Origin of the sequence: Novacetimonas sp. GS1 (assembly GCF_036686925.1) — a bacterium.
Lineage (GTDB): Bacteria > Pseudomonadota > Alphaproteobacteria > Acetobacterales > Acetobacteraceae > Novacetimonas > Novacetimonas hansenii.
Genome location: NZ_VSZP01000001.1, coordinates 1,277,501 through 1,508,186, shown reverse-complemented (window position 1 = coordinate 1,508,186; position 230,686 = coordinate 1,277,501). Strand labels below are relative to the sequence as shown.

At 62.0% G+C, this 230,686-nt stretch carries 204 protein-coding genes, 2 rRNA genes, 1 other RNA gene and 3 pseudogenes (1 of these 210 only partly in view); 72 read left to right on the top strand and 138 right to left on the bottom strand.

Annotated features, from left to right (window positions below; genetic code table 11):
* The first annotated feature begins 64 nt into the window (after positions 1-64).
* Entirely contained in the window at positions 65-625 is a 561-nt protein-coding gene (locus FYB92_RS06905) for an HNH endonuclease (RefSeq protein ID WP_040512445.1), read from the top strand.
* A 39-nt stretch (positions 626-664) separates the two neighbouring features.
* Here FYB92_RS06905 and FYB92_RS06900 read toward each other — a convergent pair whose 3' ends face one another.
* Entirely contained in the window at positions 665-976 is a 312-nt protein-coding gene (locus FYB92_RS06900) for a hypothetical protein (RefSeq protein ID WP_040510932.1), read from the bottom strand.
* Between the two features lie 361 nt (positions 977-1,337).
* Here FYB92_RS06900 and hpnR point away from each other — a divergent pair, with 361 nt between their 5' ends.
* The 3 genes and pseudogenes from hpnR to FYB92_RS06880 all read left to right on the top strand — a co-directional run bounded on the left by hpnR (position 1,338) and on the right by FYB92_RS06880 (position 5,752).
* Positions 1,338-2,882, top strand: a complete 1,545-nt coding sequence (gene hpnR, locus FYB92_RS06895; protein WP_062809102.1) for a hopanoid C-3 methylase HpnR — start codon at positions 1,338-1,340, stop codon at positions 2,880-2,882.
* Between the two features lie 215 nt (positions 2,883-3,097).
* A pseudogene (locus FYB92_RS06885) lies at positions 3,098-5,522 on the top strand (heavy metal translocating P-type ATPase).
* Positions 5,523-5,536: 14 nt separating this feature from the next.
* Positions 5,537-5,752 carry a heavy-metal-associated domain-containing protein gene (locus tag FYB92_RS06880; protein WP_003620898.1) on the top strand — a complete coding sequence of 72 codons (216 nt, stop codon included), beginning with the start codon at positions 5,537-5,539 and terminating at the stop codon, positions 5,750-5,752.
* 81 nt (positions 5,753-5,833) lie between these two features.
* Here FYB92_RS06880 and FYB92_RS06875 read toward each other — a convergent pair whose 3' ends face one another.
* The 11 genes from FYB92_RS06875 to FYB92_RS06825 all read right to left on the bottom strand — a co-directional run bounded on the left by FYB92_RS06875 (position 5,834) and on the right by FYB92_RS06825 (position 19,936).
* Positions 5,834-6,280, bottom strand: a complete 447-nt coding sequence (locus FYB92_RS06875) for a SufE family protein (protein ID WP_003620901.1) — start codon at positions 6,278-6,280, stop codon at positions 5,834-5,836.
* A 144-nt stretch (positions 6,281-6,424) separates the two neighbouring features.
* Positions 6,425-7,741: an ATP-dependent protease ATPase subunit HslU gene (gene hslU / locus FYB92_RS06870; protein WP_003620903.1), complete on the bottom strand. Its 1,317-nt coding sequence runs from the start codon at positions 7,739-7,741 to the stop codon at positions 6,425-6,427.
* Positions 7,741-8,334 (bottom strand): ATP-dependent protease subunit HslV, encoded by a 594-nt coding sequence (gene hslV / locus FYB92_RS06865; protein ID WP_003620905.1) that lies wholly within the window; start codon positions 8,332-8,334, stop codon positions 7,741-7,743. The genes hslU and hslV overlap by 1 nt, the downstream gene beginning before the upstream one ends.
* A 48-nt stretch (positions 8,335-8,382) precedes the next feature.
* Complete coding sequence (locus FYB92_RS06860) at positions 8,383-10,344, bottom strand: response regulator (protein ID WP_075596107.1); 1,962 nt, start codon at positions 10,342-10,344, stop codon at positions 8,383-8,385.
* A 16-nt stretch (positions 10,345-10,360) separates the two neighbouring features.
* A complete protein-coding gene (locus FYB92_RS06855; protein WP_048858920.1) occupies positions 10,361-12,217 on the bottom strand; it encodes a response regulator in 1,857 nt (618 codons plus the stop codon).
* A 26-nt stretch (positions 12,218-12,243) separates the two neighbouring features.
* Positions 12,244-13,329 (bottom strand): chemotaxis-specific protein-glutamate methyltransferase CheB, encoded by a 1,086-nt coding sequence (cheB, locus tag FYB92_RS06850; RefSeq protein WP_048858919.1) that lies wholly within the window; start codon positions 13,327-13,329, stop codon positions 12,244-12,246.
* A 14-nt stretch (positions 13,330-13,343) separates the two neighbouring features.
* Positions 13,344-15,506: a response regulator gene (locus FYB92_RS06845; RefSeq protein WP_332828389.1), complete on the bottom strand. Its 2,163-nt coding sequence runs from the start codon at positions 15,504-15,506 to the stop codon at positions 13,344-13,346.
* A gap of 8 nt (positions 15,507-15,514) precedes the next feature.
* A complete protein-coding gene (locus tag FYB92_RS06840; protein WP_003620917.1) occupies positions 15,515-17,197 on the bottom strand; it encodes a methyl-accepting chemotaxis protein in 1,683 nt (560 codons plus the stop codon).
* A gap of 6 nt (positions 17,198-17,203) precedes the next feature.
* Positions 17,204-17,773 carry a chemotaxis protein CheW gene (locus FYB92_RS06835; protein WP_332828388.1) on the bottom strand — a complete coding sequence of 190 codons (570 nt, stop codon included), beginning with the start codon at positions 17,771-17,773 and terminating at the stop codon, positions 17,204-17,206.
* On the bottom strand, positions 17,773-19,359 hold the full coding sequence (locus FYB92_RS06830) for a protein-glutamate O-methyltransferase CheR (RefSeq protein WP_239015823.1): 1,587 nt from the start codon (positions 19,357-19,359) through the stop codon (positions 17,773-17,775). The genes FYB92_RS06835 and FYB92_RS06830 overlap by 1 nt, the downstream gene beginning before the upstream one ends.
* Entirely contained in the window at positions 19,352-19,936 is a 585-nt protein-coding gene (locus FYB92_RS06825; RefSeq protein ID WP_159107963.1) for a chemotaxis protein CheW, read from the bottom strand. Before FYB92_RS06825 ends, FYB92_RS06830 begins: the two co-directional genes overlap by 8 nt.
* A gap of 143 nt (positions 19,937-20,079) precedes the next feature.
* Here FYB92_RS06825 and FYB92_RS06820 point away from each other — a divergent pair, with 143 nt between their 5' ends.
* From FYB92_RS06820 to FYB92_RS06800, 5 genes are all read left to right on the top strand, one after another.
* Positions 20,080-20,463 (top strand): hypothetical protein, encoded by a 384-nt coding sequence (locus FYB92_RS06820; RefSeq protein WP_003620925.1) that lies wholly within the window; start codon positions 20,080-20,082, stop codon positions 20,461-20,463.
* A gap of 11 nt (positions 20,464-20,474) precedes the next feature.
* Positions 20,475-21,140: a cell division ATP-binding protein FtsE gene (locus tag FYB92_RS06815; protein WP_003620927.1), complete on the top strand. Its 666-nt coding sequence runs from the start codon at positions 20,475-20,477 to the stop codon at positions 21,138-21,140.
* A gap of 4 nt (positions 21,141-21,144) precedes the next feature.
* The gene (locus tag FYB92_RS06810; protein ID WP_075625042.1) at positions 21,145-22,149 is read left to right on the top strand and encodes an ABC transporter permease; all 1,005 of its coding nucleotides are present in this window, start codon (positions 21,145-21,147) and stop codon (positions 22,147-22,149) included.
* Positions 22,128-22,811 (top strand): YdcF family protein, encoded by a 684-nt coding sequence (locus FYB92_RS06805; RefSeq protein ID WP_408902344.1) that lies wholly within the window; start codon positions 22,128-22,130, stop codon positions 22,809-22,811. The genes FYB92_RS06810 and FYB92_RS06805 overlap by 22 nt, the downstream gene beginning before the upstream one ends.
* Positions 22,812-23,115: 304 nt before the next feature.
* The gene (locus FYB92_RS06800; protein WP_003620933.1) at positions 23,116-23,886 is read left to right on the top strand and encodes a 1-acyl-sn-glycerol-3-phosphate acyltransferase; all 771 of its coding nucleotides are present in this window, start codon (positions 23,116-23,118) and stop codon (positions 23,884-23,886) included.
* Positions 23,887-24,201: 315 nt separating this feature from the next.
* Here the strand turns inward: FYB92_RS06800 and FYB92_RS06795 are convergent, their stop codons facing one another.
* From FYB92_RS06795 to gloB, 4 genes are all read right to left on the bottom strand, one after another.
* Entirely contained in the window at positions 24,202-25,839 is a 1,638-nt protein-coding gene (locus FYB92_RS06795) for a right-handed parallel beta-helix repeat-containing protein (RefSeq protein ID WP_332828386.1), read from the bottom strand.
* A 211-nt stretch (positions 25,840-26,050) separates the two neighbouring features.
* Positions 26,051-26,629 carry a polyhydroxyalkanoate synthesis repressor PhaR gene (gene phaR, locus FYB92_RS06790; RefSeq protein ID WP_332828385.1) on the bottom strand — a complete coding sequence of 193 codons (579 nt, stop codon included), beginning with the start codon at positions 26,627-26,629 and terminating at the stop codon, positions 26,051-26,053.
* 86 nt (positions 26,630-26,715) lie between these two features.
* A complete protein-coding gene (locus FYB92_RS06785; RefSeq protein ID WP_003620941.1) occupies positions 26,716-27,321 on the bottom strand; it encodes a glutathione S-transferase family protein in 606 nt (201 codons plus the stop codon).
* Positions 27,318-28,046 carry a hydroxyacylglutathione hydrolase gene (gene gloB / locus FYB92_RS06780; RefSeq protein ID WP_075596105.1) on the bottom strand — a complete coding sequence of 243 codons (729 nt, stop codon included), beginning with the start codon at positions 28,044-28,046 and terminating at the stop codon, positions 27,318-27,320. The genes FYB92_RS06785 and gloB overlap by 4 nt, the downstream gene beginning before the upstream one ends.
* A gap of 178 nt (positions 28,047-28,224) precedes the next feature.
* On the opposite strand from gloB, the gene FYB92_RS06775 reads away from it, so the two are divergent.
* Genes FYB92_RS06775 through FYB92_RS06765 form a run of 3 tightly spaced genes read left to right on the top strand, consistent with a single transcriptional unit; the run spans position 28,225 to position 30,661 of the window.
* Entirely contained in the window at positions 28,225-29,079 is an 855-nt protein-coding gene (locus tag FYB92_RS06775) for a methyltransferase (protein ID WP_332828384.1), read from the top strand.
* 34 nt (positions 29,080-29,113) lie between these two features.
* Positions 29,114-29,791, top strand: a complete 678-nt coding sequence (locus tag FYB92_RS06770; RefSeq protein ID WP_075596077.1) for a phosphatidylserine decarboxylase — start codon at positions 29,114-29,116, stop codon at positions 29,789-29,791.
* Positions 29,792-29,797: 6 nt separating this feature from the next.
* The gene (locus tag FYB92_RS06765) at positions 29,798-30,661 is read left to right on the top strand and encodes a phosphatidylcholine/phosphatidylserine synthase (RefSeq protein ID WP_080545457.1); all 864 of its coding nucleotides are present in this window, start codon (positions 29,798-29,800) and stop codon (positions 30,659-30,661) included.
* A 280-nt stretch (positions 30,662-30,941) separates the two neighbouring features.
* Here FYB92_RS06765 and FYB92_RS06760 read toward each other — a convergent pair whose 3' ends face one another.
* The 9 genes from FYB92_RS06760 to FYB92_RS06720 all read right to left on the bottom strand — a co-directional run bounded on the left by FYB92_RS06760 (position 30,942) and on the right by FYB92_RS06720 (position 41,122).
* Complete coding sequence (locus tag FYB92_RS06760; RefSeq protein WP_003620951.1) at positions 30,942-31,388, bottom strand: NADH-quinone oxidoreductase subunit B family protein; 447 nt, start codon at positions 31,386-31,388, stop codon at positions 30,942-30,944.
* A 174-nt stretch (positions 31,389-31,562) separates the two neighbouring features.
* A complete protein-coding gene (locus FYB92_RS06755; protein WP_332828383.1) occupies positions 31,563-33,107 on the bottom strand; it encodes a Ni Fe-hydrogenase III large subunit-like protein in 1,545 nt (514 codons plus the stop codon).
* Positions 33,107-34,366, bottom strand: coding sequence for a hypothetical protein (locus FYB92_RS06750; RefSeq protein WP_062809116.1), 1,260 nt, complete (start codon positions 34,364-34,366; stop codon positions 33,107-33,109). Before FYB92_RS06750 ends, FYB92_RS06755 begins: the two co-directional genes overlap by 1 nt.
* On the bottom strand, positions 34,366-34,926 hold the full coding sequence (locus tag FYB92_RS06745; RefSeq protein ID WP_075632526.1) for a hypothetical protein: 561 nt from the start codon (positions 34,924-34,926) through the stop codon (positions 34,366-34,368). Before FYB92_RS06745 ends, FYB92_RS06750 begins: the two co-directional genes overlap by 1 nt.
* Positions 34,926-35,888: a hypothetical protein gene (locus tag FYB92_RS06740; RefSeq protein ID WP_192265848.1), complete on the bottom strand. Its 963-nt coding sequence runs from the start codon at positions 35,886-35,888 to the stop codon at positions 34,926-34,928. The genes FYB92_RS06745 and FYB92_RS06740 overlap by 1 nt, the downstream gene beginning before the upstream one ends.
* A 28-nt stretch (positions 35,889-35,916) precedes the next feature.
* Positions 35,917-37,716, bottom strand: a complete 1,800-nt coding sequence (locus tag FYB92_RS06735; RefSeq protein WP_332828382.1) for a proton-conducting transporter membrane subunit — start codon at positions 37,714-37,716, stop codon at positions 35,917-35,919.
* Positions 37,717-37,852: 136 nt separating this feature from the next.
* Entirely contained in the window at positions 37,853-38,704 is an 852-nt protein-coding gene (locus FYB92_RS06730; protein WP_332828381.1) for an aldo/keto reductase, read from the bottom strand.
* A 102-nt stretch (positions 38,705-38,806) separates the two neighbouring features.
* Positions 38,807-39,250, bottom strand: a complete 444-nt coding sequence (locus FYB92_RS06725) for a DNA polymerase III subunit chi (RefSeq protein ID WP_003620965.1) — start codon at positions 39,248-39,250, stop codon at positions 38,807-38,809.
* 402 nt (positions 39,251-39,652) lie between these two features.
* The gene (locus FYB92_RS06720) at positions 39,653-41,122 is read right to left on the bottom strand and encodes a leucyl aminopeptidase (protein ID WP_075625031.1); all 1,470 of its coding nucleotides are present in this window, start codon (positions 41,120-41,122) and stop codon (positions 39,653-39,655) included.
* 41 nt (positions 41,123-41,163) lie between these two features.
* Between FYB92_RS06720 and FYB92_RS06715 the strand changes: the two genes are divergently transcribed.
* The 10 genes from FYB92_RS06715 to rsmA all read left to right on the top strand — a co-directional run bounded on the left by FYB92_RS06715 (position 41,164) and on the right by rsmA (position 52,377).
* On the top strand, positions 41,164-41,289 hold the full coding sequence (locus FYB92_RS06715; RefSeq protein ID WP_003620969.1) for a hypothetical protein: 126 nt from the start codon (positions 41,164-41,166) through the stop codon (positions 41,287-41,289).
* Between the two features lie 40 nt (positions 41,290-41,329).
* On the top strand, positions 41,330-42,115 hold the full coding sequence (gene cysQ / locus FYB92_RS06710) for a 3'(2'),5'-bisphosphate nucleotidase CysQ (protein WP_281649469.1): 786 nt from the start codon (positions 41,330-41,332) through the stop codon (positions 42,113-42,115).
* Positions 42,112-43,083 carry an L-threonylcarbamoyladenylate synthase gene (locus FYB92_RS06705; protein ID WP_040512473.1) on the top strand — a complete coding sequence of 324 codons (972 nt, stop codon included), beginning with the start codon at positions 42,112-42,114 and terminating at the stop codon, positions 43,081-43,083. Before cysQ ends, FYB92_RS06705 begins: the two co-directional genes overlap by 4 nt.
* Positions 43,084-43,125: 42 nt before the next feature.
* A complete protein-coding gene (locus tag FYB92_RS06700) occupies positions 43,126-43,788 on the top strand; it encodes a hypothetical protein (RefSeq protein WP_064305438.1) in 663 nt (220 codons plus the stop codon).
* Positions 43,785-45,239 (top strand): FAD-binding oxidoreductase, encoded by a 1,455-nt coding sequence (locus tag FYB92_RS06695; protein WP_332828380.1) that lies wholly within the window; start codon positions 43,785-43,787, stop codon positions 45,237-45,239. Before FYB92_RS06700 ends, FYB92_RS06695 begins: the two co-directional genes overlap by 4 nt.
* A gap of 89 nt (positions 45,240-45,328) precedes the next feature.
* Positions 45,329-46,489, top strand: coding sequence for an LPS export ABC transporter permease LptF (gene lptF, locus FYB92_RS06690; protein WP_062809123.1), 1,161 nt, complete (start codon positions 45,329-45,331; stop codon positions 46,487-46,489).
* Entirely contained in the window at positions 46,486-47,601 is a 1,116-nt protein-coding gene (lptG, locus tag FYB92_RS06685; protein ID WP_003620979.1) for an LPS export ABC transporter permease LptG, read from the top strand. Before lptF ends, lptG begins: the two co-directional genes overlap by 4 nt.
* Positions 47,601-50,099, top strand: coding sequence for an LPS-assembly protein LptD (locus tag FYB92_RS06680; protein WP_408887806.1), 2,499 nt, complete (start codon positions 47,601-47,603; stop codon positions 50,097-50,099). Before lptG ends, FYB92_RS06680 begins: the two co-directional genes overlap by 1 nt.
* Positions 50,100-50,122: 23 nt before the next feature.
* Complete coding sequence (locus FYB92_RS06675; RefSeq protein WP_247067272.1) at positions 50,123-51,508, top strand: peptidylprolyl isomerase; 1,386 nt, start codon at positions 50,123-50,125, stop codon at positions 51,506-51,508.
* An 11-nt stretch (positions 51,509-51,519) separates the two neighbouring features.
* Positions 51,520-52,377 (top strand): 16S rRNA (adenine(1518)-N(6)/adenine(1519)-N(6))-dimethyltransferase RsmA, encoded by an 858-nt coding sequence (gene rsmA, locus FYB92_RS06670; protein WP_003620985.1) that lies wholly within the window; start codon positions 51,520-51,522, stop codon positions 52,375-52,377.
* A gap of 425 nt (positions 52,378-52,802) precedes the next feature.
* On the opposite strand, the gene rplI is transcribed toward rsmA, so the two are convergent.
* The 3 genes from rplI to rpsF are packed head-to-tail and all read right to left on the bottom strand — an operon-like array spanning position 52,803 to position 54,201.
* Entirely contained in the window at positions 52,803-53,402 is a 600-nt protein-coding gene (gene rplI / locus FYB92_RS06665) for a 50S ribosomal protein L9 (RefSeq protein ID WP_003620987.1), read from the bottom strand.
* Positions 53,403-53,415: 13 nt separating this feature from the next.
* The gene (gene rpsR, locus FYB92_RS06660) at positions 53,416-53,691 is read right to left on the bottom strand and encodes a 30S ribosomal protein S18 (RefSeq protein WP_003620989.1); all 276 of its coding nucleotides are present in this window, start codon (positions 53,689-53,691) and stop codon (positions 53,416-53,418) included.
* A gap of 6 nt (positions 53,692-53,697) precedes the next feature.
* Positions 53,698-54,201, bottom strand: a complete 504-nt coding sequence (gene rpsF / locus FYB92_RS06655; protein ID WP_003620990.1) for a 30S ribosomal protein S6 — start codon at positions 54,199-54,201, stop codon at positions 53,698-53,700.
* Positions 54,202-54,568: 367 nt separating this feature from the next.
* Here rpsF and FYB92_RS06650 point away from each other — a divergent pair, with 367 nt between their 5' ends.
* A complete protein-coding gene (locus tag FYB92_RS06650) occupies positions 54,569-55,567 on the top strand; it encodes a glycosyltransferase family 4 protein (protein ID WP_247067270.1) in 999 nt (332 codons plus the stop codon).
* Between the two features lie 30 nt (positions 55,568-55,597).
* Here FYB92_RS06650 and FYB92_RS06645 read toward each other — a convergent pair whose 3' ends face one another.
* From FYB92_RS06645 to FYB92_RS06620, 6 genes are all read right to left on the bottom strand, one after another.
* A complete protein-coding gene (locus FYB92_RS06645; RefSeq protein ID WP_332828379.1) occupies positions 55,598-55,735 on the bottom strand; it encodes a hypothetical protein in 138 nt (45 codons plus the stop codon).
* Positions 55,736-55,745: 10 nt separating this feature from the next.
* Positions 55,746-56,195, bottom strand: coding sequence for a hypothetical protein (locus FYB92_RS06640; RefSeq protein ID WP_332828378.1), 450 nt, complete (start codon positions 56,193-56,195; stop codon positions 55,746-55,748).
* A 264-nt stretch (positions 56,196-56,459) separates the two neighbouring features.
* Positions 56,460-57,008 carry a GNAT family N-acetyltransferase gene (locus FYB92_RS06635; protein WP_075596066.1) on the bottom strand — a complete coding sequence of 183 codons (549 nt, stop codon included), beginning with the start codon at positions 57,006-57,008 and terminating at the stop codon, positions 56,460-56,462.
* Between the two features lie 31 nt (positions 57,009-57,039).
* Positions 57,040-59,019 (bottom strand): RNA polymerase sigma factor RpoD, encoded by a 1,980-nt coding sequence (gene rpoD, locus FYB92_RS06630; protein WP_003620998.1) that lies wholly within the window; start codon positions 59,017-59,019, stop codon positions 57,040-57,042.
* A 234-nt stretch (positions 59,020-59,253) separates the two neighbouring features.
* Positions 59,254-61,128 carry a DNA primase gene (gene dnaG, locus FYB92_RS06625; RefSeq protein ID WP_332828377.1) on the bottom strand — a complete coding sequence of 625 codons (1,875 nt, stop codon included), beginning with the start codon at positions 61,126-61,128 and terminating at the stop codon, positions 59,254-59,256.
* Positions 61,129-61,142: 14 nt separating this feature from the next.
* Positions 61,143-61,604 (bottom strand): GatB/YqeY domain-containing protein, encoded by a 462-nt coding sequence (locus FYB92_RS06620; protein ID WP_062809131.1) that lies wholly within the window; start codon positions 61,602-61,604, stop codon positions 61,143-61,145.
* Positions 61,605-61,758: 154 nt separating this feature from the next.
* On the opposite strand from FYB92_RS06620, the gene carA reads away from it, so the two are divergent.
* The 4 genes from carA to FYB92_RS06600 all read left to right on the top strand — a co-directional run bounded on the left by carA (position 61,759) and on the right by FYB92_RS06600 (position 68,243).
* On the top strand, positions 61,759-63,159 hold the full coding sequence (gene carA / locus FYB92_RS06615) for a glutamine-hydrolyzing carbamoyl-phosphate synthase small subunit (protein WP_332828376.1): 1,401 nt from the start codon (positions 61,759-61,761) through the stop codon (positions 63,157-63,159).
* Between the two features lie 13 nt (positions 63,160-63,172).
* Positions 63,173-66,430 (top strand): carbamoyl-phosphate synthase large subunit, encoded by a 3,258-nt coding sequence (gene carB / locus FYB92_RS06610; RefSeq protein WP_062809133.1) that lies wholly within the window; start codon positions 63,173-63,175, stop codon positions 66,428-66,430.
* Positions 66,431-66,562: 132 nt separating this feature from the next.
* Positions 66,563-67,036 carry a transcription elongation factor GreA gene (greA, locus tag FYB92_RS06605; protein WP_003621009.1) on the top strand — a complete coding sequence of 158 codons (474 nt, stop codon included), beginning with the start codon at positions 66,563-66,565 and terminating at the stop codon, positions 67,034-67,036.
* 10 nt (positions 67,037-67,046) lie between these two features.
* A complete protein-coding gene (locus FYB92_RS06600) occupies positions 67,047-68,243 on the top strand; it encodes a threonine ammonia-lyase (RefSeq protein WP_003621010.1) in 1,197 nt (398 codons plus the stop codon).
* A gap of 547 nt (positions 68,244-68,790) precedes the next feature.
* On the opposite strand, the gene upp is transcribed toward FYB92_RS06600, so the two are convergent.
* A complete protein-coding gene (gene upp, locus FYB92_RS06595; RefSeq protein ID WP_003621011.1) occupies positions 68,791-69,438 on the bottom strand; it encodes a uracil phosphoribosyltransferase in 648 nt (215 codons plus the stop codon).
* Positions 69,435-69,845, bottom strand: coding sequence for a peptide-methionine (R)-S-oxide reductase MsrB (gene msrB / locus FYB92_RS06590; RefSeq protein ID WP_332828375.1), 411 nt, complete (start codon positions 69,843-69,845; stop codon positions 69,435-69,437). Before msrB ends, upp begins: the two co-directional genes overlap by 4 nt.
* Positions 69,846-69,932: 87 nt before the next feature.
* On the opposite strand from msrB, the gene gpmI reads away from it, so the two are divergent.
* From gpmI to FYB92_RS06570, 4 genes are all read left to right on the top strand, one after another.
* Complete coding sequence (gpmI, locus tag FYB92_RS06585; protein ID WP_332828374.1) at positions 69,933-71,486, top strand: 2,3-bisphosphoglycerate-independent phosphoglycerate mutase; 1,554 nt, start codon at positions 69,933-69,935, stop codon at positions 71,484-71,486.
* A gap of 41 nt (positions 71,487-71,527) precedes the next feature.
* Positions 71,528-72,853 (top strand): peptidoglycan DD-metalloendopeptidase family protein, encoded by a 1,326-nt coding sequence (locus FYB92_RS06580; RefSeq protein WP_332828373.1) that lies wholly within the window; start codon positions 71,528-71,530, stop codon positions 72,851-72,853.
* A gap of 149 nt (positions 72,854-73,002) precedes the next feature.
* The gene (locus tag FYB92_RS06575; RefSeq protein WP_281649463.1) at positions 73,003-74,619 is read left to right on the top strand and encodes a S41 family peptidase; all 1,617 of its coding nucleotides are present in this window, start codon (positions 73,003-73,005) and stop codon (positions 74,617-74,619) included.
* On the top strand, positions 74,616-75,128 hold the full coding sequence (locus FYB92_RS06570) for an RNA pyrophosphohydrolase (RefSeq protein WP_075596061.1): 513 nt from the start codon (positions 74,616-74,618) through the stop codon (positions 75,126-75,128). The genes FYB92_RS06575 and FYB92_RS06570 overlap by 4 nt, the downstream gene beginning before the upstream one ends.
* Before the next feature lie 255 nt (positions 75,129-75,383).
* Here the strand turns inward: FYB92_RS06570 and FYB92_RS06565 are convergent, their stop codons facing one another.
* From FYB92_RS06565 to FYB92_RS06540, 6 genes are all read right to left on the bottom strand, one after another.
* Entirely contained in the window at positions 75,384-75,788 is a 405-nt protein-coding gene (locus FYB92_RS06565; protein WP_332828372.1) for an NUDIX domain-containing protein, read from the bottom strand.
* Positions 75,788-77,362, bottom strand: a complete 1,575-nt coding sequence (locus FYB92_RS06560) for a DHA2 family efflux MFS transporter permease subunit (RefSeq protein WP_003621018.1) — start codon at positions 77,360-77,362, stop codon at positions 75,788-75,790. The genes FYB92_RS06565 and FYB92_RS06560 overlap by 1 nt, the downstream gene beginning before the upstream one ends.
* Positions 77,359-78,450, bottom strand: coding sequence for an HlyD family secretion protein (locus tag FYB92_RS06555; protein ID WP_003621019.1), 1,092 nt, complete (start codon positions 78,448-78,450; stop codon positions 77,359-77,361). The genes FYB92_RS06560 and FYB92_RS06555 overlap by 4 nt, the downstream gene beginning before the upstream one ends.
* Positions 78,451-78,600: 150 nt before the next feature.
* Positions 78,601-80,355, bottom strand: coding sequence for an ABC transporter ATP-binding protein (locus FYB92_RS06550; protein ID WP_040512487.1), 1,755 nt, complete (start codon positions 80,353-80,355; stop codon positions 78,601-78,603).
* Positions 80,356-80,543: 188 nt separating this feature from the next.
* On the bottom strand, positions 80,544-81,878 hold the full coding sequence (locus FYB92_RS06545; protein ID WP_239015721.1) for a CCA tRNA nucleotidyltransferase: 1,335 nt from the start codon (positions 81,876-81,878) through the stop codon (positions 80,544-80,546).
* 69 nt (positions 81,879-81,947) lie between these two features.
* Positions 81,948-82,523 carry a DUF1285 domain-containing protein gene (locus tag FYB92_RS06540; protein ID WP_075625070.1) on the bottom strand — a complete coding sequence of 192 codons (576 nt, stop codon included), beginning with the start codon at positions 82,521-82,523 and terminating at the stop codon, positions 81,948-81,950.
* Positions 82,524-82,781: 258 nt separating this feature from the next.
* Here FYB92_RS06540 and FYB92_RS06535 point away from each other — a divergent pair, with 258 nt between their 5' ends.
* The 5 genes from FYB92_RS06535 (at position 82,782) to FYB92_RS06515 (ending at position 90,607) form a co-directional block, all read left to right on the top strand.
* The gene (locus FYB92_RS06535; protein ID WP_075596058.1) at positions 82,782-83,831 is read left to right on the top strand and encodes a MoxR family ATPase; all 1,050 of its coding nucleotides are present in this window, start codon (positions 82,782-82,784) and stop codon (positions 83,829-83,831) included.
* Positions 83,832-83,851: 20 nt separating this feature from the next.
* Positions 83,852-84,919, top strand: a complete 1,068-nt coding sequence (locus FYB92_RS06530; protein WP_192266347.1) for a DUF58 domain-containing protein — start codon at positions 83,852-83,854, stop codon at positions 84,917-84,919.
* Positions 84,916-87,759 carry a DUF4159 domain-containing protein gene (locus tag FYB92_RS06525; RefSeq protein ID WP_192265816.1) on the top strand — a complete coding sequence of 948 codons (2,844 nt, stop codon included), beginning with the start codon at positions 84,916-84,918 and terminating at the stop codon, positions 87,757-87,759. The genes FYB92_RS06530 and FYB92_RS06525 overlap by 4 nt, the downstream gene beginning before the upstream one ends.
* The gene (locus FYB92_RS06520) at positions 87,759-89,900 is read left to right on the top strand and encodes a glutamine amidotransferase (protein ID WP_332828371.1); all 2,142 of its coding nucleotides are present in this window, start codon (positions 87,759-87,761) and stop codon (positions 89,898-89,900) included. The genes FYB92_RS06525 and FYB92_RS06520 overlap by 1 nt, the downstream gene beginning before the upstream one ends.
* 104 nt (positions 89,901-90,004) lie before the next feature.
* Complete coding sequence (locus tag FYB92_RS06515) at positions 90,005-90,607, top strand: ankyrin repeat domain-containing protein (protein ID WP_003621033.1); 603 nt, start codon at positions 90,005-90,007, stop codon at positions 90,605-90,607.
* Positions 90,608-90,639: 32 nt separating this feature from the next.
* Here FYB92_RS06515 and FYB92_RS06510 read toward each other — a convergent pair whose 3' ends face one another.
* The 4 genes from FYB92_RS06510 to FYB92_RS06495 all read right to left on the bottom strand — a co-directional run bounded on the left by FYB92_RS06510 (position 90,640) and on the right by FYB92_RS06495 (position 94,197).
* Positions 90,640-91,893, bottom strand: coding sequence for a DNA adenine methylase (locus FYB92_RS06510; RefSeq protein WP_081378537.1), 1,254 nt, complete (start codon positions 91,891-91,893; stop codon positions 90,640-90,642).
* Between the two features lie 22 nt (positions 91,894-91,915).
* A complete protein-coding gene (locus FYB92_RS06505; RefSeq protein ID WP_040510948.1) occupies positions 91,916-93,025 on the bottom strand; it encodes a site-specific DNA-methyltransferase in 1,110 nt (369 codons plus the stop codon).
* 7 nt (positions 93,026-93,032) lie between these two features.
* Positions 93,033-93,734 carry a ribonuclease HII gene (locus FYB92_RS06500; RefSeq protein ID WP_075625015.1) on the bottom strand — a complete coding sequence of 234 codons (702 nt, stop codon included), beginning with the start codon at positions 93,732-93,734 and terminating at the stop codon, positions 93,033-93,035.
* Positions 93,735-93,894: 160 nt separating this feature from the next.
* Positions 93,895-94,197, bottom strand: a complete 303-nt coding sequence (locus FYB92_RS06495) for a CsbD family protein (protein WP_003621041.1) — start codon at positions 94,195-94,197, stop codon at positions 93,895-93,897.
* Positions 94,198-94,312: 115 nt separating this feature from the next.
* On the opposite strand from FYB92_RS06495, the gene FYB92_RS06490 reads away from it, so the two are divergent.
* The 5 genes from FYB92_RS06490 to FYB92_RS06470 all read left to right on the top strand — a co-directional run bounded on the left by FYB92_RS06490 (position 94,313) and on the right by FYB92_RS06470 (position 105,320).
* Positions 94,313-95,773 (top strand): MFS transporter, encoded by a 1,461-nt coding sequence (locus FYB92_RS06490; protein ID WP_332828370.1) that lies wholly within the window; start codon positions 94,313-94,315, stop codon positions 95,771-95,773.
* A gap of 188 nt (positions 95,774-95,961) precedes the next feature.
* Positions 95,962-97,182, top strand: coding sequence for an MdtA/MuxA family multidrug efflux RND transporter periplasmic adaptor subunit (locus FYB92_RS06485; protein WP_332828369.1), 1,221 nt, complete (start codon positions 95,962-95,964; stop codon positions 97,180-97,182).
* A 73-nt stretch (positions 97,183-97,255) separates the two neighbouring features.
* Entirely contained in the window at positions 97,256-100,432 is a 3,177-nt protein-coding gene (locus FYB92_RS06480; RefSeq protein ID WP_075631762.1) for an efflux RND transporter permease subunit, read from the top strand.
* On the top strand, positions 100,429-103,728 hold the full coding sequence (locus FYB92_RS06475) for an efflux RND transporter permease subunit (RefSeq protein WP_003621050.1): 3,300 nt from the start codon (positions 100,429-100,431) through the stop codon (positions 103,726-103,728). Before FYB92_RS06480 ends, FYB92_RS06475 begins: the two co-directional genes overlap by 4 nt.
* Before the next feature lie 5 nt (positions 103,729-103,733).
* Positions 103,734-105,320 carry an efflux transporter outer membrane subunit gene (locus tag FYB92_RS06470; protein WP_332828368.1) on the top strand — a complete coding sequence of 529 codons (1,587 nt, stop codon included), beginning with the start codon at positions 103,734-103,736 and terminating at the stop codon, positions 105,318-105,320.
* 208 nt (positions 105,321-105,528) lie between these two features.
* Here FYB92_RS06470 and FYB92_RS06465 read toward each other — a convergent pair whose 3' ends face one another.
* The 47 genes from FYB92_RS06465 to FYB92_RS06235 all read right to left on the bottom strand — a co-directional run bounded on the left by FYB92_RS06465 (position 105,529) and on the right by FYB92_RS06235 (position 147,052).
* Complete coding sequence (locus tag FYB92_RS06465) at positions 105,529-105,705, bottom strand: DUF1328 domain-containing protein (protein WP_003621054.1); 177 nt, start codon at positions 105,703-105,705, stop codon at positions 105,529-105,531.
* Positions 105,706-105,795: 90 nt separating this feature from the next.
* Positions 105,796-106,011 (bottom strand): hypothetical protein, encoded by a 216-nt coding sequence (locus tag FYB92_RS06460; RefSeq protein ID WP_081254525.1) that lies wholly within the window; start codon positions 106,009-106,011, stop codon positions 105,796-105,798.
* A gap of 125 nt (positions 106,012-106,136) precedes the next feature.
* The gene (locus tag FYB92_RS06455) at positions 106,137-106,967 is read right to left on the bottom strand and encodes an ABC transporter ATP-binding protein (RefSeq protein ID WP_003621057.1); all 831 of its coding nucleotides are present in this window, start codon (positions 106,965-106,967) and stop codon (positions 106,137-106,139) included.
* Positions 106,968-106,970: 3 nt separating this feature from the next.
* Complete coding sequence (locus FYB92_RS06450; RefSeq protein WP_003621061.1) at positions 106,971-107,735, bottom strand: ABC transporter permease; 765 nt, start codon at positions 107,733-107,735, stop codon at positions 106,971-106,973.
* Positions 107,732-108,772 carry an ABC transporter substrate-binding protein gene (locus FYB92_RS06445; RefSeq protein WP_332828367.1) on the bottom strand — a complete coding sequence of 347 codons (1,041 nt, stop codon included), beginning with the start codon at positions 108,770-108,772 and terminating at the stop codon, positions 107,732-107,734. Before FYB92_RS06445 ends, FYB92_RS06450 begins: the two co-directional genes overlap by 4 nt.
* 175 nt (positions 108,773-108,947) lie before the next feature.
* Complete coding sequence (gene rplQ / locus FYB92_RS06440; RefSeq protein WP_003621065.1) at positions 108,948-109,373, bottom strand: 50S ribosomal protein L17; 426 nt, start codon at positions 109,371-109,373, stop codon at positions 108,948-108,950.
* Positions 109,374-109,406: 33 nt separating this feature from the next.
* On the bottom strand, positions 109,407-110,426 hold the full coding sequence (locus FYB92_RS06435) for a DNA-directed RNA polymerase subunit alpha (RefSeq protein WP_003621068.1): 1,020 nt from the start codon (positions 110,424-110,426) through the stop codon (positions 109,407-109,409).
* A gap of 133 nt (positions 110,427-110,559) precedes the next feature.
* Positions 110,560-110,952, bottom strand: coding sequence for a 30S ribosomal protein S11 (gene rpsK / locus FYB92_RS06430; RefSeq protein WP_003621069.1), 393 nt, complete (start codon positions 110,950-110,952; stop codon positions 110,560-110,562).
* An 86-nt stretch (positions 110,953-111,038) separates the two neighbouring features.
* Complete coding sequence (rpsM, locus tag FYB92_RS06425; protein WP_003621070.1) at positions 111,039-111,416, bottom strand: 30S ribosomal protein S13; 378 nt, start codon at positions 111,414-111,416, stop codon at positions 111,039-111,041.
* A gap of 236 nt (positions 111,417-111,652) precedes the next feature.
* Positions 111,653-112,312, bottom strand: coding sequence for an adenylate kinase (locus tag FYB92_RS06420; RefSeq protein ID WP_075596051.1), 660 nt, complete (start codon positions 112,310-112,312; stop codon positions 111,653-111,655).
* Positions 112,309-113,658, bottom strand: coding sequence for a preprotein translocase subunit SecY (gene secY / locus FYB92_RS06415; RefSeq protein ID WP_332828366.1), 1,350 nt, complete (start codon positions 113,656-113,658; stop codon positions 112,309-112,311). Before secY ends, FYB92_RS06420 begins: the two co-directional genes overlap by 4 nt.
* Before the next feature lie 157 nt (positions 113,659-113,815).
* On the bottom strand, positions 113,816-114,310 hold the full coding sequence (gene rplO / locus FYB92_RS06410) for a 50S ribosomal protein L15 (RefSeq protein ID WP_003621074.1): 495 nt from the start codon (positions 114,308-114,310) through the stop codon (positions 113,816-113,818).
* Position 114,311: 1 nt separating this feature from the next.
* Positions 114,312-114,500 (bottom strand): 50S ribosomal protein L30, encoded by a 189-nt coding sequence (gene rpmD, locus FYB92_RS06405; protein WP_003621075.1) that lies wholly within the window; start codon positions 114,498-114,500, stop codon positions 114,312-114,314.
* Positions 114,493-115,071: a 30S ribosomal protein S5 gene (gene rpsE / locus FYB92_RS06400; protein WP_003621076.1), complete on the bottom strand. Its 579-nt coding sequence runs from the start codon at positions 115,069-115,071 to the stop codon at positions 114,493-114,495. The genes rpmD and rpsE overlap by 8 nt, the downstream gene beginning before the upstream one ends.
* Positions 115,072-115,088: 17 nt before the next feature.
* On the bottom strand, positions 115,089-115,451 hold the full coding sequence (rplR, locus tag FYB92_RS06395; RefSeq protein WP_003621078.1) for a 50S ribosomal protein L18: 363 nt from the start codon (positions 115,449-115,451) through the stop codon (positions 115,089-115,091).
* Positions 115,451-115,984: a 50S ribosomal protein L6 gene (rplF, locus tag FYB92_RS06390; protein WP_040510954.1), complete on the bottom strand. Its 534-nt coding sequence runs from the start codon at positions 115,982-115,984 to the stop codon at positions 115,451-115,453. The genes rplR and rplF overlap by 1 nt, the downstream gene beginning before the upstream one ends.
* An 11-nt stretch (positions 115,985-115,995) precedes the next feature.
* Positions 115,996-116,394, bottom strand: a complete 399-nt coding sequence (gene rpsH / locus FYB92_RS06385) for a 30S ribosomal protein S8 (RefSeq protein WP_003621081.1) — start codon at positions 116,392-116,394, stop codon at positions 115,996-115,998.
* 12 nt (positions 116,395-116,406) lie between these two features.
* On the bottom strand, positions 116,407-116,712 hold the full coding sequence (gene rpsN / locus FYB92_RS06380; RefSeq protein ID WP_003621084.1) for a 30S ribosomal protein S14: 306 nt from the start codon (positions 116,710-116,712) through the stop codon (positions 116,407-116,409).
* A 105-nt stretch (positions 116,713-116,817) separates the two neighbouring features.
* Positions 116,818-117,387, bottom strand: coding sequence for a 50S ribosomal protein L5 (rplE, locus tag FYB92_RS06375; protein WP_040510957.1), 570 nt, complete (start codon positions 117,385-117,387; stop codon positions 116,818-116,820).
* 10 nt (positions 117,388-117,397) lie between these two features.
* Positions 117,398-117,718, bottom strand: coding sequence for a 50S ribosomal protein L24 (rplX, locus tag FYB92_RS06370; RefSeq protein WP_003621087.1), 321 nt, complete (start codon positions 117,716-117,718; stop codon positions 117,398-117,400).
* Positions 117,718-118,086: a 50S ribosomal protein L14 gene (gene rplN / locus FYB92_RS06365; RefSeq protein WP_003621089.1), complete on the bottom strand. Its 369-nt coding sequence runs from the start codon at positions 118,084-118,086 to the stop codon at positions 117,718-117,720. Before rplN ends, rplX begins: the two co-directional genes overlap by 1 nt.
* A gap of 15 nt (positions 118,087-118,101) precedes the next feature.
* Positions 118,102-118,389: a 30S ribosomal protein S17 gene (gene rpsQ, locus FYB92_RS06360; protein WP_062809149.1), complete on the bottom strand. Its 288-nt coding sequence runs from the start codon at positions 118,387-118,389 to the stop codon at positions 118,102-118,104.
* A gap of 13 nt (positions 118,390-118,402) precedes the next feature.
* Positions 118,403-118,639: a 50S ribosomal protein L29 gene (gene rpmC, locus FYB92_RS06355; RefSeq protein ID WP_040510960.1), complete on the bottom strand. Its 237-nt coding sequence runs from the start codon at positions 118,637-118,639 to the stop codon at positions 118,403-118,405.
* A 1-nt stretch (position 118,640) separates the two neighbouring features.
* Positions 118,641-119,057, bottom strand: coding sequence for a 50S ribosomal protein L16 (gene rplP, locus FYB92_RS06350; RefSeq protein ID WP_048858897.1), 417 nt, complete (start codon positions 119,055-119,057; stop codon positions 118,641-118,643).
* Positions 119,058-119,110: 53 nt separating this feature from the next.
* Positions 119,111-119,788: a 30S ribosomal protein S3 gene (gene rpsC, locus FYB92_RS06345; RefSeq protein ID WP_003621098.1), complete on the bottom strand. Its 678-nt coding sequence runs from the start codon at positions 119,786-119,788 to the stop codon at positions 119,111-119,113.
* Positions 119,789-119,791: 3 nt separating this feature from the next.
* Entirely contained in the window at positions 119,792-120,199 is a 408-nt protein-coding gene (rplV, locus tag FYB92_RS06340; RefSeq protein ID WP_003621100.1) for a 50S ribosomal protein L22, read from the bottom strand.
* A gap of 2 nt (positions 120,200-120,201) precedes the next feature.
* On the bottom strand, positions 120,202-120,480 hold the full coding sequence (gene rpsS / locus FYB92_RS06335) for a 30S ribosomal protein S19 (RefSeq protein ID WP_003621102.1): 279 nt from the start codon (positions 120,478-120,480) through the stop codon (positions 120,202-120,204).
* Positions 120,481-120,492: 12 nt separating this feature from the next.
* The gene (rplB, locus tag FYB92_RS06330; RefSeq protein ID WP_048858898.1) at positions 120,493-121,323 is read right to left on the bottom strand and encodes a 50S ribosomal protein L2; all 831 of its coding nucleotides are present in this window, start codon (positions 121,321-121,323) and stop codon (positions 120,493-120,495) included.
* 16 nt (positions 121,324-121,339) lie between these two features.
* Positions 121,340-121,636 carry a 50S ribosomal protein L23 gene (locus tag FYB92_RS06325; protein WP_174805736.1) on the bottom strand — a complete coding sequence of 99 codons (297 nt, stop codon included), beginning with the start codon at positions 121,634-121,636 and terminating at the stop codon, positions 121,340-121,342.
* 35 nt (positions 121,637-121,671) lie between these two features.
* Complete coding sequence (gene rplD, locus FYB92_RS06320; RefSeq protein WP_048858900.1) at positions 121,672-122,286, bottom strand: 50S ribosomal protein L4; 615 nt, start codon at positions 122,284-122,286, stop codon at positions 121,672-121,674.
* 12 nt (positions 122,287-122,298) lie between these two features.
* The gene (gene rplC / locus FYB92_RS06315) at positions 122,299-122,982 is read right to left on the bottom strand and encodes a 50S ribosomal protein L3 (protein ID WP_048858901.1); all 684 of its coding nucleotides are present in this window, start codon (positions 122,980-122,982) and stop codon (positions 122,299-122,301) included.
* A gap of 10 nt (positions 122,983-122,992) precedes the next feature.
* Positions 122,993-123,301, bottom strand: a complete 309-nt coding sequence (rpsJ, locus tag FYB92_RS06310) for a 30S ribosomal protein S10 (protein WP_007282720.1) — start codon at positions 123,299-123,301, stop codon at positions 122,993-122,995.
* 108 nt (positions 123,302-123,409) lie between these two features.
* Positions 123,410-124,600, bottom strand: a complete 1,191-nt coding sequence (tuf, locus tag FYB92_RS06305) for an elongation factor Tu (RefSeq protein ID WP_048858902.1) — start codon at positions 124,598-124,600, stop codon at positions 123,410-123,412.
* Positions 124,601-124,693: 93 nt separating this feature from the next.
* Entirely contained in the window at positions 124,694-125,170 is a 477-nt protein-coding gene (rpsG, locus tag FYB92_RS06300; protein ID WP_003621106.1) for a 30S ribosomal protein S7, read from the bottom strand.
* A 14-nt stretch (positions 125,171-125,184) separates the two neighbouring features.
* The gene (gene rpsL / locus FYB92_RS06295) at positions 125,185-125,556 is read right to left on the bottom strand and encodes a 30S ribosomal protein S12 (RefSeq protein ID WP_003621118.1); all 372 of its coding nucleotides are present in this window, start codon (positions 125,554-125,556) and stop codon (positions 125,185-125,187) included.
* A gap of 447 nt (positions 125,557-126,003) precedes the next feature.
* Positions 126,004-130,200 (bottom strand): DNA-directed RNA polymerase subunit beta', encoded by a 4,197-nt coding sequence (gene rpoC / locus FYB92_RS06290; RefSeq protein WP_040510964.1) that lies wholly within the window; start codon positions 130,198-130,200, stop codon positions 126,004-126,006.
* Positions 130,201-130,305: 105 nt separating this feature from the next.
* Positions 130,306-134,478 (bottom strand): DNA-directed RNA polymerase subunit beta, encoded by a 4,173-nt coding sequence (rpoB, locus tag FYB92_RS06285; protein ID WP_048858892.1) that lies wholly within the window; start codon positions 134,476-134,478, stop codon positions 130,306-130,308.
* A gap of 290 nt (positions 134,479-134,768) precedes the next feature.
* Positions 134,769-135,140: a 50S ribosomal protein L7/L12 gene (gene rplL, locus FYB92_RS06280; RefSeq protein WP_003621128.1), complete on the bottom strand. Its 372-nt coding sequence runs from the start codon at positions 135,138-135,140 to the stop codon at positions 134,769-134,771.
* 102 nt (positions 135,141-135,242) lie between these two features.
* The gene (rplJ, locus tag FYB92_RS06275; RefSeq protein ID WP_003621130.1) at positions 135,243-135,761 is read right to left on the bottom strand and encodes a 50S ribosomal protein L10; all 519 of its coding nucleotides are present in this window, start codon (positions 135,759-135,761) and stop codon (positions 135,243-135,245) included.
* Between the two features lie 282 nt (positions 135,762-136,043).
* Positions 136,044-136,739, bottom strand: coding sequence for a 50S ribosomal protein L1 (gene rplA, locus FYB92_RS06270; RefSeq protein WP_003621131.1), 696 nt, complete (start codon positions 136,737-136,739; stop codon positions 136,044-136,046).
* A gap of 5 nt (positions 136,740-136,744) precedes the next feature.
* Positions 136,745-137,179 carry a 50S ribosomal protein L11 gene (gene rplK / locus FYB92_RS06265; RefSeq protein ID WP_003621133.1) on the bottom strand — a complete coding sequence of 145 codons (435 nt, stop codon included), beginning with the start codon at positions 137,177-137,179 and terminating at the stop codon, positions 136,745-136,747.
* A 106-nt stretch (positions 137,180-137,285) separates the two neighbouring features.
* Entirely contained in the window at positions 137,286-138,899 is a 1,614-nt protein-coding gene (locus FYB92_RS06260) for an efflux transporter outer membrane subunit (RefSeq protein ID WP_003621135.1), read from the bottom strand.
* 11 nt (positions 138,900-138,910) lie between these two features.
* A complete protein-coding gene (locus FYB92_RS06255) occupies positions 138,911-140,206 on the bottom strand; it encodes an efflux RND transporter periplasmic adaptor subunit (RefSeq protein ID WP_003621137.1) in 1,296 nt (431 codons plus the stop codon).
* Positions 140,203-143,385 carry an efflux RND transporter permease subunit gene (locus tag FYB92_RS06250; RefSeq protein WP_062809152.1) on the bottom strand — a complete coding sequence of 1,061 codons (3,183 nt, stop codon included), beginning with the start codon at positions 143,383-143,385 and terminating at the stop codon, positions 140,203-140,205. The genes FYB92_RS06255 and FYB92_RS06250 overlap by 4 nt, the downstream gene beginning before the upstream one ends.
* A gap of 188 nt (positions 143,386-143,573) precedes the next feature.
* Positions 143,574-144,998 carry a HAMP domain-containing sensor histidine kinase gene (locus tag FYB92_RS06245; protein WP_003621146.1) on the bottom strand — a complete coding sequence of 475 codons (1,425 nt, stop codon included), beginning with the start codon at positions 144,996-144,998 and terminating at the stop codon, positions 143,574-143,576.
* Positions 144,985-145,722, bottom strand: a complete 738-nt coding sequence (locus tag FYB92_RS06240; protein ID WP_040510971.1) for a response regulator transcription factor — start codon at positions 145,720-145,722, stop codon at positions 144,985-144,987. The genes FYB92_RS06245 and FYB92_RS06240 overlap by 14 nt, the downstream gene beginning before the upstream one ends.
* Before the next feature lie 52 nt (positions 145,723-145,774).
* Positions 145,775-147,052, bottom strand: a complete 1,278-nt coding sequence (locus FYB92_RS06235; RefSeq protein ID WP_408902343.1) for a DNA recombination protein RmuC — start codon at positions 147,050-147,052, stop codon at positions 145,775-145,777.
* A gap of 253 nt (positions 147,053-147,305) precedes the next feature.
* On the opposite strand from FYB92_RS06235, the gene FYB92_RS06230 reads away from it, so the two are divergent.
* Both FYB92_RS06230 and FYB92_RS06225 read left to right on the top strand, forming a co-directional pair.
* Entirely contained in the window at positions 147,306-148,643 is a 1,338-nt protein-coding gene (locus tag FYB92_RS06230; protein WP_075596046.1) for a dicarboxylate/amino acid:cation symporter, read from the top strand.
* Between the two features lie 94 nt (positions 148,644-148,737).
* The gene (locus tag FYB92_RS06225) at positions 148,738-150,039 is read left to right on the top strand and encodes an MFS transporter (protein ID WP_081254512.1); all 1,302 of its coding nucleotides are present in this window, start codon (positions 148,738-148,740) and stop codon (positions 150,037-150,039) included.
* Between the two features lie 313 nt (positions 150,040-150,352).
* Here the strand turns inward: FYB92_RS06225 and FYB92_RS06220 are convergent, their stop codons facing one another.
* From FYB92_RS06220 to FYB92_RS06210, 3 genes are all read right to left on the bottom strand, one after another.
* Positions 150,353-151,528, bottom strand: coding sequence for an FAD-dependent oxidoreductase (locus FYB92_RS06220; RefSeq protein WP_332828364.1), 1,176 nt, complete (start codon positions 151,526-151,528; stop codon positions 150,353-150,355).
* A gap of 293 nt (positions 151,529-151,821) precedes the next feature.
* On the bottom strand, positions 151,822-154,233 hold the full coding sequence (locus FYB92_RS06215; RefSeq protein ID WP_332828363.1) for an AsmA-like C-terminal region-containing protein: 2,412 nt from the start codon (positions 154,231-154,233) through the stop codon (positions 151,822-151,824).
* Positions 154,193-155,191: a hypothetical protein gene (locus FYB92_RS06210; RefSeq protein WP_332828362.1), complete on the bottom strand. Its 999-nt coding sequence runs from the start codon at positions 155,189-155,191 to the stop codon at positions 154,193-154,195. Before FYB92_RS06210 ends, FYB92_RS06215 begins: the two co-directional genes overlap by 41 nt.
* Positions 155,192-155,211: 20 nt before the next feature.
* On the opposite strand from FYB92_RS06210, the pseudogene FYB92_RS06205 reads away from it, so the two are divergent.
* A pseudogene (locus FYB92_RS06205) lies at positions 155,212-158,266 on the top strand (bifunctional [glutamine synthetase] adenylyltransferase/[glutamine synthetase]-adenylyl-L-tyrosine phosphorylase).
* A 98-nt stretch (positions 158,267-158,364) separates the two neighbouring features.
* Positions 158,365-158,868 carry a peroxiredoxin gene (locus FYB92_RS06200; RefSeq protein ID WP_003621165.1) on the top strand — a complete coding sequence of 168 codons (504 nt, stop codon included), beginning with the start codon at positions 158,365-158,367 and terminating at the stop codon, positions 158,866-158,868.
* Between the two features lie 98 nt (positions 158,869-158,966).
* Here FYB92_RS06200 and FYB92_RS06195 read toward each other — a convergent pair whose 3' ends face one another.
* From FYB92_RS06195 to aat, 4 genes are all read right to left on the bottom strand, one after another.
* Positions 158,967-159,275: a hypothetical protein gene (locus tag FYB92_RS06195; RefSeq protein WP_003621167.1), complete on the bottom strand. Its 309-nt coding sequence runs from the start codon at positions 159,273-159,275 to the stop codon at positions 158,967-158,969.
* Between the two features lie 237 nt (positions 159,276-159,512).
* Positions 159,513-160,151, bottom strand: coding sequence for a hypothetical protein (locus tag FYB92_RS06190; protein WP_332828361.1), 639 nt, complete (start codon positions 160,149-160,151; stop codon positions 159,513-159,515).
* Positions 160,148-160,837: a hypothetical protein gene (locus FYB92_RS06185; protein WP_003621171.1), complete on the bottom strand. Its 690-nt coding sequence runs from the start codon at positions 160,835-160,837 to the stop codon at positions 160,148-160,150. Before FYB92_RS06185 ends, FYB92_RS06190 begins: the two co-directional genes overlap by 4 nt.
* 71 nt (positions 160,838-160,908) lie before the next feature.
* A complete protein-coding gene (aat, locus tag FYB92_RS06180; RefSeq protein WP_040512536.1) occupies positions 160,909-161,577 on the bottom strand; it encodes a leucyl/phenylalanyl-tRNA--protein transferase in 669 nt (222 codons plus the stop codon).
* Between the two features lie 123 nt (positions 161,578-161,700).
* Here aat and FYB92_RS06175 point away from each other — a divergent pair, with 123 nt between their 5' ends.
* Together FYB92_RS06175 and FYB92_RS06170 are read left to right on the top strand one after the other, a co-directional pair.
* Positions 161,701-162,675: a D-glycerate dehydrogenase gene (locus FYB92_RS06175; protein WP_332828360.1), complete on the top strand. Its 975-nt coding sequence runs from the start codon at positions 161,701-161,703 to the stop codon at positions 162,673-162,675.
* Between the two features lie 14 nt (positions 162,676-162,689).
* Positions 162,690-162,878 carry a hypothetical protein gene (locus FYB92_RS06170; RefSeq protein WP_003621177.1) on the top strand — a complete coding sequence of 63 codons (189 nt, stop codon included), beginning with the start codon at positions 162,690-162,692 and terminating at the stop codon, positions 162,876-162,878.
* A 50-nt stretch (positions 162,879-162,928) separates the two neighbouring features.
* On the opposite strand, the gene FYB92_RS06165 is transcribed toward FYB92_RS06170, so the two are convergent.
* The 3 genes from FYB92_RS06165 to FYB92_RS06155 form a co-directional block, all read right to left on the bottom strand.
* Entirely contained in the window at positions 162,929-163,774 is an 846-nt protein-coding gene (locus FYB92_RS06165) for an EcsC family protein (RefSeq protein WP_062809155.1), read from the bottom strand.
* Between the two features lie 314 nt (positions 163,775-164,088).
* A complete protein-coding gene (locus FYB92_RS06160) occupies positions 164,089-164,502 on the bottom strand; it encodes an EVE domain-containing protein (protein ID WP_332828359.1) in 414 nt (137 codons plus the stop codon).
* A gap of 7 nt (positions 164,503-164,509) precedes the next feature.
* A complete protein-coding gene (locus FYB92_RS06155) occupies positions 164,510-164,803 on the bottom strand; it encodes a YciI family protein (RefSeq protein ID WP_003621184.1) in 294 nt (97 codons plus the stop codon).
* A 178-nt stretch (positions 164,804-164,981) separates the two neighbouring features.
* On the opposite strand from FYB92_RS06155, the gene FYB92_RS06150 reads away from it, so the two are divergent.
* Genes FYB92_RS06150 through ccmI form a run of 7 tightly spaced genes read left to right on the top strand, consistent with a single transcriptional unit; the run spans position 164,982 to position 170,224 of the window.
* Positions 164,982-165,770 (top strand): heme ABC transporter permease, encoded by a 789-nt coding sequence (locus FYB92_RS06150; protein WP_003621187.1) that lies wholly within the window; start codon positions 164,982-164,984, stop codon positions 165,768-165,770.
* Positions 165,767-165,928, top strand: a complete 162-nt coding sequence (gene ccmD, locus FYB92_RS06145; RefSeq protein ID WP_003621189.1) for a heme exporter protein CcmD — start codon at positions 165,767-165,769, stop codon at positions 165,926-165,928. Before FYB92_RS06150 ends, ccmD begins: the two co-directional genes overlap by 4 nt.
* Positions 165,925-166,458, top strand: a complete 534-nt coding sequence (gene ccmE, locus FYB92_RS06140; protein WP_003621192.1) for a cytochrome c maturation protein CcmE — start codon at positions 165,925-165,927, stop codon at positions 166,456-166,458. Before ccmD ends, ccmE begins: the two co-directional genes overlap by 4 nt.
* Positions 166,459-166,466: 8 nt before the next feature.
* Positions 166,467-168,446, top strand: a complete 1,980-nt coding sequence (locus tag FYB92_RS06135) for a heme lyase CcmF/NrfE family subunit (protein WP_062809157.1) — start codon at positions 166,467-166,469, stop codon at positions 168,444-168,446.
* Positions 168,443-169,021, top strand: coding sequence for a DsbE family thiol:disulfide interchange protein (locus FYB92_RS06130; RefSeq protein ID WP_332828358.1), 579 nt, complete (start codon positions 168,443-168,445; stop codon positions 169,019-169,021). Before FYB92_RS06135 ends, FYB92_RS06130 begins: the two co-directional genes overlap by 4 nt.
* Positions 169,018-169,494 (top strand): cytochrome c-type biogenesis protein, encoded by a 477-nt coding sequence (locus FYB92_RS06125; RefSeq protein ID WP_003621197.1) that lies wholly within the window; start codon positions 169,018-169,020, stop codon positions 169,492-169,494. Before FYB92_RS06130 ends, FYB92_RS06125 begins: the two co-directional genes overlap by 4 nt.
* A 7-nt stretch (positions 169,495-169,501) precedes the next feature.
* Positions 169,502-170,224 (top strand): c-type cytochrome biogenesis protein CcmI, encoded by a 723-nt coding sequence (gene ccmI, locus FYB92_RS06120; RefSeq protein ID WP_003621199.1) that lies wholly within the window; start codon positions 169,502-169,504, stop codon positions 170,222-170,224.
* 28 nt (positions 170,225-170,252) lie between these two features.
* Here ccmI and FYB92_RS06115 read toward each other — a convergent pair.
* A pseudogene (locus FYB92_RS06115) lies at positions 170,253-170,987 on the bottom strand (IS5 family transposase).
* 460 nt (positions 170,988-171,447) lie between these two features.
* On the opposite strand from FYB92_RS06115, the gene FYB92_RS06110 reads away from it, so the two are divergent.
* Complete coding sequence (locus FYB92_RS06110; protein WP_064504907.1) at positions 171,448-171,621, top strand: DUF1674 domain-containing protein; 174 nt, start codon at positions 171,448-171,450, stop codon at positions 171,619-171,621.
* 24 nt (positions 171,622-171,645) lie between these two features.
* Here FYB92_RS06110 and FYB92_RS06105 read toward each other — a convergent pair whose 3' ends face one another.
* Both FYB92_RS06105 and FYB92_RS06100 read right to left on the bottom strand, forming a co-directional pair.
* Positions 171,646-172,161, bottom strand: coding sequence for a hypothetical protein (locus FYB92_RS06105; protein ID WP_003621204.1), 516 nt, complete (start codon positions 172,159-172,161; stop codon positions 171,646-171,648).
* 295 nt (positions 172,162-172,456) lie between these two features.
* Positions 172,457-173,626, bottom strand: a complete 1,170-nt coding sequence (locus FYB92_RS06100; protein WP_332828357.1) for a serine hydrolase domain-containing protein — start codon at positions 173,624-173,626, stop codon at positions 172,457-172,459.
* A gap of 116 nt (positions 173,627-173,742) precedes the next feature.
* On the opposite strand from FYB92_RS06100, the gene FYB92_RS06095 reads away from it, so the two are divergent.
* Entirely contained in the window at positions 173,743-176,439 is a 2,697-nt protein-coding gene (locus FYB92_RS06095) for an insulinase family protein (protein WP_075595709.1), read from the top strand.
* Between the two features lie 199 nt (positions 176,440-176,638).
* Here FYB92_RS06095 and rpsA read toward each other — a convergent pair whose 3' ends face one another.
* Together rpsA and cmk are read right to left on the bottom strand one after the other, a co-directional pair.
* On the bottom strand, positions 176,639-178,354 hold the full coding sequence (rpsA, locus tag FYB92_RS06090) for a 30S ribosomal protein S1 (protein ID WP_048858863.1): 1,716 nt from the start codon (positions 178,352-178,354) through the stop codon (positions 176,639-176,641).
* Positions 178,355-178,628: 274 nt separating this feature from the next.
* On the bottom strand, positions 178,629-179,267 hold the full coding sequence (gene cmk, locus FYB92_RS06085; protein WP_003621210.1) for a (d)CMP kinase: 639 nt from the start codon (positions 179,265-179,267) through the stop codon (positions 178,629-178,631).
* A 309-nt stretch (positions 179,268-179,576) separates the two neighbouring features.
* On the opposite strand from cmk, the gene FYB92_RS06080 reads away from it, so the two are divergent.
* Positions 179,577-179,909 (top strand): TIGR02300 family protein, encoded by a 333-nt coding sequence (locus FYB92_RS06080; RefSeq protein ID WP_003621212.1) that lies wholly within the window; start codon positions 179,577-179,579, stop codon positions 179,907-179,909.
* A gap of 106 nt (positions 179,910-180,015) precedes the next feature.
* On the opposite strand, the gene folB is transcribed toward FYB92_RS06080, so the two are convergent.
* The 9 genes from folB to FYB92_RS06035 form a co-directional block, all read right to left on the bottom strand.
* Positions 180,016-180,423: a dihydroneopterin aldolase gene (folB, locus tag FYB92_RS06075; RefSeq protein WP_247067024.1), complete on the bottom strand. Its 408-nt coding sequence runs from the start codon at positions 180,421-180,423 to the stop codon at positions 180,016-180,018.
* Between the two features lie 5 nt (positions 180,424-180,428).
* A complete protein-coding gene (locus FYB92_RS06070) occupies positions 180,429-181,244 on the bottom strand; it encodes an SDR family oxidoreductase (protein WP_332828356.1) in 816 nt (271 codons plus the stop codon).
* Positions 181,241-181,837: a recombination mediator RecR gene (gene recR, locus FYB92_RS06065; RefSeq protein WP_247067026.1), complete on the bottom strand. Its 597-nt coding sequence runs from the start codon at positions 181,835-181,837 to the stop codon at positions 181,241-181,243. The genes FYB92_RS06070 and recR overlap by 4 nt, the downstream gene beginning before the upstream one ends.
* A gap of 19 nt (positions 181,838-181,856) precedes the next feature.
* On the bottom strand, positions 181,857-182,180 hold the full coding sequence (locus FYB92_RS06060; protein WP_003621220.1) for a YbaB/EbfC family nucleoid-associated protein: 324 nt from the start codon (positions 182,178-182,180) through the stop codon (positions 181,857-181,859).
* A 22-nt stretch (positions 182,181-182,202) separates the two neighbouring features.
* On the bottom strand, positions 182,203-184,266 hold the full coding sequence (locus FYB92_RS06055) for a DNA polymerase III subunit gamma/tau (RefSeq protein WP_247067027.1): 2,064 nt from the start codon (positions 184,264-184,266) through the stop codon (positions 182,203-182,205).
* Between the two features lie 74 nt (positions 184,267-184,340).
* Positions 184,341-184,435, bottom strand: an RNA gene (gene ffs, locus FYB92_RS06050) — signal recognition particle sRNA small type.
* A gap of 97 nt (positions 184,436-184,532) precedes the next feature.
* Positions 184,533-186,281: a gamma-glutamyltransferase gene (ggt, locus tag FYB92_RS06045; RefSeq protein ID WP_408902392.1), complete on the bottom strand. Its 1,749-nt coding sequence runs from the start codon at positions 186,279-186,281 to the stop codon at positions 184,533-184,535.
* 100 nt (positions 186,282-186,381) lie between these two features.
* Entirely contained in the window at positions 186,382-187,191 is an 810-nt protein-coding gene (gene map / locus FYB92_RS06040) for a type I methionyl aminopeptidase (protein WP_003621225.1), read from the bottom strand.
* A 163-nt stretch (positions 187,192-187,354) separates the two neighbouring features.
* On the bottom strand, positions 187,355-188,503 hold the full coding sequence (locus tag FYB92_RS06035) for a D-alanyl-D-alanine carboxypeptidase family protein (protein WP_040512541.1): 1,149 nt from the start codon (positions 188,501-188,503) through the stop codon (positions 187,355-187,357).
* Between the two features lie 290 nt (positions 188,504-188,793).
* On the opposite strand from FYB92_RS06035, the gene clpS reads away from it, so the two are divergent.
* A complete protein-coding gene (gene clpS / locus FYB92_RS06030; RefSeq protein ID WP_225578786.1) occupies positions 188,794-189,252 on the top strand; it encodes an ATP-dependent Clp protease adapter ClpS in 459 nt (152 codons plus the stop codon).
* 155 nt (positions 189,253-189,407) lie between these two features.
* Positions 189,408-191,747 carry an ATP-dependent Clp protease ATP-binding subunit ClpA gene (gene clpA, locus FYB92_RS06025; RefSeq protein ID WP_003621230.1) on the top strand — a complete coding sequence of 780 codons (2,340 nt, stop codon included), beginning with the start codon at positions 189,408-189,410 and terminating at the stop codon, positions 191,745-191,747.
* A 267-nt stretch (positions 191,748-192,014) separates the two neighbouring features.
* Here clpA and FYB92_RS06020 read toward each other — a convergent pair whose 3' ends face one another.
* Positions 192,015-192,584 carry a YqgE/AlgH family protein gene (locus FYB92_RS06020; RefSeq protein ID WP_225578785.1) on the bottom strand — a complete coding sequence of 190 codons (570 nt, stop codon included), beginning with the start codon at positions 192,582-192,584 and terminating at the stop codon, positions 192,015-192,017.
* Positions 192,585-192,796: 212 nt separating this feature from the next.
* Between FYB92_RS06020 and FYB92_RS06015 the strand changes: the two genes are divergently transcribed.
* The 3 genes from FYB92_RS06015 to FYB92_RS06005 all read left to right on the top strand — a co-directional run bounded on the left by FYB92_RS06015 (position 192,797) and on the right by FYB92_RS06005 (position 195,098).
* Positions 192,797-193,555 carry an SDR family NAD(P)-dependent oxidoreductase gene (locus FYB92_RS06015; protein ID WP_062809164.1) on the top strand — a complete coding sequence of 253 codons (759 nt, stop codon included), beginning with the start codon at positions 192,797-192,799 and terminating at the stop codon, positions 193,553-193,555.
* 9 nt (positions 193,556-193,564) lie between these two features.
* Positions 193,565-194,506 (top strand): polyphosphate kinase 2 family protein, encoded by a 942-nt coding sequence (locus FYB92_RS06010; protein ID WP_003621236.1) that lies wholly within the window; start codon positions 193,565-193,567, stop codon positions 194,504-194,506.
* 94 nt (positions 194,507-194,600) lie between these two features.
* Positions 194,601-195,098 (top strand): DUF3465 domain-containing protein, encoded by a 498-nt coding sequence (locus FYB92_RS06005; protein WP_003621238.1) that lies wholly within the window; start codon positions 194,601-194,603, stop codon positions 195,096-195,098.
* 442 nt (positions 195,099-195,540) lie between these two features.
* On the opposite strand, the gene FYB92_RS06000 is transcribed toward FYB92_RS06005, so the two are convergent.
* The 7 genes from FYB92_RS06000 to FYB92_RS05970 all read right to left on the bottom strand — a co-directional run bounded on the left by FYB92_RS06000 (position 195,541) and on the right by FYB92_RS05970 (position 204,103).
* Positions 195,541-196,419 carry a TIGR01459 family HAD-type hydrolase gene (locus FYB92_RS06000; protein WP_003621242.1) on the bottom strand — a complete coding sequence of 293 codons (879 nt, stop codon included), beginning with the start codon at positions 196,417-196,419 and terminating at the stop codon, positions 195,541-195,543.
* Positions 196,416-197,492, bottom strand: coding sequence for a quinone-dependent dihydroorotate dehydrogenase (locus FYB92_RS05995; RefSeq protein WP_062809166.1), 1,077 nt, complete (start codon positions 197,490-197,492; stop codon positions 196,416-196,418). Before FYB92_RS05995 ends, FYB92_RS06000 begins: the two co-directional genes overlap by 4 nt.
* Positions 197,493-197,538: 46 nt before the next feature.
* The gene (locus FYB92_RS05990; protein WP_003621246.1) at positions 197,539-198,747 is read right to left on the bottom strand and encodes an L-dopachrome tautomerase-related protein; all 1,209 of its coding nucleotides are present in this window, start codon (positions 198,745-198,747) and stop codon (positions 197,539-197,541) included.
* Between the two features lie 310 nt (positions 198,748-199,057).
* Entirely contained in the window at positions 199,058-200,410 is a 1,353-nt protein-coding gene (locus tag FYB92_RS05985; protein WP_332828354.1) for a cytochrome c, read from the bottom strand.
* Positions 200,407-202,191 (bottom strand): GMC family oxidoreductase, encoded by a 1,785-nt coding sequence (locus FYB92_RS05980; protein ID WP_003621251.1) that lies wholly within the window; start codon positions 202,189-202,191, stop codon positions 200,407-200,409. The genes FYB92_RS05985 and FYB92_RS05980 overlap by 4 nt, the downstream gene beginning before the upstream one ends.
* Before the next feature lie 13 nt (positions 202,192-202,204).
* Positions 202,205-202,900 (bottom strand): gluconate 2-dehydrogenase subunit 3 family protein, encoded by a 696-nt coding sequence (locus tag FYB92_RS05975; protein ID WP_003621253.1) that lies wholly within the window; start codon positions 202,898-202,900, stop codon positions 202,205-202,207.
* A 276-nt stretch (positions 202,901-203,176) separates the two neighbouring features.
* Positions 203,177-204,103 carry a hypothetical protein gene (locus FYB92_RS05970; RefSeq protein WP_332828353.1) on the bottom strand — a complete coding sequence of 309 codons (927 nt, stop codon included), beginning with the start codon at positions 204,101-204,103 and terminating at the stop codon, positions 203,177-203,179.
* Between the two features lie 502 nt (positions 204,104-204,605).
* Between FYB92_RS05970 and cbiB the strand changes: the two genes are divergently transcribed.
* The gene (gene cbiB / locus FYB92_RS05965; protein WP_332828352.1) at positions 204,606-205,658 is read left to right on the top strand and encodes an adenosylcobinamide-phosphate synthase CbiB; all 1,053 of its coding nucleotides are present in this window, start codon (positions 204,606-204,608) and stop codon (positions 205,656-205,658) included.
* Here the strand turns inward: cbiB and FYB92_RS05960 are convergent.
* The 3 genes from FYB92_RS05960 to cobU are packed head-to-tail and all read right to left on the bottom strand — an operon-like array spanning position 205,618 to position 208,225.
* Positions 205,618-207,081: a cobyric acid synthase gene (locus FYB92_RS05960; RefSeq protein WP_075595699.1), complete on the bottom strand. Its 1,464-nt coding sequence runs from the start codon at positions 207,079-207,081 to the stop codon at positions 205,618-205,620. The genes cbiB and FYB92_RS05960 overlap by 41 nt on opposite strands.
* The gene (cobO, locus tag FYB92_RS05955; RefSeq protein WP_003621268.1) at positions 207,081-207,689 is read right to left on the bottom strand and encodes a cob(I)yrinic acid a,c-diamide adenosyltransferase; all 609 of its coding nucleotides are present in this window, start codon (positions 207,687-207,689) and stop codon (positions 207,081-207,083) included. The genes FYB92_RS05960 and cobO overlap by 1 nt, the downstream gene beginning before the upstream one ends.
* Positions 207,686-208,225 (bottom strand): bifunctional adenosylcobinamide kinase/adenosylcobinamide-phosphate guanylyltransferase, encoded by a 540-nt coding sequence (gene cobU / locus FYB92_RS05950; protein ID WP_075624669.1) that lies wholly within the window; start codon positions 208,223-208,225, stop codon positions 207,686-207,688. Before cobU ends, cobO begins: the two co-directional genes overlap by 4 nt.
* Positions 208,226-208,278: 53 nt before the next feature.
* Here cobU and cobT point away from each other — a divergent pair, with 53 nt between their 5' ends.
* Both cobT and cobS read left to right on the top strand, forming a co-directional pair.
* Positions 208,279-209,337 (top strand): nicotinate-nucleotide--dimethylbenzimidazole phosphoribosyltransferase, encoded by a 1,059-nt coding sequence (cobT, locus tag FYB92_RS05945; RefSeq protein WP_332828351.1) that lies wholly within the window; start codon positions 208,279-208,281, stop codon positions 209,335-209,337.
* Entirely contained in the window at positions 209,334-210,113 is a 780-nt protein-coding gene (gene cobS, locus FYB92_RS05940; protein ID WP_332828350.1) for an adenosylcobinamide-GDP ribazoletransferase, read from the top strand. Before cobT ends, cobS begins: the two co-directional genes overlap by 4 nt.
* Positions 210,114-210,163: 50 nt before the next feature.
* Here the strand turns inward: cobS and FYB92_RS05935 are convergent, their stop codons facing one another.
* Positions 210,164-210,847 (bottom strand): histidine phosphatase family protein, encoded by a 684-nt coding sequence (locus tag FYB92_RS05935; protein WP_231106220.1) that lies wholly within the window; start codon positions 210,845-210,847, stop codon positions 210,164-210,166.
* A gap of 195 nt (positions 210,848-211,042) precedes the next feature.
* On the opposite strand from FYB92_RS05935, the gene FYB92_RS05930 reads away from it, so the two are divergent.
* Positions 211,043-212,356, top strand: a complete 1,314-nt coding sequence (locus FYB92_RS05930) for a restriction endonuclease (RefSeq protein ID WP_332828349.1) — start codon at positions 211,043-211,045, stop codon at positions 212,354-212,356.
* Between the two features lie 132 nt (positions 212,357-212,488).
* Complete coding sequence (locus FYB92_RS05925) at positions 212,489-212,797, top strand: putative quinol monooxygenase (RefSeq protein ID WP_003621278.1); 309 nt, start codon at positions 212,489-212,491, stop codon at positions 212,795-212,797.
* A 274-nt stretch (positions 212,798-213,071) separates the two neighbouring features.
* On the opposite strand, the gene FYB92_RS05920 is transcribed toward FYB92_RS05925, so the two are convergent.
* Positions 213,072-213,947 (bottom strand): hypothetical protein, encoded by an 876-nt coding sequence (locus tag FYB92_RS05920; RefSeq protein WP_040512565.1) that lies wholly within the window; start codon positions 213,945-213,947, stop codon positions 213,072-213,074.
* Between the two features lie 51 nt (positions 213,948-213,998).
* On the opposite strand from FYB92_RS05920, the gene FYB92_RS05915 reads away from it, so the two are divergent.
* The 3 genes from FYB92_RS05915 (at position 213,999) to FYB92_RS05905 (ending at position 217,665) form a co-directional block, all read left to right on the top strand.
* Positions 213,999-214,922 carry a GntR family transcriptional regulator gene (locus FYB92_RS05915; RefSeq protein WP_192265765.1) on the top strand — a complete coding sequence of 308 codons (924 nt, stop codon included), beginning with the start codon at positions 213,999-214,001 and terminating at the stop codon, positions 214,920-214,922.
* A complete protein-coding gene (locus tag FYB92_RS05910; protein WP_062809178.1) occupies positions 214,919-216,325 on the top strand; it encodes an amino acid permease in 1,407 nt (468 codons plus the stop codon). The genes FYB92_RS05915 and FYB92_RS05910 overlap by 4 nt, the downstream gene beginning before the upstream one ends.
* 347 nt (positions 216,326-216,672) lie before the next feature.
* Positions 216,673-217,665, top strand: coding sequence for a hypothetical protein (locus FYB92_RS05905; protein ID WP_408891887.1), 993 nt, complete (start codon positions 216,673-216,675; stop codon positions 217,663-217,665).
* Positions 217,666-218,126: 461 nt separating this feature from the next.
* Here the strand turns inward: FYB92_RS05905 and FYB92_RS05900 are convergent, their stop codons facing one another.
* The 4 genes from FYB92_RS05900 to FYB92_RS05885 all read right to left on the bottom strand — a co-directional run bounded on the left by FYB92_RS05900 (position 218,127) and on the right by FYB92_RS05885 (position 223,026).
* Positions 218,127-219,140 (bottom strand): asparaginase, encoded by a 1,014-nt coding sequence (locus tag FYB92_RS05900; protein WP_003621287.1) that lies wholly within the window; start codon positions 219,138-219,140, stop codon positions 218,127-218,129.
* Between the two features lie 38 nt (positions 219,141-219,178).
* A complete protein-coding gene (locus FYB92_RS05895) occupies positions 219,179-220,267 on the bottom strand; it encodes an anhydro-N-acetylmuramic acid kinase (protein WP_040512575.1) in 1,089 nt (362 codons plus the stop codon).
* A gap of 221 nt (positions 220,268-220,488) precedes the next feature.
* Entirely contained in the window at positions 220,489-221,754 is a 1,266-nt protein-coding gene (locus FYB92_RS05890; RefSeq protein WP_332828348.1) for an acyl-CoA dehydrogenase family protein, read from the bottom strand.
* 45 nt (positions 221,755-221,799) lie between these two features.
* Entirely contained in the window at positions 221,800-223,026 is a 1,227-nt protein-coding gene (locus FYB92_RS05885; RefSeq protein WP_003621292.1) for an MFS transporter, read from the bottom strand.
* Positions 223,027-223,434: 408 nt separating this feature from the next.
* Between FYB92_RS05885 and FYB92_RS05880 the strand changes: the two genes are divergently transcribed.
* Positions 223,435-223,839, top strand: a complete 405-nt coding sequence (locus FYB92_RS05880) for a hypothetical protein (RefSeq protein ID WP_003621294.1) — start codon at positions 223,435-223,437, stop codon at positions 223,837-223,839.
* 503 nt (positions 223,840-224,342) lie between these two features.
* On the opposite strand, the gene FYB92_RS05875 is transcribed toward FYB92_RS05880, so the two are convergent.
* Complete coding sequence (locus FYB92_RS05875; RefSeq protein WP_003621297.1) at positions 224,343-224,474, bottom strand: hypothetical protein; 132 nt, start codon at positions 224,472-224,474, stop codon at positions 224,343-224,345.
* A 461-nt stretch (positions 224,475-224,935) separates the two neighbouring features.
* Positions 224,936-226,636 (bottom strand): thiamine pyrophosphate-binding protein, encoded by a 1,701-nt coding sequence (locus FYB92_RS05870; RefSeq protein ID WP_332828347.1) that lies wholly within the window; start codon positions 226,634-226,636, stop codon positions 224,936-224,938.
* Positions 226,637-227,552: 916 nt separating this feature from the next.
* Between FYB92_RS05870 and FYB92_RS05865 the strand changes: the two genes are divergently transcribed.
* The gene (locus FYB92_RS05865; RefSeq protein ID WP_003621304.1) at positions 227,553-228,743 is read left to right on the top strand and encodes an MFS transporter; all 1,191 of its coding nucleotides are present in this window, start codon (positions 227,553-227,555) and stop codon (positions 228,741-228,743) included.
* A gap of 381 nt (positions 228,744-229,124) precedes the next feature.
* Here FYB92_RS05865 and rrf read toward each other — a convergent pair.
* Positions 229,125-229,240, bottom strand: a 5S ribosomal RNA gene (gene rrf, locus FYB92_RS05860).
* Between the two features lie 102 nt (positions 229,241-229,342).
* Positions 229,343-230,686: ribosomal RNA gene (locus FYB92_RS05855) — 23S ribosomal RNA — on the bottom strand (it continues 1,397 nt past the right edge of the window).

Genomic DNA, 230,686 nt, shown 5'->3' with positions numbered 1-230,686 from the left:
CGTTCGGTTCAAAGTAAAGGACGCCTGAAGACTTGTGTGGCGGCATCACATCAAGGATGCGCCCGTGCTTTCTGACAGTCAACATTTCCCGGCCCTCGTCCTGAATGCCGATTTCCGGCCCCTGTCCTACTTCCCGCTTTCCCTATGGTCATGGCAGGACGCGATCAAGGCGGTATGGCTCGACCGTGTTTCCGTCCTGAGCGAATATGACGAAGTCGTACATTCCCCATCACAGGAAGTCCGCCTGCCCAGCGTCATCGCGCTGAAGGATTATATCCAGACCGCCCGACGCCCGGCGTTTACACGGTTCAATGTATTCCTGCGCGACAATTTTTCATGCCAGTACTGTGACACGCGCCTGCCGACACACGAACTCACGTTCGATCATGTCATCCCCCGTTCAAAGGGGGGACGCACCACATGGGAAAACGTCGTAACCGCATGCAGCCCGTGCAACCTGCTGAAGGGATCATACATGCCGCATGAACTGCGGATGTATCCCTCCCGCACGCCACAGCAGCCCAGTAGCTGGCTGCTTCAGGATAACGGACGCTCCTTCCCGCCCAATTACCTGCACGAAAGCTGGCGGGACTATCTTTACTGGGACAGCGAACTGGAAAACTGACGCAGCCCGCCCGCAGCACCATTCCCGTTGCGGCGTGGGTCAGCGGGTATAGCTGTATCCGTATTCGTCCGCCTGTTTTTGCAGGTCAGGGGCATTATGCAGGTTCAGCGGGATGGGCTGCGGGTTTTTCGAACCGATCGCAAAATTATGATCGGTCATGCGCTGGCATGTATTGGCGGCAAGGGGGAAGCTCAGATGCATCTGCGTCCCCAGTTCCTTACGCAGGCAGCGGACGTCACTTTCATACGGCATACGCCCGATTTCGGCGGAACATCCACCCAGCGCCATCGCACCGCCGCATGCCAGCAGCATCAATGGACCCGTCACTTTTCGCAGTGTCTTGCGCTTCATCTCGCCCCCGGAGGTTAACGCCAGAGTGTGACATGAAAGTGCTTGTGGCGATAGGGCCGCGCAGGCACGCCCCCAGCCCAGCCCTTCGTTTTTCGCATAGGTTCACGTCCCGCCCGCCCGACCGCCATTCCAGGGCCCGGACGACTGCCGGTATATCTTCAGTGCATAGGTGATATAACTGCGAATTGGGTGACATTATGGTCTTATATTGTCACCCTTCGTATCTTATCCGGTTTTTTTATAACTGGATGCGATTTATAAAAACGTCAAATACCACCGTGGGAAGTCTGTAAATTTCCCTCTGGATTGCGTATGTGGACGTCCGCACCAGCCCTGCCCCACCCATGCCCGAGGTGAAATAATGAGATTACTGGCCGTTCATCCAAGTTCGCTGATGTACACAAAGGTATTTTTGCGACTGGAACCTCTGGGCCTGGAACTTGTCGCGGGTGCCGCGCGTGATAAGGGGCATGATGTCGATATCATCGACCTGCAGGTGGAAAATCACAACGATTACTGGGAACGTATCGAGAAATTCCGCCCGCATGCGATCTGTTTTTCGGGCAATTACCTTGCGAACGTTCCTGAAATCATCGATTTGTGCAAGGAAACGCGTAAACGCCTGCCCAATGTTTTCCTGTTCATCGGCGGCCATTCGATTTCCTTCATCGCACGCGATGTGCTTGCGCTTTCCGACGGGGCGATCAACTGCGTCCTGAAGGGCGAAGGCGACGCCACAGTGGGCCTCCTGCTCGAAGCCTGGGAAAAGGGCGAAGACCTGCTTGGCGTTCCGGGCGTCGTGACGATGGAGGGCGACGGCCCGCCCCCCATCTTTGTCGAAAACCTTGATGGTGTGCGCCCCGCACGTGACCTGCTGCGCCACCGCCGCAAGTATTTCATCGGGACGCTGGACCCTGCCGCCTCCATCGAATTCGCACGGGGTTGCCCGTGGGATTGTACGTTCTGCAGCGCATGGACATTCTATGGCCGCTCCTACCGCACCGCCAGTGCGGAAGTGATCGGGCAGGAACTTCAGGAGATCAAGGAGCCCGGCATCTTCATCGTTGATGACGTGGCCTTTGTGCATGCCGAACATGGCATGGCGATCGCAGCCGAAGTCCGCCGCCGGGGCATCAAGAAGGAATACTACCTTGAAACGCGCGCCGATGTGCTGTTGCGGAACAAGGAAGTTTTCCGCGAATGGAAGGATATCGGCCTCAGCTATATCTTCATCGGCCTTGAAGCCGTTGATGCCGAGGGGCTGAAGCGTTTCCGCAAGCGTGTGTCGATGGACCGCAATTTCGAAGCGCTGGATTACGCCCGCTCGCTCGACCTGATCGTCGCCATCAACCTGATTGCCGACCCGTCATGGGACCGGGAACGTTTCGAGGTCATCCGCCAGTGGTGCCTGGAAATCCCCGACATCGTCAACCTGTCGGTCACGACCCCCTATCCCGGCACCGAGATCTGGGAAAGCGAATCGCGCAAGCTGACGACACGCGACTATCGCCTGTTCGATATCCAGCACGCGGTCATGCCGACCACCCTGCCCCTGCGCGAGTTTTATGAGGAACTGGTGAAGACGCAACAGGTGCTGAACAACAAGCATCTGGGCTGGGCCGCGATCAAGGATACGCTGGGCATTGCGCTGCGCCTTGCCCTGCGTGGGCAGACCAACTTCCTGACCATGATCTGGAAGTTCAACTCGGTCTTCAACCCGTCCCTTCAGATGGCGGACCATGCGCGCAAGCCGGTTTATGAAATGCCGGTCAAGCCCGAGGGGACCAACCAGAAGATCGACCGCAAGACGCTGTATGTACACGGCCCCGCCGGGCGCAAATCGCGCAAGATCGATGATGATACCGAAAAGTTCGTCGATGAAACCCGCATGAGCACGGTGGACTGACGCATATTCGTGTGCCCTTGCCCTGCGACATGATCCGGGTTGTGACGCGGGGACTGGTCATGAACGCGGGCTACCTAACACGGGCTACCTAACATTGGCGCCCACCTAACACTGGCGCGGGCGGGGTTGCATTGGGCCCCGCCCGCCCTAACATCAGGGTCACGCGCCAATCGACAGCCAGTTTCCATCAGGCGTGACAGTTCAGGAATGAAGTCATGGCCACGGCAACGCAGACGGCTGTTACCTTCCCCATAACAGGCATGAGCTGCGCCGCCTGCGCCAGCCGGATCGAAAAAGTCATCCGGCGCGTACCCGGCACAACGCCAAGCGTGAATTTCGCAACCGCGCAGGCCACGGTCGGCCTTGCACAGCCCCCCACCACAGCCGCCCTTGCCCCCGTGTTCGAGGCCGTGCGCAAGGCGGGATTTGAAATCCCCACCCAGGCCCTGTCGCTTCAACTGACGGGGATGAGCTGCGCGGCATGCGCCAGCCGGATTGAAAAACTGCTCAACCGCCTGCCCGGCGTCAGCGCACATGTCAATTTCGCCACGGAACAGGCGGATATCACCTATGTTCCCGGCCTTGCGGACCTGCCTGCCATGATCGCGCAGGTGCGCAAGGGCGGGTTCGACGCCGCACCGGTGCAGGCGCCAACGGCCATATCCGATAACGATACCGCCGCACGCGAACACGCCCATGCCACGGCCCTGCGGTCGCAATGGGCGATGTTTGCGCTGTCGGCCATACTGAGCCTGCCTCTGCTGCTGGGGATGGTGGACATGGTCTCCGGGCGGATGGATTTCATGCTGCCCCTGTGGCTGCAATGCCTGCTGGCGACCATGGTGCAGTTCGGGTGTGGCTGGCCGTTCTATCAGAAGGCATGGAAGGCCGTCCGGGGGGGGCGGGGCAAACATGGATGTGCTGGTCGTGCTGGGCACCACGGTTGCGTGGCTGTCGAGTACGGTCATCTGGCTGTTCTCCCTTTCCGGGCATGTCTATTTTGAATCGGGCGCGGTGGTCATCACGCTCGTGCTGCTTGGCCGCCTGCTGGAGGCACGGGCGCGGGACCAGACGCGCGCGGGCATCGCCGGCCTGCTGCGCCTGCAACCCAAGGTCGCGCATGTCGAACGCGACGGGCAGGTCAGCGACATATCCGTCGCCGCCCTGCGCGTTGGCGATATCGTTGTCGTGCGCCCGGGCGAGAACATTCCCGTCGATGGGATCGTCATTGCCGGACAATCCGACGTGGACCAGTCGGCCATGACGGGCGAAAGCGTGCCTGTGGCGCGCACGGTCAATGACCATGTAATTGGCGCCACCCTCAACCAGAACGGCGTACTGCGCGTGCGTACCGAACATGTGGGGGCCGACAGCACACTGTCGCAGATCGTGCGCATGGTCCAGCGCGCGCAGGCGTCCCACGATCCGGTTCAGCAGCTTGTGGACCGGATCTCCGCCATTTTCGTGCCCGGCGTGCTGGGCATCGCGTTGCTGACATTCATCGTGGGATGGATGGTTCATGGGCATGCGGCGACAGCATTGACGGGAACGATTGCCGTACTGGTGGTGGCGTGCCCATGCTCGCTCGGGCTTGCGGTGCCGACGGCCATCATGGTCGCCACCGGTCGTGGCGCGCGCGCGGGGCTGCTGTTTCGTGACGCCGACACGCTGGAACATGCCCATACGATCGACCTTCTGGTGTTGGACAAGACCGGAACCCTGACGAAGGGACAGCCGGAAGTGCGCGAAGTCTCGCCATTGCCGGGGCATGACGCGCGACGTCTGCTGGCCATGGCGTGCGCGCTGGAACAGGACTCGGAACATCCCCTTGCCCGCGCCATCGTCGCCCATAGCCGCCAGCAAGGTATTGCCCCCATTGCGATCCATGATGTCACCGCCCTGCCCGGTCGCGGGATAGAGGGACGGACGGCACAGGGCGAACGGCTGCGCCTCGGCGCGCCACATTTCGTGGGGACAGGCACCGATACGGACATGCCAGACACCGTCACGCGCCTGGAACAGCAGGGACACACGGTCATTGGCGTGGCGGATTCGGGGGGAATCGTGGGCTATATCGCACTGAGCGACAGCCTCCGCACCGAAGCCCCGGCCTGTATCGAGGCCCTGCGCCGCGACGGGATCGCCACCCTGATGCTGACGGGCGATAACCAGCAGGCAGCCGCCGCAATCGCCCGGACACTGGGCATGGACCGCTTCATCGCGGGCGTACTGCCACAGGACAAGGCGGCAGAGATTGAAAAACTGCGTGGGCAGGGCCATGTGGTGGGTATGGTGGGCGACGGGATCAACGACGCACCAGCACTGGCCATGGCCGATATCGGTTTCGCCATGGGCCACGGATCGGACATCGCGGTGCAATCCGCGGGTGTGATCCTGATGCGTGACAATCTTGGCGGGATACTTGACGCGATTTCCCTGTCACGCGCCACATTGCGCAAGGTGCGGCAAAACCTGTTCTTTGCCTTCATCTATAATATAATAGGCATCCCGCTGGCGGCCATGGGCATGCTGGACCCCGCCATCGCCGGGGCCGCCATGGCCATGAGTTCCGTATCGGTCGTCACCAGTTCGCTGTTGCTGAACCGATGGCGCGCCACGACATTGCCCACGACGACGTAAGGAAAGAGTTCCAGATGGAAAAATTCACCCTCAAGATATCAGACATGACCTGTGACGGCTGCGCGGCCAAGGTGCGCCGCTCCCTCGAACAGGTCGAAGGTGTCCGTGACGTGGAAGTCTCCCTTGAAAAGGGCGAAGCCTATGTGCTGTGTGACGATACGTTCGTCAATCCCGACACGCTTGCCAATGCAGTGGACGCGGCGGGCTTTGACGTCGTGCAGGAATACTAAGGACACGCATTGCGTGCCTGTGACGGGGTAATGACCGCATTGCCCCGCCCCCCCCAAACGGGGTGTGGACGTAAGCGACGTTCAGGCCACGTCCTGCGTGGCCGCGGCCTTGCGGATGGCGCGGGCCATCGCCTCCACCCCGTTACCACGGTTGGTGGACAAAGCCTGCACCAGACCGAGTTCACGCAGGAACCCCGGATCGGTCTGCAGGATTTCGGCCCTGCTGCGCCCGGAATAAACCCGTAACAGCAACGCCACCAGCCCCGACACGATGGCGGCGTCCGATGCCCCGGCCAGGAACAGGGCATCGCCCATGTCCTTTGCCTCCAGCCAGACCTGGCTCTGGCATCCGGGAACGCGGTGCGCGTCATTTGCCCATTCCTTGGGAAAGGGCGGCAGCTTGCGGCCAAGTTCTATGATGTACTGGTACCGATCCATCCAGTCATCGAACAGCGCCAGTTCATCGGCAATCGCCGCAATCGCATCTGCCGCCGTATCGTCTTCGGGCTTTACGAATGGATCCGTCATATTCTTCCTCTTGCTCGCCACAGGCATGCCTGCAAATCATAAAGAAGTTTTTGGTGAAGCTTTTTCCAACAGGCTTCAGGGAAAACGCCGCCCTTTCTTCGAAAAAGGCGGCGTCCAAAAACATTCTGCCAGTCTCGTGGGGATTTACAGGATAAAGCGGCTCAGGTCGCCCTTGCGCGCCAGCGGGGCCACCTTTTCCTGGACATCGGCGGCAGTAATTTCCACGCTCTGTCCCGCCCGGTCGGTGGCGGTGAAGGAGACTTCTTCCAGCAACCGCTCGATCACGGTCGCAAGCCTGCGCGCACCGATATTTTCCACCCGTTCGTTGATATCTGCCGCCAGTTCAGCCAGCGCATCCACCGCATCGTCGGTAAAGCGCAACGTCACCTTTTCCGTGCCCAGCAGCGCGATATACTGCGTCAGCAGCGAATGTTCGGGTTCCGTCAGGATACGGCGCAGGTCCTGACGCGTCAGCGAGGACAGCTCCACACGGATCGGCAGGCGCCCCTGCAATTCGGGCAGCAGGTCCGAAGGCTTGGCGATATGGAACGCGCCCGATGCAATGAACAGGATATGGTCCGTGCGCACGGGGCCATATTTGGTCGAAACCGTCGTCCCCTCGATCAGGGGCAGCAGATCACGCTGCACCCCTTCACGCGAGACATCGCCGCCACGCGCGCCGCCTTCGGCCCCACGGGCGCAAACCTTGTCGATTTCATCAAGGAAGACGATACCGTGATCCTGCGCATGGGCCACGGCCTCACGCGTCAGGGTTTCGGTATCGAGCATCTTGTCCGCTTCCTCACGCGTCAGGGCGGCGCGGGCCTCTGCCACCGTCATGCGACGGCGCTGGGGCACGCGGTTCATGAAACCCTTCATCATGTCGGAGAAGTTGATGACCGTACCCGGCGTCATGTTCGGCATGTCCGCCTGTCCCGACGGGGATGGTCCCTCCGTCACGGAAATCTCGACTTCCTTGGTTTCCAGATCACCATTGCGCAGCATGCGGCGGAATTTATTGCGGGTATCCGCCGACGCGCCTTCGCCCACCAGCGCATCAAGCAGACTGTTTTCCGCCGCCATTTCTGCCTTGGCCTGCACGTCGCGACGCCGCAGGTCACGCAGCATGTTGATCGAGACCTCCACAAGGTCGCGCACAATACTTTCCACGTCCCGCCCGACATAACCGACTTCGGTGAACTTCGTGGCTTCGACCTTCAGGAACGGCGCCTGCGCCAGACGTGCGAGGCGACGCGCGATCTCGGTCTTGCCACACCCGGTCGGGCCGATCATCAGGATATTCTTGGGCACGACCTCATCACGCAGGCCCTCGGGCAATTGCGCGCGGCGCCAGCGATTGCGCAGCGCAATGGCCACCGCACGCTTGGCGTCGGTCTGGCCAATGATGAAACGGTCGAGTTCCGAGACGATTTCCCGCGGGGAATGGTTGGGGATTTCCATCATGCCTGTCCCTTGTCCACATCACCGCCCAGCGTTTCAACCGTGACGGAATAATTCGTATAGACGCAGATATCACCCGCGATCTTCATGGACCGTTCCGCGATTTCACGCGCGCCCAACCCGTCGATACCCAGCAGCGCACGCGCCGCCGACAGGGCGTAATTCCCGCCGGACCCGATGGCGATGATGCCATCTTCAGGTTCCAGCACATCGCCATTACCGGTCAGGGTATAGGAATGATCCGCATCGGCGACGGCCATCATCGCCTCCAGCCGCCGCAGGTAACGGTCGGTGCGCCAGTCCTTCGCCAGTTCGACGCAGGCGCGTTCAAGCTGGTTGGGATACCTCTCCAACTTGGCTTCAAGCCGTTCGAGCAGGGTAAAGGCATCGGCGGTTGCCCCGGCAAAGCCGGCAAGGATGCTGCCCGATGGGCCGATGCGGCGTACCTTGCGCGCATTGCCCTTTATGACGGTCGCACCCAGCGTCACCTGGCCATCGCCAGCCATCGCCACCTGGTTATCACGCCGCACGCACAGGATGGTTGTGCCGTGCCAGCCAATCGGATCGTGGGGATTTACATGATGATCTTGCATATCATGAAGAAATAGGAGATTTGCCCCGCAGCACAAGGGGGATGGACGTCATCCATGCCCTGCCTGCGCACCGGCATCCCCCCTGCCACGCATGATTCGCCCGATCTGTTCCGCCAGTCCCGCGCGGGTAAAGGGCTTGTGCATGACATTCCCCCCCTTTGGCAGGGTGCCAAGATTGGCATACCCCGTCAGATACAGCACCTTCAGCCCCGGCTGGATCGCCTGCAGGCGGTGTGCCGTTTCCTGCCCCCCCATTTCGGGCATCATCACATCCATGATTACAAGGTCCAGCGGGCCCAATCCCGCCTCCAGGGCGGCGACGGCTGCCTTCCCCCCGGCATAATCATGGACCTCGTGCCCACGGGCGCGCAGGAACCCGGCCGTGACCGCGCGCACACCGGGTTCATCATCCACCACCATGATACGCAGCGGTCGGTCGGGCATGATGGAAGATACGGCCTCGTCCACCTTCCCCTCGCGCACGGTTCCATCCTGCACCGGCAGGCACAGGTCCACGCGCGTTCCCACACCGGGGGTACTGTGGACCTGGACCTCGCCCCCCACATGGCGGACAAAGCCATAGATCATGGACAGGCCAAGCCCCGTGCCACGCCCCACATCCTTGGTGGTAAAGAACGGTTCGAACACGCGCGCCAACGTTTCTTCCGACATGCCCATGCCCTGGTCCTGCACCGACACCATGACATAACTGCCGGGCACGAGGTTCGTGCCCGCCACGACCTCACGCACACGCTTGAGCGCGGTGGAAACACGGATCACACCCCCATCGGGCATGGCGTCCACCGCGTTGATGCACAGGTTGAGCACCGCAAGTTCAAGCTGCCCCGCATCGGTACATACGGGCGGCAGGCCCCCATCGGATGCGGCGGTATCGACGATGATGGAACACGGCATCGGCAGGGCCTTGTCCTGCCGCGACACCACCGTCTGCGCCAGCAGGTCCTTCATGCCATGCAGCAGGGCGTTCACGTCGATCGGCTCCAGGCTGAGATCGCGTGGGCGGCTGAAATTCAGCAGCCTGCGCGTCAGCGACGCCCCGCGCCGCGCCGCCGCCGTGGCATTGTCAAGCAGGCGCAGCACCGCGCCCTCCTCAGGGGGCAGCATTTCATGGGCCAGTTCCAGTGATCCCAGCACCGCCGTCAAAAGATTGTTGAAATCATGCGCGATCCCGCCGGCCATGGTGCCAAGGGCCTGCATCTTCTCCGCCTGACGCAGGCGACCTTCCATTTCCTGCTGCCGGGTGATGTCGCGGTTGATGACCACGGAATAGACATCGGGGCTTTCCCCGTCATTCAGGACGACACGCGTGAACTCGCGCCAGCGACCATGGGTGCGCCCTACCTGCGGCGGAAGTTCGATCGCGGCCTCGTCGCGGCCTTCGTCGCGCATCCGCTCTTCCGCCGCGCGCAGGGCGGGCAGCAGCACGGGATCGCACAGATCCTCTTCACGCTGACCAAGGCAGGTGGCGATGTCACGGTCATAGAAATCGGCCGCCTGATGATTGATGCGCACGAAGCGTCCTTCGGCATCCTTAAAGCCAAGGCCCGCACGCATATTATTAAGCAACCCGTGCAGCAGTTGCCGTTCGGTGCGCAGTTCGCGTTCCAGTCGGTGGTAATCCGCAGCCTGCACGATCATCGCCCGCAGGGCGTCAGGGTCCCATGGCTTGTGCGAATAAAAGGAAATCCGCCCCTGGTTCAACGCCGCAGCCACCGCGCCGATATCGGCATATCCCGTCAGCAGGATCGCCTGCGCGTCGCAGATTTCGCGCGCGCGCGCCAACATGACATCGCCGCCCATCTCTGGCATGCGCTGGTCCGACACGATCACATCGACATCATTGCGCCGCGCCAGTATCTCCAGCGCCTCCACAGGGGAAGTGGTGGCGACGACGCTAAAGGAATCTTCGAGCAGGTCCGTCAGGGCGACAAGGATTTCGGGTTCGTCATCCACCACCACGATGACGGGACGCGGGGCCTGTTCTGTCATATCGTCGTCTTTCCCATCATGCCTTGCCTGCCTGCCCATCGGTCCTGTCTTCTGCCTCCTGCGCGCGCCATGGCACCGAAATGGTGAACTGCGCGCCGCCCTGTTCGCGGTTTGTGACCATCAGCGTCCCCTGATGGGCCTGCACCACGCCATAGGCGATCGCAAGCCCCAGCCCCGTTCCCGCCCCGACCGGCTTGGTCGTGAAGAAGGGTTCGAAAATACGTTCCTGCACATCCGGCGCGATACCCGGGCCGGTGTCCGAAATCGTAAAGACGTAAGCAGGGGTTCCGCCCTCCCCCTCGCGGCGCAGTTCGGTGCGGATGTCGATCCGGCCCTGCGCAGGCATGTCGGACAAGGGATTATCACGTTCCGCCGCCTCCAGAATTGCATCGGCGGCATTGCTGATAATATTCATGATGACCTGATTGAGCAGCGCGGCCTGGCAGTACAGTCGCTCCGGCGCGGTATAGTCGCGATGTACGGCAATGCCATTGCCCAGTTTCTGCGTCAGGAGCGCCAACACCGTCTCCAGCGCCTCCGGCACGTCGATGACCTGGAACAGCCCTTCGTCCAGTCGCGAGAATTTGCGCAGGTTCAGCACCAGATTCTGGATACGGCGCAACCCAAGGTTCATTGACGCCACGCGATCACGGCATTTGCGCAAGATCGCCCCCCGCGCCCCGTGGCCTGTATCCGTCGAGCTCTCCTCCATATCCATAACGCGGTCCAGCCCGCGTGCGACGGTATCCTTATGCGCCAGGATGAAGGCCAGCGGGTTGTTGATTTCATGCGCGATGCCCGCAACCAGTTCACCCAGCGACGCCATCTTGGCGGTCTGCACCAGCTTGCCCTGCGTCTCGATCAGCTTGCGGTTGGCATCGGCAAGTTCACGGTTCGCCTGTTCCAGCGCCTCTGCCAGTGATGCCTTTGACGCAATCGCCGCGGCTTCGGCACGCGCGCTCTTTACCGCGATCTCACGGTTCTGGCGCTCCACCTCGATACGGCGGACGTCATCCTGCAGCAGCTTGCGCCGCACCAGCACCCGGATACGCAGCGCCAGTACCGAAGGGGCGACATCATCGGGCACAAGGTCGTCCACACCCGTTTCGAACACGCGGGCCGAAAATTCCCGCTGGTCCGGGCTGGGCGGACTGATGGCAAGGATACGCAACGGCACACCGCCCCGCATCAGCACCTCCTGACGCAGTTCGTCGAGCCTGCGGCAAAAGACCACGCCATCCATCCCACCCACCGTCAGGTCCACCACCACGCAATCCGGCGCGCATTCGGGGTCCAGCAGCATCTGACGGTCGAAATGCGCGGGATCACCACAGATGGTCACGATATGCCCGTCACGCTGCAACAGGTCGATCAGCGCCCCGACCCGGCCCCCATCGGTGGTTGCATCATGGCGTGGCGTAACCACCAGAATGCGCGCGCGGCGAAAGACGCGCCCAGGACGGGCGCGCACATTACCCGCATATTCACGCAGCAGCGCGCGGATGCGAAAAACAATCAGTGCGGAGTCGGAGGATTTGGGCACATAGGCGTCCGCCCCGCTCTCCAGCCCTTCGCGCTCCAACCCCGGCTCGATCCCTTCGGTCAGGATCAGGACCGGGATGGTGCGTGTCACCGCGTTCATGCGCAACTGCCGCGCAAGCTGCCCGCCATTCATGCCCGGCAGGTGATAATCCGCGATCACAAGGTCGGGGATATGACTGTCGAGGGTATCGAGCGCGGCTTCCCCGCTTGCAACACGTTCCACGCTGAACCCATGCCCCTGGAGCATATGGCGGATGCGCAGGGCCTGCGTGTCCGAATCCTCCACCAACAAGACGGTGGCGGGGCGTTCATCATCGGGCTGTACTGTCATGATCGGGTCATGTTCCGTGGTCTGTATCATCCGGGGGGCTGGCGTGCGGGGGATGCCACGCCCCCGGCGGGATCGGCGCTGTCGGCCATGATACGTTCGATATGTGGCGCAATGTCAGGCAGCGGCAGGCTGATGCAGGTCGCACCACCGCGTTCCGCCGCACCCGGCATGCCATGGATGACAGCGGTACTGCGATCCTCTGTGATGGTATAGCCACCCGCGCGCCGCATATCGCCAAGGCCCCGCGCCCCGTCTTCGCCCATTCCGGTCATCAGCACCCCCACGCCCCCCCGTCCGAAGGCCCGCGCGACAGAGGAAAACAGCACCGACGCCGATGGCCGCTGCCCCTGCTGTGGCGAGGTATCGAGCACGACCGCCTCCCCCCGCGCCCCGATGGCAAGGTGCCGGTCGCCCGGCGCGATATAGACATGCCCCCGGCGCAGCGTCTCCCCATGGCGCGCCAGTGCGACGGGCATGGGGACCTGCTGGTCCAGCCAATGGGCAAATCCCTCCATGAACGGGCCGCCCATATGCTGCACCCCCACAACGGGCACAGGGAAATCGACCGGCAGCGCCCCCAATACCTGTGCAAAGGCACGTGGCCCCCCCGTGGACGCGGCAAGCGCAAGGATACGCGGCGGCACCGTCCATGATGGTACCGGCGCCACCGGCGCGGGGTGCGGTGCCTGCGCCGTCAGCAGGCGCCTGCGGATCACGGGCACCTGGCTCATGATATAAAGCTGTGTCGTAATCGCGCCGACGGCGGCGCGTCCGGCATCCGATGTCAGGCCGCGCGGCTTTTCGATCACCGCCAGCGCCCCCGAACGCAGCGCATTCATCGACACCTGCGCATCCAGCGCGTCGCTGACGATGACGATGGGCGTGGGGCATTGCGCCATGATGCGGCGCGTCGCCTCCAGCCCGTCCATGCCGGGCAGGCACACATCCATGGAAATCACGTCCGGGCGCAGATGCGGGACAAGGCGGATCGCCTCTTCCGCACTTTCGACCGCATCCATCAGGCGCAGGCGCGCGTCGGCACGGATGCTGTGTGACAGAAGGTGGCGCAGGACGGCCGAATCCTCCACCACAAGGACCGAGCGCGTCGGCATGGCGGGCGCGTGGCTCACAACAGTCCCCGTATCGTCTCAAGCAGTTCGCCCTGATCGAATTTCTGCTTGGTGATATAGGCACGTGCGCCGCCTTCCAGACCGCGGCGTATCTCCTCGTCATTATCGCGTGATGTCATCAGCACGACCGGGATGGTGGCAAGGCGCGGGTCGGCATGGATGGCCGCCAGCAGGGCGAAACCGTCCATGCGGGGCATTTCCACGTCGGTCACGACCACATCGACCCGACGCGACGACTGCAACAGCAGCATCAACGCCTCCTCCCCATCCACCGCCAGCATCACGTCAAAACCATGGGCCTGCAGGATCGTCTTCTGCAAGGTCCGTGTGGTGATGGAATCATCAACCACCATGACCAGCGGCGCGCGCCGGGCCTCTGGCGTGGCCTGTGGCGGCGGGGCAGGCGCCACATGCATCCCCCGCCCGCCGCGCGCGCGCCAGCGTTCGAACAGGCGGTCGGGGCTGATGACGAAAACGGGCCGGTCCTCACGCGGCCAGGCGATGCCGGGAACCAGTTCGCTGTCCAGCCCAACGGCGGACGCATCGGAAATCAGCAGCGTCCGCACCTCCACCATCCGTTCGACGGCAAAACCGCACGATACGCCATCGACCTCCATCACCGCGACCGTGACGGCACCACTGCGCACCGGCAGGTAGCCGGTGCCCGCATCATCGCCCACAAACGCCGACAACGGCACGATGGGCACCAGCGCCTCATCATCCGGCGGCGCGCCATCGCCACCGGGGGGGACGCCCGTCATGCCAGAACGTGGCAGGACCGCGAACGGACAGCCATCGACCATGCGGATATCATCGCGCATCACCCGCAGAAGGTGGCGGATGACACGCCCCGGCAGGCCGATCATCTGTTCCCCATTTTCCACCAGCAAAACGGTGCGCTGGCGTTGCGACACAGGCACCGTCAGGGTCACGGCCGTGCCGCTTGGCTGTGCCTGTTCCATCGCCACGGTGCCGTGCAATGCACGCGCGGCCTCTGCCACGATCGACAGGCCGACCCCACGCCCGGCCAGGTGATCGACATGCGCACGGGTGGAAAATCCGGGTTCGAACACCCGCGCCAGCAACTGCCGCGCGTCCAGCGGCGCATCGACATGGATCATGCCCTGACGCACCGCGCGCGCGGCAATCGCCTTCAGGTCGGGGCCACACCCGTCGTCACTGACCCTGACCTGAAGGCGCACCCCCGTCAGCGTCACCGTCAGCGTGATGGTCTGCTGTTCCGGCTTGCCAGCCTTCAGCCGCTGCGCGCGGCTTTCATGCCCATGGACGATCGCGTTGCGCAGCAGATGCAACACCGGATCGCGCAGGGCCTGCATCACGCGGCGTTCGGCCTGTACTTCCATCCCGCGCAGGCGTACCTCCACCTGTGCCTGCGGGCCGCCATGTTCACGCGCGATACGCCGGGCCATCGCGGCAAGCGACCCGAACACCGTCCCGGCAGGCACAAGGCTGATGGCATGCACATCCTCGCCCAGGCGCAGCAGGGCGCGATCCGCCTGCCCGGTCATCAGTTCATGTTCCCGCCCGATGGCCATCAGCCGTCGCGTCATGCGCGAAAACAGCGCAACAGGATCGGCATGGACCCGTTGCGGCGCATGCGCCAGCGCACGCATGTCACGCAGCAGGTCGCTGAAACGTTCCCATAACCGGTCGTGGCGTTCGGCCACCCCCATCAGGTCATGCACAGCCCCCGACAGCGCATCAAGGCGGGAGACCGGAACCTGCACATAGGCATCGCCCCCCCCCTCGCCCGGTGGCGGCGCGCCGGTTGCGGCGGGGCCTTCCCCGTCCGCCATGCCGTATGGGTCGGGCGTGGGCGGCTGCGACGGCGGGGGCGTTTCCATGATGCCGTCGATATCATCCAGCGCGCGCGCGATGGCCGCGATATCCGCATCATCAAGCGTCCCGCCACGTTCCATCAACATCGACAGGCGGTTTTCCACCGCGTGGGCCACATCTTCCACCGCCGGGATTTCAACCGCGCGCGCCGCCCCCTTCAGCGAATGCATGCGGCGAAATATCTCCGCCAGCGCAGGGGCGGTGTTGCACCCTGTATTCAGCAGGTCGCGGATGACACGCAGGTGGTCGCGATATTCCGCGTCAAAAACCGCCAGCAGTTCCTGCCTGAGATCGACCACAACCGGCGTCAGGTCCGATAGCGGGCGGAAATCGCCAGCAACTGCTTCGACAGCTTGCCAAGATTACTTGCCGATGCCTCAAGGTTGCGCGTGCCGCCCGATGTCTGCTGGCTGGCCTGGCGGATGCTCTGCAACGCGGTCATGACCTGTTCGATGCCAAGCTGCTGCTGGTTGGTGGAGGCGACGATCTGCTGGAACGCATGGACACCTTCCTCGATCCCGCCAGTCATGCGTTCGATCGTCTTATAAGCGATGTCGGTACGTTCACGCCCGGCGGAAACACGCTTGACCGCTTCTTCCGTCAACATCACCGAGGTGTTGATGCCGCGCTGGATGTCACCAAGGATGGAACGTACATTCTGCGTCGCATCGCGCGACTGATCGGCAAGGATCTTCATCTCTGCCGCGACCACGGCGAAGGAACGCCCGTGTTCACCCGCCGCCGCCGCCTCGATCGCGGCATTGAGCGCAAGCAGGTGGGAGCGTTCGGACAGGTCGTTGACCGTGGTGATGATCTCGCTGATCGCTTCGGTCCGTTCGGACAGTGCGACGATGTTCGACGCCACGGCCTCGGCCCCGTCATGGGTGCGCGCCATCGCGCGGGCCGTCTCCTCCACGGCCTCAAGCCCGCTGGCGGAACTGTGGACGATCACCTCGGCGGAGGAGATCACCTCACGTGCGCGCTTGCTGATCTGTGCGCCGGAATGGGTGATCTGGTCCACCGTGGCCGCCGTTTCCTGGATGGCGGCGAACTGTTCTTCCACACTTGCGGCCTGCTGCTGGGTGGAGGCGCGGATATCCGCCACGGCCACGTCCAGATCACGCGTGACCTCCCCGCTCTGGCGTGCGATTTCACGCAGCCCGTCGATCATGCGGTTCAGCCCGGCGGCAAGGCGCGCCACCTCGTCACGATTTTCGCCCATGTCGCCCACCTTCGCACGGGTGGCAAGGTCGCCCTGCCCCACGCGTTCCATCACATGCATGATGGAGGCCAGCGGTTCCATGATCGAGCGCCGTGTCCAGAACGTCACGATCAGGGCCACGATGACCGCAACCCCCAACCCGATGGCCAGCGAACGGCGGCTGTAGTCATATGACGCGCCCCCCTGCGTTTCCGCAACGCGCACCCCACGGTCCAGCAGCGAGGCCGCCTGACTGACAAGCTGGTCGATCTCTTTCTCCCGGCTTTCGATCCGGCCGACCTGTTCGCGCACCATCTGCTGGTCGCCCGCACGCATTGCATGGAACAGCGCGCCGACCGCGCGTTCGTCCACCAGCACCTGCTGCGCGATTTCACGCAACTGCCCCGATACGGTGGCGAACATGTCGCGCTGGTCTGTGGACTGGGCCAGGCGCTGCGCCTCGTCCGCGCCGGCGGTGACGCTGCTGAGCAGTTCGTCCGCCTGATGGGCGCGTTCATCCCAGTCGGAAATGGCGTCATCCAGCGCGCCGGGCGCATTTTCGTAATCATGCGCGTAATAATGCGCGACAATCGCAAGCCGTCGCGCCGCAAGGTCGGTTTCATCCACGCGGATCAACGTCAACTGCCGATAGACCGTAAGGTCACGTGTAACGATGATGGTCATTTCATCGCGGACGTCACGGATCTGTCCCAGCGCATAGACGCCAAGCGAGACCATCAGCAGGACGCCGACCATGAAGCCGAACAACAGACGGTTTGCAATCGTCACGACAGGCTACACTCCGGAATAGCGGACGGAAAAAAGACGGACCGGGTCCAGCACCACGACATGCCGCCCGCCAGGCAGCACGGCAGTGGGAAAGCCAGATGGCAGGACGGATGGTGCGGTGGCGGGAATATCCATAACGCCTCTGGCATTCCCCGCAAGCAGCGCGATGCGCGCAAGCGGCACAGAGGACACCGAACGCAGCAGGATCATGACCCCCGGGTCAGGCTGCGCCCCCTCCTCAAGCAGCATGGCAAGGTCAAAGACGGTATAGAGATCGCCCTGATAGCCATAGACGCCGCGCACACTGGCAGGACAATCGGCGCGGCGGGGCATGTCGCTCCATGTCGGGTCGGTCACACGCAGCACGGCGTCGAGGTCGATGCAGCATTCGCGCCCCCCCACATCCAGCACCAGCATGCGCCGCCCCGGCGAGGGCTGCGCGGCGGTGCCATCGCGCCGCGCGGCAAGCAGGGCGGCGCGTTCGGCAAGGATACGCCGTGCGAAACGCTCCTGCCCCGGCCCGGCCTGTACGCCATCCGGTGGGGGGACGGCGCCGTCATGCGCATGATCCGACATCACGCCAGCCCCGATGCGATGTCAGGCAATGCGGCCAGCAGCCCCGCATCGTGGTTTTCCTTGTCCTGCAATATCCGCAGCAGCCCCCCCGCCGTCAGGCCACCGCCCCCTTCGAGGACATGCGTCGCCGACAGGCACAGCGCCAGTTCGCGGGCCTGCGCACGCAGGCGGCGGGCCTCCTGCGCGGCACCTGTCCCCTCCAGCAGGTGGGCAAGATAGCATCGCGCCATCACATGGCCCCGGCGCAGGTAGATCACGCGGCGGAATCCCTCCACCGCGCCCTCATGCTCGCCCAGCGTCAGCAACAGGACGCCCAGCATGAAATAGACCCCCACCGCCATGGGCGCGCGGCGCAGGTACTCACGGCACATCCCCACCGCACGGCGCGGCGCGCCGCCATCGGCAAGCTGGCGTATCGTGCGCAGGATGCCTGCATCCCGACTGCCTGCGTCCCTGTCCTGTAATGCCCTGTCTGGTAATTCCCTGCCTTGTAATTCCCTGTCTGGCGTTTTCCTGTCTTGCGCTTTGCCGCCTGCCACCTCCCTGTCGGCTTCACCCGCCGGGTCATTACGGGCCGGGCCGGATGACATGGGGGTGGGAAATGAAGGTGCAGGACGCGATGGGCGCACGGGACGACAGGGAATAATGGGCGATGACAGCGGCGCTAACCCTGCAAGGCCTGCAACACCCGTGAGGGCCGCCATGGGACGCTGTTGCGCGGGGGCACCCGCCGGCATGTCCGCCGCCGCCCGCGCACGAAAGGCCATTGTGCCCGGCAGGCGCACAGGCTGCATGAAGCTTTCGAAATGTTCCATCGGTTCGGAATGCCCGACCAGCATCCACCCCCCCGCCGTCATGCGCTGCGCCATTTCACGCACCAGCCGCGCGACCTGCACAGGATCGAAATAGATCAGCACATTGCGGCACAGCACAAGGTCGAACGGCCCGGCCGGCCCGCGTCCGTGCGGCAGGTCCATGATATTGGCGTGGCGGAAACGCACCATCTGCCGGTAGCAGTCTTTCAGCCGCCATGTCCGTCCCTCCACCACCGGGACGAACCATTCCGCGCGCTGGCGCGGTGTCAGGTCACGCAGCGCCCACCAGCCGAATTCCGCCTGCCGTGCCTGCTCCAGCGCGCGGGTGCTGATATCGGTGCCCAGGATTTCGATGGTCCACCCGTCCTCCCCCCGGCGATCGAGCAACTGTTGCAGCACGATCGCAAGCGAATAGGGTTCCGCCCCGTTGGAGCACCCGACACTCCAGATCCGCAACACGCGCACACCCCGCAGCCGCGCCAGCAGTTCAGGCAGGATCGTGGCCTCCAGCGCGCGGAACTGCTCGGCATAGCGGAAGAAGAAGGTCTCCCCGATGGTGACGGCGGATTCCAGTTCGCGCCATTCGGCAGCGCCCAGCGCCTCGTCATCAAGATGTTCGAGGTAATCGAGATATCCCCGGCATCCCAGGGCCGACATGCGCGCGGCGACGATCTTTTCCAGCAACGCCGGCTTGTCGGTATAATAATGCAGGCCGGTTCGCGCGGTAATCACGGAAATGACCCGTCGCAACCCGGCGCTGACCTCAGACATCGCGCGCCCCATTCGCAGTCCATAACGCTGCGCGCTGTTCCTCGCGCGCCATCAGCTGCGCCAGCCTGAGACGTTCGCCCTGCCGCAGCACGCCATCCATCTCCATCACGAAAGCGGGTGGTTCGCCTCCGCGATCAATCTCGCCGACAATACAGCCTCCCGCCATGCGATCAATACCGGCCGGGCGGATCGCATCGGCGCGCACCTCCATGACATCCATCACCCGGTCCACCAGCAACGCCACCCATCGCCCCCCCACATCCCGGCACAGCAGCAACGGGCGATATAGCAGGTCCGCGGCATGCAGCACCGCAGGCGGGCGCACCCCCATCAGCACCGCAAGGTCGATGACCGGCACGCGCGCATTCCCCAGCCAGAACCATCCCGGCAGGTGCGGCAGGTCAAGCGCAAACGCAGACAATGCCGGGGCGGGAATACATTCATGCACATCCCCCACCGGCAGGGCATGCGCCTGCGCGCCGATGCAAAAGACAACCATCGCGCGCATCCCCGCCCCCTGCACGGGGACATCGTGGCCTGATCGCAGGCCGTATCCCATATCCCGGTTTCGTGGCACGTTGCTATCCGTTTCCATGCGTCGCGTTGTATGTGTACAAGGCAGAAGTTTGCATTTAACACAAGCCGTCGCTACCTCGGGCAGGAATGCGTTCCCGACAGGCCGGGCGGCGCATTGCACCTGCATGCCGGAGATATCTGATAATGGACACCCCCTTTTCCAATACCGCCCCCACCACCGGACGTCCTGCATGGGTGAACATCGTCCGCGTCGCGGTGTGGTCCGTGTGCTATTTCGCATTTTATTTCGTGCAACAGGTTGCCGAACTGGTGGCGCCGCTGCTTCTGATCGTGGGCATCGGATGGAGCGCGCTGCCGCACCTGATGGGGATCGTCAGTTCCTCATCCGAAGCTGGCGACCCGCAGGCCCATGATGTGATCGTGCGTGTCTCCCACGCCATTCCCGACCATCTGAACCTCGGCAGTCACCTGCTGACGCCGTCCTCGCTCATCTTTGACGGGCTGGCGCTGATGGCGGCGGCGGCCCTGTGCGCGACACTGTCGGCCGTTTCGGCGCGCAGCATGTAAACAGGCGCCCCATGTTCCGGTTGCAAGACGTCAGCTACCTCTATCCCTCGGCACAGAAGGGGGCTGCACTGAATCATGTCAGCGTGGCCGTATCACAGGGGGAATTCCGCTGGCTGCTCGGGCCATCGGGCGCGGGCAAGTCGAGCCTGCTGCGCCTCCTTGCGCTGGATGCGCGTGCGTCATCAGGAATGGTGGAGGTGCTGGGCGTGCCGGTGATGCAGGCGCGACGGGGCGTGATCGCCCGCCTGCGCCAGCGCATCGGCGTGGTCTATCAGGATTTCCGGCTGCTGGATGACCTGTCGGTGTTCGATAACGTGGCGTTGCCACTGCGCCTGCAGCTCCGCCCTGAAAGCGAGATCCGCCATGAGGTCAACGCCATCATGAAATGGGTTGGGCTGGGGTCGCGCATCGACGCCCTGCCGCCACAGCTTTCGGGGGGGGAACAGCAGCGCGTGGCCATTGCGCGCGCCGTCATCCACCGCCCTGCCCTGCTGCTGGCGGACGAACCGACAAATGCACTTGATGACCGGCAGGCCACGCGCCTGATGACCATGTTCCACCGTCTTGCGGAACTGGGCACCACGATTGTCGTGGCGACGCATAACGATGCGCTGGTACGCAAATATCCCGCCCATGCGATCGAACTGATGCAGGGCTACCTCGTGCAGGAGGGCTGAACGCATGGCCCTGTGGCCCGGCACGCGCCGCCGCGATGGCCTTGCCCTGCGGCAGGCCATCCCCGACCGGCTGCTGCCTTTCCTTGTCGGGGCGATGGCGTTCCTTGCCGCACTTGCGCTTGCCGGGGGGATCGGGGCGCATGCGCTGTCGGTGCGCTGGACCCATGGGGCGGGCGCGGTCGTGACCGTGCAGGTGCCACAGCCCGATGACCCGGCCCTCCCTGCACCGGGCACGGGCATGAATGGCGCAGGCATGAACGGCGCGGCCATGGCGGCGGGGACGACACGGATACAGGCCGCGATGGCCACCCTGTCGGCCGGGGCCGATGCGCAGGCGGTCCATCGCCTGACGGATGACGAACTGCGCAACCTGCTTGCCCCATGGATCGAACAGGGCAGCGACCTTATCCTGCCCATGCCCGCCGTGATCGAGGTGCATGCCCGCGACACACGCCACCTGCCCGATACCGTAATGCAGGCATTGCAGGCGCGCGTCCCGGGCATCGTGGTCGAACATGACAGCATATGGAGCGACCGCCTCGCCGCGCTGGCCGACAGCCTGCAGACCTGCGCACTGCTGGCGATCTTCATCGTCATCGCCGTGTCGGCCATCGTCATCATGGCCGCGACGCGCGCGGGCCTGCAGGCGCGCAGGCGGGCCATCGACCTGATCCATTCCCTTGGCGCGACAGACGGCTATATCGCTGCACGTTTTGCGTGGCGGGTGGGTGCGCTGGCGCTGGTGGGCGGGACATGCGGCAGTATCCTGGCCATGCCGGTGCTGGTCGTGCTGTGCCTTCTGGCCGCGCCGTTCAATGGCGCGGACATGCCCGACATGCAGTCGGTGTTCACACCCGCCGCATGGAATGCCGCATCCGCGACACAGGTACTGGGCGTGCTGCCGCCCTCGCTTCTTGCGATGCTGGGGGCGCTGCCGGTGGGGGCCGCCGTCCTGGGGTGGGTCACGACGCAGATGACGGTGCGGGCATGGCTGCGGCGCCTGCCATGAAACCGGAACCGCACGCGCGACGCCGCCATGCCGTTTCGCTGGCGCTGGGGGTCGTGTGTGTCCTGATCATGTCGTGGGCGGCGGGACTGGCATGGTTTGTACGCGATGCCCGCCGTCCGCCCCGCATGCCCCCACCCTGCGACGGCGCGGTTGCCCTGACGGGGGGACAGGGACGGATCGAGGCATCATTGCAACTGATGGCGCAACACCGTGCGCGCCGGCTTCTCATCTCCGGCGTGGACCCGCACGCCACGCTGGGGGATTTCCTGACACGCGCGCCACGGGTCCTGCCGCTGGAGGTCTGGTTGCGGACCACGCTGGGGCGACAGGCGACCTCCACGCTGGGCAATGCGGATGAAACGGCGCAGTGGGTGCGCGCGCAGGACATCCATTCCCTGATTGTGGTGACGGCGGGATATCACATCCGTCGCGCCATGATGGAAATTGCCCGCGCGGCGCCGGGTGTCACGCTTTATCCCTTTGCGGTGCAGCCCCCCGCACTGCTGCACCCACGGCGCCTTGCGACATGGCGGCTGCTGGTGGTGGAATATGATAAATGGCTGCTTGCCTGTATTGATACCGCGCGCTGGACCCGCCCGGTGCATGGCCTGATCCATCATGACGACATCCGGCCCGCCTCATCCCATGCCGTGACGCCGTGATGACCCGGCAGGCCGGGCACCGGACGGGGCTGTCTTGATTTCTTGTCTTGGGGGGGATTTTCTGGTGTTACAGGGCGACGCGGTCACCGTGCCGCGCCTTTGTCGCAGGATGTGATGGGGCATCCTGGACAGGCCTGCCAATGAAACACCCCATATTTTCAGGTTCTGGGTTTTCAGGTTCTGGACCACCAAATGCTTGCCCGTTCAAAGCGTCTTGAAAAATCTTTATCAAAGATCCTGTCCGAATCCAGGCCGCCTTTTTCAAACTGCCCCTTTCAAACTGCCCCAAGGGATTCCGCCTGACATGACGTTCGTGCGCGCCTGCATCTTCAATGTCTATTTCTTTGTGCTGACGCTTGTCATGGGGATCGTGGCATTGCCCATCCGCATATTCGTCCCGTCATGCGCGCTGTCCTATGCCCAGGCATGGACGCGGCTGACGGTCAAAGGACTGCAACGGATCTGCGGCATCCGCATCGTGGTCAGCGGGCGTGAACATCTGCCCGATGGTCCGTGCCTGCTGGCATGCCAGCACCAATCCGCCCTTGATACGCTAGTATGGATGAACCTGGTGGAACGCCCTGCCTATGTCATGAAAAGCGAACTGACGCGCATCCCGCTGGTTGGGCCGATGTTGCTGCTGACGGGGATGATCCCGGTGGAACGCGCGGGCGGGGCCAAGGCATTGCGTGCGCTGCTGGCGGCGACGGACAAGGCGCGCGACGACCATCGCCAGATCATCATCTTTCCCGAAGGCACACGCATGCCGCCAGGCAGGATCGGGAAACTGCATCCCGGCATCGCGGCCATGGCCGCGCATTCGGGCCTTGCGGTTATTCCGGTTGCGACGGATTCCGGCCTGCGCTGGGGACGCAACGCCTTCATCAAACGTCCGGGCACCATCCACATCGTGCTGGGACCGCCCCTGGCCTGCACCACGAAACGCGCGCAGATCCTGCCGGCCATCGTCACGGCGTGGGAAACCCTGTCACGCGACAACGGCCTGCCGTTATTGACGCCGCCACCTGTGGATAATTCTGTTGAAAACAGCGTAGCAACATCCCCGAAGCCGTAGAAAACCGACAATGGTTTCGTCCCCATGGCCCATGCCCATACCACCGCATGCAGCCGGGACGCAGGATCCATACACCGAATCCAAAGACGCAGAATGCTGTTTTTCAAACAGTTTTTTGGGATATATCCGCTGTAATACGCCTGTCATATATGCCCGTCCACCAGCATGGTGGCAGATGCCCCCTGTAATGGCGGTCATGTGGATAAACGCGCTTTTCCCGTCTGGATGCCAGATTGCGGACGGAATATGATCCCACGCACGCCAACGCGATCAGGCCCGGATCCTTTCCGGGCCACGGCATACGCGGCCGCCTGCCTACCTGTTGGAAATCGTGCCGCCATCACGCACGAACTGGGTCTTGCCTACATCTGAGAAGGCTGCTCCCGACATGATGACATGCGACCCCGTATCCTGTGCGCAAATGGCCACAGCCTTGTGAAAGCCTGAAATGGTGCAGCCCCTGACGCTGGCCTGCCCCCGTTCCTTCACCCATATGGCATGGCTCAACCCGTCACGCAGGCGGCAGGCCTCCAGCGTCACCTGCGCGCCGGTTGCCATGGTTATTTGGGGGTATTTCTCCGCACTGCCGATCAGTTCACATTTCGTCAATGCGACCATGGCCCTGGTCTCTCCATAAATCTGCTGCTTACCATCGCGCAGGATCGTGCCCGACAGGATCACTTTCGATCCGTCATCATGTGCGTGAATGGCCGTAGCCTCGTGAAAGCCGGAAATGGTGCAGCCCGTAATACTGGCCTGTCCCTGTTCCTTCACCCATACGGCATTGCTCAACCCGTCACGCAGGTGGCAGGCCTCCAGCGTTACCTGCGCGCCGGTTGTCATGGTCACCTGGGGGTATTTCTCCGCACTGCCGATCAGTTCACATTTCGCCAACGCAACCATGGCCTTGTCCTGTCCATATACTGGGCGCAGGCCCTCGCGGAGGGTCGTACCCGACAGGATCGCTTTCGATCCGTCATCCTGTACGCTAATGGCCGCAGCCTTGTGAAAGCCTGAAATGGTGCAGCCCGTGATGCTGGCCTGTCCCTGTTCCTTCACCCATATGGCATGGCTCAACCCATCACGCAGGTGGCATGCCTCCAGCGTCACCTGTGCGCCGGTTGCCATGGTTATTTGGGGCCAACCTTCTGCACTGCCGATCAGTTCACATTTCGTCAATGCGACCATGGCCCGGGTCTGTCCAAAAATCTGCTGCTTACCCTCGTGCAGGATCGTGCCCGACAGGTCCACTTTCGATCCGTCATCCTGTGCACGAATGGCCGCAGCCTTGTGAAAGCCTGAAATGGTGCAGCCCGTGATGCTGGCCTGTCCCTGTTCCTTCACCCACACGGCATGGCTCAACCCATCACGCAGGTGACATGCCTCCAGCGTCACCTGCGCACCGGTTTTTATGACCACCTGAGGCCAAATCTCCGCACTGCCGATCAGTTCACACTGTTCCATGCCAACATATGCAGAGCTGCTGGCCACCAACGGCTGCATGCAGGCGTCAAGGACACAGCGTTCCAGCGACAGGCGGCTGCGCTCCCCACTGACCTGCAAGGCTGTTTTTACACGAACATTCTCAAACCTGCTGTCCCTGACCTCCACCAGCCCCGAACACAGGACAATGGCAGCATTTTCCCCACCGCGAAAATGGCAGTTCAGGATTTTAACCGTCCCCCCCTGTGAAATATCCATGCGCGGCAGCAGATCTTCATCAAGGGCGGGGCTGAAGGTAATCCCCTCGAACGTGACATTCCCACCCAGGCGCAGGCTGCCTTCGAACGTCACGGTCCCGGGATGTTCGGCCCGCACGCTGACACTTTCGCCGTCCAGCACGACATTGCCAATTTCGTAAAAACCGGGGGGCAGGACAATTCCCCCTGATGACGGCTGAATACCACGCGTGGCGAGGAAATCTTCGAGTGAGGTCATTTCGGGGTTCGTCATGGAGTGTCCGGTCATCCGCCGCGTAAGGTAACATATCTGCGTTCATCGCCTGATGAACGGCGTATCATAATGGTCATTGCCTGATGGTCATCGCCCGAAATGCGCGTGGCCAGAAATGCGCATGGCCAGCATATCGGTACATCACGCTCGGCAGGGTGGCCGCCCCTTTTGCCCGGCACATGTGATCCGGCACAAAACGGCGCGACCGGCCTTACGATGCGCCGTCGCCCGGCTGCGATGCCGCCGTGCCTGTCGCACCGGGCTTACCGGGCGCACCGGGCGTACCTGCACGCAGGTGCTGCACTTCCTCGCGCAGTTCCATAACCTCACGCACAAGGCTTTCGACCGACGGGCCACTGCCGGCCCCGCGCTCCACCGCGTAAAGCGAGGTGAACATCGACATCACCTGTCCGATGATCTGTGCATTTTCCGCACCCAGCGCACTCAGTTCGGGGGATGTGTGGGCCTGACGGGCGATGAATTCGTCCATCATGCGCTCCAGATACTCTGACACCTCGTCCTGGCGGCTGTCGCCATACCAGCGGATCAACTGCCGCAGGAATGGAATCGGCAGCATGGCGCGGCCCTTGGTTTCCTCTTCCAATATGACCTGCGCCAGCACGCCGCGGGTAATGTCATCGCCCGTCCTTGCATCAAGCACGACAAAGGGACGGTCGTCCTTGACCATGGCGGCAAGGCTGTCGAGCGTGATGTAGGTTGAACGCTCGGTATCGTACAATCGCCGGTTTGCATACTTCTTGATGACAACTGGAACATGCGGTGACGACAATAGACTGTGCTCCTTCTTTGCGGAACCGGTGGCTTGACGCCCTGTTTCATTGGGTATGGCGCGCCTGGCGGGCACTGCCACGGTGCCTAGGACACGCTACGCCGCATGCATTCGACATGCGCCAGACGGTCATACCATTCCGCCAGGGCACGATACTGCCCTGTCCACCCAAGTTCGGCAAATCGTGCATCAAGGAATCCCAGCGCGCATCCCACCGACAGCGCACCAGCATCGGGCGGGCCGCCTGCACCAAGGGTCGAGTCGCCCGCCATGCGTTCGAGTGTGGCCAGCCCATGTTCCACCGCCGCCATCTGCCGCGCCGCAAGCCCGGCATCCGGGGCGAGGCCTGCCGCCACAAGCCCGCGATACAGGATCGCGGCATCCGCGATGCCATCGCCAAGCGCCTGCGTGCGCAAGACGATGCATCGCGCCATGCCCGATGCGGGCACCAGCATGTCGGACCCTGCCACCATGCCAAGATATTCCACGATGACCCTGCTGTCGTACATGACCGTCGCATCATCCCCCACCAGCGTCGGGATCTTGCACAATGGATTGGCATCAAGCACCACGGCAGGCGATGCCGAGATGTTGACGTTGATGATCTCCACCCGGTTTTCCAGTCCCAGCGCATAAATCGCGGCGCGGACCTTGCGGGCATAGGGGCTGAGGACGGAACTGTACAGCTTCACCGGAAAACATCCTTTTCCTGACGCAGTGTCGCAAGCGCCCGCGCGTCGCACGCGCGCAGGAAGGGGTTAGTGCGCCTTTCCTCGCCCAATGTCACCGGCAATGTGGGCATGTCGCGCGCGCGCAACGCCTGCACCGCATGCATCCGTTCAGCCACCGCCACGTTGGCGGGATCGACATGCATGGCGAACCGCGCGTTCGACAGGGTATATTCATGGCCACAGCATATCAGCGTGTCATCCGGCAGCGCCGCGATCCGGCGCAGGCTGTGGAACATCTCGTCCGCCGTTCCCTCGAACAGGCGCCCACATCCCATGCTGAACAATGTATCGCCACAGAACAGCGCGGGCGTCGCGGGAAAGAAATAGCTGACATGCCCACGCGTATGCCCCGGCGTGTCGATCACGACCGCATCCGCCGCCCCCAACGCCACGTTATCGCCGTCCTTCACCGCGATATCGAGCGGCGGCAGGCGGTGCGCATCCGCCGCGGCACCGATCACCAGCGCCCCGTACCGCGCACGCAGCGCATCGGCGGCGGCGATATGGTCGGCATGGTGATGGGTCAGGAAAATACGGTCCAGCCGCCCGCCATATGTGGCAATCGCCGCGATGATGGGGGCTTCCTCCGCCGGATCGACAATGCCACATGCCCCCGTCACCGGGTCGCGCAGGAACCAGGCATAATTATCCTCCAGTATCGGGATGGGTTTTATGAAAAGCGCCATCTGTCTCTTTTCCCTTATGTGCCCTTGTAGCGGTTGTGCGGTTGTGCGGTTGTGCGGTTGTGCGGTTGCACCGTCATGTCGGAACCTGCCCGCGCCCCATGCGCCACAGACATGCCCCGTGCCTTTGCCCCCCACGCCTTCGCCCACATGGGCGGGCGGTTTGTGCTAACGATGGACAATGCAAGAAAACACGCGCATCGCAAGCCAGTTCTATGCCAGCCCCCGTGGAAGGCTGGCCGCCACCCACCTGCGGCGGCACCTGTCGTCATTCTGGCCCGCTACGCCAGAGGGGCGTATGGGCGGACAGGTGCGAGGACAGATGGTGCAAGGACAGATACTGGGGGTCGGTTATGCCGCGCCCTATCTGTCGCTGTGGGATAATGACACGACCACATGCATCTCCGCACGACTGGATACGCTGGTCACACGTCCCGCCCCGGCGGAAGGGGCGACAGGTCGTGAATGTGTGGTGGCGGAGGAACGCTTTCCCTTCTGCGAACTGTTTTTCGACCGTGTCGTCATGATCCACGCGCTGGAGGTCACGGATGCGCGCAACACATTGCTGCGGCAGGTGTGGAAGGTGATGAAGGATGACGCACGCCTGCTGCTGGTTGTGCCCAACCGGTCGGGCATGTGGGCGCATGCCGATACATCACCCTTTGGCCAGGGAACGCCGTTTTCATACCGGCAGGTCACACGTGCCCTCGCCACCGCATGCCTGCGGGTGGAACGGCATGAAAACGCCCTGTATTTCCCGCCCGTCGGCCCGACAGGCGGACGGCGATGGTCGGGCATGCTGGAACGCGCGGGCACGCGGCTCCTGCCCTATCTGGGCGGGGTATGCGTGATCGAGGCGGTCAAGGATGCCTATGCCCCGGTGGGCAATGCCACAGCCCCCGCCCGCGTGCCGACGCTGCGCCTGCGCCGTGCCGATGCCTTCAGCCGCAGCGCGACCGGGATTGGGACGGGGACGGGGACGGGGACGGGCGAAAATGCGCCACGCCATGGCGGTGGTCGCGCAATGCGCTCTTGACCTTGGTTTGCGAAATCTTCATGAAGCTTGTCCCATGTCCCTGATCCAATCCCTGAAGCTCGTCATGTCGCGCCCCCACCCGGCGGCCCGTCCCTTTCTGCTGGCCTCTGGCGCGGGCGCGCTGCTGGGTCGCGCCCTGCCATTCCGGGCCACGAAACTGGCGGGCACGGCGTGCGGCCTGTTCTTTGGCTTCTGCCTGTATTTCTTCCGTGACCCTAAACGCGTGGTCCCGGCGGATACGCATGCCGTCGTCGCCCCGGCCGACGGTCACGTCGTTTCGGTGGAAAAGGTCGCCCCTCCCCCCGAACTTGACATGGGCACGATGCCGGTGTGGCGGATCGCAACGTTCCTTTCGGTGCTTGACGTGCATGTCAACCGCATGCCCGCCGCCGGCACCGTCACACGCGTGGCCTATCACGCGGGACAGTTCCTGAACGCCAGCCTGGACAAGGCGTCGGAGCTGAACGAACGCAATGCCTTACGCCTGACCCTGCCCGATGGCCGTAACATGGCCGTGGTGCAGATCGCGGGCCTGATCGCACGACGTATCCTGTGCGATGCCGAAGAGGGAATGAAATACGAAAAGGGCGAACGTTTCGGCCTGATCCGCTTTGGCTCGCGCACCGACCTGTACCTTCCCGAAGGCGTGGAACCGCTGGTGGAGGTCGGGCAGACCATGACCGGTGGCGAAACGGTCATGGCGCGGCTGTAACCCGCAATGACCGATGCTTCCCCGGCTACAGCGCCCAAGCGACACAGGCGCCTGATCCGGCGCAGGCGACCGCGGGTGCGTGGGCCGTCCTTCAACCGCATGGTGCCCAACATCATGACGATGCTGGGCCTGTGCGCGGGCCTGACGGGCATGCGCATGGGGCTGGAGGGACGTTTCGGCGAGGCCGCGACCGCATTGCTGATTGCCGCGTGCATCGACGGGCTTGACGGGCGCATCGCGCGCCTGCTGCGCGGGACCAGCCGTTTTGGCGCGGAATTCGACAGCCTGTCGGATTTCCTGTGCTTTGGCGTGGCTCCTTCCTTTGTCCTTTACCTGTGGGCGCTGAAGGAAGGCGGCCGGTTTGGGTATGTCCCGTGCATCATGTTCACGGTGTGCATGGCACTGCGCCTGGCCCGGTTCAACGCCAGCCTTGATGATGTGGAACAACCCAAATACGCCAGCAACTTCTTCACCGGCGTACCGGCCCCTGCGGGCGCGGGACTTGCGATGTTTCCGTTATTCCTTGGGCTGGAGGCGCACAAGCTGGGTTGGGACTCCCTGTATGAGATCGCACGCGACCCGCTGATGCCCGCCCTTACGCTGAGTGGTACGGCATTCCTGCTGGTCTCCACGCTGCCGGTCTGGTCCTTCAAGAATTTCAAGGTTCCCGCCCCTTTTGTCCTGCCGGTCATGCTGGGGATCGGGGGGTATGCGGCCGTATTCGTGGCCGACCCATGGGGCGCACTGGCGGGTGCGGGCATTATCTACCTGCTTCTGCTGCCACTCAGCCGCCGTAGCTTCCACCACCTGAAAAAAGAGGCGGAAGCCCTGCAGCAGGAAGAAGATCCCGCCGACCTTCCGGCGGCCTGACGCGCCATGTCACACTCCCGCCATGGGCAATGCCTGTGGGCCGTGGGCGTTTCGCTGATGCCGCCCGCACTGGCACATGGCAACGGTTCTGGCGATTTTCGCCAACCATGCTTTCGAAACAACCCATTGATAAAAAACAAGAAAAGTTTTTGGGTGCCGCCTTTTGATCGAAAAAGGCGGCGTCTTCTGAAGCTTTTTAGAAAAAGCTTCACCAAAAACCTTTATAATTTCAGGATGTTATCGCGCCTGACTTTTTAAACAGTCTCATAGTAAAAAGCCTTTAATCCTGAACATCCCCGGACGGTTGCGCCAACCCGGCCTCGCGCACCCAACGGGTGATTGCGGACTGGATCATGTCGGGTGATGGCGGGCATCCGGGCAATGACAGGTCCAGATGCACGCGTCCACGCAAGCCACCCAGCACCGCGTAATTTTCCCCGAACATTCCCCCATCAATGGCGCAATCGCCAATCGCCATCAGGGCACGCGGCCCCGGCATCGCCTGCCATGCCTGTTCCAGCACTGGCACCATCGCCCGCGTCACCGGCCCCGCGACCAGCAGGATATCCGCATGGCGCGGGGAGCGCACGAAACATATCCCCTTACACCCTGCGTCATCCGCCGGAACGTCAAGGGCCGCAAGTTCCATGGCACATCCGGCACATCCCCCTGTCTCCAGAAAAAAGACCGAGACCATGCCCACAGCCGTGGCAGGTGTACGTGCCATTCCATCCCTCTCCATCGCTGACCTGCCTGCCGGAAAGACAGGTTGAGTGAAACCATTCGATCTATCGGGGGACGCTTTTAGGGAATACTCCGCAATTTATCCCTCGGTTTTGGAACAGATGGTGGCTGAACGCTTTTGTTATTTATAAACATACTGCGTGCGACATATCCCATGTTACAGATCAGCCCCGGCCGGTGACAGGCCAAAGGAACGCATGATGACGGGCATGTCCGTCTCATGGGCATCACGCATCGCAATTTCCGACGCCAGCATATGGGCGGGCGTGGACTCACATATCCCAATCGCCGCCACATGGCCGTCCTGCATCCTGACCCAATAACGGATCGCCCCGCGCGGCCCTTCGGAATACCCCACCCCTTCTCCATCACCGACAAAAGCGCGCGCGCCATGCCCTGCCGCAGGCTGCGCACCGGACAGGACGGCACCAAGTTCGCCAAGGATACGCACGCACCCGCCCACCACACCAAGGCGGACACGCATGCGCGCATCCACATCCCCCGACAGTTCCACGCCCGCAGGCAGCCAGCCATCGTGATATCCGGGGGTAAGCGCACGCAGGTCGCCTTCCCGCCCGGAGGCACGGGCAATCACGCCCGTCACACCCAGTTCCCGCGCCACATCCGGGGGCAGAACGCCCAACCCGCGCACCAGCCCCCCCAACCCGCGCGGATGGCGATATAAGGCCTCCAGCCGCGCATGCGTCACACGCACCCAGTCGCACAGCTCCCCCACCCCTGCGGCAAAGGCCGTGACGGACACTCCTTCCCCCCCGAATGCCACGACATCCATCAGCATCCGTCGCCCGAACGCCGCGCCACACAGCGCCATGACATGTTCGCGGGCCTGCGCACATTCCCGCGCCAGCCGTGTATCCCCTGCTGCCTGCGCCACACCACCGATATCGAACAGCACCGTCGCCACGCGTTCCAGTTCACACAACATCGCGCGCCCGGCGGCGACGTGGCAGCCGACCTCCTGTCGCATGGCATGTTCCATGGCGCGCGCCAACGCGGCCTGATGGGCGACCGCAGCCGCACCATCAATCCGCGCGGCCAGCCGCAGCGCCCGCGCCGCGTCGCACCCCTGCATACGCGCCACAACACCCCGGTGGGCATATCCCATCCACCACTGCGCATCGACAACACGCGCGCCGGGCAGCGCAAGCCGCAGATAGGCCGGTGCATGAAAACCCCCATCCGCAGGCCCATATTCACAGATCGTGCCCCCCGCCCGCATGACCTCGGCAACCTCGCGGAACTCGGCCACGGCACTGCCCTGTATCGATACGCCGCGTCCGGACAGGGGCCATGTCACACCCCATGCCCCATGGTCCAGCCATGGTCGCAGGTCATGCGCATCCAGCGCCTCTACCCCCCACAGATCGTGGATCATGCGTTCATACACACTCGCCACCGGGCAGGCACAGGACAGGCCCCAGTAACGCTGCATCCCCACCGGGGTTGAAAAAACACGCACCTCCCCACGTTGCGGGGCCAGCATGGCAAAGGCCGCATGCCCGTCACACCACATGCCCACAAACGGCGACGGGTCCATCACAAGGCAGGCCAGAAGATCACGCCATGCATCTTCTGGCAGGGACAACCGCCATGGGGCCCCCTCCGTGATGAAGTATCCTTCGTCCTCCCACCGCGCCAACAGCACCGAAAGCGCGTCCCTGGCCGCCGCATGCGCCATCATCACAGCCCCACAGGATACAGAACGACCACCAGTCCCCCCACCAGCAACGCCAGCAGGGCAAGCGCGCTGGCATTACGTGCAAGGACGCCCGTCATCGTATCCGGCACCTGTTGTTGCTGTCGCGCGCCCGTCACATCCCCCCGTTCCGCCTGGCATCCCACCAGCAACAGCCACAAGGCGGGCAACAGCGCCACCATCGCCCATATCGAAACATGCGCAACCGCCATCACCGTCATCATCATGGCCACGAACGGCAAGGTGGGGGGCAGGCCGCGACGGACATACCCCAACACGGCAGGCCATGGCGCGCCCCATGACCGCAGGGGCGCGCACAGGCACACGGCCATCATCGCAAGGAGGGTCGCCATCGTGCCCACCGGCCCACCGGCCCCCACGCCCATGACCGCCAGCCCGATCCAACCCGCCATCATATGCCCCCATTGCCGACGGCCCCCGTGCATCGGCATGCGCGCGGACAGGTCATCGACCGGCATGCGCGCCTGCCATATCCATCCCCGATCGTGCCATACCATCAGCGCGGCGAACCAGACCATCACCCCGCCCATGCCAATCATCATCGCACGCAGCGTCACCGCCGCCTGTTGCGCATCAAGTGATACGACCGGCCCCGACAACAGGTACAGCACCGGGACCACCGGCATGATGCACAATCCCCCGTCCCGCCCGACCGGCAACGACATCCCGATCAGCCCGCACGCCCCCAGCAACCCCGCGGCCAGCAGCACCATCCCCAACCCGTCAAGCGGCCCGTTACCTAGCGGAGACAGTACCAGCGCCCCGGCCTGCGCCACAATCACGCCCGCTGCCCCCGCGTGGAAAAAACGCCATCCCTCACGCGCCTGCCCATGGCGCAGGACCACGGGCACGACACGCATCAGCAACGTCAACGCCAGCAACGCGATCGTGACATCCACATCATCCGCCGCAATCGCCGCCATGGCATTGCCTGACACACATTGCGCCATGATCGCATCAATACGGCCGTCACGCCCCCATGCCGCCATCCCCCCCATATGCACCATGGTGACAAGACACAGCAGGACCGGCGGGCACAACAGCAGCGCGTCGTGTACGGACAGCGCGCACGCCCACCACCACATGAGTGCGCAGGCCAGTCCCACGACCGACAGCACCGCCGCGCGCGTACGTTCCCCCCCACGCGACGGCACCACAAGCGCCAGCGCCGACAGGTAGGGCCAGCACACGGCCATGCACATCCATGGCGAAAGCCCGCCCATCACCAGTCACCATCCCCGGTGGCGGGATCACGCGGCATGGTCCTGCGGATCATGAACACCATGGTGGCCTGCATGATGCATCCCACAACCACCGGCAGCATGCGCCCCGCAATACCCGACAGCAGCAGCCATCCCTCCAGCGCGCAGGCCAGCGCCGCGCACTGGCGCGCGCGATCACGCTCCACCGCCGCGGCAAGCAACCCGCACAAAATGGCCGATAGCCCCGCCACAACCTCCAGGCGTCCCTCTACATCCAGTGCGTCAGGGGGCACCGCGATGGACAGCAGCGTCACCATCAGCAGCCCCCCCCCAAGACGCAGCACAAGGGCATGGCCACGCCGCACCGGATGGACGCGCGCGCGCAGGTTCCATGCAACAAGGCCACCCAGCACCACCGCACCAGCCGCCGCGGGCAGGCAGGTCTGCACCGCCCCCCCTTCCCACGCGACCATCAGCAGGCACGACGCCGCCAGCCCCCCCTGCCAGACCAGCATCACCCCGCCCGCATCGGGACCGAACAGCGAAACAAACACCACCATTCCCAGGAGTACAACCAGCATCACCCGAATTCCCGACCGGCAAACAGCAGCACGATGGCCAGGCATCCGCACAACAGCGCCAGCCCCGCCCGCAGGCGCGCCACCTGCCCCGATGCCATGACAAAGGTACGCAGGCATGCAACCACGCCACACAGGCCCAGCGTGCGTACGCCCCACAATGCAATAGCGGCCATCATCCCCACGAACAGGCGCGGACTGCCCGTCGTATCGGGGATGACGATGGCATCGGGCCATAACAGGTCCCCACCCAGCGTGATCCACGCCAGCGTCACCAGATCACGTGCGAACAGCATGACGGCACGATCCGGCCCCGCAAGGTTGTCCATCATCACGTTGAAAGCCCGCCCACCACCTGCCGCGACCCGGTCCACGCCCACAAGGATGAACGCCCCCCCCGCCAGCGCCAGCGGCCCGCGTATGCCCGCACTGTCCTGTGTCATGCGCATGAACCGCACAAGCCCGGCGATGGTCGTACCCGGCGTCGCCATCCACGGCACCGCCACCGCCATCACCAGCGCGGGCACAAGAAGCATCATCCCGACCAGCAGCATCGCCGCCATCCGTCCCTCCCGCCCCTGACCGGAGGCGAGGCCAACGACATGCAACAGGGCCGTCGCCGCGAACAAAAGCCCGGACACCATCAGCAGGTCCGACCCGTCCTCCCCCATCATGCCCAGCGAAAAGGACGGCACCAGCAGTACCGCCGCCAGCACCATTGATAACGCCACCCATGGCGCAAGCGCCGTAACCCCAGCACCCGACGCCGCGCGCATGCCAGAACGCCCCCAGATCCGCGCAATCATGCGCCATCGCAACAGTGGCGCGACCGGCCCGCCACCACCAGCCAGCCCCTGTCGGCACCATGCGATGACACGCGCGCAGACCGGCGCCATCACCATCATCAGCACTAGATGCATCCCCGACAGCAAAAGCCCCTGCATCCCGGCAGCAAGCGCCCCCATCACCCACCGTCCCCCATGACCAGCCCCCTCATGACAGCCAGCACAGGAGTATCATGGCAATCGCGACCCCGACCGGCAGCGCCAGCGACACAAGTCGGTCCGGTGCGTTGGGAACACGCCGCAATGGCAGCACAAGATACCGCCCACAGGCACGCCACGCCCGCAATGCACGCCGCAGCCATATGGCCGCGCCATCGGGCCATCCCGCCATGTCCTGCAACAGGCGCACGAACACCCCTGCCCCCACCTGCGTCAATGGATCGCCAAAGGGCATCCATGGCGGGACAGGCGGCGCCCCCTGTTCCCATGTCGCCACCTGCCGCGTGGCCGACACACCACGCATCCGCCACACAATGCCAACCATCCCCCCCACGACCAGCAACAGCACAAGGCCATGGACCGGAACCAGTACCGACACGCCATCGGGCGATGGCACGGCAAACAACGCAGCAGCATCCATGCCCACCAGCCCGTTCGCCTGCCGCGCCACCTGCGCCATGCCTGCATGCGCCACGACAAGCCACGCCCCCGGCAGCACCGAGACCACGCAGGCCATCACCACCCCCACCACACACCGCCCAAGGATCGGCCATGCAGGATCACACGCCCCGGCACCACGGGGCGTACGCGGCCGCCCACACAACGCAACCCCCACCAGCCGTACCAGCGCAAGCAGCCGCACCCCCCATGCCACCCCCATGACGATCATGACGCAGGCGATGGGGATTTCATGCGCAAGGCTGCCCCCGTGCGGCAACCCACCGAACAGCCGCAGCAACATCCATGCAATCGAAAACCCGATCAGCGGCGGCAGCCCCCCCACCGCCAGCAACCCGACCGACAGCAGAACCGACAGGCGGGGCATCAGCGTCGCCAGTCCCCCCAGATGCATCAGCACGAGCCGCCCGGCCTCCGCCTCCATCGCATCGACAAGACGCAACAGCGCGACCCACACAATACAGCCCGCCGCCATCAGCAGCATCAGGCACGCCACCACGCCGCCAAGCATGTCCGGCAGATCATTGGCCCGCGCCACCAGCCCCAGCCCCGTGACCATAACCGGCAGCGCCGCCGTGCCCCCGAACAGGCCAGACAACACACGGCGCATATCGCGCGCCACCAGCGCACGCAGCGACGCCGCAAGGAACAGTCCCGCCGCAAGCACCAGCAACGCATATCCCCAGCGTTCAGACAGGACAGGAATATCGGGATAGCAGGCCAGCAGACGCAGCCACAGGTGACACCCCACGACAAAACCCGCGACATCGGCCATACGCAACGCGGACAGGTGCCGACGCCCGCCACCGGGCCGCCATGACAAATGCAGCAGGGGCCATGTCGCCATCAGCACCGCAACCGGCAGCACAAGCCCGCGCGACAGTCCCGCCTGCCCTGCCGTTGCAAATGCGACCGGATCAATGACAGGGGGGATGGCAGGAGCGATGCCGCCACCGGTGGACAGCAGCATCGACAGCAACGCCATACCCAGTACACCGCCTGTTCCCCGCCCACGCCGCGCGGCCCCGTCGCGCAATGCGACAATGACGCATGCCCCGGCCATTGCCGACACGACCGGGCCGCCCGCCACGGCAAATGCGGCGGCACTACATGCCAACGCCCCCGCCAGCCCTGAATACAGGCCCACAAGCGCCACCAGCAACAACGCCGAAAGCGCCAGCGGATCGGGATGGAACAGCATAACCAGAGGCGATGCACCGCCCCCCGCCGCGATACGCGCCAGCGGTCCGGGCAGCAGGGCCACCAGCGTCGCCACCATCACGATGCCCCACCCCGCACGCAACACCGGCACGCAGGCAGGACGCGTCATGGCCCATGCCCGCGATACCAGCCCGCAGGCAAGCATGATGCCAAGAACGACAAGGAGGATGAGAGTGATAATCCGGCCTGCTCCTGCCCGGCATGGTCATTATGGCGTCCCCACCACGACGGGCATGATCGCGCGGTCAGATCATGGCAAGGGATTCCTTGCGACGCGGCGGCGGGATTGCACCATCAATCTCCGCCAGATCGGCTTTCGTCAACTCCAGTTCGGCCGCCGCCATGTTTTCACGCTGATGGACGGGCGACCCCGCCTTTGGAATCGCCAGCACGCCGGGCTGGCGCAGCACCCATGCAAGTGCGACCTGCGCAGGCGTCGCCGGGCCAAGCGAGGTTTCATGCCGTGCCGCCACCCGATGCAATACCGCCGCATCCAGCAGTTCGCCCCCCTGTCCCAGCGGGGAATAGGCCATCGTCACGATCCCCGCCGCCCGGTCATCGCCCAGCAGGTCATATTCCACCCCACGGTAATCAAGGCTGTAGAGCACCTGATTGGCGCAGCACGGGTCAGGTGTGTGGATGCGGGCAAGTTCACGCATGTCATCGACATCGAAATTGGACACGCCCCATGCCCGGATCATCCCCGCACGCTTCAGATCCTCAAACCCCGCCACCGTTTCCTCCAGCGGGATCGACCCCCGCCAGTGCAGGAGGTAGAGGTCCAGATGATCCGTGCCCAGCAGCTTCAGCGAGGCCGCACACGCCTTGCGCACCCCCGCGCGTGAAGCGTTGGAGGGAAGGACCTTGTCAACAAGGTATACATCATCGCGCCGCCCGGCGATCGCCGCACCCACAAGGCGTTCGGACCGGCCGGAACCATACATCTCCGCCGTGTCAACAACCCGCAGGCCACCATCAAGCCCCATGCGGATACTGCGTATTTCCGCATCGCGACGCGCGTTGTCATCCCCAAGGTTCCATGTCCCCATACCCAGCGCGGGGACAGTCATGCCATTGGGGAATGTAACGTTCTTCATGCTGCGCGGCCTTTCATTCATTGCCCGTGATATGCCCTGTGCCGCCTGCGGGCCATGACCGTCATGGCCCCGCGGGGGGAACCATCCCGACCCGACACCGGTTTACCGACGCGTCCATCCCTTTGCCTGCTGTTGCCAGTATGTCAGGGTATGCCCTGCCTCCCGGCAGACCTTCCACCGCTGCCGCGCCGCCGCAACGGCATTTTCATCATGGCCGTCGAACAGGTCGAACACCCGTTCAAAAAGACCCGGCTGCGTGCAGGACACACCATCAATCAGGAATGCGAAGGTCGCGCCATTGGGCACGTCCTCCCCCGCCGTCAGCCAGATTGGCTGCCAGCTTTCATGTCCCAGCGCACGGGTGCCATGCGGTAGCCATAACGGGTCGGTGGCACGCCATAGGGCGTCATCAAGCCATTTGACCCGCGCATCATCGCCACAACGCACAACCGCGCGGCGACCGGCATCCAGCGTCCGCCCGAGCAGGGCAGGCAGCGCCTGCTCCAGCGTGGAACGCGTCAGGTGATAAAAACCGACCTCCGCCATGAAGTTCCTTCCGCAATCCTGCCCATAACGGGTAGCAGCCATGCCCCAAGGTCTGTCTGCTACCATGCCGGTGATACGCGCGGGACGTCGCCCTGTTCAAGCCGGGGCAACATTTCGTCCCGGGATGTCCAGACTTTGCAAACTTTCGGGGCCTTGCGGGCTTTGTGAAACACGCCCCCGCAGGTGGCCCCCTGTTACGTCGGTACGCATCGAGGGGGAGGTGCGATCCCTCCCCCCATCATTTTTAAACACAGACGATTGATAAAAATCACAAAATTTGGTGACGCTGCCTTATCCTTCAAGACATGACAAAGGCAACGCCACCCGAAGACTGTTCAACATCCTTCATTAAAAATTTTATGATCCCAGCATGTTACCGGTCCCGTCTGTGCAAACAGCCATTCAGCCTTCGTAATGTTCGCGCACAAGCGCATCAAGCAGCCGTACGCCAAAGCCCGTCGCCCCCTTGGGCACGCAGGCCGATGCCTTGTTTGCGAACGCGGTGCCCGCGATGTCCAGATGTGCCCACGGCACCTTGTTGACGAAACATTCAAGGAATTTCGCCGCCGTGATCGACCCACCGGCGCGACCGCCGATGTTCTTGAGATCCGCGATATCCGAACGCAGCAGTTCAAGATAGGACGCGCACATCGGCATGCGCCACAGCCTGTCGCCCACGCCTTCGCCGGTCGTGGCCAACTGCTGCGCCAGCGCATCGTCGTTGGAGAACAGGCCCGCGCGTTCGGTACCAAGGCTGACGACGATCGCCCCCGTCAGGGTGGCAAGATCAACCATGAAGCGCGGCTTGAAACGGTCCTGCGCATACCACAGCACATCGGCCAGTACCAGACGGCCTTCGGCATCGGTATTGAGTACCTCGATCGTCTGGCCCGATGCGGTGCGCACCACGTCGCCCGGCCGCTGCGCATCGCCCGACAGCATGTTTTCCACCAGCCCCACGACACCCACGGCATTGACGCGCGCCTTGCGCCCGGCCAGTGCCGCAATCGTGCCAACCACGGCGGCAGCCCCACCCATGTCGGTCTTCATTTCCTCCATGCCGGCGGCGGGCTTGATGGAAATCCCACCCGAATCGAAGGTAACGCCCTTGCCGATGAACGCCACCGGGGCCTCGCCTTCCGTCCCGCCATTCCAGCGCATGATGACGGTGCGTGGCGGCACGGAACTGCCCTGCCCGACGCCAAGCAGCGCGCCAAAGCCCAGTGCGTGCATGGCCTCGCGGTCAAGCACCTCGACCTCCACCCCGAGGTCACGCAGCTTCGTGATACGGGCCTCGAACGTGTCGGGACGCAGCATGTTCGCCGGTTCATTGACCAGGTCACGACACAGCAGCACGCCACGTGCAACCGCCGACAGCCCCACCCATGCCGCCGTGGCGCCAGGGGCGTCGATGCTGAGGAACTCCAGCCCCTCCAGCTTCCATGCCTCGCCCTCGCGCCAGATGGTGCGATAGGAATCAAAGCGGTAGGCCCCAAGCACAGCCCCAAGCGCGACATGCGCGGCAAGGTCGCCCGGCAGGGTGTCAAGCACGACCGCGGCACGCGCCGTCACCTTGCCCAGCGCGGAGACGACGCTTCCGCCCGCCTGTTCCGCCACGCGCGCGTCAATTCCCTCACGCGGGCCAAGGCCGACAAGCACAACACGTTCCAGCCCCGCACCGGGGGCAAGGACGACGCACGACGCCTTGGCCGCAAAGGAAAAATCCGCAGCTCTGGCCGCGCGCGACAGCGCACCGCCCGTGGCCGCATCCACCTGTGTATACAGCGCGGAAGGCGCACCGTCCGAAGGCGCCAGAATCGCCAGCACGCCCTCGTGCGGGAGGCGGGAATCAGAAAAACCGGTATCGAGCATGAAGCAGTCGCTCCGCTTGAGAAAACAAGGAAACGCGTGACATGAAATCACGCGCGGGGTGCGCGCAGGCCCCTGATACGTCGGGAAAAGCACCACCCCCGCGTCACCATGGCGCGCATGGCGGACATGCCCCGCCGGGGCGGGTGATTACATATCGCATCGCATAAACGCATGACGGCGCGGCATGAGTAAGCTAATGCCATCAGCATGAACATACCATCCTTGCACGCCCCCGACGACCAGGCCCTGCTCGATCTTGCGGTCCGCCTTGCGACGGAGGCGGCAGCCCTTATCCGTGATATCCGCGCACGCGGGTTTGTGACGCACACCAAGACCGATGACTCCCCCGTGACCGAGGCCGACCACGCGGCGGAGGCGCATATCCTCGCGGGATTGCGCGCCGCCGCCCCATCCATCCCCGTCATTGCCGAGGAAGAGGCCGCGGCGGGGATCAAGGTGGAAACCGACCGGACCTACTGGCTTGTGGACCCGCTGGATGGGACACGGGAGTTCGCGGCAGGGCGGGAGGATTTTACCGTCAATATCGGGCTGGTGCGCGATCACCGGGCGGTGCTGGGTGCTGTGGCACTGCCGGCATATCATCAGGTCTATGCCGGGCGGGTCGGCCATGGCGCATGGCGACGCGACGCAAACGGGCAGCATGCGATCCATACCCGCACACCGCCTGTGGCGGGGCTCGACGTCCTTGCCTCGCGTCATTACGCCGATGATCCGCGCCTGAAGGCATTGCTGGCGCAACAGCCCGTGGCCAGCATCCGCAACATCGGGTCGGCGGCAAAGTTCATCCGCGTGGCCGAAGGGAGTGCCGACCTTTATCCCCGCCTCGGCCCGACGATGGAATGGGATACCGCCGCCCCGCAGGCCGTGCTGGAGGCCGCAGGCGGCAGCATCACGGAATTCGACGGCACGCCGCTTGCCTATGGCAAGGCACGGTGGCGCAACCCGCCCTTCATCTGTCGCGGCGCGCAATGACACAGCGGCTGGTGGCGGACAGGGCGGGCATTACACGCGCGGCAGACATCCTGCGCACGGGCGGGCTGGTCGCGTTCGGGACGGAAACGGTCTATGGCCTTGGGGCCGACGCCACCAATGCGGTGGCGGTTGCGCGTATCTTTGCCGCCAAGGAACGCCCAACGTTCAATCCGCTCATCAGTCATTTCCCCGATGCCGCGGCTGCCTTTGTCCATGCCATGGCCGACGGGCGGGCACACCGGCTTGCGCACCGCTTCTGGCCGGGGCCGCTGACGATGGTGCTGCCCCGCGCGGCCGGGTGCGCCATCAGCGACCTTGCCGGGGCGGGCCTGCCCTCTGTCGCGGTCAGGGTGCCCGACAGCGATACGGCGCGCGCGCTGCTTGCGGCGGCGGGGGTGCCGGTCGCGGCCCCGTCGGCCAACCCGTCAGGCGGCGTCAGCCCGTCGCGCGCGGAACATGTCCTTGACGGGCTGGAGGGGAAGATCGACGCCATACTCGATTCCGGGCCATGTGCCGTGGGGGTCGAAAGCACGATCGTGGACCTGACGGGCACGCATCCGGTCCTGCTGCGTCCTGGCGGCATCACGATCGAGGCCCTGCGTGAGGTGTGTCCCGACATCACCACACCCCATGACACCAGCGATGCCCGCCCTGTCGCGCCGGGGCGGCTGTCGTCACATTACGCCCCCACACTGCCGGTCCGCCTTGATGCACAGACCGTCGCCCCGGACGAAGCCCTGCTGGCGTTTGGCGCGGAATTGCCCGGCAGTCCGCTGACATGGAACCTGAGTCAGGGCGAAAAGCTGGAGGAAGCGGCAGCCCGCCTCTTCGCCGGGCTGCGGTTTCTTGATATGGAAGGACGCAGGCGCGGGTTGCGCGCAATCGCGGTCCAGCCTGTGCCAACGCATGGCCTTGGCGCCGCCATTGGCGACCGCCTGTCCCGTGCCGCCTGCCCACGCCCACGATAACCCGTTGTTGTTCCGCATGACCCGACCCTGGCGACACCTGACATGAGCGATAGCCTAGACCCCAAGGAACTGAAGATCCTGTCGGATATTCTGGCACTGGTGCTGGAGGACAATCCGGGCCAGTCCGAAAACGCGCTGGCGGCCATACGTACACGGGCGCGCAAGAACCAGATGACCGGCGGTGCGCTGAAGAACCTGTTTGCGGCCATCGCCCCCAACCCTCCCCCCCGCCCGGCGGCCAAGCCACGCGCCGCGCGCAGCGGTCGGACAAGTGCCGCGGCGGCGCGCGAAATCCAGGATTCACACGCCCGTATTTCCGAAATGGCCGACAGCATCCGCACGCTGGACGACGAACTGCGCAACGCACGCAAGCTGAACGAGAAATTGCGCAGCGAACTGCTCCTGACGCAGCAGGCCCGCGCGGAAACACAGACCACGCTGGCACAGATACAGGCCCGCCTTGCCACGACGAACACACGCGCCACGCCGCGACGCACCACCCTGATGCTGGCGCTGACGATCGGGACACTGGCGGGGATCGCGATGACGGAACTGTTCCACGCACTTGACAGTTCCCCCGCGCAGGCCAGCGCCCCTTACATCGCCGCGCCCTATACCACCCCATCGCGGCACGGGGGCGCGCCCCACCCCACCGCACAGCCATTGAGCCAACAGCACCAGCTTTCAGGAGGCCTGCCATCATGACCGCCGTATCCCCCACCCCCACGGACCCCGCGCGACTGCTGGAAGAGCTTGGCCGGATTCTGGGGCCGACGGGGGTGCTGACGGCGGCACGCGACATGGACCCGTTCTGCACCGACTGGCGCAACCTGTATCATGGTCGCGCCTGCGCGGTGCTGCGCCCGGCGGATACGCATGAACTGTCTGCGGTGGTGCGCCTGTGTGCAGCGCACGGCGTGCCGATGGTGCCACAGGGCGGCAATACCAGCATGGTCGGTGGCGCGACCCCCGATGACAGCGGGCGTGAAATCGTCATCTGCATGTCGCGCATGAACCGCATCCGTGGCATCGACCCCCATGAAATGACCATGGAGGTCGAGGCAGGCGTCCCCCTGAAGGTCGCGCAGGACGCCGCGCGGGAGGCGGGGATGATGCTGCCGCTGTCGATCTCGTCCGAAGGATCGGCGCAGATGGGCGGCATCCTTGCGACGAATGCAGGCGGCAACAATACCGTGCGTTATGGCAATGCGCGCGAACTGCTGCTGGGGCTGGAGGCGGTCCTGCCCGATGGGGAGGTATTCCACGGCCTGCGCCGCCTGCGCAAGGATAATACGGGATACGCCCTGCGACAGCTTTTCGTCGGCTCCGAAGGGACGCTCGGCTTCATCACACGCGCGATCATCCAGCTCCAGCCCGCGCCAAAGGAGGTGGAAGTCGCCCTGTGCGCAGTAGAGGACGCACAGGGTGCGCTTGCGCTGTTCAGTGCGTTCCGCGCGCTCGACCCCGCGCTGATCCAGGCATTCGAATATATGTCGGGCACGGGCATGGCGCTGGTGAACGAACTGATCGCGGGCGCCAGCCTGCCGTTGGAACAGCCCGCGCCGGCCTATGTCCTTGTCGAACTTGCCACCCCGCGTCCCGGCACGGACCTGCGTGCGTTCATGGAAGGTGTGCTGGCGGATGCGATGGAAAAGGGCATCGTGACCGACGCCGTCATGGCCGAGAGCGAGACACAGCGCGCCAACCTGTGGAAACTGCGCGAAGAACATGCCGAGGCGCAGAAACGCGCAGGCGCCAGCGTCAAGAACGACGTGTCCGTGCCCGTGGCGCGCGTGCCCGAACTGATCGTGCGCGCGACACAGGCGTGCATGGACCTGATCCCTGGTATCCGTCCTGCCCCGTTCGGCCATCTGGGCGATGGCAACATCCATTTCAACGTGGTGCAGCCCGTGGACATGCCCGCCGATGCCTTTCTGGCGCGCAGCCATGACATCATGGACGCAGTGGCCGACATCGTGCGCGACCTTGACGGGTCGTTTTCCGCCGAACATGGCGTGGGACAGCTCAAGCCCTATATGATGGCGGAATGGCGTGGTGGCGCGGAACTGGCGACCATGCGCCGCATCAAGGAGGCGCTGGACCCGCACGGCCTGATGAATCCCGGCAAAATCTTTCCCCCTGCCGCACCGCGATGACCCCGCGCGATGCCCGATGGATACAGACTGTTTCAGGACCGGGCGGTAACATATCTTTTTATGCAACGCGATGAGGGTTAGACAGGAGCATGCCTGTCGCCCGCCCCGTCCCCCGATGCTTCTCCACGCGCCTGTCGATTCTGGACCGCTATGTCCTGCGGCAACTGCTGCTGGCGCTTGTCGCGACGACCGGGGCGCTTGCCCTGCTCATCTGGTTGACGCAGTCGTTGCATTTTGTGTCGCTGGTGGTCGGGCGGGGGCTGTCGCTGCGGGTGTTCGTGCAGTTGACAAGCCTGCTGATCCCGTCTTTCGTCGCGGTCATCCTGCCGATCACGACCTTTGTGGTGGTGCAGTTCATCTATCAACGGCTGGGATCGGACCGGGAACTGACGGTGATGCAGGCGGCGGGGCTGTCACCGTTCATGATGGCGCGCCCGGCGCTGTTATGCGCGCTGGTGTCCGTGCTGGCCTGTTATGCGCTCAATCTGTGGGTGGTGCCGACGGCGTACCATGGCTTTCGCCAGTATGAATACCAGATCCGCAACAAGATGGCGGCCTTCCTGATACAGGATGGGGTGTTCACGCAGGTTTCGGATAATATGACCGTCTATATCCGCGCACGCGATCCCAGCGGGATGCTGCATGGCATCATGGTGGAAGATGACCGCCAGCCCGATGCCCAGGCCACCATCCTGGCGGAGGAAGGCAGCTTCGTCATCACCAATGACCAGCCCCGCGTCGTCCTGTTCAATGGCTCGCGCCAGGAAATCGACCGCAAGACGGGGCGACTGAACATGCTGAGTTTCGAGCGTAACACCATCGACCTGTCGGCACCACACGGCACCCAGACCCGGCAGCCCGATGCAAACGAACTGCCGATCACGGCATTGCTGCATCCCAACCTGCGGCAGTTTTCGCCGCGCGATGAAAAAAAGATGATCATCGAGGCGTGGCGCCGCCTGACCTCGCCATTATGTGCATTCTCCTTTGCCATGATTGGCCTGCTCAGCGCACTGGGCGGCGGGTTTTCGCGCCATGGCAATATCGTGCGCCCCGTGGCGGCAACCCTTGCGGTGGTGGCGGTGCAGGCGCTGACGCTGCTGGTGCAGAACCTCGCCAGCCGTAACCTGGCGCTTATGCCATTGATGTGGGTATCCGCCGTCCTGCCGGGGATGGTGTGCATGGCCATGCTGTTCTGGCCTGAATTCCGCATCCGCCGCGCCGATACAGGGACGATCCCGCCGCGATGACCTTCGCCCTGACCCTTTCGCTGTATATCGCGCGCCAGTTCACCTATGCCGTGCTGGCGGTAATCGCGTTCCTGACGGGACTGATTACGCTGTTCGATTTCATCGACCTTCTGCGCCGCGTCTCCAGCAGGCCCAACGTGCCCGCCTCCCTTGTCAGCGAGATCGCGGTCCTGCACATCCCCTTCGCCATGCTGGAAATCCTGCCCTTTGGCGTGTTGCTGGGCGGGATCATCTGTTTCTGGCGGCTGGCGCGGTCATCCGAACTGGTGGTGGCGCGCGCGGCGGGCATTTCCGCGTGGCAGTTCCTTGCCGGTCCGGTCGGCTGCGCGCTGCTGATCGGGGCACTGTCCACCACGGTCATCAGCCCCCTGTCTTCCGCCATGTACCGCCGCGCGGAAATACTGGACCAGCAGTACCTGCGTGAAAGCACGGTCAAGACCATCAACATGAGCGGGGGCGCCCTGTGGATGCGCCAGTCCGACAGTGGGCTGGTGGATCATGGTGTCGCCATCATCCATGCCCGCCGCGTCAGGCTGCGGGATAATGTGATGCGCATTTCCGGCATCAGCATCTTCCGCCTTGACGGGCAGGACCACATGCTGGCGCGGATCGAGGCGGGGCATGGCTATCTCGGTAACGGCCGCTGGGTGCTCGAAGGTGCGCGGCTGCTGCATCCTGATGAAAACCCGGTGGACATGGGACATATGACCCTGCGCGCGGACCTGACACTTGCGGGGGTGCAGGACAGCCTGGCGTCGCCCAATACGTTGTCGGTCTGGGCGCTGCCGGGATTCATCAAGCTGCTTAACCGTTCGGGCTTTTCCTCCATCCGCCATCGCCTGCGTTTCCAGAGCCTGCTGACGCTGCCGGTACTGTGCGGGACAATGGCGCTGGTGGCGGCAGGATTTTCCATGCGCCCGGCCCGGCGTGGCGGCGTGGTGCGGATGATCAGCCTGGGCGTGGGGGCGGGTTTCGCGCTGTTTGCCATTTCCAAGATCGCCGCACAGTTCGGGGAATCCGGTGCCCTGCCCCCGGTGCTTGCGGCGTGGGCCCCCACAGGGGCCGGGCTTTGTCTTGCAGTTTCTCTGCTTCTTCATCTAGAGGACGGTTAATGGTCCGTCCTGCCCCTCCCCCGCGCCACCGCGATACCGCGCGCATGCGCCCTGCCACGCCACGACGGCCATCGCGCATGTCGTTGCTCTCGGCAACGATATTGGGGGGCATGGTCCTGGGGGGCATGCTGCTCGGCGGCATCGGGCCGGCATGCGCTGACAGTGCGCCGGACACGACGCCCGATGCGTCGCGCGCCGTGCAGACCACGGTGTCCAAGGGGGCCGCATCCATGCGGGGGCGGCATGTCCATTCACAGGCGGCGGCATCACAGCCTGACGCGGCGAACCCCGCCCCCGCAAAGCCACACGGCGCCGCATCGTCAAGCACCGTCTCCACCGGCGACCCCGTGACATTCCAGGCCGACCATGTTGCCTATGACAGCAAGAACGGCCTCGCGATCTGGAGCGGAAACGTCCAGATCTGGCAGAATGACCAGGTCATGCGCGCGGACAAGGTGGTGTACGACCGCAATACCGGCGTGGCCTCCGCCTCGGGCAATGTCGCCCTTGTCGAACCAGACGGCACGGTGATGTTCACCAGCTATGCCGAGCTGAGCAACGGCATGCGCGACGGCATCATGAGCAAGATGTACGCACAGATGGACGACAACGCCCGCATGGCGGCGAATGGCGTGCGCCGCACGGGGGGCAAGGTCAATGACCTGACACGCGTTGTCTATACCGCGTGCGAGATCTGCGACCGCCACCCCGAACGCGCGCCCTTCTGGCAGATCCGCGCCTATGACGCATCGCACGACCTGCAGCACAAGCGCATCGAATTCCGCGACGCCTTCGTCGATTTCTTTGGCGTGCCGATCTTCTACCTGCCTGCCTTTTCCATGACCGACCCGTCCGTGCGACGCCAGAGCGGCTTCCTCACCCCGGGTTTCACGCCGCATAACCGTTATCTTGGCACGTATGTGACCATCCCGTATTACTGGGTGATTGACGGGCAATCCGACCTCGTGGCCGAAGGGCTGTTCTCCACCCGGACGGGACCGCAGCTCAGCGCGCAATATCGCCACCGATTCAATTTCGGCAGCATGAACCTGCGTGCGGGCATCGCATACGATACCCATCATGACATCAATTATATCAATACTTTCGGCAATGAGGTTGACAGTAAGGACAACCACGGCGTCCAGGGGTATTTCTTTGGCTCCGGCCGGTTCTCCCTCAACAAGACATGGCGCCTTGGCGCGCATATCAATGTCGCAAGCTCCGCCAACTACATGCGTGACTACCGCGTGTCGGGATACGGGCAGGACACGCTGAATTCGAACATCTATCTCGAAGGGTTCGGCACGGGGTCATATTCACGCATCGACGCGCAGGCCTATCAGGGGCTGAATCAGGGCATCATCCACAACCATGACCTGCCATGGGTGCTGCCGCGCTATACCTACAGCTATTTCGGGCAGCCCGATGCGCTTGGCGGGCGGTTCAGCCTCGATACGACCGATTTCTATGTCTATCGTGAAAACGGGACATCGGACCAGCGCGGGCAGCTTACGCTGAACTGGGACAGGCCGTTCCGCAATTCACTGGGGCAGATATGGGACCTGACACTGCATGTCGAATCGGCCATCCACCGCGCGACACAGCTTAACGAGCAGCCAAATTACGCCAAGACCACCCGCAGCCAGGTCGCAGGCCAGGTCCTGCCCACCGTGGCGCTGAAACTCAACTGGCCCTTCCTGCGCAGCTTCAACCGTGGCCGCGGGTCGCAGATCCTTGAACCGATTGCGCAGATCATTGCCGCCCCCAACACGGGCAACAGTTCCTCGCGCTTCATCCCCAACGAAGACAGCCTGTCCTATGAATTCACCGACCAGACGCTGTTTGCGCTGAACCGTTATGCCGGGACGGACCGGCTGGATGGCGGGCTGCGCGCCAATGTCGGGCTGCATTCGAACTGGACATGGGATGGCCACCAGGTTGACGTGCTGGTGGGTGAAAGCTTCCAGGAGCATGTCGAACATGACCGCATCCCCTATTCCGGGTTGAGCCATCACCTGTCCGATGTGGTGATGGGCGCACGCGTCGTCCCCAACCACTTCTTTGACTTTGATGGGAAAATGCGCCTTGACCCCTATGCCGGCCGGGTCGATTTCGCCGATGCGCTGGGAAGTGCGGGGTTCAAGTATTTCCGCGTTAATGGCGGCTATATCTATGAACCGGTGACGCCTTATTATTATTACGCAAATAATCCCTATACCTCGACGCCGCCGTCGATCTACTATAAGCCGATAAGCGAGCTGACATTCGGTGCTTCGACAACGTGGGACAACTGGCACCTTGCGGGGTATATCCGCCGCAGCCTGGCACGCCAGCAGAGCGTGTCCGTCGGTGGCGATGCGGGATACCAGAATGACTGTTTCGGCATTGATGTGATGTACCTCAAGCAATACACCACAATTGGTGGTCAGCAGAGCAATTCGACCGTAATGTTCTCCCTGACGTTCAAGACCATCGGTTCGTTTGGCATGAATGGCTGATGATGCGTGAAAGATTGATCTGAATGCGTTGGTTTTCCGCCACCCCCGGCAGTGCTCCTTCCCGTCGTCCGGCCCGGCAGACACGCAGGCTTGCACGCCTTGCCGGTGCGGGCCTGATGTCGGCGGCGATGGCCGCTACCGCCAGCGACCACGCCCATGCGGCCCGCCACAAGGCCACGGCCGAGGCGGCGGATACAGGACCACAGACCGAGGATTCGATCGTTGCCATCGTCAACGGTTCGGTCCTGACGAAACGCGACGTGGATACACGCGGGCGGCTGTTCGCGCTGTCATCGGGACTTGATGTCAGCAAGGACGTCATGGTCCGCCTGCGCCCGCAGATCGTGCGTCAGCTGATTGACGAACGCCTGCGCATGGAGGCGATGCTGGAACGACACATCAATGTGCCCGTGGCCCAGATTGCCGCCGCCATTTCCGGGATCGAGCAGCGTAACGGCATGCCCGAAAACTCCCTGCGCAACCGCCTTGCACAGGACAGCATTTCGCTGACGACCCTGATAGACCAGATCCGCGTGCAGGTGGGATGGTCGCAGGTACTGCGCATGGAAACGGGATCACGCGGGCGCATCACCGCGACCGAAATCCAGCAGCGCACCGACGCGCTGAAGCGCGAGGACGGCAAGCCGCAATACATGATCAGCGAGATCTTCGTCCCGGTCGAAGACCCCCACCATCCCGAAACCGAACTGAAATTCACCGAAACCATCATTCAGGAACTGCGTGAGGGCGCGCCGTTCCCGATCGTGGCCGCCCAGTTTTCACAAAGCCAGAGCGCCCTTGAAGGTGGCCTTCTGGGCTGGACGCAAGAAGACAGCCTTGACCCAGAAGTGGTGGAAGTCGCGCGCAAGATGCCCGATGGCGCGATTTCCAACCCCATCCGCGTCGCCGGTGGATATGTGATCGCGACCGTCAACAACCGCCGTACGGTCGGTCATGAAATGGCGACCATCCTGAACATCCATCAGGCGTTCCTGCCTTTCGACCAGCCACTTAATCCGCAGGACCCGAGCGACCAGCAGAAGCAGACCCTACAGCAGGCCAGTGACCTTGCCGGGAAGGTCAAATCCTGTGACGAGATGGAAACCCTTAACAAGAAATTCGGTGAAAAACACCCGACCGACCCCGGTGAACTGCGTGTGGATCGCCTGAACCCGCAGATGCGCGAAGTGCTGGAGCATCTGCAACCCGGACAGGCAAGCCATCCGCTGGTGTCGATGGACGGGATCGCACTGATCATGGTTTGCAAGCGTGAGGAGCGTAACGTCGCCCTGCAGACACCAAGCGAGATTGCCGACCAGTTGCTCAATGAACGTGTGGAACAGACCTCCCGGCAGCTTGACCGTGACCTGCATCGTCGCGCGGTCATCGACATGCGGTCCAAATCCTGATCGCCGTCGCAATGCCATCTTCCGTTTCCGGCCTGTCCACCCCGCATGAAAGCCTGCGCGACGTCATCGCACGCCACGGTCTGGATGCACGCAAGTCGTTGGGACAGCACTTCCTGCTGGACCCCGGCATTACCGCACGCATCGCCAGCATGGCAGGCAGGCTGGATGATGTGAACGTGGTGGAGGTCGGGCCGGGCCCTGGCGGCCTGACGCGCGCGCTACTTGATACACCAGCCACGAGTGTGAGCGTGGTCGAGGTCGATGCCCGCGCCATCGTCATCATGAACGAACTGGCTGCATCACATCCGGGTCGCCTGCATGTGGTGGAAGACGACGCCATGCGCCGCGACCTTGCCACCCTGTGCCCTGCCCCCCGCCAGATCGTGGCCAACCTGCCCTATAACGTTGGCACACCGCTGCTGGTTGGCTGGCTGCGGCAGGCGACGGAATGGGCACGCCTGACGCTGATGTTCCAGCTTGAGGTGGCAGAGCGTATCTGTGCCCCCCCGGATTCCGATCATTACGGGCGGCTGGCGGTGCTGTCACAATGGGTTGCACGGTGTGGCATTGTCATGACCATTCCGCCAGGGGCATTTTCCCCACCGCCCAAGGTGCAGTCCGCCGTGGTGAACCTGATCCCGCATACCAAGCAGCCCGCGCCCGCGCTGTTCCGCGCCATGGAACAGGTCACGGCCGCAGCCTTTGGGCAACGGCGCAAGATGCTGCGTGGCGCGCTGCGGGGTATCGGGGGGGAAGCCTTGCTGGAGGCTGCGGGCATTGCGGGCAACCGGCGTGCGGAAACGCTGGACATTGCCGACTTCGACCGACTGGCCCATGCCCATCTGGAGCGCCTGTCCCCGGCCTCCTGACAGATCGCCGCTAAGAAATGAAATTTTGAGGCGCTCTCTTTTCAGAGACTGTTTGAAAACAGGCCGTTGATAAAAAACAAGAAAAGTTTTTGGGTGCTGCCTTTTTTCAAAAAGGCAGCGTCTTTCGAAGCTTTTTGGAAAAAGCTTCACCAAAAACCTTTATGATTTCAGTATGTTATCGAGGCTGACTTTTCAAAGATTTAAACACATCCTCACCAAAAAATTTGAATGATGGACGCTTCAGGAAGAAGCCCGACACCATGATTTCCAAAGGGTAATGCATGCCCTTTGGCATCCTTGGGCGGCAGGCCAAGCCCCCTGAGAAGTCCCAGAAAAGACAGAAGGCCCGGTGGGACATTCCCACCGGGCCTTCATGCCTCTGAACATCCGGTCCATCACAAGGATGGACCGGCCTGCGCGCCAGATCAGGCGGCGGGATGTTCTTCCGTCGCGGCTGCAACGGCTTCTTCGGGGGCGGTTTCGGCTTCGACCGCTTCCTCGACAAAGCCGGAGGCATCATCATCGCGTTCGGCGCCGATGTCCTCACCACGTGCCTGACGTTCGGCTTCTTCTTCCGAACGGGCAACGTTCACGCTGACCTGCATCGACACTTCGGGATGCAGGGCGACGCGGACTTCATACACACCAAGCTGCTTGATCGGCTCCGGCAGGATAACCTGCGAGCGCGAAATCGTCAGGCCAGCCTTCGTCGTCGCTTCGGCGATGTCACGGGTGGTGACGGAGCCATACAGGCTTCCGCTGTCGCCTGCCTGACGGATCAGGATGACGGACAGGCCGTGCATACGCTCGGACAGGCGCTCGGCCTCCTCACGACGCTTGAGGTTCTGCGCCTCAAGCTGCACGCGCTCACGCTCGAAACGCTCGCGGTTATGTGCGTTGGCGCGGATCGCCTTGCCCTGCGGCAGGAGGAAGTTACGGGCATAACCCGGCTTCACCGTGACGATCTCGCCCATCTGGCCCAGCTTTTCAACGCGCTGGAGCAGGATGAGTTCTACTGCGGACATGGTTCTGCCTCCCTCAGCTTACGATATAGGGCAGCAGGGCCAGGAAACGGGCGCGCTTGATGGCCTGGGCCAGTTCGCGCTGCTTCTTGGCGGACACTGCCGTGATGCGGCTGGGGACGATCTTGCCACGCTCGGACAGGAAGCGGCTCAGCAGGCGCACGTCCTTGTAATCGATCTGCGGCGCGTTGGGGCCGGAGAACGGGCAGGACTTGCGACGACGGTAAAACGGACGACGCGCACCCACGGCCACGCGACGGGCGGCGGGATTGATCTCGGTTGTATCGGACATCAGCTCTTACTCCGCTTCGCTGCTGGCGGGGACGCCGGCATTGTTGCGCTGCTGTTCTTCACGCTCGTTGCGTGCGCGGAACTCTTCGCGATCGTCATAGCTGCGGCGGGGGGCACCGTTACCACCGCGACCGCTTTCGAAACGACCGGCAGGCTTCGGACCACGGAACCCGCGCTCACGCTCGTCACCCTTACGCGACAGGATCACGGACGGGGCCTCGTCGATTTCGTCAACACGCAGCATCAGCACGCGCAGGACGTCTTCGTTCAGGCTGAGCTGACGCTCGATTTCCTTGATGGCGGCAGGCGTCGCATCGAGGCCGAGGAGCATGTAGTGCCCCTTGCGGTTCTTCTTGATGCGGTATGCCAGGGTACGCAGGCCCCAGTATTCACGCTTCTTGATCGAACCGGATTCAGCTTCCAGCACGGTTGCGATACCATCGGCGATGGTTTCAACCTGCTGCTGCGACACGTCATTACGTGCAATCAGCACGGTTTCATACAATGGCATGGGAACTCCCTTCGGATCTGTTCAACCCCTTTCGCAACGGACACGGTCCGTCACGCCATCATGCTGACGCATGACGCGGGTATAGCCGGGGACGATGCCACGCACCCGGCAGGGAAGGTGCGCCTTGAAGCACGATCATCACCCACAGACAAGGAAAAAAGCGCGGTTCCCCCGATATTCCCGCAACGACACCGCAAATGCCGCGCGTGCGTATGCACTACTTTGAAACAGTTTTTGAGAATTCTTCGCCTCTGCAGGTTCGTGTTTTCAACTATCCATGCAGAATACCCCGCCATGATGCTCCGCGCATCCTTCGTGCAGCCCACCACCCCAAAAGGAAGTCATCTTGCGAATACTGCATTGCATAATGACCCATGAATTCTCTGGCACCGAACGTTACGTGACCGAACTGGCGGCGATGCAGGCCCGTCATCACGATGTCTGCATACATGTCGCCCGCCGGACCGACGATCCCCTGACCGGCAGCGACATCGCCCCCCATATCGCAGCCCCGGTGCGCATGATCCGCGCGGGATATGGCGGGTATTGTGTCTCCTACCTCAAGACGCTGGGCAGTTTTCGGCCCGATGTCGTGCATACCCACCTTGGCAAGAGCACCTTCCGCCTTGGGCTGCTGCCGCGCCCACGCCGTGTCCCACTTGTCGCCACCCTGCACAGCCGCTTTCGCAAACGCGCCTATAACCGCTGTGACGCGCTGATCTGCATCGCACGATGGCAGGAAGCCGAAATCCCACCCAGTTTCCGCGGCGCGCGGACCGTCATCGGCAACTGGACACATGCACGCCCCCGCCCGACCCCGGCGGAGCGCCAGCGCATGCGCGCGCAATTTGGCATAGGGGACTCAACGTTCCTGATCGGCGCGGGCGGCAGGATGATCCCGAAGAAGGGGTTTGACATCCTGCTTCGCGCGTTTCAGCAGGCGGCACTGCCCGATGCGCGTCTGATCCTGTTTGGCGACGGGCCAGAGCGCGCACGGCTGGAAGCCATGGGGGGCGGGCATGTCATCTTCCCCGGCTTCCGCACCGATTTCCCGTCCGACCTTTACATGCTCGACGGTTTCGTCATGCCCTCCCTGCACGAAGCTTTCGGGCTTGCCCTGCTGGAGGCGATGTCGGCAGACCTGCCTGTCATCGCAACCGCGGCAGGCGGGGTGCTGGATATCCTTGACCCCTCCTCCCCATCACTTGTCCCACCCGGCGATGTCGCCGCCATGACGCAGGCCCTGCGCCATATGCATACACAGCAGGGGCCAGGACACTGGGACATGCAACGTTTCAACCCAGAACATCAGGCACGGCTGATCGAGGCGTTTTATAACCGCCTCCGGGCCGGAGCCTATGCCTGAGGCCGGGCATGATCCCCTACTGGCAAAAGGTCAGGTTGCGGCCGGGACCACCGGTTCGATCTCGGTAAAGCTGGGGGTGCCCCACGGAAACGTTTCCCGATCATAGCGATAGCCGCTCAGGCTGGCGGCGAAGTCGAGGGGCAGCCAGTACATGTAATGGGCCGTCACCCCATCGTGGTCAGCCTTCTGCTGTGCGGAAAAACGCCGCCTTGCGCAAGGCGGTGAATTCAGGAGGCACGATACCGGCCACCTGAAGGTCAAGCGTGTCGCCCGCCTCCCCATCATGGAGGATGGACCATTTCAGTTCGCCCTGCTCGTAACATTCCACGCGACTGACATGCTCGCCTTCGTGGACGTCGCATGCGATCAGCATCCCATGAAGCGACAGGGCCTGACGCATGACGGCAGGCGGATTGCCAAGATTGTTGTAGCGGCAGACGATCCATTGGTCCGGCAGTTGCGCCATCGTAAAGTCAAATTGTCCGTGGGCATCCACATTGCCTGTATCACGCATACCAAGCGCCGACAGCAGACCTGCCTTATCAACACCGCAAAACGAATAATAGGAAAAATTATATTCCACCTGACCATATCCCCTTTTCTTCAGGCGATATTGGTCGTGCAGCATGTCATAACAACAGCCATGCGAAAATAATTTTCCAATTACATTAACTATGATGATTTTTGGAAAGCAAGCTGTTGATAAACAAGAGCCAAAGCCTGATTACATCACCTTTCGGGCAATCGGCGGGGCGGCATTCCCTGATGTCCTTGCAGGCCGGGCTTTATCAACAGCCTTTATGATGCCACCTGGTTATCTGGCGCATCTGATCCAGCCCCCCTGCTGTTCATCCCATCCCCGCAGGGGGCTGTCCTGCGGGGCGAAGACGATCTATGTCCGCAGGCTTACGGGCACAGACAGGCCGGCATGATCGGGAATGTCCCAGACTTCGCGCAAAACCCTTACGACACGGAATCCCGCCCGGATATAATTGGGAAGCGCCCGGGGATGGTCGGCGGAACAGGTATTGACCCGCAATGCGGCGGGACGTTGCCCCCATGCCGTGCGGATGGCCGCATGCAGGAAGGACAGCCCAACCCCACGCCCGATCCATTGGGGCAGAAGCCCGAAATAGGCCAGGTTGATATCAGGGCATTGCCGTCCGTCGAGTTCGAAGAACCCGGCAACCTCCCCATGCTCACGCAGGATATAGACACCCACCGCCGGGTCATCCAGTACCCGCGCCAACTGGGTATCCGCCATCACACGCCGCAACCACCAGCAGTAATCCTGCCCGATGCGGTTATACAGATCGCGGTACAGCGATACGGCGGGATGAACCTCCCGCCGTATCTCATAACCATCAGGCAATGCAGGCACGGGACCGGGGGGCTGACGATCCATACACAGGAACGTCACATCCACCGCCACCCGCGTCATCGCATCCCCCACGTCGCGTTCTGTGATGCGATCAGTTATCGTCAAGGAAAGAGCGAAGCTTGCGGCTGCGGCTGGGGTGCTTGAGCTTGCGCAGGGCCTTGGCCTCGATCTGGCGGATACGTTCGCGGGTCACATTGAACTGCTGGCCCACCTCCTCCAGCGTATGGTCGGTGTTCATGCCGATGCCAAAACGCATGCGCAGGACACGTTCCTCTCGTGGGGTCAGGGAGGACAGCACCCGTGTCGTCGCTTCACGCAGGTTCGTCTGGATCGCCGCATCCAGCGGGATGACCGCCGTCTTATCCTCGATGAAGTCACCAAGGTGGCTGTCTTCCTCGTCCCCGATGGGGGTTTCAAGGGAGATGGGCTCCTTGGCGATCTTGAGCACCTTGCGCACTTTTTCAAGCGGCATGCCCAGCTTTTCCGCCAGCTCTTCCGGTGCAGGCTCGCGCCCGATTTCATGCAGCATCTGGCGTGATGTACGCACCAGCTTGTTGATCGTCTCGATCATATGGACCGGAATACGGATCGTGCGCGCCTGATCGGCGATGGAACGCGTGATCGCCTGACGGATCCACCAGGTCGCATAGGTGGAGAACTTGTAGCCACGGCGATATTCGAATTTATCCACCGCCTTCATCAGGCCGATATTACCTTCCTGAATCAGGTCAAGGAACTGCAACCCGCGATTGGTGTATTTCTTGGCAATCGAAATCACCAGACGCAGGTTCGCCTCGATCATTTCCTTCTTGGCCCGCGCGGAATCACGCTCGCCCCGCGACACGGTGGCATAGACGCGTCGGAATTCCCCGACAGGCAACCCCGTTTCCTGCGTCAGTTCCGCCACCTGCCCACGCAGGCGGATGACCGTTTCCATATGCTTGGCGACAAAGTTCTTCCACGCCTTGCCCGGCAGGGCCGAGACGACATCCACCCAGCCCGGGTCAAGTTCGCGCCCGCGATATTTCAGCAAGAAATCCTCGCGCGAGACCTTGGTGCTTTCGGCAAGACGCAGCATCCGCCCTTCCAGCCCGTTAAGGCGCTGGAAGATGGCTTTCAGATGCTCCACCAGCACCTCGATGCGGGTGTTATGCAGATGGACCTGCTGCACCTTGCCCACCAGTTCGCAGCGCAACTGCTCATACGCGGCCTCCGCCTCGGCAGAGATTTCACCGCCGGATGTCAACTTTTCAAGGCGCGTGGCCTGAAGTTCGTGCAGGCGGGCATACAGGGCCTCCACCTCCTCGAACTGTTCCAGGATCTCGGGCTTGAGCTTCTCTTCCAGCGCGGAAAGCGACAGGCCGGCCCCCTCGCCTTCGCCCTCGCCTTCCTCGGACTCCTCGTTATCGGTCGCGGAGTCGAAGCTGTCCTCGGACGCGGGCTCCTCGCCTTCTTCCGTTTCCTCGCCGGGGCCGGCATTGCCGGACTGCATCGCCTCAAGGTCAACGATGTCACGCAGCAGCATTTCCCCGGCCTTGAGCCGTTCATGCCACGAGATGATGGCGCGGAACGTCAGCGGGCTTTCGCACAGGCCGCCAATCATTTCATCGCGCCCGGCCTCGATCCGCTTGGCGATCGCGATCTCCCCCTCGCGGGAGAGGAGTTCGACCGACCCCATTTCGCGCAGGTACATGCGCACCGGGTCATCGGTCCGGCCAAGGTTTTCGCTATCGACGTTGCCTGCGGCCGGTTCTTCGCTGTCGCCCTCGGCAGGCTCCTCGCTCTTGGCTTCGGGCTCGGCCGCGGCGTCATCGGACTCGCTGTCGTTGTCTTCATTTTCGACAACCTGCATGCCCATCTCCGACAGGGCCGCCATGACGTCCTCGATCTGTTCGGACGACATCTGGTCCTGCGGCAGGACGGCATTCAGTTCGTCAAAGGTGATATAGCCCCGTTCCTTGCCACGCGCGATCAGCCTTTTGACGGCTCCGGACTGCGTATCCAGCAAGGTGGTGTCGTTGTCCTGATCACCCGAAGCTGCATCCGTTCCCGCGGCTGTCTTTGTCGCCATGCCCGATCAATCCCTACCCAGCAAATCTGTGGCCCGCCCGACCCGGGCGGAAACATCAAGGCTCCCCACATCGGGGGAACAGTGTCGCGTCCGCTGTTCCCGTTACACCGCGCATACGGCGAAAACAGGAATACGGCCATTATATCGCATACAGTTCTTTCGACAGGTGCAGGTGGTCGATTCACCCCCCGAAGTCAAGGGGCACGCCCTGATTTCCGCAAAAACACCGTCTCTTCATTGCGTATCGGGAATATCCCCGCCCCGCCGCAGCGACTCCAGCGTCAGCAGCCGGACACGCAGGCTTTCCCACTGTCGTTCATCAATCGGGCCTGTACTCATCCGCTCGGTATCAAGGCGGATATCGGCGGCGAAACGCTCCACATTCAAAAGCGCGTAAAAATGCCACCACTCCTGCCGTATATCCATCACCATCAGATCATCGCGTTCCTGCGCCGACAGTGGCAGGGGGTGCGATGACAGCACGCGTTCGCGCATGTCCGACAGGTTCGCCTCCCCTATGCGCGCACCTAACGCCTCCAGCAGCGCGGACGCATCGGCATTGCCATCCCCATCCGCCAGCATGTCGAGCATAACGGCCCGTAACGCCGACAGTTCAGGTGGCATGTCCAGGCGACAATATGCGTCCTGCACCTCCTCCAGCACCTCGGGATGACGCAGCAGAATGGCGGTCAGGATACGCATGCGCTCCATCGCCACCGATTGCGCATCAAGGTCCGGCGCCACCGGCAACACCCCCGCCAGCGATCGCGCCGCAGGCGCCGCGCCCTGCCCGCGCCCGCCACGGCCCGACATGGCGGGACGACGGCGGAAGGTGGCGAAAAAACGGTCCAGCAGGGTGGAGCGGTATTCCGAGGCCAGGGACTTGTCCGGGATCAGGCCCGCAGCCTCCACCAGGCGCTGGCGCAGGGCCGCGCGCTGCTCCGGGCCGGGATCGCGCGTGCCCTCGCTCAGCAATCCGAACAGGACTTCGCTCAGCGGTCGCGCGCCTTCCACCAGCGCGGCCATCGCCGCCGTGCCGCGCTGACGCAACAGGCTGTCGGGGTCTTCCCCCTCCGGCAGGGTGCAAAAGCGCAGGGTCCGTTCGACATTGAGCAGTGGCAGCGCCGTTTCCGCCGCCTTCACCGCTGCGCGCTGCCCTGCGGCATCGCCATCGAAACACAGCACCGGCGCGGACGACACCTGCCACAGCGCCTCCATCTGCTCCGACGTCAGCGCCGTGCCCAGGGGGGCAACCGCACCGGCAAAGCCCGCCTGATGCAGGGCGATGACATCCATATACCCCTCCACCACCAGCAGTTCGGGGGCCGGGGCCACATGCCCCCCGCCACGGGGCGCCCGCACCGCGGCACGGGCGCGGTCAAGGCCGAACAGGACGCGACGCTTGGAAAAAATCGCGGTTTCCGGGCCGTTGAGGTATTTGGGCTGCCCATCGCCAAGGATACGCCCGCCAAAGGACACCAGCCGCCCGCGCCGGTCATGGATGGGAAACGTCACGCGGTTGAAGAACAGCTCGCCTTTCGGCTGCCCATGTTCATCCACGCGCATCAGGCCTGCCTGCGCCAGCAGGGGCGCCGTGATGTCCTGCGCCGCAAGCTCCGCCACCAGCCCCCCGCGCCCGTCACCGGACCAGCCCAGGCCAAACGCCGCAATCGTCTCGTCCGTCAGGCCACGACCACGCAGATAGGCCAGCCCCTCGCGTCCCTCGTTCCGGTGCAGGCGCAACCGCCAGGCCTGCTGCACCGCCTCCAGCACGTCACCCAGCGTGCGCGCCTCGCGCTGGGCCTCGCGCTGGGTGCGATCCATGCGCGGCATCTCCAGCCCGGCCGCGGTGGCAAGTTCCTCCACCGCCTCAGGGAAGGAACGGCCCTCGCTTTGCATGACAAAGGAGATCACATCGCCATGCACCCCACAGCCGAAGCAGTGGAAATGATCGTCATAGACATAGAATGATGGCGTCTTTTCCCCGTGGAAGGGGCAGCATGCCTTCCAGTTCCGGCCCGAACGCACGAGCTTCGTGCGCCGCCCGATCACCGATGTGATCGGGGTGCGCGCACGCAGTTCATCAAGGAACGCGGGGTCGAACGCCATGGATGGCTATGCCTTCAGCGTGCGGACAGCACGGACTTGACCACCGAACTTGCGATCGCGGCATCAAGCGCACTGCCGAACTGCGTCTTCAGCGCCGCCATGACACGGCCCATATCCTTCATGGAGGTCGCATCCGTGCGTTCGATCGCCTCACGCGCGGCCGCCTCGATCGTCGCTTCGTCAAGGTCGGCGGGCAGATAGGTACGGATCAGCGCGATTTCCGCCTCTTCCTTTTCCGCAAGCTCGGGGCGACCGCCCTGCAGGTACATCGCCGCGGATTCCGTGCGTGACTTGACCATGCCCCGCAATGCGCCGATCACGGCATCATCGCTTACCTGGTCTTCGCCTTTCGCACGCCCGGCGATATCGAGGTCTTTCAGCTTTGCCGTAATCATGCGGATCGTGCCGACACGTTCGCTCTGCCCTGCCTTCATGGCGGTCTTGAGGTCTTCGGTGAAACGTGCGCGCAAGGACATTGTTCAAACTCCTGTTGATGATGGGGGACACGGGAACAGCCGCCCCTTGCGGGAATGTTTTTCCCACTCCCTTCGGAACGAAATGGGGCGGAATTTTCTTCCCATCCCCTTCGTCCGCTGATAGGGAATAGACCCGGAAGGGACAATCATCCAGATGCCGATGCCAATAGAAGATATCATAAAACGCCTTGGTGGCCCCGAACAGGCTGCGCGCCTGACGGGCGTCAGCACCGAGGCCGTGCGCAAATGGCGACAGGCCCGCGCCATCCCGCCAAAGCACTGGACCGTTGTGCTGCGTGAAACCGGGCTGTCCCTGTCCGACCTGCAACCCGCCACAGAATCCGACAGACCGGAGCCCCCCATGACCGCGCCCTCCCCGACCATCCCGGCCGAGCGCCCCCCCGCCGCGACCGCCGCCCTGATCCTGGCCGATGGCACCGTCCTGTGGGGACGCGGCTTTGGCGCGCATGGCGAAGCCGCGTCCGCAATCGGGGAAATCTGCTTCTCCACCGGCATGACGGGCTATCAGGAAACCCTGACGGACCCGTCCTTTGCGGGGCAGGTCATCACCTTCACCTTCCCCCATATCGGCAATGTCGGCACCACGCCCGAAGATGACGAGGCCGCACGCATCGCCGCGCGCGCCCTGGTGGTCAAGGAAGACCTGACCGCGCCTGCGAACTGGCGTTCGGCGGAATCGCTTGATGCCTGGCTGAAGGCACGCGCCATCCCGGGCATCTGCGGCATCGACACCCGCGCGATCACACGCCGCATCCGTGATGACGGCCCGCAAACGGCCATCGTCGCCTATCCCGCCGACGGCAACATCGACATTGCCGCCCTGCAGGCGCAGGCCCGCGCATGGCCGGGGCTGGAGGGCATGGACCTGGCCCGCGAAGTCACCTGCACGCAGGCCTATGCCTGGGACGAAGGTGTGTGGCAGTGGCCGCACGGCACCACGCCCCTGCCCGCAAAGCGCCGCCGCGTCGTCGCCGTCGATTACGGGGCAAAGCGCAACATCCTGCGCTGCCTGTCCTCTGCCGGGTGCGAGGTCATCGTCGTGCCCGCCACCGCCACGGCCGACGACATCCTGTCGCACGACCCGGCGGGCGTGTTCCTGTCCAATGGCCCGGGCGACCCGGCGGCCACCGCGTCCTATGCCGTCCCGGCAATCCGCGGCGTGCTTGACGCGGGCAAGCCGGTGTTCGGCATCTGCCTTGGTCATCAGCTGCTTGCCCTGACGCTGGGGGCAAAGACCTATAAGCTGGAGCGTGGGCATCGCGGCGCAAACCAGCCCGTCAAGGACCTCGCGACGGGCAAGGTGGAAATCACCAGCCAGAACCACGGTTTCGCGGTCGATGACAAATCCCTGCCCGCGGGCGTGCGCGCAACGCATATCAGCCTGTTCGATGGATCGAACGAAGGTATCGCCTCCGACCGCCATCCCGCGTTTTCGGTGCAGTACCATCCCGAATCCAGCCCTGGCCCATCGGACAGCCGTTACCTGTTCGACCGTTTCGTCGCCCTGATCGACTCCCTTTCCCACACCGCCTGAAAGCCGTATCGACATGCCCAAACGGACAGATATCAGCTCCATCCTGATTATCGGCGCAGGCCCGATCGTGATCGGCCAGGCGTGCGAATTCGACTATTCCGGCGCGCAGGCCTGCAAGGCGCTGAAGGAAGAGGGTTATCGCGTCATCCTCGTCAATTCCAACCCGGCGACGATCATGACCGATCCGGGCCTTGCGGATGCGACCTATATCGAACCGATCACCCCGGAATTCGTCGAACGCATCATCGCGCGTGAAAAGCCCGACGCCATCTTGCCGACCATGGGCGGGCAGACCGCGCTGAACACTGCCATGGCGCTCGACAAGTCAGGCTTCCTCAAGACGCATAATGTCGAGCTGATCGGCGCGAATGCCGAGGTGATCGACCGTGCCGAGGACCGGCAGAAATTCCGCGAGGCCATGGACGCCATCGGCATCGAAAGCCCACGCAGCGTCATCGCCCATACCCTGGCCGAAGCGCGTGAAGCCCTGAAGCAGGTGGGCCTGCCGTCGGTCATCCGCCCGTCCTTTACCATGGGCGGTTCGGGCGGGGGCATCGCCTATAACCGCGAGGAATTCGACCGCATCGTCACCTCCGGCCTTGATGCGTCCCCCACGACCGAGGTGCTGATCGAGGAATCCGTCCTCGGCTGGAAAGAATACGAGATGGAGGTCGTGCGCGACACGGCCGACAACTGCATCATCATCTGCTCCATCGAAAATATCGACCCGATGGGCGTGCATACGGGCGATTCCATCACCGTGGCCCCGGCGCTGACGCTGACGGACAAGGAATATCAGCGCATGCGCGACGCCTCGCTGGCGTGCCTGCGCAAGATCGGGGTGGAAACCGGCGGGTCGAACGTGCAGTTCGGCATCAATCCCGCCGATGGCCGCATGGTCGTGATCGAGATGAACCCCCGCGTCTCGCGCTCTTCCGCGCTGGCGTCCAAGGCAACGGGCTTCCCCATCGCCAAGATCGCGGCGAAGCTTGCGGTGGGCTATACGCTCGACGAACTTGCCAACGATATCACCGGCGGCAGCACCCCGGCCTCGTTCGAGCCGACGATTGATTACGTCGTCGTCAAGATCCCCCGTTTCACGTTCGAAAAATTCCCCGGCACCCCGGCCCTGCTGTCCACAAGCATGAAGTCCGTGGGCGAGGCGATGGCCATTGGCCGCTCCTTCCCCGAAGCGATGCAAAAGGGCCTGCGTTCGATGGAAATCGGGCTTGCCGGCCTCGACCCCGTGGACGCGCCGGGCGATGGCGGGCCGGACGCCTTCCGCGCCGCCCTGTCGCAGCCGCGCCCCGAACGCATCCTGATGGCGGCGCAGGCCCTGCGCGCGGGCCTGAGTGTCGAAGACATCCACGATGCCTGCAAGTTCGAACCATGGTTCCTGCGTGAACTGCAAAAAATCATCGCAGCCGAACATGCCATCGTGCGTGATGGCCTGCCGCGTGACGCAGACCGGATGCGTGCGCTTAAAAGCCTTGGTTTCTCTGACGTGCAGCTCGGTCGGCTGTCGGGCACGTCGGCGGCAGAAATCCTCGAACTGCGCACGCGCCTGGGCGTAAATCCGGTTTACAAGCGGATCGACACCTGCGCGGGCGAGTTCGCGTCCCCCACGCCGTATATGTATTCCACATACGAAGGGGGCTTTGGCACGCCTGAATGCGAAAGCGACCCGACCGACCGCCGCAAGATCGTCATCCTTGGCGGTGGCCCCAACCGCATCGGACAGGGGATCGAATTCGATTATTGCTGTGTGCATGCGGCCTATGCCCTGCGCGAAGCAGGGTTCGAGACCATCATGGTCAACTGTAACCCCGAAACCGTATCCACCGATTACGACACGTCCGACCGGCTGTATTTCGAACCCCTGACGGCCGAGGACGTGATTGCCCTGATCCGTCGCGAACAGGAAAATGGCACGGTCCTGGGCTGCATCGTGCAATATGGTGGCCAGACGCCGCTGAAGCTGTCGCATGCGCTGGAGATGGCGGGCATCGCGCTGCTTGGCACGCCTGCTGATGCGATCGACAGGGCGGAGGACCGCGAACGTTTCCAGGCGATGCTGCACAAGGTTGGCCTGCGCCAGCCCGAAAACGGCATCGCGCGCTCCCCGACCGAGGCCGAGGACGTGGCTGACCGGATCGGGTACCCCGTCGTGGTACGCCCCTCCTACGTGCTTGGCGGACGGGCGATGGAAATCGTGCATGACCGCGCCAGCCTGCAACGCTACATGCGCGTCGCCCTCCAGCTTGCGGGGCATGACGTGGCGTCCGGGCCGGTCCTGATCGACCGTTACCTCAATGACGCGATCGAGGCCGATGTGGACTGCATCGCCGATGGCACCGATGTCTATGTCGCCGGTGTGATGGAACATATCGAGGAAGCAGGCATCCATTCGGGTGACAGTGCGTGTTCGCTGCCGCCCTATACCCTGTCGCCCGCCATCGTCACCGAACTGAAGGCACAGACGGAGGCCATGGCACGCGAACTGGGCATTGTCGGGCTGATGAACGTGCAGTACGCGATCAAGGGCCACGACATCTTCGTGCTGGAGGTCAATCCCCGCGCGTCGCGCACCGTGCCATTCGTCGCCAAGGCCACGGGCGTGCCCGTCGCCAAGATCGGCGCGCGCGTCATGGCGGGTGCCCGCCTGTCGGAATTCCGCCTTGATGACCAGGCGGTGGCCCCGCATGTCGCGGTGAAGGAAGCGGTGTTCCCGTTCAACCGTTTCCCTGATGTCGATACGATCCTCGGGCCGGAAATGCGCTCCACCGGGGAGGTCATGGGCCTTGATGCCTCCTTCGAGCGTGCGTTCGCCAAGTCGCAGCTTGCCGCCGGTGTGCGCCTGCCCCTGTCGGGGGAAGTGTTCGTGTCGGTGCGCGACAGTGACAAGGCCGCCGTCAAATCGCTGGGCCGTCGCCTGGCGGATATGGGGTTCAATGTGGTCGCGACACGCGGCACCGCCCAATGCCTGCGCGAAGCCGGGGTGGAGGTGCGCGTGATCAACAAGGTGCTGGAGGGACGTCCCAACTGCGTCGATGCGATCCGTTCGGGCGAAATCCAGATGGTCATCAACACCGCACAGGGCGCGCAGGCGGTGGCCGACAGCTTTGACATCCGCCGTTCCGCCCTGACGCATGGCATCCCGCATTACACCACCATCGCGGGCGCACGGGCCGCAACCTATGCGATTGCCGCGATGCGTGATGGAGTTCTTGAAGTCGCGCCACTTCAATCCTATTTTAAAGGATCGTACTGAACGCCATGCATGCCCCTGCCATCCCGTCGGCCCACGGCCGTGCGGGTGGCGGGGGTCGTTTCATGCGGGCGTCCGCCATGACCACACCATCCGTCAGCCTCTAACGCTGACATTCACCCCCGGGGATACACCTTGCAGAAATTTCCGATGACAGGCCCAGGCCTGCAACGGCTCGAAGATGAACTTCGCAAGCTCAAGAGTGAAGAACGCCCGGCCATCATACGGGCCATCGCCGAGGCACGCAGCCACGGCGACCTGTCGGAAAATGCCGAATACCACGCGGCACGCGAACGCCAGTCCTTTACCGAAGGCCGTATCCTCGAACTTGAGGAAATCGTCTCCTCGGCAGAGGTGATCGACCCTGCATCCCTGTCCGGCGACCAGGTGAAATTCGGCGCGCGCGTTCACCTTGTGGACGAGGAAACCGACAAGGAAGCGACGTACCAGATCGTTGGCGTGTATGAAGCCGACATCAAGCAGGGGCTGCTTTCGGTTTCCTCACCGCTGGCCAAGTCACTGATCGGCAAGAGCGTGGGCGACACCGTGTCCGTTCCCGCCCCCGGCGGCGACCGCACTTATGAAATACTGGCCGTCACGTACGGCTGAGGCGAAAAACGTGATCACATTCGACGATATCCGCGCCGCCGCACGGCGGATCGAGGGACGCGTCCTGCGCACCCCGACCCTTCCGTCGCAGGCGCTTTCGCGGGCGACGGGCGCGGAGATCGTGCTCAAACTCGACAACCTGCAGGCCGTGGGCTCCTTCAAGGAACGCGGCGCGGCCAACAAGCTCGCACTCCTTGACGAGAGCGAGCGCAGGCGTGGCGTGATCACGGTATCCGCCGGAAACCATGCACAGGGCGTGGCGCGACACGCATCCCTGCTGGGGATCGACGCGGTGATCGTCATGCCGCGCTTCACCCCGGTGGCCAAGGTCACGCGCACCGCCGCGTGGGGCGCGCGCGTTGTCCTGCATGGCGACAATTTCGCCGAAGCAACAGCACACGCCAATGAACTGTGCGAACGTGAAGGCCGGGTGTTCGTCCATCCCTATGACGACCCGGAGGTCATGGCCGGACAGGGCACCTTTGCGCTGGAACTTCTTGAAGATGCCGGCGAACTTGAAAGCTTCGTGTGCCCTATCGGCGGTGGCGGGCTGCTGTCGGGCTGTGCGGTCACGGCGTGCGCACTGCGTCCGGGTATGGACATCATCGGCGTGCAGGTGGAAAATTATTCCTCGCTCTCCGGCTTTCCCGGCGATGAGGTGCTTCCCCCCGGTGGCCCGACCATTGCCGAGGGGATAGCGGTGCTCAAGGTCGGGCGGCAACCGCTGGAGGTGTTGCGCGAACACGTTTCCACCGTGTTGACGGTCCGGGAAAGCGCAATTGAAACCGCGATCACCCTGATGGCCGAAGGCGCCAAGCAGGTAAGCGAGGGCGCGGGCGCCACCGCGCTGGCCGCCGTGCTGACCTATCCCGAACTGTTCCGGGGCAAGCGGGTCGCGCTGCCGATCACGGGTGGCAATATCGACAGCCGCATCCTTGCCAACACATTGCTGCGCTCTCTCCTGCGCGATGGGCGGCTTTTGTGCCTGAAAATGGAGATTCCCGACCGTCCGGGCGTGCTGGCCGATATTTCGCGCAGGATTGGTGATGCGGGCGGCAACATCATCGAGGTCTCGCACCAGCGCCTGTTCACGACGCCAAGCGTGCAGGCAGCCGAACTGGAGGTCATGATCGAGGCCCGCGACCCCGAACATTCCCGCGCGCTGGAAGCCGAATTATCAAAAACCTATATCGTGCGCCGCGCCTGAACGATTGCGAACAGACCAAGGTTTTTTTGAATGCCGCCCCGCCACCTTGGCAAGGGCGGCATTTTTTTTGAAACAGCAGGACCTTGCCCCCCACAGGAACGCCCCCCATACGAGGTCGTTTAAAAAGTCAGGATCAATGACATCCTGAAATTATAAAGGTTTTTTGTAAGTTTTTCGTAAAAGCTTCAGAAGACGCCGCCTTTTTGAAAAAAGGCGGCACCCAAAAACTTTTCTTTTTTAGCAATGAGTTGTTTTCAAACAATCTCTCAGGCCAATAAAAATGTCGGTGCAGCTTTGAGACTGTTTGAAAAGGTAAGTCCGATAAAATATTGAAATCATAAAAGTTTTTGGTGAAGCTTTTTTCCAAAAAGCTTCGAAAGACATTACCTTTTTCGATTGAGAGGCAACACCAGAAATCTTTTTCTATTATTTATCAACGGGGTCTTTCAAACGGTTTGCAGAGACTTTTTGACAGCCGCCCAATGCGCCAGCCCCCTCCTGTCATGTCGGGACAGGTTATGTTGGAACAGGGGCCGGGCATCGTTTCTTATTTCGTACCGAACAGGCGATCCCCTGCATCCCCCAGGCCCGGCCGGATATAGCCATGATCGTCAAGTTCGCGGTCGATTGCGCATGTGACGATCCGCACATCGGGATGTGCCGCGCGCAGGCAGGCGATACCCTGTGGTGCGGCAAGCAGGCAGACAAACACGATCGTATCCGCCCCCGCCTGTTTCAGGCGCGCAATGGCGGCGGCGGCACTATGGCCCGTCGCCAGCATCGGGTCGACCACGATGCAGACACGCCGCCCGATATCATCAGGCAGCTTGAGGTAATATTCCACCGGCTCCAGCGTATCGGGATCGCGGAACAGGCCGATATGACCGATACGCGCCGATGGCACGAGGTCGAGCATCCCATCCAGTATCCCGTTCCCCGCCCGCAGGATGGAGACAAGACAGAGTTTCTTGCCCGCAAGGCGGGGTGCCTGCATGCGCTCCAGCGGGGTTTCGATTTCCACGTCCTCCAGCGGCAGGTCGCGCATCGCCTCATACCCCAGCAGGACGCTGAGTTCGCGCGCCAGGGTGCGGAACTCCCCCGTCGAAGTCCGTACGTCACGCATCAGCGTCAGTTTGTGCTGCGCCAGCGGGTGCGTGACGATTACGATTCCGGGATCATGTGCGAAATCCGTCATGCCCCCACCCCACCATCACGCGCAACGAATTGCAGTACGATGCCGTTCATGCAGTAACGCAGCCCGGTGGGCGGCGGCCCGTCGGGAAAGACATGGCCCAGATGGCCATTGCACCGCGAGCAATGAACCTCTGTCCGGGTCATGCCATGGCTGGTGTCGGTGGTCGTTGCAACCGCGCCGGGCAATGACTGCATAAAGGAGGGCCAGCCGCTGCCGCTGTCATACTTGGCCGTTGAGGAAAAAAGCGGCGCACCACATCCCGCACAGCGATATTCACCGGGACGTTTTTCATCGTTCAGCGGGCTGGAACCCGGCCGTTCGGTCCCGTGTTCACGCAGGACACGCACCTGTTCCGGGGTCAGGCCACCACAGCCTCCCGGGCTGCGCTGTGTCTGGTCCATCGTCATTTTCCTTTCATAATGCCATCGGCAGGCATTCCGCACGGAAGTCATTTAGGGCATTATGGGCGACAAAATAAGGGAGAGGAACAACCCATGCCCACCCATGCACCCACCCACAGCCCCCGCCGTCCCGTCATGCTGGCGATCCTCGACGGTTTCGGCTGGCGCGATGATACGGCAGACAACGCCGTCGCCGCAGCCGACACCCCGACCTTCGACCGGCTGTGGGGCCACGACCCGCACGCGTTCCTGCGCACATGTGGGGAGGATGTCGGCCTGCCGGAAGGACAGATGGGCAATTCTGAGGTCGGGCACCTCAATATCGGTGCGGGCCGCGTCGTTATGCAGGAACTGCCACGCATCAGCGCCGCCCTGCGCGATGGCAGCGCGGCACAGGCACCGGTCATGCGCGATTTCCTTGCCGCGCTGAAGAAAAGCGGTGGCACCTGCCACCTGATGGGCCTGGTGTCCAACGGGGGAGTGCATTCGCATCAGGATCACGCCATCGCACTGGCGAAGATCATCTGTGCGGAAGGGATTCCCGTCGCACTGCATATCTTCAGCGACGGGCGCGACACCGCCCCGCATTCGGGCCGCGATTATGTGGCGTACCTGTTGCGCAACCTGCCGCCCCTTGCGCATGTCGCCAGCATTTCGGGCCGGTATTACGCCATGGACCGTGACCGGCGGTGGGACCGCGTGCAAAAGGTCTATGACGTCATCACCGCAGCCCACGGACCGCACGCCGCCAGCGCCGATGCGGTGTTGGAAGCGTCCTATGCCAAAGGTACCACGGACGAGTTCATCGAGCCCACCGTCATTGGCGATTATCAGGGCATGAAGGATGGCGACGGGATCGTATCATTCAACTTCCGCGCCGATCGCATCCGTCAGTTGCTCGACGCGCTGCTTGAACAGGGGTTTGAGGGGTTCCACCGCAAACGCGTCATCCACTTCGCCGCCGTCCTTGGCATGACGCATTATTCCGACCGGCTGGCGCAGCTGATTTCCATCCTGTTCCCCCCCCAGGAACTGCGCGACCTGCTGGGCGATGTGGTGTCGGCCGCAGGGCGCAGGCAGCTTCGCATGGCAGAGACGGAAAAATATCCCCACGTCACCTATTTCCTCAATGGCGGGCGCGAGGCGGAACTGCCTGGCGAAGACCGGATCATGGTTCCCTCCCCCAAGGTCGCGACCTATGACCTGCAACCCGAAATGTCGGCCCCCGAACTGACACAACGCGCGGTGGAGGCGATCGACAGCGGCGAATACGACCTGATCGTCCTGAATTTCGCCAATCCCGACATGGTGGGCCATACCGGTGTGCTGGCTGCCGCCATCAAGGCGGTGGAGGCCGTGGACACCGGCCTTGGCCGCATCGTAGCGGCCATCGACCGCGCGGGTGGTGCGCTGCTGGTCACGGCGGACCACGGTAACGCCGAAACCATGTTCGACCCGGAAACACAGGGGCCACACACGGCCCATACCCTCAACGTCGTACCGGTGGTGCTGCATGGGGTGGCGGGCGCGCATGTGCATGACGGTCGGCTGGCGGACCTTGCGCCCACGCTGCTTGAACTGATGGGCCTGACGCAGCCGGCGGCGATGACGGGACGATCCCTGATGGATGGGCCCACGCCATCCTGACGGGTCCGCTTTACGCCATCACGCTGCGTCGCGGCGCCTGCATGGGGGTAATGTGGCTTGCCATCGCGCAGGCCACCATGCCTGCCTCCATCGCGGCCCCGTTGGCATCCCATACGCCCCATACGCCATCCCGGTCCCATGCGGGCGCCAGTGCGGCACCCCAGGGGCATGAGACCCAGACCATCCGTCGCCAGATCGAGAATGCCCGCGCGGAACGCGCGGCGCTGCTGGCACGTGAAAAACAGCAGGGCGCGGAAATGCAGGCCCGCGTGAAGGCCCAGCACGACGCCGAGGCACAGGCCCAGCGTGACGCCGCGCGTGCCACCGAACTGTCTGCCGCCACCGTGGACGCCACGGCGCGCCTGCAACGTACGGAGCAGGATACGGCCGACCTCGACAGCAGGATCGCCGCCCTGCACACCGAACAGGACACCCTGCGCCACGCCCTGGCGCAGGAGGTCGCGGCAATGACGCCCCTGCTGCCGGTGGTCGAACGCCTTTCCCTCTATCCCGCCGACACGCTGCTGGCGGTGCCGCTGCCTGCTGATCGCGCGGTAACGGGGCTGCTGGTCATGCGTGGGTTGATGACACGCATTGCCCAACAGGCACAACAGATCCATGACCGTCGCGCCCGCCTGACGCAGCTTGATACCGAACTGGCGCAGCAGAAGGGGCGCATGGCGCAGTTGCTGGCACAGCAAGAAAGCCAGCGCGACAGTGTCAACCGCTCCGCCCATGCGGCATTGGAGGCGCAAAAGCAGTCCAATGCCGCCGTACGCAACGCAACCCAGCAGGTGGAGGATGCCGCCCGCCGGGCATCGAGCGTACAGGACGCCATCAGCCGCATCGAAGAGGTGGAACGTACGGCGCAGGCCAACCTTGAACGTGCGGCACAAGAAGCCGAGCGCGCCCACCGCACGCAGGAAGCCGAGGCCACACGCGCCCGTGCCCGCGCGCTTGCCGCCGGTCCCGGCCCGGGCGTCAACACGACACGTCCCGGGGGCGCGGGGGCGCCCGTGCCCGGCAACATCGTCACAGGTTGGGGCCAATCCACCGAAAGTGGCCCGGCCAGCGGCGTGACCTATGCCCCGCCATCGCGTGCGACGGTGCGCGCACCATGCAGCGGGCGAATCGATTTCGCAGGCCCCTTCCGCTCCTACGGACAGATGATGATCCTCAACTGCGGACAGCATTACCGCTTTGTCCTTGCCGGAATCGGGGACATGGCCGTCGCCCCCGGCCAACAGATCGTCAAGGGCGCACCGGTGGGACAGATGCCCGCATGGTCGGGCACGCAGGCGCGCCCCACCCTGTTTGTACAGTTGCGGCGCGGCGGCAGCACCGTTAACCCCGCGCCCTATCTGTAGAATTGGTTTACACGGTTTCCGTGTGCGCCAAGTTCGGTATAAGATGTGCGACCGACGACGGACGATGATCGCTCCCCCCTGTATGGGGCAGATCACCATATGCAGGCCAGAAGCCGATGCGCGGATGGCCATTCAGGAGACGACGACGCATGAAGTTCCGTAATGGCCTGCTGCTTGGTTGCGCCTTTCTTGCTGGCATCGCGGCAGGTCCACAGATCGCCTTTCATTCGGGCGGGCGGTGGCTTGACCTGACATCCATCGCCCATGCGGACAGCCCGTCACCCAAGGATAATTCCCCGCACGAAATCGAACAGCTTATGTTCCTGTTCGGCTATGTGCTGGAAAAAGTGAAGGCAAACTACGTCGAACCCGTCTCCACGCGCGACCTGATCACCAATGCGCTCAATGGCATGCTCAGCGGGCTGGACCCGCACAGTTCCTACATGACGGAAAAACAGTTTTCCGACCTGCAGGTCCAGACAAAGGGCACGTTCGGTGGCCTCGGGCTGGAGGTGCAGGGCGAAGACGGGCATGTGCGCGTCGTCTCCCCCGTGGACAACACGCCCGCGGCCCGGGCAGGTATCCGGCCGGGTGACTTCATCGTCGCCATCGACGGCAAGAACATCGACGGGCAGCCGCTCGATCAGGTCGTCACCCGCATGCGTGGCAAACCCGATACGCGCATTACCCTGACGCTGATCCGTGAAAAGACGCCCAAACCGATCATCGTGACCCTGACGCGCGCGATCATACCGCTGCAGGTCATCAAGTCGGCGCTGTATGAATCCACCGGCTATATCCGCATTGCCCAGTTCAATGAGGAAACGCAGCGCGGATTGGTGGATGCCTACAAAAAGCTGCAGGCCCAGACACATGGCAAGCTTAATGGCCTGATCATCGACCTGCGTTCCGACCCTGGCGGGCTGCTGACGCAGGCCATCGACGTTGGCGGCGATTTCATCAAGAATGGCGAAATCGTCTCCACCCGTGCGCGCCACCCGCAGGACAGCCAGCGCTGGGATGCCCATAACGTGGACATCACCAACGGACTGCCGATCGTGGTTCTGATCAATGGTGGCTCTGCTTCCGCCAGTGAAATCGTCGCCGGTGCGCTGCAGGACCATCACCGCGCCGTGCTGGTGGGGGAAAAGACGTTCGGCAAGGGATCAGTGCAAACCATCCTGCCGATCCCCGGTGAAGGGGCGATCCGCCTGACCACCGCGCGCTATTACACGCCGTCCGGCCGCTCCATCCAGGGGTTGGGCATCATGCCCGATATCGTGGTCAAGGAAAGCCGCGACGATGACAGCTACAGCATCCGCGAGGCGGACCTGGCGCATATCATCAAGAACAGCGGTGGCAACACGGCGCAGGCCCCGACCCGCACCGACCTGCCCGCCATCGCCAAGACCCTGCCGCATGAACCACCCGCCGGGTGGCCCGATTACGATCCGACCAAGCCGACGACCGACTTTCAGTTGCAAGAGGGCCTGAAGGTCGTTCATGCGATGGCTGGCCTGCCGGTTACACCCGATACCACCAAGGCCAATGCGGCAGCACCCACCACGGTCAACACCCCGACGACACAGGCCAAACCCGGCGCCAAAGCGGCACCTGCGGAACAGCAGGCACCGGTCACGCCTGCGGCCCCCGCCACGGCCCCAACCACGCCAGCAGCACCCACGCCAGCAGCACCGGCAACGCCCTCCGCCCCTGTTGCACCGGCCACGCCGCCTGCCACACCTTCCGTGCCCGCACATCCATGAGCATCAATAAATCCGACCTGCCCTATCGTCCCAATGTGGGGGCCATGCTGTTCAACGCACGGGGCGAAGTGCTGATGGCGCGTCGCACCGACATGCCCGGCGCAGGTGGTCCCGTTACAGAGGGTGTATGGCAATGTCCGCAGGGGGGCATTGATGACGGTGAAACCCCACGACAGGCGGTGATGCGCGAACTGATGGAAGAAATCGGTACCGATCACGCCACCATTATTGGCGAATATCCGCAGTGGATCAGCTATGACCTGCCCGATCACCTGATTGGCAAGGCACTTGGCGGTCGATTCCGGGGACAGACACAGAAATGGTTTGCCCTGCGCTTTGCAGGACACGATGGCGATATACGCCTCGACACGCATCTGCCGGCCGAATTCGACATGTGGCAATGGGTGCCTGCTTGCGACATGTCACGGCTTAATGTCGGTTTCAAACGGTCGGTCTATGATCAGGTCATGCAGGAATTCAGCCGTTTCGCCAAACCGGCTGGGGCATAGGTCCTGTGGAACAGACCTGCGGGAAAACCATATAAGCTTTCAGGCAGTTTTTTAAAAACTGCCTGTCTTTGGCGCTGTTTTTGCAAACATCCCTTAGAGATTGTTTGAAAACAACGCATTGATAAAAAATAAGGACAGTTTTTGGGTGCCGCCTTTTTTCAAAAAGGCGGCGTCTTCTGAAGCTTTTTAGAAAAAGCTTCATCAAAAACCTTTATAATTTCAGGGTGTTATAAAGCCTGACTTTTCAAACACCCCTTACAACTGGCGAAGTGCGGGCATGACCTGAGTGCGCAGCAGCGGGGCCAACAGTGGCTCGGCCTTGGGATCATGAAGGTCAATCCAGCGAATTTCCGCAATTTCCGCCTGCGCCTGTGGAATGCCTGACAGGTCCGCCAGCCAGATATCGGCATGCACCGTCCGCCCGGCCTCATGCGCGGCAGGGGCCGTATACCACCCCAGTGGCCGCGCACTACCCGGGTGCAGGGCACAACCCAGTTCCTCCATCACTTCACGTTGCAAGGCGGCAAGACCATCTTCCCCGGGTTCGGGCTTTCCCCCCGGCAGCATGAACAGTCCCGTCCCCACCTTACGCACGCACAACAGGGCGCCATCACGGACGATCGCGGCACAGGCAACGCGGATGTCCCCATCCGCCGCCATTACTTGTCCCCTCCCTTGAGCGGCGACATCAGGAAGCAGAACGGCACCACCAGAAGCGATCCGATCCCAAGGATCATGAACACCTCGTTATAGGCAAGGATCGCGATCTGTTTGGAAAACTGCTGGTACAGCTTTCCCATGGCCACGGAATTGACGACAGGTTCGGCAAAGCCCCGCGCCACCGCCGCGATACGCGCCTGTGACAGATATTCGTTAAAGGGCTGATGGAACGGCGTCATCCAGTGGACCATATTGCTCTGATGTGCCTGGCGCAGTTCCGTCACCATCGCTGTCGCCCCGGAGATACTGAGCGATCCCAGCACATTGCGCGCCATGCTGAACAACGCGGAACCATCGGCATTAAGTTCACGCGGCAAGGTGGCATAGGTGATGGTCGAAATCGGCACGAACAGGAAAGCCATAGTGGCCGTCTGGCTCATACGGAATAAGACGAGATGGCGGAAATCCAGTGCCGGGACCAGCCGCGCCGACCACAACATCGACATGCCCATCAGGAAAAAGCCAAAGGCGATGATGTAACGCAGTTGCACCTTTTTCATCGCCATGCCGACAAGCGGGATCAGGATGATGACGGCCACACCGCCGGGCGACAGGATCAGGCCCGACAGGGTCGCGGTATAGCCCATGACCTGCTGCGCAAACTGCGGCACGATAATGGCAGAGGAATAGAGCAACGCCCCCACCGCCCCCATCAGCGCAGTGCCGACCGCGAAATTCCTGTCCTTGAACACCCTTAAATCCACGGCCGGTTTCTTGGTATGCAACAGCCAGGCAATGGCCCCGCCGATACCCAGCACCGCCAGGATCGCCATGATGACAATGATGCGCGACCCGAACCAGTCTTCGTCCTCGCCACGATCGACCGCGACCTCCAGACAGCCGAACCCGATGGTGATCAGGCCGATCCCGATGAAATCCAGCGGGGCCGGCTGCTTGCGCGCCCATGGCGGGTCCTCGATCATAAACGACACCGCAACCGTCGCCAGTGCGCCGACGGGCACATTGATGAAGAACACCCACCGCCACGAATAATTGTCGGTAATCCACCCCCCGAGCGACGGCCCGATGACGGGGGCCACCACGGTTGCAATCGCCGTCAGGCCAAAGGCCGCAGCGCGTTTTGCCGGGGGAAAGGTATCAAGGATGATCGATTGCTGGTTCGGTTGCAGGCCGCCCCCGAAAAACCCCTGCAACAGGCGGAAGAAGATCAGTTCAGGCAGGCTGGTCGAAATTCCGCACAGGAACGAAGAGATCGAGAACATCGAAATACATATCAGGAAGTATTTCTTTCGCCCGAACAGCTTCCCCAGCCAGCCGGAAATGGTCAGCACGATGCCGTTGGCGACAAGGTAGGATGTCAGCGTCCATGTCGCATCATCATAGGTGGACGACAGGTTCCCCGCGATGTGCGGCAGGGAGACGTTGACGATGGTGGTGTCAAGGATCTCCATGAACGCGGCAACCGTGACCACCACGGCAATCAGCCACGGATTATGCTTCGGCTTCCACGCCTGTTCGGCGTGGCCATCGGTGGGGGCTGCCGCCGCACTCATCGCGTGAAGACCGTGGGTTCGACCGACAGGCCAAGCGACAGCGGCAGGTCAGGACGCAGCCCTTCGTCGATCAGGATCTTGACGGGGACGCGCTGGACGATCTTGACGTAATTGCCCGTAGCGTTTTCTGGCGGGAAGGCGCTGAAGGTCGCACCGGTACCCAGCTGCAACGAATCAACATGCCCCTTCAGCTTCAGGAACGGATAGGCGTCAACCGCGATATCCACCTTCTGCCCCGGACGCATGTTCGCAAGCTGCGTTTCCTTGTAATTGGCGACGATCCACACCTCGGGCTCCACGATGGAAAAGAGCGTCTGCCCCACCTGTGCAAGGGTGCCGCGCTCAATATTACGCTGCGAGATCCAGCCATCATGCGGTGCACGGATCACGGTCCATTCAAGGTTCAGCTCCGCCTGCCGCAGCCGGGCTTCCGCCTCATGCTCCTGCGCCTGCGCCTGGGAAACCTTGCTCTGCGTGCTGGAAATATTGGGCTCCACCGGCAGGGCCTGCTGCAATTCGCCCTGCGCCTGCAACACGCGGGCCTTTGCCTCGTCCAATGCCGCGGTGGCGTAATCTATGTCCTGCTGCGACGTGGCGGCACGGGCAACGGAATGCTGCCGCCTGAAATCGGTCTGCGCGCGGAATTCCTGCGCCTGTGCGCCCTGCAACGCGCCTTGTGCCGCCAGCAGGTGGCCGGGGAAGTTCTTCTGCGCAACGGCAAGCATCAGTTCGGAACTTGCAACCTGTGCGCGGGCCATTTCCAGGTTGGCCGCGGCCTGGTCGCGTTCGGCGCGCCAGTCACGGTCATCAAGCCTCGCAAGGACCTGCCCTTCATGGACGAACTGGTTGTCATTGACCAGCAGCTCGGTCACGTAACCACGCACATGCGGTGCGATCGTGACCGCACGGCCAGAGGTAAACGCGTCATCGGTCTCCACCTCGCCCCGATGCAGGAACCAGTACACCGCCGCAGCAAGGACCAGCGCGACGAGTACCGCGATCAAGATGATCTTGCGGGACGATTTTTCCGTGGGCTTGTGGTCGCTTGCCTGTGCTTTGTCTGGCGTCTGGGCTTCATCACCGGCCATGTGGTTCCCTCATTTCGTGCGATTCGTATCTTCCGGCTTCGCGCAGCGCGACCGTATTGACCGAACGGGTCGGTCAATGCATGGCACGAACGCGAAGCGACTTCAACCATCGTGCATGGCTTATTCGCCCCTAATGCACCAGCAGGCGCACTACAGGCCAAAAGCCTGTGTTCGGACCATACGGGCATAGACGCCGTCATGGCGCATCAGGTCATCGTGGGTGCCACGTTCGACGGCCCGCCCTTCGGCCATCACGACCACCAGATCTGCGGAACGAATGGTGGACAGGCGATGGGCGACGATGATGGTCGTCCGCCCGTGACGCAGATGCGCCAGCGCCTGCTGCACGGTGGCCTCGCTTTCGCTGTCAAGCGCGCTTGTCGCCTCGTCCAGCAGCAGGATGCGCGGATTGCGCAGCAGCGCACGCGCCAGGGCGACACGTTGACGCTGCCCCCCCGACAACCTCTGCCCCCCCGGCCCGACGATGGTGTCATACCCATCGGGCAACGCCATGATGAACGCGTCCGCCGCCGCCGCACGGGCTGCCGCACGCATCTGCGTTTCATCGGCATGGCGGTTGCCCATGCGGATATTGTCCCCCACCGACATGTCGAACAGCAGCGAATCCTGACTGACATAGGCAATGGCATCGCGCAGGTCCGACAGGATCAGGTGACGCAGATCCTCCCCATCCAGCACGATCCCGCCGCCGGACACGTCATGCAGGCGCGGCACCAGCGACAGGGCCGTGGACTTCCCCGCCCCCGACGCCCCCACCAGTGCAACGGTCGTACCGGGGCGGGCAACGAAATCCAGCCCCGCCAGCCCCATCCGCCCGTCGGGATAGACGAAGGACACATCATTGAAACGCAGATCCCCACGCCCGGCGGGCAGGGGCCGCGCGTCGGCAGACTGACACACTGCGGCGGGTTCATCAATGACCTCAAAAACACGCTGTAACCCGCCCATGCCTTCCTGCAGCGCGACATTGAGCGTGCCAAGCGCGCGCAGCGGCCGCGCCGCAAGCAGCAGCGCTGCGACAAAACCGGAGAAATCCCCCAGCGTCGCGCCACCCTGCGTCGCGCGCCACCCGGCAAAGCCAAGCACCGCCGCCACCGCGATCCCGCCCAGCACCTCCAGCATCGGGTCCACGCGCGCACGCCCCCGCGCAATGCGCAGCAGGCCGGCATGCAGCATGTCGAGGACATGGTTCGCGCGCGTCTGCTCCACCGCCTCCAGCCCATAGACGCGGATGGTACGGGCCTGCGCAAAGCTTTCGGTCAGCAACGCGGCAGTACTGCCTGTCTGTTCATGCACCCCCCCCGATTCCCGGCGCAGGCGCTTACCCAGCCTACGCACGGGCATTGCGGCGATGGGATACAGCACGGCGGCGATCAGGCTGAGTTCCCAATCCATGTAGAACATCGACACGATCAGGCCGACGACCGTCACGCCATCGCCAAGCGCGTTGGTCGCACGGATCATCGCCTCGCGGATGGAAACGGCATCGGTGGTGAACCGCGCGGCCAGCCGGGCCGGGGCCTCCGCCTCGATGCGGGAGATGTCGGCATTCACCAGATGGGCGAACATCCGCCCCTGCAGACCCCGGATGACCGACAGGACCAGCCCCTGCACCGCAACACTCTGCCCATATTGGGAAATGGCCTTGGCCGTGGTGATCAGGACCACCAGAATCGGAACCTGATACAGGATGCGCCTGTCCTGCGTTGCGAACATGTCCAGCGCACGCTGGATCACCAGCGGATACAGTGCGCTGAAGACCGCCATCAGGGCCGTCAGCACCACCACCCCCGCGATGCGCAGGCGATAATGGCTCAGCTCCTCGCGCCACAACCGACGGGCAAGCCCGTCGGCTGACGCCGGGGCATGGGGATCTGGCGGCATTCTTTTTCCGGCGGCATCGGGCCGCGTCGATCGAACAACGTTCATACGGCCCTATAAACTCCTGCATGCCTTTAATGCAAAACCGGTTCGTGTTTTTTTCATCGCCCCAGAAAAACGGCACCCAAAAACGGGACGGAAAACCGGCACGGAAAAACCGGGACACCACGAAATCCGGTGTGGCGTGCCCCTCAGGCCCCCAGCACATGTCGCAGGTGCGCAAGGCAGGCGACGCGATCCGCCACGCATCCCCCCGACAGCCACCAGTCCCGCACCTGTGCCAATATCGCCCCTACACGGGGGCCGGGCGGGCATCCGGCCGCCACCACGTCGCGTCCCGCCAGCGTAAAGACCGGGCGTGGGCATCGGGTTATGATGGCACGCAGGTCGTCCCACCCGACATCGGGGCGCCCCAGCACCTCCCCCTGCCGCAGCCATGTGCGCGCGATTAGGATATCGGCCGGGTCCGCCACCAGCATGCGCGCGATCTCCGCTCCTGTCATGCCCGGATGAAGGCCATCGCCCCCACCATGCAGTGCCCCATCATGCACCGCCCGCACGAAACGTTCATCCGCGCGCGACAGCCGCAGCCGTTGCGCCACCGCCTGCATGTCCCCCACAAACAGTGCCGCGCACCGCAGCAGCGCATCTGCCGGCCCATCGCAGGCCAGCAGCCGCCCAAGGCGTGAAAGGTCGTAGCCTTCGGGCAGGATACGGGCCAGCACGCCGCCATGCTCCATCAATGCCAGTGTGGCCGCAACCCGTGGTCCGGTCAGGATACGGCGCAGTTCGGACCATATCCGTTCAACCGACAGGCGTTCGACCATGGGGGCCAACGCGGTTGCCGCCGCCATGGCATCCGCATCGGGCGCGTCGCCACCATAACGGGCATTGAACCGGAAAAAACGCAGGATACGCAACGCATCCTCCGTAATACGGGCGTGCGCGTCCCCCACGAAACGCACACGTCCCGCCGCAAGGTCCGCCCGCCCGCCAAACGGATCATGCACCACGCCCGCACGGTCGCAGGACATCGCGTTGATGGTGAAATCACGCCGGGCCGCGTCCTCGCGCCAATCATCGGTCCATGCAACCTGCGCGTGGCGGCCATCGGTCTGTTCATCACGGCGCAGGGTCGTAATTTCGTAAGGGCGCCCCTCCAGCACCGCCGTCACCGTCCCATGCGCCAGTCCCGTCGGCACAACCCGGATGCCCGCAGCGCCCAGCCGCGCCATGACGTCCTGCGGGGGAAACGCCGTGGCCATGTCCATGTCCGACACCGCACGTCCACACAACAGGTCCCGCACCGCACCGCCCACCAGCCGTGCATCAGGCACGATGTCCCATATCCGCGCCAGTGTCGCGACAGTCTCCGGCCGCGTGCGGTACAGCCGCGCCAGCGGGTCAGAGGCAAGCTGAACATGGGCAAGCTGAACGGGGGCAGGCTGAGCATAAGCAGGCTGACCGGGGGCGGACTGACGCGGCGTAGGCTGGGTGGGGGCAACTGGCGGCAGGGCATCGTTCATCGCCCGTCCCCTGTGCAATAAATCCCCCCACGCACCCCGAAGCATCGGCACATCAGACGAGGCGTGGCGTCATTGCGCACAGCCATCCCCGTCATCATCGTCGCCCATATCCCCCTCCCTGCAACAGGGCAGGCGGCCAAGGGGGAAGAAAACCCCGCCGCTCCAGACCCCAAGGCAGGGGGCGCCGTGGCAATGCCCCGGCACCGCAAGGGCCGCAAGTTCGTAATAGACAGCCCGCGATACCCGTGCCTCGATCGGCAGGGGACCATCGCCCGGCCGCACCTGCACATACGGCACCGCCCCGGCCCCGTCCTCGTCACAGGGACGGTCCCAGTCGACACGAATCGGATGGTCCGGCCCGGCACAGACCACCTGATCCACATTGGTGCGAAAGGACAGGACCTGATTACGGCCACAGCCGCACCATTCAAGGCTGACGGCGACAAAGGGCGCGTCCTCCACCTCTATCGTGCCGGATTCCACCGGGGTCTGCAGCCGGAACGCCCCGGTCAGGTCACGCCGCAATGTGGAGGCGAACAGGCAGACCATCGGCTTGCGCGTAATGGGCGAGCCACGATACAGCCACGTCCCGTCCCGGCGGATCAGGAAAGGCAGCGCCCCGCATGACGGACCGCCCGGCCCCATGGATGCCCCCGTGGATGCCCCCGTGGCCGCGCGCGCCCCTTGCGAAGGCATGCCCGGACCGGCATCGTGCCCCTGTCGCCCGGCAACGGAACCTGCCGCAGCGGGGCGGCCAGCAGCGGGGCGCATGCCACCGAATGTGACTCTCGTCTCGAAATCGTCCGTCAAGTGCGTTAACCCGAACATTATGAAACCTTGCTCCACCTGATATAGGGAGCAACCCCGGCTTGATGAAACCCCCGGACGTGTCAGACTGAAGGAATGATGACCTCCGATGCCTTTTCCCCCTCCCGCGCGGAGCCTGCGAACATGACGATATCCTCCCCCCCCGATGCCATACAGGCCGCGGCGATGGCCGATGCCACTGCCGCACGGCTGCGCGCCGCCCGTGCGGAGGTGGGCAAGGTCATACTGGGACAGAATCGCGTGATCGACCTTGCACTGACATCCCTCCTCGCGGGGGGGCATGCGCTGCTGGTGGGTGCGCCGGGGCTGGGCAAGACGTTGCTGGTCACGACCATCGGGCGGGTAATGGGCCTTGATGCACGCAGGGTGCAGTTCACGCCCGACCTGATGCCGTCTGACATCCTCGGCAGTGAAATCCTTGACGAGGACGCACAGGGGCGGCGCAGCTTCCGCTTTGTCGCCGGACCGGTTTTCTGCCAGTTGCTGATGGCCGACGAAATCAACCGCGCAAGCCCGCGTACACAGTCCGCCCTGCTGCAGGCGATGCAGGAACACCATGTCGCGATCGCAGGCACCGACCATGCCCTGCCGCGCCCGTTCCACGTGCTGGCGACGCAGAACCCGATCGAACAGGAAGGCACCTACCCCCTGCCCGAGGCGCAGCTTGACCGCTTCATGATGCAGATCCTGCTTGATTTCCCGGACCTTGAGGCCGAGCGCGCCATGCTGCTGGCCACCACCGGCACCACGCAGGCCACGGCGGAACCTGTCATGAGCGCGCATGACGTCATCGCGGCGCAGCAGGTCGTACGCGCCCTGCCCACGGGGGAAAAGGTGGTGGACGCCATCGTCCGCCTGGTGCGCGAGGCCCGCCCGGAAACCACCAGCACCCCCGCGATCCGCGATGCCGTGGCCTGGGGGCCCGGCCCGCGTGCGGCACAGGCGCTGATGCTGGCGACGCGGGCACGCGCGCTGCTTGACGGGCGGCTATCGCCCACGCTGGATGACGTCGCAGCACTGGCCCACCCCGTGCTGGCGCACCGCATGGCCCTGACCTTTACCGCACGGGCCGAAAACCAGAAACTGGAGCAGTTGATCGACGGACTGCTTGGGCATCTGGGCTGATATGGGTCGTGGCTGATCATATGCCCGCGCCCGCTTTCCTCAGACGCTTCTTTCCACGCGCCAGAAGGGGCAATACCCCAGGTCATGGCGTGGGGGATACCGTGGGGAAAAGCGCCACCGTCGGGACCACCACGTCCGCTGTCCTGCCCTCTGGTATCCTGCCCTCTGGCCTCCCCATGGCCACGCAGGACGGACCCGCCCTGGCACGTGCGCTGGCCGCACGGATGCCTGCCCTGATCATGACGGCACGCCGGATCGCACAGGCGGTACAGCAGGGCGGGCATGCCCGACGCCGGGCCGGATCGGGAGAAAATTTCTGGCAATACCGCCCGGCACAACCCGGGGAGGCCGCATCGCGCATCGACTGGCGACAGTCCGCGCGCGGCGAACGTCCCTTTGTGCGCGAAAACGAGGCACAGACAGCCCAGACTATTTTCATCTGGTGCGATAACAGTTCCTCCATGAACTGGCACTCCTCCGACACCCTGCCGAGCAAGGCGGAAAGCGCCCTTGTGCTGGCGCTGGCGCTGGCGGCGATCCTGCTGCGGCAGGGGGAACGCGTGCGCCTGCTGGGCGCGGATGGCGCGACGGTCACGGCCATATCGGGTAATGGCGGGCTGGAACGCATGGCGATAGTGCTGATTGATGCGATGCGCCGCCCTTCCTCGCCCGCAACCCTGCCACAGGCCGGACATCTTGCGCGCAATGGGCGACTTGTACTGCTGGGGGACGGGTTATACGATCCGGCCGCATTTTCGGGCCTGTTGCGCGCGGCGCTGGCGCGACAGGTGCGTACCAGCCTGATCGAGGTTATCGACCCGGCAGAACGCGACATGCCCTATTCCGGGCGCACGCGGTTCATGGGGCTGGAGGATGAAGCCCCCCTGACCCTGTCTGCCGGGACGGACCTGCGCACCGCCTATCGTGCGGCATTCACGCAGCATCAACAGCAGCTTTCGGACCTGTGCCGCGCCGGCGGGAACGCGATGATCACCCAGACCACCGACCAGCCCCCCGAACGTGCCCTGCTGGCGCTGCATGCGCAACTTGCCGCGGCCCACCATACAGGCGGGGGGATACGCGCATGATCCTGGCCGCACCATGGGTCTTGTGGGCGTTCGTACTGCTGCCGGTGGTCTGGCTGCTGTTGCGTGCGCTGCCGCCGCGTCCGCGCGAACAGTCCTTTCCCCCCATCGCCCTTCTGCGCGGGCTGGACGCGCGCAATGATGACGTGGCACGCGCGCCGCTGTGGCTGCTGATCCTGCGTTGCATGGCGGTGGTCCTTGTCATCACGGCCTGCGCACAGCCTTTCATCACGCGTGACCGCGCAGGCATCAGCATGTCTGCGGACACGCTGCTGGTGATCGACAATGGATGGGCCGCCGCCCCCGGCTGGACACAGCGCCTTCGCGCGGTGGACAGCATCCTTGAACGACTGGCGCGCAATGGGCATTCCGTGCGCCTGCTGCTGACGGCGCCACCCACGGGAAATGAGGTCATGCGGGTTGGCGATGCGCAGGACCCTGCGATCATGCGCACGATACTCGCCCCTTCGGAACCGCAGCCATGGGGGGTGGACCGCCGGGCCGCCACCGGGGCGGTGCGGGCGCTGCTGCAACATGGCTGGCACGGGCCGGTGCTTTATCTGGCGGACGGAATGGCGACGGGCGATGACGCGGCGTTCGCCACGGCGCTGCGCGATGTCGGTCCGGTGCATGACCTGCGCCTGCCCGATGCGGATATCGTCACCCTTGCCCCCGGCCATAATGGTGCCGAGGCGCTGGACCTGCGGCTGCGCACGGTACCGCGTCCCGTCCTGCGCCAGGTCAGCGTGCGGGCGCAGACCATCGACAACAGCACGCTACAGGTCCTGCATGTTACGATGCCCCCTGATGCACATCAGGCCGATGTGCGGCTGACGCTGCCGGTGGAACTGCGCAACCAACTGGACCATGTGGAGGTCGATGCCATCAATGGCCCCGCCAGCGTACGACTGCTGGATGAAAATGACCGCAGGCGCCCGGTGGGCCTGATTTCGGGCAACGCGTCGGATACCCCCCTGATGGGCAGCCTGTTCTATCTGCGCCGGGCGCTGGCGCCGGGGGCGGAACTGCGCGAAGGGACACTTGACACATTGCTGTCGCGTCCCCTGTCCATCCTGATCGCCCCGGACGGCACGCTGGGCAGTCCCGATGCACGCCACAAGGTCGAGGAATGGGTCCGCAGGGGCGGCACACTGATCCGCTTTTCCGGCCCGCTGCTTGTACAGGCCGCGGGTGGCACGGGCATTGCCCCCCCCGTCCCTGCCGACGGACCGCGTACCGATCCCCCCCCGGCCGAGACCACTTCGCGCGATATACACGGGGCCAATACCTCTGTGGCGGATACCCTGCTGCCGGTGCCGCTGATGGATGGGGAACGCGTGCTGGGTGGTGCGATGTCGTGGAGCAAGCCTGAACATCTTGCCGCTTTCGATGCGCGCTCGCCCTTCCATGACCTGCCGGTGCCTGCCGATGTCACGGTGTCCAAACAGGTGCTGGCACGGCCCTCGACCGACCTGGACACCCATACATGGGCCCGGCTGGTGGACGGGACGCCGCTGGTGACGCATGCGGCACTGGGGGCGGGACAGGTTGTGCTGTTTCATGTCACCAGCACGGCGGACTGGTCCAACCTGCCGCTGTCCGGCCTGTTCGTCGGCATGCTGCAACGGCTTGGCGAACGGGCGGTCGGCATTGAAACCCCGGCGGACCAGAGCCTGCTGTCACCTTACATGACGCTTGATGGCGCGGGGGTGGAAGGTCCGCCCCCCGCAGGCGCGCAGGCCGTACGTGCCGATGCGTTCGGACATATCGCGGTATCCGCGGCGCATCCGCCGGGCCTGTACGGCCCACGCGCGTCGCGCCGGGCGCTGAATATCGGCGATGATGCGGGGGAAATGCTGCCGCAACAGCCGGTTGGTACGGTCATGGACCTGCGCGGGCAAACCCCCGACCTCGCACTGGGACCGATCCTGGCGGTATTGGCGCTGGGGCTGGTTCTGGTGGACGGGATCGCCGCGATCCTGATGCGTTCGGGCATGATCCGCGCGGGCGGGGGGTGCACGAACGGACGGCGGGCGGGACTTGTCAGCGCCGTCATCCTTGCGGCACTGGCATCGGCGCCCTCCGCGCCCGCATGGGCCGAAACACGCGACGTGCCGGGGGCGGCACTGGAAACGCGTCTGGGCTATATCATCACGAACCATGCAGATATCGACGACGTCTCGCGCGAGGGGCTGCAGGGCCTGTCGGATTACGTGAATGCCCGCACCTCCGCCGTGCTGGGCCATCCCGATGCGCTGGTGCCCGAACGCGATGACCTGTCTTATTATCCCATGATCTACTGGCCGGTAACAGCGGACGCCACCGCCACACCCGCGCGCACGGCGGCGCTGAACGCCTATATGCGCCATGGCGGTATTCTGATGATCGACACGCAGGGGCAGGACCCCGCCACGGCCCAGGCGGGAAATGACGACAGCTTTACCGGTTCCGCCCCCGGAACCGCGGCCGCATTGCGACGCATGACGGCGGGTCTGGACATCCCGCCCCTGACGAAGCTGGATGACCACCACGTCCTGACGCATACGTTCTACCTGCTGCATGACTTTCCCGGCCGTTATGACGGGATGCCCGTATGGGTTGCGCAGGAAGGCGACAGCACCAATGATGGCGTCAGCCCCGTCATCATCGGCAGCAATGACTGGGCGCATGCATGGGCGGTGGATGACAGTGGCGGCACGCCCTATGCCACCATCCCCGACGGCCCCGAACAGAGGACGCTGGCCTATCGCTTTGGCGTCAATGCCGTGCTGTATGCCCTGACGGGGAATTACAAGGCAGATCAGGTCCATGTCCCGGCCCTGTTGAAGCGCCTGGGGGAATGATGCCGTCACTTGACCGCCTGCATCACATGATCGGCTTTCAGCCGCTGGTACCACCATGGCTGCTCTGGGTGCTGGGCGGCGCGCTTCTTGCGATGGGTGCATGGGGGATCGCACGCCGCGCACGGGGCACAACGTGGCGGGTGCTGGCGGGTGCGGGGCTTGTGCTATGGCTGTCGGGGCCACAGCGGTTACGCGAAAGCTGGCATCCCCTGCCGCAGACGGCGCTGGTGGTGGTGGACCAGTCGGCGTCCATGTCCATCCGCGACCGCGCGGTCATGGCCCATCGCGCCGCCGAACGCGTGCAGGAGGAAATCGGCCATATCGACGGGTTGCAGACCCGCACCATTACCGTGCGCGATGCCCATCATGACGGCACGCGCCTGTTTTCCGCCCTGACACAGGCGGCATCGGACATCCCGCCCTCACGCCTGGCCGGTGCGGTCATGATTACCGACGGGCAGGTTCACGACATCCCGGCCCAGTTACCCGAAGTCCTGACACCACCGGATGCGCAGGGCCATCGCCTGACCCTGCCGTTGCATGTGCTGCTGACGGGACAGGGCGAGGAAACGGATCGCCGCCTGCGCATCCTGCAGGCGCCGCCTTATGGCATCGTGGGGCAGGACGTGACGATCCGTGTGGAAGTGGACGACCTTGGCCGTCCCGACGCCCGGAACGCCACGACGGAACTGACGATGACCCAGGGCGGCGCACAGCCCAGCAGCCGGATCGTACGGATCGGACAGCCACAGGACATCACCCTGCCTGTTACCCATCCTGGCCCGATGCTGGTGGGACTGTCGGTACCGGAACTGCCCGGTGAGGCATCGGACATCAACAACCGCGATATCGTGCGTATCAACGGCGTGCGCGACCGGCTGCGTGTATTGCTGGTTTCGGGCACACCGAACCAGGGCGAACGTGTATGGCGGCGGCTGCTGAAGGCCGATCCGTCGGTCGATCTGGTCCATTTCACCATCCTGCGCCCACCCGACAAGGATGACGGCACGCCGCTATCGGATCTTGCGCTGATTGCATTTCCCGTCAACGAACTGTTCCAGCAGAAGATCGGGCAGTTCGACCTTATCATCCTCGACGGGTTTGAAAATCACGGCATCCTGCCCCAGGCCTATCTGCGCAACATCGCCAACCATGTGCGCGAGGGCGGCGGCCTGCTGCTGATTGGCGGGCCGGAGTTCATCGGTCCGGGGTCGTTGCAGGACACGCCCCTGTCGGAAATCCTGCCTGCCCATATCACGCCCGACGGGGTGAGGAACGAGAAGTTCCGCCCCATGCTGACCGAAGCGGGGCAGCGTCATCCCGTGACGGCGCGGCTGCCCGGTGCCCCGGCATCAGCCGGCGGGCCGGGCTGGGGACCATGGTATCGCAGCCTGGCATCCGATTCCGTCAATGGGGAAGTGCTGATGACCGGCCCGCATGAGCAGCCTCTTCTGGTGCTGGACCATGCGGACAAGGGACGTGTGGCCTTCCTGATGTCGGATCAGGCATGGCTGTGGTCGCATGGAGAGGGCGGCGGCGGTCCACAGTCCGAACTGCTGCGGCGGATTTCACACTGGCTGATGAAAGAGCCGGAGTTGGAAGAAAACCAGCTTGAGGCAGAAATCACGGGCGGGCAGCTCAACATCACCCGTCGTTCTCTCCTGTCTGCGCCACCTGCGATGGTGCGCGTAACCCATCCCGACGGCACGATGCAGCAGGTCCCTCTGACCGCGACAGGGGACAAGGGCGTCACCACGGCGCACCTTCCCGCCCGCGAAAACGGGATCTGGAGCGTACGTGACAGCGATGGGCATGAGGCATTCGCGGCCCCCCGCGCCGAAGATCCGCAGGAATTCGCAGACCTGCGCGCCACCGCAACGCGCCTGCAGCCGCTTGTCGCGATGACGGGCGGCGGCATGCACTGGCTGGGGAAACGGGCGGAGAGCGCATCACTGCCCGCGATCGGAATGGTCAATGGCGCGGCGCATTCGACGGCTGAGCGTTTCGACTTTCCCGACCGCCATGCCCATATCGTGACAGGACAGCAGGCACATGCGTTGCTGCCGCCATGGGCGGTGCTGCTGTTCGTGCTGTCGATGCTGATGCTCGGCTGGTGGCGCGAAGGGCGCGCACGGGCATGAGACTAAAGTTTGCGTTACCCTGCCACCGTGCGATATTGCTGCGCTACGGGGCAATGCACACCTGCATCGCGTACGGCGCGCGGCGTTTATTCATGGGACACGACATGCTTTCCAGACCAGGCATCGGGCTTCTTGCGGCGTTTTTCCTGTCGGCCGTTCCTTTCGCCACCGTGCCGCTGCACATGGCCCATGCGCAGGATGCCGATGATGCGGAAGCCGAGGCCGACGCCGCCGACGCCGCCAAGAAGGCAGAGGCCCGACGCGCCGCCAAGGCCGCCGCCCCCCCGGCCGCCCTGCCTGGTGCGGAGTCGAACGAAGAAGTGCGCGGCCATGCCAGCAATGACATGAACCCGACCGATGCCCTGTTCGACGCCATTAACCGTGGCAGCCTTGGCGCAGCGAAAGAAGCACTGAACCGTGGGGCGGACATGACCGCGCATAACGTGCTGGGCCAGAGCCCGCTGGACATGGCCATCGACCTGAACCGCAACGACATTACATTCCTGCTGCTGTCGATGCGCACCTTCTCCGATTCCGACCCACATTTCGCATCCGGTTCGACCCAGGGGCCGGACATGGATGAAGCCGCGGATACGGTCCGCACGCCACCTCTGGCCGGGCGGGCCAGACATGTTGACTCACGCTATGACGTAACCGGTGGCCATGCGAAACCGGCGGCGGGCTTCCTCGGGTTTGGCGGTAGCTGACGCACACCACGCGGCTGGCACCCCAGGCCCTTTCACCCCCCGGCAGAAGCCGTTTCGGGATGCTGCGCCAGGATGCGCGCCTCCGCCATGCGGATTTCGTCCACGATCTGTGTCACCGTGCGCGTGCATCGCTGCCCCACACGCGTCAGGAGGATGAATTCCACATTCATCGGTTTGGATGAAAAACGCTGGCTGCTGACGCGGTAACGCTTGTATCCGCGTGTAAAGACCGATACCTGCCCCAGCGCCCGGTTCGCCGCGACCATATCAGGCAGGTCAATCATCCCGTCAGTGCTGTAACTTGTGGCGATCCAGCGCACGGGCAACGTCTCCAGCAGGCGGGCATAGGCCTGCGTGGCGCGATCGCGGTAATTATAGGCGCTGCGCCGTACGGTGCGCCAGTCAGTGCGGATCGCAGCCTTGTCACGTCCGCTGATCTTGGGTGAAAGGGCAGGCTGGTCCCACAGCACGATGCTGTTGAGGACATGGTAATTCGCGCCATAGGGGTGCTGGTTATAAGGCGGGTCGATATAGGCAATGGCCGGACCGCGAAGATAGGGGCGCAGGTTGCGCGCAACGTCCTGCGCATCGGCGCGCAGCACAACATTGTCACGCCCATTATCAAGGAACGTCGCAGGGCGCAGGCACAGGTCGGCGGCGATACGGTACAGCGCGGTGCCCGTCCGTCCACCCCACCCATTGTGAAACCCCTTGAACAGGCCACTGGTATTGCTGTTGTAACATGCACTGAACAGCAAGGGTGCCAGAAGGCACGCGCGCTGCACCGGCGACAGCAGGCCCTCGGCCTCCCACGTTGCCACCTGTTCACGGATGGCGTCGATCCGCCGCCCGTTCTTGCGCATATAGAACATGCGGTCACGCGCCACATCATAGGCGTCGTCATCGTCAGGACAGAGGTGACGCGTCACCCATCCATCCACCGGCGGTAACGCATTGAGGCGCGCCATGACCTCCTCATACCCCACACCATTGAAAAACAATGGTGCGCGCTGCGCCAGAAGGTAACAGTTGCCAAGAACCTCGCCATAAGGTTCCCAGTCATTGGCAATCACGCGAAAGCCCATCTGCTTGGCCAGCCGCCCGACAACCCCCGTTCCGGCGAAGAGGTCTACGAAATCTGTGGCATGGGGGGGCTCCCCCGTTGCCGCGATCGCCCTGGCGATCAGGTCGAGCAGCTTTCGCTTGCTACCGATATAGGGAATGAGCTGGCTGAACAGGAAATCGTCGGTACTGTTCGCGGAATGCGCTGTGCGGTTCCATTCCATCGCCTGCCGCCCGCCCGGACGATTACGCCCGGGCCTGCTCCGCCCCCTGTTCCGCGCGCAGTTCATTGCGCAGGATATCCAGCGGCTGCAACACCCCTGCACGTTCGAAATGCCAGAAGGTCCAGCCGTTGCATGATGGCGCGTTCGTCAGGGTTGCCCCCAGCTTGTGAATGGACCCGCGATGACCTCCGCTGATCAGGGTGCCATCGGGGGCCACGGTGGCGGACACGCGCTTCTGCCGGTCCATCAGGACCGTGCCCGGCGGCAATATCGCGCGTTCAACCAGTGTACCGAACGGAATACGTGGGCATTCACGCCGTGCGGGCGTGGTCAGCACACTGTCGAGTGGTACGGGCTTTTCACGCCGGGCACGGCCAATCGCCGCCTCGGCATAATCGGGGTGGCGTTCGATACCGATAAAGCGCCGCCGCAGCCTGCGCGCCATCGCGGGCGTGGTGCCAGTGCCGGTAAAGGGGTCAAGCACCACGTCATCAACATTGGTGGACGCAATCAGCACGCGATGCAGCAGGCTTTCGGGCTTTTGTGTCGGATGCAGTTTCAGCCCATGTTCATTGCGCAGCCGCTCCCCCCCCGTGCAGAGCGGAAGGTACCAGTCCGAGCGCATCTGCACATCGTCATTAAGCGCCTTCATCGCCTGGTAATTGAAGCGATAGCGACTGTCGGGACCACGTGCCGCCCAGATCAGGGTTTCATGCGCATTGGTAAAGCGCCGCCCCCGGAAATTGGGCATCGGGTTGGATTTGCGCCAGATCACATCATTAAGGATCCAAAACCCCAGATCCTGCAGGATTGCGCCGATGCGAAAGATGTTGTGATAGGACCCGATCACCCAGATCGTCCCGTCCTTGCGCAGGACGCGCCGCGCCTCGCTCAGCCAGGCGCGGGTGAAGCGGTCATAGGCCTGCAGGTCCGCAAATTTGTCCCAGTCATCATCGACGCCATCGACGATGCTGTCGTCAGGGCGACGCAGCTCCCCGCGTAATTGCAGGTTATAGGGGGGATCGGCAAAGACACAGTCGATCGACCCGGCAGGCAGGGTCTGCATCATTTCCACGCAGTCGCCGCGCAGGATCTGGTCCAGCGGCAGTTCCATCATGACTGCACCGCTCATGAGTTTGTCAGCATGATGGCTGCTCCGCATTCTTGGGGGTAAGTGGGGCCGGGGGGCAAGCCACGGATTGGGATTGTGATCGGCTTCTGGGCGGGGGTGCCGACATACCGGCCAGCGCGCGCACCGTGCCGAACGCGGCACGATGATGTGGCGTAACCCCCACGGCGCACAGCGCCGCGCGATGGGCCGCGGTGCCATAACCGGCATTACGTTCCCAGCCATAGCCGGGCCAGCGTACCGACAGGCGTTCCATCAGGCGGTCACGGATGACCTTCGCCACGATGGAGGCCGCCGCGATCGACAGGCTTTTTGAATCCCCGCCCACCACGCATTGCGTGGCGCAGCCAAAATCCGGCGTGGCATTGCCATCAACCAGCACAAGGTCGGGACGTTGGGGCAGGCGCGCGACCGCGCGCTGCATCGCGATATGGGCGGCACGCAGGATATTGTGGCGTTCGATTTCCGTGACGGAGGCCGCAGCCACGCCAATCAGGACAGAAGGCAGCGCCCGAAGGTCGGCAAAGGCACGCAGACGCGCGGCGGGCCGAAGTTTTTTGGAGTCGTCAAGGCGGGAAGCGAGGTCGTCGGGCACGCCGTGCGTGAACATGACGGCGGCGGCCACGACAGGGCCCGCAAGCGGGCCGCGACCGACCTCGTCCACGCCCGCGACCCTGCCGCCATGTGCCTTCTCGCGTGTGTAATCTGGCATCCACCCCTTCCCGACTCGCTGCGAACCGTGCTGCCACAGCCCGATTCGCATGCGAATTCCGTTCTGAAAGGATGAAAACCATTTTTAAGTACTGTTGCGCAAGATGCTCTGGAATCAACGAGTCCCTTAAAATGAAAAAAAAGCGACTCGACAGCTTCCCTCAGCTTTTGCGGCGGGGGACAAACAGCAGCGCAAGCAGCGTCCCGATGGCTGCGGCGATACCCAGCGACGTCAGCGGGCGTTCGCGCACGAACGTCACGGCTTTTTCAAGCTTCCCCTCGGTTTCTTCATACAGTTCGGCGAATTCCTGCCGCGCCATGCCGGACAGTTGATCGACTTTGCCTTCCGCCTGCAGGCCTGCATCCCCCGTCAGGCCCCCCACGGCGTCCTTGACGCGGCCGATGCCCTGTTCCACCAAGCCTTCTGCCTTGTTTTCAAGTGCTTCACTCTTGTTATCGGCCATCTTCAATGCTCCTGCATCCTTGTGGTGTATTTCCAAGATTCAACGCATCGCCCGAAAGCACGTTCCCTTGGGCTGTTGCCTATCTTGCACCATAATGCGTTCAATGCCGACCGCCATGCCGACGACCCAGCCCCCACCTTCCTATGCGATCCCGCCATCGCGGCGGCGTATTGTCGCGATGATCGTCGCCAGCACATTGTTCATGGAACAGATGGATGGCACGGTCCTGACGACCGCGCTGCCGACCATGGCGCGCACCTTTGGCGTCGATGTGGCACAGACCGCCGTCGCCCTGACGTCCTACATGCTCAGCCTTGCGATCTTCATTCCCGCCTCCGGCCCGGTCGCGGACCGTTTCGGCGGCCGGCGCGTCCTGCAATCGGCGATTGTCGTCTTCATGGCGGGCTCCCTCCTGTGCAGCATGGCGCCGGGGCTGTGGTCGCTTGCCGCCGCACGCATGCTGCAGGGCATGGGCGGGGCGATGATGGTGCCGGTGGGACGGCTGGTCATCTTGCAGAATGTTCCGAAATCCGCGCTGATCGGGGCAATGTTCTGGATGATGCTGCCCGCGACGCTTGGGCCGATGATCGGGCCTGTGGTCGGTGGCGTGCTGACGACCTACCTGTCATGGCGCTGGATCTTCTATATTAACATTCCCGTCGGGCTGGCGGCCATCGTACTGACACACATCTTCATCCCGCAGATCCGCGCACCTGAAATCATCCCCTTCGACATGCGCGGCATCATGCTGTCGGGTGTCGGGCTGGCTGCGCTGATGCTTGGGGTGGAACTGTCAAGCCATGGGCAGGTCTCCCTGCCCGGGATGGCTGGCCTGTGCGTGGTCGGAATCGCGGGGCTTGTGGCCTATGCCCGCCATGCGCGCCATGTGGCGCATCCCGTGCTGGACCTGTCACTGTGGCGGGTTACGACATTTCGCGTGTCGATCTGCGCGGGGATGTTCACCCGCCTTGCGACCGGGGCGATCGGTTTCCTGCTCCCCTCCTTCCTTCAGCTCGAATTCGGCCTCAGCGCGGCGCGCAGCGGTATGCTCACCTTTGTCGCTCCTGTTGGCGCGCTGCTTGTGCGGGTGCTGGCGGTGCGGGTGTATCGCCGGTGGGGGTTTCGCAACATTCTGGCGTTCAATGCCTGGGTCCTGCCCGCCACGTGCTGCTTCCTTGCCATGGTCGGCGCGCAATGGCCATTATGGATACTTGTGGTGACGATGCTGCTGCTGGGCATGTCGCAGGCGTTGCAGTTCACGGGATACAACACCATCGCCTATGCCGACATGCCCACCGAACGCATGAGCGCGGCGACAAGCTTTTATTCCACGGCCCAGCAGATGAGCCTGTCGCTGGGGATATGTGTCTCGGCAGGTGTGCTGTCACTCAGCCGCATGGCATTTTCCCCTGCCGGGGCGGCGGACGCCACCGCTGCGACCTTCAGCGCGGCATTCATGACGATGGGGGTCCTTGCGGCACCGGCGTCGCTGCTGCTGGCGCGCCTGTCGCCGCGCGCCGGGTCGGAAATCAGCGGACATACACACGAAATGGGGCAACCTGCCCCCAAAGTATAACAAAAATTAAATCGACACTGAAACATTCGCCTTTATAACGAAAAGACCCTTAATCGAGACGTTACATTCCAATACTTTATGCCCCTGTCATTTCAAAGTTACCTTCTTCAAGCCCGTGCCGGTGGGCTGGCAAGCCACCAGCCACCTGATCAACGTGACGCAACCTGCGGTGGAAAACTGACCTGAACATGGATACCCCGAACCAGTCCCCGTCATCCCCGTCCCCCACGAACCGCAGGCCCACTCCCCGGCGCAGGCGTCTGCTTGTATGGGGCGGTATCGGGGTGCTTGGCGTCATGCTCGGGGTTGCGTTCCTGCGCCCCCATGGCGGCAGCGGGAAAAAGCATAACGCGAACAACGCCCCACAACCCGTGGCCGTCGCAACCGTGCATGCGGGCGACATGCCCTTCGTGCTGACGGAACTCGGGACGGTCGTGCCCATCACCAACGTGACGGTGCAGTCGCGCATCGACGGCTACCTGATGAAAGTCCTGTTTACCGAGGGGCAACATGTCCACAAGGGCGACCTGCTCGCGCTGATCGACACGCGCCCTTATGACGTGCTTTTGGCCCAATATGAGGGGCAGCTCGCACAGGATGAGGCGCTGTTGCAGAAGGCGCGGGTGGACAATGCACGTTACCAGACCCTGATCCGGCAAAACAGCGTGGCCGCCATGACGGCAAAGGACCAGCAGTTCCTGGTCGAACAGTACGAAGGCACGGTCAAATCAGATCAGGCGCAGGTGGATAACGAAAAGCTCCAGATCGCATACTGCCACATCATCGCACCGGTGGATGGCAGGGTGGGTATCCGCCAGGTCGATGCGGGCAATTATATCACGGCGGGCCAGACAAACGGCCTGGTCATCCTGACGCAGATGCAGCCGATTTCCGTTATCTTTACCCTGCCTGAAAACAATATCGGCCCGGTGGCCCAGCGCCTGCATGAAGGCACGGCGCTGGCGGTGGAGGCATGGGACAGCAGCAACCAGCACAAGATCGCCGACGGGCAGGTCAGTGTGCTTGACAGCCAGATCGACACCTCGACCGGGACGGTGCGCATGCGCGCCATCTTCCCCAACAACGAAGAAACGCTGTTCCCCAACCAGTTCGTCAATGCGCACCTGATGGTCATGACGGAACATGGCGTACTGCTGGTGCCGACCAATGCATTGCAGACCGGCCCCAACGGGCAGTTCGTGTATGTCGTAAAAGAAGACCACACCGTCGATGTCCGCGATGTAAAGACCGGCCATGCCAATGACAGCATGACGGTCGTGACGTCCGGCCTGAAGGATGGCGAAACCGTCGTGACTGATGGCGTCGATCACCTGCGCAGCGGCATAAAGGTCAGCATTCCGGCCGAAACCCCCGCCACCGCCGCCACGCCCGCGTCAAAACAGGGATGATCCTGCCCGCGCCCATGGCCCGAACCGCCATGTCCCCGCCGCCCATCGCCCCGCCCCTGACGGAGACGCCCGCGTGAATCCCTCCCGCCTGTTTATCCAGCGCCCGGTCGCGACCACGCTGCTCATGCTCGCCATCATGCTGGCGGGCATGCTGGGCTATCACTTCCTGCCTGTCTCTGCCCTGCCAGAGGTCGAATATCCGACCATCACGGTACAGACCTTCTATCCGGGGGCGAGCCCCGATGTGATGGCCACATCGGTTACAGCGCCGCTGGAGACACAGTTCGGGGAAATGTCGGGACTGGACCAGATGACATCGCAGTCATCCGGGGGGGCCTCGGTCATCACGCTGCGCTTTGGCCTGACGATGACGATGGACATCGCGGAACAGGAGGTTCAGGCGTCGATCAACCAGGCCAATTCCCTGCTGCCGACCGACCTGCCCGCGCCCCCCGTCTATGCCAAGGTCAATCCCGCAGATACCCCCGTCCTGACGCTGGGCATCACGTCAAAGACGATGCCCCTGACGGAAGTGGAGGATTATATCGACACCCGTCTGGCGCAGAAGATCAGCCAGATTTCGGGGGTCGGGCTTGTCACCCTGTCGGGTGGCAACCGCAAGGCGATCCGTGTGCGGGTCAATATCCCGAAACTGACGTCGTTCGGCATTGACCTCGATACACTGCGCACGACGATCGGCAATGTGAACGTCAATTCCCCCACCGGCACATTCGATGGGCCGCAGCGCGCGACAACCCTGCGCATCGACGGGCAGATCGCGGGCGTGGATGAACTCCTTAACCAGGTCATCGCCTATCAGAACAGCGGGCCGGTGCGCATCCGCGATGTCGCAAGCGTGGTGATCGGGCCGGAGAACACGGAACTTGCGGCATGGGCGAACAAGACACCTGCCCTTGTTCTCAATGTGCAGCGCCAGCCTGGCGCGAACGTCATCTCTGTTGTGGATAACATCAAATACGCCCTGCCCCACCTGCAGCAATCCCTGCCGCCGGGCATCACCATCACGCCGCTGACGGACCGCACCACGACGATCCGCGCCTCGGTGGAGGATGTGGAGTTCGAACTCGGGCTTGCGCTGTTCCTTGTGGTTGGGGTGATCTTCATCTTCCTGCGCAACGTGCCCGCGACCATCATTCCCAGCCTGTCTGTACCGCTGTCACTGGTGGGAACGCTGGCGGCGATGTACCTGCTGGGCTTTTCGCTCGACAACCTCTCGCTGATGGCGCTGACGATCGCGACCGGCTTTGTCGTGGATGACGCCATCGTCATGATCGAAAACATCGCCCGCTACATCGAAATGGGCGATGACCGTATGACCGCCGCGCTGAAGGGCGCGGGGGAAATCGGTTTTACCATCATCTCGCTGACCGTGTCGCTGATTGCGGTGCTGATCCCGCTGCTGTTCATGGGCGACGTGGTGGGACGCCTATTCCACGAATTTGCGGTCACGCTGGCAGTCACCATCATCCTGTCGGCCGTGGTGTCACTGACGCTTGTGCCGATGATGTGCGCGCGCCTGCTGTCGGAAAAGCAGGAAAACCGCAAGGAAGCCGCATGGGCGATGCATGTGGAACGCGCGATGGTCGCCACCATCGCCGCCTATGGCCATGCCCTTGACGTCGTGCTGCGCCATCAGCGGCTGATGCTTGGGGTTTTTGTCGTGACGCTTGGCCTGACCGGGGTACTTGCGGTCGTCATCCCCAAGGGCTTCTTCCCCACGCAGGATACCGGCGTCATCCAGGGCATTTCCGTGATGGCGCAATCCACATCGTTCGACGCGATGAAGCAGCACCAGCAGGAACTGGCCGCGCGTATCCTGAGCGATCCCGACGTGACCAGCCTGTCGTCGTTCGTGGGCGTGGACGGGCAGAACGTGACCCTGAACCAGGGGCGTTTCCTGATCAACCTGCGCCCGCAGGACAAACGCAGCGACAACGCCAGCACCATCGCCAGCCGGATCCAGCGTGAAACCGCGGACATCGCGGGCGCCAGCCTGTATCTGCAACCTGTGCAGGACCTGTCGCTTGATACGTCCGTGGCGGCGACGCAGTACCAGTTCCTGCTGGAAAATCCCGATTACAACCAGTTTACAAGCTGGGTGCCGAAATTCCTCGATCGCCTGCGCAAGGAACCCGCCCTGTCGGATGTGACGTCCGACCTGCAGGCGGCGGGGCTGGTTGCGCATGTCACGCTGGACCGTACCACGGGCGCACGATATTCCATCACGCCGCAGACGATCGACAATGTGCTGTATGACTCATTCGGTCAGCGCCAGATTTCCACCATCTTCACGCAGTCGAACCAGTATCGCGTGATTCTGGAGGCCGATCCCCGGTTCCAGACCAGCCTGACATCGCTGGATCAGATGTATCTGCCGGGCATCAGCGGCAATTCGGGCGAAAGCACGTCCGGGCCGACGCGTTCGCCCACATCGGGCCTGGTGCCGCTGGCGTCCGTCACCTCCGTTACGCAGGATACGGCTCCGCTGCTGATCACGCATGTGGGGCAGTTCCCGGCAACCACGATCTCCTTCAATGTCACGCCGGGCTATTCCCTGGGCAGCGCCACGAACGCGATCGAAAAGGCGGAGCATGACATCCACCTGCCCTCCACCTTCCAGACATCGTTCCAGGGCACGGCGGCGGCATTCCGCAACTCCCTGTCGAACGAGGCATGGCTGGTACTGGCCGCACTGGCGGCGGTCTATATCGTGCTGGGCATCCTGTATGAAAGCTTCATCCACCCGATCACCATCCTGTCCACCCTGCCCTCGGCCGGGATCGGTGCGCTGCTGGCGCTGCTGGTCACGGGATCGGGCCTGGACATCATGGGGATCATCGGGCTGGTGCTGCTGATCGGCATCGTCAAGAAAAACGCGATCATGATGATCGATTTCGCGCTGGAGGCCGAACGGATCGAGGGGATGTCCCCCCTGCATTCGATCCGCCATGCGGCGCTGCTGCGTTTCCGCCCCATCCTGATGACGACGCTGGCGGCGATGCTGGGTGCAATCCCGATGGTGATCGGCACCGGCACCGGGTCCGAACTGCGTCGCCCGCTGGGTATCGCGATTGTCGGCGGCCTGCTGGTCAGCCAGTTGCTGACACTGTTCACCACGCCGGTCATCTACCTGTTCATGGACCGCATCAGCCTGCGCCTGCGCAGGCGTTTCTCCATGGATGAAGACACAGCACCACGCACCACCGACCCGACGCAGGCGCCCTCGTGAATCCGATTGCCCTGTTCGTCAGGCGGCCGGTCGCCACGACCCTGCTGACGGTTGCCCTGCTGATTGGCGGGGTCATCGGGTATATGACATTGCCGGTGGCCGACCTGCCGAACGTGGATTTCCCTGTCATCCAGGTACAGGCGCGCCAGCCAGGCGGCACGCCGGAGGAAATTGCAAGTTCGGTCGCAGCCCCGCTGGAGCGTCACCTCGGGCAGATCGCGGACCTGACGGAGATGACCTCGCAATCCTCCGCCAATCAGGCACGCATCACGTTGCAGTTCGCGTTGTCGCGCGACATCAACGGCGCGGCCCGCGACGTCGAAGCCGCGTTACAGGCGGCGCATGCTGACCTGCCGACCTCGTTGCGGCAGAATCCCAGCTATTTCAAGGCCAACCCCAACGGCGCACCGATCATGATCCTTGCGCTGACATCGAACACACGCACGGCGCCACAGCTTTACGACCTTGCCTCCAACGTCCTGCAACAGCATCTGTCGCAGATCAGCGGCGTGGGAGAGGTCGAGGTCGGCGGAAGTTCGCTGCCTGCGGTGCGGGTGGAGATGAATCCGCTTGCGTTATACAAATTCGGCATCGGGTTCGAGGACGTGCGTGCGGCGCTGGCATCGGCCAATGCGCACACGCCCAAGGGGTTCATCGACCATGGCAATTACCGCTATACCCTTTCAACCAACGATCAGGTGCATAATGCGCAGGCCTATCGCGACCTGATCGTCGCCTATCACGACAGCCGCCCCGTGCGCCTGGCGGATGTGGCCTATGTCGTGGATGGGGTGGAGGACGTGCGCAACGCGGGGTACGTCAACCGGCAGCATGCGGTACTGGCGATCATCTATGCGCAGGCCGGGGCGAACATCATCCGCACCAACGACCAGATCCGCGCGGAAATCCCCGCCCTGCGCACGGCCCTGCCTGCCGATGTCGGTCTGGCGAACCTGATGGACCGTTCGACCACCATCCGCGCGGCGCTGGAGGATACGCAGTTCACGCTGGTCCTGTCTGTCGTGCTGGTGGTGCTGGTGGTGCTGGTCTTCCTACGGTCGTGGCGCATCACCATCGTGCCCGCGATTGTCGTGCCCACCTCCATCATCGCAACGTTCGCGGCGATGAAATTCCTTGGCTACTCGCTCGATAATCTCTCGCTCATGGCGCTGACGGTCTCCACAGGGTTTGTGGTGGATGATGCGATCGTGGTGGTGGAAAACATCAGTCGCCATCTGGAGGCTGGCATGGGCCGGATGCAGGCCACCCTGCTGGGCGCGCGCGAGGTCGCATTCACGGTCATATCGATCACGGTATCACTGATCGCCGTGTTCCTGCCGATCCTGCTGCTGGATGGGGTGGCGGGGCGCCTGTTCCATGAATTTGCGATGACCATGTCGGTGACGATCGTGATTTCCATGATCCTGTCCCTGACACTGACCCCCATGATCACGGCGCGCGTGCTGTCGCGGGAGGGGGAAAAGCCCCCTACAACCGGCATTCTGGGCCGCATATCGAACCTGCTGGAACGTGGCCTGGTCGGGTTGCAGCAATTTTATGCCCGTACGCTTGATATTGCGCTGGCCCATCGCCGGCTGACGGTCATGTCGCTGCCGCTGACGATCATGCTGATGGCGGCCTTGTTCATGAAAATGCCCAAGGGCCTGTTCCCCGATTCCGATACAGGGATGCTGATGGGACGCCTGATGGGGGATCAGTCGATTTCGTTCCAGGCGATGCAGGGCAAGATCGATACGGTACAACAAGCGATCATGGCCGATCGCGACGTCTCCCGCGTTATGGGGTTCATGGGGGGGCGTGGTTCATCCAACCAGGCCAACCTGTTCGTGATGCTCAAGGACAAGTCCGAACGCAACGATCCGCCGGCGACGACCATCGCGCGCATCAACCATCGCCTGCGCAACATGGTGGGGGCACGTTTCTATGCTACCGCACCGGGCACCCTGCGTATCGGGGGACGCCAGAGCAATGCGGCCTACCAATATTCGCTTCAGTCGGATTCATCAGCCGACCTGTATGAATGGACACCCCGGCTGGTCACGGCGCTGCAACGCCATCACGAACTGATGGACATCTCCTCCGATGTGCAGCAGGGCGGCGACGCGCTGGAGGTTTCGATTGACCGTGACACCTCCAGCCGAGTCAACATCACGCCGCAGTTGATCTCCAACACGCTGTATGACGCCTATGGCCAGCGTGCGGCCTCGGTCATCTATAACCCGCTCAACCAATATCGCGTCGTGATGGAGGTCCAGCCACGCTTTTGGCAGGATCCCACGACGCTCAAGCAGGTGTGGGTCAGCGTCGCGGGCGGCAGTGCCGGTGGTGGGACCGTATCGAACACCATCCGTGTCAGCAGCAGTACCAGCACGACCCAATCCACACTGAGTTCGCAGTCCTTTCGCAACCAGATCGCCAACAGGCTGGCGGGGGGCAGCAGCACGTCATCGGGTTCCGCGGTGTCCACGAATTCGGAAACGATGGTGCCCCTGACATTGGTTTCGACGCCAAAGCCGGTGCTGACCGCGCTGAGTGTCAATCATCAGGGACAGTCGGTCGCGACCACCGTTTCGTTCAACCTCACCAACGGCACATCGCTCAGCCAGGCGGTGCAGATCATGCAGGAGGAAATGGTCCGCCTGCACATGCCCGCCAATATCCAGGGCAGCTTTGCCGGGAATGCGGCGCAGTTCCAGAAATCGGTCAATAATGAACCGCTGCTGATTCTTGCGGCGCTGGCAGCCGTCTATATGACGCTGGGCATCCTGTATGAAAGCTATGTCCATCCCTTTACCATCCTGTCCACCCTGCCATCGGCGGGCGTGGGCGCGCTGCTGGCGTTGCAGATGTTCGGGGAGGAGTTTTCGCTGATTGCGATGATCGGGGTGATCCTGCTGATCGGAATCGTCAAGAAAAACGCCATCATGCTGGTGGATTTCGCCATCACGGCAGAGCGCGAAGACGCAATGTCACCCCATGATGCGATCCGTACAGCCTGCCTGATGCGCTTTCGCCCCATCATGATGACCACGTTCGCCGCCGCCCTTGGCGCGCTGCCGCTGATCTTTGGCCATGGATACGGGTCCGAACTGCGTCGGCCACTGGGCATTGCCATCGTGGGCGGCCTGCTCGTCAGCCAGGCCCTGACGCTCTACACCACGCCAGTTGTCTATCTTTACCTTGACCGCCTTGGCGCATCATGCCGGGACCGTTATCGTCGTCTGACTTCCGGCATTTCCACATCGCGGCCCAACCTTTCCAAACAGGATTCCTGACCCGGATGACACACTCCAGGCCATCCCCCCTTACCTGCCCGCCGTCCCGCACGCCGCTTCCCCGCAACCGGGCGCGGGCGCGACGCGCACTCTGGCGGCTCCTGCCGCTGGCATTGCCCGCGGCCCTGCTGGGCGGATGCATGGTCGGACCGAACTATCACCGTCCCTCCGCCATCGTGTCCGCACGATTCAAGGAACTGCAACCCGCGCCCGGATGGGAACGCGCAGCCCCGCAGATGGCCAGCCTGCCCAAGCATGACTGGTGGACCATCTATAACGACCCGATCCTGAACGGGCTGGAATCACAGGTGGCTGTCTCCAACCAGAACGTCAAGGAATACGAGGCGAACTACCGCAGCGCACGCGCCATGATCGACAGTGTGCGCGCGCAGCTTTTCCCCACCATCAGCGGCAGCCTTGGCTTTAACCGTAACGCGCACGGGGCGGGATCACTGTCGTCATCGGGAAGTTCGCTGTATGGCAAGAGCCAGTACAACACCTATGACATCGGCCCCTCCGCCAGTTGGGATCTGGATGTGTGGGGCAAGATCCGTCGCCAGATCCAGCAGCAGGTTACGACAGCACAGGCCAGCGCCGCGGACCTTGCCAATGCCACCCTGTCCTATCAGGCACAGTTGGCGACGGCGTATTTCAACCTGCGTTATCAGGATTCCCTGCACGACCTGCTCGAACGCTATGTCCGTTTCAATGAACAGGCGTTGCAGATCACGCAGAACCAATATGACGCGGGCACTGCTGATCCGACCGCCGTGCTTCAGGCGCGCACCACACTGGAACAGAACCGCGCCGCACTGGTGCAGACAGGCGTGGCCCGCGCACAGTACGAACATGCGATCGCCGTCCTGATTGGCAAGCCACCTGCCGACCTGACCATCGCGGCGGGTGAACTGACCCGCACCATCCCGCCCATTCCGGTTACGGTTCCCGCCGACCTGCTGCAACGCCGTCCCGACATTGCGTCAGCCGAACGCGCGATGGAGGAATATAATGCCCAGATCGGTGTGGACATCGCCGCCTTCTTCCCCGACATCACCATCACCGCCAGTTTTGAGCAGAGTGGCGGCGACCCTGTCACATCATTGATGAGTGCGGCCAATCGCATCTGGTCACTGGGGGCTGCGGCAACGGAAACCCTGTTTTCCGGTGGGTCGCGCACTGCCGCCGTGCATGAAGCGAATGCACAATATGACGCGGCTGTCGCCACCTATCGCCAGACAGTGCTGACGGCGCTGCAATCGACAGAAGACAGCCTGTCAAACCTGCGTATTCTGGCGCAGCAGCAGGAACAGCAGCAAAAGGCGCTGGAATTCGCCAATCGTTCGGTGGAAGTGGCCCTGAACCAGTACAAGGCCGGTACCGAGATCTATACGACCGTCATCACCAACGAGACCTCGGCTCTAAGCGATGCGGAAAACGTGCTGTCCATCCAGCAACAGCGCGTGGTGGACAGCGTGAGCCTTGTCGAGGCACTGGGCGGTGGATGGGATGTGTCACGCCTGCCGACAAAGGCGTCCTTGCAGAAGGATAACCCGTTCCTGCCGTCCTTTATCCAAAAGGACAAGAACCAGTAAAAAAGGCCCCCGGCTCAGGCCGGGGACCCTCTGGAACGCGCAGCCCGGCAACAAGAGCCGGGAAACTGCCGGGCATCGCCCTTGAAACAGGGGAGATGCCTTTTACGACGGTTGGGTCATCCCCTGCCACTGGCAGGACGCTGACCGCACTGATATCCAGGCCACGACATGAAGACCGTCAAAAACTTTTATTATTTACAACATACGTCTAGTTGAACATCGCGCGTGCCAGCAGGACACACAGCACCACCACGATGACAAAGCCCAGGACCGCGATGAAGAGCAGGACTTTGGCCATCCCTGCCGAAACGGCGGAAATACCGCTAAACCCGAACACCCCGGCAACCAGCGAGACGACAAGAAAAAACAACGCCAGTTTCAGCATGATATAAAACCCTGTTTCCCCATACGATTACTGAAACGCGGCACCATGATCCAGAGTTGCCCCGAACATCATGTATGCCGCACGTCGCAATTAACGCCGACGCCACATCAATGTTGCGACAAACGCCACGAATGAGGCCCCAAGCAGCGCGAACAGCGGACGATCCGCCGTCAGGTCACGCACGGTGTCGCATACACCGCCCAGCCCCCCTGCGCCGCCAACACGCGGGGCGCCAGACGACCATCCATTGGCATCATCCTGCAACCGGCCAACGCCTTCTTCCAGTTGCGCTTCGAATTCATTCATTCCAATTACTCCCTTGCCGGTCATCCGTGGGGCCTGATGCATCATGCGACACCCTGCCCCATGGCCGGGTCATATATCCCCATCATGTCGGGGACATCGCGCCCTGTCCATCATGATGGCGGAATTCAGATTTCGGAAGCCTGCCAATATGCCGGCCGTTCCCCGGGATCAGGTTCCCCGGCGATCAGGGCCTTCAGCCGTTCGACAAGCGCCTGAAGCGCGGGAGAAGAACGGTCACGAGGGCGCGGCCCCACCATGAAATCCCCCCGGACAGAAGCCGGGTGCCCCGACAGGACAATAATCCGGTCGGCAAGGATCAGGGCTTCGTCAATGTCATGTGTGACAAACAGGACCGTCTTGTGCGTCTGTGCCCAAATCCGAAGCAATTCATCCTGAAGGCCACTGCGCGTAATGGCATCCAGCGCACCAAAGGGCTCATCCATCAGCAACAGGTCAGGTTCCACCGTCAGGGCGCGGGCGACACCGACGCGCTGACGCTGTCCACCGGATAACTGTCGTGGCCAGCGATCCGCCCTGTCCGCCAGCCCTACCAGCTCCAGCGACGCCAGCGCACGCGCGTGGCGATCCGCCCGCGACAGGCCGATCCCCTCCAGCCCCAGTTCGACATTCTGTCGCACGGTGCGCCATGGCATCAGTTTCGCATCCTGAAACACCAGTGCGGTCGATCGTCCCAGTGGGGATTCCGGGGCTGTCAGGGTGACTGTTCCCTCACTTGGTGGGGTCAGGCCCATGATGACACGCAACAGGGTGGATTTCCCCACGCCTGATGGCCCCAGCAGGGCCACGAACTGCCCCTTGTCAATGTCAAGGTCAACACCACGCAGAACGAAGCTCCTGCCCCTGTCATGGGACAGGCCGATATCGGACAGGCGGACCATCGTGTTATCAGTCGAACTGTCACTGCGGGTCCCGGTTTCGGGCATCGCCATGTCCATCTTCTATCCCTGCCAGCCCAGAAGCCGCCTGCGCACCACCATGAACAGCATGTCCGTCAACGCGTACAACAACGCCATCGTCAGCATATAGACGACGACCAGATCCGTCGCCAGCAGGCTTGATGCCTGCATCATGCGCGCACCGATACCCGGCACGCCAAACAGTTCCGCCGCCACAACCGACATCCATGCCTGCCCCAGCCCCGTACGCAACCCGGCAAGCAGACCCGGCGCGGATGCAGGCAGCACAACCTTCATCAAACGTCCGGCGAACCCGCCATGACCAAAGGCGGCCGCCACTTCATACAGGTCCGGGTCGATCGACTGCACCGCGCCATAGGCGGCATAGAAATTGATCCAGAAAACCGAAATCGCAATGACAAACGTAGCACCGGCGGTATTCAATCCGAACCACAGGATCGCAAACGGCACCCAGGCCAACCCCGGTATCGGGCGCAGGACACGCACCACCCCCGCCAGCAATGCATCAAGCGCCCCGACTGCACCGCACAGCAGGCCCACCAGCGCCCCCAGCACCGTCCCGATCACAAGGCCAAGAAGATAATGCGTCAGGCTGTCGCGGATGGCCGTCTGCCATGCCCCATTTCGCACTTCATCCAGCCATGCTGGCCCTAGTGAAGATGGGGCGGGTAACAGTCCGGCGGGCACCCAGCCCAACCGGACCACTGCCTCCCATACACCAAACAGCAGTCCCAGCCCCACAGCCCCCAGGCCAAGGCGGATCAGTGATTTCCGGTCAGGCTTCATTTCCCCAAACGCCGGTAGCTTTTCAGATCGAACAGGTCCGCCACGGGCTGCGCCGTATGCAGAAGGCCATTCTGGACCTCAAAATCCTGCAATTTGGAGACAGAGTCGACAATGATGGAGGGATCGGACACGTAATGCGATGCCGACGCCCTCAGGGATTCCTGAACGATTGCCTGTGGAAGCATCCCACCGGCCAGGGCGCTCCTGACATAGGGAACGGCCTCGTCTGGCGAATGTGACAGCAGGTCGGTCGCCCGCACGAATGCCGCAAGGAACTTGTCCTTCCATTCCGCGCGATCGGGTGCATCCTCGTTCAGGATCGCAAGCACCGATCCCGGCTGGCCCGGCATCATGTCATGCCCGGTGGCAAGGATACGGGCCTGTGGCAGGCGATGGCGCACAAGTGTCAATGTCGGCTCCCGCAGAACGGCCGCATCCACGGCACCGGCAAGGAACGCCTGCTGTTCTGCATCAAGATCCACCCCCACGATTTCCGCCACCTGCGCAGGATCAAGATCGTTGCGGGCCTTCAGCCAGTAACGCAGCATGGAATCCGGGACGGAGCCAAGAGGCTGCGCCCCGATCTTGGCCTTGCGACCATTGGTCCGGGCGAAATCGTCAAACCGCTGCTTTAACGCAGCCCCTTCCATTGGTTGGGACGCCGTTTCGGGCAGGCCCTGCGCCAGCGGACCGTTTGCCATGACTTCAAGTTCTTCGATCGCGGCGCTGGCGACCACCTTTACGTTCACACCATGCGCCCGCGCCTGCAACAAGGGCAGCACCCCGGCCACGTAGGCATCAATCTTGCCCGCAGCAAGCGCCTGAATCGCCTGGGGGCCTGACTGGAAACGGATCAACTGCATGTCGATACCCGCATCCTTCAGCCAATGCCTGCCATCCATGACAAACAGCGGCGCAGAGCCCAGAACGGGAATATAGCCGACACGCACCGTCGGGGCAGCATATGCCTGCGTGCACAAGGCCATGACCGCAGCAAAAACATACGTTCCAAAACGTGAAAACATAGACCGTGCCATCGCGCGCATTCCCGAAAAATTACCGGAACTTAATCGTTATTAATTCGTACCACCATTCATTAGACGATGCGAATCAGGAAATAAACCTGAGACAACGCATAATATGGGACATATCCAGGCATGGCATAAAAAAAGCCCGGCCGAAGCCGGGCTTTTTCAGGAGATCCCGTGGCGATCAGGCCGCCAGGTCTTCCTTACCTTCGGTCGAAGGACGCGGACCGCTATCCTTGCCCTTGGCCGTCACGTCGCGATCAACCAGTTCGATCACAGCCATGTCGGCCGCATCGCCATGGCGCATACCAGCGCGCAGGACGCGGGTATAACCACCAGAGCGGGCCTTGTAACGTTCAGCCACGGCCGAGAACAGTTTCGTCACGATCACATCGTCACGAAGCTGCGCAAAGGCCTGCCGACGGGCATGCAGGTTGCCCCGCTTGCCAAGGGTGATCAGCTTTTCGACGACCGGACGCAGTTCCTTTGCCTTGGGCAAGGTGGTCGTGATCTGTTCGTGCTTGATCAGGGCGACGGCCATGTTCCGAAACATGGCCTGTCGATGGGACGAGGTAACGCCGAGCTTCCGGCCAGCAACACCGTGACGCATGATGTAGTCTTCCTGTCTTTCCGGTTCAGAGGATCAGAACGGCTCGTCGAGCCTCTTGGCCAGATCTTCAATGTTCTCCGGCGGCCATGCCGGAACGTTCATACCCAGCGAAAGCCCCATGGCGGTCAGGACTTCCTTGATTTCGTTCAGAGACTTCCGCCCGAAATTCGGGGTACGGAGCATTTCCTGCTCTGTCTTCTGAACCAGATCGCCAATATAGACGATGTTGTCGTTCTTGAGGCAGTTCGCGCTGCGAACCGACAGTTCAAGCTCGTCAACCTTGCGCAGAAGGTTGCGATTGAACGGCAGGTCGTCCTGCGGTTCCTCGGTGCGGACCGCACGGGGTTCATCAAAGTTGATGAACAACTGCAACTGGTCCTGAAGGATACGTGCGGCCAGAGCCACCGAATCCTCGGGCGTCACCGCACCGTTGGTTTCCACCGTCAGCAGCAGGCGGTCATAATCCGTCACCTGTCCCACGCGGGTCTGCTCGACCTTGTAGGAAACGCGACGCACCGGGGAGTAGATCGCATCAATGGGGATAAGGCCGATCGGTGCGTCCTCGGGCCGGTTGGCCGCAGCAGGAACATATCCCTTGCCCATGTTGACGGTGAACTCCATCCCGAACTTCACGCCTTCATCAAGCGTGCAGATCACGAGATCAGGGTTCATCACCTCAATATCATGGCCGGTCTGGATCTGGCCTGCACGCACCTCACCCGGACCGGTGGCGGTCAGGACCATGCGCTTGGGGCCTTCGCCATGCATCCGCAGGGCAAGCTGCTTGATGTTCAGGACGATGTCGGTGACATCCTCACGCACACCCGCAACAGAAGAGAACTCGTGCAGAACGCCGTCAATCTGGATCGCCGTAACCGCGGCCCCCTGCAGGGAGGACAGCAGAACGCGACGGATCGCATTGCCGAGCGTCATGCCAAAACCACGTTCCAGCGGTTCCGCAACGACAGTCGCCGTGCGCGACGGTTCTGCCCCCGGTTCAACTTCCAGTTTTTCCGGCTTGATCAGGGATTGCCAGTTTTTCTGGAGGACCAAGGTAATGGCCTTTCAAGACTGATCTGCCGTCACAAAGACAACAGATGGCACCCACACCGGGTGCCTGATGACAATCAGATCCTCCCGCCCCGTCAGGTGACGGAACAGGAAGAAGCGAATTCGATTTCCCGGATCAGACGCGGCGACGCTTGCGCGGACGGCATCCGTTATGGGGAACCGGCGTCATGTCACGGATGGCCGTGATGGAGAAGCCAACCGCCTGCAGGGCGCGCAGCGCGCTTTCACGCCCCGAACCAGGACCGGACACTTCGATCTCAAGCGTCTCCATCCCATGCTCACGTGCCTTGCGGCCCGCATCCTCGGCAGCAACCTGGGCGGCATAAGGTGTCGATTTACGCGACCCCTTGAAGCCCTGCGCACCAGCGGACGACCATGCAATCGCATTACCCTGCGCATCGGAGATGGTGATCATCGTATTATTGAAGGTGGACAGCACATGTGCCACCCCGGAAATGATATTCTTCCGCTCTTTCTTACGAATACGCGGTGCCGCAGCTTTCGCCATAATCTTCTAGATCCTGTCAGTTCATTGGGCCTGGCCACAACGCCCCGTGCGGGGCTGTTATGTCCAGGCATATCAAGGCGCCCGTTTTAGCGGGCTGCCTTCTTCTTGCCTGCGATCGCAACCGCCTTCCCCTTGCGGGTACGGGCGTTGGTATGTGTCCGCTGGCCATGAACCGGCAGGCCCCGACGATGGCGCAGGCCGCGATAGCAGCCAAGGTCCATCAGGCGCTTGATGTTCATCGCGACTTCACGACGAAGATCACCTTCCACGCGATAGTCGTTGTCGATCAGTTCACGGATCTTGACGATCTCGTCATCGGACAGTTCGTTCACGCGGCGTTCGCCGGGGATCGAAAGCTTGTCACAGATCGTCTGGGCCTTCGTCGCCCCGATACCATAGATATAACGCAGGGCAATCGTTACCCGCTTGTTCGTTGGGATGTTCACGCCGGCAATACGCGCCACGCCACTTACTCCTCGTCCGCCCGTCCGCGACGGGCACTCACATTTCGGCAGGGCTGCTTCACGCCATCGGGTTACAACCCGGAGCGCCGTGAACATACCGGATAAAACCGGCCAACCCCATCATCAATTCCAGTTGGTCATACCAGTGCTGCGTGGCCGATCAACGACTCACGCGGCACTCATACCTTGAGGGCGCGGAATATACCCGCCAGCCCATCCAAGTCAATTATTCTGCATCACTTTTTCGTGATACCATCGACAGCAGCAAAGACCTGCTTCGTCACATCGTCGATATCCGCCATGCCATCAATGCGGCACAGACGTCCATGCCCCTCATAATATGGCAGGATTGGCGCTGTCTGCTCGCGGTATGCCTTCAGGCGTGCCGCCACGGTTTCCCTGCGATCATCCTCACGGCGCACAAAATCGTGCCCACCACAGACATCACATGTACCTTCGACCCTGGGCCGCTTGTACAGGTCATTATACCCCTCACCACATTTGGCGCAGGTAAAACGTCCTGCAATCCGATCAGCCAACGCATCCTCATCCACATCAAGCAGAAGAACGAGGTCGATATGGCGACCTGTCTTCTTCAACATGGAATCGAGTGCTTCGGCCTGGGCACGCGTCCGGGGGAATCCATCAAGGATAAACCCACGGGCGCAGTCCGGACGGACGATACGCGCCTCAATCAGGGCGATGATCAGGTCATCGGGCACCAACTGCCCCGATGCCATGACGCTCTTCACCTTCTTGCCCAGCGGGCTGTCCGCCGCGACTTCCGCGCGCAGCATATCGCCCGTGGAAATCTGCGCGATCCCGTAATGGGCCTCCAGCAGTTTCGACTGGGTCCCTTTTCCGGCCCCCGGCGGCCCAAGAAAAATTATATTCACCGGAATTTACCCTTCCTGCCACGCGCCTTGCGCATAAGCCCTTGATACTGATGCGCAACGAGATGGGACTGGATCTGCGTAACCGTATCGATTGTCACCGTCACAATGATAATCAGGCTGGTCCCACCGAAATAGAACGGCACATTATAATGGCTGATCAGGATTTGCGGCAGCAGACAGACCGCCACCAGATACATCGCACCGATTGTCGTAATGCGCGTCAATATCCGGTCAAAGAAGACTGCTGTATTCGCCCCTGGACGGATGCCCGGGACAAAGCCCCCCTGCTTGCGCAGATTTTCCGCCGTTTCCTGCGGATTGAACGTTACAGCCGCATAAAAATAGGAAAAGAACACGATCATGGCAGCATAGAACAGCATATAAAGCGGCTGTCCCTGCCCCAATGACTGCCCCAGGAACGACAGCCACCCCGGAAGGGCGCTATTGTTCATAAAGCCCGCGATCGTCACGGGAATAAGCAGGACGGACGAGGCGAAGATCGGCGGAATCGAGCCCGCAGTATTGACCTTCAGCGGCATATGCGTGGAGTCGCCACCAAACATCCGCTGTCCAACCTGACGTTTGGGATACTGGATCACCACACGCCGCTGCGCCAGTTCCATGAATACGATGAAGGCAATCGTAATCGCCGCAAGGGCGAGGAATACCAGCACGAAGAATGGTGAAAGCGCCCCGGTATAGCCAAGCTGGAACAGGCTTGCCAACGCATTGGGCAGGTTCGCCACGATACCGGCGAAGATAATCAGGGAAATCCCGTTCCCCACGCCGCGCGACGTAATCTGCTCGCCCAACCACATCAGGAACATCGTGCCGCCCACCAGCGTCAGCACACACGAAACAATAAAGAACATGCCCGGGGAAATGACCGCCGATCCGGCTTCTGTGTGCATATTCTCCAGCCCGATGGCAATCCCATAGGCCTGGAACAACGCAATCGCGACCGTCAGATAGCGCGTATATTCGTTCAGCTTGCGACGCCCACCTTCACCCTCTTTCTTGAGGGCCTCCAGCGACGGGATTGCTGCCGACATCAACTGCACAATGATGGATGCACTGATGTAGGGCATGATATTCAATGCGAACACGGTCATACGCCCAAGCGCACCACTCGTGAACATGTCGAACATGCCCAGAATACCACCCTGATGCCGGGCCAGCAGTTGCCCCATAACCGTCGCATCGACGCCAGGAACTGGAATATAGGTGCCAATCCGATAAACGATCAGCGCGCCCAGAGTAAACCAGATGCGCTTTTTCAATTCCGTTGCATTGGCAAACGAATTGAAATTCAGATTGGCAGCCAGCTGTTCGGCCGCGGAGGCCATGCGCCCATCCTTTCACAAGAACAGCGTCACCACATTAAAGCGGGACGCTGTCATGATAAAAACCTGTTAAAAATAATAAAGCGATGCGCCTGCAGAGTGCAAGACGCATCGCTTTCATTATTCTGGTATGGGGGAGATGGAACAGTCCCCCATCCAGTCATTTCGCAGGAGCAGCAACCGCCTTGGCGGCCTTTTCCTTAACCTGAACCTTGCCACCGGCCTTTTCGACCGTAGCAATGGCACTGGCCGATGCGCCGGAAACTTCGATGGTCACACCATGACGAAGCTCGCCATTGCCCAGAAGACGGACACCAGCCACATTCGTTGCCTTGACCAGTCCAGCCTTGCGCAGGGCTTCTTCGGTGACGGGGGCCTTGGCATCAATCTTGCCAGCCTCAATCGCCTTATCCAGCACATCGAGATTCAGGATCGCAAATTCCTTGCGGAAGATGTTCTTGAATCCACGCTTGGGCAGACGGCGATACAGCGGAAGCTGACCACCTTCAAAGCCATTGAGCGACACGCCGGAACGTGCCTTCTGGCCCTTGACGCCCTTACCCGATGTCTTGCCCTTGCCAGAGCCGATACCGCGCCCCAGACGCTTCTTCTGGTAGCGGGCACCTTCGTTATCGCGCAGTTCGTTGAGATTCATCTCAATTCTCCACCTTCACAAGGTGGGCGACCTTGTTCACCATTCCGCGCACCGAAGGAGTATCCTCCAGTTCGCGGGTACGGCCGATCTTGTTAAGCCCCAGACCGATCAGCGTAGCCTGCTGACCCGGCTTGCGCCCGTTGCCAGACTGGATCTGGGTGATCTTGATGGTTCCCTTTGCCTCAGACATCTGCACCAGCCTCCGCTGACGCAGTCACCTCACGGCGACCAAGGATATCGGAAACCTTCTTGCCACGGCGGTTTGCCACCGAACGCGGGCTTGCGCAGCGTTCCAGGGCGGCAAAAGTCGCCTTGACCATGTTGTGCGGGTTCCGGGTGCCCAGTGACTTCGCCACGACATCATTGATGCCCAGGCTTTCGAACACTGCGCGCATCGGGCCACCAGCGATAATGCCCGTGCCGGCATCAGCCGAACGCAGCACCACCTTACCGGCACCGAAATGACCCGCCACATCATGATGGAGGGTACGACCCTCCTTCATGGGGACACGGATCATCGCGCGCTTGGCGCGATCTGTCGCCTTGCGGATTGCCTCGGGAACCTCACGGGCCTTGCCCGCGCCGAACCCTACGCGCCCCTTCTGGTCACCAACGACAACCAGTGCGGCAAAAGCGAAGCGACGACCACCCTTGACGACCTTTGCCACACGATTGATCGTGACCAGCTTGTCAACGAGATCATCGCCTTCGCGATCACGATCGCGGCCGCCCCGGCCGCCTTCTCTCGGTTCACGTGCCATTGTGCGTGCCCCTTTCGTCAGAACGAGAGACCGCCCTCACGGGCAGCCTCCGCCAGGGCCTTGATGCGCCCATGATACAGATACGAGCCGCGATCGAACACGACCTTCGACACACCCGCCGCAACCGCACGTTCGGCAAGCAGCTTGCCAACGGCACCAGCCGCGGCAATGTCTGCGCCATTTTTGTGGGCGCTGCGCAGATCCTTCTCGATGGAAGAAGCTGCCGCAAGCGTGCGACCGGCGACATCGTCGATCACCTGCGCGTAAATATTCTTGCCCGACCGGAACACCGAAAGGCGCGGCCGTCCGCCACTCTTGCGGCGAAGCTGGAAGCGAAGACGCTGACGGCGCCGCTCCCGCAGATCCTGCTGCGCGCTCATTATTTCTTCTTACCTTCCTTGCGACGGATGGTCTCCGTTTCATAACGGACACCTTTGCCCTTATAGGGCTCGGGCTTGCGGAAGCTGCGGATATCAAGCGCAACCTGGCCAACACGCTGCTTGTCGATCCCTTCGACAGTGACAGCGGTCGGACGCGGGGTCGTGATCTTGATGCCAGCGGGGATTTCATACACGATATCGTGCGAATATCCGAGATTCATGACAAGATTCTTGCCCTGAACCGCCGCACGATAACCCGTGCCGCTGATCTCCAGCGTCTTGGAGAATCCTTCGGACACTCCCTTGACCATGGTCGCGATCAGCGAACGTGTCGTGCCCCACATCATGCGGGCCTGCGCCTGCGTTCCGACGGGCTTGACCGAAACCTTGCCATCCGCAATTTCAGCTTCGATGTGGTGCGACAGGGGCAGCTTCAGCTCACCGAGCTTGCCTTTTGCCGTCAGCACACCATCAGCGATGGAAACCTGAACTCCCGACGTAATCTCGACGGGATATTTGCCAACTCTCGACATTCATCCCTCCTTTAGAATACGCGGCAGAGAACTTCGCCGCCAACATTGGCAGCGCGCGCTTCCCCATCCGACAGGACACCACGCGGAGTCGACAGGATCGACACACCCAGCCCGGCATACACTCGCGGCAGTTCCTTGATCTTGGAATACACACGGCGACCCGGCTTGGAGACGCGGTGGATTTCCTTGATCACGGGTTCGCCATCAAGATACTTCAACTCGATACGCAGCTGAGCCACACCCTTGCGCAGTTCTTCCTTGGAAAAACCACGGATATAACCCTCACGGCGCAGTGCCTCGAGTACATTTGCACGCAGCTTTGACGCAGGTGCGACGCATGCCGCGTGACGCGCACGCTGGGCATTGCGGATCCGGGTGAGCAGATCACCCAAAGGATCAGAAAGTGACATCGTTCCCTGCCCTTACCAGCTCGATTTGACCATACCCGGGATCTGGCCATTGGAGGCCAGGTCGCGCAGGGCGATACGGCAGAGTTCGAACTTTCTGTAATTGGCGCGGGAACGCCCCGTCAACTTGCACCGCAGACGAACGCGCACGCGCGATCCGTTTCGCGGAAGTTCAGCAAGCTTCAGCGACGCATCAAAACGATCCTCAACCGGCAGAGAGCGGTCCATGATGATGTTTTTCAATGCTGTCCGCTTTGCCTTGTCCCGTGCTGCCATGCGCTCGCGCTTGACATTCCGGTTTACGGCGGAAATCTTGGCCATGCCTTGTTTTATCCTCCGGAACCTGTCGGGCCATTCCCAACGGTTTTCCAAACTACGTGTGTCTTAGGTCTTCCGGGCTTCCAGTGAAAGCCCCTCTCGCAACTTTTATGCTGCGAAGGGCAGATCGAACGCCTTCAGAAGAGCCTTGGCTTCAGCATCGGTCTTCGCGCTTGTCACGAAGATGATGTCCATGCCGCGAATATCGTCGACCTTGTCGTACTCGATTTCCGGAAAGACGATCTGTTCCTTCAGGCCCATGGCAAAGTTGCCATGTCCGTCAAAACCCTTGTTTGCCGGCAGGCCGCGGAAATCGCGGACACGCGGCAGGGCAATCGTCACCAGACGGTCAAGGAATTCATACATCTGCGCACGGCGCAGTGTAACCTTGCATCCAATCGGCAGACCTTCACGGATTTTGAAGCCCGCGATCGCCTTTTTCGCAACCGTCTTAACTGGCTTCTGACCCGCGATAAGGGTCATTTCCTGAAACGCGGCATCCAGTTTCTTCTGGTCGCCTGCAGCTTCACCGACACCCATATTGAGAACGATCTTCTCAAGGGCCGGAACCTGCATCACGTTCTTGTAACCGAACTCCTCGCGCAGTTTCGCGCGCAGTTCGTCATTGTAACGCTGCTGCAGGCGCGGCACCGAGCGGGTTACGTTAGCTTCTGACATACCCGCCTCCTCAGCCTTCGATGACTTCGCCGGTCGCCTTGGCGACACGAACCTTGCGACCGTTTTCCAGAACGCGATAACCGACACGCGTCGGATCACCGCTCTTGGGATCGATCAGCTTCAGGTTGGACAGGTGAACCGGCATCTCCTTCTCGATGATGCCTCCCTGCTCACCCATGCGGCTGGGGCGTGTATGACGCTTCGCAATCGCGACGCCGCGCACGATGGCCTTTTCGGCCGTCGGCAGCACGGTCACGACTTCACCGCGCGTTCCGCGCGACGAACCGGTGATGACCAGGACCTGATCGCCCTTCTTGATACGTGCGGCCATTACAGCACCTCCGGCGCCAGCGAAATGATCTTCATGAACTTGCGCGCACGCAGCTCACGCACGACCGGGCCAAAGATACGGGTTCCGATCGGTTCCTGCTGCTTGTTGATCAGCACGGCGGCATTGCGGTCAAAGCGGATGGCGCTGCCATCAGGACGACGCACGGGATAGGACGTACGGACGATCACCGCCTGGTGCACATCACCCTTTTTGACCTTGCCGCGGGGAATCGCTTCCTTGACGGACACGACAATCACGTCGCCGACCGAGGCGGACTTCCGCTTGGAACCGCCCAGCACCTTGATGCACTGCACCTGACGCGCGCCGGAATTGTCGGCGACGTCAAGGTTGGTCTCGGGATGGATCATGCTCTATGCCCTTCTTTACGCCTGTGCGCCAGACTGGGCCTCGGTCGCCGGAGCCGCCACCAGGGGGGCACCATTGCGAACCACGACGGTCCAGGTCTTGCGCCGGGAAATGGGGCGGCATTCTTCAATGCGCACCGTATCCCCGATCTTGCATTCATTCAGCTGATCATGCGCCGCGTACTTCTTCGAACGGCGAATGAACTTCTTGTACAGCGGATGGATGATGCGACGATCGACAAGAACGGTAACCGTCTTGTCCATCTTGTCGCTGGTCACCCGTCCGGTCAGGACGCGCCTTGGCATCGCCCGTCTCCCTTCAGGACTTGACTGCCGGCGTAGTACCGGCAGCGATCTTCTTCAACGCCTCAGACGCAATCGTCTTGACGCGGGCAATCTCGCGACGCACCGCACGCATACGCGACTGCCCTTCGGTCTGGCCGGTTGCATGCTGGAACCGAAGATTGAACTGCTCGCGCTTCAGATCAATGAGAAGCGTATCCAGTTCTTCAACAGTCTTGGCACGCAGATCGGCCGGCTTGCTTGCCTTTGCCATCTCACGCGTCTCCAATACGGGTCACAAACTTCGTCTTGATCGGCAGCTTTGCCGCACCCAGAGCCAGCGCTTCACGCGCGACTTCGGGCGACACGCCTTCGATCTCGAACAGGATACGACCCGGCTTCACTCGGGCCACCCAGTATTCAGGCGACCCCTTGCCGGAGCCCATACGCACTTCTGCGGGCTTTGTCGAGACCGGAAGGTCAGGAAAAATCCGAATCCACACGCGACCCGCACGTTTCATCGCACGGGTAATGGCCCGACGGGCCGCTTCGATCTGACGGGCAGTAATCCGTTCCGGCTGCAGCGCCTTGAGGCCAAAGGCCCCAAAGTTCAGGGTCGTCCCGCCTTTCGCCAGTCCATGGATGCGGCCCTTGTGGGCCTTGCGGAACTTTGTCCGCTTGGGAGAAAGCATTGTTTCAAATCCTCAGCGCCGCCTGGCGCACTCTGGTCCCTATTCCCCGCAGATCAGCGCTGCGGGGCCTGCTCGGCGGCGCGACGATCCTGCGCCAACGGATCATGGGCAAGAATCTCGCCCTTGAAGATCCACACCTTCACACCACAGGTGCCATAGGTCGTCTTTGCCGTCGCCACACCATAATCGATATCGGCGCGCAGCGTATGCAGCGGCACGCGTCCTTCGCGGTACCATTCGACACGCGCGATTTCGGCGCCACCCAGACGACCGGAACAGTTGATCCGGATGCCCTGTGCGCCAAGACGCATAGCGGACTGCACGGCGCGCTTCATGGCGCGACGGAAGGCAACACGACGTTCAAGCTGCTGCGCGATGTTATCAGCCACCAGCGTCGCATCGATTTCCGGCTTGCGGATCTCGACAATGTTCAGCGCAACATCGGTCTTCGCCATACGGGTCAGATCCTTACGCAGCACGTCGATATCCTGCCCCTTCTTGCCGATGACGACACCCGGACGCGCGGCATAGATCGTCACGCGGGGCTTCTTGGCCGGACGTTCGATCACGACACGCGACACGCCAGCGCCAGACAGCTTGCGACGCAGGTAGGAACGCAGCTTCAGGTCATCATGCAGCAGACGGGCATAATCGGCATCCGCATACCAGCGGCTGTCCCAGGTGCGATTGATGCCGAGCCGCAGCCCGATCGGATTGACTTTATGTCCCATGGATCAGGCCGCCTTCTTTCCGGTTGCCGCTTCTGCCTCGGGCTGACGCTCTGCCACGATGATCGTCAGATGGCTGAAAAACTTTTCGATGCGGGCCGAACGGCCACGGCCACGGGCGTGGAAACGGCGCATGACGATCGACTTGCCAACTTCCGCGCGCGCCACGACCAACTGGTCAACATCCAACTGGTGGTTGTTCTCGGCGTTCGCGATGGCGCTTTCCAGCGTCTTCTTCACCTGCTGTGCAATGCGACGCTTGGAGAATGTCAGCGTCGCAACAGCCTGTGCGGCAGGCTTGTTGCGGATCAGACCCGCAACAAGGTTCAGTTTACGCGGGCTGATGCGGATGTTCCGCGTAGTGGCCTGCGCTTCGGTTTCCGCGAGCGTGCGCGGATGCTTAGGCTTGCTCATGATCAGCCCCGCTTCGCTTTCTTGTCCGAGGAATGACCCGTAAAGGTGCGGGTCGGCGAAAATTCACCGAACTTATGCCCGACCATGTTCTCGGTCACCTGCACGGGCAGGAACTTGTGCCCGTTATAGACGCCAAACGTCAGTCCCACGAACTGCGGCAGGATGGTTGAGCGACGCGACCAGATCTTGATCACTTCGTTACGGCCCGACGCGCGCGACGCATCGGCTTTATTCAGTAGATACCCGTCCACGAACGGGCCCTTCCAGACGGAACGTGCCATCTTGTATGCCCCTTACTTGCCGGTCTTCCGGCGACGGATAATCAGACTGTCCGTACGCTTGTTGACCCTGGTCTTGTAACCCTTTGTCGGCTTGCCCCATGGCGTAACCGGATGACGACCGCCCGAAGTCCGGCCTTCACCACCACCATGCGGATGGTCGACCGGGTTCATGACAACGCCACGGTTATGCGGACGACGGCCGAGCCAGCGGGCGCGACCTGCCTTACCCATATGCTGGTTCATGTTGTCCGGGTTGGACACCGCACCGATCGTCGCCATGCACTCGGCACGCACGACACGCAGTTCACCAGACTGCAGCTTGATCTGGGCATAGCCCATATCTTTGCCGACCAACTGTGCATAGGTGCCAGCCGAACGGGCGATCTTCCCACCAGCACCGGCCTTGAGCTCGATGTTGTGGATGATCGTGCCCACCGGCACCGCCGACAACGGCATCGCGTTACCAGGCTTGATGTCCGCACGCAGGCCGGAAACCACCTGATCACCCGCCTGCAGACGCTGCGGCGCAATGATATAGGCGAGTTCACCGTCAGCATACTTCACCAGTGCGATGAAAGCCGTGCGGTTGGGATCATATTCCAGACGCTCCACCGTGCCGACAACGTCGAACTTGCGACGCTTGAAATCGACATAGCGATAGGACTGCTTATGACCACCACCGATGAAACGCGAGGTGGTGCGGCCGTGGTTATTACGACCGCCGCTCTTGTTCTTGCCCTCGGTCAGCCCTTTGACGGGCTTGCCCTTCCACAGCTCCTTGCGGTCGATCAGGACCGTTCCGCGCAGGCTGGGGGTAACCGGGTTAAAGTGCTTCAATGCCATTTCTTGTCACCCCGCGTCAGGACAGCTTGGCGGTCAGGTCAATGGACTGACCATCTGCAAGCTGCACAAACGCCTTCTTCACATCAGACCGCTGGCCGGGACGTCCCTTGAAGCGCTTCGCCTTGCCCTTCTGGATCAGAGTGTTCACACCCAGAACCTTGACGCCAAACAGTGTTTCCACCGCGACCTTGATCTCGAACTTCGACGCACCAGAAGCGACCTTGAAACCAACCTGGTTCTTTTCAGACAGGGCGGTCGCTTTTTCCGTGATCAGCGGCGCGCGAATGATGTCATACATCGCCTCACGCGACATACGTTCCGCCTTTTTGCGGAGAGCGAGGATGTTGGTCATGCCAGACGCTCCTTCAGACCCTCAAGCCCGGCGCGCGTAATCGCCAGCACTTCGTGATTGAGGATGTCATAGACATTCGCACCGATGGTCGGAAGAATATCGATCTTCGGCAGGTTGCGTGCCGCCCGACCGAAGTTTTCCTCAACCGCCGCATCCACGATCAGCGCGGACTTCCAGCCAAGCACCTTCAGCTTCTTCGCCAGTTCGGAAGACTTGCCCGATGCCGTGGCGGCGTCGAGCACCACCAGCTTGCCTTCGGCGGCCTTCTGCGACAGCGCTGAAATCAGGCCCAGGCGACGCACCTTCTTGGGCAGGTCATAGCCATGGTCGCGCACGACCGGCCCATGAACCACGCCACCAGTACGGTACTGCGGTGAACGCAGCGACCCCTGACGGGCGCTACCCGTGCCCTTCTGCCGATAGGGCTTCTTGGTCGTGCCGGAGACTTCCCCCATGCCCTTGACCTTATGCGTGCCCGCACGGCGCTTCGCCAACTGCCAGTGAACGACGCGGGCCATGATGTCGGCACGCGGCTCAACCTTGAAAATCTCGTCGGGAAGCGTTGCCGTACCGGCGCTTCCGTTCTCGAGGGTTTTGATCTCGTAATCCATTGCCCTCTATCCTCAGCCCGCTACCTGGGCCAGGGCGGCCGGATACGGCACCTCGGCATGACGGGGCTTCTTGATCGCATCACGAACCAGAATCAGCTCATTCTTGCCGCCCGGGACGGAGCCGCAGATCATCAGCAGATTCTTCTCGGCATCGACGGCGGCCACTTCCAGATTCAGGGTGGTGACGCGTTCCGAACCGAGATGTCCGGCCATTTTCTTGTTCTTGAAGACCTTGCCCGGATCCTGACGATTACCCGTCGATCCGTGCGAACGGTGACTGATCGAGACACCATGCGAGGCTTCGAGACCGGCAAAGTTCCAGCGCTTCATCGCGCCGGCAAACCCTTTACCCTTGCTGGTGCCGGTCACATCCACTTTCTGCCCAACGACGAAGTGAGCGGCAGAGAGCGTGGCGCCAACTTCCAGAACGGCATCATCTGCCACCCGGAATTCCACCAGCTTCTTCTTCGGCTCCACCTTCGCCTTGGCGAAATGGCCACGGCACGGCTTCGTTACATTCTTGACCTTGGCCTTGCCCGAACCAAGCTGGACAGCTGAATAGCCATCACGCTCCTGGGTGCGGACATCAACCACCTGCAGGTCATCAACCTGCAGGACAGTCACCGGCACATGTGTGCCGTCTTCCTTGAACAGCCGGGTCATTCCCAGCTTTTTTGCGATCAATCCGGTGCGCATCGTCTGGACCTTAGAGTTTAATCTCGACATCCACGCCAGCGGCGAGGTCGAGTTTCATGAGTGCGTCCACGGTCTGCGGGGTCGGCTCGACAATGTCGAGCAGCCGGCGATGGGTCCGAATTTCGAACTGCTCGCGGCTTTTCTTATCCACATGGGGAGAACGGTTGACAGTGAACCGTTCGATATGCGTCGGCAGCGGGATAGGACCCCGAACCCGCGCACCCGTACGCTTCGCCGTATTGACGATCTCTTTTGTGCTGTTATCGAGCACCCGATGATCGTACGCCTTCAGGCGAATGCGGATGTTCTGGTTGTCCATCTTTCTGTTTCAGTCCAACTTTAACTGGTTCGGGGGAACCCGATCCGCCAATGATATCCCCGGCCAGATCACTCTGACCGGGGGCATCATCACTTCAGTTACTTACAATCACGCAGTGATCGAAGCGACCACGCCTGCACCGACCGTACGGCCACCTTCGCGAATAGCGAAGCGCAGGCCTTCATCCATGGCGATCGGGGCGATCAGTTCAACATCCATGGCGACGTTATCACCAGGCATGACCATTTCCGTGCCTTCCGGCAGGTGAACAACGCCAGTGACGTCGGTCGTGCGGAAATAGAACTGCGGACGATAGTTGGTGAAGAACGGCGTGTGACGGCCACCCTCTTCCTTCGTCAGGATGTAGGCTTCAGCCTTGAACTTCGTGTGCGGGGTAATGGAACCCGGCTTTGCCAGGACCTGACCACGCTCCACGTCTTCACGCTTCGTGCCACGCAGCAGCGCACCGATGTTGTCACCAGCTTCACCGCGATCAAGCAGCTTGCGGAACATTTCGACGCCCGTCACCGTGGTCTTCTGCGTCGGACGCAGACCAACGATTTCGATTTCGTCGCCCACGTTCACGGCGCCACGTTCGACACGGCCCGTCACCACGGTGCCACGACCGGAGATCGAGAACACGTCTTCGATCGGCATCAGGAACGGACGGTCAATCGGACGCTCCGGCTGCGGGATATATTCGTCAACAGCGTTCATCAGGTCGAGAACACGGTTTTCGCCAACTTCCGGATCGCCATCTTCCAGCGTCACCAGGGCCGAACCCTTGACGATGGGGATATCGTCGCCGGGGAACTGATAAGCGGACAGAAGTTCGCGAACTTCCATTTCCACCAGTTCCAGCAGTTCCGGGTCATCAACCTGGTCGACCTTGTTCAGGAAGACAACCAGGGCCGGAACGCCAACCTGGCGGGCCAGCAGGATGTGTTCACGCGTCTGGGGCATCGGGCCGTCAGCGGCCGACACAACCAGGATCGCGCCGTCCATCTGCGCCGCACCCGTGATCATGTTCTTCACATAGTCAGCGTGACCGGGACAGTCGACATGGGCGTAATGACGCTTTGCCGTTTCATACTCAACGTGAGCGGTGGAGATCGTGATACCACGGGCGCGCTCTTCCGGCGCCGCGTCGATCATGTCGTACGCCTTGAACTCCGCACCGCCGCTCTTGGCGAGCGTCTTGGTGATAGCAGCGGTCAGCGAGGTCTTGCCGTGATCGACGTGACCGATCGTGCCGATGTTGCAGTGCGGCTTATTCCGCTCAAATTTAGCCTTTGCCATCGTTTTCTCCGTTACTTCGGCCTCATGCCGAAAGTCGGGTTAGAAAGTTCCGTGTCGGAAGCCGAGCCGGTGAATATACCGACCTGACGCCCTTTACCAGCGGTAATGACTGAACGCCTTGTTGGCTTCTGCCATGCGATGCGTATCTTCGCGCTTCTTGACGGCGGCACCACGGTTGTTGACCGCATCCAGAAGCTCGTTCGACAGGCGTTCCTGCATCGTGTTTTCGCCCCGCTTGCGCGACGCGTCGATCAGCCAGCGGATCGCAAGCGCCTGACGACGCTCGGCCCGGACTTCGACCGGAACCTGGTAGGTCGCACCACCAACGCGGCGCGAACGCACCTCGACGGCAGGCTTCACGTTATCCAGCGCACCGTGGAACAGCACAACCGGATCAGCAGCAGCCCCACCGCGACGACGCAGCACCTCAAGGGCGCCATAGACGATCCCTTCGGCGGTGGACTTCTTGCCGTCGTACATCAGGGCGTTCATGAAACGCGTGATGACGACATCACCAAATTTCGGATCGGGAAGAATCTCGCGCTTAACAGCGCGATGACGGCGACTCATGCCTGATATTCCTTTTACTTAGGACGCTTCGCGCCATAGAGCGAGCGACGCTGACGACGCTTGGCGATACCCTGGGTATCCAGAACGCCGCGCAGAATGTGATATCGCACGCCAGGAAGATCCTTGACGCGACCGCCGCGGATCAGGACGACACTATGTTCCTGAAGGTTGTGGCCTTCACCCGGAATATAGCTCACAACCTCATAACCGTTCGTCAGGCGCACCTTCGCAACCTTACGCAGAGCCGAGTTCGGCTTCTTCGGTGTGGTTGTGTAAACACGAGTACAAACGCCACGCTTCTGCGGACATCCCTGCAGGGCAGGTACCTTGTTGCGTTTGGCTGCGGGCTCGCGGCCTTTCGCGATCAACTGGTTGATGGTCGGCATACGCCTTTCCCGATCCTTACAAATTTCGGCCGGCCAACCCCAAAGTCTGGTTGCCGACTGTCGTTCACAACAAAACCCCAACGAATGAAGATCATTCGGTCGGGCATCATATATGCATCCGGCCTTGGCCGCCCGATTCCCGGGTGGCGGCACCGCATGCGAGCATGCTGCATTCGACGGCCAACGACGTCATTCAGACAGGGCTAGCCGAGGGCGCGGAACCTACGAAGAGAATGGCTTGAAGTCAAGCCTTTGCTCAGGATTCGGCCATGCATGCAGCATGGCCATTCCGCATGGGGTATGAAAACACCCCATTACAATATGAAACGGGATGATTCGGCGTTCCATGCACCGAGTCCCGAATCGGAATCCGCCAGATTGCAGACCCCGATGCAGCATTAGACCGGCGGGTGGGGCGCCACATGGCCCCCACCCGCACAGCCGGTATTATTCGGCGGCCTTTGTTGAGGCAACCGCAGGCTTCGCCTGAGCAAGGCGCTGACGGTCCTGGCCGGCAGCCACTGCACGCAGCTTGTTCATCACGCTGCCTGTGCCCGCCGGGATCAGGCGCCCGACGATCACGTTTTCCTTCAGGCCGTTCAACGTATCCTTCTTGCCCGCCGTAGCGGCTTCGGTAAGGACGCGCGTTGTTTCCTGGAAGGATGCAGCAGAAATGAACGACTGCGTCTGCAGGGAGGCCTTGGTGATGCCCTGAAGCACGGGCATGGCCACGGCAGGACGTTCGCCGATGTTCAGGCGCTTGGTATTCTCCGTCTCGTACTCGATCCGGTCCACCGTCTCGCCAATCAGGTAGGTCGTATCACCCGGCTCAAGGATCTCGACCTTCTGCAGCATCTGGCGGACGATCACCTCGATGTGCTTGTCGTTGATCTTCACGCCCTGCAGACGATAGACGTCCTGAATCTCGTTCACGAGGTAGTCGGACAGCGCCTCGACCCCCAGAACCTTCAGGATGTCATGCGGCACGCGCGGACCATCGACCAGCGGATCGCCAACCTGAACGAAATCGCCTTCCTGAACCGAGACATGCTTGCCCTTGGGGATCAGGTAATCGGTTTCCTCGCCCGTTTCGTCGTTCTTGACGATGACACGGCGCTTCGACTTGTAATCCTTGCCGAATTCGACGCGACCTTCGGTTTCGGAAATGATGGCATGGTCCTTGGGACGCCGCGCCTCGAACAATTCGGCGACACGCGGCAGACCACCGGTAATGTCACGTGTCTTCGAACCTTCGCGCGGGATGCGCGCCAGCACGTCGCCCGCGTTGACATGTGCGCCATTTTCCACCGACAGCAGCGAGTCAGGTGACAGGAAGTAACGCGCATCGTTGCCATTCGCCAGCTTGACCACGTCGCCCTTGGCATCCTTGAGCTGCAGACGCGGCCGAAGATCGACCCCCTTGGACGCCTGCTTGTAGTCAACGACAACCTTCGACGTCAGGCCGGTGACCTCATCCATACGCTCGACAAGCGTGATGGAATCGATCAGGTCGAGATATTCGACCGTGCCTGCCTGCTCCGTAATGATCGGCAGGGTATACGGATCCCACTCGGCCAGCTTCTGGCCACGCGTGACCTCGACCCCATCTTCGATCAGCAGACGCGCGCCATAAGGTACGCGATAGCGCGCACGCTCCGTCCCCTTGTCATCCGTCAGCAGGATTTCGCAGTTACGCGACATGACGATGGTCACGTTCTGGCTGTTCTGCACCACGTTGCGGTTGCGGATCGTCGCCTTGCCATCGCGTGACGCCTCGACCATCGACTGTTCCGCGCCACGCTGCGCCGCGCCACCGATATGGAAGGTGCGCATCGTCAACTGCGTGCCGGGTTCACCAATGGACTGCGCTGCGATGACGCCCACGGCCTCACCGATATTTACCGGCGTGCCTCGGGCCAGATCACGACCATAGCAGTGGCCACACACGCCCACGCGGCTGTCACATGTCAGGACCGAACGGATCAGGATGCTTTCCACCCCGGCCTTCTCGATCTGTTCTGCCTGCGCTTCCTCAATCAGGGTATTGCGCTTGAACAGCACCTCACCCGATGCGGGATCAAGCACATCGGCCGCAAGCGTACGACCCAGCATACGCTCGGACAGAGATGCGACAACCTCGCCGCCATCCATCACCGCACGCACCGTCAGGCCGCGTTCCGTGCCACAATCGTCTTCGACGATGATGCAATCCTGCGCCACATCGACAAGGCGTCGTGTCAGATAGCCGGAGTTCGCGGTCTTCAGCGCCGTATCGGCCAGGCCCTTACGCGCGCCATGGCTGGAGGTGAAGTAATCGAGAACCGACAGACCTTCCTTGAAGTTGGCGATGATCGGCTGTTCGATGATCTCGCCTGACGGCTTGGCCATCAGGCCACGCATGCCGGCAAGCTGCTTCATCTGTGCTGGCGACCCACGGGCACCAGAATGGCTCATCATCCATACCGAATTGGTGGGCTTGCCGATTTCCTGCTTGGAAATCTCCTTCATCATCGCGGCCTGCACTTCGTCCGTGCAACGCGACCATGCGTCAACCACCTTGTTATAGCGTTCGCCCGCCGTAATCAGGCCGTCCTGATACTGCTGTTCGAATTCCTTGACCTCATTCGCGGTATGTTCGACGAGCTCCTTCTTCTCCTTCGGCACGATCATATCGTCCTTGCCAAAGGAAATGCCGGCTTTCGCCGCATGCTTGAAGCCAAGGCCCATCAGGCGGTCACAGAAAATGACGCACTCTTTCTGCCCGCAATGGCGATACACCGCGTCGATGACGTCGGACACCGTCTTCTTGGTCAACTGCTTGTTGATCAGCGAGAACGGCAGCGCCGCACTGCGCGGCAGGATCTGCGCGACCAGCATGCGGCCAGGCGTTGTGACGACGGTTTCACGCGTGACGGTACCATCCGCGTCGACATTCTCGATCCGGGCGCGGATCTTGTCATGCAGCTTCACCGCACCGGTGGTCAGGGCATATTCGACCTCTCCCACACTGGAGAAAGAAGAAGCACCGTTCACCGTCACCCTGCCCTGCGCATCATATTCGTTGCGATCAGGGGTAGCGCGGAATTCCGGCGTCTCAAGGCTCAGATAATACAGGCCAAGGACAATATCCTGCGACGGCACGATAATCGGCTTGCCATTCGCGGGGCTGAGGATGTTGTTGGTGGACATCATCAGCACGCGCGCCTCAAGCTGTGCCTCAAGGCTCAGCGGGACATGCACGGCCATCTGATCGCCGTCAAAGTCAGCATTGAACGCGGTGCAGACCAACGGATGCAACTGGATCGCCTTGCCTTCGATCAACACCGGCTCGAACGCCTGAATACCCAGACGATGCAGCGTTGGCGCACGGTTGAGCATGACCGGATGTTCGCGGATCACCTCTTCAAGGATATCCCAGACTTCGGGACGTTCCTTCTCCACCATCCGCTTGGCGGCCTTGATGGTGGTGGCGTGACCATACTTCTCCAGCTTGGAGTAGATGAACGGCTTGAACAGCTCCAGCGCCATCTTTTTGGGCAGGCCACACTGGTGCAGTTTCAGTTCCGGGCCAACCACGATGACCGAACGGCCGGAATAATCAACGCGCTTGCCCAGCAGGTTCTGGCGGAAACGCCCCTGCTTGCCCTTCAGCATGTCCGAAAGCGACTTCAGCGGACGCTTGTTCGCCCCTGTGATGGCGCGACCGCGACGGCCGTTATCGAACAGGGCGTCAACCGATTCCTGCAGCATGCGCTTTTCGTTGCGCACGATGATGTCAGGCGCGCGCAGTTCGATCAGCCGCTTCAGGCGATTGTTGCGGTTGATGACACGGCGATACAGGTCATTCAGGTCGGATGTCGCGAAACGACCACCATCCAGCGGCACCAGCGGGCGCAGTTCCGGCGGAATGACCGGGATCAGCTCCATGATCATCCATTCGGGGCGCGATTCACTTTCGGAAAACGCCTCGATCAGCTTCAGCCGCTTGACCAGCTTCTTGCGCTTCGCCTCGGACGTGGTGTCCTTCAGCTCCTGGCGCAGCTCGACCTTCTCCTGGTCGCAGTCGATGCGCTCAAGGATCTTCTTGATCGCTTCGGCCCCGATCCCGACCTCAATCCCTTCGTCGCCATGTTCGTCCATGACGTCGAGATACTGGTCTTCGGTCAGCAGGCTGTACTGCTTGAGCGGCGAGGTGCCGGGTTCAAGGACCACATAGCTTTCGAAATACAGGATCTTTTCCAGATCCTTCAGCGTCATATCGACCATCAGGCCGATCCGGCTGGGCAGCGATTTCAGGAACCAGATATGCGCGACCGGGCTGGCAAGCTCGATATGGCCCATACGTTCGCGACGGACCTTGGCCAGCGTGACCTCGACACCGCATTTTTCGCAGATGATCCCACGGAATTTCATCCGCTTGTATTTGCCGCACAGACATTCGTAATCCTTGATAGGACCGAAAATCCGCGCACAGAACAGACCATCGCGCTCCGGCTTGAAGGTGCGATAATTGATGGTCTCGGGCTTCTTGATCTCGCCATAGGACCATGACCGGATCTGCTCGGCCGAGGCGAGCTGGATCTTGATCTGGTCGAAGGTCATCGCCTGGCCCGTCTGGCCAAGGATCTTCATGAGTTCATTCATGCGCCGCAAACCCCCTGAGGGAAAAGAACAAGGGCAGACCGACTATCTGCCCCCATCCCTGAAAATAAAACGTATGGACGGGTCGTTACCTTGTTCATGGAACGATCAGCTACCGCTCTGTTCCAGATCCACGTTCAGGCCCAGCGACTTCAGTTCCTTGATCAGGACGTTGAAGCTTTCGGGGATGCCGGCCTCGAAATCATCCTGCTCGCGCACGATGGCTTCATAGACCTTGGTGCGGCCCGACACGTCATCGGACTTCACCGTCAGCATTTCCTGCAGCGTGTAGGCCGCCCCATAGGCTTCGAGCGCCCAGACTTCCATTTCACCGAAACGCTGTCCACCGAACTGCGCCTTACCACCCAGCGGCTGCTGTGTGACCAGCGAATACGGACCGATCGAACGGGCATGGATCTTGTCGTCCACAAGATGATGCAGCTTCAGCATATAGATGTAGCCGACCGTGGTCTTGCGCTCGAACGGCTCACCCGTGCGACCGTCGATCAACTGCGACTGCCCCGACTTGTCGAGCCCGGCCTTCTCCAGCATCGCTTCGATGTCCGGGATCGACGCACCATCGAACACCGGCGTCGCAATGGGCACGCCCTTGCGCAGGTTATTCGACAGTTCAAGCAACTGGGCATCCGTCATATCGGCGATATTGGCTGCGAAAGCATCCTCGCCATAGACGGAACGCAGTTCGTCAAGCAGTTCCTGCCGCTTCTCACCCGTCTTGTGATAGGTATCGACAAGCTGCCCGATCCCGCGACCGATATTGGCGCAGGCCCAGCCGAGGTGGGTTTCAAGGATCTGCCCCACATTCATGCGCGACGGCACGCCAAGCGGGTTGAGCAGCAGGTCCACGGGGGTTCCGTCCTCAAGGAACGGCATGTCCTCCACCGGTACGACGCGGGAGACAACACCCTTGTTGCCGTGGCGACCGGCCATCTTGTCACCCGGTTGCAGCTTGCGCTTCACCGCGACGAACACCTTGACCATCTTCATCACGCCCGGCGGCAGTTCGTCGCCACGCTGCAGCTTTTCGACCTTGTTGTCGAAACGTGCCTGAATGCGCGACACCGCCGTATCGAACTCACGACGCAGGACTTCCAGTTCGGCCATCACCGCATCGGACGTCACGGTGACATTGCGCCACGCGCCACGCGGATGCTCCGACAGGACCTCGTCCGTGATCGGCGTGCCAGAACGGATACCCTTGAAGCCCGCCCCTGCCGTCTGCCCGATCAGATGTTCACGCAGACGGTTATAGAAGGAACGTTCCTGAATGGCGCGCTCGTCATCGCGGTCCTTCGCCAGACGCTCGATCTCCGCGCGTTCGATCGCCATCGCGCGCTCATCCTTGTCCACGCCACGGCGGGAGAAGACACGCACATCGACAATCGTGCCACTGGTGCCCGGCGGCAGCTTCAGCGAGGTATCGCGGACGTCGGATGCCTTTTCACCAAAGATGGCGCGCAGCAGCTTTTCTTCCGGCGTCATCGGGCTTTCGCCCTTTGGCGTGACCTTACCAATCAGGATATCGCCCGGATTCACCTCTGCACCGACATAGACGATGCCGGCTTCGTCAAGGTTGCGCAGCGCTTCTTCGCCAACATTGGGGATGTCGCGGGTGATTTCCTCCTGGCCCAGCTTCGTATCACGGGCCATGACCTCGAATTCCTCGATATGGATCGAGGTAAAGACGTCATCACGCGCGATGCGTTCGGAAATCAGGATCGAATCTTCGAAGTTGTAGCCGTTCCACGGCATGAACGCGACCAGCACGTTCCGCCCCAGCGCCAGTTCACCAAGTTCGGTGGAAGGACCATCAGCGATGATCTCGCCCGCCGAAACCTGATCCCCCACGCGGACCAGCGGACGCTGGTTGATGCAGGTGGACTGGTTCGAACGCATATATTTGCGCAGGCGATAGATATCGACACCCTGCGTCGCACCCGCATCGTCGGTTGCACGCACCACGATACGCGCACCGTCGATCTGGTCCACGATGCCACGACGCCGGGCAACAATGGTCGCACCCGAATCATGGGCGACGGCCGCTTCCATCCCGGTGCCAACCAGCGGCGCGTCGGAACGCACCAGCGGCACCGCCTGGCGCTGCATGTTCGATCCCATCAGCGCGCGGTTTGCGTCATCGTTTTCAAGGAACGGGATCAGGGCCGCGGCAACCGACACAAGCTGCTTGGGCGACACGTCACAGGCCGTCACCTCATCGGGCAGGACCTGGCGGAAATCACCGCCACGACGCACTGACACCAGCTCGTCCGTCAGCTTCCCGTGGGCATCCTGCTCTGCGTCCGCCTGCGCGACGATGAGCTTGTCTTCCTCCATCGCGGACAGGTATTTCCAGCCGCTCTGCAGGACACCGCCCTCGACCATGCGGTACGGGGTTTCGATGAATCCGTACTTGTTGACCTTGGCATAGGTCGCAAGGGAGTTGATCAGACCAATGTTTGGGCCTTCCGGCGTTTCAATCGGGCAGATGCGGCCATAATGTGTCGGGTGGACGTCACGAACCTCAAAGCCCGCGCGCTCACGCGTCAGACCGCCCGGGCCAAGCGCCGAAAGGCGACGCTTGTGCGTAACTTCCGACAGGGGGTTGGTCTGGTCCATGAACTGGCTGAGCTGCGAGGAGCCAAAGAATTCGCGCACGGCGGCGGCGGCAGGCTTCGCATTGATCAGGTCATGCGGCATGACCGTGTCGATATCGACGGACCCCATGCGTTCGCGGATCGCACGCTCCATACGCAGCAGGCCGACACGATACTGGTTTTCCATCAGTTCGCCGACCGAACGGACACGACGGTTGCCAAGATTGTCGATATCGTCGATCGCACCGCGACCGTCCTTCAGCTCGCACATGATCTTGACCGTGCGCAGGATGTCTTCCTTACGCAGGACACGCACGGTGTCAGGCACGTCAACACCCAGGCGCATGTTCATCTTCACGCGGCCAACGGCGGACAGGTCATAGCGGTCAGGATCGAAGAACAGGCCGGAGAACATGGCTTCCGCCGTTTCCGGCGTCGGCGGTTCGCCAGGACGCATGACACGATAGATATCGGTCAGCGCATCGTCACGCGATGTGTTCTTGTCAATCGCAAGCGTATTGCGGATCCACGGACCATTGGTCGCATCGATCGCAAGCGTCACCAGCTTGGTGACACCATCGGCCTCCAGCGCCTCAAGACGGGTTTCGGTCAGTTCGTCACCAGCTTCGGCAAAGATCTCGCCCGTGTCGGGGTTGACCATGTCGAACGCGATGAAACGCCCGATCAGCCCTGCGGGACCGACCAGCACGTCCTTTGTGGTTTCCGCGATCTTGCGGACCATACGCGCCGTCAGCTTGGTGTCCACCTGGGCAACGATTTCACCCGTATCGGCATCCACCAGCGGTTCCAGCAGCTTCTGGCCACGGAACGCATCGGGGTCAAAACGGCGGGCCCATCCCTTTCCGCTCTTGATGAACTCGACCTGGCCATAGAAATAGCCAAGGATTTCATCGGGGCTCATGCCCTGGATTTCCATGGAATCGACGTCGCCGCCCTCGGCCGCCTTCGCTTCGCGCGCGGCTCGCGATTCCTCGCCCTCCAGCGCGTACAGAAGCGTCGTGACCGGCAGCTTGCGCTTGCGGTCGATGCGGACGTAGATCAGGTCCTTACTGTCGAATTCGAAATCCAGCCACGACCCACGATACGGAATGACGCGTGCGGCGAACAGGAACTTGCCCGATGAATGGGTCTTGCCCTTGTCGTGGTCGAAAAACACGCCGGGGCTGCGATGCATCTGGCTGACGATGACGCGCTCGGTCCCGTTGATGATGAACGTGCCGTTGTCGGTCATGAGCGGCATGTCGCCCATATAGACCGGCTGTTCCTTGATATCGCGGATCGAACGCGATCCCGTATCCTCATCCACGTCCCACACGATCAGGCGCAGGATCACCTTCAGCGGCGCGGCAAAGGTCAGCCCGCGCTGGATGCATTCCTCAACATCGTATTTCGGCTCTTCGAGTTCATAGCTGACGAATTCGAGTCGCCCACGTCCGGCAAAATCATTGATCGGAAAGACGGAACGGAACACTTCCTGCAAACCGGTCGGCGTCCGGCTGTCGGGTGACACGTTCATCTGCAGGAATGCCTCGTAACTGGCACGCTGCACGTCGATCAGATTGGGCATCGGAGCGATTTCGGGTATACGCCCGAAGCTCTTGCGGATGCGTTTGCGTCCCGTGAACGATTTCGTAATCGCGTTCATCGCCTATCCAGCCCCCATCCACACAGACCTGCTCCCCGTCCTCCATCATGGCCTTGCGGCTCGGGACAAAGACAGATCCAGAAATTCTTTCAGGTTGCCCATCCTCATGGACCAACCCCGGACCCGTCCCTTCACATGACTTGAGGACGGCCCCTTCTACCGCCAAAGGCACCCGAGACCTTGACGGTCAGGGTGCCTGTAACGCCCAAGGGGGCGGAGGTCTGACGACCTCCACCCTCACCTGAATATCATCTCAACATCCACAACAGGGAATGCTGACAGGATACATCTTATTTGATTTCGACAGAAGCGCCGTTGTCTTCAAGGGTCTTCTTGATCTTCTCGGCTTCATCCTTGCTGACGCCTTCCTTGACGGTCTTGGGCGCGCCCTCGACCAGGTCCTTGGCTTCCTTCAGGCCCAGGCCCGTGATGCCACGGATTTCCTTGATGACGTTGATCTTCTTGTCGCCAGCCTTCGCCAGCACCACGTCGAATTCGGTCTTTTCCTCAGCAGCAGCGGCCGGAGCAGCAGCAGCGGCAGCAACAGCAACCGGAGCAGCGGCGGAAACGCCCCACTTCTCTTCGAGCAGCTTCGACAGCTCAGCAGCTTCGAGAACCGTAAGAGCGGACAGTTCGTCAACAAGTTTGTTCAGATCGGCCATGATTCAGTCTTCCTAATTTATACACTGGTTGGCGTGGCACAATCCCGAAATTTCGGAAAAGTACCATTTTGTTGATATCCCGGCTTACCGGGACAGGGGTGGCTAGGCTGCCTCGCCCGTCTTGGCATAGGCACCAAAAACCCGTGCAAGCTGTCCGCCCGGCGCCTGCAGCACGCCCGCGATGCGCGTTGCCGGCGTGGAGATAAGCCCCACCAGCTGCGCCCGGAGCACGTCCAGGGAGGGCAGTTCCGCCAGCGCCTTGACACCCTCGACACTCAGTGTCTGGGAGCCAAGCGATCCGCCGAGCAGAACAAGCTTGTCATTGGTTTTGGCGAACTCGACCAGCACCTTTGCAACTGCAACAGGTTCATCCGCCCACGAAATCGCGGTCGGCCCCTTCAGCAGCGGCGCGATGCCTTCGAACTGGGTCCCTGCCAGGGCGAGATTGGCCAGCCGGTTCTTCGCGACCTTGTAAGTCGCTCCGGCCGCGCGCACACGCCGCCGAAGTTCCGTCACATCAGCCACCGTCAGCCCGTCATTACGGGTGACAACGACCATGGACGTCTCGGCGAACACGGCCGCGAGGGAGGCAACAAACTCCCGCTTCTCCGTACGGTCCAAATCCCGTCTCCATCGTCATCCACCAGAAAACCTGGTGGATTGGGTTTACCCTTGGGGCCTGCCCAACATGGGCCTGCCCCGGTTCGCCTGTCCTTTGTAAACGGAACAACCAGTGTCAGGTGACATGCACCTGCGGCCCGGCAATCCCCGTCTTCCGGCTGCAACCCCACAGGGGCAATCAAGGCACAAGGCCACATCCGGTCATGGACAGGTTCGGAAAATGGCCCGCAGGATGGGCCATTCCCTTTTATCCCACCCCATCAGGGGCGGGACAATCCTTCATCAGGATGCGGCGAGCGTCGCCACATCGAGATGCACACCCGGCCCCATCGTGGACGACAGGGACACCTTCTTGATGTAGGTGCCCTTCGCGCCCGTGGGACGGGCCTTCTGCACCGCATCGACGAATGCGCGGATGTTTTCAGCAAGCTTGGCTTCGTCGAACGAGGCCTTGCCGATACCGGCATGCACGATACCGGCCTTTTCCGCACGGTATTCGACCTGACCGGACTTTGCCGCGGTAACGGCGCCCTTCACATCCATCGTGACCGTGCCCAGCTTCGGGTTGGGCATCAGGCCACGCGGGCCAAGGATCTTGCCCAGACGGCCGACCAGCGCCATCATGTCCGGCGTCGCGATGCAGCGGTCGAACTCGATCTCGCCAGCCTGCACCTTGGCGGCCAGGTCTTCGGCACCGACAACATCGGCCCCGGCGGCAGTCGCTTCCTCGGCCTTCGGGCCACGGGCGAACACGCCAACGCGCAGGGTCTTGCCCGTACCATTCGGCAGGGACAGCAGGCCACGGACCATCTGGTCGGCATGACGCGGGTCAATGCCCAGGTTCATGGAGATTTCGACCGTCTCGTCAAACTTCGCCTTCGCACCCTGCTTCACCAGGGAGATGGCTTCGTCCAGGCCATAGGCCTTGGTCGCATCAACATTGGCGCGCGCGGCGGCCAGACGCTTGTTCTTTGCCATGGACTTTAGCCCTCCACCACGTCGAGGCCGATGGAGCGCGCTGAACCGGTCAGCATGCGCACGGCGCCGTCGATGTCATTGGCGTTCATGTCTTTCATCTTCACCTCGGCGATCTCGCGCAGCTGCGCAATCGTCACCTTGCCAACCGTCGCGGACTTGCCAACGGTGGAGCTTCCCTTGTTGACCTTGGCGGCCTTCATCAGGAAATAGGTGTTCGGCGGGGTCTTCGTGATGAAGCTGAAGGTGCGGTCAGCATAGGCGGTGATGACCACGGGAATGGGCATCCCCGGTTCCATACCCTGCGTCTTCGCGTTGAACTCCTTGCAGAACTGCATGATGTTCAGGCCGCGCTGACCAAGGGCCGGACCAACCGGCGGGGAGGGATTCGCCTTGCCGGCGGGGATCTGCAGCTTGATGTAGCCAACGATTTTTTTGGCCATATCCGGGGCTCCTGACTGTTTCACCCGGACCGCGGTTCTGGCGGTCACCCCTGCCATGATGTGGCAAGGGCAATGGACCTCCCGCGTTCCGATAAGAGGCGGGCACCTACCGCTGATTCGGGGGTGCTGTCAACCCCTGCGCGGGCAGGGCAGGCATTTCGAGGTCCTTCGACTCCGCGCCATTATCGACATTTACGCCACCTGCGGCCTTGGGAATCCGCAGGTGGGAATATTGCAGCGGGCCAAACGGACGGATCTGCCGGTGGTTCGGCAACTGGCTGCTGTCCCATCCCCCGCCAAGCGCGCGGATCAGTTCGACCTGCGCCTGCATGTAGCGGGTCTCCACCTGTACCTGGGCGATGCGTGCAGTCAGCGCCGCCACCTGTGCCACCACCACGTCAAGGTAGTTGGTCAGGCCGCCGGTATAAAGCTGCATCGTCATGTTCTGTGTGCGCAGCGACGCCTTGACGGCCTCGCCTTCCTGCCCCGCCTCGACATCAAGGTCATGGGTCAGGCTCAACCCGTCCTCCACATCCTTGAACGCGGCAAGCACCGTGGCGCGATACCGGTCTTCCGCCTGACGGTATTGCGACCAGCTACGTTGCAGTTCGGCGCGCCGCATCCCCCCCTGGAACAGGGGCAGCACAGCCTGCGCGGCATAATTGTACATGCCGTTCGCGACCTTATCGAGGGTAAAGCCATTATCCATGAACCCCGCCATCGCGCTGAAGGTTACATGTGGATAAAATGCCGCGCGCGACACGCCAATCGCCCGGTTTGCCTGCGCCATGTTGCGTTCGGCACTGGCGACATCGGGACGGCGTTCCAGCAGGGTGGAAGGCAGCCCCACCGCGATCTTCACCTTCGGGAAGCGGATTTCGGTAATCGGCATGATATGAAAGGCGGATGGCGAGGTGTTCACCAGCACCGCAATCGCATGTTCCATCACCGCGCGGCGGGCCTGCAGGTCGGTGTCGGACGCCTGCGTGGCCGAAAGCTGTGTCTGCGCGCGCGATACGTCGATACCTGCCGCGATCGCCCCGGCCTGACGCATCTGGGTGATCTGCACTGCCGTCTGGTAATATCTGATCGAGTCCTGATACACCGCATGCTGCGCGTCCATGCCACGCAACTGCATATAATCATTAGCCAGTTCGGACTGGATACTCAGCCGCGCCACGGCGAAATCGGCGGCGGCGGCCTGTGCCTGCTGCTGGCGCATACGTTTGCGGTTGCGGATTTCAGACCAGAAATCAGGCTCCCACCGGACGCTGGCTCCCCATTGCTGCGATGACATATAGGTGGGGCCCTGGGCACCCGCCCCACGCCATAGCCGGTGCTGCGACGACTGGTTATTGGATGCCCCTGCATTGCCACCGATCTGCGGATACAGCGCCGACGCCGCCTCCGCCGACAGGTCGCGTGCCTGCGTAAAGGTTTCAGCCGCGGCCTGCAGATCAGGATTCAGGCGGCCCGCGCGTTCCTCCAGCCTGTTGAGGAGCGGGTCGTTAAAGACCACCCACCAGTCGCCACGCGGCGCACCATCGGCGGGGGCACCATAATGCATGATACCCTCCCCCTGCCAGTTATCGGGATAGAGGTAGTGCGCGTGCCTGTATTTCGGCGCAAGGTCCACACACCCGCCAAGGCCCGCGGCCATCATCGCGCATCCGGCAAGGCAGGCCGCGCGCATCGACTGGCGGCGTGCCCGCCCCCACATGAGGCCGCCCCTCATCGGCGCGCCCCGGCGTCCGTCGCCCCCTGATCCGCGGGCATGGCCCGGACATCGTCGTCCTTCGTGCTTTCACGCGCCGGGGTCTTCGCCATCGCGGACGCACCGACATCGTTATATCCGGGGGTGGAGCCGACAAGATACACTTCCTGTCCCTCCAGCAGGCCGGAAGACGGGTTGTTGACCACACGGTCATGCAGCCCCACGCCCGCAAGTATCTGCACCTTGGTGCCAAGATTCGTACCCACGGTGACATTACGCAGCCTGATGCGGTTATGGTCATCGACCACCGCCACCTGCATGCCCTGCGCACGGAACAGCAGCGCACCTTCGGGCAGGATCAGGATATCAGGGTCCCCCGGCGCAGTGAAATGCACGGTGGCATAGGAATCGGGCCACAGTTCACGTTTGTCATTATCAACCACCAGTTCGGTCGTCACCGTGCGGGTGGAGGCATTGAACGCCTTGGCCGTGGCAAGGAACTTCGCCTTGAACACCCGTCCCGGATATTGCGGTACGGTGATGTCGCCCGTCAGCTTGGGCCCGATGATGTCGGCATAATCCTGCGGCACGGACACAAAGATACGCATGCGATGCACGTCCGCCACGCTGAACAGCTCACTTGCCGTCCCGTGGGAGGAGACATCCCCACCGCCCGCATTCACATAATCCCCCACGTCAGCCAGACGTGACGTCACCACACCATCAAACGGGGCGACGATCTGCTTGAACCCGATCAGCGCGGCATAACGCGACACCTCATGTCGGGCGGCCTCGACCTCGGCGGCCTGCGCCTCGGCATTGGCGGCCTGCACATCGACCTCCTGCTGAGAGACAGCCTGCGTGCCCTGCAACGCCTTCCAGCGTTTCGCCGTGATCTGCGCCAGCTTGTAACGGGCCATTGCAACGTCGAAATTGGCCTTGGACGCGGCATACTGCGCATCAAGGCCCGGCGTGTCGATCGTGGCCAGGATTTCGCCTGCCTTCACATTCGCACCGATATCCTTGTACCACATCTGCACATAGCCCGAGACCTGCGCATAGATCGGGGCCTGGTACCATGCGGAGATATTGCCCGGCAGGTCCAGCGTGCGTGTCTTTGGCCCGTGTTCCGGCTCGATCACCTGCACGCGCGGGATGGCGGCATCGGCTGTCTGGCGGCTCAGGCTTTCGACATGCATGCGGCGTTCGACAATCCCGCCGACAACGATGACGGCCACCACGACCACCCCCAGCCAGACCCAGATCCTGCCGCCGCGCCCGCGCTGGCCCTTGATATCATCGGCGCCCGTCATGCGCGTTCTCCCTCGGCAGTCGTGGTCTTGGATTTTCGTGAATGAATAAGCGCGAACACGCATGGCACGAACAGGAGCGTGGCGCACGTGGCCACCATCAGTCCGCCCATCACCGCGCGGCCCAGCGGCGCGTTCTGCGAATTGCTCAGCGACATGGGCAGCATGCCGATAATCATGGCCGATGCGGTCATCAGCACGGGACGGATACGTTCATATCCCGCCTCGATCGCGGCCTTGACCGCATCACCGTGCAGGTCCATCCGCTCACGCGCGAAGGACACCACCAGGATTGAGTTCGCCGTCGCGGTGCCCATGCACATGATCGCCCCCGTCAGCGCCGGCACCGACAGCGCGGTATGCGTCAGGAACAGGCTCCACGCGATACCGGCCAGCGCGCCGGGCAACGCGGTGATGATGATGAAGGGGTCAAGCCACGACTGAAAATTGACGACAATGATCAGGTAGACCAGCAGGATCGACATCGCGAGACCGGAAATAAGCTGCACATACGCGCCGTTCATGGTCGTCGCCTGCCCACGGACATACAGGCTTGACCCATGGGGCAGCGACTTGCGCTCCTCCTCCACCACACGCGTCACCTCGCGTGAGACGGTGCCAAGGTCCAGCCCCTCGTTCGTGGCATAGATGTTGAAGACTGGCATGATGTTGTAATGCGCGACCTCCCCCGGCGTGCCGGTCTGCACGATCTGGCTGAGACCGCCAAGGATCTGCGGCGGCAGGTTCCGCGGGTTGCCGTCACCCCGGTCGATGGGGATCGTCTCCAGGTCGTTCATCGTCTGCAGGAACTGCAACGGTGTCTGGATATCCACCAGATGCGACACCCCGGTCTTGGGGTCCAGCCAATAGGTGGGCGCGACCTGGCCGCTGCCCGACAGCACGGCAAGCGCATTGTTCGCCACGTCCGCTTCCGTCAGGCCGGTCCCCAGCGCATAGGTCCGGCGCGCATTGACGCGCAAGGTGGGGGTATTCATCGGTTCCTGCACCGCAACGTCGGTCACGCCGGTAATCTTGCGCAGGCGCGCTGCAAGGTGCTGCGCGAAATCGAAATTACCATACAGGTTACGGCCCGATACCTGCACGTCGATTGGCGCGGGCAGGCCGAAATTCAGGATCTTGGCCGTCAGGTCGGCAGGCATGAAGGTGATTTCGGTGCCGGGGAATTTCTCCGCCAGCCCCTTGCGCAGGACGGCACGGTATTTCGCAACCGGCGCTTCCTCATCCTTCAGCGTCACCGTCAGGTCGCAGTCCTGCGTGCCGACGGTGGGCGTGGGAATGAAGGCCTGGTTCAGCGGACTGAATGGCAGGCCACAATTATTGACGATGCCCTCGACCTCCCCGGGCAGCAGGCGGTCGATCTCGTCATTCACCAGCATGGAAATCTTGCCTGCCTCGGCGATCTTGGTGCCAAGCGGCGCGCGCATATGGATCGACAGCGCGTTCGAATTGATTTCGGGGAAGAAATCCTGCCCCGCAAAGAACAGCAGCCCGAGCGAACAGAACGCCAGTATCGAAAACAGCGGCACGAAACGCCTGCGCGTCGCCAGCAGGCGGATCAGGATCTCGCGGTAGCGATTGCGGAACAGGACGAAATACGCCTCGAACCCGCGCTGGAACCGCGCAAAGATGCTCTGCGACGGGGCCGCCTGCCCCGTCGCCAGCGCATGGTGGGCGGCCACCTGGGCCGCAAGCATGTATTTCGCCATCGTCGGCACCAGCGTGCGCGACAGGATGAACGATGCGATCATGGCAAAGATGATGGCTTCGGCCATTGGCATGAACAGCCACCCCGCCACCCCCGTCAACTGGAACAGCGGCATCCACACGATACAGATACACAAGGTGGAGACGAAGGTGGGGATGACGATCTGGTTCGCCGCGTCGATGATCGCGGTTTCCAGATCCTTGTCCATTTCCAGATGGGCGTCGATATTCTCGATCATGACGGTGGCGTCATCGACAAGGATACCAACCGCCAGCGCAAGCCCGCCAAGCGTCATGACGTTGATCGTCTGCCCCGCCATCCCCAGCCCGATGACCGAACACAGCATCGCCAGCGGGATGGAGGTTGCGATGATGACCGTCGATCGCCATGACCCGAGGAACAGCAGCACGACCAGACTGGTCAGCAGCGCCGCAGTGCCCATTTCCTGCACCACGTCGCGCACAGCCTCCTTCACAAAGGTGGAGGCATCGCCCAGCACGGTGATGTTCACCCCGGCCGGCAGCGTCTTTATGATACCCGGCAGCAGCGCCTTGACCCCGCTGACGACCGCAAGTGTGGAGGCGTCACCACTTTTCATGATGACAATCAGGACCGCCTGATGCCCCTTGACCAGCACCATATTGGTCTGCGGCGGGCCGCCGGCATGCACCCATGCCACATCACGCAGGTAGACGACGGAATTGCCTTCCTGCTTGATCGGCATGTTGTTGAAGGTGTCGATCACCTCTGGCGAGGCATTGGTCTGCACCATGTAATCGAAGGCGCCAATCTGCTGGTCACCGGCAGGCAGCACGATGTTCTGCTTGCCCAGTGCATTGCCGATATCGGTTGCCGACAGGCCATGCGCCAGCAGCTTCGTCTGGTCCAGATCAACCATGATGTTGCCCGGCTGTCCGCCATAGGGGTTCGGAATGGCGGCGCCCGCGACCGACACCAGCGCGGGGCGGATCAGGTTGGACGACATGTCATAGATCTGCGAGGCAGTCATCGAATCAGACGACACCTGCAACGTCAGCACCGGGACAGAGGACGCGTTATAGGTCAGCACCAGCGGCGGGGTCATGCCTGCGGGCATCTGTTTGATGACCGTCTGTGATACCGATGTGATCTGCGTCTGGGCCACGGCGGTGTCCGTACCGGGCTGGAAGAAGACCTTGACGATGCCACGCCCGTAATAGGACTGGCTTTCGATATGTTCGATATTGTTGACCGTCGCGGTCAGCGCACGTTCATAATAATAGACGACACGTCCTGACATGTCCTCCGGCATCAGGCCGGTATAGGTCCAGCAGATCGCGACGACGGGGATATTGATGCTGGGGAAAACGTCGGTGGGCGTACGCAGCAGGCCACGCACGCCGAAAACAACAATCAGGATGGACAGGACGACGAATGTGTAAGGCCGCTTGAGCGCGGTAACAACGATACCATTCATGCGCGGGTTATTTCCTCCGGCGCTGGAGTGCGGCCATCGGCCGCGTTTTCCGTTGCGGGCAGGGACAGGATGTTCCCATCGCGTGCGCCCGGCAAGGCTTGCTCATGCATCGTCATAATCTCTCCATCCCTCATCTGGTGTTAAAATGAGGAACGCTCCAGACAAATGAAAATTCTGTTTAATGTCCTTCACGCCGCCTCCTCGCCGGGGATGAGCGTGTGCGAAAGGGGGGCGAAACAGATCGTGAAAACCGCACCCGGCAGGGCAGTGTCGCACCGCGCCGCACCAATACGCAGGCTGGCGTTATGAAGTTGCACGATCGCCCATACAAGGCTCAGCCCCAGCCCGCTTCCGGGGACATGCCTGCTTTTGTCGGACCGATAGAAACGCCCCGTCACCGCCCTTCGTTCCTCGGGCGGGATGCCGATTCCCGTATCTTCGACCTGTAACACCACACCCTGTGCGTCCTCGGACGTGCGGATCGTGACATGACCGCCTTCGGGGGTGAACTTCATGGCGTTATCCACCAGGTTGGCCAGCACCTCGATCAACAGGTCGCGGTCGCCAAACACCTCTCCCACCCGTTGTCCGCGCACATGCGCAAGCGTAATGCCCTTGCTTTCGGCAATCGGTTCATAAAGGTCGATAATGTCATCGGCCAGGCTGTCGAGGTCCACCCTCGCGAACCCCACCCGACGGCGGCCGTTCTCGATCTCACCAATACGCAGCAGCGCGGTAATGACGGCAAAGGACTGGTCAAGGTCGTCAATGGCGCGCGCAATGACATTGCGCAGCGCCTCTGCCGAATGTCCTGCCGCGCGCGCCCGGTCAAGACGCGCGCGCACCCGTGTCAGCGGCGTGCGCAGGTCATGGGCGATATCGTTGCCAACGTCACGTATCTCGTCCATCAGGCGTTCAAGGCGGTCGAGCATCCTGTTGACGCTTCCCGCAAGGCGCTGAAGGTCGTCACGCTGTCGGCCGGCGGGCAGGCGTTCGTGCAGGTCGCCTTCCATGATGCGGTCGATGGCCTCGTGCATGTCCTTGACGCGGGCAAGCGCACGGTGGCTGAGCACGATGCCGGTCATCAGCGCGAACAGCACCGTGGGCACGATCGACACCAGCAGCGAATGGCGCATCATCAGGCGCAGTTCGCTGCGCATATGCCAGCTTCGCCCCAGCACAAGGACACGCCCGCCGCGCACCCCGACCGCAAGCATGCGCAGGACACCCGGGGAATGATCGGTCGGCGTGGCCCTGACGGGGGGCTTGATGTTGATTTCATGGACATGGCCGTCCGCCACCAGCCCGGCGGGCCAGTTATGCAGGTCGCCCACGATATACTGATGGTCCTGACTGAACAGCGTCGTGACATTCATGATGACGCGCAGGTCATCGGTCGCGCGGTCACGGACCTTGCGTTCCAGATCCTCGGCGCTTTCGGTCTGCAGCAGGGCGGCTTCGCGATACAGCAATGTGTCCGAACGCCGCGCCTCGAACACGGTGGCCTGGCTGTAGCCCAGGAAGAACTGGAACGCGGCGGACCCGATCATGGCCGCGACAACCGCCAGTGTCAGGCGGAATGTCGCGGTGCGGAACAGTTCATTTTGAAACACGAAGCATGAACCCGGCGCCGCGTATGCTCTGGATCAGCGAGGGCGCACCGGGTTCATCAACCTTGCGCCGCAGCTTGCCGATATGCACGTCAACAAGGTTGGTCTGCGGGATGAAGCGGTAATTCCACACATCCTCCAGCAGCATGTTGCGCGTCAGCACCTGGTCGGGCCTGCGCATCAGATATTCCAGCAGCCGGAATTCGCGCGGCAGCAGCTCGATCAGTTCCCCATTGCGGGTCACGGTGCGTTCGATCAGGTCCATCGCCAGCGGGCCGGCATGCAACATCGTCTCGCGCGAGTTGTTGGGACGGCGCAGCAGCGCCTCCAGCCGCGCGGCCAGTTCCTCCATCGCAAAGGGCTTGGTCAGGTAATCGTCGCCGCCAGCCTTCAGGCCGCTGACACGGTCATCGACCGCCGACAATGCGGAAAGCACCAGCACGGGCGCACGCACCCGGCGTTCGCGCAACGTTTCGATCAGGCTGAGGCCATCCAGTTCGGGCAGCATGCGATCGACGATCATCACGTCGAAATCATGGGCAAGCCCGACCTCCAGCCCCAGGGAGCCGGATACCTCATGACGGACCCGGAAACGGCGACTTTCGAGTTCCTCCACCACTTCCTGCGCAATCTTGACGTCATCTTCAACCAACAGCACGCTTGGCCCGGTGGACGTGGCCGGGGGGGGCATGGTGTCAACGCGATCAGGGGGTGTGGGACCTATCATTGCATCTCCGAATATGCGCGAGGGAGGCGGCGTGCGCCTATTAAAATCCCTTTCACTCGAACGGCGCGGCGACAGGCGGGGTTGCCTCGCACAGGGGATCTTCCGTCATGTCCCCAACGAACGAAGCGGTGTCAAGGTCGCGTAACTGTCGCGTCACGATACCGGTACGGCGCCGCGCCTCGTCGATCGAATTCGACATGGCGGATGCATTGCGCGCCAGTTTTTCAAGCACGTCATCCATCCGCAGCATTTCCTGCCGCGTGGCCCCCAGCAGGCGGGCGATATCGTCCGTACGCTTTTCCAGCGCCAGCGTGACATAGCCAAGGTGAATCGTACGCAGCATCGCAGGCATCAGGCCCGGCCCCATGATGATGACACGGCTGGTGCGGCCGATTTCGTCAATCAGGCCGGGAATGCGCGCGACCTCCGCATACAGCCCGTCGGTCGGCAGGTAGAGGACGGCGAATTCCACGGTCACGGGGGGCTGGATATATTTGGCCGCGATCTTGCGCGCCTCGATGCGCAACGTCGTCTCCAGCGCGCGGCGGGCCGCGCGTTCGGCGTCGGGATTGACGTCCTCGACCGCCTGCAACAGCCGTTCATACGCCTCGGTCGGGAACTTGGAATCAATCGCCAGCAATGGGGGCACGGATGCCTTGACGGGCATACGCACGGCGAATTCCACCACATCGCGGCTCTTGTCGCTCAGGCGGCAGTTCATTTCGTACGCCCCTTCGGGCAACACATCATCAAGGATGGCCCGCAACTGTGCCTCCCCCCACCCGCCGCGCGTCTTGACGTTGGAAAACAGCCGCTTGAGATCGCCCACCTGCGCGGTCATGGCCGAGACTTCGCCCATCGCCTTCTGCATGGCGGCAAGCTGTTCCAGCACACGCTGGAACGAAGTCTGCATCTGACGCTCGACCGCTTCGTGCAGGCGCTCATTGACTGCGCTGCGGATGGCCTCAAGCTGGCTGGCGCTCTCGGCGGCCATCATGCGCAGGGCCTCGGACTGGCTGAGGCGCATTTCCCCCATCTCGCGGCTGACGATACTGGCGATGCGTCCCAGGCCCTGGGATGTGTCCTGATGGCGCTGCTCGATCCGGCTGGTCAGGACACGTTCGACCTCTGCAAGGTGCCCGCGCTGGTTCTGCGCATCGGCCATGCGGGCGGTGCCTTCACGCTCCATCATGACATACAGCCGCGCCAGCAGGTCTTCTTCGCCGCGCCCGTCCCCACGCTGGCGCAGCAGCACCAGCAGCAGCAGGCACGCAAGCCCCGCCCCCAGCGCGGATGCCCAGATCGCGATCGTGCTCAGCGTATCGAACAAGGTTGATATCCCCCCAAAGCCATTGATTCCCATTCAAAAGAACAAACCATGTCCACAGCCTGTAATGCAGATATAACAGGCCGACCATACATTTTTGGAATATCTGCCCTTCATGCTATGTCGGCTGTGGCCTTTACCTCCGGGCAGGTCACCAGTTTTTCAATCCCCGATATGCCAGGGGCGCGATAGGCTGCATCCCCTTCCGCGTTTTCCCGGCACATCCGGACCTGATTTCCTGACCAAGGCACCAACCATGATCGACGTGTCCCCGCCAACCGCGCCAAAGCGGCGTTCCCTGTTTCGGAGCCTGTATTTCCAGGTCATCGTTGCGGTTGTCGCAGGCATTGCGGTCGGCCATTTCTGGCCCCATGCGGGAACCGCGCTGCGTCCGCTGGGCGATGGATTCATCCGGCTGGTCAAGATGATCATCCCGCCAGTCATTTTCCTGACGGTCGTCACCGGTGTCGCGGGCCTGTCGGACCTTGGCAAGGCCGGGCGCCTTGCGGGGAAGGCGATGGTCTATTTCCTGACATTTTCCACCCTTGCACTGGTGGTGGGAATGCTGGTGGCCAATATCGTGCGGCCCGGCGCAGGTGTGCATGCAGACCTGTCGACACTGGATACCCAGTCCGTTGCCGCGTTCGTGGCGCGCGCACAGGCCCATTCCTTCAGCGGGTTCATGCTGAACATCATCCCCGACACCGTACTCAGCGCCTTTGTTTCGGGTGATATCCTGCAAGTGCTGCTGATTGCGATCCTGTTCAGCATCAGCCTGTCGCACATGGGCGCGCGCGGACATGCGGTCCTGTCGCTGTTCAAGCAGTTGACCGAACTTGTCTTTGGGGTCGTACGGCTCGTGATGCTGGCCGCACCGGTCGGGGCGTTCGGGGCGATGGCGTTCACCATCGGGCGTTTTGGCATCGGTTCCGTGCTGGACCTTGCGTTCCTTGTCGCCACTTTCTACGCCACGTCGGCGCTGTTCATCATTGTCGTGCTGGGACTGGTCGCGCGGTATAACGGGTTTCGCATCTTGCCGCTGCTGGCCTACCTGCGCGAAGAGCTGCTGATCGTTCTGGGCACGAGTTCATCGGAATCCGCGCTGCCCACACTGATGACCAAGATGGAGAACGCAGGCTGTGCGCCGTCTGTTGTCGGGCTGGTGGTGCCCATGGGATATTCCTTCAACCTTGATGGCACCAATATCTACATGTCGCTGTCCGCCCTGTTCATTGCACAGGCGACCGGGGTGCATCTGGACCTGGGGCAGCAGGTCTCACTCCTGCTTGTCGCGATGATCAGTTCCAAAGGGGCGGCAGGCGTGACGGGTGCGGGGTTCGTCACACTGGCGGCCACACTTGCGGTGGTACCCGATGTCCCCGTCAGCGGCATGGCCCTGATTTTGGGGATCGACCGTTTCATGTCGGAATGCCGGTCGCTGACGAACATCATCGGCAATGCGGTTGCCACCCTTGTACTGGCGCGATGGGAAAATGAACTGGACACAAAACGCCTGCATGCCGCGTTGAGCGGGACCATCCCCGAAGATGAGGCCGATCGCCCGGTCCTGAACGCCGGGCCTTACAACGCCTGACGCAACACAATACCTGACGTAATGCCTTCATCATATTCGCATTATCGCAGAGACCTCCCCCTTCCATCCCAGACGCAGGACCGTTCGGAATTATATGGACATCACCCCCACGCCCCATGTCCCGCTGACCACGCGCCAGCGGATACACAGCATCATCGCCGGATCATCAGGCAACCTGATCGAATATTACGACTGGTACGTTTATGCGGCATTTTCGCTGTATTTCGCCCATGCGTTCTTCCCCCATGGGAACCAGACCGCAGAACTTCTGCGTAGTGCGGCGATCTTTGCCATCGGGTTCCTGATGCGCCCGATCGGGGGATGGATCATGGGGCTGGTGGCCGACCGGCACGGACGTCGCTTTGCGCTCAGCACGTCAGTGCTGGCGATGTGCGTGGGGTCACTGACGATCGCGCTGTGTCCCGGATATGACAGCATCGGCGTCCTGGCGCCGGCCATCCTGCTGCTTGCACGCCTGGTGCAGGGGCTCAGCCTCGGTGGGGAATACGGCGCCAGCGCCACATACCTGTCGGAAATCGCCCCCCCGGCGCAACGCGGGTTTTATGCCAGTTTCCAGTACGTCACGCTGGTGGCCGGGCAGTTGCTCGCCCTTGTCGTGCTGCTGGTCTTGCAGTTCGTTGTACTGACACCACAACAGATCGGGGCATGGGGGTGGCGCATCCCGTTCGGCATCGGCGCGCTGCTGGCGCTGTCGGTATTATGGTTCAGGCGCGGCATGGCCGAAAGCGAGCAGTTCAGCAGGGCAACCCGCGACCCGGCGGCAAAAGGCGGCCTGCGCGTACTGCTGCATCACCCGAGAGAGGTCGTCTCCGTCTGTGGCCTGACGCTTGGCGGGACGGTCGCGTTCTATACCTTCACCATCTATATGCAAAAATACCTCGTCAACACGACCGGCCTGACCAAGGAAGCCTCGACGGTCATCTCCACCACCGCACTGGCCGCATTCGCGCTGGCGCAACCCCTTTTTGGCGCACTGTCGGATCGTGTCGGGCGGCGGCCGATGCTGCTGTCATTCGGGATCATCGGATGCAGCGTCACCGTCCCGTTGATGCACGCACTGGCACATGCCCATTCCCCCGTGACGGCACTGCTGCTGCTGGTTACGGCGCTGCTGTGCATTTCGGGCTACACATCCATCAACGCGGTGGTCAAGGCAGAACTGTTTCCCGCGCGTATCCGCGCCCTTGGCGTGGCGCTGCCTTATGCGCTGACGGTGTCCATATTTGGCGGAACGGCGGAATATGTGGCCCTGTGGTTCAAACAGGCCGGGCATGAGGACTGGTTTTACTGGTATGTCACGGGCTGCATCGCCTGTTCTTTGCTGACGGTGCTGTTCTTGCTGCCATCGCGGGATGCAATCACCACAGAGGCATAGACCGTTGTAAAACAAACGTTTCCAGACGTTGCCTTCCCATCAAAAGGCAACGTCTTTCCAAAGCGTTAGGCGCGGCCGACCCGAAACATACTTCATATTCGTAATGTTTTATTGCACACTGTTTTGCTGAGCCATCTTTACGGGTCGCTGCTCAGAGATTGTTTGAAAACAAACCATTGATAAAAAACAAGAGAAGTTTTGGGTGCCGCCTTTTTGAAAAAAGGCGGCGTCTTCTGAAGCTTTTTAGAAAAAGCTTCACCAAAAACCTTTATAATTTCAGTGTGTTATCGAGTCTGACTTTTCAAACAGTCTCTCAGACATTGTATCCCATGCCTTTATACAGACCGTTGATGATGGAGACGCCCTTGTGCGCCTCGTCAAGATCTGGGGTTTCATCAGTGCGGTTATACCCATGCCCCATATCCTCCCCCTGCAACTGCACGACGATACCGTCACGCCGCGACACGACATAGACATTGTCATATTCCATGCTGAACAACGCCTCGGGCTGCGGAATCAGCCAGGCGATCTGCCCCCGGATGGGAATGATGCTCTGGTCATTCCACAATGCACGGGCACCATAGCCGGTGCAGTTGATGAAGACAGGTTCCGGCAACGCCGTAAGTTCTGATGGATGATGCAGCGTCATGGTACGGATTTTGCCCCCACGCTCAAAAAACTGGCGCATGAGATAATCGGTATAGGTCGTGACGTTGAAGATCAGGTTCGGCTGCTTGCGCACCTCGTCATAGGGCAGGCGCCCGTCATGGACAGGGATCGTGTTCCCCTGCGGTTCGATATCACGCAAACGGTCGTTCATTTCGGCGAAACCGATGGGATCGGGCGGAACCGGCCGACGTGCGCGCGCCTGCAGGCCATAAAACGTATCCCATTCGACAGGATTTCCCGGCAACCCCTGAAGGTTCTGGTAACAGGAGAAGGAATAACGGGCCATCCTCTCCCACCGTGCTGTAAATTCCGGGGTCAGGTCGCTGGTCTTCGCAATCCGTGACGCAGGCGTCCAGCTTCCGGAAGCCCGGGCGGAACGGACGAAGGGCGGCATTTCGCGCGCATAGATCGTCACCTGCGCGCCCGCCTGCTGCGCAACGATGGCGGTGGTCAGGCCGATCGCACCGCACCCGATCACGCCCACCTTCTGCCCGGATGCCGTCACCGCACGTTCCACCGCAAGCTGCGCCGTTCCCCATGACAGCGACCAGCCACTTCCCCCATGGCCATAATTGTGGACCACGGACTTGCGCCCGACCTGCTCGACCCCAAGGCGTGGCCCGGAGGCGCGGAAGGGACGCAGGCAGACCGTGATACGGTCAATCCGGTCCGTACGCGCCCGGATGACCGGGATATGACGCACATCCGCGTCCAGGTCATACCGGCGGGAGCGGGCACCGGCACATCCCGGCAGTGCGGAAAGCCCCGCCAGCGAAGCGGCGGTCATCAGTGCGTTTCGACGATGAAAAAGACGCGTCATGAAAGGGGACACTTCATTTCAAGTAATGTTAAAGAAAAAAGGACACCGTATTATTGGTTTAATTTCGGTCACCCAACAAGCCCGCAATTTGCAATCCTATTTTCAAGAAGCTGCCTGACAACTGGGTGTTGGGCAAGAGGCCACCCGAAAAGGCAGGATCAATAACATCATGAAATTATAAAGGTTTTTGGTGAAGCTTTTTCTAAAAAGCTTCAGAAGACGCCGCCTTTCTGAAAAAAAGCAGAACCCAAAAACTTTTCTTTTTTATCAAGCACTTATTTTCAAACAATCTCTTAATGGATATGGGCCAGGTCGCGCAGGAACCCGGGCAATAGCAGGGCATACGGATTGACATGCACGTTCGGGTTATCGAACGGTCCGTTGATCTGATACGTGGCCGACACCACGCCGCCATTCTTTTCCGGGCTGAACAGCCAACCCAGCACGCCCGGCAGGTGTCCGGGGGCCGCATTGACGGCAAAGGCCGGGATGATTGTCCCGTCAAGGTCAAGCGTCGCCGTATCCAGGTTGATACGCCCCGCAACCGTCGCCCCAAGTGACGTATTGCTGACGAGGCCATCGGTAATATTGACCACACCGTCCCGAAACGTCAGGGGCATCTTGACGTGTTCGACCTCGAATTCCGGTGCATGGGGCGCCTTCATCCAGCCATAGATGGAGGCATTGTTGACCATACGCACCACGGTGGGCACCTGCCGCAGGACGAATGGCCCGGTCGTCAGATTACCGGAAAAGGGTGCGCTGGCATCCATGTCATCGAATGTTCCCTCCAGATCGACCTGTCCCCCCTCCATACGATCCCCCAGCTTCATGTCCTTAAGCAACGCGCCAAGGTCCGCGATATGCATCGACAGCACCCGGCTCTTGCCATCGGGCGTCAGCGTGGCGGAGGCAGGCGTCGGCCCGGTCATGGAAAATGACGCGCGCGTCAGCCGCACGCCATCATCCTCCAGATGGCTGCGCACACCCTGTATCGACTGTGTCTTGGTATAAAAGACGGTGCGGGCATCGACATTGATGTTCCAGCTCCGCCCCGGCGCGCTTTTCACCCGTCCACTCGCGGCCTCGGGCATGTGATACCCCTTGGCCGGGGCAGGGGCGGTACCACCATCGGCCGTCGACCCGGCCTGCCGCTGATAGGTCAGCAACGGCGACAGGTCGAGCACCCGGGCCGCAACCGATACGCCATATGGCTCCTTCTCCCCCGCCGGGATGGTGATAATCGCGTTCCCGTTCGAACGTCCCACGCGAAACCCGTGCAGGATCAGGCGCCTGCCCGTTCCCTCCGCCGTTTCGGCATGCCCATCAATCAGAAGTTCCGGCCCCGCTGCGCGTATGTCCTCGATGGAGGACACATGCCCGTGGTCAAGGTTGATGACCACGGACGCATTGGCATCTTCGCCCACACGCTTGCTCCAGATCGGAATGGTAAGCGATGCGTGCTTGAGGTCGAGGTCGATATCCACCTGCGCCCGCCCACCGGGATAACGGTCATAATCCACATCCAGCGCGGCGCTGCCCCCGAAATGCTCGCCCATGTCCAATCCGGCGCGACACACACCGCCGGGCGTCAGGTATCCCTGCACGCTTGCGCTTTCAACCGCACGGTCAGACGGCCCGGACCGGAAATCCATCGTATACAGGATGGTGGAGGGTATGCCCGACAGGTTCCCCGTTCCCTTGAGCATCAGCCCGTCGATCGAGGCGTCGATCCCGAAACGCCCGCTGTCGAGGGCACGGCCCATCACCACATTGCCCAGATGCACCTGTGCCAGGTCGGTATGCGTGCGCAGGTCGATCTGCGCCAGCTTGACATGCGCATCAAGGGGCAACGCGATATGCAGCGAGACATTGGCCTTGCCGGAGGGGGAGGTAAAGCTCATCGGGTGGCGTGACAGCACGTTCAGCCTCGGCTCCGCCAGCAGGGCGAGGATATCACGCGCATTGCCCTGCAAGGTGGTGTTGATGTCCCCCATCTGGATCTTCTTCATCAGGCCGGTAATCAGCATTGATCCCGGCCCGACCTCGATCCGGCCGATACCGGTCGCATTGACGTGACGGTCCGTCCGATCCACGAGCTGATAGGCATGGCCAAAGTTGATCGCGATTTCGTCCGGCCCCTTGAACGTCAGGTGGGCATCCATGTCATGCAGCGGCGGGATCGGACGCAGCCAGTACAGCTCCATCCCCTCTGCACGGATGTCACCCGTCAGCGATGTCAGGTCCAGCCCGTCCCAGCCATCGTGACTGACCAGCCCGACACGCGCCTGCAGTTCGCTGACATGGCCTTTCGTTATGTTCGCCGTCACCCACCGGCGCGCGCCCTTCATCGCGCCAGGCGGCCAGAAATCACCCAGCGTGGCGAAATCAAGGGCCAGCGCCTCCGCCGAGATGCCGATGCCGACATCACGTGGATGCAGCATGGAGGAGGCATGCATGCTCCCCGTGGCCGTCAGCGTCGGGCCGCTGCCGTCATCTTCGGCATGTCCCGGTGCCCGCAGATGTACGACCATCTTCTCCAACGTGGCGCGAAAGGGGCCGTCGAACGGTGCATCGGCCGGGCCGGGGTCAAAGGATGCGACAATATGGGCCTCCCCATCACCAACAAGCACCGTCCCGTTACGCCGCGTCACCACCGTGCCATTACCAACCTTCAGATAGGCGCCCAGTGTGCGCGGGGCCATGAACTGCCCCCCCCCCGGACGCCAGCAACACCTGCAAGGTCCCGCCCACCGGCAGGTCGAGCGGCGCAACCTCCTTCTGCCCCGGGGCAAAGGCGGACGGACTGACGGGATCAAGCTTCAGCGTCCAGTTGATGCGTCCCGGCGCATCCTGCTGTCCCTCCCCCCGCAGGACAAGGTGCTTGCCATTGCCCTCCAGCATGAAGCTGACCGAACCGCTGGCCCCGACCTGCCCCTGATGGGAAATGACATGCAGGTTGGCGGAGGCATCGCGCGTGCGCCATACGCGCTGCGAAATCTGGTCACTGAATTTTACCTGCGCATCCGACACGATGATCCGCCGCAGCAGCGACAGGTCCACCGAATGTCCGTGGGAATGGGTGCTGTCCTCGGGCGTGCCGGGGCCAAGGTCAAGACCGATGTCCCCTTCCGGGTTACGCGCCAGCGCAAGGCGGACACCAGTTACCGACAGTTGTTCCAGCACCACGTCACCATGCACCAGCGCAGGGGTGTCAAGCACGACATGACCGTGCTCGATGCTGTTGGCCAGCGTGCCATCCGCACTCATGATGGACAGGCCATCGGCCCATACTTCCAGCGGGCTGCGTATTCCCGCATGCAGCGCATTCCATCCAAGGCGCACCTGCCGCACCGTCAGGCGTCCCTGCCGCCGGCTGGCCCCCGGCCCATGCAGGACCGACAGCGGCGTCATCATGCGCACCATCGGCGTCACGTCGATCGGCCCTGTTGACAGCCGCAGCGTCAGCGCCAGCAGCAGCACGGCAGGCAGCACGATGCACGCAAGCCCCGTCCAGACCAGCACACGCACCACACGCAACCCGATCAGGCGCAGCCACACATCCCGCGTGGGGGACGGCGGGGGTGGTGGCGGTGGCGGCGGTGGCGGCGGGGTGTCTTGACCATCATGCTTCATGGCGTCCACGCTGCGCCCCGTCGCCATTGCTGCCCAGGTTGTCCCAGATGTCCCACCTTCCCACCAGCCTCGATCTCCATCACGGCTGGCATGCCTGCACCTGGCCTCCGGCCGCCGATGCACGCGGCGCACATCTGCTGCATGAGGACATGGAACGCGCCTTTGCCGAATGCGGGCTGGACATGGCGTGGCTGTCTGCGCCTGCTGTCGCCGCGATGCTTGACGCCATGGGGGGCAACAGCCCCTATCTGTCGGACCTTGCGCGACGCGATACCGAAACCTTCGCCCGGCTTCTGCGCGACGGGCCGGACCGGGTCATGCGCGACATCCTTGCCGACATGCGCGCCGAATCGCCACAGCAGCCCCGTCACGCGATCGCCCATACCCTGCGCACGGCCAAGCGGCATGCCGCCCTTACCATCGCACTGGCGGATATCGGGGGGGGCATGGTCGCTGCAACAGGTGACGCACGCGCTGAGCCACCTGGCCGAAACAACCCTGCAGGTCGCGGTCAGACATCTGCTGCGCACGGCCCATGATGCAGGCCATCTGGTTCTGCCTGACCCGGACGACGCTGCACGCGGCAGCGGCTTTGTCGTCCTGGCCATGGGGAAATTGGGCGCGCGGGAACTGAACTACTCCTCCGATATCGACCTGATCGTCCTTTACGACCCGGCCTGCCACCCCGAACACGAGGACCTGCGGCGTATCTTCGTCCGCATGACTAGCGACCTTGTCGGCCTGATGGAAGCACGCGATGCAGATGGGTATGTTTTCCGCACCGACCTGCGCCTGCGCCCAGATCCGTCGGCCACCCCCCTTGCCGTCTCGTTTCCCACGGCCATCACCTATTATGAAAGCATGGGACGGACATGGGAACGCGCCGCCATGATAAAGGCCCGCCCCGTCGCAGGCGACATTGCCGCGGGACAGCGTTTCCTTGCCGCGATCCATCCCTTCGTCTGGCGGCGTCATCTTGATTTCGCGGTGATTGACGACATCCATGACATGAAAGCACGCATCGACAGGCACCGGAATGCCGGGCGTGGCGGGCTGCTCGACATGGCGACTGACATCCCCGCCTGCGCGGACGCGATGCGTGACTGGTTGCTGGGCCATGATGTGAAACTGGGCCAGGGTGGCATCCGCGAAGTGGAGTTCGTGGCACAGGCGCTGCAACTGGTCTGGGGTGGGCGCAGGCCCGACCTGCGCGACCCCACGACGCTGGGTGCGTTGCGGCACCTGACACAGGCGGAACTGATTACGCATGCGCAATACACAATCCTGTCGCGCAACTATCACATGATGCGACAGGTCGAACATCGCCTGCAGATGCGCGCCGACCACCAGACGCACAAACTGCCCGAAACCACCGACAGATTCGCACAGTTCGCCATTTTCATGAATGAGGTGGACGGCCCCGCCCTCGCCCGCGCCATGTTGCCCGTCATGCAGCAGTCGCGCCGCATTTTCGAACACCAGTTCTCCGAACCTGGCCGTCCCGACGACACCATCGCCCCAGAGGACGCACAGGTGGGCGAGCACCTTGAACAGGCCGGCTTTGCACCCGATACGCTCGACGCGGCGCGCGGCATCCTGCAACGGTGGGATACCAACCGCCTGCGCGCCCTGCGTTCGGACCGCGCACGGATGCTGCTCCATCGCCTGTTGCCGGGGATATTGCGTGAAATCGGGGCGCGGCGCGATCCGCTGACGGTGCTGCGCCGCTTTGACACGCTGCTGGAACGGCAATGGGCGGGGGTGCAGTTCCTGTCGCTGCTGGAACGCAATCCCGCGCTGGTGCGCCGGATCATGACCGTACTCGACTGTTCCGCGTTCCTTGCCAACCATCTGGCGCAGGCGCCCTCCGCACTGGACGGATTGCTGGATGCCAGCACGATCGAGGCAGCGGACGACACCGCGCGTGCCGCCGTACTGCTGGTGCGCCAGCATGTGGCGCAGGCGATGGGACCTGAACGCCTGCTGCCGGTGCTGCGCGGGCTGGTCTGTGGGGAGGAATTCCGCCTGTCCGTCGCGCGCCTGGAACATCGCATGACGGAGGACCGCACCGCGCGTGTGCGCACCGCGATGGCCGATGCGGTCATGCGCGGGCTTTTGCGCACCGTCATGACGGAACACCGCGCACGCCATGGTCACGTGCCCGGCGGGGCGATGGCAGTGGTGGCGATGGGCAAGGCCGGATCGCGCGAGATGATGCCGGGGTCCGACCTTGACCTGATGCTGGTGTTCGATCACCCCGATGATGTGATGGAAAGCGTGGTGCCACGCACGCGCCGTGCAACAGGCGCGCCGGTGGCACGGCCATTGGGGGCGGGTACCTATTACGTGCGGCTGGCGCATGCCTTCATCGCCACGCTGACCGCACCGGGGGCCGAAGGGCCGTTGTATGAGGCCGACATGCGCCTGCGTCCGTCGGGATCGAAGGGACCGGTCGCGGTGTCGCTGTCGTCGTTCCGGCGTTACCATGCGGAATCGGCATGGACGTGGGAACGCATGGCCCTGACACGTGCGCGCATCATCGCGGGTGCGCCCGCGATGGCCGAACGCCTGCGTGCGGCCATAGACACCGCACTTGATGGCACCAGCGGCAATGCACGCGCGCTGCATGCAGATGCGTTGCGCGCGGATGTCTGTTCCATGCGCGCACGCCTGATGCGCGACCTGCCGCCACAGGGACCGTGGGACATAAAACGCCGTGCGGGTGGGTTGATGGAGGTCGAATTCATCGCACAGGGCCTGCAACTCCTTGCCGCTGCCCCCGGCGCGCGTTCCCCATGCACGCGCGTGGCATTCACGCGGCTGGCGCGCGCGGGGATGCTGTCGGCCGCCGATGCGCGCCTGCTGCGGCGGGCGGACCTGTTCTGGCGTTCGGCGCAAAGCATGCTGCGCATCCTGATGGGTACCGAAATTCCCGATGCGCTGCCCCCCGCGGCCCAGGAAATCATGATGCGCGAACTCGATGCCCGCGACGAACAGGGCATGCTGGCGCGCATGGATGACATGGCGCAACGTGTGCGCGATGCGTTCGTCCGCCTGATCGGCCCATTGCCGCCCATCGGAAACATCGACGATGGGACATGAAGGAAACCATTGCGCAACGGCACAAAGCCCCACACAAACACAACAGCATGGCGGGTGTCCCCCTCCCTGCACCCCATGATGACTTTCGAAGGCATTTCATGATGAACGAGACTTCACCCCCCGTCTTTCCCGAACCCGGCGCACCGGTGCCCGATTTCGACATGGCGGCAAGCCATGACCGCCATGTCAGCCTGTCGGCACTGCGGGGCAAGCCGTTCGTCCTGTATTTCTATCCCAAGGCGAATACGTCGGGCTGCACCAAGGAAGCCTGTGGCTTTCAGGAAGCTCTGTCGGACCTGGGCAAGGAAGACGGCATCACCGTCATTGGCGTGTCACGCGATGCCATGCCCGCAATCGAGAAATTCGCGGATGCACAGAACCTGTCCTTCCCCCTGGCCTCCGACGCCACAGGCGCGGTGACGGAGGCCTATGGCGTATGGATCGAAAAATCCATGTATGGCCGGACCTATATGGGGATCGAACGCGCGACCTTCCTGGTCGATGCGCAGGGCCGGCTGGTGCAGGCATGGCGCAAGGTCAAGGTGACGGGCCACGTCGCCGCCGTGATGAAGGCCGTCCACGCCCTGCGCGCCGGAAAGTGAGCGGACACGCACGACCGGCAACCTGATGGGCGGCGACCTGATGGACTGGCACCTGATGGGCTGCCACTGACTGCCCGATACCGCCCCCGCCGCATGCATCAGTAAGGCGGCGGCCCGTAATACCCGCCGCCATAACCACCATACGGACCCGGCGGCGGCGGAGGGGGCGGCCCATAGGCCATCGGTGGGGCGTAATACATCATTGGGCGGGGCGGCGGCGGGGGTGGCGGCGGCGGGCCATAGGCGTTCATGACGGCGCCTTCGACCATTCCACCCACCAGTCCGCCGACAAGTCCCCCCACAAACGCATCACCCGCGCCCCTGTGGGCCTGTGCCATGGATGGGGCGGCAAACAGCATCCCCCCCACCACCGGCACAACCATCATTATCCGCATAAAACCGCGCATGCCCCTGAAACTCCCTTGACCCATGCCGTCGGGGGACGGCCGTGGGAACAGGTAACATCGCGGTCATGGCGATTTGCAGGCACGTCCCGCCCCTTTCGCGCCATAAACCCGCGCGGGCGCGTCTCCCTGCCCCCTCGCGCATGGGGGCATCGGGAAAATATCCGGAAAAAGCAGCCGTTATAAACCGCCAGTCCTTATCGGACAGGCAGATTGTCCAGACGGGCCAGAAACCCGCCCTCAGGGGTTGGCGGCCCGGACTTCCTTCAGGCCGGAGGGCACATCGAACGTGGTGGAATCCTGTGGCGCGGTATCTATGGTGGTGGCCTGGACCATCACCTTGCCATCGCGCACGACCTGCAACATGACACCATCATCGGTATAGCAGATCTCGCTTTGGCGCTGGTCGGTATCGCTGGTCTGCCACAGGGTACAGGCATGGCCTGCCACCGTCGCGCTGCCGGTACGCAGCCATGTGCCTTCCGCCCGGCGTGACGGATCGACAGAGGCCGCACCCGGCGCGGGAACAATGGTCCTGATCCGCCGGTCCGGGTCGATCACCGTCAGCGTCTTCGCCCGGTAATCGGTAATCATATAGGTATCGGTATTGCCCGGGTCGATACGTTGCGTCATCCGTGCCTCTGACCAGCGCATGCGCTGTTTGAGCGACATCTGCGATGCATGGGGCGGATAGATCGTATAGGTCACGTCCACATCGTGCTGTGGGGTGACAAAGGGACTTTTTTGCGCCGTGGTATCAGTGGTATCGGCGGCATGCACGCCACCAGCAGGCAGGGTTGCCAGCACACCTGCCACCGCACTGGCAAGGCAGGCGCGCATGACGGGTCCGAAACGGCGTGTCGCTGATGTCATGTTCATTTCTTTTCCCCTCCCTTCGGGGTGCCGGGCGGTGGTGGCGGGTCAATGCGACGGTAATTCGCAGGGGGCTGGAACATATCGAGGGCAATGGGCCCGTACACTACATGCACGGCCTCGATCCGTCCCTTCAGCCCATCGCCATCGACCCCGACCTCACGCAGGATCACGCCGTCCTCCGTCACGCAGGCGACGGCGGTGCCCTGGTCGGTGCGCACGTCCCATTCGGTGCATGCCACCCCCGCGATACTGGATGTGCCCTTGCGCGAAAATGACATGGACAGGTCCAGCAGGAACGGGTTGCTGATACCATAACGGGCATCCAGCTGACTGTAGATCTTCTGCGTGTTGATGATGATCGTGACCTGGCGGGTCATGCGATTGAGGACCGTCTCCCCCATTCCCTGCGGGCTGTCGATTCGCATCAGGCCGCCATTCTGGGCGAACCATGTTCGCACCCGCTTGGGTTCGGGCATGCCATCAGGCTGCACGTCGTAATCGACCTGCACATCGCGCGTGGGTGTCAGGGGGGGATGTTCGCCCACGGGGGGGATGGTGGCGTCCTGCGGCGGGGCCGTGCCCTGCGCCTGCGCCAGGCCACGGCCCATGCCCGATACCAGCAGCGCCGACAGCAGCGCCAGACGCCACGCCACCGCGCGACGTGGGGCGGCAGGCGCTTTATCATGCATAAACACTGCTTCCATCATGGTTTTCCCCCATCGTGATGTCGCGCTGACCCAACCCCGCAGGACGGGCCGTGTCAACCTCCGGCACGGATTGCATGCATGGCTGCCGCGATTTCGGGACCATGATCGACACCGGGCCATGACGCCTGCATTGCAATGGCATGGCCAAGCTGGCGCTTGTAGTGCGCTGCCGGAATCTCCAGCCCGCCAAACGTCGCGAGGTGGGATGTGCCGAACTGCGTGTCAAGCAACCCGTATCCCCCCACCCGCAACCGCGCCACAAGATGCACCAGCGCAACCTTGGAGGCATCGCGTTCACGGCTGAACATGCTTTCACCAAAGAACGCACCCCCGATGGACACGCCATACAGGCCACCGACCATCCGCCCGTCGCGCCATGCCTCCACGCTGTGGGCATATCCCATGTCATGCAGCGCGCAGAACAGGTCGATGATCCGCGTGTTGATCCATGTCTGTTCCCGCCCCGGTGCGGGTTGCGCGCATGCGATGATGGTGGCGCGGAAATCACGGTCCGAGACGACCTCGAACCGGCCGGACATGACCGTACGGTACAGCCTGCGCGGCACGTGAAACCCGTCAAGCGGCAAAACCCCACGCATCGGCGGGTCATACCATTCCAGTTCCGCCGACCCCGCGTCGGGCGCCATGGGGAACAGGCCGATGCAATAGGCACGGATCATCAGATCTGGCGTGATCTCCAGCACTTCCCCTTGACCCGTCATGATCTTCGGATAACCCTCCCGCTTGCACCGTAACCGGACCTCACGTCCCGCGTCATAGGGCCGGAGCCCGCTTGCGGACAAGCCGCCAATCGCCATTCTGTTAACAAGGGAAGACGTTTTACCATGCCCCCTCCTCGTCCCCGCCTGCTCCTTGGCCAGCGCCAGACGCCTGCCGTGATGGCGCGCCTGCAAAAGGATTTCACCCTGTTCGCCATCCCTGAAACGCAGATGACGCCAACGGAGCTTGTCACGGCGGCACGGGAATTCGCGCCAGAGGCCATCATGGTGTCCTCCCCCCTGCCAATACGCGCGACAGACGTAGCACAGCTTCCGCCATCCGTGCGCGTCATCGCCACCGTCAGCGTGGGGACAGACCATCTCGACATTCCCGCCATCCTCGGACGCGGGATCGCGCTGAGCAATACGCCCGATGTCCTGACAGACTGTAATGCGGACCTTGCACTCATGCTGATCCTTGCCGCGTCGCGGCGGGCTGCGGAATATCGCGACCTGATGAAACAGGGCTGGGGACGTGGGCTGGCGATGGATGAAATGCTGGGTGTTCGCGTGACGGGCAAGACGCTGGGCATCATCGGCATGGGGCGCATCGGGCGTGCGGTGGCGCAGCGCGCACGGGGGTTCGGCATGAAAATCCTGTATTCCAACCGTCGCCGCCTTGGCGCCGAAGACGAACATGGCGCGCAGTATTTCGCAACGCCGGAAGAAATGTTGCCCCATTGCGACATCCTGTCGCTGCATCTGCCGGCATCGGCGGCATCGGACGGCATGATCAACGCGCGGATGCTGGCGCTGTTGCCGCGCGGTGCGATTTTCGTCAATGCCGCACGCGGCGCGCTGGTGGATGAACAGGCATTGATCGCCGCCCTGCGTGATGGACAGATCGCGGCGGCGGGCCTGGATGTGTTCCGTAACGAACCCACCCCGGACCGGCGGCTGCTGGACCTGCCCAATGTCTTCGCGACACCACATGTCGGCAGCGCCACGATGGAAACCCGCACCGACATGGGCATGCTGGCGGTGGATAATATCGAGGCGGCATTGGCCAACCGGCCGCTGCCCACACCTGTTACAGCCTGAAGGACGGACGGATCATGGGTATCGCGGGTGTATTCCTCGCCTTCATGGCGGGAACCTATGTCACCGAAGTCATTTTCCCCCACATGTCGGGTTACTGCCGGACGCTGGAGGGATTTTACCTGGCGTTCGCGATGGTCGCGCTGGTGCTGGGCATCACGCGGCGCGATCGCACCCCCACCGTGCCGGATGCGGCGGGAAAATAATTCTCCCCTCCGGCGGTGACATGACGCACCGCCGGAGGGGGATGGAGATATCAGGCCTGCACGCCTGCCGCCGCCTGGGTTGCGACATGGGTGCGCATGTCCTGCGCGGTGCGCCGCACCTCCGGCCCGAATTCACGCTCCAGCCGACGGATGGTGAAATGGGCCTGCGCCACCGCACGGTAATGCGCAAGGAAGGCGGAATTGAGCGATGCGCCACACAGCGCGCCCGCCACCGGCATCATCTGCACCGCGAGCTTGCGCGACAGGCCAAGGCCGTAATGGGTCGCGACCTCGCTGATCAGCATGACGACCGGACGCCCCCGCAGCATCGCGCGGGCAGAGAAATATCCAAGCTCGCTTTCCTGATCGCGCGCGGCGAATGGAAACGCCCGTAATGCGAACACTTCGAGGCAGGCCGTCCGCGCCTCTGCCGTGGACAGGTCCTCGCCCTGTTCACGGGCGATTCGCGCGATTTCGCGCATGATGGTCATGGTGGTGAACCCGACATCGGCCACCAGTCCCGGCAGTCCCGTAAAGCCGCCCACCGCGCCCGACACCGCCACCGCCGTGCGGATCGCCGGGTCGCGCCATTGCGACAGGGCGCCGGGTTCGGCACGGGCGTCCTCGGTCGGTTTCATGCCAAGGATGGCAGCATCAAACGCACGCGTGATCGCGGATTCCGCCACGGACTGGAGCTTTGCCTGAAAGGCGGGCGCCATGCCAAGGCTGCGCACACCCAGCCGCGCCGCCTGTCCCACCGCGCCGCCCATCAGGTCCGCAAGGCGGACAATCACGCCACGCCCACTCTCCACACGCTCAAGTGCCTGCTGGAGTTCGGTCATCGACGTGCTGTCCAATGCCATCGGCGCCAACTCGCTTCCGGTACCTATACTCATTGCCATGCCCCTTTGCCTGATGGTGCCGTGTGGTCGCGCTGTCCATGCCCTGTCCACCGGCATCCCCGCCGCACATCGCCGTGCTGGGCCGGGACACCGGCGGGCGCATGCACGCTGACCGGTCTGCTGGTTTTGAACATCATACCATGCCTTTGGCAATTCGCCTGCCGCCGGGCGGCCCCGCGTAAAAAGCCGGGCCACCGTGCAACATCAACGCGCAAGGCGGGAAAATCGCCGCCCTGCACGCCGTTGCGCCACCCTTAACTACTCAAGCGGTACCACCAATAAGACCGGGGGAGGGCACACCCGGCCCATCATGCCGCCCATCCCCCCATCCGGCACAGATGGGACCAGTGCGCATCCGACACCGGCACAACAGACAGGCGCGACTGCCGCACCAGCGCAAGGTCGGACAGAACGGGGTCTGCCTTGATCCGTGCCAGCGTGACAGGGGTGGGCATCGGTCCCACCGCACGCACATCGACACAGATCCATCCCCCCTGCGGGGCGGTCGGGTCGGGATAGGCCGCGCGCACGATTTCCACCACGCCCACGATTTCCCGCCCGACATTGGAGTGATAGAAAAATGCCAGGTCGCCCACGGCCATCGCCATCAGGTTCTTCTTTGCCTGATGGTTGCGCACCCCCGTCCAGGGTTCGACATTATTGGCAACCTGTTCATCCCATGAGAACGCATCAGGTTCCGATTTCACCAGCCAGTAGGCCATGCCCGTTTCATTCCACCCGCGCGCCATCACGAAAAACTGAACGGAACGGACGGATGACCACGCTCTCGAACAGGTCGGCCTTGGCATACGGGTCGCCCGCGGCAAAGCCTTCGGCGGCGGCACGGTCGGCCACCTCAATCAGCAGAAAACTGCCGCACGGACGGTTATCCGCATCAAGGATCGGCCCCCCCTGCACCAGTCGCTCGCGATAGGTTTCAAGATAGGCCAGATGGCGCGTGCGCGTGGCCTGGCGGGTTTCATGGGAGGCGGGTTTGTCAGTACAAATAATCGCGAACAGCATGTTTTTCTCCTCTTTGCACGGCCCCGCGCCTTGTCTGGACAGGACTGGCCGTGTCTTTTTTGACACGATAGTGTAGAGCAGGAAAACACAAGCACACGCACATGTGCCAAGAGACTGGTTTTTTGCGGATCCCTTCCCCTTATTGACGGGTGCCCCACGGCACGGATGGACTCAGACCTTGAACGCGACGCAGAGCCTTACCGCACGGACAGGCAACCTCTTTCATCGCTATGCCAATCCCGGCCGCTTCCTGCGGCTTGGCGCACGCCTGCAGCCATGGCTGACATGGCCCGCCCTTGTGCTGTCCATTGCCGGACTGGTGTGGGGGCTGTTCCTGTCACCTGCCGACTGGCAACAGGGGGACAGCGTGCGGATCATGTATGTCCATGTGCCCACCGCATGGCTGGCATCGTCCGGTTATATGGGGCTTGCCGTATGCTCGCTGCTCTCCCTCGTGTGGCGCCATCCGCTGGCGGACCTTGCGGCCGTGGAAATCGGGCCGGTGGGTGCGGCCATCACCGCCGTGTGCCTTGCGACCGGGTCCCTGTGGGGCAAGCCGATGTGGGGAACATGGTGGGTATGGGATGCCCGGCTGACATCGGTGCTGGTCCTGTTTTTCCTCTATCTTGGCCATATTGCCCTGATTCGCGCGTTTGACGAACCACAACGTGGTTACCGCGCCGCCGCGATCCTGGGGCTGGCGGGGGCGATCGACCTGCCGATCATCAAATTCAGCGTGCAGTGGTGGAACACCCTGCACCAGCCAGACAGCATCACCGTAACCGGCGCCCCCACGATGTCCACCTCCATGCTATGGCCGCTTGCGGTCGTGACGCTGGGCTTTACGCTGGGTTTCGGGGCCATCGTGCTGGCGCGCCTGCGGGCCGCCGTCATGGAAAGCCGCATCCGCACCGCCCTGGCCGCGAACCGGGGCCGACAGGACACCTCCACCGGTAACGCCACATGACCCATCTTCCTTATATCATCGCGGCCTATGGCCTGACGCTTGGCGTGGCCATCGTCCTTTCTGTCAACGCCGCACTGCGCCTGCGCCGGGCGCGGGCGCGCCTGGCCACGATCGAACGCCCCGGCCGCGCCGCCCGCACACCGGGACGCCCGGCATGACGCGCAAGACGCGCCGGCTGTGGCTGGTGGTTGCGTGCCTGATCGGACTGGGTTCGGCGGCCGCACTGACGCTGAATGCATTTTCGTCCAACATCGTCTTTTTCATGGCGCCATCGCAGGTGCATATGAAACCACCGCCAAAGGACCGGACCATCCGCCTTGGCGGCATGGTCGTCGCAGGCAGTGTGCGACAGGAAAAGGTGAAGGACACGCCCGTTGCGATCTTTGACGTCACCGACGGGCAGGACGCCGTAAGCGTGCGGTATGAAGGCATCCTGCCCGACCTGTTCCGCGAGGGGCAGTCCGTGGTGGCCGTGGGCACGATCAATCCTGATGGCACGATGCGCGCGACCGAAGTGCTTGCCAAGCATGATGAGACCTACATGCCCAAGGAAGTGGCCGAGGAACTGAAGCGCACCGGCAAATGGGACCCGCGTTACGGCAAGGCCCCCGATGCCGCAAGCTGGAACACCATGACCGCCAAGGACGCGCCCGCGAAGGCGTCCGACCCCACGCAGCACGGAAGCTGATTGCCGCAATGAATCCGGAACTTGGAAATTTTGCCCTGGCGCTGGCCTGCGGGATCGCCGCCGGGCAGGCCATCCTGCCCCTGATCGGCGCGCAACGCCGCGACCCGCGCCTGATGGCGCTTGCCCCCGCGCTGGCGGTGGGACAGATGCTGTGCCTCATCACGTCGTTCGCCTGCCTGATCCATGCGGCGATCACCAATGACTTCTCGGTCCAGAATGTCGCGGCCAACAGCGCGGTGGACAAGCCGCTGCTGTACAAGATTACCGGCGTATGGGGCAATCACGAGGGATCGGTCCTGTTGTGGGCGATGATCCTGTCAATCTGTGGCGGTGCGGTGGCGCTGTTCGGGCGTAACCTGCCCTCCGCCCTGCAGGCGCGCGTGATCGCGGTGCTTGGCGGGGTTGCGGCGGGGTTTGAACTGTTCTGCCTGCTGACCTCCAACCCGTTTGCCCGCGTCTGGCCCGCGCCAATGGATGGGCAGGGCATGAACCCGCTGTTGCAGGATCCCGGCCTCGCGTTCCATCCCCCCATTCTCTATACCGGTTATGTCGGGTTCGCCGTGCCGTTCGCCTTTGCCATCGCCGCCCTTATGGAAGGGCGCGTGGATGCGGCATGGGGGCGCTGGGTACGGCCATGGGCGGTCGCGGCATGGTGCTTCCTGACCTGCGGCATCGCACTGGGGTCATGGTGGTCCTATTATGTGCTGGGCTGGGGTGGTTACTGGTTCTGGGACCCGGTGGAGAATGCTTCGCTTATCCCATGGCTGACGGGCACCGCGCTGGTGCATTCCGCCATTGTCGTGGAAAAGCGTGAGGGGTTGAAGATCTGGACGGTGCTGCTTGCGATCGGCACGTTCTCCTTCTCGCTGTCGGGCACGTTCCTCGTGCGTTCGGGCATTCTCAATTCCGTGCATGCCTTTGCCAATGATCCGGCGCGCGGCATCTTCATCCTTGGCCTGCTGGCGCTGGTCATCGGGGGGTCACTTCTGCTGTTCGCCATGCGTGCGCCGCAACTGACGACCGGCGGCCTGTTCGCCCCAGTCTCACGCGAGGGGCTGTTGGTTCTCAACAACATCCTGCTGTGTTCGATCTGCGCCGTGGTTCTGACGGGCACGATGTACCCGCCGTTCATGTCGCTCCTGTTCGGCAAAACGATTTCGGTGGGCAAGCCGTTTTTTGACGCGACCACCATCCCGCTTGCCATCCCGTTGATGGCGTTCATGGGCTTTGGCCCGATGATGCCGTGGAAACGTGCGCATATGTGGCCGGTGCTGCGTCGCCTGTGGTGGGCGGCGGCGCTGGCGCTGGTCGCGCTGGTGATCGCGGTGGTGCGCATGCGCGACATCCTGCCGATCCTTGCGACGGCGCTTGCGGTCTGGGTCATCGCCAGCAGCGCCACCGACATTGTCGAGCGCCTGCGCCTGTTCCGCCAGCCCCTGTCCGCCAGCCTGCTGCGCGCGCGCAGCCTGCCGCGCGCGGTGTTTGGCGCGGCGCTGGCGCATGCGGGTGTGGGGGTGACTGTCCTTGGCCTTGCCGGAATGTCACAGGCCAGCCACCGCATTGTCGAAGTGCATATCGGCCAGACCGAGATGCTGGCCGGTGATGCCTGGACCCTGACGGACGTGCGTAATGCCAAGGGGCCGAATTACGACGCCATGATCGCCACGATCGAGGTACGTCACAATGGCCGGCTGGTCACGACGCTGCACCCGGCCAAGCGGACCTTTGCCAGCCAGCACCAGACCACGACCGAGGTTGCGATCCATACCAACCTGATTTCCGATACCTATGGCGTGCTGGGCGACAAGCATGGCACGGATGCAAATCCAACTTATGTCCTGCGCCTGCACCACAACCCGCTGGCGCCGTGGATGTGGCTGGGTGGTCTGGTCATGGCCATTGGCGGCGCGCTGTCGCTGTCGGACCGCCGGATGCGTGTGGGCGCGCCGCGCCGGGCGCATGCGGCCAATATGGTGACACCGGCATGAACGACACCACGCCCCCCCCTTCCCCCGCGCGGCGGCGGCTGCTGATGGCGACACCCCTTGTCCTTGCCGGGGCGACCGGGGTTGCCTTCTGGCGGATGCTGTCGGGCATGTCGCATGGGTCATTCGACCCGCATGACATCCATGCCCCTGTCCTGAACAAGCCGGTGCCGGATTTCACCCTGCCGGACCAGCCGCCGTCACAGGGATTTGGCGCCGCCGACCTGCGTGCGCTCAGGACACCGGTGCTGGTCAACTACTTCGCATCATGGTGCATCCCCTGTGTCGCGGAAATGCCGACCCTGAATACGCTGAAGGCGCAGGTGCCGATATGGGGCATCGCGTACAAGGATAAACCCGAACATGCTCTGGGCTTTGTGGAGCGCGCGGGCAATCCTTATGCCCGCATCGCCGCCGATCGCGACGGACTGGCGGCGATCGACTGGGGCGTGTCAGGGGTGCCGGAAACCTTCCTGATCGGGCCGGGGGGGATCATCCGCTGGCACTCCGCCTCCCCCATTACGGAGGAATTGATCCGCACGACCATCCTGCCCCTGGTGGATCGCCTGAAACAATGACAGTCCGTATCCTGCGACGCGCGCTGCTCGCGCTGACCCTGTGTCTTGCACTGCTGCCTCTGGTGGCTGGCGCCGTGGATGACCCGTCCGAAATGCTGCCCGACCCGGCACAGGAACAGCGTGCCGAGGCGATCGGCGCACAGTTGCGCTGTCTTGTCTGTCAAAACGAATCGATCGAGGACAGCAGCGCCGACCTGGCGCGTGACCTGCGTCATGTGGTGCGCGAACACGTGGCCAAGGGCGAAAGCAACAAGCAGGTCATGGACTGGATGGTTGAGCGTTATGGCAATTTCATCCGGCTGCGCCCCCCCTTGACCATCGGCACGCTGCTGTTGTGGCTGATGCCGGTCCTGGCGCTTCTGGTGGGGGTGATGGTGGCATTGCGTGCCTTCCGCCGCCCCAGAACGTCCGCCCCTCCGCCCCTGACCGACGCCGAGCGCGCACGGTTGGATGACCTGACCCGACCGCGCTGAGAAAATCATGATCTGGATTGGTATCTTCCTGCTCTGCGCAATCGCGCTGCTGCCCTGCCTCATTTCCCTGCGCAGGACGACATTGCTGCGTGATGAACGTGAAAGCGCCTTCGCCCTGCATCAGGCACAGATGGTCGAACTTGACCGTGACCTGGCCGAAGGGCTGATTGCACCGACCGAACGTGACAGCGCCCGCCTGGAAATCCAGCGTCGCCTGCTGGGTTCGGACAACATGGCCGTCCCTGCAGCACGAAAAGGATGCTCGACACTGGCGATTGCGGGGGGACTGCTGGCACTGCCTTTGTTGTCGGTGGGGCTTTACCTCACCTGTGGGCATCCCTCCATGCCTGCGATGCCGCTGGCCCCGCGCCTTGCGGCGGCGGAAAAAGCAGATCATCGCAATGACGACCTGATAAACCGCCTGCGCGACAGCCTGCAGCACATACCCGCCGACGACCCGAACCGTTTCCAGGGATATGTCCTGCTGGGACAGGCCGAGGCCGCGCGTGACCATTACGCCGCTGCCGCGCAGGCATGGCGTGAAGCCATTGCCGTCAGGTTCGAACCCGAACTGGCCGCCCGCGCGGCAGAGGCACAGACAATGGCGGATGGTGGCCATATCTCTGCCGAGACGGCAGACCTTTACCGTCGCGCGCTGGATGCGGCGCCAGCGGATGCACCATGGCGCATGGCAGTGCAGCAGCGCATCGCCCAATCCGAACACCAGTAACCGGATGGGACCTAGGGCCGATCGACATTCATGCCATCCAGATCATGGCTGCGGCGAGGTGAACAAAGCCAAGGAAATGGATGGTGCATCGATCATATCGGGAAGCAAAGCGTCTGAAGTGCTGGAGGCGGTTGAAGCAGCCCTCGATACGATTACGTAGCTTGTAAGCTCTGGTATCATGCGGGTGCGATTGCAGGGAATGACAGCTTCTGAGCCCATCTGAGCGACAGGAGCACGTCATGCATTGCTGTCATAGGCTTGGTCGGCCATAACGGCCGCCCCTTCCTGACCTGCAGGCAGAGCCTGTGCCTGGGTGACATCGCCAACCTGCCCAGCTGTAACAACGAAGCGCAGCGGGCGGCCCGGCATATCGGTCAGCATGTGGATTTTGGTTGTCAGACTACGTCGGGAACGCCCCAGCGCCTGATCCTTGCCCCCCTTTTCCGTTCGCAGCCTGCTGATGGGCGCGAACGATGGTTGCATCGAACATCAGATACTGATTGTCCAGATCGGCCGTCAGCGTCTCGAAAATCCTGTCCCACACCCCGGCATGACACCATCGGCTGAAGCGACGATGTACCGTCTTCCAATTGCCATAACGCTCAGGCAGATCCTTCCAATGCGCGCCAGAGCGTAGAATCCAGAGGCAGCCGTTCACGAACAGGCGGCCATCCGCTCCACTGCGGCCTTCATCTCCAGCTTTCCCGGGAAGCAGAGGCGCAATCCGCTGCCATTGCGCTTTATTCAGCTCGTACCGCTTGATTCCCATCCCGTAACTCCGTGTTCTGATACGGCACTCAGTGAAACATCCATGCCACAAAAAGAAAATCCTGAATGTCGATTGGTCCTAAGAGATTGTTTGAAAACAAGTAATTGATAAAAAACAAGAAATTTCTGGATGCTGCCTTTTTTCAAAAAGGTGGCGTCTTCTGAAGCTTTTTAGAAAAAGCTTCACCAAAAACCTTTATAATTTCAGTATGTTATCGATCCTGACTTTTCAAACACGCCTCTTTGATAAGAAAAAATTTTCAGATATTGCGTGGCTTTAGAAAAGGGGGCACCTTTCAAAGCTTTTATTTTTTATCAATGGGTGTTCTGGACAGGGGCCTGGAAATTTTTACCCTTCTGCCCTGCGCCCTACCTTTCCTGCCCCGCGCTTCATGACACCGCGATCACGTCCTTTTGCCCTTGCCGGGCGTGGCGATTGGATCAACACTTTTCCCATGAGCGACAAAGATACCCATCCCGAGCCCCTGACATCCGAAAAGGCGCTGGAGGAGGCGGACAAGGCCCGCCTGAAACAGCCCGCCGAACCTAACGAACGTGGCGGCCCCAAGGGACCGGAACCCACGCGTTACAACGACTGGACCGTCAAGGGACGCTGCATCGATTTCTGATACCTGCGCACCATATGCAGGAAATCAGCTTTCGTTGGGTTGCAGGCCCCGGCCAAATCCCTGCCGCGCCCGCTGGCGCGGCGGTGGCATATGGCACGAAATCAGATAGATCCCGGCCACGAACACGATTTGTGACAGCGAATTGAACCATAACGCCAGTTCATACGCACGCTCAGCCGTGATGGCCTGATAGATCGCGTATATGGCAAAGGGAATCGAGATTGGGCGCATCCCCGCCAGCATCCCACGCAGGGGATTGAGGTATCCGGGCCGGACCATGCCACGCATGCGATGGATGCCGATGTAGAAAATGACCTCGAAACACCAACCAAGCATATTTGTAATAACGTTGTCGAAAGACATGCCCTGCAACATGAGCAGGGCGGAAATCGACACGGCCGACAGCACGATCGAGCCGACCTGAAAGTTCATTCCCAGGTCCATCGCGGACAGACGTTCGGGCAATGCATCGGCAAAAGGCTGGAACACCCGATCCAGCAGCCATGCATCCAACTGGTTGACGCGATCACCAAAAGACATTGCAGTTCCCGTAACGGTCCAGATGCCAGCGGCAGGAGGAGGTATCCTGCGGCGATGGCATGTTCATAAATGGCAGTGTCATACCGGATATCTTTATACTGATATTTTTATGCCGGGTGCATCTTGGAGACTGTTTGAAAAGTCAGACTCGATAACATACTGAAATTATAAAGATTTTTGGTGAAGCTTTTTCTAAAAAGCTTCGAAAGACGTCGCCTTTTTGAAAAAAGGCAGCACCCAGAAACTTTTCTTGTTTTTTATCAACGACTTGTTTCCAAGCAGTCTCTTACCCCTATTATTCCCCATACACAGCCCGCACGACCGCATCAGGATAGGCCCCGGCCATTCCCGCCAGGGCCGTATTGCTCAGCATCACAATGGAAATGCCACGCGCACGGTCCACCGTCCATTGGTGCCCGTAAACCCCGCCCCAGGTAAAGCTGCCTGGCGAAAGCGGCGTACGCGCCATGACAGGATCGGTTACGATCGCCCCGCCAAAGCCAAAACGCCGCCCGCGGTCAAGCGGCCCCATCGGCAGGTTCCCCACGGCATTCGCCCCAAAACGTTGGGCGGATTGGCGCGACAGGATGGGGTCGCCACCACGGCGCACGGCCTCCAGGAACATCATGAATTCTTCCGCCGTTCCCACCATGCCCGCCCCACCCGATGGATAGGATGCGGGGTCGCGGATACGATCAGGCACAAAATGGATTTCCGACACCCCACCACAAGGTAACAGCCGCGACAGGCGATAATCAGCGGGCATGCGCACCGGCATGGGGCGGGCATCTGCGTAACAGGTCGCCAGCACCAGATCCGGCGGCGCATGAAACCCCGTACGCGTCCATCCGCCCAGCCGGTCACCAATATGACGCCGCACCAGATCCGGCAGGGACGCATTTCCCACCTGTTCCAGCACGCCACCCATGACATCCAGCCCCAGCGAGTAAGCCCAACCTTCCCCCGGGGGAAAGACAAGTCGCACCTGCGCCAGGCGTCGCAGGTTTTCATGCAGCGACAGACCAGGTTCCGCCAACCCGTCGGAAACACCGGCACGGGCATAGGGATTGTCGTCACGCGGAAACTGAAACCCGTAGGACAGACCACTGCTATGGCTGAGAAGCAGGTGCAACGGGATCTCCGTCTCCCCTCCATCCGGCAGGCGCGGGCGGAAGAACGGCAGGTAGCGCGACACCGGCGCCCCAAGGTCCAGCACCCCGCGTTCCGCCAGTGCAAGCGCCAGTGCCGTCACGACCGGCTTGGTCAGCGAGGCCAGCCGGAAACAGGTATCCAGATGCATCGGAATGGCGGATTCGCGATCGCGCATTCCTGCCGCATGGCGCAGCACGATACGCCCATCCACCGCGACCACCACGACCGCCCCAACCACACGCCCACTGGCGATCGCATCATCCATGGCACGCACCACACGTGCGTGCATGGCATCACTCTGCATCTGTGTCATCACGGCGGCCTTTCGCGTCTTTCGGGCACTTCCCTGACATAGGCCATATTCCCCCTGTCACGCAAAGGGCGGGCATGAACTGGTCCCACCGCACAAAGCGGCGTAACCTGTCGTGCATGAACAAACGCCTGTTTCCCACGTTGTTTACCCTCCTCATGGCGGGCAGCAGCCTCCTGTCCACACCCGGATGGACAGCCCCCCCGGCACGGCAGGCCCCTGCCACGCCCATACAGCCCACGGCCGAGGCCCCGGTACGCACGACGCTGCCCAATGGCATGCGCATCATTATCGTGCCTGATCGCCTGGCCCCGGTCGTCACGACGGAAATGAACTACCTTGTCGGTTCCGCCGCTGCGCCGCGCGGGTTTCCCGGCACGGCACACGCGCTGGAACACATGATGTTCCGTGGCAGCAAGGGACTGGACAAGGACCAGCTTGCGGCCATCGGCGCGCGGATGGGGGGCAATTACAACGCCGACACCACCGAAAGCACGACGCAGTTTTTCTATACCGCCCCGGCCGAAGACCTCGACATCGCACTGCGGATCGAGGCACTGCGCATGAACGGCCTGACCCTGTCGGACGCGGACTGGAAACATGAACGTGGCGCCATTGAACAGGAAGTCTCACGCGATCTGTCCAGTCCCGGATATCAGTACCTTTCCCGCCTGCAATCCATCCTGTTCGCGCATACACCCTATGAACATGACGCACTGGGGACACGCCCTTCATTCGATCGTACGGATGCGGCGATGCTACGCCGGTTCTATCGTGACTGGTATGCGCCCAACAACGCCATCCTGATCATTACCGGCAATGTCGATGCGGATCAGGCCCTGGCCCACGCACGCGACATCTTCTCACCTTTGCCCGCGCGTTCCCTGCCCCCCCGCCCAACGATCGAACCGGGCGCGGTGCAGCCGCAACTGCTGCACTTCCCCACCGATTATCCCATCGGGCTGATCGCGATCGCCAGCCGCATGCCCGGACAGCGCGCCCGCGATTACGCCACGGCACAGATCCTGTCCGACGTGCTGTCCAGCCAACGCGGCGCACTTTATGACCTGGTGCCAGAGGGCAAGGCACTGCTGACCGGGTTCGATTACGCGCCCAAGGCGGATGCCGGAATTGGAATCGCACTGGCGGCCTTCCCTGCGGGGCAGGACCCGTCCACCTTGTTGCAGACACTGCGTGACACGCTGGCCTTGTTACAGGCACATGGCGTTCCGTCCGATTTGGTGGATGCCGCGCGACGCAAGGAACTGGCACAGCTTGGCTATGCCGCAAACAGCATTTCAGGGCTTGCGGAAAGCTGGTCCGAGGCCGTGGCGGTCATGGGCCTTGATTCCCCCGACGCGTTGGCAAGTGCCTATGCCTCGGTCACACCAGAGGACGTGAACCGTCTGGCCCGGCAGGTACTGGACCCTGCACAGGCCGTGACGGCCATCCTGACACCGCGCAGTTCCGGCCATCCGGTGGCGGGCAAGGGGTTTGGTGGCTCTGAATCCTTTGCTGCCCCGCCTGACCATCCGGTGGTCCTGCCGCAATGGGCACAAAAGGAGCTGATGACGCTGTCGCCCCCCACCCCGATTCCCGCCCCCTTCAGCTATGTGCTGCCCAATGGGCTGCACCTGATCGTGCGACCCGCCCATGTCAGCCATACCGTCAGCCTGTATGGCATGGTGCGCCAGAACTCCGACATGCAGGAACCAGCGGGGCAGGAGGGGATTGCCGACATTACCGATGAACTGTTCCATTACGGCACCACGACCCATGACCGCGTCAGCTTCCAAAAGGCGCTTGACGATATTGCCGCAACCGAAAGTGCCGGGTCGGATTTCAGCCTGAACGTGCTGGCACAGGATTTCGACAAGGGCCTGCGCCTGTTGGCCGACAATGAACTGCATCCTGCCTTCCCCGAAAAATCGTTTGCGGTGGTACGCATGAATACGGCCTCCTCCCTGGCGGGGATGCTGCAATCACCGGATTACCTGCTGGGCCGCGCGGTGAAAGCCGCAATTTCCCCCCCGCATGACCCGTCATTGCGCCAGGCGGACCCGGCACGGGTCATGAAGCTGACGCTCAAGGATTGCCGGGCTTTTTATAATGCGGCCTATCGCCCGGACCTGACGACCATCATCATCACCGGCGACATCACCCCGCAAAAAGCGTTGCAGGCGGTGCGCGCGACATTTGGCGCATGGCATGCAACAGGCCCCACCCCCACGGTGGACCTGCCACCACGCCCGGACAGCCATGCCTCCGTCGCCCGCGTGCCGGACGAATCCAGCCTGCAGGACAGCGTGACCCTTGCCGAAAGCCTTGGGCTGACGGCGCGTGATCCAGATCATTTCGCCCTTACATTGGGGAATGAGGCGCTTGGCGATGGTTTCTCCTCGCGGCTCTATCGTGATCTGCGGGTGCGCACGGGATACGTTTATACCGTGCGCAGCCATCTTGCATGGAACCGGCAACGCGCGGCCTATACCATCACTTTCGGTGCAGACCCGTCGAAGGTTGCCCCTGCCCGCGATGCCGCAATCCATGATGTGGCCGACATGCAGGCCCATCCGCTGGGCGAAGATGAGCTGACGATGGCCAAGGCCAGCCTGCTGCATGGCCTGTCGCTGCAACAGGCCAGCCTGGATTCGATTGCCGCAACCTATCTGCACCTCAGCAATCTTGGCCTGCCACTTGATAACGGGAATATGGCTGCCAGTGCTTATTACAACATGACGGCGCAGGATGTGCAGAAGGCCTTTGCCCGCTGGCTGCGGCCCGCCGACATGGCCGAGATCATCAAGGGTCCGTAAGGGACTGATAACGCCAAAAGTTTTTGGGTGCCGCCTTTTTCCAAAAAGGCGGCGTCGTTGAAGCTTTTTGAAAAAGCTTCACCAGAAACTTCTTTATGATCCAGGTCTGTCGAACGTGACGGACAATAAAAAAGGGCGGTACCAGAAGGTACCGCCCTTTTCGCATTCCCTACCCCGAAGGGCAGGGAACGGACCGATATCAGTTCTCGGCGTTACGACGACGGATCGCAGCACCCAGAATATCGCCCAGCGACGCGCCGCTGTCGGACGAGCCGTATTCGTTGATCGCCTGCTTGTCTTCCTCGACCTCACGGCCGCGGATCGTCAGCGCCAGCTTGCGGGCCGCACGGTCAACAGACACGATCTTCGCATCGACGCGTTCGCCAACCGCGAAACGCTCCGGACGCTGATCCGCCTTGTCACGGGCCAGCTCGGCGCGACGGATGAAGCCGGTCAGCACGTCGTCAACCTTGACTTCGATGCCGTTGGACTGAACCGCCGTGACGATGCAGGTCACGATCGCGCCCTTCTGCACCTTGCTCAGGGTGTCGGCCGCCGGATCTTCATGCAACTGCTTGATACCAAGCGAGATGCGTTCCTTTTCCACATCCACGTCCAGGACCTTGGCCTTGACGACCTGACCCTTTTCGTAATGCGTCATGGCGACTTCGCCCGTCTCGTCCCAGGACAGGTCGGACATGTGAACCATGCCGTCGATGTCCGCGGACAGGCCGATGAACAGGCCGAATTCCGTGATGTTGCGGATTTCGCCCTCGACCACGGAACCGACCTTGTGCTCCTCGGCGAACTGCTCCCACGGATTGCGCTGGACCTGCTTCAGGCCAAGCGAAATGCGACGCTTCGCGCTGTCCACATCAAGGACCATGACGTCGACTTCCTGCGAAGTGGCGACGATCTTGCCCGGATGGACGTTCTTCTTCGTCCAGGACATTTCGGACACATGCACCAGACCTTCGACGCCCGGCTCAAGCTCAACGAACGCACCGTAATCGGTGATGTTCGTGACGCGACCGGTATAGCGGGCACCCGGCGGATACTTGATCGCCACGTTCTCCCACGGATCGGCCTCAAGCTGCTTCATGCCCAGCGAGATACGCTGCGTGTCGGGGTTGAAGCGGATGACCTGCACGCGGACCGGCTGACCGATCTGCAGGGCCTCGGACGGGTGGTTGATACGCTTCCACGCAATGTCCGTGACATGCAGCAGGCCGTCAACGCCGCCGAGGTCAACGAACGCACCGTAATCGGTGATGTTCTTGACCACACCGTCGAGGATCATGCCTTCCTTCAGGCCCTGGATCAGCTCGCTGCGCTGTTCGGCGCGCGTCTCTTCGAGGACGGCGCGGCGCGACACGACGATGTTGCCACGCGCACGGTCCATCTTCAGGATCTGGAACGGCTGCGGCACACCCATCAGCGGGGTGACGTCACGCACGGGGCGAATGTCCACCTGGCTGCCGGGCAGGAACGCCATCGCACCGCCAAGATCGACCGTAAAGCCACCCTTGACGCGGCCATAGATCGTGCCGTTGACGCGCTGGTTGCTTTCGAACGCCTTTTCAAGGTTCGTCCACGCTTCCTCGCGCCGCGCCTTTTCACGCGACAGCACGATGGAACCGTCACGGTCCTCGTAACGCTCGACAAACAGTTCGATGACATCGCCCGGCTTCACGTCGGGGGTCACGCCCGGCGGGCCGAATTCCTTAAGGGCGACGCGCCCTTCGCTCTTGAGCCCGACATCGACGATCGCGAATTCATCCGTCAGGCGGACGACGCGACCGGTAACGACGGAACCGTCAAATGCGCTGTCGCGGCCCAGGGTCTCTTCGAGAAGGGCTGCGAAGTCCTCGCCACCCGCGTATTCGGCGGTAGGCTGTGTTGTGGCTGAAGCCATGAGTTACTTGTAAATCCCGTATCCGGTCGGCCCCAGCGGGAAGGACCGGAAAATCCTGCGCCCCGCCTCATGATCCTGTATGACCCTGATCGGAACGTCTTGCCCGGCTGCGATCCATGACACGGTCATGGCATGCCTGACGGCCAACACGAAAACACGCCCCACACCGCCACGGATGACGGCACGGCAACATTTCCAAGCACAGACACCCTATGACCCGTCCGTGTCAATAAAAACGTAAGGGGCGCGCAGAAATATCGCCCACAAATGCGTGTCAGCGCGTCATGCGCGCCACGATGCGCAGCGCCTCGGCCAGGACTTCGTCCGCGCTCATGCTGTCGGTTTCGATATGGACCGCGTCAGGGGCCGCACGCAATGGCGCCGCCGCGCGCGAGGAATCGGCCGCGTCACGGTCCTCAAGCTCCCGCGCGACGCGGGCGATCTGCTCCTCCCGATCGGGGGCATTGGGGTCGGTGGCCATCTGTTCCCACCGTCGCCGGGCACGCGCGTCCAGCGATGCGGTCACAAACAGTTTTACCCGCGCATCGGGAAAGATCACGGTTCCGATGTCACGCCCGTCCAGCACCGCGCCATGGCGGGCCGCGAAATCACGCTGTATCCCCACAAGGATGCGCCGCACCGCAGGTTGCGCCGCGACAAGGCTTGCCGCGCGATCCACCGGCGGGACACGCAGGTCGGTACGCGACAGATCCGCCAGCGTGACGCGGCGGGCCTGATCATCGGCAGGGGCGGTGGGGTCAAGTCCGGCATCGAGCATGCGCCGCCCCGTCGCACGGTACAGCAGCCCGGTATCGAGGTATGGCAGGTCGAGCGCGCGCGCCAGCCGCAACGCCAGCGTGCCCTTGCCCGCCGCCGCGGGACCATCAACGGCGATGACCAGCGGCGCGGTCATGCCATCATTCCCACGCCATGCCCACGCCCGTCCCGGGGCGACAGGAACGGGGAACAGGACGGCGGACGGCCACAAACAGGGGGCGTCACACCCCGAAGCGGTAACATCTGGGCTGTTTTCATACCCTTCCAATTCCGAATTCCTGCGTCGGGTGTCAATCCGATATTGACACAAAAACGTCCCCTCCCCCATTGCATGGGGCGCATCGTTTGACATACGCCAAACAAACTGGCATGGGGCTGCGCCCTTTTGCCACATCGCGACGGTGGCTTTAATTCCTTTGCACAGAACAGGATCGACAGGTTCAAGATGGCCCAGCCCAACCTCGGCACCAAGCGCGTCTGTGTCTCCTGCAGCGCCCGCTTTTATGACCTGAACAAAAACCCGGCAGTCTGCCCGAAATGCGGCGCGGAACAGCCCGTTGAACTGCCGCGCGTGCGGCGCCCCGTGGAGCCGGCCACGCCCGATTCCGCAAAGAAGTCGGCCCCCGATGACCTCGATTCCGATACGGATCTGGACACCGACGCCGATGCCGACGCGGATGACGTGATGGAAGACGAAGTCGGCCTTGACGACGATGACGACGATATCAGCAGCGCCGACATCGACCTGAAGACCGACAAGGAAGACCACGACAACTGATCCCCGCCCTGACGGCGGCTGTGGCGGTGGCGCCACCGGCACGACATGCCGGTGGCCAGCCCCATGGCGGCGATGTGCGCGGCATGACGGCCGCGCATCGCCGCGTTTACGGTGCGTGAAGCGGGTTGCGGCGTTCGATTTCGACCCCCACGGCCCGCGCATCGTCAAAGATATCCAGCTTTTCCACGCGAATCCGTGCGACGCGAATCCGTGCATCCCGCAACATCCTTGCCGCGATCCGCTCGGCCAGCGTTTCCACAAGCTGTACATGGCCCTGCTGCACAAGATCGCGCACAAGCAGCACCACGTCTTCGTAAGAGACCGTGCGGTGCAGTTCATCCGCCCCCACATCCAGTCCCGGGATATCCGCCACGCCAAAGGCGACATTGACGCAGATACGCTGTGTCACACCCTGCTCATGCGCAAAAACACCGATATTGGCATCAAGCAGCAGGTCACGCACGAAAACACAGCGCAACGGCGGCTGGTCCGGCCATGGCGGAAAAACCGACATATCTGTCAGGCTCCTGTTTCAGGGGGACGCCGTGCGCCTGATGGTACGGCGGGCGACCACTGAAGATGCTGCCCCCCATCAAGGGCGAGCATCTGCCCCGTGACGGATGGCATGCACAGCAAAGAAAGCGCGGCGTGAGCGACTTCATCCACCCCCGCCCCGTATCCCAGCGGCAGGGACGCGCATTGCCGGGCGAACTGTGCGGCACTCTGCCGTGGCGTGGGCAGGACAGGTCCCGGCCCGATGGCGTTGACCCGGATTCCATGCGGCGCCAGCGCCAGCGCCATGCTTTGCGTCAGGGACCATAATGCCGCCTTGGAGACGGTATAGCTGACAAAATGCGGTGTAAGCGACCAGACCCGTTCATCGAGCATGTTCAGCACCATCCCCTGCCGCCCTGCGGGCATCTGCAGCGCAAAAGCCTGCATCAGGACGAAAGGCGCGCGCAGGTTGGGCTCCATGTGGATATCCCATGCTTCGCGCGTTGCGCTATCCCACTCATCCCGTTCAAAGACGCTGGCGTTATTGACCAGAACCCCCAGCGGGCCAAGGGCATCACCGGCCCGTGGCAGCAGCGAACGGACCTCGTCCTCGCACGACAGGTCAGCACGCAGGATGCATCCCCTTCGGCCAAGCGCGATGATATCGGACAGCGTACGCCGCGCCGCGTCCGCGCTGTGGTTATAATGGATGGCCACGTCAAAGCCGTTTCGCGCCAGTTCCAGTGCGATGGCGCGCCCAAGGCGTGCGGCCCCGCCGGTCACCAGCGCAACGCGCGCGATACCGGGCGGAACGGGCCAGCACATCACGGATGCGGTCATGCCGGACGCCGCGCCATCAGGGCGGCGGCAAGCGTGCCGTCATCCAGCACATCAAGCGCACCACCAACAGGTACGCCCTGCCCCACCCGGCTGATGGGAATATTGAAACGCAGCAGGCTGTCATGCAGCCAGTGCATGGTCGTCGCGCCATCGACCGTGGTGCCCAGTGCAAGGATCACCTCGCGCACGCCCCCGGCCTCCAGCCGTGCATAAAGCGGTGCGACATTCAGGTCATCCGGCCCGACGCCATCAAGCGCCGACAGGGTTCCCCCCAACACCTGATAGACGCCGCGATGGACACAGGCGCGTTCCAGCGCCCACAGATCGCCCACATTTTCCACCACACAGACCAGCCCATGGTCACGGGCCGGGTCCGCGCAGATCGAACACGGATCACAGGTATCAAGGTTGCCGCATGACGAACAGGTCCGCACCGCACGTGCCGCCTGTTCCATCGCGTGCGCCAGCGGCAGCATGCGGGTCTGTGGCTGGCGCAGCATGGCAAGGGCGGCACGACGGGCCGAACGGGGACCCAAGCCCGGCAATCGTCCCAGCAGGGTAATCAGCCGCTCGATCTCGGCACCGCCCATCATACAGGTTCCCGGTGCGGGATCAGAACGGGAACTTCATGCCACCGGGCAGGTTCAGGCCGCCGGTGACCTTCTTCATCTCCTCGCTCGCCGTGGCGTCGAGCTTCGCACGCGCATCACTACATGCCGCAAGGATCAGGTCCTGCAGCATGTCCATCTCCTCCGGGTCGGCCAGCTTGGGGTCGATGCGGATCGCCTTCATGTCCCCCTTGCCGTTCAGGGTGATCTGCACCATCCCCGCGCCGGAGCTTCCCTCGATCACCATGGCTTCAAGCTTGGCCTGCATTTCTTCCATACGGGCCTGCATCTGCGTGGCCTGCTTCATCAGGCCGGCAAGGTTCTTCATATTGTGTCTTCTCCTTTGGGCGTCAGTCGTCGGTCGGCAGATCGTCTTCATCCACCAGTTCGGCATCCAGTGGCGCGAATTCCAGATCCGGGGCCAACATGGCTGGGATGATCTCTTCGGGCGGAAGGCCGTAATCGTCAAGCGCGTGGTCCGTCACCTGTCCCAGACGGGCGGATGGAAATGCCGCCATGACCGCTTTTACCAGCGGATGGGATGCGGCATCCGCACGATGGAGCTGAATGATCTCCGCCCCCTGCTCCGCCAGGGTGGCTTCACCCTCGTCTTCACATGTGCGGATTTTCCACGACGGATCGCCCGTTTCGGCACGCAGCAGGGTTTCCAGCCGTCGCGCAAGCCCGGCCATCGCCGCGGCCTCCACCCGGATACGGATTTCGGGGGCCGCAAACGCCACCAGATGTGTTGAATGGCGCAGATGCCCATGCAGCATCGCATCGCGCCCTGACACAAAGGCCACGACCTCGCGCCATGTACGCAACTGCGGCGCTTCCGGGATGGCTGGCGCCGACGTCGCGGGGGCGGCAGTCATGGGATCGGCGGCAACGGCATCAACGCGCACACCGCCATTGGCCACCATGCGCAGGCTCGCACCACCTGTCGGTCCACCCTGTAGCGGCCCACCTGAGGTTGCGCCCCCTGTTATGCCGCCCGTTACGTCCTGTGCGACAGCAGGCCGTGGGGCAGCCGCCTGCGCGCCACCCGCCGATGGCTGCAGCAAAGACGCGGGGGCCGTAACCTGCGCCGTCGCGCCCCCCGTCCCACCATCAAGCACCTGCCGCACCAGATCGCCTGGCGGCGGCAGGTCCGCCACATAACACATGCGGATCAGCACCATTTCGGCCGCCTGCCTGCGATCGGGGGCGTGTTCGACCTCGCCCTGCCCCTTGAGCAGCATCTGCCATGTGCGTCCCAGCACGGGAACGGACACGCGCTCTGCGATGGCAAGGCAGCGTTCGCGCTCCATCTGCGGCATATCGGCACTATCACGCAGGTTCGGCACCGCCTTGAGCCGGGAAACCGAATGGATCAGGTCCAGCACATCGGCCAGCATCACCCCAAGATCCGCCCCACGGGCAAACACCTCGTCCGTGATCGTCAGGGCCTGGTCCGGCCGACCCGCCAGCACGGCGTCAAGCAGGTCAAACACCATACCCCGGTCCGCCTGCCCCAGCATGCCGCTGACCAATGTGGCGTCGATCGGCGCGGCATCGCCCTGCCCCTCACCATCCAGCGTCCCCTGCGCGATGGCCTGGTCCAGCAGTGACAGCCCATCGCGCACCGACCCATCCGCCGCACGCGCGATCAACGCCAGCGCATCGGGCGCGAAGGCCACGCCTTCCGCCGCCGCGACCCGCCCGAAATGCGCGGCCAGCATATCCTGTGGCACACGGCGCAGGTCGAATGTCTGACAGCGCGACAGCACCGTCACCGGCACCTTGCGCAATTCAGTGGTGGCAAAGATGAACGTGACCTGGGACGGCGGTTCCTCAAGCGTCTTGAGCAACGCATTGAACGCGTTGCGCGACAGCATGTGGACCTCATCAATGATGAAGACCTTCATTCGACCCTGAATCGGGCGGAAACGTGTGGAGTCGATGATCTCGCGCACATCATCCACACCCGTGCGCGAGGCGGCGTCCATTTCCATGACGTCGGGATGGCGGTCGGCCAGTATCGCGACACAATTGGGACACACGCCGCACGGATCGGCGGTCGGGCCGCCCTGCCCGTCCGGGCCGGTGCAGTTCAGGGCGCGCGCGATGATCCGCGCCGTCGTCGTCTTGCCCACCCCCCGCACACCGGTCAGCATGAAGGCATGCGCGACCCGGCCCAGTGCAAAGGCATTGCGCAGGATACGCACCGTGGTGTCCTGCCCGATCAGGTCATCAAATGTGGTGGGACGATATTTACGGGCCAGCACGCGATAGGGTGCGGCCTTCTCCATCAGGGCGGACGGATTCGATACAACGGGGGAAGGCGCGTCGCCAAACAGGCCGGGGCCATCATCCGCAGGCGGGGACGGCAGGGCTTCCTCCCCGGAACGATCCTGATCCGAAGAAGCGTTCATTGATGCATCCGGCCTTGGTGAATGGTGCGCGCTGCATCCTGCGACACAGGACGGCAGGAACATATATTCAGGGGTGGAAGACCGGACACATAACCCGAGTGAAACTCACTGCGGCTGCTTCCTTCCGGATCTGACCGGGTTGGCAAGGCACCCGTCTACGGCCGATCTTCCACGGGCTTCATAACACATACACCCCGGTGCGGCACAAGGGGCTTTGTTCGAAAAAATCCCCCAGATGCCATTCCCCCTGTCATCATCCGTTGCCGTTATTCCCCGACGGCCGCGCTGGTGCTGTGACGACGGTCGGCCCCACCGTAATAACGGTCAGCCCCCGGCGGTGCGCCCAGGCTTGGCCCACCGACAAGTATCCCCTCCGCCACGCCCCAGTGGGGATAGACCTTGAAGCTGTAGCCTTCATGCTGAAGTTTTGCGATGACACCGGGCGTCAGCGCACCAGCTTCCATCTGCACCGGTTCGGGCTGCCATTGTTCATGCAGCCGTGGCAGGTCAACAGCGTGCTGGATGTCCAGCCCGTAATCAATCACACCCAGCACGACCGACAGGACAATGGTGGGAATGCGCGATCCACCGGGGCTACCGATCACCATCACCGGTTTTCCATCACGCGAAATGACGGTTGGCGTCATGGAAGAAAGCGGCGTCTTGCCCGGCGCGATCTCGTTCGCCTTGCTGCCGATGATCCCGAACATGTTGGGCGAACCCGGACGGGTGGAAAAATCGTCCATCTCGTCATTCATGAACACGCCCGTACGCCCCGCGACCATGCCCGCCCCGAACCATCCATTCAGCGTATAGGTCACTGCAACCGCATTGCCATCACGGTCCATTACGGAATAATGGGTCGTCTCCTGCCCCTCGGTCGCGGCAATGCCGGGCCTTACGCTGGCCGATGGCACCGCACGGGCGTTGGGGATGGCGGCACGGATCTGGCGCGCGTAATTCACATCAAGCAGATGATCCACCGGGTTGGACACGAACGCCGGGTCCCCCAGGTCCTGCCGGTCAGCATAGGCATGGCGCATGGCCTCGACCTCACGCTGCACGGCAGGCACGGTATAAAGCCCGAGGCGATGCATGTCATAGCCCGACAGGATGTTCAGCATTTCACACAATGCAACGCCACCGCCGCTGGGCGGGGGGGCGGTGTCGATATGATAGCCACGGTAATCGCACGTCAGTGTCGGCAGGATACGCGGCCTGTATCCCGACAGATCAGCACGCGTCAGCAATCCGCCGCCGCGACGGCTGGCACGCACGATCTCACGCGCGGTGCGGCCTTCGTAAAACCCATCGGTACCCTTGCGCGAAATCCGTTCAAGCACACGGGCAAGTTCGGGCTGCACCAGGCGATCCCCCACCCGAAGGCCACTGCCGTCACTGTGCAGGAACGACCGCCGCGCCACGGGATCACGGCGGAAATCATCATTGCCATGCGAAATCAGTTCGACATCACCGGGCACAAGGACAAACCCGTCACGCGCCAGCGCGATGGCGGGCGCCATCACCTGCTTGCGCGGCAGGTGGCCCCAGCGCTGCCGCGCAAGTTCCAGCCCGGCGACGGTGCCGGGAATCGCCACGGCCTTCCACCCCTTGGTCGAAAGGCCGGCAATGACGTTGCCGTGCGGGTCCTGGAACATTGTAGCAGTCGCGGCAGCAGGCGCATGCTCACGGAAATCAAGGAAAATCGCGGGACCATTCGCCGGGCGAAGGGTCATGAACCCGCCACCACCAAGGTTGCCCGCCGCCGGATAGACAACGGCAAGGGCATACCCCACGGCCACGGCGGCATCGACGGCGTTCCCGCCCTCGTGCAGGATACGCGCGCCAACCTGCGACGCCAGGGTCTGGGCGGAGACGACCATCCCCTCGTGCCCGCCCACGGGCGGGGGCGATGCCACCGGCACGGACGCGCCACCAAATGCAAGCGGGTCATCCTGCACCACGGGGGCGGAAGCGGTGGCGGCACAGGCCACCCCGTCCGACAGCAGCAACATACCCGCAAGCAGCAGGCCACCCGCCCGGCGTGAAGGAGAAAGACGCAGACCTGCGACCATTTTCATATTCCTGACAGACAGTGACATGCCGTGATCCCGCTTAACCGGCAGTCTTGTAAGGCGGCTTGTTCAGACCGGCGGGGGAATAGGTAAAGACCTCGCAACCGTCTTCGGTCACACCCATCATATGTTCGAACTGGGCCGACAGCGAACGATCGCGCGTCACGGCGGTCCAGCCATCGCCCAGGATCTTTACATCCGGGCGACCGATATTAAGCATCGGCTCAATCGTGAAGAACATGCCAGGGCGCAGGACGACCCCATGCCCCGGACGGCCATAATGCAGCACATTCGGTGCGGCATGGAACGTCCGGCCGATGCCATGGCCACAGAAATCGCGCACCACGGAAAAACGCCGCTCTTCCGCATAGGTCTGGATCACATGACCCACATCCCCAAGCGTAGCCCCCGGACGCACCGCCTTGATGGCCAGCATCAGCGATTCATAGGTGGCATCAATCAGGTTCTGCGCCTTTATCGACGGCGTGCCGACCGTGTACATACGGCTGGTATCGCCAAACCAGCCATCAAGGATGACAGTCACGTCGATATTGAGGATATCGCCGTCCTTCAGCGCCTTGTCACCGGGAATGCCATGGCAGACGACGTGGTTGATGGAAATGCAGCTTGCCTTTTCATACCCGCGATAACCGATCGTGGCGGACACCCCACCTTGCGCGACCATGAAGGCATGGATGCGGTCATCAAGTTCGCCAGTCGTCACCCCTGCCTGCACATACGGCGTAATCATGTCGAGCGTCCGCGCCGCAAGCTGCCCCGCCGCGCGCATGCCAACAAAATCCTCGGGGGAGTGCAGGACGATCGCGCCCTCGTTCATGTCGCCATCCATGCCGATATCCCTTCGTCGCTAATCATCGCGTGATCACACCCGTGCCGCATGGACCATCGGGGCATGATCCCGACGCCATGATATGGTGGGTGCGATGCCATCCCATGAACGGCGACAGGTTCTATACCCCCATCGACGCGCCGTGTCAGCGGCAGAGGATGAGCTAGCTGCGCGTCTTGGCGTGGGCGGTGGCGACATGGTGCGCCTGCCCCATCCCGACAAGATGCACATGCGCACGCGCGGCGGGATGGGCATGCGATGTATGCGAGACCACATGCACGGCGGCAGGATGCGCCCCACGCCGCAGCCGGGCATACGAAAGCGGAATCGACGCATCGGCGACCTGCTCGGGGCCATCGGCGCGATAACGTGAACTGGCCAGCACCACACCACCATGCCCGAACGCCGCACGACGCCGTGCGGCGACCGTGTTGCGGGCCAGGACAAGCGGACGCTGGACGGGGGCGATTCCCTCCGCACGGAAACTGTCGTCGAGCAGGTCCGCCATCACGGCGTTGCGCGTCTCGTTCGACGGGGCACCCAGGACCACCCCGATCAGGCGCACATTGTCACGCACGGCGGAGGTAACGAGGTTATGCCCGGCAACGGCGGTATATCCGGTCTTGAGACCATCCGCCCCCGGATAGGATTTGAGCATTGGATCATGGTTGGGCACATAGCGCCCGCGGAAATAGAATGCAGGAACCGCGAAATAATGATAATATTCGCCGAAATCCAATGCGATATGGCGCGCAAGCGTCGCAAGGTCGCGCGCGGAGGTCATCTGTTCCTCGTTCGGCAGGCCCGATGCATTGCGGAAGGATGTATCGTTCATCGACAGGCGCGCGGCCTGCTGCGTCATGATCTGCGCGAAGGTGCTTTCGCTTCCGGCGCCAAGGAATTCGCCCAATGCACAGGCCGCGTCATTGGCCGATTTCGTCACAAGGGCAAGGATCGCCTCTTCCACCGTAAGATAGCTGCCGGGACGCAGGCCAAGCTTCGACGGTTCCATGGAGGCGGCATGCGCACTGACGGGCACCACCTGGTCGAGCGTAATGCGCCCCGCCCTGAGCGCCTTGAACGTCAGGTAAAGGGTCATCAGCTTCGTCAGGCTGGCGGGAAAGCGGCGCAGGTCGGCATTGGACTGCGACAGGACGGTGCCGGTACGGGCATCCATGACGATGGAGCTGATCTGCCCCACATATTGGGCGCGGGCCTGTCCCGCCCCGCCAAACAGCCCCGCGACCAGTCCACCCGCCACCAGCAGTGAAACCTTCACCCTGGTGCCGCGTGCAGTAAAAAGGCGTGTCATACGGCGGGGAAAAGGGGACATGCGGCGATCATCATCCAGTGCGGAACCGGGCGAGGACATTCCCGGCCTCCATCATATGACAATTAATTCTGTGACCATCCTAGACATCAGAAAGCACGGACGTCCAGAGCGGAATCGCAAAAATGGCCGAAACCCAAGGCAACTTTGTATTGCAGCGCCCCATGGCCCGCCCCCTTCGCCACACGAAATCGCGAGGAGACGAAAAAATCATGCCCGATAATGGCACCAGCCCCTTCCAACGGGGAACAGAGTTCCAATATGGTAGGATCATGTCCGTCAGAAGCCTGCATTCCCCTGCTGCCACTATCTTGGTCGCCACTACATTGGCCGCCAAGACCCTGCATGATCGCGGGACATCCCCGCGTGTACGCGCACATGGCGGCAACACCCCGCCGCGCAGGCCGGATGGCACGGGCGAAAATGGGAATGATGACGGGATGGCGGGCGTCGTCATCCGCACCCGGCCACAAACCCGCAAGCCGGCAATGTACAAGGTGCTGATGCTGAACGACGATTACACCCCGATGGAGTTCGTCGTCCACGTCCTGGAACGGTTTTTCCAGAAATCGCGTGAGGAGGCGACCGACATCATGCTGCATGTCCACAAACGCGGCGTCGGCGTATGCGGTGTCTTTACCTACGAAGTTGCCGAAACAAAGGTCACGCAGGTCATGGACCTTGCACGGCAGAACCAGCACCCCTTGCAATGCACGATCGAAAAGGACTGAGGCCACGATCAGGCATTTTTCCACCTTTGCATTCTTTCATGCGGATTTATGCAAATTTCCTCTGGCATTCCCCCCTCAACGGGTCAAAGATCATGATCGTCCGGTCATGATCCCCGGGGTCGCAATGGCCCCCTTTGGAAAAGGAGCGTCTCGGCATGTTGTCACGTAATCTGGAACAGACGCTTCATCGTGCGCTGACACTCGCCAGCGAACGGCGGCATGAATATGCCACCCTCGAACATCTTCTCCTCTCCCTTATCGATGACCCCGATGCGGTCACGGTCTTTCGCGCCTGCGGGGTGGACCTTGACAAGCTGCGTCACGACCTGACGGAATTCCTCGACAAGGACCTTGCCGGGCTTGCGTCAGACCGCACCGTTGACCCAAAGCCAACGGCGGCGTTCCAGCGCGTGATCCAGCGCGCCGCGATCCATGTGCAGTCCACTGGCCGCGACGAGGTGACGGGCGCGAACGTGCTGGTCGCCCTGTTCGCCGAACGCGAAAGCCATGCCGTCTATTTCCTGCAGTTGCAGGACATGACGCGCCTTGATGCCGTCAACTTCATCTCCCACGGGATTGCCAAGGCCCCGGAACGTTCGACGCGCCGCCCGGTCGCGGGCACGCCGTCCGAAGGGCCCGACCCCGAGCGTGAGGAAACCGGCAAGAGCCGGCAGAAAAACCAGGATGCGCTGTCGACCTATTGCACCAACCTCAATGACAAGGCGAGCGAAGGGAAGATCGACCCGCTGATCGGGCGCGATTCGGAAATCGAACGCACGATCCAGATCCTGTGCCGTCGCACGAAGAACAACCCGCTTTATGTGGGTGATCCGGGCGTGGGCAAGACCGCGATTGCCGAAGGATTGGCCAAGCGCATCGTCGAAGGCGACGTGCCCGAAGTGCTGCTTCACTCCACCATCTATTCTCTGGATATGGGGGCGCTGCTTGCGGGGACACGGTATCGTGGTGATTTCGAGGAACGGCTGAAGGCGGTCGTGACCGAACTCGATAACAATCCGGGCAGCATCCTGTTCATCGACGAAATCCACACCGTAATCGGCGCGGGCGCGACGTCGGGCGGGGCGATGGATGCGTCCAACCTGCTGAAACCCGCGCTGGCGGCAGGGACACTGCGCTGCATCGGGTCAACCACGTACAAGGAATACCGCCAGCATTTCGAAAAGGATCGGGCGCTGGTGCGCCGGTTCCAGAAAATCGATGTGGCCGAACCCTCCATCGACGATGCGGTGAAGATCCTGCGTGGCCTGAAGGTCAATTACGAAAAGCACCACAAGGTCCGTTATACCGATGATGCGATCCGTGGCGCGGTCGAACTGGCGGCGAAATACATCCATGACCGCAAGCTGCCGGACAAGGCCATCGACGTCATTGACGAGGTGGGCGCGTCACGCATGCTGGTGCCTGAAAACCGCCGCCGCAAGACCGTCACCCTGAAGGATGTGGAAGACATCGTCGCCAAGATCGCCCGCATCCCGCCCAAGAGCGTGTCGTCGGACGACAAGGAGACGCTGCGCTCGCTCGAACGCGACCTCAAGGGCATGGTCTATGGGCAGGACAAGGCGATTGAGGCCCTGACGGCGGCAATCAAGCTGTCGCGTGCCGGGCTGCGGGATGCGGAAAAGCCGATCGGGAACTATCTGTTCTCCGGCCCGACGGGCGTGGGCAAGACCGAGGTGGCAAAGCAGCTTGCCAGCACGCTGGGGATTGAACTGATCCGCTTTGACATGTCCGAATATATGGAACGTCATTCGATTTCGCGCCTGATTGGCGCACCGCCGGGTTATGTCGGGTTTGATCAGGGCGGGTTGCTGACCGACGCCATCGACCAGCACCCGCATGCGGTCCTGCTGCTTGATGAAATCGAGAAGGCACATCCTGACCTGTATAACGTGCTGTTGCAGGTGATGGATCATGGTCGCCTGACGGATCACAATGGCAAGACGGTTGATTTCCGCAATGTCATGCTGATCATGACGACAAATGCGGGTGCTGCCGACCTGAGCAAGGAATCCATCGGCTTTGCCCGTAACGGGCGGGAGGGAGAGGATGAAGAGGCCATCAAGCGCATCTTCACCCCTGAATTCCGCAACCGTCTCGATGCAATCATTCCCTTTGCGCACCTGCCGCCCGAAGTGGTGGACCGCGTGGTGGAGAAATTCATCTTCCAGCTTGAAGCCCAGTTGGCGGATCGCAATGTGATGATCGAGATTTCGTCGGCGGCGAAGGAATGGCTGGCGGAACGCGGGTATGACCGCCTGTATGGCGCACGTCCGCTGGGACGCGTCATTCAGGAAAACATCAAGAAGCCACTGGCCGAAGAACTGCTGTTCGGCAGGCTGGTCAAGGGTGGCGTTGTCAAGATCTCGCTGAAGGACGGCAAGCTGGACTTCGACTACATCTCCCACGATCCCGCGGCCTCGGCGGCGGAAGGGGATGAAGGCGACAATGAAAAAGAGTCCGAAGCAGCGGACTGAAACACAAGCTGACCTGAAGGTCGGTTGATATGGAACAGGGGTCGGTAACGGCCCCTGTTTTCATATGGGCACCTTAACATCATGCCATCACCAGCAGCCTGGCCCGCCTGAAAAGGCCGTGGACACGCCGCGCACCCAGTCAATAAAATTTCTGCCTGCTCTCCCTTGCTGGAGCAAAGCGGCAACTTTGTTTACCCACGCCGAGGCACACACGCAGGCATCAGCCAGACGCCGGCCATGCCCCATATCGTGGGGCATGATGATCGGTTACGCGTTCCCGCTACAGGAACTGAACCATGCGGGGTCGAGATTTATGCTGGCCAGTGCCTGCCGCCACTTGCCCGCATGATCTGGGCTGAAGACGATCTGCTGCGTTGCCGGGGCACAGACCCATGCGTTGTGGCGCAGGATTTCATCTTCGAGTTGCCCGGCCTTCCAGCTTGCATGCCCCATTGCCAGCAGGGCATGCTGCGGTCCGGCGCCATCGGCAATGACCCGCAATATATCAAGACTGGCGGTCAGGACGGTGCTGTCATTGACGGCCATGCTGCCATTGCCTTCCCAATCGGCGGAATGCAGGACAAAGCCACGTGAACTGTCCACCGGGCCGCCGGCACACAGGCCGATCCGCCGCCGTGGCGGCACCGGCGCCACGCCAAGCTGTTCCAGCACATCATCAAGGACAGGCTGTGCCAGACGGCGGTTGACCACCAGCCCCATCGCCCCGTCTTCGGCCGAATGGGCACACAGGTAAATGACGCTACGCTCAAAGGGCGTATCCATCAGTGCCGGGGTCGCCACCAGCAAATGTCCGGTCAGGTCATGGCCTGCTGTCATGGATATTTTTGGCATGGCCTGAGGATAGAACCACATCCCCCCCCTTTTGCAACCGTTTCATGCAATACCTGTCCACATGGACGGAGCCTGACACATGCGGGTTGCGAATTTGAATATGTCGCCCAACACCGCCACACTGTCTGGCCAGACATCCTTTACAACGAGACATCCTTTACAACCCGATACCCTGCATAAAACGAAAGGATCGCCACATGTCGAAGATCGCCCTTGTCACCGGTGCCACCGCCGGATTTGGAAAGGCCATTGCCGAACGGCTGGTACGCGACGGATATCGCGTGATCGCGACAGGCCGACGACAGGAACGACTTGATGCACTGGCGGGCCAACTGGGCTCGGCGCTGCTTCCTTTCCGCCTCGACATGATGGACAAGACGGCCATCGCGTCCCTGCCCGATGCACTGCCGGCACAATGGCGTGCGATTGATGTCCTGGTGAATAATGCCGGCCTTGCCCTTGGTATCGCCAAGGCACAGGACAGCGATATCAGTGACTGGGAACGCATGATCGCAACGAATGTCACGGGCATGGCGGAACTGACACGTGTGCTGCTGCCGGGCATGATTGCGCGTGATCGCGGGCATATTGTCGCGTTGGGCAGCACGGCCGGGATCTATCCCTATGTCGGTGGCAACGTCTATGGCGCGACCAAGGCATTCGTGGAACAGTTCATGCGTAACCTGCGCTGCGACCTGCTGGGCAAGAATGTCCGCGTCACCAATATCGCGCCCGGCCTGTGCGGTGGCAGCGAATTCAGCAATGTGCGCCTGCGCGACGATGCAAAGGCGGCAGCCGTGTATGAAGGTACGCATCCCCTGCAACCCGATGACATTGCGGAAACGGTGTCCTGGGTCGTGAACCTGCCCGCCCATGTCAACATCAACCAGATTGAAATGATGCCGACCTGCCAGGCTGCGGGCGGTCTTGCCGTCGTCAAGGGCATGAAGGACTGAGTCATATCCATGCAGGACAAGACCAAAAGCAACACCGCATCCCAATCCGATGCCGCCACCATTGCAAAGCAGGTCGAACTGGCGACACGTTTTCGTATCACTGACGGGACGGATTTCAGGCTGTCCGCCCACCCGACACGTGCGGCGCAGGATTGCGGGCTGGCAAAAAAGGTTGGCAAGCGGCGACTGTATGAACGGATCGGCCACCTGTCGGAACTTCAGGCACGGCTATATGCCAATGGGCAATGGTCGATGCTGATGGTGTTGCAGGCGCTGGATGCGGCGGGCAAGGATGGCGTCATCAAACATGTGATGTCCGGCATCAATCCCGAAGGGGTCAATGTGACCTCCTTCAAGCAACCCGGTCCCGTTGAACTGGCCCATGACTATCTGTGGCGCGAACATCTGGCCCTGCCGCAGGGTGGGCATATCGGCATATTCAATCGCAGTTATTACGAAGAAGTTCTGGTCACACGGGTGCATCCCGAAATCCTTGAAAACCAGAAAATTCCCCCACAACTGCGCAAATCCCCCACATTGTGGGATGACCGTTACCGCGATATCCGCCATTTCGAGGAATACTTGGCACGACAGGGCACGGTAGTCGTCAAATTCTTCCTGCACCTGTCCAAGGATGAACAGCGCAAGCGTTTCCTGTCGCGCATCAACCATCCTGACAAGAACTGGAAATTTTCATCTGCCGATATCCATGAACGTGGATACTGGGACAGCTATCAGGAGGCGTATGAACAGGCGATCCGCAATACGGCAAGCCCACATGCCCCGTGGTTCATCGTCCCGGCGGACCAGAAATGGTTTGCCCGCCTGGTGGTGATCGAGGCGCTGATCGCAGCACTTGAACAACTCGACCTCCAGACACCCAAACTGGACGCCACGGCACGGGCGGAGATGAAAAAGGCACGCCAGCAATTGATGGCGGAAAAGCCATAGGCCCCATCTGCATATAACGCATGCGTGTGCGGGTCATTGACGCGCGCACGCATCATACGCATGGAAGACATGAAGTGACAGAATGAGGACTGTAATGTCGGCACGCCTGACCCTGCTGCGATCCGCCTGCGCGGGCGCCATGTTGATGACCGTCGCACAGGTGATGACCAGTGCGACCGCATGGGCATGGGGAGAGTCCGTTTCCGTTTCCCCCACCTGCGACAACCACAGGTTCCTTGAGGATCAGCGCAAGTTCGAGAACGAGGAACGCCATACCCGCAATGCCGACCTGGCCGAACATGTCTGCGGTCGGGTCATTGCCGTTTCCCGCGCACGCCGGACGCGCAGTGGCTGGCACGGTTATTTCTATGTCGATGTAGGGTCGGGTATTTCCATCCGTATCGTTTCGGATCTTGACCGCATGCAGGCACCACAATGGCCATGGGTGGCCAAGGGTGATGATGTGGATGTTGTCGGGCGCTATTACTTCGACAATATGCGCAGTCAGGGCATCGACTGGACCCACCACGGCACAGGCCGGAACTGGCCCATCGCGGGATATGTAACAGTCAACGGGCACCGGTACGAATAACAGTCACACTGGGAACAGTCACACTGGGGATCTCTTCTCTTTTCAAGTAATCCCCTGAAAAGAGAAGAGATCCATGTTAAAAAAGACTGTCTGAAAAACAGGACAACCCACCATAATCCCAAGAATTTTTATGGTGAAACTTTTCCCAAAAAAAGCTTTGAAAACCATTGCATTTCTGAAAAAAAGACAACGCCCAGACGCTTTTATCATTGCCGATACAGTGGTTTGTTTTAGAGGCCATCTGAAAAGTCAGGCTCAATAACATCCTGAAATTATAAAGTTTTTTGGTGAAGCTTTTTCCAAAAAGCTTCGAAAGACGCCGCCTTTTTGAAAAAAGGCGGCACCCAAAAACTTTTCTTGTTTTTTATCAATGATTTGTTTTCAAACACTCTTTATACAGCACAGCAAAGCGCCATCACGCGTGTTGCGGGCCTTATCCTCCCTACCACCGGAAGGAAGGCACACATACCGCCGGATCAAGTCCCGCGCCACGCGCCTCTTCAAGCGCAAGGGCGTAATCGGCGTCCTTCCCCTCAGCCCAGCTTCCGCCAAGCATTTCCTGGTGGATACCCCCCAGCACCCAGCACCCGTCCACGCCCGCCCCTTTTGCGCCGCGCATATCGGTGGCGAGGGAATCCCCCACGGCCAGAATGCGCGACAGGGGCAGGTCCATCATCCCTGCCACCAGGTCATAGACCTCAGGGTGGGGCTTGCCGATCCAGCGCACGTCGGCGCCATGGCTTTCCTCATACCTGCTGGCCAGCGCGCCTGCGCATAACAGGCGACGGCTGCCCCGGATAACCTGCTGGTCAGGGTTGGCGCAGATCATCTTCAACCCATGTTGGGCGCATTGCTCCAACACCGGAAGATAGGGGGTAATATCCTCCTCCCCCCGGTCGGCGTCAGGTCCGGTATTCAGGACGAAATCAGCCTGCGCCGCGTCCTCGACCACCTCAAGGTCAAGTCCGGCGAACAAGTCGATATCCTTTTGCGGCCCAAGATGCAGCATCCGGCGCCCAAGTTGGGCAAACCACGGGTCGGTGCGCGCACGCAGCATCCGGCGGGTGCATTCACCGCTGGTCATCAGCCCTTCATACAGGTCATCGCCAATGCCCATTGTCCGCAGGCCAACCTGCACCGTATCGGCCCGGCGTGGCGCGTTCGACAGCAAGATCACCCGCTTTCCGGCCTGCCGTAACTGCCGCAGGCATTCCGGCGCCCCGGGATATGGGGCCACACCATTATGGATGACCCCCCACAGGTCCACGATATACCCGTCATACTGGCCCGATACCGGGGCGATTCCGCTGGCTTCCTTCACGACAGGGCTGTTCCTTTTGCATCAGACAGCGTCTCGAACCCCTGCAGGCGCAATGCCGTCAGCGTCTCGCGCTTCAGCCGCGACACGATTGCCGGTCCTTCATAGGCATAGGCGGTATAAAGCTGCACAAGGTCTGCCCCCATGCGCACGCGTTCGACGATGTCCGCACCGCTTTCGATACCGCCACACGCCACCAGCGTCAGGCGACGGTTCGCCGCGCGCGCCACATGCGCCAGCGTATCGCATGCCAGCGGTGTCAGCGGGCGTCCCGACAGGCCGCCCGTTTCGTTGGCATCGGCGCTGCGCAGGCTGCGTGGGCGCGAAATCGTGGTGTTGGTGACAATCAACCCCTGTGCGCCACCTGCAATCGCGGCCTCCACCACATCGGGGATATCATCACGCGCCATGTCAGGCGACAGCTTCACCAGCAACGGCGGGCGTTCGGGGTGGGCGGCGGCAATCGCATCGAGGATGGATTTCAGGCGCGCGGATTCCAGCAGGTCACGCAGGCCCGGCGTATTGGGCGACGACAGGTTGATGACGATGTAATCGACATAATTCTTGATACGCCCCACCAGCAACGGATAATCCCGTTCCGGGTCCGCACCGGTCTTGTTGATACCAAGGTTCGCCCCTACCGGCACCTTTGCCCCCACATGGCGGCCCGATGCGCTGACACGATGCAGGCGCGCCATACGCACGGCAAAGCGGTCAATGCCCTGGTTGTTAAACCCCATACGGTTGATGATCGCGCGATCTTCGTTCAGGCGGAACAGCCGTGGGCGCGGGTTGCCTGACTGCGGGCGGGGCGTGACGGTCCCGGCCTCCACAAAGCCAAAGCCCGAACGTGACAGCGGACGCACCACAAGCGCGTTTTTGTCAAACCCGGCCCCGATGCCGATCGGGTTCGGAAACCGCAGGCCCATAGCGCGAATCGACAGGGCAGGATCGTCCCGGGCCGGGTCCGACACACCACCCAATCCCAGTTGCAGGGCGTTGAGGGCAAGCTGATGGGCGTCCTCGGGATCAAGGCGCCGGATCAGGGGCATCATCATGCGCGACAGAATATTCATGGCCGGGATTTTTGCCGCAATTCGCCCCAAAGGGAAAGGGGCGCGCCTATTTCACATGCAATGCATCCACCGCCGCCGCCGGGTCAGTCGGAAAGCGGATCAGGTAATAGGGGGGCACCCGCAGGTCATGCCCACCGTTAAGCCCGCCAAGCCGGTTCCATTGCCCCAGCGTGCAATAGACATCACCCCCATCAACAAAGATCCCGTCCGGCGACAGCACGCGCGGGTCGCGCACCATGGTATCGAACGACCCGTCAACATTACGCCGGAAAATCGCGTCATGTTCGAAATTGGTGGTATAGATCCGCCCCTGCCCATCGGTGGCAAGCCCATCGGCCACACCCTTTTCCCCTTCGTCACGTACGGCCTGTCCCAACTGCGCCTCGGTCACTGAAAAATCCGACAGAAGCGCGGTGGGAATACTATAGAGCCGCCTGCTGGTCAGGGGACAGAAATACAGCGTGCCGCTGTCGGGGGACAATGTAATCCCGTCGGCCCCGCCCCAGACAAAGGACGGCTTCTGCCGGGGGGGATCGAACACCAGGGGGCGCCCCTCCACCACGGCCATGAAACCACGTTCCGCCTGCGTGGCGGGATGCTGTGCCAGTACCCTGCGCTGCCGTCCGGTGGCGATGTCGATCACCACCAGCGCGGGTGACATTCCGAACGAGGAATCCGTGACATACACCGTCCCCGCCGCCCCATGCGTCAGGTCCACACGCAGGTCGTTCATATGGCTGTCAGGCAGGACAATGCCGGGACGCAGGACGATATTTGAAAAAACAGCATTGGTGGCAGGATCAATCCCGATGACCTTTGCCGCGCCCGCCGCCAGAGGCAGCCCCGCCAGCTTGCCATCATCAATGCACCATAACCGCCCGCGCGTATCGGTGGTCATGCCATGAACCGACATCAGGCGCTGCGCCACGGGACGGTCGGACGGCCTGCTCCATTGCGCATCGGGATAGGCATGCAGCCCGTCGTCACGCAGTTCCGCAAGTGTCGCGCCCGGATGATTGATGGCATGGCGGGGAAAGCCGACGAAAATGCGCCGTCCCGGTGTCACCGCAATGCCTGACGGGCCGGGGCCATCAAAACGCGCCACGATTTCAAACGGGCCTGCGGAATTGATGCCATGGTCGCGGTTGATGCCCTGCGTCGCGGGGAATGCCGCATGGGCGCTGCCCCCCGTCCGCGCCAGTGCTGCGACAACCCCCACGGGAACTGCCGCCCCCAGCAATGAACGACGTTTCATGGGTGTTCCTTTCGTGCCGGTTGCCAGAACATGGTTTTGGCTTTCTATGAAAAATCCTGAAAATTCAAAGAATTTTCTGGCTGAATGTTCCCCGCAAAGCTTCGCCTGCCTGCCCTCCCGTTTGACCAAGCTCCAGCAGAAACTTTTATGCTTCCAGTTGATGACTGTATTTTATCTTCCCCAAAAATCCCTCAGCGGAGGCACCTGCAACTTTTATAAGGGCCTCAAGAAGCTCTCAAGCAGCTGCCCGCGCGATGCCGACAGAGTGACGGAGCCACACGGCAAGGACAACCGCCCGCCTCCTTCACGATCAGTTCAGGGGCTGATGCGCAGGGGGCGCATCCCCGTCATCGCTGATGGAACGCCGCACTTCCGCAACCTGCGCCGCACTGACCGGCGATGCCTCATTGCCCCATGACTGGCGAATGAAACTGACCACGTCGGCCACAGCACGATCATCCATGCGCGCCGCGAAACCGGGCATGACAAAGGCGGATGGTGCCTGCCGGGTGGCGCGCAGCACACTGCCGGTCAGCACGATGCGGATCAGCGACGTGGCGGAAGCATCCATGACCACCGGATTGCCTGCAAGCGGCGGGAACGTGGTGGGATAACCACGCCCGTCCGTCCGGTGACACGCCGCACAGTTATCGACATACGCGCGCGCGCCCCGCGCCGACAGGTTCCCATCGTGCAGGCTGTGCCCGGCTGTTGCATCATACCGCCATGCCCGCGCCAGTGGCTGCGCAGGCGACAGCGATTTCAGGTAATGGGCAATCGCGTGCAGGTCGTCCGCCGTCAGGTGCTGCGTGCCGTGGCGGATCGCATCGGTCATCCCGCCAAATGCCGCGGCATGGGTGACACGCCCGGTCTGGAGGAAGGCCACGATATCTTCCTCACTCCATCGGCCAAGGCCTTCACGCGCTTCACCACGCAGGCTGACAGGGTTCCACCCATCGACTGCACTCCCCCCCGACAGATATAGCGGGCCATCCGCCGCCGTCAGGGCCTTTTCCTGCATCGCCACACCACGGGGCGTATGACAGGCCCCGCAATGGCCCGGCCCCTCCACCAGATAGGCCCCACGTGCCAGTTGCGGATCGGTGCCCCCTTGCCCCGCCCGCGCGCCCGATGGGGCGAACAGCATCCGCCACCCCACCAGCGGCCAGCGCATTGATAATGGCCAGACGATGTCATTCGCCGCGACCGGCACCGCCACCGGCGCGACACCTTTCATGAAATACACATACAGCGCATGCACATCCGCATCCGTCATATGCGCATAGGATGGATAAGGCATGGCCGGATACAGTGTCGCGCCATCACGACGTACACCCTGTCGCACCGCACGGGCGAATTCCGCCTCGCTATACCCGCCAATCCCTGCCTTTGGATCGGGGGTGATATTGGATGCCCGGATCGTGCCCATCGGCAGGCGGAACACCATCCCCCCGGCAAAGGGACGACCGCCGGGCACAGTATGGCATGCGGAACAGTCCGCCGCGCGCGCCATGTATTCGCCCGCCGCGATATCGGCCTGCAGCGTCGCGGCATCCTCCGCGCCCCCCACTGCACCGACCACCGCCCCATTCGCGGCCCCGGCGCCACCCGTGCCCCAGATGACAAGCCCGAACAGCAGGGCCAGGAGATGCCCCCCCTTCATGGCGACACCAACGGGCCGGGATTTTTCAGGTAGGTCGTGCGGATATGATGCGCCGACCAGTAGGCAAGGGCCGCGACCATGCCGGTCGGGTTATATCCCGTCCCCTGCGGAAACGCGTTCGCGCCAATGACAAACACATTGGGCACATCCCATACCTGCAGGTAACGGTTCAGCGCGCTGGTGGTCGGGTCCATCCCCATCACCGCGCCACCGCCAAGGTGGGTGGTCTGATATTTGCGGGTATCGAAGGGCACGCCGAATTCCCGCTTTGTCAACTGCACCTGACGCGCGCCCATTGCACGGGCCACATCGCCGATACGGTCCACCACATACCGGTTCATGCGGATGTCGTTATCTTTCCAATCGAACGTCATGCGCAGCAGCGGCAGGCCATAGGCATCCTTCCATGTCGGGTCGAGGTCAAGGAACACATCGCGATAGGCCATGTTCGCCCCATGCGCATCAATACGCAGGGAATGACGATAGGTATCGACCAGCCCCTTTTTCCACGCACTGCCCCAGCGCGGCGTCCCCGGCGGGCCGCCCGCCTGTGCCGCGGCAATGGCCTTCACCCCCGCCTGATTCACCCAGACCGGCGATCCACCGACAAAGCCCAGCGGCCCATGGTCGAAGTTTTCACTGTTGAAATCATCGAATGCAACGCCACCGCCACCGGTTCCGATGAACTGTTCGGTCTCGATCCCCTTGTCGAGCCAGACCATGCTGGTCGTAACGTTCTGATAGACGAAGTTGCGCCCCACCACCCCTTCATTGGCAACAGGGTCATAGGGCCTGCCGATACCCGACAGCAGCATCAGCCGGACATTATGGAACTGAAACGCACTCAATATCACCAGCTCGGCGGGCTGGGTCCATGTCCGCCCCTGCTGATCGATATAGGTCACGCCCGTGGCGCGGGTTTTCGTGCTGTCCATCTCCACGCGCAGGACATGGGCATGCGTGCGCAGTTCGAACAAAGGATCGCGCCGCAGGACCGGCAGGATATTCACGTTGGGCGATGCCTTGGAATACATGTAACAGGCATAACCACTGCAATATCCACAGAAATTGCACGGCCCCATCTGCGCGCCATAGGGGTTGGTATATTGCGCAGACGCATTGGCCGCAGGCATGGAATAGGGATGGAACCCCGCCTCCGTCGCGGCCTTGCGAAACAGGTGCGCGCTATACACATCCTTGAGCGCGGGCAGAGGGAACGGGCCCGAACGTGATGGGGAAAAGACATTTCCATTCCCCACAACTTCGCCATTGATCCTGTATGGTTCCCCCGACGTGCCGAACACCTTTTCCGCACGATCGAAAAAAGGTTCCAGATCCTCATAGGTCACGCCATAATCCTGAAGATTCATGCCTTCGGGAATAAAGGATTTTCCATACCGTTCGATCACCTTCGACCGCAGGACCAGGTCATCTGGCGGCATGCGGAAATGGACCCCGGACCAGTGCAGGCCCGCACCGCCCACCCCTTCCCCCGGCAGGAACGCCGCCATGCGCCGGTATGGCAGGGCGCGCTGATGGATATTGTTCCTGATGGTAACGGTGCTTTTCGAAAGGTCCTGAAACAGGCGATAGCGGAAATTTCCTTCCAGCTCGTCGATCGAGCCGGGATAGACCCCATCGACGGCGGTGCTGCGGTCTGGACCACGTTCCAGCATGACCACCTTCTGCCCGGCCTCGGTCATTTCCTTGGCCATGATCGAACCGGCCCACCCTCCGCCAACGATAACGACATCGACGGGCTTGCATCGTGTTGCATCCATGCTTGCCTCCATGTCAGGCGCTCTCCCCGGAAATGGATACCGTGCCAAGCGGATATTTCATCCCGTACTGATCCACCCAGTCCATGAAATCGGCGCGCGCACCCGGAAAGCCGATCATCGTCCATGCCCGCAGCCCGGCATTGCCGCCGTGAATGGGATCGGCAAATGCGCCCTCCATCGTATTGGACAGCAACTGTTCAAAAAACTGTGCGGCAGGCAGGTTTCCGAATGTCATCTCTCCCCTTTCCATCATGGCCAGCACCTCGTCCTGGCGCGCGGGCAGAAGGGCGGCGAACGCCGATCCTTCGTGATTGTGGCACCAGGCATTGGCACCCGCGATCCCCACGCGATAGATGTCGCGCGGGGCATAGGGCAACTGGTACCCAAGGTTGGCCGGTCCCTCTGCAAAGGGGGCATGCATGTACCATGACTGTCCCCGGCCATAGGGGGTATCCATCTGCAGGTCGATGAAGCGCGGCACCCCAAGCGTCACCGCATCCGGTCCCAGCGCATCACGCGGGATCAGGCGCGCGCATGCGGCATTGAGGAAACGCCATTCATCAGCATCAAAAAATACCGGGGCATGGGCCACCATGGGCGCGCGCCCATCAGGACGTGCCGCCCCACATGGCGTCGCCACCAGCGCGGTGGCCCCCGCCATGACCTGCATGAACGTGCGACGGGTGGGAACTGCATGCAGCCTGTTCATCGGGATGTCATGTCTCCATCGTTACGGTTGGGACGCCATCAGGCATCGCCTTAGCATGGACAACCGGTATGGACGGACATCCATGCCTGACCTGCCCCATGACCATATTCATGGCCACACCCATGGCAGAAAACCATTGTCATATCCTGAACCATTTATCCCGGAAATGAAACGACCCGCCACAGGGGCGGGTCGCGTCATCAGGCACGCCGTCTTGTGCCCATGCGCAGACCTTGCGCAATGCACACGGAAAACGGCGGATCAGGATGGCGGTAATTACCGCCCCTTGCGCTCCGCAGCCAGCCGTTCAAGGCGCACCTGCTTGCGCAGGGCACGCGCTTCGCGCCATGCGTCCACGGCGGAACGCTTCACCTTCGGCGCACGCTCTGCCGTACGGCCGCGACGTGCGGGCGCTTCGGCGGGTTCGGCTTTGGCGGTTGTTTTTTTCGTTGAAACCTTGGCCGTGCGGGCCTTTGCCGGGGCCTTGGCGGCCTTGCGCGCAGGGGCCGCAGCCTTCGTTTCCTCTGCAACGGCCACCTTTTTGGCGCGGCGTGCCGGACGGCCCGCCTTTGGCGCGGGGGCCGGTTCCTCGATCACAGCGTCCACAACCACCTTCTTCCGGCGACCCGCACGCTTGGGCGCGGGGGCAGGCACGGGTTCCGGCGCGGCAGACTTCGCCTTGCGGGTGCGACGGGCCGGGGTGGTCACTTCCACTTCCGCCACCTCGATTTCGGCTTCCACCGGCGTGGGGGCGGTTGCGGCGGCCGCGCGACGTTTACGGACCTTGCTGACCGGTGCGGCAGGTTCCTCAACCGGCGCAGGGGCGGCCGCACGACGGCGGCGCGGCGTCACAGCTGCCGGGGCCTCCGCCACCGGGGCGGGGGTTGCACGCTTGCGGCGGGTGGCGACCTTCTTTTCCACCGGGACCTCTGCCACCGGGGCGGCGGCAGCGGCCTTGCGACGGCCCCTGCGTGCCGGGGCGGGCACGGTTTCCACCACGTCCTCGATCAATTCGATCTGGACCGGGGCTTCCATCTTTTTCTTTTGCGCAGGACGCTTTTTCGAAACTGACACCTTTTTTCCCACCACTTCAGCTTCCTCGGCGCCCTTGACGCGAGAGGACGGCGTCGCCGTGCCACGGGATGCGCCGGCAGCTGCCGCGCGCCGTCCCTTGCGAACGGTTGCCTTTTTGTTGTCTGCCATACACTCCACCTTTAAGAATATAAATGTATGTATCCCATCATTAACCCGGCGCATGACATCGCAATCGGCATTGCCCGCGCCGTTCCCGACCGGATGACAGATAACGCCCCGACGATGCTATTCATCGCTGGTCATCTGCTATTGGGCTGACATTACAAAACACGCAACTGGGACATTATGGATATACCAGAATGTCCCTTCATTGCGACGCGAAACCTGACGATGTCAAGCGAATGTCGAATAATCTTGCCGTTTTTCTTAATATCAAGCGTAACAATCTGAATCGGAAATGCATGACATGACATCGTCATTCATAAATAATTACGATATTGATTTTAAATATATCTTTATATAACCTTATATTTTCCAATATTACATGGATATGTTCATTCCCGTCCGGCATTGCCGCCCCACGCTGGGAACAGACAAGCCATGTGTACAGTGTGGGGTATATTCATTCCCATGCCTTGACCGTCTTCATATGGCACAATATTGCGCGCCCATGAAGATCGCTCTTTTCCTTGCCCGCAACATCTCCACCACCGCCGTCGCGGCCACGTGCGATGTCCTTGCGGGATATCCGCAGCGACTGGTGCGCCGGATCGGCCATCCCGTCATGTGGATGGGTCGCCTGACGGATATTCTGGACACGCGGATGAACCGCGACACCGATGCGGATCATACAAGATACAGGAACGGTTTTTTGGCAATGTCGGTCATCGCGACCGTCCCGTGCGCGACTGTCGCCCTGGCGCAGGGGGTGATCGCACGCCGGCTGTCCCCATCGCTGGCGATCGTAACGGGGGGGATCATCGGCAGTTCACTCAGCGCACAGCGCTCGTTATGGGAACATGTCCGTGCGGTCTCCCTTGCCGCACGACAGGGGCTTGCGCCGGCACGCATGGCCGTTTCGCATATCGTCGGACGTGATCCCGCACAGCTTGACGAGGCGGCGGTCATGCGCGCGGCGGTGGAAACACTGGCCGAAAATTTCTCCGACGGCGTGGTCGCCCCCCTGCTGTGGATGTCGCTGGGTGGTCCGGCGGGGGCCGCGTTCTATAAATCGGTCAATACCGCCGACAGCATGATCGGCCACCGCACGCCGCGCCATGACCGTTTCGGCTATGCCGCGGCACGGCTGGATGACCTTGTGAACCTGCCGGCGTCACGACTGTCGGCGATATGGATCATCCTTGCGGCCATGACGATGCGCGACATGGATGCGCGTGGGGCGTGGCGCATCCTGCGCCGTGACGCCCGATATCACCGCTCCCCCAATGCCGGATGGCCGGAGGCGGCTATGGCGGGTGCATTGGGCGTCCGCCTGTCGGGGCCGCGTTCCTATAACGGCGTGATCTCGCACGAACCCTGGGTGGGGGACGGACGCGCCGACCTGACGCCGCGTGACCTCGACCGGGCACTGGCCCTTTACCGTCGCGCCTGCCTGGTACAGGGCGGTGTGCTTGTCGCGCTGTCGATCATGCTGCGCCATGGGGCATGGCGAACGCACCGCGTCACACGCACACAGGCCGGGCAAGCGCCAGAAGCGCGGTGATATCGACATGACGTTCCAGATGATCGGCCAGCGCGTCGAGCGCATCTTCCACCGTTTCATCATGGTCGCGTCCCACCGACCCCGCGCCCAGCCGCGCCAGCAGCGCGCGCCGCGCCGCGCCATCGGACAGCAGCCCATGCACGTAACTGCCCCACACGCGCCCAGACGGCGCAACCGCGCCATCACCATGGGTCCGCAGGTCGATCAGGGGACGCAGCACATGGTCCGGCCCATCGGTCACGCCCATGTGCATTTCGTATCCACGCACCGCCACCCGTTCAGGCAACAGGGTGCCCGACACATTTTCCAGCCGCTTTTCCCCTGACAGCACCGTTTCCACATCCAGCAGGCCAAGTCCTGCAACGCGACCGGCCGGTCCCTCCACACCATGCGGGTCAGCCACATGACGGCCCAGCATCTGATAGCCACCACATATCCCCAGGACATGCCCGCCACGGCGCACATGGGCAAGGATGTCGATATCCCATCCTTCGGCACGCAGGACGGCAAGATCGGATATCGTCGCCTTTGACCCCGGCAGCACCACAAGGTCGCATGGCGGCAGCGGTTGCCCGCGTGCCACCACCGTCAATACAACATCACGTTCGGCACGCAACGGGTCGAGGTCATCGAAATTGGCGATCATCGGCAACCATGGCACGGCCACGCGCAAGGCGCCCTGCCCCGTGCGTCCGGCGCGCAGGTCGGCCGCGTCCTCCGCCGGGAGGTCGCGCACACGATCAAGGAACGGCACAAGGCCAAGCGCCGCCCATCCGGTATGTTGCGCGATGGCGGTCATGCCATCGGCGAACAGGGAGGGCACGCCGCGCATCCGGTTGACGATAAAGCCGCGGATGCGCGCCGCATCACGCCGGTCCAGCACGGCCTGCGTGCCGACAAGGCTTGCGATCACGCCACCGCGGTCGATATCGCCGATCATCACGACGTCAATATCCGCCGCCTGTGCAAAGCCCATGTTCGCGATGTCATCATCACGCAGGTTGACCTCCGACGCGGAACCCGCCCCTTCGACCAGCACAAGGTCACATGCCCCGGCCAGACGGCCAAAAGAGTGCATGACTTCGGGCATCAGGCCGCGCTTGAAGGACTGGAAATCACGTGCATGGACCTGCCCGCGCACCTGCCCGCACACCACAAGCTGCGATCCCGCCATGCCCTGCGGCTTGAGCAGGACAGGGTTCATGTCCACATCAGGCGCCACCCCGCAGGCGCGTGCCTGCAGCGCCTGCGCGCGCCCGATTTCGCCACCACCGGCGGTAACGGCGGCATTGTTGGACATGTTCTGCGGCTTGAACGGCCGGACCTGCAACCCGCGCCGCACGCAGGCCCGCGCAAGGCCCGCGACCAGCACCGATTTCCCGACGCTGGACCCTGTGCCCTGGAACATCAGCGCACGCGCCATCAGAATTCGATCCCGGCCTGCGCCTTCACACCGTCCTTGAAATGATGCTTTACCAACGACATTTCCGTCACGAGATCGGCCGCCGCGATCATGGCCGGGCGCGCATTGCGCCCCGTCACGACGACATGCTGCATCACAGGACGTGCGGCGATGTCGGCAATGACATCTTCGAGCGGCAGATAATCATAACGCAGCGCGATATTGAGTTCATCAAGGATCACAAGCGCCACATCCGTGCGCCGCAACGCCGCACGCGCCTGTTCCCATGCCCGTTCGCACGCGGCAATGTCACGTGCGCGGTCCTGCGTGTTCCATGTGAACCCCTCGCCCAGCGCATGCCATTCCACAAGGTCGCCGAATTTTTCCAGCGCGATGCGTTCCCCCGTGTTCCACGCCCCCTTGATGAACTGGATCACCACGACACGGCCGCCATGCGCCACCGTACGCAACGCCATGCCGAACGCCGCCGTGGACTTGCCCTTGCCAGGGCCGGTATGGACCGCCAGCAGTCCCTTCTCCACCGCCTTGGCCGCGACCTCGTTATCCTGCACTTCCTTGCGCTTGCGCATTTTTTCGCGGTGGCGTTCCGCGTCGGGCAAATCGGTCATTTCATCTCCATCGGCAAACCTGCCGCCACAAACACCACGCGCCCGGCCTCCCGCGCAATGGCCTGATGCAACAGACCTGCCTCGTCACGGAAACGACGCGCCAGCGCATTGTCGGGCACGATGCCCAATCCGACCTCGTTCCCCACCAGAACCGTGGGACCAGCCCTGCGCCGCAGGGCCGAAAGCAGCCCGTCACGCGCCTGCGCGATGTCACAACCATCAAGCAGCAGGTTCGTCAGCCACAATGTCAGACAATCCACCAGCACCGGCCGCACACCCGCCGCATCAAGCACCGGCCCGATGTCACGCGGTTCCTCCACCGTGTCCCATCCCTCTGCCCGGCCTGCACGGTGATGGGCGACACGATCGCGCATTTCCGCGTCATAGACCCGCGATGTCGCGACATAGATCCATGGACGCGGCCAGCGTGTGACGATCCCTTCGGCAAAACTGCTCTTCCCCGAACGCGCACCGCCCAGCACCAGCACGGCGCCTGCCATGCCCGTCATGCCTGCCGTTCCCTCCGAAGCCTGCATTTAACTCCTCCGCCATCTTGCATCGCGCGGCATAAGACCACACAACTGCGCCCATGCCATCCCGTGTATCCCGCACTGCCCCGGCAGTTCCCCTTCCGCGCAGCCTGACGTCCATGGCGCAGTTACGCGCCGCATGCCGCGACATGCCGCCGCCCGATGACAGTATCGACGCCCGCATCGCCGAACGCGACCTGACCCTGACAAAGCCACCAGGCAGCCTGGGCCGGCTGGAACATCTGACGGCATGGCTGGGCCGGTGGCAGGGGCGCGCATGCCCGGCGCTGGATCATGTGCGCATTATCGTCTTTGCGGGAAACCATGGTGTCGTGGCGCAGGGCATCTCCCCCTGGCCCGCCAGCGTCACGGCCCAGATGGTGGCGAATTTCGAATCCGGCGGCGCTGCAATCAACCAGATCGCCCGTGTCGGGCAGGCGGAACTTCGCGTGGTGCCCCTGATGGAATTGCGCCCCACGGCGGATTTCACACACGCCCCGGCGATGGAGGAGGCCGCATTCCTCGACGCCATCAATGCCGGCATGCACGCCGTGGGGGAAGAGACAGACCTTCTGTGCCTTGGCGAGATGGGAATCGGCAACACCACCGCCGCGTCAGCCATCGCGGCGGCCCTGTTCGGCGGGCATGGGGGGCAGTGGGCCGGGCGCGGCACCGGCCTTGATGCGGCAGGCGTGGCGCACAAGGGCGCCGTAATCGACCGGGCGCTGGCGCGGCATGAAGGCATGCTGGATGATCCGCTTTCGGTGGCGCGGATACTGGGTGGGTATGAACTCGCGGCGATCATGGGGGCGGTCCTTGCCGCGCGGTGGCGGGGAATTCCCGTCGTGCTGGACGGATTTATCTGCACCGCCGCCGCCGCCCCGCTGGCACGCATGCATCCGCATGGGCTGGACCATGCCGTGCTGTCGCACTGCTCCGCCGAAAACGGTCATGCCGTGCTGGCACGAACGCTCGGGCTGTCGCCGCTGCTCGATTTCGGCCTGCGCCTTGGCGAGGCATCGGGCGCGGCACTGGTGATCCCGTTATTGCGCAGCGCGGTGGCGTGTCATACCGGCATGGCGACATTCGCGCAGGCACAGGTCAGCGGCCGCGCATGACCAACCTGCCGGCATGCCTGCGCGCGGATATCGTCTGCGGGGTAGGCCTGCTGACACGCCTGCCGATGGGATGGCTGGCGCGCGACGGGTTGCCCTATTCCATGACGCGCTGCGTATGGACATGGCCGATCATCGGCGCATTGTGCGGAATGATGGGCGCGGGGGTGGTCGTTGCGCTGTCCCACCTGCGGATTGCGCCATTACCCGCCGCCACGATCGCGGTGGCGGTGCAACTGCTGCTGACGGGCGGGCTGCACGAAGACGGGCTGGCGGACATGGTGGACGGGTTTGGCGGCGGGGCGACACGTGCGCGCAAGCTGGAGATCATGCGCGACAGCCGCATCGGCAGTTACGGGATGATGGCGCTCGCGCTGGCGCTACTGGCACGCGTGGGGGCCATCAGTGCCCTTCCGACCGGGCTGGCGATCATGGTGCTGCCTGTCACCGGGGCACTGGCGCGTGCGGCGATGGCCGGGCTGCTGGTCATGCTGCCCCCCGCACGCAGTGATGGCGTGGCCGCCACGATGGGGCACATCCCCTGGCCCGCGCTGCTGGCATGCGTCCTGCCGCCGGTCATGCTGGCACCGTGGCTTCTGGGTACGTGGGCGGGAACGGTGGCCATCTGTGCAACACTTGCCCTGGGTGGCGGCATGGCGCTGCTTGCACATCGGCAGATCAGCGGCCACACGGGCGATGTGCTGGGGGCGACGGCATGCCTTGGGGAATGCGTGCTGCTGGCGGTCGTGCCTGCCGCCCTTGGCTGCGTGGCCGGTTGAACGCCCCCTGTTGACACGAAATTTCTGGCTGTGGGGGGGCCGGATATCCTTCAGCCCACGGACGGTACCGCCATGCCGCGGGCATCCGCATGGGCGCATTCGCGGAACGTGCGGGCCTGCATGACATGGACAGTGCCCATCGGTGGTGCCTCAGCAAGGAGCGAGGCCACATCCCCCCGCGCCAGTGCGCGCATCAACCGCAACGGCCCCCCATGCGTGACCACCGCGCACGAACGCCCCTGCCGCATGACATCCCCCCAGAACGCACCGATGCGGGCGCGCAACGCACGACCATTCTCCCCCTCGGGAAAGGTATATCCCTCCACATCACGTGCCCATGCCTCAAGGTCGGAGCGGGGCACATCACGCCACAGCATTCCCTCCCACCTGCCGAAATCCAGTTCGTGCAGACGCCCGTCAACATGCATTTCCAACCCCAGCGCGGTCGCGATCCGCTGGGCCACAAGCCGACAGCGCGTGGCGGGAGATGTAAAGATGACTTCGCACCCGATGCCACGCATGACCGCCTTCATGCCGTCGGCCACCTGTTCCCAGCCAGCCTCCAGCATCATGTCGGCGCGTCCGTAACACCGCCCCAGCGCATCGCGGACCGCGGGATGCCGCGCGAGCGCCACCAGAAATTGATTATCCATAACGCCCTGTCCCGCCTGCACCCGCCAAAAACCGCCCGCAGGTTCCGACAGGAACACCCCGCGCACCATCCCCATCGGCATGGGGCAGATATCCGGTGAACACATGCCCACCGTGCGAACGGCATGGATCGGGCCGGAACGGCGCATTCCTCGCTTAAATGTTATGCGCGCGACATGGGGTGGCTGGCCTTAAACGGAGCCTGCCTCAACTTTACAGACATAGATATCTTCTGCATATCTGCATTGTTTTCGCACAAATCTTCAGGAATCATCTATATGCTGGCCACCGTGCCCTGCGGTGGACGGGGCAATACGGAGAAAAACATGCGGATATGGGCCTATGCCTGTCTGCTTCTGTGCCTGCCTGTCCACGCCCAGGCCGGAAGTGCCTATAAGGTGAAGCACCAGACCGTCGCCTGTGGCGACGATGCCGCCCTGAAGGCCCTGAACGACCGGACCAACCCGCGTGCAGCCGATCCCGCATGGCGACATGCCATGATGGCGCAGGGGCAATGCTATACCATTACATCCGACATGCGCTGGGAAAAAATCGCCAACCGCAACGGGCTGCCGCTGCTGCGCCACAATCCGCCGGTGGCGGGCATGCCGCCACTATATTTCATGTCGTCCGACATTGCCGACCTCACCGCCCCGGCCATCACCAGTGGCAGAGCGACCGATGCCCCCGCCACAACACCCTCCCCCACACCGCCCGCAAACGGCACGGACCCGCAGGACGCCAGTACACAGGCCCAGGCACCATCGCCATCCGAACCTGTCATCATCGCCCGCACGGACCCGCCCGCACCCACTGACCTGTTTTCCATCACCGGTGGCTTCCAGAAACTCGGGTCAATGCTTCTCTCCGCTTTGCTTGCCCTTGGGGCGGGCTGGCTGCTGTGGGTTCTTTATCGCGTGATCATGGCATTCATGGGGCGACGTGGCGCCCTGCGGCAGGCCACGACACTGGTGGATCGCAATGCCGGGCTGCTGATCCAACGCCGCCTGCATGCGCACGAAGGCCAGGCGGCCCACGGCCATGCCCCGGCCCAGCAATGGCAGCGCGAGGTCATCCGTTTCTGCCGCACCACTTTGTTGCCCGCCCTTGCCGGGGATGGGCGGGAGCGGTACTGGTGCGACATCGAACGCAAGGTCCACGCGCATATCGACGCCGTATCCACCCGCGCCCGACCACGCCCCGACCTGCGCCTTGTCACGCCCCCGCCCTATCGGGCAGACATGACATGCACGCAGTATGTGGCCTATTGCATGGGGCTGCTTGAAAAAGCAGGCTGGGATACCCGCATGTCAGGCAATGCAGGACAGGCCGCCACGGTCATCGTGGCGACGAAGGACGGACTGTCCATGGTTGTGCAATGCTGGACCGAACGCAGGCCGGTGGAGGAAGAAACCGTGCGCCAGTGCATCGCCGCGCGTTCCGGCCTGTCGGCGCGGATCGCGGTGGTTGTCTCCAGCGCCCCTTATACGCAACAGGCGTTACAGATGGGAAAAAGCAGCCGCGTCTTCGTTCTGCATCACGAAGAGCTGCAGAAATTCGCAAGCCAGGTCGAAGCCCCGCAGGTCGCCTGACCCCACCGCCGCCATCATCGGGGCACATGGCATTGAACTTTCCCGCCCGCCGGGACATAGGGCACACAGGCCCACATATTTCCGGGCCTGCATGCGGGGCACCATGTCCCGATATTTTGTGGAGAGTCGTGCATGAGCAAGCAAATCACTGTCGTCGCCATCGCGGAAGCCAGGCCCGGATGCGAAGCCCAGGTCGAAGCCGCGATCGCCGCCTGCGTGCCGCCATCCCGTGCGGAAGCCAGCAATGGCGGATATGTCCCCCACCGGGATGAGGCCAACCCGTCACGGTTCGTGTTCGTCGAACGCTGGGCCAGCCGCGAGGCCCTGGCGGAGCATGAAAAAACCCCGCATTTCCAGGCCATGGCCAAAAGCTTTGCCCCACTGCTGGCAAAGCCGCTTGAAGTCATGATCCTGGACCCGATCGACCAAGAAGCTGTCTGAAAACAAATCATTGATAAAAAAGAAAAGTTTCTGGGTGCCGCCTTTTTGAAAAAAGGCGGCGTCTTCTGAAGCTTTTTAGAAAAAGCTTCACCAGAAACCTTTATAATTTCAGTATGTTATCGCGACTGACTTTTCAAACAGTCTCTAAAAAAAGGGGCTGTTTGAGACAGCAACCCTGATAATACGTTAAGCGAACGCGACGTTTGGCAAATCCCCAAAAGCAAATGATCGCCGCAAGCCTTTATTGCCCATCCCTGCCTCAGGGCCTGTCAGGTCAATTATGGCCCTGCCGGGCGGCCAGCGCGTTGAAACACACGGAAATCCCATGCGCCTGCTCGGGCTGCGCATCCCAGAATGTCGTATCGCTGGCGCGCTTCTGCCCCGTGATCCGCATCGCGCAGTAATCGAACACCGCACGGCTGTCACGCAGCCCCAGACAATGCTGGATGCTGACAAAGCTGACGTCATCGCCCTGCGTATGCGATGCACGCGCCGTCACATAGGAACCACAGCGTTTGAGGGCGTCAGACGGTGCCTTGAGAAGCAGGATCTGGCGATAGGCTTCCTCCTCGCGCTGTATGCACACCTGTTCGCCGGATATGCCGGGGGGATGGGTTGCCCTGCAATGGGCCTCCACCTCCCCACGCACATACCCCCCTTCGTCCGAGGAGTTGGCCCAGTTGCTGTCCGTTGTCCGGCGATAGGTCAGCACCGCTGCGCGCCGCGCCGGGTCCACCAGCGCGAAATCCAATGCCCGCGACCCACAGAACAACGTCATCTGATAGGTATCGGAACGCGGCTGTTCCTGTGTCGCATGGGCATCCGCACTGCCAAAGACCAGATAGAGAGGATGCAGCGGCGCGGGGCAGAGCGGGCGACCTGAGGGCATGAGGGGATTTTCTTCGTCCAGCACACGATAGACAAGCCCATCTTCCACATTCGTATCGACGGGCTGTACGTCCATTCTGCTACCGTTGGTGAAATCCAGTGCCGTTTCCGACATCCGCACGTCGCCGGTCATGCGCGTGGTCCGGGCATCGGTCGCACGCAGCACGAAATAATGGGGGGCGCCGGACGCCAGTTCATCGGCGTCAAAACGCTCATCCTCCGCCCGGGCTGCGCACAGCGTCCCGAAAAGGAACAGAAACATAAAAAGCAGTCCGCGCACCACCATCGCACCCCATGATCCACGCCGTCGCGCATGCCACGCCCTGAACCGTCCCCGGCGGGGATGGCGTCGCGCTGGCCCCGTCTCGATACCGTACCCCACCGGGGGGCACAATTTGTTGTCGCGGCCCACGCTGCCCCCGATCGAAAGCTCCCCTTGTCAGACATGAAGATGTCTGACAAGTTCGAGCGCAACCCGGAACAACACGCCAGGACAATGAACGAAGTTTTTCCCGTGTATATCGAGCGCGTTATGCTGCGTGCCATCATGGCGCGCCGCCTTGTGCCCGGTACCTGCCTGAGCGAGGGGCGACTTGCCTTCGCCTTCGGGGCGTCACGCGCGACCGTGCGCGAGGCCCTCGTCAGGCTGGAGGCACGCGGGCTTGTCAACGTGGTGGCAAAGCGCGGATGGTTCATCCCCGAACAGGGATGCGACGAAATCCACGCAACATGTGAGGCACGGCGGATCATTCAGGCGGGTATCCTGCACCTGACGGTTCCCCTGTCGGCACAGGCTGCGGGCTTTGTGCGCCATCACCTGGCGCAGCAGCAGGCCGCGCTGGAGGATGGCGACATCAGCCATGTGTGCTTCATGCTGGCGGATTTCCATGTCTGCCTGACACGCCTGATCTGCAACCCGGCCATGACCGAGACCATGCGTTCGCTGATGGCGCGTTCAAGCCTTGCGCACGGGACACCCACGATACAGGCGGCCCGCATCGTGTATGCGGCGCATGTCGCGATCGTGGAGGCGATGTGCGCAGGCGATACGACCCGTGCGCGCGACCTCCTGCTGGAACGGATCGCAGCGACCGCACCCCCGCCACCACCGCGCAACAGCCATCATCCCCCGGACCTGAAGGCCGCGCTGGCCCCTGTCCTTTATCGTATCGCAAGGGAAAAAAACCTTTCGTCCCCTGCCCTCACCCCATATCGGCAATCGGAAACAAACGCATGATCCCTCCCGGAACCGCCCCCGAAGACGACGTACATATCCTGCCGGATGGGGATGATGAAGGATATCACAAAGGGCTTGGCAAACGTCAGATCCAGATGATCGCCATTGGTGGGGCGATCGGCACCGGCCTCTTTCTGGGTGCGGGATCACGCCTGCAGATCGCAGGCCCGTCGCTTGCGATCGTCTATCTGGTGTGCGGGTTCTTTTCGTTCCTGATCCTGCGCGCCCTGGGTGAACTGGTGATGTATCGCCCCACTTGCGGCAGCTTCGTCTCCTACACGCGCGAATTTCTGGGCGAGAAGGCCTCCTTCGTCGCAGGATGGCTGTCATTCCTGAACTGGGCCATGACGGGCATTGTCGATATCACCGCCGTTGCACTGTACATGCATTTCTGGGGCACGTTCGAACATGTGCCGCAATGGGTGTTCGCCCTTGGCGCGCTGGGTATCGTCACCAGTATGAACATGATCGGCGTCAAATGGTTCGGGGAAATGGAATTCTGGTTCTCCCTTATCAAGGTGGTGGCGCTGTCGCTGTTCCTGATCGTGGGGGCGGCCGTGCTGGGCCTGCGCATGCCTGTCGGCGGGCATGGGACCGGACTGCACCTGATTTCGGAAAATGGCGGACTGTTTCCCCATGGGCTGATCCCCGCGCTGATCCTGATGCAGGGGGTTGTCTTTGCCTATTCCGGCATTGAACTGATCGGTACTGCCGCAGGCGAATGCGAAGACGTGCGCACCTTCCTGCCCCGCAGCATCAACAGCGTGATCTGGCGGATTGGCCTGTTTTATGTCGGTTCGGTCATCCTGCTGGTCTGCCTGTTGCCATGGACGGCATATCATGCGGGCACCAGCCCGTTCGTCACGTTTTTTCAGGCGCTGGGCATTCCGGGCATTGACACGGTCATGAACATCGTCGTGCTGACCGCCGCCCTGTCGAGCCTGAATTCCGGCCTGTATTCCACCGGCCGAGTGTTACGCGCCATGTCGCTTGGCGGCACGGCGCCGCGTTTCCTGTCCTATATGAACGGTAATTCCGTACCGGCGGCAGGGATCGGGCTGACGGTTGCGATCTACCTTGTGGGGGTGGTGCTGAATTACGTGGTTCCCAGCCAGGTCTTTGAAATCGTCCTTAACTTCGCCTCGGTCGGCATCATCAGCACCTGGGGCTTCATCCTGCTCAGCCAGATCAGGTTGCGACAGGCCATCAACCGTGGCGAAATCGCGCCCACCGGCTTTCCCATGCCCGGTGCGCCGCTTACCGCGTGGCTTTCTCTTGGCTTTCTGGGCTGTGTGCTGTTCCTGATGCTCTGCGATTATCCTGCGGGCACAAGCACGATCGCGGCCATTCCGGTCATTGGCGGCATCCTCGTGCTGGGCTGGTGCATGCTGCGACGCAAATAAAATCAGCATGCAGGGGCAAATGGCAGCCATACCTTTTTAAACTCTTGTTCCATTGCGTATTTTATCTTTTCCTCCCCGCCATGCCGGGGAGGATCGCGGATATGTGGCACGGGGCAAGACAGATCATGATGCCGTAAAACCGACACGACACCGCAGCCCCCCTCATGCCCCCGGATATGCCCGCCCGGTTTTCCGCACGGGCTCCAATGCCAGCCCGGCGAACCCGAGTCAGTCTATTGCCTGCCCACACGCCCCATGGCGCGAGCCATGGAAAGACACACCACCGAGTTGCCCCAACGCCGCATGCAGGATGCCGCCCCCGCCCGGGTGTCCCCTGTCGGCCTGCGCTGTGCGCGTGCCTTGTGCTCCTGTGTGGTGTGCTGCCGGCATTGCCCCTGCACGCGGCCGGCACGGGCAATGGTTCGGCAGGCGGATCACAGGTGCCCTCCCCCGCCTATGAACAATGGTATACCGGCTCCCTCATCTCCCCCTCCGGCGCGTTGACGCAGAAGGGGGTTTTCGCGTGGGAACCCTATTTCTCCTACAGCACACCGACGGGATTCCTCGACAGCGGGGGGCATGGGCAGCCGATCCATGACGGGATGCACGAAATTTCGAATTTCACGCTGTACAAATACGCCATCACCAATGCGATCAGCATCCAGACCACCCCTACCCTCAGTTACGGGTGGCGAAAACATGGCGACACCACCAGCGGCGCGAAAATAGGGGATGTGCCCGTCGATGTGATGTGGCGCTACCTTGACGCTGATCCACGCCGCCTCATCCCGGCACTCAGCATCTTTGCCGGTGTGGCCTTTCCCACCGGGGATTACCGCAACCTTGGCCGCAGCGAGGATGGCGTGGGCAGTGGGGCCTATACGTTCCGTCTTGCCCTGACGGAACAATCGACTTACGTCCTGCCCGGTCATCATGCCCTGCGGTTGCGGGTATGGGGTACATGGCGCCGCGCGCTGGGTGCCGCACGCATCACCAACACCAGCAGTTACGGCACAACGTCAGGTTTCCGGGGCGCGGCACATCCCGGCATGTATGGCGAAAGCGGATTTTCACTGGAATATGGCATCAATCAGAAATGGGTCCTTGCAATGGACCTTGCACGGGACTGGGCCGATGGGGCGTATATCCATGGCCGCAATGCACAGGGCCGCCTGATACGCACCACCGGCGACGGGTCAGGGGACTGGATGGTCGCCCCGGCCATTGAATATAACTGGTCACCGCGTTTTGGCATCATCGCCGGTGTGTCCGCGCTGTTCGCCGGGCACAACACGGCACGCGTCCTGTGCCCGCAATTCGCGTTTAACAGTGTCTTCTGAAGGTAGGTCCCGGCAAGAGACCGTTTGAAAAATCAGGGCCAGCGCCCCACTGGGAGCACATATTACAAAACCATGCCTGCGCAATGTCTTTGGGCGCAGCATCACCAGAAACCTTGTTATGGAAAGGCGATGCTGGTCAGGCAGGCTTTCAGAAAACTTTCAATATGCCTGATTGATTTTTGAAAAATCCATTCAATGCCAGAAACTGCGGTTGCCGGATTTTTCTGCTCCGCCGTTGATAAAGCCCTTCATCCACAAGACGGCGTGTAAACATCACGCTGACAACAGATGAATTTTTATTCTCCAGATTTCACTTTAAATAACATGAGATTTTTTCAAATATTTTTGAAAAATACTCGCCAATGACTTTTATTGTACCGTGGGGTGCTGGCTTTTCAAAGCGTCTCCAAGACCACCACGCATTCACACCATATTTCGCAATCTGACATTTACCGTTCCCATCAGGGAATATCGAACAGTTCCTGTATACGCACCACCGGCAGGTCAAGCGCAAGGCACAATGCCAGCATGATCCGCGCCTGACGCGGGCGCAGGCGCCCTGCCGCCATGATGCCACGCTGGCGCAGGTCATGGCGTGCCAGCGTGGCACCCGACGATCCCTGACTGGACATGACGATGGCGACACCCTGTGCGCACACCGCGTCGATTTGTGCATTTTCCGCAGGCGCGCACATTCCCGGCAGCATGCTGGCCACCACGATCCCCCGTGCGCCTGCGGCATGGAACGCCGCGATTGCCGCCCCATCACCACCGGAATAACTGTAGCAGATATCCACACGCGGCACGCCATGCCTAAGACGTGCCAGAACATCGCCGTCAATATGCCTGCGCGCAACACTCTGGCGTGCGAAACAGACCACATCCCCCTCAATCACGCCAAGCGGGCCGAAATCAGGGGAACGGAACGTATCCAGGCGATAGGTCGAAGCCTTGGTCACGCTGCTGGCGGCATGGATTTCATTATCCGAAACCACCAGAACCCCCTTGCCCCGTGCCTGCGCACTCGCCGCGACAAGGAGTGCCGCATGCAGGTTCGCCGGCCCATCCGCACTGATGGCGCTGGCGGGACGCTGCGCACCGACCAGCACGACAGGACGTTCCCCATCCAGAACAAGGTCAAGGAAAAACGCAGCCTCCTCCAGCGTGGTGGTTCCGTGCGTCACCACCACACCCGCCATGTCAGGACTGTCACGCAGCAGGTCGCGGATACATTGCGCAAGCACAGCCCATTGCGACATATCCATATGGCTGCTGTCTTTTTGTGAAAACGCGATTTCACGAACACGAAAACGCGCCCGCACCACATCAGGCAGCGCCGACAGCAGGTGGCCGCCCCCAAGGTCATGCCCGATTTCCGCATAATCAACGGTATCGCACGGATTATCCGAATGGCGGGCAATTGTCCCGCCGGTGGAAATGACCGTGACGAAAGGCAGGGAGGCAGCATCAGGCATGGAAAGGAACAATCCGTTATGAACGCAGGATGCTTTACTTACGCGCGGGTACGCGCGCCGACAATGCGTCCCCCCGTCAACGGATGGCCAACCCCTGTTGTTTCAGGCGCAGAGATCGGCAGGCCCAGCAACGAACGCACGGCCAGAAAGCCGAAACATTCCGCCTCCAACGCATCACCGTCCCACCCCAGTCCGGAAACAGGGGCCACGATACCAGGCAGGGTTTCACGCAACCCACGCATAATGACCGGGTTATGCACCCCACCGCCACAGATGTACCACGCACGCGGCGTCTGTGGCAGGGGAACGGAGGCAATACCCGCCACGGTAAAGGCCGCAAGCGTCGCCGCCCCATCCTGCGCCGAAAGGTGCGACACCATCGACAATGCGCGGTGAAAGGACTGCCGGTCCAGCGATTTTGGCGCGGGTCGTGAAAAGAACGGGTCAGACAGCAGCGCATGCAGCACATCCGCATCCACCTGCCCCCCACTGGCAAGACGCCCGTCAATATCGCACGGATGGCCGGTATGAAGGCGCGCCCAGTCATCAAGCAAGGCATTGCCCGGTCCCGTATCGCAGGCATGCACGCGCCCATCCGTATCCAGCAGGGTCACATTCGCCACCCCGCCGATATTGACGATGGCCACCGGTCGCTCCTGCCCCAGCAGCAGGGCGGCATGGTAAAAGGGGGCCAGTGGCGCACCTTCCCCACCATGCGCGACATCCGCACTGCGAAAGTCATGGACAACCGGAATGCCGGTTTCCCGATACAGCAGGTCTGCATCCCCCACCTGCCATGTCCGGTGCGCCAGCGGTTGATGCAGCAGGGTCTGCCCATGAAACCCGATGACATCGACATGCGGGTTTCCAGCTTTGTCCCGCAGGGCCTGCACGGCTTCGGCATGGCGCAGGGTCAGGGCATGTTCCACCTCGCGCACTTCGGGCGCATCCGCCGACAGGTTCGGCGCACGGTCCAGCAGATCGCGCATCCGCTCCCGCAGGGCCGGGGCATAAGGCAGCGAAAGCGACGGCCCACGGGCACCGACCCTGTGTCCGTCCGTTTCGATCAGGGCCGCGTCAACCCCGTCAAGGGATGTGCCACTCATCAACCCAATCGCATGCAACATGCCCATCAATCCTTTTTCCCATCATAGTGCGGACATGCCATGTCACGCGCAATCATGGCCCATGCCTATACAGCAAGGTGGTTATATATTCGAAATGACACCCAAGGAGCCATCACCTTCGTGTCGGCGACACTATATGACAGGAGAACGGACGGAGCAGGATTCATGAAAGGTCTTTATGATGACAATATGATAGCAAAAACACCCTGCCCGGTCCCCCGTTACTGATATGGCCCGGGTTCCGGGGTCCAGCCCGTCAGGAGATGCCGCCCGATTTCCGCATTTTTCCAGTCCACCGGGTCATGCAGTGATAATGTGCGCGCATCGCGCCAGTACCGGTCAAACCCATGCAGGGCATCAGTCCCCCGTGCGCCAGTCGCGGCAAGGATGTCCGATGTCGCGCGTAACGCCGCACGTGTCGCAACGGAACGCGCGGCACTGACCGGCATGGCAAGCGCCGCACGCGACAGGCCACCACGTTCATAAAGGTCCAGCAGCTCTCCACATTGTCGCACGGCGCAGTACGCCACCGACAGGTCCGCCCCCATTTCGCCCACCATGCGCTGCACATATGGATCATCCGTCGCATGTTCGACCTGCGCCGCGCCCCACGGGCGGCTGTGATGCGCGACAAAGGCGCACCCGGCCCGCAGCGCACCGATGCCGATCCCGACCAGGATCGCGCTGAACCCCGCCTGATGGCGCAGGGATGTATGGACCGGCAGCACGCTTTGTGGTGCAAGGGCATTGGACGCCGCGCTGACCCGGACATCATCGAGGATGACGGTGCCTGAATCCGTCGCACGCTGTCCCATCCGGTCCCAGTCGCGCAGGATACGCAGGCCCGGCGCCGAACGCGGCACAATATCAAAACGCAGGCCCGCGCGTGCATCGCCCTGATGTTGCGCGGCCTGTGGATCAAACGAACTGATGGCGATCAGGTCCGCGCCAGCCGCGCCGGTGGCATAGATCTTGCGCCCACGCAAAACCCATTGCCCGTCGGATTGCCCAATCGCCAGTGTTTGCAGGAAACTGTCGGCCGTGCGCCCATTTTCGGCAACAGCCATGCCAATGATCGCGTGTTCCGACATGATATGCTGGGCAAGGTGATGACAGAATGCCGGCGTGGCATAGGAAAATATCTCCCGCACCAGGTCGTCATGCACCTTGTATATCTGCGCCACGGCGGGGTCGGCCGCCGCGATCCTGACCATTACCTCCAACGAGAGGGCCTGTGTCGCGCCCATCCCGCCATAGGCACGCGGAACCGGCAACATCAGCAGCCCCGCCTGTTTCAGCAACGAAACCGCATGCACCGGATAGCGCCCGTTGCGATCATGGTCCGCCGCATGCGGTGCAATATCGGCATCCAATATCCCCTGCACCCGCAACAGCAATGCTGCATCCGCGCGTGAAAGGGCATAGGGAGGGAAAAGGTCGCCCAGCAGGGGTGGCAACATCACCCCGTCAGGAAAAAAAGAGGTCATGTCCAAAGGTTACAGGCTATGGTCATGACCGTTCAATAGCGTAACCTAGCCACCAGCCTTGCGCCGGGTTGCCGCGCGCTCATCACTGAGCGAAAGCATCCACATCGTAAATCCCCCCATCGCCAGCGCACACCCGACCCAGCCAACCGATCCCCACCCCCAGCCTGCGGCAATCGCAAGACCGCCAAGCCAGGGACCAATGGCGTTTGCAAGGTTGAAGGCACTCTGGTTCATGGCGGCGGCAAGGGCCTGCGCATTCACCGCGACACCAAGCAGCCGCGACTGGATCACGGTGCCCAGCCCCCCGCCACAGCCGATCATGAACACGATGGGCATCATGCCCCACACACTGTGAATTGATCCGGGAAACCCCGCCAGGGCCGCCGCATTCACCAGCAGGGTTCCACCGATGGTCGGCATCATCTTGCGATCAGCCGCCCATGCGCATGCCATCGTCCCCACCGTCATCCCCACGCCAAAGACCGCCAGCATGACCGGGACCATGAACGGCTGTGCATGCGTGACCTCCTGCAAGATGGAGGCAAGATAGGTATAGACGCAGAAAATGCCGCCAAACCCGATGACACCAATCCCCAATGTCAGCCAGACCTGGCGGCTGCGCATGGCACGCAGTTCCGTCAGGGCATTGGCCTCGGGGCGCGCCGGATCGGCCGGAACAAACAGGATGACCAGCAGCATGGTGGAAAATGCCAGCGCCGCAATCAGGACAAAGGCCCAGCGCCACCCCAGCAGCAGACCCAGCCCATTCGCCAACGGCACCCCCGCAATCGTCGCAATCGTCAGGCCCAGCACCACGCGGGCCACCGCCTGCGTCCGCTGACGTTCAGGGACAAGGGAGGCGGCGACAATACCCGCCGTGCCGAAATAGGCCCCGTGCGGCAGGCCACTGATGAAACGAAACAGCAGCAGCCATGAAAATGACGGCGCGACAGCCGTCAATGCGCTGCCCAGCACATAAAGCGCGGTCATGCCAATCAGCATCAGCTTGCGGCTGGCCTTTGCCCCAAGCAGGGCAATCAGCGGCGCACCGACACACACACCCACCGCATAGGCAATGATCGCATGCCCCGCCTGCGGCACGGTGACATGCATGTCACGCGAAATCATCGGCACAAGGCTCATCGCCGCGAATTCGGCGGTGCCAATGGCAAATCCCCCCATCGCCAGGATGAAGAATATCCATGTGGGATGTATGGACGCACGCCCGGCCTCGGACGTCCCCACAGCCTGGACGGTCGGTTTTTCGGTCATGTATCTGCTCTGTATGGAAATAAAATAAGTAATGAACCGGCTTTGCGGTTGTCTTTCGCACCGCCGATACACCCACGTCCCCGACCGAAGCAAGCCCCATCCGGCTTCATGGGAAATATTCATCACCCCCCACGAAAAAGATGCAGCCCACCGACATGCCCACAGCACAAGATGGGCCTGATGGCATGTTTCTTCCGTATCATAATTTTATTTGTTTCGATAATATCTTGCCTTGCCGTACAACAGGACTGACACACGACTGTCTGGCATAGGGTCGTCAGGAAGATTTCATGGCATCATCCATACACATTCCCACAGCCCGGCATGCTACGATAGGCGCAGGCCCCACCCTGACCTGAAGCAAGCAATCGCACCGCGGCACAGCCGTGACAGCAAGAAAGGCACGCCATGGCGTTCAATCACCATGACAGCATGGGCACACCGCCCTCCCCTACGGGAGAAAGTGGGAATGCCATGGTCAACATCATCTATATTTTATATCTGATCGGATTTTTCATTCCCGGCACCAGCGCGCTGGGAATCATACTGGCCTATATCAACAAGAACAGTTCCGTACAGCCCTATACTTCGCACTTCCAGTTCCAGATCACCCTGTTCCTTAAGGGGCTGCTCTATGCAGTTGCCGGGCTGATCCTTTATCTGTCGAGCATGGTGGCCGCCGCTGTAACAGGCGGGATCGGGCTGATCTTGGTGATTTTTCCGGCCATGCTGCTGCTATGGTGGGCGGTATGGACGATATATTGCATCATACGCGGCATGCAGGCGATCAACCGCAACCAACCCATAAGCTGAATAACCAGCCCCAAAAACGTCAGGACCTCACATGGTCGCCGGCTGGAAAACCTGTTTTCCAAAAGCCTGACTGACGATCTTAAGGCAACAGGGCCTTCTTGGCGCAGCTTTCTTGAACAAGCCTCAAGTAAAGGTTTTAAAAAGAGGGCGCCCAGACTCTTATTATCTGGTTTGGCGGGGTCTATCCTCGCCCGACATCAGGCAGGCAGTCGTGCGGACGGTTCAGATGACCTGTCACACGCCGCAGCCATTTTCATGATATCGCCATAGCCATCATACCCGGCGAATACTGGCATCTTTACATGCCAGATTGCCGGAGAGCGATCGTCTTCCATCCGGCCGATTACAGACCTTCAGGCATCTCCAGATCGCGACCTACAGGGATGGAGATCATGCCTGCCGAACACTGCGTGCAGCAAAAGGCAACATCTCCCGAACCACCGCAGGGGTACCCGCATCAATGATGTCAGGGCAGGGTCAAGGAAGGGGCAGAACCCCCCGCCTTATGCAACGCGATCGGAAACCAGGGTCGCGATCATCAGCGCGGCAATCATGGGCAGGAAAGAAACCATCGTCAGAGACGACATGGCATGAACGGAATTGGCAAGCAGGATGCTCAGGTTCTGGATCAGCATTTTTTTGTCCTTCATTTTCTCGGTTGCGAGTGACGCGGTAAAAACACGAAATACCGACGCGCCGCAACGGGAAATAATGGGGAACTATTTTCATGACATTTTCATAAGGAATCCGTCATTATTATTTGACCACAAAACAAACATGCGACTGAATCCGCCACCAGAAGACGAAAATACCATTTGAATATTTATGTCGAAAATAAAGGCAATATGCATTCCGCAACCCATCGCGGCATATTGCGGCGCACAAAAAACAAGCGATCTGCCTATTTTTAAAGCAGGACGTTCACGTTTTCGTGATAATTTTGGGAATGTAGGAGATGCATATTTTTGCGTCATACGCAGCCTGCGATGCAAAAATATGCAGGCAAACCAGATTGCCGCCCTTTTCAATAGGATAGCGACATCGGCAGGAAGCGCAATGTAAAATTGCCTCCTGCCGTTGCAGAACGGGACAAAAATCAGCCGCCGTCAAACGCACCATAGTCATAGTGACGCACCGCGCCACCAAAGTTGGAAATCCCGACCGGACCATCCATGGGACCGAATCCAAGCTCGATAAAGACCAGGCGTTGTGGATCCTGCGCCTGTTTCAACGCATCCTCCAGTTCCGGCATACTGTTAACCCGCAGGCATAGCGCCGCATCCTGTTGCGCCATCACCCCCGGCAAGCCCGCATAGTCCCAGTTGGCGATATCATTATACGCCGCCGTTTCCCCCAAAATCATGCGCTCGATTGTATAGCCACGGTTATTAAGCAGAAAAATCACCGGCTTGTGCCCTGCACGCAGGACACTGGACAATTCCTGTGCCGTCATCTGGAACGAACCGTCACCGATGAACAGCAGGTGCCGCCGGTCAGGGCTGGCGTTCAGCGACCCCAGCAAGGCCGGCAGCGTATAGCCGATTGCAGCCCAGACGGGTTGGGAGATGAAATGGCATTCCGCCGGCAGGCGCATATGGGTCAATGCAACCAGCGACGTGCCATTATCCGCCAGCACGACATCTCCCTGCCGCAGGAATGCCTGTATCCGTGCCCAGAACGCGGGTTGCCCCCATGGGGTAACCTCCTGTCCAACCGGGAGCGGCACCGGAACCGGGACCGGCCCCGACGCTGCGTCTGCCACGGATGATGGATGCACATCGCGACGGTCCTTTATCGTCGCGATTATGGCATCGAGCAGATCAGCGACAACCACCCCAAGGAACGTATCCATGCCACAACGCGTGTCAAAGGCCTGGATATTGATAAAGGCGTCAGGATCAAACGCATATGAGAAGTAGCCCGACGTCGCATCCACAAAACGCACGCCAAGCCCGATGATACAGTCCGCAGTCCGTACACGTTCGTATAATTCCGGGGCCGAAGCCTTACCCCCGTAAATACCCAGATAATTCGGGCTTGTTTCACATAACGCCCCCTTACCTGTGGCAAGCGTGGCAAATGGAATGTCCAGCAACCGGGACAATTCGCCCACCCGTTCGCGCAGGTCAAAGCGCCGCACCAGTGCATCCAGAAAAAAGACCGGCTGTGTGGCCTTTGCCAGCCGCTCCATGATGTTCGCAACGGCAGCCTGCAACTGTATCGGATCACTGCCACAAGGCGCGGGAACATCCTGTTCGACCGGAACCTGAACCGAAACACAGCAGGTATCTGAAGGCAGTTGCAGATAAACCGGCCGCTTTTCCCGCCATGCGGCCCCCAGCACGCGGTCAATCTCCCCCGCGGCATCCTGCGGCAGCAGGCGCGCCTGCGCTACGGTGAACTGGGCATAGCAGGCCATGACATTTTCATAATTTCCGTCGGCCAGCGTATGATGCAAAAGTGCCCGCTGCGTGATGGCATGCTGCGGTGGCACGCCAGAAATCATGATGACCGCCACCCCTTCGGCATAGGACCCGGCAACGGCGGACAGGGCGCTGAGATCGCCCACGCCATAAGTGGTCAAAACCGCGGAAATACCTGACAGGCGCGCATCACCATCTGCCGCATAGGCCGCATTGAGTTCGTTACAGTTGCCGATAAAGGCAATGCCCTCGGTCCGTTCAATCAGTTCGAGGAATTCAAGGTTATAATCCCCCGGCACCCCATAGATCCGCCGAACCCCCAGTTTCATAAGGCGTTCAAGCAGATAGGTTCCCACCGATTTACGCGTCGTCATTTTCATGCCTTGTCCAGATGATTCAAGATGTGATGTATCGAGAGCATCACCTTCGACGGAACGGCGCAACCTTTTTGCCTGCATAAAAAAATAATATATGCGGGTTATTTATTTAATAATTTAAATAAACATTCTTCGAAGAAAATATTTGAAAATAATAGAAGGTTTCAGAGGCCATCTTTTTTCGAAAACTCGATTTCCTTCCAAGTTTTTAAAACAATCTTCAACAAACATTTTTTGAAAATTATTCCGAACCTGTTGGAGATTATCGTGACTTGATGAAAGTAGCCGCGAGATGGATCATGACACAGAAAAATCTGTCGGCCTGCTCGCTCCGCATGGCGATGCGCTTGAACTCCTTGAGCGTGTAAAAGGAGTTCTCATAAGATGCCGTGCTTTGAACAGGACCTGAACGAACTGGTGCTTATCGGGGCGTTTTTTGCGCTAGGGGATAACCACACGGGCGGCATGCTTACATATGGTATCCACGCGCCCGTGGACGTCGAACGCCTGGCCGGCGAGATGCCTTTGAAATCCGTTCGTTCAAGAAGGGGGGCTATCAGGTACAACGACCCCATTTTCGTTCATTTGGCATCCGTCAGTATGAAGACGAGTCATATGAATCCTGAAATATATTCAAACATCATAAAAAATAACAATTACCAATAGGAGCAAAAATACTTCTTTATGATTTATCTGCATAATAATTAATAGTTAAAAACCAAAAATATTTATTATATTCCCAATTATTAACAGTCTGACTGAAATCTGCGTTCACAGTCCGGCATTGTTCCCGATCATTAATGAGTGCCATCACAGGTGCGTGGTATCGTTTGCCGACCTTATTGAAATACCATAAAACATCCTATGAATTTATTCAGCTTTCTTTCCTCACTCGTAGGATCACAGGCATCCCATGGATACTTCCACCACTGATGATAATGCCCCCCGCCTGCTGATGCGGCTGACAGTCGCGCTGTTCCTTGGATATATGGCCGTGGCGTTATCGCTGCCGGTCATCGCGGTCTATGTCACGCAATGGCCCGGATATGGCAATATGCTTGCAGGGCTTGCGGTTGGGATTGCCTTTGCCTCCACCATCATAAGCCGTAACCATGCAGGACAACTGGCGGATGGACGCGGGGGGCGCGCCTGCATGCGGCTGGGCCTGGCAGGGTATATCCTTGGTGGCGTGATCTGCGCGGGTGCTGGCCTGCCGATACTGCCGTACCTGACCCGCTACCTTATACTGATGGTCGGACGACTGGTTCTTGGCGTGGGGGAAAGCCTGACAGTCGTGGGCATGCTGGGGTGGGGCATCGGCCTGATGGGGCATGCACGCGCCGGAAAAGTCATGGCCTGGACCGGTATGGCCATGTATGGCGCATTTGCCGTGGGAGCTCCATTAGGGCTTGCACTCTTTCATATGGTGGGATTTGGCGGCGTTATGATGGGGTGCGCCATTTTACCGGCCATCGGGTTGATAATATCCAAAGGAATCACGGCGCCTCCCGTACATGCAGGACGGCGCGAACCGTTCTGGCGCATACTGGGCCGGATCTGGCAGCCGGGATGTGCATTGGGGTTACAGGGGGTTGGCTTTGCCGCGCTGGGAACATTCATTTCGGTGTATTTCATACATCGACACTGGCCGTATGCAGGGCTGGGCCTAAGCTGTTTTGGTTTGGCATTTGTTGCCATGCGCCTGTTATGCGGGCACCTGCCGGACCGGATTGGTGGCGTACGGGTCGCTCTTGTATCACTGGGGGTAGAAGCCGTCGGGCAATATCTCCTGTGGTGTGCCCCCTCTCCTGTCATGGCACTGACCGGAGCGGTTTTGACAGGGGCAGGCTGCTCCATGGTTTATCCCGCACTGGGGGTGGAAGTGGTGCGTATCATGCCGCCACATCTACGAGGAACCGCGCTTGGAGGATTTGCCGCATTTCAGGATCTGGCCTATGGCGCGACAGGACCGCTGACTGGCCTGCTGGCGGATCGCACCGGATATGCCTCAGTCTTTCTTGTAGGGGGGCTCTGTGCCACGATGGCGTTCATTATGACCCTGCATATGGCGGCACGACGCCAGCAAGAGACTATTTTGGAATGACATATTTTCCCGGCAGGCCCTGAAATATTCGGCACATTTATGAAAAAAACATAGGTATGATTTTGATTATGTTCTGATTTATTCCGAAACCGCAGCCACTATGCAGCCTGAGCAATATCTTCTGTCTTCTGGTGTTTTTCTGTAATATCCATGACGCGTATTTTACGCGGTTTGCTTAGAGAGTGTTTGAAAGCAAATATTTTTTCAAAGAGGCGGCGTCTTCTGAAGCTTTTTAGAAAAAGCTTCACCAAAACCCTTTATGATTTTGGTTTGTTATTGGGTCTGAGTTTTCAAACAGCTTTTTAATATTCCCCATCACAACAAAAAAACCCTTTCCATAAAATATGGAAAGGGTTTTTTTCATTCAGGGCTGACTGGAAGATCTGGCGGCGACCGACTTTCCCGTGCCTTAAGGCACAGTATCATAGGCGCTGGGTTTTTTCACGTCCGAGTTCGGGATGGGATCGGGTGGAGCACGTCCCGCCATGGCCACCAGATCATCCAGTCAGTCCTGAGGGACTGTGTGGGAGGTTGGTGCTGAGAGGATAGAGTGGGTGGATGACTGCTGTGCATGTATGTTTTCCACGTTGAGTGGCTGTGTGAATGAGCCTATTGGGCGATTAGGACCAGTCAGCTGCACGCATTACTGCGCTTCCACACCTGGCCTATTGACGTGATGGTCTATCACGGCCCTTGGGGAGACCTTGTTTTGAGGTGGGTTTCCCGCTTAGATGCTTTCAGCGGTTATCCCTTCCATACTTAGCTACCCGGCTGTGCCGCTGGCGCGACAACCGGTGCACCAGAGGTATGTTCATCCCGGTCCTCTCGTACTAGGGACAAATCCTCTCAAGTCTCCAACACCCACGGCAGATAGGGACCGAACTGTCTCACGACGTTCTAAACCCAGCTCACGTACCACTTTAATCGGCGAACAGCCGAACCCTTGGGACCTGCTCCAGCCCCAGGATGTGATGAGCCGACATCGAGGTGCCAAACCTCCCCGTCGATGTGGACTCTTGGGGGAGATCAGCCTGTTATCCCTAGAGTACCTTTTATCCGTTGAGCGATGGCCCTTCCACGCGGGACCACCGGATCACTATGGCCGACTTTCGTCTCTGATCGAGCTGTCACTCTCACAGTCAGGCGGGCTTATGCCATTGCACTCAACAGTCGATGTCCGACCGACCTGAGCCCACCATCGCGCGCCTCCGTTACACTTTGGGAGGCGACCGCCCCAGTCAAACTGCCCACCATGCAGGGTCCCGGACCAGGCTTACTGGTCTCGGTTAGACATCAGAAACAGTCAGGGTGGTATTTCAAGGATGGCTCCACCGGAACTGGCGCCCCGGTTTCAAAGCCTCCCACCTATCCTACACAGAATGTCTCTGATGCCACTGCAAAGCTGCAGTAAAGGTTCATAGGGTCTTTCCGTCTGACCGCGGGTACCCCGCATCTTCACGGGGAATTCAATTTCGCTGAGCCGATGCTGGAGACAGCGGGGAAGTCGTTACGCCATTCGTGCAGGTCGGAACTTACCCGACAAGGAATTTCGCTACCTTAGGACCGTTATAGTTACGGCCGCCGTTTACCGGGGCTTCAATTCGGTGCTTGCACACCTCCTCTTAACCTTCCGGCACCGGGCAGGCGTCAGGCCGTATACGTCGTCTCTCGACTTCGCACAGCCCTGTGTTTTTACTAAACAGTCGCTACCCCCTGGTTTGTGCCACCCGCCTGTGGTTGCCCACGGACGGGTCTTGCTTATCCCGAAGTTACGCAAGTAATTTGCCTAGTTCCTTCAGCATCGTTCTCTCAAGCGCCTTGGTATTCTCTACCAGTCCACCTGTGTCGGTTTCGGGTACGGTCTATATGCCAGAGCTATTTCCTGGAATGCTCCAAAAGCCGGGTCAATCCGATAAGACCCGACAACATATTGCATTCGTCAC

Coding starts and splice junctions, on each gene's coding strand:
- FYB92_RS06900 (WP_040510932.1), bottom strand. CDS start 976: ATGAAGCGCAAGACACTGCGAAAAGTGACGGGTCCATTGATGCTGCTG.
- hpnR (WP_062809102.1), top strand. CDS start 1,338: ATGAGATTACTGGCCGTTCATCCAAGTTCGCTGATGTACACAAAGGTA.
- FYB92_RS06880 (WP_003620898.1), top strand. CDS start 5,537: ATGGAAAAATTCACCCTCAAGATATCAGACATGACCTGTGACGGCTGC.
- FYB92_RS06875 (WP_003620901.1), bottom strand. CDS start 6,280: ATGACGGATCCATTCGTAAAGCCCGAAGACGATACGGCGGCAGATGCG.
- hslU (WP_003620903.1), bottom strand. CDS start 7,741: ATGGAAATCCCCAACCATTCCCCGCGGGAAATCGTCTCGGAACTCGAC.
- hslV (WP_003620905.1), bottom strand. CDS start 8,334: ATGCAAGATCATCATGTAAATCCCCACGATCCGATTGGCTGGCACGGC.
- FYB92_RS06860 (WP_075596107.1), bottom strand. CDS start 10,344: ATGACAGAACAGGCCCCGCGTCCCGTCATCGTGGTGGTGGATGACGAA.
- FYB92_RS06855 (WP_048858920.1), bottom strand. CDS start 12,217: ATGACAGTACAGCCCGATGATGAACGCCCCGCCACCGTCTTGTTGGTG.
- cheB (WP_048858919.1), bottom strand. CDS start 13,329: ATGCCGACGCGCTCGGTCCTTGTGGTGGAGGATTCGGCCGTCCTGCGC.
- FYB92_RS06835 (WP_332828388.1), bottom strand. CDS start 17,773: ATGTCGGATCATGCGCATGACGGCGCCGTCCCCCCACCGGATGGCGTA.
- FYB92_RS06830 (WP_239015823.1), bottom strand. CDS start 19,359: ATGTCTGAGGTCAGCGCCGGGTTGCGACGGGTCATTTCCGTGATTACC.
- FYB92_RS06820 (WP_003620925.1), top strand. CDS start 20,080: ATGGACACCCCCTTTTCCAATACCGCCCCCACCACCGGACGTCCTGCA.
- FYB92_RS06815 (WP_003620927.1), top strand. CDS start 20,475: ATGTTCCGGTTGCAAGACGTCAGCTACCTCTATCCCTCGGCACAGAAG.
- FYB92_RS06810 (WP_075625042.1), top strand. CDS start 21,145: ATGGCCCTGTGGCCCGGCACGCGCCGCCGCGATGGCCTTGCCCTGCGG.
- FYB92_RS06805 (WP_408902344.1), top strand. CDS start 22,128: ATGGCTGCGGCGCCTGCCATGAAACCGGAACCGCACGCGCGACGCCGC.
- FYB92_RS06800 (WP_003620933.1), top strand. CDS start 23,116: ATGACGTTCGTGCGCGCCTGCATCTTCAATGTCTATTTCTTTGTGCTG.
- FYB92_RS06795 (WP_332828386.1), bottom strand. CDS start 25,839: ATGACGAACCCCGAAATGACCTCACTCGAAGATTTCCTCGCCACGCGT.
- gloB (WP_075596105.1), bottom strand. CDS start 28,046: ATGGCGCTTTTCATAAAACCCATCCCGATACTGGAGGATAATTATGCC.
- FYB92_RS06775 (WP_332828384.1), top strand. CDS start 28,225: ATGCAAGAAAACACGCGCATCGCAAGCCAGTTCTATGCCAGCCCCCGT.
- FYB92_RS06770 (WP_075596077.1), top strand. CDS start 29,114: ATGTCCCTGATCCAATCCCTGAAGCTCGTCATGTCGCGCCCCCACCCG.
- FYB92_RS06765 (WP_080545457.1), top strand. CDS start 29,798: ATGACCGATGCTTCCCCGGCTACAGCGCCCAAGCGACACAGGCGCCTG.
- FYB92_RS06760 (WP_003620951.1), bottom strand. CDS start 31,388: ATGGCACGTACACCTGCCACGGCTGTGGGCATGGTCTCGGTCTTTTTT.
- FYB92_RS06755 (WP_332828383.1), bottom strand. CDS start 33,107: ATGATGGCGCATGCGGCGGCCAGGGACGCGCTTTCGGTGCTGTTGGCG.
- FYB92_RS06750 (WP_062809116.1), bottom strand. CDS start 34,366: ATGGGCGGGCTTTCGCCATGGATGTGCATGGCCGTGTGCTGGCCCTAC.
- FYB92_RS06745 (WP_075632526.1), bottom strand. CDS start 34,926: ATGCTGGTTGTACTCCTGGGAATGGTGGTGTTTGTTTCGCTGTTCGGT.
- FYB92_RS06740 (WP_192265848.1), bottom strand. CDS start 35,888: ATGGGGGCGCTTGCTGCCGGGATGCAGGGGCTTTTGCTGTCGGGGATG.
- FYB92_RS06735 (WP_332828382.1), bottom strand. CDS start 37,716: ATGACGCGTCCTGCCTGCGTGCCGGTGTTGCGTGCGGGGTGGGGCATC.
- FYB92_RS06730 (WP_332828381.1), bottom strand. CDS start 38,704: ATGAAGAACGTTACATTCCCCAATGGCATGACTGTCCCCGCGCTGGGT.
- FYB92_RS06725 (WP_003620965.1), bottom strand. CDS start 39,250: ATGGCGGAGGTCGGTTTTTATCACCTGACGCGTTCCACGCTGGAGCAG.
- FYB92_RS06720 (WP_075625031.1), bottom strand. CDS start 41,122: ATGCTCGATACCGGTTTTTCTGATTCCCGCCTCCCGCACGAGGGCGTG.
- FYB92_RS06715 (WP_003620969.1), top strand. CDS start 41,164: ATGAAATCACGCGCGGGGTGCGCGCAGGCCCCTGATACGTCGGGAAAA.
- cysQ (WP_281649469.1), top strand. CDS start 41,330: ATGAACATACCATCCTTGCACGCCCCCGACGACCAGGCCCTGCTCGAT.
- FYB92_RS06705 (WP_040512473.1), top strand. CDS start 42,112: ATGACACAGCGGCTGGTGGCGGACAGGGCGGGCATTACACGCGCGGCA.
- FYB92_RS06700 (WP_064305438.1), top strand. CDS start 43,126: ATGAGCGATAGCCTAGACCCCAAGGAACTGAAGATCCTGTCGGATATT.
- FYB92_RS06695 (WP_332828380.1), top strand. CDS start 43,785: ATGACCGCCGTATCCCCCACCCCCACGGACCCCGCGCGACTGCTGGAA.
- lptF (WP_062809123.1), top strand. CDS start 45,329: ATGCCTGTCGCCCGCCCCGTCCCCCGATGCTTCTCCACGCGCCTGTCG.
- lptG (WP_003620979.1), top strand. CDS start 46,486: ATGACCTTCGCCCTGACCCTTTCGCTGTATATCGCGCGCCAGTTCACC.
- FYB92_RS06680 (WP_408887806.1), top strand. CDS start 47,601: ATGGTCCGTCCTGCCCCTCCCCCGCGCCACCGCGATACCGCGCGCATG.
- FYB92_RS06675 (WP_247067272.1), top strand. CDS start 50,123: ATGCGTTGGTTTTCCGCCACCCCCGGCAGTGCTCCTTCCCGTCGTCCG.
- rsmA (WP_003620985.1), top strand. CDS start 51,520: ATGCCATCTTCCGTTTCCGGCCTGTCCACCCCGCATGAAAGCCTGCGC.
- rplI (WP_003620987.1), bottom strand. CDS start 53,402: ATGTCCGCAGTAGAACTCATCCTGCTCCAGCGCGTTGAAAAGCTGGGC.
- rpsR (WP_003620989.1), bottom strand. CDS start 53,691: ATGTCCGATACAACCGAGATCAATCCCGCCGCCCGTCGCGTGGCCGTG.
- rpsF (WP_003620990.1), bottom strand. CDS start 54,201: ATGCCATTGTATGAAACCGTGCTGATTGCACGTAATGACGTGTCGCAG.
- FYB92_RS06650 (WP_247067270.1), top strand. CDS start 54,569: ATGACCCATGAATTCTCTGGCACCGAACGTTACGTGACCGAACTGGCG.
- FYB92_RS06640 (WP_332828378.1), bottom strand. CDS start 56,195: ATGCTGCACGACCAATATCGCCTGAAGAAAAGGGGATATGGTCAGGTG.
- FYB92_RS06635 (WP_075596066.1), bottom strand. CDS start 57,008: ATGACGCGGGTGGCGGTGGATGTGACGTTCCTGTGTATGGATCGTCAG.
- rpoD (WP_003620998.1), bottom strand. CDS start 59,019: ATGGCGACAAAGACAGCCGCGGGAACGGATGCAGCTTCGGGTGATCAG.
- dnaG (WP_332828377.1), bottom strand. CDS start 61,128: ATGGCGTTCGACCCCGCGTTCCTTGATGAACTGCGTGCGCGCACCCCG.
- FYB92_RS06620 (WP_062809131.1), bottom strand. CDS start 61,604: ATGTCCTTGCGCGCACGTTTCACCGAAGACCTCAAGACCGCCATGAAG.
- carA (WP_332828376.1), top strand. CDS start 61,759: ATGCCGATGCCAATAGAAGATATCATAAAACGCCTTGGTGGCCCCGAA.
- carB (WP_062809133.1), top strand. CDS start 63,173: ATGCCCAAACGGACAGATATCAGCTCCATCCTGATTATCGGCGCAGGC.
- upp (WP_003621011.1), bottom strand. CDS start 69,438: ATGACGGATTTCGCACATGATCCCGGAATCGTAATCGTCACGCACCCG.
- msrB (WP_332828375.1), bottom strand. CDS start 69,845: ATGACGATGGACCAGACACAGCGCAGCCCGGGAGGCTGTGGTGGCCTG.
- gpmI (WP_332828374.1), top strand. CDS start 69,933: ATGCCCACCCATGCACCCACCCACAGCCCCCGCCGTCCCGTCATGCTG.
- FYB92_RS06580 (WP_332828373.1), top strand. CDS start 71,528: ATGGGGGTAATGTGGCTTGCCATCGCGCAGGCCACCATGCCTGCCTCC.
- FYB92_RS06575 (WP_281649463.1), top strand. CDS start 73,003: ATGAAGTTCCGTAATGGCCTGCTGCTTGGTTGCGCCTTTCTTGCTGGC.
- FYB92_RS06570 (WP_075596061.1), top strand. CDS start 74,616: ATGAGCATCAATAAATCCGACCTGCCCTATCGTCCCAATGTGGGGGCC.
- FYB92_RS06565 (WP_332828372.1), bottom strand. CDS start 75,788: ATGGCGGCGGATGGGGACATCCGCGTTGCCTGTGCCGCGATCGTCCGT.
- FYB92_RS06560 (WP_003621018.1), bottom strand. CDS start 77,362: ATGAGTGCGGCGGCAGCCCCCACCGATGGCCACGCCGAACAGGCGTGG.
- FYB92_RS06555 (WP_003621019.1), bottom strand. CDS start 78,450: ATGGCCGGTGATGAAGCCCAGACGCCAGACAAAGCACAGGCAAGCGAC.
- FYB92_RS06550 (WP_040512487.1), bottom strand. CDS start 80,355: ATGCCGCCAGATCCCCATGCCCCGGCGTCAGCCGACGGGCTTGCCCGT.
- FYB92_RS06545 (WP_239015721.1), bottom strand. CDS start 81,878: ATGAACGATGCCCTGCCGCCAGTTGCCCCCACCCAGCCTACGCCGCGT.
- FYB92_RS06540 (WP_075625070.1), bottom strand. CDS start 82,523: ATGGGGCCGGGCGGTCCGTCATGCGGGGCGCTGCCTTTCCTGATCCGC.
- FYB92_RS06535 (WP_075596058.1), top strand. CDS start 82,782: ATGATGACCTCCGATGCCTTTTCCCCCTCCCGCGCGGAGCCTGCGAAC.
- FYB92_RS06530 (WP_192266347.1), top strand. CDS start 83,852: ATGCCCGCGCCCGCTTTCCTCAGACGCTTCTTTCCACGCGCCAGAAGG.
- FYB92_RS06525 (WP_192265816.1), top strand. CDS start 84,916: ATGATCCTGGCCGCACCATGGGTCTTGTGGGCGTTCGTACTGCTGCCG.
- FYB92_RS06520 (WP_332828371.1), top strand. CDS start 87,759: ATGCCGTCACTTGACCGCCTGCATCACATGATCGGCTTTCAGCCGCTG.
- FYB92_RS06515 (WP_003621033.1), top strand. CDS start 90,005: ATGCTTTCCAGACCAGGCATCGGGCTTCTTGCGGCGTTTTTCCTGTCG.
- FYB92_RS06510 (WP_081378537.1), bottom strand. CDS start 91,893: ATGGAATGGAACCGCACAGCGCATTCCGCGAACAGTACCGACGATTTC.
- FYB92_RS06505 (WP_040510948.1), bottom strand. CDS start 93,025: ATGAGCGGTGCAGTCATGATGGAACTGCCGCTGGACCAGATCCTGCGC.
- FYB92_RS06500 (WP_075625015.1), bottom strand. CDS start 93,734: ATGCCAGATTACACACGCGAGAAGGCACATGGCGGCAGGGTCGCGGGC.
- FYB92_RS06495 (WP_003621041.1), bottom strand. CDS start 94,197: ATGGCCGATAACAAGAGTGAAGCACTTGAAAACAAGGCAGAAGGCTTG.
- FYB92_RS06490 (WP_332828370.1), top strand. CDS start 94,313: ATGCCGACGACCCAGCCCCCACCTTCCTATGCGATCCCGCCATCGCGG.
- FYB92_RS06485 (WP_332828369.1), top strand. CDS start 95,962: ATGGATACCCCGAACCAGTCCCCGTCATCCCCGTCCCCCACGAACCGC.
- FYB92_RS06470 (WP_332828368.1), top strand. CDS start 103,734: ATGACACACTCCAGGCCATCCCCCCTTACCTGCCCGCCGTCCCGCACG.
- FYB92_RS06465 (WP_003621054.1), bottom strand. CDS start 105,705: ATGCTGAAACTGGCGTTGTTTTTTCTTGTCGTCTCGCTGGTTGCCGGG.
- FYB92_RS06460 (WP_081254525.1), bottom strand. CDS start 106,011: ATGAATGAATTCGAAGCGCAACTGGAAGAAGGCGTTGGCCGGTTGCAG.
- FYB92_RS06455 (WP_003621057.1), bottom strand. CDS start 106,967: ATGGACATGGCGATGCCCGAAACCGGGACCCGCAGTGACAGTTCGACT.
- FYB92_RS06450 (WP_003621061.1), bottom strand. CDS start 107,735: ATGAAGCCTGACCGGAAATCACTGATCCGCCTTGGCCTGGGGGCTGTG.
- FYB92_RS06445 (WP_332828367.1), bottom strand. CDS start 108,772: ATGGCACGGTCTATGTTTTCACGTTTTGGAACGTATGTTTTTGCTGCG.
- rplQ (WP_003621065.1), bottom strand. CDS start 109,373: ATGCGTCACGGTGTTGCTGGCCGGAAGCTCGGCGTTACCTCGTCCCAT.
- rpsK (WP_003621069.1), bottom strand. CDS start 110,952: ATGGCGAAAGCTGCGGCACCGCGTATTCGTAAGAAAGAGCGGAAGAAT.
- secY (WP_332828366.1), bottom strand. CDS start 113,658: ATGGCCTCCGCGGCCGAACAGCTGGCTGCCAATCTGAATTTCAATTCG.
- rplO (WP_003621074.1), bottom strand. CDS start 114,310: ATGAATCTCAACGAACTGCGCGATAACGAAGGTGCCCGCTACCAGAAG.
- rpmD (WP_003621075.1), bottom strand. CDS start 114,500: ATGTCTGAGGCAAAGGGAACCATCAAGATCACCCAGATCCAGTCTGGC.
- rpsE (WP_003621076.1), bottom strand. CDS start 115,071: ATGGCACGTGAACCGAGAGAAGGCGGCCGGGGCGGCCGCGATCGTGAT.
- rplR (WP_003621078.1), bottom strand. CDS start 115,451: ATGAGCGCGCAGCAGGATCTGCGGGAGCGGCGCCGTCAGCGTCTTCGC.
- rplF (WP_040510954.1), bottom strand. CDS start 115,984: ATGTCGAGAGTTGGCAAATATCCCGTCGAGATTACGTCGGGAGTTCAG.
- rpsH (WP_003621081.1), bottom strand. CDS start 116,394: ATGTCACTTTCTGATCCTTTGGGTGATCTGCTCACCCGGATCCGCAAT.
- rpsN (WP_003621084.1), bottom strand. CDS start 116,712: ATGGCCAAGATTTCCGCCGTAAACCGGAATGTCAAGCGCGAGCGCATG.
- rplE (WP_040510957.1), bottom strand. CDS start 117,387: ATGTCAGAAGCTAACGTAACCCGCTCGGTGCCGCGCCTGCAGCAGCGT.
- rplX (WP_003621087.1), bottom strand. CDS start 117,718: ATGGCCGCACGTATCAAGAAGGGCGATCAGGTCCTGGTCATCACCGGT.
- rplN (WP_003621089.1), bottom strand. CDS start 118,086: ATGATCCATCCCGAGACCAACCTTGACGTCGCCGACAATTCCGGCGCG.
- rpsQ (WP_062809149.1), bottom strand. CDS start 118,389: ATGCCAAGGCGCGTCCTGACCGGACGGGTGACCAGCGACAAGATGGAC.
- rpmC (WP_040510960.1), bottom strand. CDS start 118,639: ATGGCAAAGGCAAGCAAGCCGGCCGATCTGCGTGCCAAGACTGTTGAA.
- rplP (WP_048858897.1), bottom strand. CDS start 119,057: ATGCTTTCTCCCAAGCGGACAAAGTTCCGCAAGGCCCACAAGGGCCGC.
- rpsC (WP_003621098.1), bottom strand. CDS start 119,788: ATGGGACATAAAGTCAATCCGATCGGGCTGCGGCTCGGCATCAATCGC.
- rplV (WP_003621100.1), bottom strand. CDS start 120,199: ATGAGCAAGCCTAAGCATCCGCGCACGCTCGCGGAAACCGAAGCGCAG.
- rpsS (WP_003621102.1), bottom strand. CDS start 120,480: ATGGCACGTTCCGTCTGGAAGGGCCCGTTCGTGGACGGGTATCTACTG.
- rplB (WP_048858898.1), bottom strand. CDS start 121,323: ATGGCATTGAAGCACTTTAACCCGGTTACCCCCAGCCTGCGCGGAACG.
- FYB92_RS06325 (WP_174805736.1), bottom strand. CDS start 121,636: ATGTCGCGTGAGGCGATGTATGACATCATTCGCGCGCCGCTGATCACG.
- rplD (WP_048858900.1), bottom strand. CDS start 122,286: ATGGATTACGAGATCAAAACCCTCGAGAACGGAAGCGCCGGTACGGCA.
- rplC (WP_048858901.1), bottom strand. CDS start 122,982: ATGCGCACCGGATTGATCGCAAAAAAGCTGGGAATGACCCGGCTGTTC.
- rpsJ (WP_007282720.1), bottom strand. CDS start 123,301: ATGGACAACCAGAACATCCGCATTCGCCTGAAGGCGTACGATCATCGG.
- tuf (WP_048858902.1), bottom strand. CDS start 124,600: ATGGCAAAGGCTAAATTTGAGCGGAATAAGCCGCACTGCAACATCGGC.
- rpsG (WP_003621106.1), bottom strand. CDS start 125,170: ATGAGTCGCCGTCATCGCGCTGTTAAGCGCGAGATTCTTCCCGATCCG.
- rpsL (WP_003621118.1), bottom strand. CDS start 125,556: ATGCCGACCATCAACCAGTTGATCGCGAAAGGCCGCGAGCCCGCAGCC.
- rpoC (WP_040510964.1), bottom strand. CDS start 130,200: ATGAATGAACTCATGAAGATCCTTGGCCAGACGGGCCAGGCGATGACC.
- rpoB (WP_048858892.1), bottom strand. CDS start 134,478: ATGAACGCGATTACGAAATCGTTCACGGGACGCAAACGCATCCGCAAG.
- rplL (WP_003621128.1), bottom strand. CDS start 135,140: ATGGCCGATCTGAACAAACTTGTTGACGAACTGTCCGCTCTTACGGTT.
- rplA (WP_003621131.1), bottom strand. CDS start 136,739: ATGGCAAAGAACAAGCGTCTGGCCGCCGCGCGCGCCAATGTTGATGCG.
- rplK (WP_003621133.1), bottom strand. CDS start 137,179: ATGGCCAAAAAAATCGTTGGCTACATCAAGCTGCAGATCCCCGCCGGC.
- FYB92_RS06260 (WP_003621135.1), bottom strand. CDS start 138,899: ATGTGGGGGCGGGCACGCCGCCAGTCGATGCGCGCGGCCTGCCTTGCC.
- FYB92_RS06255 (WP_003621137.1), bottom strand. CDS start 140,206: ATGACGGGCGCCGATGATATCAAGGGCCAGCGCGGGCGCGGCGGCAGG.
- FYB92_RS06250 (WP_062809152.1), bottom strand. CDS start 143,385: ATGAATGGTATCGTTGTTACCGCGCTCAAGCGGCCTTACACATTCGTC.
- FYB92_RS06240 (WP_040510971.1), bottom strand. CDS start 145,722: ATGATAGGTCCCACACCCCCTGATCGCGTTGACACCATGCCCCCCCCG.
- FYB92_RS06230 (WP_075596046.1), top strand. CDS start 147,306: ATGATCGACGTGTCCCCGCCAACCGCGCCAAAGCGGCGTTCCCTGTTT.
- FYB92_RS06225 (WP_081254512.1), top strand. CDS start 148,738: ATGGACATCACCCCCACGCCCCATGTCCCGCTGACCACGCGCCAGCGG.
- FYB92_RS06220 (WP_332828364.1), bottom strand. CDS start 151,528: ATGACGCGTCTTTTTCATCGTCGAAACGCACTGATGACCGCCGCTTCG.
- FYB92_RS06215 (WP_332828363.1), bottom strand. CDS start 154,233: ATGGCCCCGCGCACACTGGGCGCCTATCTGAAGGTTGGTAATGGCACG.
- FYB92_RS06210 (WP_332828362.1), bottom strand. CDS start 155,191: ATGGCGACGGGGCGCAGCGTGGACGCCATGAAGCATGATGGTCAAGAC.
- FYB92_RS06200 (WP_003621165.1), top strand. CDS start 158,365: ATGATGAACGAGACTTCACCCCCCGTCTTTCCCGAACCCGGCGCACCG.
- FYB92_RS06195 (WP_003621167.1), bottom strand. CDS start 159,275: ATGCGCGGTTTTATGCGGATAATGATGGTTGTGCCGGTGGTGGGGGGG.
- FYB92_RS06190 (WP_332828361.1), bottom strand. CDS start 160,151: ATGAACATGACATCAGCGACACGCCGTTTCGGACCCGTCATGCGCGCC.
- FYB92_RS06185 (WP_003621171.1), bottom strand. CDS start 160,837: ATGCATGATAAAGCGCCTGCCGCCCCACGTCGCGCGGTGGCGTGGCGT.
- aat (WP_040512536.1), bottom strand. CDS start 161,577: ATGACGGGTCAAGGGGAAGTGCTGGAGATCACGCCAGATCTGATGATC.
- FYB92_RS06175 (WP_332828360.1), top strand. CDS start 161,701: ATGCCCCCTCCTCGTCCCCGCCTGCTCCTTGGCCAGCGCCAGACGCCT.
- FYB92_RS06170 (WP_003621177.1), top strand. CDS start 162,690: ATGGGTATCGCGGGTGTATTCCTCGCCTTCATGGCGGGAACCTATGTC.
- FYB92_RS06165 (WP_062809155.1), bottom strand. CDS start 163,774: ATGAGTATAGGTACCGGAAGCGAGTTGGCGCCGATGGCATTGGACAGC.
- FYB92_RS06160 (WP_332828359.1), bottom strand. CDS start 164,502: ATGGCCTACTGGCTGGTGAAATCGGAACCTGATGCGTTCTCATGGGAT.
- FYB92_RS06155 (WP_003621184.1), bottom strand. CDS start 164,803: ATGCTGTTCGCGATTATTTGTACTGACAAACCCGCCTCCCATGAAACC.
- ccmD (WP_003621189.1), top strand. CDS start 165,767: ATGACCCATCTTCCTTATATCATCGCGGCCTATGGCCTGACGCTTGGC.
- ccmE (WP_003621192.1), top strand. CDS start 165,925: ATGACGCGCAAGACGCGCCGGCTGTGGCTGGTGGTTGCGTGCCTGATC.
- FYB92_RS06135 (WP_062809157.1), top strand. CDS start 166,467: ATGAATCCGGAACTTGGAAATTTTGCCCTGGCGCTGGCCTGCGGGATC.
- FYB92_RS06130 (WP_332828358.1), top strand. CDS start 168,443: ATGAACGACACCACGCCCCCCCCTTCCCCCGCGCGGCGGCGGCTGCTG.
- FYB92_RS06125 (WP_003621197.1), top strand. CDS start 169,018: ATGACAGTCCGTATCCTGCGACGCGCGCTGCTCGCGCTGACCCTGTGT.
- ccmI (WP_003621199.1), top strand. CDS start 169,502: ATGATCTGGATTGGTATCTTCCTGCTCTGCGCAATCGCGCTGCTGCCC.
- FYB92_RS06110 (WP_064504907.1), top strand. CDS start 171,448: ATGAGCGACAAAGATACCCATCCCGAGCCCCTGACATCCGAAAAGGCG.
- FYB92_RS06105 (WP_003621204.1), bottom strand. CDS start 172,161: ATGTCTTTTGGTGATCGCGTCAACCAGTTGGATGCATGGCTGCTGGAT.
- FYB92_RS06100 (WP_332828357.1), bottom strand. CDS start 173,626: ATGACACAGATGCAGAGTGATGCCATGCACGCACGTGTGGTGCGTGCC.
- FYB92_RS06095 (WP_075595709.1), top strand. CDS start 173,743: ATGAACAAACGCCTGTTTCCCACGTTGTTTACCCTCCTCATGGCGGGC.
- rpsA (WP_048858863.1), bottom strand. CDS start 178,354: ATGGCTTCAGCCACAACACAGCCTACCGCCGAATACGCGGGTGGCGAG.
- cmk (WP_003621210.1), bottom strand. CDS start 179,267: ATGACCGCGCCGCTGGTCATCGCCGTTGATGGTCCCGCGGCGGCGGGC.
- FYB92_RS06080 (WP_003621212.1), top strand. CDS start 179,577: ATGGCCCAGCCCAACCTCGGCACCAAGCGCGTCTGTGTCTCCTGCAGC.
- folB (WP_247067024.1), bottom strand. CDS start 180,423: ATGTCGGTTTTTCCGCCATGGCCGGACCAGCCGCCGTTGCGCTGTGTT.
- FYB92_RS06070 (WP_332828356.1), bottom strand. CDS start 181,244: ATGACCGCATCCGTGATGTGCTGGCCCGTTCCGCCCGGTATCGCGCGC.
- recR (WP_247067026.1), bottom strand. CDS start 181,837: ATGATGGGCGGTGCCGAGATCGAGCGGCTGATTACCCTGCTGGGACGA.
- FYB92_RS06060 (WP_003621220.1), bottom strand. CDS start 182,180: ATGAAGAACCTTGCCGGCCTGATGAAGCAGGCCACGCAGATGCAGGCC.
- FYB92_RS06055 (WP_247067027.1), bottom strand. CDS start 184,266: ATGAACGCTTCTTCGGATCAGGATCGTTCCGGGGAGGAAGCCCTGCCG.
- ggt (WP_408902392.1), bottom strand. CDS start 186,281: ATGTTGCTGCTGTCGGACGGGGTGGCCTGTGCCGCCACCGCTTCCGCC.
- map (WP_003621225.1), bottom strand. CDS start 187,191: ATGGATGGCGACATGAACGAGGGCGCGATCGTCCTGCACTCCCCCGAG.
- FYB92_RS06035 (WP_040512541.1), bottom strand. CDS start 188,503: ATGACACGCCTTTTTACTGCACGCGGCACCAGGGTGAAGGTTTCACTG.
- clpS (WP_225578786.1), top strand. CDS start 188,794: ATGTCCGTCAGAAGCCTGCATTCCCCTGCTGCCACTATCTTGGTCGCC.
- clpA (WP_003621230.1), top strand. CDS start 189,408: ATGTTGTCACGTAATCTGGAACAGACGCTTCATCGTGCGCTGACACTC.
- FYB92_RS06020 (WP_225578785.1), bottom strand. CDS start 192,584: ATGACAGCAGGCCATGACCTGACCGGACATTTGCTGGTGGCGACCCCG.
- FYB92_RS06015 (WP_062809164.1), top strand. CDS start 192,797: ATGTCGAAGATCGCCCTTGTCACCGGTGCCACCGCCGGATTTGGAAAG.
- FYB92_RS06010 (WP_003621236.1), top strand. CDS start 193,565: ATGCAGGACAAGACCAAAAGCAACACCGCATCCCAATCCGATGCCGCC.
- FYB92_RS06005 (WP_003621238.1), top strand. CDS start 194,601: ATGTCGGCACGCCTGACCCTGCTGCGATCCGCCTGCGCGGGCGCCATG.
- FYB92_RS05995 (WP_062809166.1), bottom strand. CDS start 197,492: ATGAATATTCTGTCGCGCATGATGATGCCCCTGATCCGGCGCCTTGAT.
- FYB92_RS05990 (WP_003621246.1), bottom strand. CDS start 198,747: ATGAAACGTCGTTCATTGCTGGGGGCGGCAGTTCCCGTGGGGGTTGTC.
- FYB92_RS05985 (WP_332828354.1), bottom strand. CDS start 200,410: ATGAAGGGGGGGCATCTCCTGGCCCTGCTGTTCGGGCTTGTCATCTGG.
- FYB92_RS05980 (WP_003621251.1), bottom strand. CDS start 202,191: ATGGATGCAACACGATGCAAGCCCGTCGATGTCGTTATCGTTGGCGGA.
- FYB92_RS05975 (WP_003621253.1), bottom strand. CDS start 202,900: ATGAACAGGCTGCATGCAGTTCCCACCCGTCGCACGTTCATGCAGGTC.
- FYB92_RS05970 (WP_332828353.1), bottom strand. CDS start 204,103: ATGGCAGACAACAAAAAGGCAACCGTTCGCAAGGGACGGCGCGCGGCA.
- cbiB (WP_332828352.1), top strand. CDS start 204,606: ATGAAGATCGCTCTTTTCCTTGCCCGCAACATCTCCACCACCGCCGTC.
- FYB92_RS05960 (WP_075595699.1), bottom strand. CDS start 207,081: ATGGCGCGTGCGCTGATGTTCCAGGGCACAGGGTCCAGCGTCGGGAAA.
- cobO (WP_003621268.1), bottom strand. CDS start 207,689: ATGACCGATTTGCCCGACGCGGAACGCCACCGCGAAAAAATGCGCAAG.
- cobU (WP_075624669.1), bottom strand. CDS start 208,225: ATGCAGGCTTCGGAGGGAACGGCAGGCATGACGGGCATGGCAGGCGCC.
- cobT (WP_332828351.1), top strand. CDS start 208,279: ATGCCATCCCGTGTATCCCGCACTGCCCCGGCAGTTCCCCTTCCGCGC.
- cobS (WP_332828350.1), top strand. CDS start 209,334: ATGACCAACCTGCCGGCATGCCTGCGCGCGGATATCGTCTGCGGGGTA.
- FYB92_RS05935 (WP_231106220.1), bottom strand. CDS start 210,847: ATGCCGATGGGGATGGTGCGCGGGGTGTTCCTGTCGGAACCTGCGGGC.
- FYB92_RS05930 (WP_332828349.1), top strand. CDS start 211,043: ATGCTGGCCACCGTGCCCTGCGGTGGACGGGGCAATACGGAGAAAAAC.
- FYB92_RS05925 (WP_003621278.1), top strand. CDS start 212,489: ATGAGCAAGCAAATCACTGTCGTCGCCATCGCGGAAGCCAGGCCCGGA.
- FYB92_RS05920 (WP_040512565.1), bottom strand. CDS start 213,947: ATGTTTCTGTTCCTTTTCGGGACGCTGTGCGCAGCCCGGGCGGAGGAT.
- FYB92_RS05915 (WP_192265765.1), top strand. CDS start 213,999: ATGCCACGCCCTGAACCGTCCCCGGCGGGGATGGCGTCGCGCTGGCCC.
- FYB92_RS05910 (WP_062809178.1), top strand. CDS start 214,919: ATGATCCCTCCCGGAACCGCCCCCGAAGACGACGTACATATCCTGCCG.
- FYB92_RS05900 (WP_003621287.1), bottom strand. CDS start 219,140: ATGCCTGATGCTGCCTCCCTGCCTTTCGTCACGGTCATTTCCACCGGC.
- FYB92_RS05895 (WP_040512575.1), bottom strand. CDS start 220,267: ATGTTGCATGCGATTGGGTTGATGAGTGGCACATCCCTTGACGGGGTT.
- FYB92_RS05890 (WP_332828348.1), bottom strand. CDS start 221,754: ATGACCTCTTTTTTTCCTGACGGGGTGATGTTGCCACCCCTGCTGGGC.
- FYB92_RS05885 (WP_003621292.1), bottom strand. CDS start 223,026: ATGACCGAAAAACCGACCGTCCAGGCTGTGGGGACGTCCGAGGCCGGG.
- FYB92_RS05880 (WP_003621294.1), top strand. CDS start 223,435: ATGGCGTTCAATCACCATGACAGCATGGGCACACCGCCCTCCCCTACG.
- FYB92_RS05875 (WP_003621297.1), bottom strand. CDS start 224,474: ATGCTGATCCAGAACCTGAGCATCCTGCTTGCCAATTCCGTTCATGCC.
- FYB92_RS05870 (WP_332828347.1), bottom strand. CDS start 226,636: ATGACGACGCGTAAATCGGTGGGAACCTATCTGCTTGAACGCCTTATG.
- FYB92_RS05865 (WP_003621304.1), top strand. CDS start 227,553: ATGGATACTTCCACCACTGATGATAATGCCCCCCGCCTGCTGATGCGG.